The sequence below is a fragment of the Clostridium cochlearium genome (genome assembly GCF_900187165.1).
Lineage (GTDB): Bacteria > Bacillota > Clostridia > Clostridiales > Clostridiaceae > Clostridium_G > Clostridium_G cochlearium.
This window is the reverse complement of record NZ_LT906477.1, coordinates 1,614,802-1,845,487: the sequence shown is the minus strand read 5'-3', so window position 1 is coordinate 1,845,487 and position 230,686 is coordinate 1,614,802. Positions and strand designations below refer to the sequence as shown.

Sequence of the window (230,686 nt, the reverse complement as noted above, 5' to 3'; positions counted from 1 at the left end):
CAATAAATATCAATATTTAAATTGATATGAGGAGGAAGAAAAATGGGAGAAGCATTAAAAGGACTAAAAAGAACCATTATGTGTGGTCAATTAAGAGAAGACAATATAAACGAACAACACACAGTAATGGGATGGGTTCAAAGAAAGAGAAATCTTGGAGGATTAATTTTTATAGATTTAAGAGATAGAGATGGAATTCTTCAAGTAGTATTTGGAGAAGAAATAAATAAAGAAGCTTTTGAAAAAGCAGATACAGTTAGATCAGAGTATTGCTTAGCTGTTACAGGAAAAATAATAAAAAGGCAAGCAGTAAATGAAAACTTACCAACAGGAATGGTTGAATTACAAGGAGAAAGTATAAAGATTTTATCAGAATCAGAAACTCCTCCTATATATATAAAGGAAGATTTAGATGCAGGAGAAAATATAAGACTTAAATATAGATATTTAGATTTAAGAAGACCAGATATGCAAAAAAAATTAATGGTAAGACACAAAACAGCAAAAGCTGTTAGAGATTTTTTAGATGCAGAAGGTTTTTTAGAAATAGAAACTCCTATGCTTACTAAAAGTACTCCAGAAGGTGCAAGAGACTATCTTGTGCCAAGTAGAAACTATCCTGGAATGTTTTATGCATTGCCTCAATCACCACAGTTATTTAAGCAGCTATTAATGGTATCAGGTTTTGATAGATATTTTCAAATAGTAAAATGTTTTAGAGATGAAGATTTAAGAGCTAATAGACAGCCAGAATTTACACAAATAGATTTAGAAATGTCCTTTGTGGAAATGGATGATGTAATAGATTTAAACGAAAGATTAATAAAGCATGTATTTAAAAATGTAGTAGGTAAGGATGTTAAGCTACCTATAGAAAGAATGCCATATAAAATAGCCATGAGTAAGTATGGATCAGATAAACCAGATCTAAGATTTGAAATGGAAATAGAATACTTAGAAGACGTATTAAAAGAAACTAATTTTAAAGTGTTTAAAGATGTTATAGAAAATGGTGGAACTGTTGGAGCTATAAAAGCTGAAAACTGTGCAGACATGGGCAGAAAACAAATAGATAAATTAGGTGAATTTGTAAAGACATTTAAAGCTAAAGGATTAGCATGGATAGCTTACAGAGAAGATGAAATAAAATCTCCTATAGCTAAATTCTTAACAGATGAAGAATTAAAAGCTATTATTCATAAAATGGATGCCAAAGTAGGAGATTTAATACTTATAGTATCAGATGCTAAGGAAAGAGTAGTTCAACAAAGTTTAGGTCAATTAAGACTTCATTTAGCCAAAGAATTAGAACTCCTTAAAGATAATGATGAATTTAGATTTGTATGGGTTACAGAATTTCCATTAGTGTCCTACAATGAAGAGGAAGATAGATGGGAAGCTGAGCATCATCCATTTACATCTCCTATGGATGAGGATATACCATATCTTGATACAGATCCAAGTAAAGTTAGAGCAAAGGCTTATGACATAGTATTAAATGGAGAAGAATTAGGTGGAGGAAGTATTAGAATACACGATAGCAAGCTTCAAGAAAAAATGTTCCAAGTTTTAGGATTTACACAAGAAAAAGCTTGGGAAAGATTCGGATTCTTATTAGAAGCATTTAAGTTTGGACCACCACCACATGGGGGATTAGCTTTTGGATTTGATAGAATGATAATGTTCTTAAGTGGAACTGAAAATATAAAAGATGTAATAGCTTTCCCTAAAAATCAAAATGCATTCTGCCCAATGACAGAAGCTCCAAATGTAGTAGATGAGATGCAATTAGATGAATTGGGAATAAAAATAAAGAAGTAATATGACTTAACAATATAAAAAAAATATAGTATAATATATATAACAATTAATTGAATATAAGTCCTGCTATGTACGGAAAAATAGATTTATCCTGATCCAACACATTTACAAAGGGAATCCAAACTCTCGTTGTGGAATGATGCTTAAACATTGTTTTAAGAGACAAGAAGCAATGAGGAGATGCCCACTTAAGAAGGGATAGGGTTCAAGGAGTTAATCTATATAACGTCATAGCGGGACTTTTTGTTTAATGAATAGAAATAAATAAAATTTAATAAAAAAATGGCCTGTCCCTTATAGGAATAGACCATTTTTTATATATAGCTTTTTTAATTAAAATTCATTAACTGTTTTATTTCCTTTTGCTTTTACATAGGCTAAAGAAAATAAAAATGCTATTACAGCAGGTATTAGCCAACTAAAGCCTATATTGGATAATGGAATAAATGAAATAAATTTATTTATGAATCCAATATTTAAACCTACAGATTTTAGATTATCTAAAATACCTATCAATAATGTAGTGTATGCAGTTATGGTTAAAATAGTTTTATTATTAAATCCTAAAAATGTTAATATAACTAAAACTATTACTATAGGATATAATATTTGTAATATAGGAAAAGCAAAGGCAACTATATCATCTACACCTAAAGTAGCAATTAGTATGCTCATAACTGAAACTATAATAGCATTTAATTTATAGTTTAATTTCCCATTGGTTATTTCTTCAAAATAATTAGCAGCTGAGGATGTAAGTCCTATAGATGTAGTCATACATGCTAATGCCACAGCTAAAGCAAGAAAAACAGAACCGGTTTTACCTAATATGGTTTGGGTTATTTGGGTAAGTAGGGTAGTTTTAGTTATATCCCCAGGGAAAATATTTACAGTTTGACTTCCAAGATACATCAGACCACCATAAATTGTTCCAAGTCCTATAACTGCGATAATACCAGATAAAGAAGTTATTTTTATTATATCAGAAACATTATCATATCCTTTTTGTCTAACAGTAGCTATTATAATGGAAGCAAAAATTACTGAAGCAGTAGCATCCATTGTTTGATATCCTTCCAATAAGGAATTTGAAAATACATTTTCAAAAGGAGTACTTGAAATAGAGCCAATTGGAAATAAAATCCCTTTTATTATTATAGTTAATAGCAAAATAAGAAGGGCAGGTGTTAAAAATTTCCCTATAGTGTCTATTATTGATGATGGTCTAAGTACGAATGCTAAATTAATTAAAAAATAAATTATAATAGCAGTAGTTATATTTATATTTGGAAAAAATGGTTGTATACTTAATTCATAAGTTGTAGCTGCTGTTCTTGGAATAGCAATCATAGGGCCTATAGCTAAAATAATGGATGTGGTTACAGCTACTGCAAAAATTTTTCCAACAGGACTTGCTATATCCCTAAAGGTACCATTAACTTTGGCACAAGAGAGTATACCAAGTAAAGGAAGTCCAACTCCAGTTATAAGAAAGCCCAGTATAGCTATAGGATAATTGTTTCCTACAAGCTTACCAAGATAGGGAGGAAATATTAAATTCCCAGAACCAAAAAACATAGCAAATAGTGCTAATCCGATAACAAATGCGTCCTTAGTACTTTTTTTCATGTGAATTTCTCCTATTCTCTAATTTAGATTTTCCTTATATTATATCATACTGAAGGTGAAAAATAAATTGTTAACAATAAATTAATTTTATAAAAAAATCATAAATTTTTATGATTTATCTGAATATATTTATAAATAAAGAGGAATTGTTATAAAAAGGTAGAATATATTTACATAAGAACGGGGGGATTTAATGGGAGAATTTAGAGAAGAAATAATAAAACTTGCTGAAGAAATTTTATTTTTAATAAAAAGAGATGGGTATGACATAGATAATATGACATCAGATCAAATGAATGAATTAGTAGATCAATATTTAAATAATTTAAATATTGATAATTTAGATGAATTTATGAGTTTAAATTATGCTGAAGACTTTTTACTAGAAGAATACAACTATGAGATTAAGAAAAGTGGTTTTTTACAATTCTACGATGAATTTATAAAAAATATGAGAATTAATAATATACATAAACAAGAAAAAAAGTACATAAATTAAAATTAATTAAAATAAGAGAGCTATCTGAAATTAGATGGCTTTTTTGATTTAATTATATAAGAAAAATCTTGTGTTAACTTATATTCTGGCAGTTTATGTATTTATAATTTAACTAGGAAGGGGGATGGTATTATGTTTGGAATTGTAAATTATGGTGTTTTTATAATTTCAGCTATTATGTTAAATTTAACACCTGGTGCAGATACTATGTATATATTGGGAAATAGTATTTCAAATGGGAAAAAGGTAGGAATAATGTCTGCTTTGGGCATTAATACTGGATGTATTATACATACAGTAATGGCAGCTCTAGGTTTATCAGCAATATTAACTAAATCAGCTTATGCTTTTAACATTATTAAGTATTTAGGTGCAAGTTATTTAATTTATCTTGGTATTCGTTCATTAATATCAAAATCCTCTATGCTTGTAAAAAAGGACGACAATAAAAAAAATAGCATTAAAAAGATATATTTTCAAGGAGTTATAACTAATGTTCTTAATCCTAAAGTAGCATTGTTTTTCTTGGCATTTTTACCTCAATTTATTAATTCTAATAATACATATGGAGCAATTCCATTTTTATTACTTGGATTTACATTTGTTATAACTGCAACTACATGGTCTATAATTCTAGCGGTATTTTCATCATATATAATAGAAAACATAAGTAAAAAATTTGGATTAGCTAATTCATTAAATAAGATAACAGGAATTATATTTATTGTATTAGGATTAAACCTATTAAGAGCTAAATTAGGGAATTAGATGCATATAAAAAGTAACTAAAAAGGTGGATAAAGATAAGAGATAGATCTATATAGAAGTATCTCTTATTTTTTTTATGTAAGCAGTTGTATAACACAATTAAGAGATTTTCTTGTAACCTCTTCTAGAGAATAATCACCATTATTTAAACACCAATCATAAATTATACCATGAGAAAGTCTTATTAAATAGTCTATAATATCCTTACATTGCATGCTTTGTCTAACTATATTTTATAACGTTTACATTGAAATGTCTAGGTATTATGAATTTATTGGAAATTTGATCTTGCAGTTATGAATAATTAGAATAGTATTTATAGAATAAAATTATATTAAAAAAAGCTGTTATCAAATAAAATTGTCAACAGCTTTTCACATTTAATCCTTTTTAATTTCTTTTATAATAGTTTTATGGTATTCTTCAAGAGATCTTGCAACTAAAGCATTGGTATAGGCTATTAATAATTTATAAGTTTCAACCTCATCTGCTATATCCTCAGGTAAAGCTAAAATTGATGGAGAACATTTTAAAGCATCTTCAGTAGCTTTAATAGAAACTTCATTTACTATTTTTTCAAAGTCAATTTTCAAAATATCACAACCTTTCTATATAAAGATTTTACCATAGTATAAAAATATATTAAAAGACTTTATGTTAAAAAATATTTTTAATTTCATTATTTATTTTATCAATATCTACATTATCTACTGTATTATTATTTATTTTATATTTTTCTTTTAATTTTAGTATTCTATAAACACTTTCATTGATTCTATCTTCTGTTATTGTACCGTTTTTTACGGCCTCTTTTAGGGATGTTATTATAGCTGTTTGGTTATTATAACCATGACATACTAAAATAATATCTGTTCCAGCATTTATAGATTTAATAGCTGCATCAGAAATAGCATAATTATTTGTAATAGCTCCCATAGTCATATCATCTGTAATAACCACTTTATTAAAGTTTAGATATCTTCGTAAAACATCTGTTATTATTGTTTTTGACATAGTTGCAGGATAGGCAGGGTCTATTTTAGGTAATAATATATGGGATATCATTACTACATCTACATTATTATTTATGGCCTCTTTAAAAGGCATTAATTCAAATTCTTTTAATCTTTTCATATCATGATTAATTAAAGGAAGTCCCACATGAGAATCAACTGAAGTATCACCATGTCCTGGGAAATGTTTTACTACAGAGATAATGTTACCATCTCTTAATCCTTCCATAGTTTTAATACCTAATTTACTAACTATATCTACATTATTACCAAAAGATCTATCCCCAATTACAGGGTTTTGTGGATTACTGTTTATATCTAAAATCGGTGCAAAATTCATATTAAATCCAAGGAATGTAAGTTCTTTTGCAATTATTCTACCTATATTGTAACTAAGATTACTATTATTTATTTTACCTATAATTTTATTACTAGGGAGTTTTTTAAATTCTCTAGGCATTCTGCTAACCCTTCCACCTTCTTCATCAACAGATATAAACAGAGGTATTTTATTATGTGAATTTAAAGTTTTTAATGCATTAGTTAAATTTATTAATTGATGTGCATTTTCTATATTGTGGCTAAATAAAATGACTCCTCCTACATGATTTTCTTTAATTAATTTTTCTATGTTTTCATTTATATCATATCCATCAAAGCCTACAACAAGTAATTGACCAATTTTTTCATCTAAACTCATACTATTAAGTTTTAATTTTATATTATCATTATTAGTATCTGAATTAGTATCTGATTTTTTATTATTAGAGGTTTTATTTTTAATATTTTCACTATGGTAAGCATTATTTCTACCGCATCCTAATAAAAATACAAAGGATATTAATAATAAAAACATATACAAATTAGATTTTTTCAATTTAATCTTCCTTTCTTAAAGGTGTGTTGTTATTATTTAATTATATATAATAATAATTAAAATTAAAGGGGAGAAGTTTATGTGTTTATCAAAATATAGTTTTTTAGATACTCCATCATTAATTGTTGATTATGATATTATGATGGATAATATTGATTTTATGCAAAGAAAAGCAAATAAATATAATGTTAAATTAAGACCTCATACTAAAACCCATAAGATGCCATATATTGCAAAACTTCAATTAGAAAAAGGCGCAAAAGGTATAACTGTTGCAAAGGTTGGGGAAGCTGAGGTTATGAAAGATAGCGGTATAAATGATATATTTATTGCAAATGAGATAGTTGGAATATCAAAATTAAAAAGAGTTAGAGAACTTAATAGAAAAATAAATATAAGTATAGGTGTAGATAATAAATTTCAAATAGACCAGTTACAACAAGTATTTAAAAATGAAGAAAAACCTATAAAAGTATTAATTGAAATAGAGGTTGGAGAAGAAAGATCTGGGATAATTACAAAAGAGCAACTCGTGGATTTGGTAGAGTATATAAAAACAAAGGATAGGATTAAACTTAAAGGGGTATTTTCCCATTAAGGACATTGCTATAATGTGGAAAACTCAGAAAAGTGCATAGAAGAATCTCTTATTAGTCAAAGAAAAACCATTAAGGCAGGGGAAATTGTAAAGAGTTTAGGAGTGGATATAGACACAATAAGCATAGGTTCTACACCATCTCTTATGCATGGAGAAATTTTACCTCAAATAACTGAAATAAGACCTGGAACATATATATTTATGGATACATCTCAGGGGTTTGCTATAGGGGATTTTAATAGATGTGCTGCAACAGTATTATCAACTATTATAAGTAAACCTACAGAAAAAAGAATTGTTTTAGATGCAGGAGCTAAAGCCCTAACAGCACAATTTAGAACTAAGGGAATATGTTCTACAAATGTTACTAATGGATTAATTAAAAACTCAGATGGAATTATGCTATCTGGAGTGTATGATGAACATGGACTAATAAACAATAAAGACTTTAGTAAAAAAGTAAACATAGGAGATAAAATAGAGATAATTCCTAATCATATTTGCCCTGTATGTAATTTATACGAAAAGGCTTATTTAGTAAAGAAAGGAAAAGTTATAAAAGAAGTTTCTATATTGGGAAGGGGAAAAATTCAATAAAAATATAAAGAATAAACTGTAAATAATTATAATTGTTTACAGTTTATTTTCGTAAGAAATTTGTAATAATTAATAAAGATATAATTAAACTTTATTAATTATAATTAACTTATATCAATACTATAGGAGGAATTTGTCTTGAAGAAGAGAAAAGTAAAAATAATTATAAAGTTTTTATTTGTAGTTATATTATCTATAATGGCATTACAAAAAATTAATGCTATTGAAAATAATAGAGAGTTAAGAAAAAATATATATAAATATTTACAAGATAAAAATAATAGAATAGAGACCTATTATTCAGGTGTAGCTTTAAATAATGGCAAGTCTGAAAATACTTGTGTTTATTTTATATCAGAAGTACTTAGAAAAAATAATTATAATGTTCCAAAGAATATGGCAAATACAGAAAGCCTTATAAGTTTTTTAGAAGGGCATGGATGGAAGAAAAAAACAGATTATAAAAAATTAAAACCAGGAAATATATGTTTTACAACAGATGGTTGTGGAAATAAAAAGAGTGTTCCAACTCATACTTATGTGTTTATGGCATGGGTAAAAGAAGGAAGCTACGATTATGCCTATATATGTGATAATCAAGCAAAGGACTATGAAAATAAAATATATCATATTAGAAATATAAAAAATGTGGACAAGGCTAATGGATACTCCAAAGATGCTTTTAGCTTTTTTATGGAGAAATAGAGTAGATAATATTTTAATAAAATAGTTTATGATAATATATTATATATAAAATATTTATAGTGAAGGGAGAAAACAATATGAAGAGGAAGTTGAAAAGAATAGGAAATTTCAATATATAAGAAAATTTTTTGATATGAGCAAAAAAGGAGAATATACAATTGATGATGATACCTGGAGCGATATGGACATGGATAGTGTCTATGAAAAATTAGATAGAACCAATAGCACTCCAGGAGAGTCGGCTTTATATTATATGCTAAGAAATCCACTAAAGGATGAAGAAAGTTTAAAAAAGAGGGATAAATTAATTGAGGTATTTAAAAATAATTCAAATTTAAGAGAAAAACTTTTATGTATATTTTTTGAATTGAGTATAGATGCAAAAAATACTTTTTTAGATATGATAGAAAGAATATATTTTATACATTAGGGGAACTAGATGCAATACTTTCAATATCAGGTTATCAAAAAAGCTTAAAGTATGATTATGTAAAACCAAATTTTGTAGATGAGGTTTCATTAGATATTACAGATGGAATTCATCCCCTTTTAGATAATCCTGTGGCAAATACTATTTCCATTAAAGATAAGGGTGTTGTTCTTACAGGTACAAATATGTCTGGAAAATCAACTTTTTTAAGAATGTTAGGTATAAATATAATTTTATCTCAAACCTTTTACTTTGCATTAGCTAAGAAATATAAAGCTTCATTTTTTAATATAGTTTCATCAATTAGTCCTAATGATGACTTATTAAAGGGAAAAAGCTACTATATGGCTGAAGCAGAAGGAATACTTAGAATAGTAAATGCTCTAAAAAAAGAATTACCTGTATTTTGTCCTATAGATGAAATATTTAGAGGAACTAATCCAATAGAGAGAATAGCTATGTCAGTAGAGATATTAACTTACATAAATAATGAAAAGACTATTTCTATTGTAGCTACACATGATAGAGAGCTTGTAGATATTTTAAAGGATAGTTATGAATTCTACTACTTTAGTGAAGATGTTAATAGCCAAAGTGGATTGAGTTTTGATTATAAATTAAAATCAGGAGTTTTACAGACAAGAAATGCAATAAAGCTTTTAGATTATATTGGATATCCAAAGGAAATAACGGAGAAAGCGTATAAAAGAGCGGAAACCATTGAGGGATTCATATAACCCAAACCCCCTAACCTAGAAACACATTGTTTTAAATAGGTTAAGGGGTTTCTCTTTTTTATATGGTGCCGAAGGCGGGGGTCGAACCCGCACGAGGTTTAAGCCCCACTGGATTTTGAATCCAGCGCGTCTGCCAATTCCACCACTCCGGCAAGTTACAAGAAAAATAATATCATATAGACTAATAATAGTCAAGTATATTTAATGAATAAGCAGCAGTAAATAAAGAATGGCTAATGGACAATTAATGTAATTTTAGTATATAATTATTTCATTGAAATTATAGTTGAAATTTTAGGAGATGAAGATATTGGCATATACAGCTTCGGACTTATTAGCTAAAATAATTTATGTAGAGGAAAAAAAGAGAAGTATTTGTGGTGCTAGATTAGAGGAAATAAAAAATAATACAAGAATATATGTACTTATCAAAGTGCTTATGAAAAAATTAGATGAGAATATAGAGTTTAATAAAAAATTAAAAGAAGAAGTAGAAAAAACACAAATGGAAGAAATTAATTTTGTTGTATATGATAAGATCTCTTTTTTAATAGATGAATTTAGTAATAAAATTGTAGCACCAGATGTGTTTAATATTAAAAGTGTTTTTAAAAGTTGCTTAGAATTTCAGAAGGATATTTTAGCGCTATATATATATATTCAAGGTAAAGTTGTTCAAAAACAAGCAGATGTAGGTACAAGTACCTATAAGGTATTAAATACTATGATAGCTAAAAAGAAAAAAGAATTAAAGGAATTAGAGGATTTTGAAAAAAAATATTGTTAATTCAAATGAGAGAATTAACAATATTTTTTTATATTTTTATAATATTTAATATTTTACTTATAAATAAAATTTAAATTGCTATATCTCCATAAAGATTAAAAATTATAGATTTAATTTTGCTTGCTTCAAAATCAGGTATAGATATATTCTTTAAAAATTCTAAAGTCGCTAATGGGGATGAGATTAAATCTAGATTTTTATCCATAAGAGCATATTTTAAGTATTCATTATAGTAATTGCAATATGAAAAATAATCTTTTCGTTCTCTTGAAAAAGCTGAGTAGTTCTCCCAGCAAGCAGAGATAATATTTCTACATAGATACAAATTGCAAGGGTGAGGTCTTAGAGAGAAATCTAAGGAACATCCCTTATCTGTAACAAAAGAACATTTTCTAAAAAATAATTTATAGTCAAAACAATTATCTGTAGGTTCATTTTCTTTTATAAACTTTATATATTCTTCTTCTTCAAAAGAACCTTTAACTTCTATAGAATAACTAGATATATTTGAATTTTTATTGTGTAAAAGAGAAATTATAAAATCTTCTTTATCCATATTTAAAATGTTTTTTATGTTAAATAGCGTATATTTGGGAAAATACCAACAGCAGCCTCTATTTTTTACTGAAGTAAATGATGTAGCCTCCATTTCTTTGTTACAATGTCCACAATAATTGCATTTGAAAATAGGAGTATTGTTTACAAATTCATATTCCAATTTGTGCATCGTGCACCTCCAAAAAATTTAATAATATAAATTTAATTCAATAAAATGTAAATTTCAACCTTTAAATGTAATAAAAAATAAACATAAACTAAAGACAGAAAGTTATAATTTAAGTAAAATAAATTATAGAGTTCTATAGAAAATAAAATGAAATTTGAAAAATAAAGTAAGTTATGAATGAATAAAGGCAAAATATATATTAAAATAGTATTAGACACAATTGGTTAATATAATTAATTTGAATGGAGAGATATAATATGCTTAGATTTTTAGATGCCGGAGAATCTCATGGTAAAGCAATGGTAGCTATAATAGATGGAATTCCATCTAACTTTAAAATTGATATAGATTTTATAGATAATGAATTAAAAAGAAGGCAAAAGGGCTATGGTAGAGGAGACAGAATGAAAATAGAAGAAGATAAAGTACAATTTTTATCAGGGGTAAGGGGAAATACCACAACAGGAAATCCAATTACTATGGTTATATATAATAATGATGCCCCTAATTGGAAAAAAATATTATCAAAGGAAGCAAAAAGAGATGAAAAAATAACCATACCTAGACCAGGGCATGGAGATTTAGTAGGATATTTTAAATATGGTACAGGTGATATTAGAGATAGTATAGAAAGAACCTCAGCAAGGGAAACTAGTATAAGAACGGCAGTGGGGGCACTCTGTAAACAAATGCTTAAAAGTATTGGTATAGAAGTAAGAAGTAAGGTTCACAGTATAGGAAATCTTTTCGATGAAAAGGTTGATTTATTTGATCCTTGTAAATATAAAAAAATAGATAACAGCATACTTAGATGCTATAATGAAGAAGTAGAAAAATCTTTTATTAAGAAAATAGATATTTGTAGAGAACAGGGAGAAACTATAGGAGGAACAGTATTTTTATCTATAAAGGGTGTTCCTATAGGACTTGGAAGCTATTCTCAATGGGATAGAAAATTAGATGCTATACTTAGTTATGCTATTATGTCACTTCAAGGAGTTAAGGCTATAGAATTTGGAAATGGTATGGATTTAAATTTAAGAGGAAGTACTTTTAATGATGAAATTATATATGAAAAAGGAAAGATTAAAAGAGTTACAAATAATTGTGGAGGTATAGAAGCTGGAGTTTCAAATGGAGAAAATATAGATATAAAAGTATATATAAAACCCATACCGTCTGTAAGAAAAGATATTAGGACTGTAAATTTAAGAAATAGAAAAGAAACTACAACAAGATATGAGAGATCAGATGTATCTGCTGTTGTACCAGCATCTATTATTTTAGAAAATATAGTTGCTTTTGAAATACTAAAGGAAATATTAAATAAGTTTCCTTCAGATGAATACTATGAATTAAAGAGAAGTATATCAAATTATAGAGGAACTGTATACTTAAGATAGATTTTGATAGGAGAGATATTAATGTTACAAAAGGATAAATTAGTAATATTAGATGGTAATAGCTTAATGAATAGGGCTTTTTATGCATTACCACCATTAACTAATCATGAAGGAATTCATACTAATGGGATATATGGCTTTATAAATATGCTTTTAAAAATTAAAGAGGATATAAAACCAGACTATATAGTTTGTACATTCGATAAAAGTGCACCTACATTTAGGCATGAGGCTTATAAGGATTATAAAGCAGGAAGAAAGAAAATGCCAGAAGAATTGGCAGAGCAATTCCCTATATTAAAGGATTTACTTTCTAAATTGGCAATAGAAATATTTGAGATAGAGGGTTTCGAAGCTGATGATTTAATAGGTACTTTATCTAAATTTGCAGAAGAAAAAAATATAGAAGTTTACATAGTAACTGGAGATAAAGATGCTCTTCAATTGGCGTCAGATACTACAAAGATTTTATTTACTAAAAGAGGTATAACTGAAAGAGAAATATATGATAGACAAAAGGTTATAGATGAAATGGGTGTTACTCCACAAGAATTTATAGATGTAAAAGGGCTTATGGGAGATCCTTCAGACAATATACCAGGAGTTCCTGGTATAGGAGAAAAAACTGCACTAAAACTTATAAAAGAATATGGTAGTGTAGAAAATGTATTAAATAACATAGAAAATTTAAGTGGGAAAAAATTAAAGGAAAATTTAATAGAAAATAGCGAACAGGCTATATTTAGTAAAAAGTTAGCCACTATTATGAGAAATGTTCCTATAGACATGGATTTGGAAAAAATTAAATCTAAAGAAGAATATGATATAAATGGAGTAAGAGAAATATTTACAAAGCTTCAATTTAAAACTTTAATGGATAAAATACTTAAAGGTGAAAATACTAAAGATTTAGAAAATGAAGAAGATGTAATATATGAAGAAATTCATAATATAGATGGTTTATTTAAACTATGCTATACAATAGAAAATAGTGAAGATGAAAAAATATATGTGAATTTTAAAACTACAGATACAAGTTTATATTCTAAAATAGCTTTAGAAAAATTATATATTCTATTTAAAGGAAGTTGCTATGTAATTAATATAAAAGATATAATTGAAGAAAATAAGGATAAAATCGTGGAATTTCTGAAAAATATTTTTGAAAAAAATGGTTCTAGAATAGTAGGTTATGATGTAAAAGTACCAGCTATAGCTCTTAAAAAATTAAGTGTGGAATTCAATATAGCTTCTTTTGATTTAAAAATAGCGGCATATCTTATAGATTCTTCAAAGTCAGACTATGGTTTACCTATATTAATACAAGAGTATTTAAATAAAATTGTAAAAGACGATGAAGAAAAAGAAATAAGAGAAATTTTGTTATTAGAAAAATTATATGTAAATTTAAAAGAACAAATTACTAATTTACAAATGGAAAAACTTTATTATGAAGTAGAATTACCTTTAGCCTTTGTCCTAGCAGATATGGAAGTGGAAGGTTTTAAGGTTGATGGAAAAATGCTAGAAGATATAGGAGATAAACTTCAAGGTGAAATAGAAAAAGTTCAAAAGGAAATATATGAATTAGCAGATGAAGAGTTTAATGTAAATTCACCAAAACAACTGGGAAAAATTTTATTTGAAAAATTGGATTTACCTGTTATAAAGAAAACTAAAACAGGATACTCTACCAATGCACAAGTTTTAGAAGCGTTAGAAGATAAGCATCCTATTATAAATAAAATAAGCTATTACAGACAGCTTACAAAACTGTATTCAACTTATGTAGAAGGACTAAAGAATGTAATAGATGAAGATGGAAGAATACATTCAAGCTTTAACCAAACTGTAACAACTACAGGAAGACTTTCAAGTACAGAACCTAATCTTCAAAATATACCTATAAAATATGAAATGGGCAGGGAAATAAGAAAGGTTTTTGTACCTAATTATGAAAATAGCATTATACTATCAGCAGATTATTCCCAAATAGAGTTAAGGGTTCTTGCTCATATAGCAGATGATAGGAATTTAATAGATGCTTTTAAGCATCATGCAGATATACATACAAAAACTGCATCTGAAGTTTTTAAAGTACCTATAGAAGAAGTAACGGAAACTATGAGAGGAAATGCTAAGGCAGTAAATTTTGGAATAGTATATGGCATAGGAGATTTTAGTTTAGCTAAAGATTTAAAAATTTCTAGAAAAGAAGCAAAGGGATATATAGATACTTATTTTGAAAGATATCCTAATGTAAAAAAATACATGGATGAAACTATAGATAAAGCCAAAAAGGATATGTATGTGACTACCATATTAAATAGGAGAAGGTTTATACCAGAAATAGGCAATAGAAATAAAATAGTAAAAGCCTTAGGAGAAAGGTTAGCTATGAATACACCTATTCAGGGAAGTGCTGCTGATATAATAAAAATGGCTATGGTTAAAGTCTTTAATGCACTTAAAGAAAGAAATTTAAAAAGTAAAATTATATTACAAGTTCACGATGAGCTTATATTAAATGTTTATAAAGATGAATTAAAAGAGATTGAGAGTATAGTTAAAGATTGCATGGAAAATGTATTACCCCTTAGTGTACCACTTGAAGTTGACATAAATAAAGGAGAAAATTGGTATGATGCTAAGTGATATAGATCTAAAATGGTTTAAAGAAAAATATTGTAAAAAAAATAAGGCGAAGTTTTTAAAAATAGGTCTTACTGGAGGCATTGGAAGCGGCAAAAGTACTATTGCTAAAATGTTTAAAGATAAAGGTATAGATGTAATAGATGCAGATAAAATAGCAAGAGAAGTTTTAGAAAAATATCCTTCTATACTGGAATATATTAAAGATAACTTTGGAGAAAAATATTTAGATGAATATGGCGATTTAAAAAGAAGAGAGTTTGGAAACTATATATTTTCTTGCTCAAAAGAAGAAAGAAAAAAATATGAAGATATAATAATACCATATATAAAGATGGAAATAGAAAATCAATTTAAATTGTATAAAGAAATGGGTAAAAAAGTTTGCTTACTAGATGCACCTCTGTTAATTGAACAGGATATGCAAAAGGATTTAGATTTTGTAATACTTTCATGGGTGGATAAGATAACTCAAATAAAAAGGGTTGGAATTAGGGATAATTTACAAGAGAATGAAATATTAAATAGAATAGAGGCACAAATTCCCTTAGATGAAAAAAGAGAGTTAGTAGATTTTGTAGTAGATAATAGTGGTACCATTGAAGAAACTAAAATGCAAATGGAAAAACTATTTAAATTTATCAATTGTTTATAGGAAGTGGGAGGTTAATTTGAAAAAGCTGTTTAAATTAGTTTGGATAATTATTATAGTAATACTTTTAATAAATTTATCAATGTTTTTTGTAAAAAAGGTTTATCCATTAAAGTATTCGGAAAGTATATTTTATTATTCAAATAAAAATAATTTAGATCCTTATTTAGTGGCGTCTATAATAAAAACAGAAAGTAATTGCAATCCAAATGCAGTTTCAAATAAAAATGCTACAGGTCTTATGCAGATAACACCAGAAACAGGCAAATGGATAGCTGAACAGATGAAGATAAATGACTTTAGTGTAGAAAGATTACATGAACCTGAATTAAATATATCAATGGGATGTTGGTATTTAGATAATTTAAGAACTGAATTTAAAGATATTGAGTTAGTTATAGCAGCCTATAATGCAGGACGAGGAAATGTTCAAAAATGGTTAAAAAACAGTGAGCATTCTAAAGATGGACAAAACTTACACAATATACCCTTTGAAGAGACGGATAAGTATGTGAAAAAAGTAAAGGTAAATTATAAGATATATAAATTTTTGTATGACAGATAGAAACTTTAGTCAATGAACAATTAATAATTAATAATGAACAATTAAGGAGGATTTTCTTTCTTGTGTCAGAAAATCTTTAATTTTATTGGCTTAGGCATGCAGTTGTTTTATGAGTAGTTCGTTCAGCTTTGCTGAACATCAGGATTCTATACAATTAAAATTTTTTTGTAACATTAGTGGAGAAAAAATATCCATAATTATTCATTATTCCTTGTTCATTATTCATTAATTAAGGTGTTGACAAATGCAATAGGAATAGTATAATTTATTTATAATGCAGGTGTGCTGGAATTGGCAGACAGGCACGCTTGAGGTGCGTGTGTTCAATGAACGTATGGGTTCAAGTCCCTTCACCTGCACCAAAAATACTCTTGAAAAAATAAAGTTTATTTGATATAATACAAGAAGAGAACAAAAGAATAATTTCTGAAATATTTGAGGGCTCTATATTTTGAACCTACAGAGCATAAAAGGGAGTTCAAAATTTAGATATAGAATTAACCAATAAGACCAGTTTAAGGCAAGGATAATGAAGTATCTGTGAGAACACCCACCTATCAGAAGATAGGGTGTCAAAATTAGGGCAAACGGTATTTTGGATTTAAAGTTGAGAATAAAGAGAGACATTAATGTCTCTCTTTTTATTTTTTTAGTCATATTATGAATACTTAATATGTTTTGTCAAATAATATATTAGGTAGAAAATCATATCATATGGAGTGGTTTTATGGTAAATTGTCTAAAAAAACTTCTAGGATCTAAAAAGAATAGAAATAATAATATAAATAAAGATAATACTAAAGAATACGTCATAAAAAAATCACTTGAAGAGAATACAGAACTATGATAAGACGAAGAATTAATTCCTCAGAATTAAAATTTCATTTTAAGGAAATGGGGGTTAGAACTAAAACAAAAATTTGTATAGCGTATATGGATGGAATAGTAAACAAAAAAATATTAAATGAATTAGGAGATAGACTAAATAAAATTGATATAGAAGGTTTTTTTTCTACAGGTACAATACAAGAATTTATAAGGGATAATCCTCTTTCCCCTTTTAATACCATAGGAAATACAGAAAGACCAGATGTAGTTGCATCTAAACTTTTACAAGGAAGAATTGCTTTATTGTGTGAAGGATCTCCCACAGTTCTAACTTTACCATACTTATTTATAGAGCATTTTCAAGTGAATGAAGATTATTATGATAACTTTCTATATGCTTCTATAAATAGATTTCTAAGAATAATAGCTTTTATATTAACTATAACTATTCCAGCAATTTATGTTGCTTTTGTTACATTTCATAAAGAGATGATTCCTATTAAATTAGCTTTTAGTATATATTTAGCAAGAGAAGGTGTACCACTACCTACAGCTATAGAGGCAATTTTAATGTTGATTACTTTTGAGATAATAAGGGAAGCTGGAATAAGATTACCCAAACATATAGGTGCCACTGTAAGTATTGTAGGAGCTTTAGTATTAGGTGATGCTGCTGTAAATGCTAAATTTGTAAGTGATCCTATAGTAATTGTAACAGCTATTGCAGGAATATCTGAACTAATATTATATGAACTGAGAACAGGTGTAATTGTTTGGAGATTTATATTTTTAATTTTAGCTTCTATTTTAGGAATATATGGAGTGATTTTTGCAGGTATGGCATTAATTATTCAATTAATGTCTATAAAGACTTTTGGAATTCCATATATGTTAAAACTAATAGATTTAGAAAAATACAACATAGTGGATTCAACAATAAGAGCACCATGGTGGTTATTGAAATATAGAACAAAATTTATTTCTAAAGATAGAATACGACTTAAAGATTATGTAAAGAGAAGGAAAAGCAATGAAAGTAATTAAAAATAAAATTATTATTTTTTTTATGATAATTTTCCATATAATATCCTTTTGTGGGTGTTGGGATTATTCAGAAGTTGATGATTTTAAACATGTAGCAGGTGTAGCTGTAGATAAAGACAAAGATAAAGACGAATATATAGTTACCGTAGAAATACTAGAAACATATCCAGGTTCAAAGCAATTAAAATCTCATGTAGTACAAAGTAGAGATAAAACTATACATTCAGCATTTAGAGACGCAATAAAAAAAATAGGAAATAAACTTCAACTTTCCCATGCAAGAGTATTTATAGTGAGCAAAGATATTGCAGAAGAAGGGATAGTACCTGTTATTGATTTGATTAATAGAGATGTTGAAGTGAGAAATGATATGTGGATTGTGGTATCTAAAGAAGATCTTGCATCAGAAATACTTACTAAGCCTAAAAGTGAACAAAAGATAATATCTTATGATATAGAAGCTGCTATTAAGAACAGTGCTAAAGTAGGAAAATATATAGGGATACAAACTTTTCAACATTGAGGTAGCTATATCTGAATTAGCAGATTCAGGAATAAATTATATTGATGAAGAAGGAAGAAATAAATTAAAAAATTGGTCAGAAGAGCGAATAGAAAGTGATTGCAATTTATTAATAGAAAAACTTAAAAAACAATATAAAAGCGATATTATAGGTTTTGGAAGAGAGCTTAAAAGAAAGAAGCCTGATGAGTGGAAAAAGATTTCTAGCAATTGGGATGAAATATTTGAGGCTTTAGATATTAATATATCTGTAAATATAGATATAAAATATAGTGGATTAACTAGCAAGAATATAGAAGTAAAGAACTAAAGTGATATATGGAGGCATTTATGAAAAAAGAAAGTATATCTAATAAACAAATACAGCTTCTTATATTTAGTTATTGCATAGGTGCATATTTATTGTTTAGCATGGGAACAGGAGAAAAACAAAATATTTGGATATCCTCTATTTTAGCTATAATATTTACTATACCTATTGTAATGATGTATGGTAGAATTATGAATTTATATCCAGGTGAAAATATTTTTACTATTTTAGAACAGGTATTTGGAAAGGTATTTGGAAAAGTTTTCAATATAATATTTATTTTTCATGCATTCTTTTTAGGTGCTTACATATTAAGAGATTTTGCAGATTTTATAAAGGTAACTGCCCTTTTTAGTACACCTATAATTGTACCTATGATATGTATTGGAATTTTGAGTACATGGATATTAACAGAAGGTATCGAGGTTTTAGCAGCTTGGGCTAAATTTTTAATAAGGATTATATTAATATCTATGACTTTAATATGGATAATGTTAATTCCAGAAATGCATATCTCAAATTTGCAACCAGTTTTTTATGCAGATTTAAAAGATATATTAAGTCAATCTCTTCATTTAATCACTTTCCCTTTTAGTGAAGTAGTTATATTCTTAAATTTTTTTGATCATGTTGATTATAATAATAAAACTAAGAATGTATTCATTAAACCCTTAATCCTAGGGGGAATATTAGTTGTTTTATATACTATGATTAATTTAATGATATTAGGGGGAGAATTATATTCATTTTTCTATTATCCTAGTTATGAATCTATAAAAAGATTAAATTTAGCTGGTGAGTTTCAAAGATTAGAAATAATAGTTTCTATAGGTTTTACTATAATACAATTTCTTGAAATAAATTTTTGTGTGTTAGGAGTATCAAAGGGTATTACTAAGGTTTTTAATTTTAAAAATTATAGAAGTACTTTAATACCTATAGTTATTTTATTGATAATTTTTGCTTATGTGATGTTTGGAAGTGCTATGGATGCTTTTGAAGTTAAAAAAAAGATTTGGCCAGCTTATGGAATTGTAATGCAGATAATATTACCTTGTGTAATATTTATATTTGCAAGTGTTAATAAAAAAATAAGCTTTCTAAATGTAATAAATAGTTTTACTAAATATTACCTCAATAATATTTAGTAAATTTCCCTACAATAATACTAATTTATTGTATAATAATGGTATGTAAGAAATTTAGGAGGGAAATAATGAATAAAATGAGACTTAATAAGAAAATTGCCAGTATTGTAATTTCAATGACAATAGCTTTTAATATGTTTATACCCATTAACGTACAAGCCTTGGGAAAGTTTGATATTAAATCTTCTTTCATATCTAAGGAAATAGACAATAAAAGGTTGGAAATAGTTCCAGGAGTAACGGAAAAATCATATAATTTTATAGATAAGGATGGTAAAAAACAATATGTATCTTTGATAGAGGTAAAATGGACAAGTTCTAAAGTTGGTATTAAAGCTGGAACACCTAATAATAAGGATAGTTATGGAATGCAATCTGTAATTATGCAAGCAAAAGCAGCCATTACATCAGGAAATAATGTTGTTGGAGCAGTGAATGGAGATTTTTATTATACTGTAACCGGTGAACCCATTGGAATAGTATATAAAAATGGAAAGGCGATAAAATCAAATCCTGCACCAGAATGGAACTTTTTTGGTGTTTTACAAGATGGAACTCCAATAATAGGAGATATGAAAAAATATAATGAAGTTAAAGAAAGTTTACAAGAAGCTCTGGGAGGCAATGCCATACTTGTTAAAGATGGTAAGACTTATCAAACTCCCAATGTAGGTGCCAATAGAGAACCAAGAACAGCAGTAGGAATTAAAAAAGATGGTACTATATTTTTTATAACTGTAGATGGAAGGCAAGAAGGTTATTCATCAGGAATTTCTATGCCTAATTTAGCACAGCTAATGATAGATTTAGGAGCTGTACAAGCACTGAACCTAGACGGAGGAGGATCAACAACTTTTGTTTCAAGAAAATTAGGAAGTGAAGATTTAATATTGAAAAACAGACCTTCTGGTGGAACTATGAGAAGCGTTGGGAATTCTTGGTTAATAATTAATAAAGAAGAATCTGATGGTATTGTTTCATTAGCTCATATAGAACCCTTTCATAAAACGTTCAAAGAAGGTACCAAAATTCAATTTAAAGCTACTGGTGTAGATAAAGGGGGAAAAATAATCTCGCTGCCTCAAGGATCTATAGATTGGAGGCTTTCAGATAATTCCTATGGAACTATTGATAATACAGGAAACTTTGAATCTAACGGAAAAATTGGACAGTTTCAAGTTCAAGCAAGTTATAATGATATAATTATAGGAAGTACTTGGGTTGGAATTGTTAAACCTGTAGAAGATAGTAAATTTACTATAGAAAATAAAACTAGAATATCTGGTAAAAATAGATTTGAAACAGCTGCTTCTATAGCTAAATCCATGTATAAAAATGGATGTGGAAATGTAATTATAGCTAATGGGTATAACTATACAGATCAAATATCTGCAAGTATTTTAGGAAGTAATTTAAAAGCACCTGTACTCTTAGTAGGAAATAATGAAAAGCAAGATAAAGAAGCTTTAGATTACATAAAAAAGTATATGAATAAAGATGGAAAAGTGTTTATTGTAGGTGGGAATGGTGCAGTAAGAGAAGAATTTGTAAGTAAGCTAAAATTATTGGAAATTAAAAATATAGACAGAATGGATGGTAAAAATAGATATGAAACCAATATTAAAACCAATGACAAATTAAATATTAAAAAGGGAAGCCCAATAATTATAGCTAATGGGGAAGGTTTTGCAGATTCTTTAAGTATAGTTAGTATTGCCCAAATGAAAAATTATCCCATAATATTAACTAACAAAAATAGTTTATCGAAAGATGTAGAGAATTATATAAGAAATATATCTCCATCTAAAGTTCATATTGTAGGCGGAGAAGGTGTGGTAAGCAAAGAAGTTGAAAATAGACTTAGTAAATTAACAGGGTTGAATAAGGATAATATAATAAGGCTTCAAGGAGCAAATAGATACGATACAAATTTAAGTGTATTAAAATATTTTGATACAATAGGAGATACTTTAGCTATAGCATCAGGTATAACCTTTCCAGATTCCTTAGTTGGAAGTGTATATGCTTCATCTAAAAATGCTCCTATATTATTAGTAAATAATGACATGGATTTAGTAGAACAAAATAAATATATAGATTTAAAAAAGTATAAAAATTGCATAATATTTGGTGGAACAGGTGTTGTGAAAGATTCCATATTTAAAAATTAAAAGTCAGATGATTAATCATCTGACTTTTAATTTTAGTTTCCAAAAAATACATGATTCAAATTAAAAAATCTATGTTAAAATATATCATTATAAGGAGGAATTTTAAATGGGAAGAAAAAGAAATTCGCTGAAATTTTTAATAGTATTTTTATCAGTATTTTTCATTTTTACATCTAAAGCATCAGCAACTCCAGGGATTAAGAGGTTTGGTGGAGACAATAGATATGAAACATCAGTGAAAATCTCCCGAAATAATTGGACAACATCTAACTATGTTATATTGGTATCTGGGGAGGATTATCCAGATGCATTAACTGCTTCACCCTTATCTAAAAAATATAATGCGCCTATTTTATTAACTCAAAGTGGAAAGATAAATAGTATAACTTTAGAGGAAATAAAAAGATTAAATGCTAAAAATGTAATTATATTAGGGGGACCGTCTATAGTATCTGAAAGTACAGTAAATATATTAAAAAATATGGCAATAAATTGTACTCGTGTATACGGCAAGGATAGATATGAAACCAGTGTAAAGGTGGCTAAAATGGTTGGTACTAGCAATGGAATATTTATTGCATCAGGAAGTGGTTTTGCAGATGCTGTATCGGCAGCACCTATATCAGCTTCAAGACAAATGCCTATTCTTCTTACATCACCCAATAAGTTGTCAGATGTAGTAAGAAATTTTATAGTAGAGAATAAAAATAGTACATATTATGTAGTTGGAGGATATGCTTCAGTTAACCCAATAGCTGTAGATGGCATTATCAACTATAAAAGATTAAGTGGACAAAACAGGTATGAGACAAATTTAGCAGTTATAAATGGTTTTATAAATAATATAAATTTTAATAGTACTTATTTAGCAAGTGGACAAGGTTATGCAGATGCGCTATCTGGATCTGCTGCAGCTGGGAAAAGTTCATCACCAATTATATTGGTAAATAATTCAATTAGCACTAATTCTATAATAAAATCAAAATTGGATATTATATCTACCATAAATGTATTAGGAGGCACTGGTGTAATATCAGATACATTAGTAAATAAACTCATACAAAATCAAAAAACAAATATAAAAGTTTGTTTAGATGCAGGTCATGGAGGATATGATCCTGGAGCCATTGGTCCTACAGGAGTTAAAGAGAAAGATGTAACACTTTCAATAACTTTAAAAGTGGGAAGAATACTTAAGCAAAATGGTGTGGATGTTGTATATACAAGAACCACCGATAATGTATCCTGGCCATCAAACGAAAGTGAAGATCTTAAAAAACGTTGTGATATAGCAAATGCTTCTAATGCACAATATTTTGTATCCATACATGCCAATAGTGCAAGTATTTCAGAAGCTAAGGGAACAGAAGTATATTATTCTCCTGGTAGTGTAAATGGAGAAAAATTAGCAAAATATATACAAGATGAAGTTGTAAAAGCTACAGAACTATATAATAGAGGTATAAAAACAGCAAATTTCTATGTTTTAAGAAACACAAATGCTCCAGCAGCACTTGTAGAAACAGGATTTATTAGTAATCCTAAAGAAGAGAAGCTTTTGAAAAGGGATGCTTTTCAAGAAAAAATGGCACAGGCTATAGCAAAAGGAATTTTAAGAGCAGTGAACAACTAATAATGAATAATGAACAATTTAGGTGGATTTTCTTCCTTGCGTCAGAAACTCTTTAATTTTATTAGATTAGGCATGCAGTTGTTCTATGAGTAGTTCCTTCAGCTTTGCTAAACATCAGGATTCTATACAATTAAAATTTTTTCGTAACGCTAGTGGAGAAAAAATATCCACAATTATTCATTATTAATTGTTCATTATTCATTAATAAAAGGCTGCTGTTGCAGCTTTTTTATTTTATCTTTAAAAGATTGGATTTAATAAGAGAAATTTTTACCTTTATACCTATTAAATAAGCTATAAATATTTTTACTATATCTAAAGGAATAAAAGGAACAGCCCCCACCATTATAGACTTTTTAATAGGCATTTTTGTAACAAAGGATAATTGTAAAACTCCTATAGAATAACAAAATATTAATGAAATTATTAGACCTAAAGACAATGAAATAATTCCTATATCTTTTTCTGAAATCTTACCTACAATAAAAGCAACTATAGGAAAACTTATTAAAAATCCACCAGTAGGACCTACTATAGATTGGAATCCACCAGAAAAATGAGAAAATACAGGAACCCCTACTGCTCCAAGTAGTAAATAAATAATTTGTGATAATGTAGCTAGTCTACTTCCTAAAATAATTGATGATAAATATATAGCAAAAATTTGAAGAGTTATAGGTACAGGGCTAAAAGGAAGAGGTATAGAAATTTGAGACATTACTGCTGTCAAAGCAGTAAAAGTAGCAGCTACACTTATATCTCTTATTGAAAGTTTATTATTCATATAAATCCCTCCAGTACATTGTTAACTATAATTATGATAAGAGTTTACAATTAAATTATATTTAAAATTTGTTCGTATGTCAACCTAATTATCAAAATAGATTAACAATATATAATGAACAAATTACATGAATTTTTTATTGGGTTAGAAAACTTTTATTTAGTATTTAGTGAATAATTAATGATAAGTAGTTAATAATTTAAGTAAATTTTGTTAGAGTTATTAAATGTGTTAAAATGTTATAAGCTAATAAAGTAAATAAAAGGTGGGATAAAATGTTACAAAAGGCCAAAGAAGCTTTAAGTAAATATTTTGGATACGATGAATTTAGAGATGCGCAAGAAAAAGTAATAGAAAGTATTTTAAATAAAAAGGATACCGTAGCTATCATGCCAACAGGGGCAGGAAAATCTATTTGTTATCAAATACCTGCTCTACTTATACAAGGAGTTACCATAGTAATATCTCCACTTATTTCTTTAATGAAGGATCAAGTGGATTCATTAAAAGAAATGGGGGTAAAAGCTACTTTCATAAATAGCTCATTAAATAATTTAGAAATACAAGAGAGAATATTTAATGCAAATATGGGAATGTATGATCTTATTTACTTAGCACCAGAAAGATTAGAATCAGAGGAGTTTTGTCGTAGTTTAAATGAATTAAATATTTCATTAATAGCTGTAGATGAGGCCCACTGCGTATCTCAATGGGGACACGATTTTAGACCAAGTTATACAAGAATTAGTAGATTTATTGAAGGATTAGAAAAAAGACCTATAGTGACAGCTTTTACAGCAACAGCTACTAAAATGGTTAGAGAAGATATATTAAAATTATTGGCATTAAAAGATCCCCAGGTTTTTGTAACAGGAGTTAATAGAGAAAATCTAAAATTTATTGTTATAAAGGGCGAGGATAAAGATGAATTTATATATAATTATTTAAATAATAATAAAGGAAAAACAGGTATTATATATACATCTACTAGAAAAGAAGCAGAAAATTTATATAGAAAATTAGAAAGAAAAGGACATAAAGTTGGGGTTTATCATGCTGGTTTAGGAGATGCTGAAAGAAGAAAAATACAAGAAGCTTTTTCTTTTGATAATATAGATATAATAGTTGCAACTAACGCCTTTGGTATGGGAATAGACAAATCTAATGTTAGATATGTTATACATTATAATATGCCTAAAAATATGGAAGCTTATTATCAAGAAGCAGGTCGTGCAGGAAGAGATGGAGAAGAAAGTGAGTGCATATTACTTTTTTCTCCTAGAGATATACAAATTCAAAAGTATTTTATAGATCAAAGTTTTTTATCACCTGTAAGAAAAAATAATGAATACAATAAGCTAAGAGCAATGGTAGATTATTGTTATACATCTAGGTGTTTAAGAGCGTATATATTAGAGTATTTTGATGAAGAACCTTTTATAGAAAACTGTGGCAATTGCAGTACTTGCAACGATGATAGAGAAAAGAAGAATATAACAATAGAAGCACAAAAAATATTTTCTTGTGTATACAGAATGAAAGAGTCTTTTGGAGTAAATATGATAGCAGATACACTTAAAGGTTCAAGAAATAAAAAGGTATTAAATGCAGGATTAGATAAACTATCTACCTATGGAATAATGGAGGAATTTACTCAAAAGGAAATATCCTCACTAATAAATAAACTTATAGCAGATGGATACTTAACGACAACCGATGATAAGTTTCCGGTAGTAAAACTTCAACCTAGAGCTAATGAAGTTTTGAGAGGAAATGAATCTGTTTATATTAAAATAACAAAGACCAAAAAAATATCAAAACCTGATAATGATTTATTGGAAATTTTAAAGGATATAAGAAAAGAAATTTCACAAGAAGTGGGGATACCGCCTTTTATGATTTTTCATGATGCTACTTTAAAGGAACTTAGTGAGTATATGCCTCAGGATATGGAAAGTTTTTTAAGAATAAAAGGAGTAGGAGAAAAAAAGGCTGAAGTATATGGAGAAAAGTTTATAAATGCAATTTCTAATTATGTAAAAGATAAAAATATAATAGTCAAATTTCATAAAGAAGATAACTTTGATAAAAAGTCTAAAGAAAAAACTCATGTAATAACCTATAATCTCTATAAAGAAGGAAAAAGCATAGAAGAAATTTCAAAAGAAAGAAATTTACAGATATCAACTATACAGGAACATTTATTTAAATGTTTAAATGAAAATATGAAGGTTAATGTAGATGATCTTATAAAAAAGGATTATGAAAAGATCATATTAGATACAATTAAGACAATTGGTGGGAATAAGTTAAAACCTATAAAAGAAGCTTTACCAGAAGAAGTAGATTATATGTCAATAAAATCTGTTTGGTATAAATACGGAAAAATAGTATGATTTGAAAAGCATGCGTAAGTGTAAATTTACATTTACGTGTCTTTTTTTTGTGTGAAATTTTAATATGAAAAATAGTTAATTATTGTAATAAATGCAAAAACATATTAATAAACTGTATAAAGCAAATTTAAATAAGGAGGATTTATTGTGGACGATGGTAGAGCCAAATTAACGCCTATCAAATACTTACTAGTAGGAGGAGCCATATTCGCTATGCATTTTGGAGGTTCTAGTATGATATGGCCTATGACTTGGGGAAAGGAAAGTGGTATGAGTGTATTTCCTGCATTTATAGGTATATACTTAACAGCATTATTTTTCCCATTATTAGGTTATCTAGCATTATCTAGATCCCGGGGTACTTTTTATACTATGTCTTGTAAAGTATCACCTGGTTTTGGAAAGATATTTTGTAGTATAGCAATGTTAGTATTGGGGCCTTTATTTTGTATACCTAGAATGAGTGCAGCAGCTTGGGATGCTTTTTTACAAGTAAGTGGTTTTACTCCTGAATCTTTTGTGGCACCTTTAATATTTTCCATAATATATTATCTTATTACTTATTGGTTTATAGCCCAGAAATCAGATGCAGTAGATAAAGTAAGTAAAATATTGTTTCCAGTACTAGTAATAGCTGTAATAGCTGTAATAGGCAAAGGTATAATATCCCCATTATCCGTTCAAAATCCAAAGGTATATACTGTTAATGCTTTTGCTTATGGATTTAAAAATGGCTATGCTACTGCAGAACTTATTTGTGCATTAGTATTTGCTACTATAATCATTGATGATTTGAAATTTAAAGGAATAACAGATGAATATATAAATTCTAATTTAATAAAGGTTGGAATAATTGGAATTACTATGCTTACGTTAACTCATTTAGGACATATGATAGTTGGATCTTATACGGGGGACATATTTGAGAATTTAAGATATTCTGCTCTTTACTCTGCTGTAGTTTTAAAATTGTGGGGTACTGTAGGAGGAGCAATATTTAATATTGCATTACTTTTTGCTGCTTTAACAACTGCTATAGGACTAGCAGTAGCCACTGCTAATTTTTTTCAAGAGATTACACAGGGAAAAATATCTTATAAAAAATCAGCGGGTTTTACTTTAATTATAAGTGCATTTGTAACAGTACTAGGACTTTCATCTATTGTAGAACTTGCAGCACCTCTTTTAGATATAGTCTATCCTGCAGCCATAACTATGACTTTATTTTATGCCTTTATACCAGGATTAGAAAATAGAAAGAAGTTATTTTCTTCTTATAAAGTAGCTATGATAGTTTCGTTTATATGGGGAATATATGAAGGAATTTTAACTTATTTAAAAATGTTCAATATAAGATTAGGATTTCTTGAAAACATTTATAATAATGTGCCGTTATCAGATATGGGGTTGGGCTGGATACCTATAACTTGTACAGCTATTATAATTGCACTAGTTTCTTATAAAAAAGACATTAAAGTAAATTATAAATAAAATTGGAATTTAAAGGAATAAACTTTTTACAGTATTCATAGTATGTACTATAACTGATAAATAATAAATTAGTTAAGGAGGAGTATTATGAGAAAAGCATTATCAGGATTAAAGGTATTAGATTTAACTCATGCTTATAATGGACCTTTTTGTACAACCCTGTTAGCAGATAATGGTGCGGATGTAATAAAGATTGAAAGTCCAAAGGGTGATCAGTGTAGAACATGGGGACCTTTAGATCCTAAGAGTGGAGAAAGTGGATTTTATGCATTTTTAAATAGAAATAAGAAAGGCATTACTCTAAATTTAAAAACAGAAAGAGGAAAAGAGATTTTTTACGAAATGGTTAAAGAGGCAGATGTAGTGGTAGAAAACTTTAGAGTAGGTGTAATGAAAAAATTAGGAATAGATTATGAAACTTTAAAGAAGATAAATCCTAGAATAATATATGCATCAGGTTCAGGGTTTGGTCAATATGGGCCTTTATCTAATAGACCTTGTTATGATATAGTAGCTCAATCCATGGGGGGAATGGTTAACTTAACAGGTTTCCCAGATGGACCTCCAACAAAGGTTGGGCCATCAGTAGCTGATAATGTTACAGGAATATATCTTTGTGTAGGAGTATTAATGGCACTATATAATAGAGAGAAAACAGGAATAGGTCAAACTGTAGATGTAGCAATGCTTGATACTATATTTACACTTTTAGAAAATTCAATAATTGTAAATACAATGACAGGAGTTGTTCCAGAAAGACAAGGTAATATAGATCCTTCTATAGCTCCTTTTGATATATATGAAGTTCAAGATGGTTATATAGCAGTAGGAGTTGGAAATGATAAGCTTTGGGAAAAATTTTGTAATTTAATGGGTAAACCTGAACTAATTAATGATGAAAGATTTCAAACTAATGATTTAAGATGTAAAAATTATCTTCCAGATTTAAAAAATATTATAGTTGATTGGATTAAAGATAAGCACAAAAATGAATTAGAAGAAATGTTTGATAAGGCAGGAATTCCATGTGGACCTGTACTTAATATGAAAGAAGCTATAGAACATCCGCAAATACAAGCAAGAGAAATGATGGTTACTATAGATCATCCAACTATAGGGGAAATGTATTTCCAAGGTGTTCCTATAAAATTATCCCAAACACCAGGAAGTGTAGAAACGCCAGCACCATTACTTGGACAACACAATGCAGAGGTGCTTAAAAAATTTGGAGTAGATGAAAAAGAACTTAAAATATTAGAGGAACAAGGGGTAATTTAATTATATAAGGAGGATTAATTTATGAGAAAAGAAGCAATATTAAGTTATAAAATGACTCCTGAAGATGGAAATAATTTGGGAGATGTTATACCAGTAGGAAGACAATTAGATTTTTGGGGAGATGCTGAAACAGAACTTATGATTTTAGTTGATGGAGATGAATCTCTATGTTTAGGATATAATGACGCAAAATTTTACCATGAAATATATGTAGGAGATCAACTTGATATAAAGGCCACTTTGGTTAAAGTAGGAAATACATCTAGAACATGTAAATTAGAAACTTATAAAGTTGCTACACCAGCTAGAAAAAATGGAAGATTAGATGCGGATGAAAGAGAAGTGGATTATTTAAAGACTCCCATTCTCTGTGCTGAAGGATATTCTGTTTTAGTAGTAAAGAAAAACCTTCAAAGAGGTGTTCAGCCATCAGGAATAGTTAAAGATCCATGGAAAGAAGTAGAATAAGGAAAGGGGAGTTATAAATGGCTTTTAAAAAACCTAGTAAAAATTATGAAACAAAAATGCGTATAAGAATGTCATCAAAAGATGTATTTTACGGCGGTGGAGTTGTAAATGGATCTCGCTCTATAAGACTTATGGGGGATGTGGCGGAAAGACTTATGATTATGACTGAAGGCAATGAAGGAAAATGTATAGAGTATGAAATGATAAGATTATATAATCCTATATTTGCAGGAGATTATTTAGAAATGGTTGGAAGAGTAATAGGTGAAGATGGAAGTAAAAAGAAGATACAATGCAGAACTTTTAAAATAGCTACTAACCCTAATATTGAAGAACAACCTAGTGCCATAGATGTGCTAGAAGAACCAATTTTATGTACAGAATTTATAGGAACTTATGATAGTGTTATAAATTCTTAAAATAAAAGCTTTATAAATTAAAATTTTTATTCCATGAATAAATAATAGTTTTTTCAGTAGAGAACTAACAGTGAACAATGAATAGCCAAGGATAGGAATTATCCACAGTTGTTTATTGTTCACTATTCATTATTTACTAAATAATAGGAGGGAGATAGATGGATTTTAATATAAATGAAGAGCAAAAGATGATACTAAAAGTTGTAAGAGAGTTTTCAAAAAAAGAGATAGAACCAATAGCAGCTGATATAGATGAAACAGGTGAATTTCCAAGAAAAAGTATAGAAAAAATGGCTAAATTAAATATGTTGGGTATTCCCTTTTCAATAGAATGTGGTGGGGCGGGACAAAATGAATTAGTTTTTTCAATGTGTATAGAAGAAATTGCTAAACATTGTGCATCTACTGCTGCCATATTAGCAGTGCATAATATACCTTGTTGGATAATACAAAAGTTTGGAACAGATTATCAAAGGGAAAAATATTTATATAATCTTGTGAAAGGCAAATATATAGGTGCTTTTGCTTTAACAGAGCCCAATGCAGGTACAGACTCTGCTAGTCAAAATACTAAGGCAATAAAACAGGGAGATAATTATATATTAAATGGTCAAAAATGCTTTATAACAAATGGCGGAGAAGCAGGGGTTTATATAGTTTTTGGAATGACAGACAAGAGTAAAGGAACAAGAGGAATTACAGGTTTTATAGTAGAAAAGGATCATCCAGGATTTTATATAGGAAAAAAGGAAAACAAAATGGGCATAAGGGCATCTTCTACTTCAGAATTAATATTTAAAAATTGTATAATACCAAAAGAAAATATTATAGGCAAAGAGGGACAGGGATTTAAAATTGCAATGCAAGCATTAGATGGTGGAAGAATTGCCATGGCATCCCAGGCAGTAGGAATTGCTCAAGGTGCTATGGATAGAACTGTAGATTATTTAAAAGAAAGGGAGCAGTTTGGAAGACCTCTATCTTCTTTCCAAGGATTACAGTGGATGCTAGCAGATATGGAAACAAAGATAAATGCTTCAAGATTATTAGTACAAAAGGCAGCAGTAAAATTTGATAATGGAGAAAATGTAAACAAAGATGCTGCTATGGCAAAATTATTTGCAGCGGAAACAGCTATGGATGTTACCATAAAAGCAGTTCAGTTACATGGTGGTTATGGATATATGAAGGACTATCCATTAGAGAGAATGATGAGAGATGCCAAGATTACAGAAATATATGAAGGTACTTCAGAAGTACAAAGAATGGTAATATCTAAAAATATATTGGATAAGAGGTGATTAGATATGAAGATAGTAGTTTGTATAAAACAAGTTCCAGATACTACAGAGGTAAGGATAGATCCTATAAAAGGAACATTAATAAGAGAGGGAGTTCCTAGCATAATAAATCCTGATGATAAAAATGCTATAGAAGAAGCATTGAGAATAAAAGAAAAAATAAAAGACACTACAGTAATAGTAGTAACTATGGGACCTCTTCAATCAGAAAGTGCACTAAGAGAAGCTTTAGCCATGGGAGTAGATAAAGCAATTTTATTAAGTGATAGAAAATTTGCAGGTTCAGATACTTTAGCTACATCTTATATATTATCTTCAGCCATTAAAAAAATAGGAGGCTATGACATAATATTTTGTGGAAGACAGGCAATAGATGGAGATACTGCACAGGTAGGACCAGGCATTGCAGAACATTTAAACATACCTCAAATAACCTATGTAAGTGATTTGAATATAAATGGTAATAAGATAATAGCTAATAGGAATATAGAAGAGGGTTCTTATGTTATAAAGTCAAAAATGCCAATACTTTTAACAGCTATAAAGGAATTAAACGAACCAAGATATCCTTCTATTGATGGAATATATAAAGCTCATAGAGAAAAAACAATTGATATATGGACGGCTAAGGATTTAGATATAGATGAGAAAAAAATAGGACTTAATGGATCACCTACCAATGTGAAAAAATCCTTTACACCTTCAGTAAGTTTTGAAGGAGAAATATTAGAGGGAACAGTTGAAGAAGTGTCATATAAACTGGTTTCAAAATTCAGAGAAAAACAAATAATATAGGAGGTTAGCTATGGAGTTAAAAGATTATAGGGATGTTTGGGTTTTTATAGAACAAAGAGAAGGAAGAATAGCTAATGTATCTTTAGAACTTTTAGGTGAAGGTAGAAAAATAGCAGATAAACTAGGAGTAAAATTAAAAGGTATACTATTGGGAAATAAAATAGAAGCTCTGGCAAAAGATGTGGTTAAATATGGGGCAGATCATGTTATGTATGTAGATGATAAATTTTTAGATATTTACTCTACAGAAGTTTACACTAGGGTTATAAGTGAAGTGGTAAATAAAAGAAAGCCAGAAATAATACTTTTAGGGGCTACTACCATAGGAAGAGATTTAGCGCCAAGACTTGCTGTAAGACTTAAAACTGGTTTAACAGCAGATTGTACTTCATTGGATATAGAAGAGGAAACAGGAAATTTATTAATGACAAGACCTGCTTTTGGAGGAAATTTAATGGCCACTATAGTTTGTGAAAAACATAGACCTCAAATGTCTACTGTAAGACCAGGGGTGATGGAAAAGGCTACATTAGATGAAAATAGATCAGGAAAAGTAGAAAAGATTAATTTTAAATTGGAAGAAGAAGATAAAAAGGCATTAGTTATAGATATAATAAAGAAAAAGAAAAAAGAAGTTGCACTAGAAGAAGCTAATATAATAGTATCTGGTGGAAGAGGACTAGGGGATAAAGAAGGCTTTAAATTATTAAAAGAATTAGCAGATAAATTAGAAGGAGAAGTAGGGGCATCAAGAGGAGCTGTAGATTCTGGTTGGATAGATAGTGAGCATCAAGTAGGACAAACTGGCAAAGCAGTTAGGCCTAAATTATATATAGCTTGTGGAATATCAGGAGCGGTACAACATTTAGCGGGAATGAAAGAATCAGATTGTATAGTAGCTATAAATAAAGACAAAGATGCACCAATTTTTCAAATAGCTCACTATGGAATAGTGGGAGATTTATATGAAGTAATTCCATTTATAATAAAAACACTAGACAGCGAGTAACTAATAAACTAACAATGAATAATGAACAACTTATGAAAAGCCCGATATTAAGCTTTAGCTTATCGGGCTTTTTAATATATCATTAATTATTCATTGTTCATTATTAATTGTTATCTGAATATGTTTCCAGCAATAACCATTTTCTGTACTTGGTTTGTACCTTCATATATTTGAGTGATTTTTGCATCTCTCATCATTCTTTCAACAGGATAATCCTTTGTATATCCGTATCCACCAAATAGTTGAACAGCTTCTGTAGTTACAAACATAGCTGCATCTGTAGCAGCTAATTTAGCTCTTGCTGCAGAAAGTGAATAAGGTAATCCATTATCTTTTTCCCAAGCTGCTTTATAAACTAAGTATCTTGCTTGCTCTATTCGTAAATCCATATCTGCCATCATCCATTGTAAACCTTGGAATTTACATAATGGCTTACCAAATTGTTTTCTTTCCATCATGTATTTTTTAGCATTTTCAAAAGCACCTTGAGCAATACCTAGTGCTTGAGCTGCTACACCAATTCTTCCTCCGTCTAGGGTTTGCATAGCTATTTTAAAACCTTGACCTTCTTTGCCAAGTAGATTTTCTTTTGGAACTTTACAATCTTTATATATAGTTTCAGCTACCTTTGCAGCTCTTAATCCCATAGTATCTTCAAGTTTACCTACGGAGAATCCAGGAAAGGATTTTTCAACTATAAAAGCGGATATTCCTTTTGGTCCCTTCTCTTTATCTGTCATAGCAAATACTACAAATATGTCAGCAACAGGACTATTAGTTGTAAATTTTTTTTCACCATTTAATATATAGTGGTCACCTTGTAATACAGCAGTAGTCTTTTGACCACCAGCATCTGTACCAGCATTAGGTTCTGTTAGTCCAAAACCACCTAGTACTTTACCAGAAGCTATTTGACTTAGATACTTTTGTTTTTGTTCTTCTGTTCCATATTGTAATATAGGAGAAGCACATAAAGATGTAGATACAGAATAAGAAATTCCAGTAGCTGCGCAAGCTTTTGAAATTTCTTCAACAGCTAGAGCATAGGAAAGATAATCTCCACCTGTGCCACCATATTCTTTTGGAAAAGGAAGTCCTAAAAGGCCTAAATCTTTCATTTTATCAAAGGTTTCTTTAGGAAATTCACCAGATTGATCGCTTTTAGCAGCTATGGGCTCAATCTCTTTTTTAACAAAATTTCTAATCATTTCCTTTAAAGATTCTTGTTCCCTAGTTAATTTAAAATTCATAAAACATACCTCCTTAAATATATCATCATAATAATACATATGTAATAATTTACCAAAGTATGTTAATGTATTTAAAAATTTGAGAGGATTTTTATAAGCTTTATAGAAATTAGAATATACAGAGATGAGGTGAAAATATGATAGATATTTTTATTAAATATCATGATATTGAGTTTTCTAACGTAACTAAAGATGATTTAAAGGATATACATAAAAGTTTGAGCTTAGATAAAGAATATTCAAACAAAAGTATATGTTTTGATTATATATATGAAAGATTTTTAGAATACTATATAAGTGAAAATGAGTTTTGCCTTAAGTTTAAGAATAAAGACAGTAATATAGGGATAATAAAAGGAAGAATGGAATTTGCTAACACGGTTGAAATATGGTTAAATTGTTTTTATATTTATGAAGAATACAGAAATAATGGGCAAGGATCCAAAATGTTAGATATATTTACAAAAGAAATAAAAAAAGAATTTTTAGTTGATGAAATTTATTTACTATTATCTAATGAAGAATTAAAGTCCTTAAGTTTTTGGTATAAAAATGGATATAGTGTTATAAAGAATATAAAAAAACATTACAATTATAATTATGATAATTTTATTATTTTAAAAAAAGGAAGGTAGTGATTTTTAATGGACAAGAATCTTCAATGGACAATACAAAAAAGAGTAGAAAGAGTTATAAAATCTTTAGAAAAGAACAACATGGTAGGATATTATGTTGAAGATGAGAAAGAGGCTTTAGATAAAATAAAAGAACTTTTAAAAGAAGAAACTATAACTACTGCTGGAGGATCAAGAAGTTTATTTGAAATAGGAGTTATAGACTTTTTAAGAAAAGGAAATTATAATTTTTTAGATAGAGATAAAGAGGGAATAACAAAAGAAGAATGTGAAAAAATTTATAGAGATGCTTTTTATGCAGATACTTATTTATGTAGTACTAATGCTATAACTGAAGAAGGAGAACTATATAATATAGATGGAAATGGAAATAGAGTAGCAGCTATGATATTTGGTCCGAAAGAAGTTATTGTAGTTGCTGGTATAAATAAAATAGTTAAAAATATGGAAGAGGCAGAAACGAGACTGAAAAATATAGCAGCTCCTGCAAATGCTAAGAGACTTAATTTAGATACTCCTTGTGCTAAAGTTGGATATTGTGTAGATTGTAACAGCGATAATAGGATATGTGCATCCTATGTAACTTTAAGAAGACAGAGAAAAAGGGGAAGAATAAAAGTTATAATTGTAAATAAGAATTTAGGATATTGAATTATAAAATATTAAGAAAAATTTAATAATTTATTAAGAATCCTTGACTTATTAGTTTTAAATATTCTATAATTGATATTGTGCTGAATCCTATAAAAGAAAACAGGTACGGAGGAACCAAGAAACAGGGGTTAATCTTTATGTATTTAAAGAAGGGTAAACCTTTACCTAACCCGTCAGCTAACTTCGGAAGCAGGAAAGGTGGAAGAAATGGATAATAAGAAAACAAAAAACTTAGTAATTTCTATGCTTATGTTCTTTGCTATATTATTTGGATTAAATAAAATAAATGTTGTAAAAGCAGATGCACCTATAAGAACAGCAAGCACTCTTAGCAAAAAAGTAGTAACAGCAAATGTAAAAACTAATAAGTACATAGTGGTGCCTAAAAAAAATACAGGAGCATCACATAAAAATGGAAGTTCTTTAAGTAGAGGAAGTTCTAGAGGAATAGATTTAGTATCTTATTCCTATAAATTTATGGGAAAACCATATGTGTGGGGAGCTTCAGGTCCAAGTTCATTTGATTGTTCAGGTTTTACTTCTTATGTATATAAAAATTTTGGAATATATTTAGACCATTATACAGGGTCACAATATTCAGTAGGAAAACCAGTAAATAAATCTGAATTAGTTCCTGGAGATTTAGTATTTTTCAATACTACTGGTAACATTTCTCATGTAGGTATCTATACAGGTGAAGGACAATTTATACATGCTTCATCTGGAAGTGGAAAAGTTACAGTAAGTAATTTATCAGGTAGTTATTATGTAAGCAGATATGCTGGTGCTAGGAGAATGTTTTAATTTTAAGTTTGGAGATTTTAATTTTATAGCCTAACTTTAAAAAATATTTTTAAAGTTAGGCTTTTTATTGTCATAAAATATATAAATAAAAATATTAATTATAATATAGGGATAATTTGGAGGTGGATAATATTAAATATACAAGGTATGATTTAAAAAAGAAAAGAAAAAGTAATTTTTTATTTGTGATAATAATAGTTGTCATATTGTTATTAGCTTTTATAGTAGGAAGTGCTTTTTTTAAAATTTTTGTTAGAGAATCTTCAGTAAAAAAAACACAAGAAAATCATGGTAAAGTAAATGAAAACAAAAAAGAAGTTTATATAAAAATGAAAGAACAGAAATTTGTAGCTATACAAGGAGGAATATTCAAGAACAAAGAGTATTTAGAGAATAATAAAAATAAATTAAGAACTTTTGGAGAACCATTTTGTATAGAAGAAGATAGAGGAACTAGAGTTTTTATGGGGATATACGAAGAAAAAGAAGCAGAAATAATGAAAAGAAAATTAGATGAAAAAAATATAGATAATTCCACAATGAATTTTAATATAAAAATACAAAATCAATGTGACGCTCATATATCAGAAATATTAAAAACATATATTAAAATTTTAAATAAATTAAATGAAAAAGATACTAAATCTATAAAAATAAAAGATTTTAAAAATTGGTGTAAAAGTCTAGAGGATTCTAATAAAACATATAAAAATCTAAAAACAAAAGAAGAATTAAAAAATCATATAAATAAATTACCAGATGAATTACATAAAGAAAATGTTAATAAAGAGTATATTTATATTTTCAATTTTTTAAATAAAATATCAAATTAAGAAATAAGGCAAGTTTTACTAAATATAAAAAAACTTTTAACAATATAGTTAACATACTTGTTTAACATTTTATTAAATGATAAACTATAAAAAGATATGTATAATATATCTTTTTATAGTTTATTATTTTGGAAATAAATTATGAACTATGATATATTTTGTACAATAATGGTAATAATCATTAATAAACAAAGTTTGGATGTGAAATAGTGAATTTTATACTAGCGTCCTCTTCAGAAAGAAGAAAAGAATTGCTAAAGAAAATAATAGAAGAATTTGAAGTTATACCTTCAAATTATGATGAAGATCAAGTTGTATTTAATGGAGATTGTTCTGAATATGTTATAGAATTATCAAAAGGAAAAGCCTTAAATGTGGCTAGTAAATTAAAAAGAAGAGATGATGGAATTATAATAGCGTCAGATACAATTGTATATTTTAATGGAAAAGTTCTTGGGAAACCTTACTCTGAAAAACATGCCTATGAAATGTTAAAAGCTTTGAGTGGAAAAGTCCACGAAGTTTATTCAGGAATTGTTATCTATGATTTAGCATCAAAAAAACTAGTAACAGATTATAGTTGTAGTAAAGTAAAATTTTCAAATTTAGATGATGAAATTATAAAAGAATATATAAAAACTGGAGAACCAATGGATAAAGCTGGAGCATATGGAATTCAAGGTTATGGAGGGATTTTTGTTGAAAAAATTCATGGTTGCTATTATAATATTGTAGGGCTTCCTATAAATAAATTATATTTTTTATTAAGGGAGATGGGGGTAAATCTATAAAGGAGAATTTTATGTATGAATAGTGCTATAAAAATTATGGATTTACCACAAAATGAAAGACCTAGAGAAAAATTATTAAGATATGGAGTAGAAAGTCTTTCCAATATAGAACTTTTAGCTTTAATCTTAAGAACAGGTAATAAAAATGAAAATGTAATAAACCTGTGTGCAAGAATTTTAGAAAGATGTGGAGGACTAAATGGACTCTTTAATTCGAATATAGGAGAATTGCTAAAAATAAAGGGAGTGGGAGAGGCTAAGGCCTCCCAAATACTAGCTCTTTTAGAATTAACTAAGAGATTTAGATCTTTTAAGTCTGGAGAGAATGTTAATATAACAAATCCAAAGGATGCAGCTTATTTAGTAATGGAAGAAATGAGATGGTTAAAGCAAGAGTATTTAAAAGTAATATTATTAAATACAAAGAATTATGTAATAAAAGTGAAAGATGTATTTATAGGTAGTTTAAATTCTTCTATAGTACATCCAAGAGAAATATTCGTAGAAGCTATAAAAAATAATAGTTATTCTATAATAATATGTCATAATCATCCCTCAGGGGATCCTACCCCAAGTAAAGAGGATATTAATGTATCAAATAGGATAAAAGAATGTGGAAAACTAATAGGAATAGAATTATTAGATCATATAATAATTGGAAATGGAGTTTACATAAGTTTAAAAGAAAAAGACATACTGTAATTGAAAGGAGAAAAGTTAATGGGATTATTTGGAATGTCTAAAGATATGGGAATAGATTTAGGAACAGCAAATACACTTATATATGTAAAGGGAAAGGGCGTTGTTTTAAGAGAACCTTCAGTTGTAGCTATTAATAGTGATACTAAAAGAGTTTTGGCAGTAGGTGATGAAGCAAAGCAAATGATAGGTAGAACACCAGGAAATATAGTTGCAATAAGACCTTTAAAAGATGGTGTAATTGCTGATTTTGATGTTACTCAGGCTATGCTAAAGAAGTTTATTGAAAAAATTAGTCCTAAAAGTGCATTTACCAGTCCAAGAATAGTGGTTTGTTTTCCTTCAGGAGTAACAGAAGTTGAAAGAAGGGCTATAGACGAAGCTACCAAACAAGCAGGAGCAAGAGAAGTACTTTTAATGGAAGAACCAATGGCTGCTGCAATTGGTGCAGGATTACCAGTTAATGAACCTACAGGTAGTATGGTAGTAGATATTGGAGGAGGTACTACTGAGGTAGCAATTATATCATTAGGAGGAATAGTTACCAGTAAGTCTTTAAGAGTAGCAGGAGATGAGTTAGATCAAGCGATAATTAATTATACAAAGAAACAATATAATTTAATGATAGGAGAAAGAACCGCAGAAAATGTTAAAATAGAATTAGGATCAGCTTATGAAAGTGAAGAAGAAGAAAAAGTCATGGAAATAAGAGGAAGAGATTTAATATCAGGACTTCCTAAAGTAATAACTATTAGAGAAAATGAAGTTAGAGAAGCCTTACAAGAACCAGTTGCAGCAATAATAGATGCCATAAAAAGTACTTTAGAAAAAACACCACCAGAACTTGCTTCAGATATTATAGATAAAGGTATTATGTTAACAGGTGGAGGAGCAATGCTAAAAGGAATAGACTTACTTATAAATAAAGAAACCCATATGCCTGTAAATATAGCAGAAACAGCCATAGATTGTGTTGCAATTGGTGCTGGAAAAGCATTAGATACTTTAGATAAACTTATGGAAAATAAAAAAAGATAGACTATGAAATTCATAAAAAATAAACTGGCAGTAACTATAGTAATACTGTCAGTTACATTTTTAATATTAATAGGTTATAGTATAAAAAGAAATAAGGTATCTATTGCGGAAAGTAGTGCAGGTAAGGCAATTAATTCAGTTCAAGGTGTTTTTTATAAGACTAATAAAGGTATAAAAAATTTTTTTTATGTAATTTTTAATTACTCAGATATAAAAAGTGAATATGAAGAACTAAAGCTAGAGAATGAAAAATTAAAGGATAAAGAATTGGCTTATGATACATTGAAGGAAGAGAATAATAAATTAAGAGAGATGCTCAATTTTAAAAGACAAGCAGAAGGTTATGAGTATGTAGGTTGTGATATAATAGGAAAAAGTGGTGGAGTATATTTAGATGGTTTTACTATAAATAAAGGATTAAAAGATGGAATAGAAAAACAAATGATAGCAGTTACTAATCAGGGATTGGTAGGACAAGTTATTTCTGTTGGAAGAAATTGGGCGGTGGTTCAAACATTATCCAATGAAAACATGGCAGTTAGTGCTATTGTACAAAGCACTAGAGAAAATATGGGGGTTGTTAAAGGATTTAAAGATAGTAACAATAACCAACTAGCAAAACTGTATTATCTTCCATTGGAATCTAAAATAAAAAAGAATGATGTAATTCTTACTTCAGGATTAGATGGGGGATTGTATCCTAAAGGTATAAAAATAGGGTATGTTATAGATATAGAGGAAGATAAAGGGAAAGTTATGAAAAATGCTGTGATTCAACCTTATGTAAATTTTAGTAAATTAGAAGAAGTGTTTATTGTAGTGCCAAAAGAGAAACTTAATATAAAAAATTAGGGGGATAAGAATGAAAAAAGTTGCCACTTTATTTTGTATAGTTACGGTTTTAATTATATTAGATAATTCTTTTATTCCCTTTTTTTCTATTAAAGGTTTTTATCCTAGCCTAACATTTATATTTATAATATCGTATTCTATTATAAATGGAATATGGTCAGGAATTTGGATAGGGATATTTTCTGGATTACTTCAAGATTTGCATTTTATAGGTGCAATAGGTGTAAATGCTTTTACAAATATGATATGTTGTATTTTGGCTGCATTTATAGGAGAAAACATATTTAGAGAGAAGTTAGTGATTCCAGTTTTGAGTGAATTTTTGTTAAGTCTATTAAAAGGGTTGATATTATTTATAATATTATATGCGTTAAATATGAAATTAAATGTTAAATCTGTGCTGATCAGTGGTATATATAATATGATTATATCTATAGTAGTTTATAAATTAACATTAAGACTATGTAGTTTAGATTATATGCAAAAGGATTGGAAATTTTAAGGAATGGTGATATATGAACAAGAAAAAAAAACAGATAGATAGGTATACTGCTTTTTTTCTTATTATAGCTTTGGTTTATTCTCTTATAGCTTATAAATTATCATATCTTCAAATAGTTAAATCAGAACAATATAAGGAAAGAGCTAATAATACAGCAATAACAGAGATACCAGATGCTGCTCCAAGAGGAAATATAATAGATAGAAATGGAGTAGTTTTAGCTACTAATAAACAAAGCTATATGCTAGTTTATAATGAAACTCCAGAAAATAAAAAATATTTTTTCCAAACTATGGATAAATTATTTGAAATATTAGATGAAAATAAAGAGCAATTTCAAGATGAATTAGAACTAAAAATAAATCCATATAGATTTGAATTCAAGTCTAATGATGAAAATGTCAAAAAGGCACAGGAGCTTAGATTTAAAAAGGATAGAGGATTAGATGAGAAAGTTAAAAAACAACTTTTCCCTGGTAAAAAAGATAAATTAACGGATGAAGAAAAAAAGCAAATAGATAGAGAATTATTAAAAATTTCTCCAGAGGAAACTTATAGTTATTTAATAGAACAGTATGGCATATATCCTAGGGAAGATTTTTTAAATCTATTGAATCAATATAAAGTAGATAAAGATGAAGCGTATAAAGAAATTATTAAAAGATTTAATATTCAACCTTCAAAGGATTTCAAAAATAAATTAGAAGAGTATTCTAAAAGTAAAACAAAAGATGCTAAAAAAATATATGAAGAACTAATAAGTAAATATGGCATAGATAAAATGGAATATGATAAAGAACTTCAAAGAAAATATATGATAGTTAGAGATACTATGAAAATGCAAAGATTTTCAGGATACAAGCCTGTAATTATTGCTAGTAATATAGAAAAAAATACAGCCTTTATAATATTGGAAAGATTAAATGAATTACCAGGTATAGATGTAAGTATTCAACCATTAAGGTATTATCCTTATGGAGAATTAGGTTCTGCATTTATGGGGTATATCTCAAAAATAAGTGGAGATACGGAAAAATATAAAGAAAAAGGATATGATGTAAATTCTGATTATGTTGGAGTTGCAGGAATTGAAAGTGTATTTGAAGATAGATTAAAAGGAGCTAAGGGAGGAAGAATAGTAAAGTTAAACCAACAAGGAAGAATAATAGAGGAATTGGGAAGAAGAGAGCCTTATCCTGGGCAAACATTAAAACTTACTATAGATAAAGAAGTACAAAGGGCTGCAGAGGAAACTTTAGATAAGGTAATGGAAGATTTAAGAAATAATCCAAACCAAAGTTATGATGCTGCTAATACTGCAAATGCTACAAGAGGAGCCGCTGTGGTTGTAGATGTTAGAACAGGAGGAATATTAGCATTAGTTAGCAGACCTGGATACGATCCTAATATATTTGCAGTGCCAGGAAAGCTTACTACTGAATTGTATAATAAGTTCTTTAATCCTGATTTAGAGGATTTTGCTAAAAAATATATAGCGGCAAGAAATTTACCAGTTACTGTAGATGAGTTATTTCCACCTTTAAACAAAGATACAAAAAGTAGCGGAAAAGTACCTAGAAAAGATGAGTATGACATATATCCTAAGCCATTTTTTAACTATGCTACTTCATCTTTTGCTCCACCAGGTTCTACTTTTAAACCTTTAACTGCTATAGCAGGACTAGAGGAAGGAGTAATAACACCTGAGGAAACAATATATGATAATCTTATATACACTAAACATGGGTATCGAGGTAAAAGCTGGAATGCATCTAGTAAAGGTAATTTAAATGTAATAGAAGCTCTAGCATATTCTAATAACTATTATTTCTTCGAAGTGGGAGATAGACTTTATCAAAAAGGACTAGATACTTTAGCAAAATATGCTTGGAAATTTGGATTAGGTACAGATCCTAACGGAAAAGAATCTCCTAGTACGGGTATAGAAATACCAGAAAATTTTGGACAGGTTTTTAATGTACAATCAGAGAAAAATAAAGCTTCTAACATATATATGTGGAATCTATATGATGAATTAAAGACTATTAAAAATGTTGAAGGTAAAAATCAAGGCATAAATATTCAAATAAATGAAGATGATAGTGAAGATATAAAAGAATTAAAAGGAAATATTCAAGATATTATAAGGAATGAGATGAGATATGGTAGTGTAAAAGACTTTTCAAAAAAAATAGAAGTGCTGCTAAAAGAACTAGTAGATAAGGATTCAAAATTAAAGGAAATAAAATTTACTAATGGTGATATATCTAAAGCTGTCAATAAAATAAATATATCAGTAAATGGAGTTAAAGAAGAAGCAACAAGACCAGGAAATGTATATAATGCATCTATAGGTCAGGGATCAAATTATTTTACACCATTACAATTAGCAAATTTTGCTGCTATGATTGCTAATGGAGGAACTAGATATTCCCTTCACTTAGTAGATGAATATTTAGATCCAGATAATAATGTAATACAAAAGATAAAACCAGAAGTAATTGAAAAAATAGATATAAAACCAGAAAATCTTAAAGCAGTAAAAGAGGGAATGTATGCAGTTACATCCTATGATGAAGGAACTGGATCATCTTATTTTAAAGACTTCCCAATAAAAACAGGAGGTAAAACCGGATCAGCTACCTTTAATGAGAAAATACAGGAGAAAGTAGGTAGAACATCTGGTGGAGTTTATATAGGTTTTGCTCCTTATGATAATCCAGAAATTGCAATATCTGTAATGGTATTAGATGGAGCTCATGGAGGATATGTTCTTCCTGTAGCTAAAGCTGTTTATGAATCATATTTTAAAGAAGAATTAAAAAAACAAAATTATAATTTTCAGTTTTATAAAGAAAAATAAATTAAAGGGCATATACAACAATGTATGTGCCCTTTTTTAGAAAAAATACTTAAAAATGAAGGATTTATTTAATTTATGTTGAAATATACTATATGTCGGCTTTTGGAGGTTTATAATATATGTTAGATAATAGTATTATAATAAAAGGTAATAGAGATGGGTTAAATGCAGTTATAAATATGAATAGCTTTGGGGATTTTGATGACATGTTAGAATCTTTAATTGAAAAGCTATCTAAGGGACGACTCTTCTACAAAGGATGTACTCTTAAAATAACTACAGAATTAAAATATATAAATGAAAGAGAGTTTAGAAGATTAAAGGATGTATTATTTGATGAATTTTTAATAAAAGATTGTATATTTGAGGATTCTGAAGAAAAAGAAAGTAAGCCATTTTCTGGTATATATGAAGGGAAAACTAAATTTATAAGAAGAACTGTTAGAAGTGGACAAGTAATTAGATATCCAGGGAATTTGGTTATTTTAGGAGATGTGAATTCAGGTTCAGAAGTATATTCTGGAGGAAATGTAATAGTTTTAGGTTCTTTAAGAGGATATGTACATGCTGGAGTAGGGGGAAGTAGGAAGGCGGTAGTTGCTGCATATTTTATGCAACCTCAAATACTTCAAATTGGAGATGTAGCCACTAGGGCTCCAGAAGATAATATAAAACCTCAATATCCTGAAATTGCAAAAGTAAAAGGAGATACAATTGTAGTAGAACCTTATCTACCAAATAAGTTTATATGAGGAGGAAATCATATGGGAGAAACTATAGTAATAACTTCAGGCAAAGGTGGAGTTGGAAAAACAACTACTACAGCTAATTTAGGTACTGCATTGGCATCCATGGATAAAAAAGTAGTTGTAATAGATGGTGATACTGGTCTTAGAAATTTAGATGTATTGATGGGATTGGAAAACAGAGTAGTTTTTACTCTTATGGATGTTATAGATGGAAATTGTAAATTGAAACAAGCACTTATAAAGGATAAAAGATTTAATAATCTTTATTTATTACCTACAGCTCAGATAAGAGATAAATCTGATATTAGCCAGGAAAATATGCTAAGTCTAATAACTGAACTAAGAGGTGAATTTGACTATATCTTAATAGATAGTCCAGCGGGAATAGAACAAGGATTTGAAAATGCCATAGTTGGTGCAGATAGAGCAGTAGTTATAGTGAATCCAGAAGTAACATCCGTTAGAGATGCAGATAGGGTTATAGGTAAATTAGAATCAAAAGGTATAGAAGACCATCAGTTAATAATAAATAGAATAAATCCAGAAATGGTGAGAGTAGGAGATATGCTAGCGGTACAAGATATTTTAGATAGTTTAGCTATAAAGCTTATAGGAATTGTACCTGACGATAGGAATATAACTATATCAACTAACAAAGGAGAACCTATAGTATTAAATGATAATGCTAGATCAGGGCAGGCGTTTAAAAATATAGCAAAGAGAATTGTTGGAGAGGAAGTTCCATTTATAGACATGGAAAGTAATGAGAGAGGTTTCTTTAATGCATTAAAGAAATTTTTTCGTGTATAAATAAGGAGGGATTAATATGGGTATCTTTGATATGTTTAGCAAAAAAAATTCCTCTAAAGAATTAGCAAAAGATAGACTTAGACTTATATTAATACATGATAGATGTAGTGTATCACCAGAAATATTAGATGAAATAAGAAAAGATATAATGAACGTTATATCAAAATACTTGGAAATAGATGAACAGGAATTAGATATAAAAATGACCACTGCTGAAGAAATAGAAGGCAATGCTCCTGCACTTGTGGCTAGTATTCCAATAAAATCTATGAAAAAAAGATAAGTGCAATTAACAATTAACAACTAACAATGAATAATGAATAATTTAGGAGGATTTTCTTCCTTGCGTCAGAAAATCTTTAAATAAAAGTTCAGCTTTGCTGAACAAAAGAATTTTATATAATTAAAATTTTTTCGTAATGATAATGGAGAAAAAATATCTATAATTGTTCATTCTTCATTATTAATTGTTCATTAAAAAAAGGCTATGTATAAATTTACATAGCTTTTTTTTTATGGAATTGCTATAATCATAATGTAATGGAGGTAAAATAAATGTTAAAAAAGTTGAAAATAAGTAAAAAAATGTTAAGGGAATTAGATTATAGCATAATAATAATTTGTTTGATAATAGCTTTATTTGGTGCATTAAATATATATAGTGCAACCCATTTAAAATCAGGTATAGCTGTTTTTAAATCTCAATTGATTTGGATTGTATTAGGATTAATTGTAACTTATATTATGATTGCCGTTGATTATTCTTTAATAGAAAATTATGCTGATATAATTTATTGGTTTGGAGTAGTATTATTGTTTTTAAATGACACTATATTTAAATCCACAGTTAATGGAGCTGGTTCTTGGTTAAAAATAGGTTCTGTTACTATAGGACAACCATCTGAGTTGGCTAAAGTAGGACTTATACTAATGATTGCAAAAAAAGTGGATCAAATGGAAGGAAATATAAATAATTTAAAAAATCTATCAATTCTTGCTTTATATGCTGGAATACCAATGATATTAATAGTTATACAGCCGGATATGGGAATGACAATGGTTTGCTTTTTTATAGTTTTAGGAATGTTATTTATGGCAGGACTTGATTTAAAAATAATAGCAGGAGGATTTTCAGCTATAGTTTTAATGATAATAGGTATATGGAATTCACCTCTTATGCAACCCCATTGGAAAGAAAGATTAATATCTTTTGTCAACCCAGAGGCAGATGAATTAGGAATTGGACATCAGGTACTACAATCTAAGATAGGTATAGGTTCTGGTGGGTTTTCAGGAAAAGGATTTTTAAAAGGCACTCAAGTTGCAGGAGGCTTTGTTCCAGAAGCGCATACAGATTTTATATTTGCGGTAGTTGGAGAAGAATGGGGCTTCATAGGAGGAATATTTTTATTAGTTTTATATGGTATGTTAATGTATAAATTTATAAATATAGCTAGAACTTCAAAGGATATATTTGGTACTATGGTATGTGTAGGAGTTACATCTATGTTTTTATTTTCAATACTTCAAAATATGGGTATGGCCATAGGACTAGTACCAGTATCTGGTATAACCCTACCATTTATGAGTTATGGAGGAAGTGCTCTAACTACTGCATTTATGTCTGTGGCATTAGTACTAAACGTTGGTATGAGAAGGAAAAAAATAAATTTTTAGGGGGGATTTATATGAAAATAGCATTAATAGCTCACGATAAGAAAAAAAGTGATATGATAGCCTTTACTCAAAGATATGAAGATGTTTTAAAGATTCATGAATTATATGCAACAGGCACTACAGGAACAAAAATAATGGAAAATACAAGTCTTAAAGTACATAGATTTTTATCTGGTCCTTTAGGAGGAGATCAGCAAATTGGAGCATTGGTTGCAGAAGGAAATATGGATTTTATAATATTTTTAAGGGATCCATTAACATCTCAACCACATGAACCAGATGTAAATGCATTATTAAGATTATCAGATGTTCAATGCATACCTTTAGCTACTAATTTGGGTACAGCAGAAGTATTTATAAAGGCATTAAAAGCTTATGATTTTAAATAATTAATGATAAAAAACTGTTAGCTCTAAAATGGGGTTAACAGTTTTTTATGTGTTTCTTCTAATTATATTCTAACATTATTAATATTTAATATAGAAAGTAAATATATATAATATAGGATTAATTACTGAGGAGGTTATTATATAATGTCAGGATATAATTCTCAATATGAAGAATATTATAAAGGACTTAAAAGTGGAAGAAGTAGAAATTTTAATTTCTATACAAGTTCAATAGATAGAAAGAATAAAAGGAGACCAAAAAGTATTTGGGATAAAATTATAAAACAATTAATTGGAACAGCTATATTATTTTTTATAGTTATACTATGCAAATTAGTAGTAACTCCTGAAACAAAGGCGTTTTATAATTATTCCAAAGAAGTTGTAAATAAAAACTATGATTATAAAAAGATATATAGTAAAATAAATACCATAGAATTTAAAAATGTTGAAGATGAGATTATAAAATATATAGAAAAAATAAAAAAGAAAGCTATAGGAAAACAGACAATAATGGAAAAAACCAAAGAAAATTTTATATTACCAATAAAGGGACCGATAACATCAGATTATGGATACAGAGAAGATCCTATGGATAAAAGGAAAGTATTTCACTATGGAATAGATATAGATGCAAAGGAAAATACAGAAGTATTAAGTTCATATAGTGGTAAAATTAAGGACTTAGGTGAAGATGTAACTTTAGGAAAATATATTTTAATAGATCATGGAGAGGGAATAGAGACAAAATATTGTCATCTTAATAAAATAAATGTAAAGAAGGGAGATAGCATCGAAAAAGGACATGTTATTGCATACAGTGGTAATACAGGAAAATCCACAGCACCTCATTTACATTTTGAATTTATGTATATGGGAGATAGCAAAGATCCTAAGGAATTTATAGATATGAAGTAGGTGAAGAATAAATATTGGTAAAAATAAATAAATACTTTCTACCCTATGTAATAATTTTGTTAATGTTAGGCTTTAAAGAAAAAATTATTTTTTCTTTTATATTGGTTTTTTTACATGAATTAATACACTGTGCAGTGGCAAGAGTTTTAGGTTTCAAGGGATTTAATATAGAGATACTTCCTATTGGAGCAGTATTAAAATTAAAAGATATAGAGGAAGCCTCAGCTAAAGAAGATTTAATAATAGCATTATCTGCTCCTGCTTTTAATGTATTTTTAGGAATATTATTTTATTTTTTATATGGAATGTATGGAAGAGATTTATATTATACTTTTTTTCAGTATAATATGATAATAGGAGGAATTAATTTAATACCAGCTTTCCCACTAGATGGAGGAAGAATAGTTAGAGATGTAATAAGAAGTAAAACAGTGTATAAGGTAGCAAATAAAGCAACAGTATATATAAGTATATTTATAGGAATAATTTTAATGGGAATCTATCTTTTTTTATTTTTTGGAGGGAATAATAATATTAGTCTAGGAATGATTTCTATATTTATAATGATTTCATCATTAAATGAAAAAAATAGAATGGCCTATGTAATTATGAGTGACATCATAAACAAGCAAGATAAATTTGTTAAAAGAGGATATATAGAAAATAATAGTATATCTGTATATTATAAAAAGGATTTGTTAAATGTAATTAGTATAATAGAAAAAAATAAATATAATATATTTTTTGTATTAGATGAAAATATGAATATAGTTGATACATTGTATGAAAGTGATATTTTAGAGGGATTAAAATTGTATGGAAATATAAGCTTAGAAGAACTTTGTTTAGTGAATAACGAATAACTAATTGTTAATTGTTTATTATTCATTATTCATTATTCATTGTAATTGTCCATTGATTTAAATATGTGATAAAATATAGGAATGAAAACCTAGGAGGAGGAAATTTATTTAATGAACTTTAATTTAGATGATATACTTTACAAAGTTGAGAAACCAGGAAGATATATAGGAGAAGAATTTAATTCCTACATAAAAGATAAAGAAAAAGTAGATATAAGATTTGCATTTTGTTTTCCAGATGTATATGAAGTTGGAATGTCTCATTTAGGAATGAAAATACTATACTATACAATGAACAAAAGAGAAGATACCTATTGTGAAAGGGCCTTTGCACCTTGGCCAGATATGGAAAAGGAATTAAGGAATAATAATATTCCACTTTTCACATTGGAAACAAAGGATTCTCTAAGCAAATTTGATTTTGTAGGATTTACTCTACAATATGAAATGAGTTACACTAATATTTTAAACATGTTAAACATGAGCAATATACCTTTAACATATGAAAAGAGAAGAGAAGAGGATCCTTTAATAGTTTGCGGAGGACCTTGTGCATACAATCCTGAACCTTTATATAAAATAGTAGATTTTTTTGTATTAGGTGAAGGTGAAGAAGTAACTAATGAATACTTAGATTTGTATAAAGAGTTTAAAAAACAGGGAAAAAGAAAAAGTGAATATTTAAGAGCTATTTCAAAAATAGAAGGGATATATGTGCCCTCTCTTTACGAGGCTTCATATAATCAGGATGGGACATTAAAAGATTTCAAACCTATTTATGAAGATGTACCTAAAAAAGTAAAAAAGAGAATAATAAAAGATTTAAATCAAGTAGATTACCCAGATAAGCTAACAGTTCCTTATACAGAAATAGTTCATGATAGAATTACTTTAGAAACTTTTAGAGGTTGTACTAGAGGATGTAGATTTTGTCAAGCTGGCATGATATATAGACCAGTAAGGGAAAAAGGAAAAGATAAATTAATAGAATTAGCAGATCAGTTATTAAAATCTACAGGTTATAATGAGATATCCTTAACATCTTTAAGTATTTGCGATTATTCAGATGTAGACAATTTAATAAAAACATTAATAGAAAAGTATATGGACGAAAAGGTAGGAGTATCACTTCCATCCCTTAGAATAGATTCATTTTTTGTAGAATTAATAAATGAAATACAAAAGGTTAGAAAGACAGGACTTACTTTTGCACCAGAAGCAGGAACACAAAAAATGAGAGATGTTATAAATAAGGGTGTAACTGAAGAGGATTTAATAAGAACCGTAAGAAGTGCTTTTGAATCCGGTTGGTCCACTATAAAATTATATTATATGTTAGGATTGCCATATGAAACTGTTGAAGATGTAAAAGGAATTGCACATACTTCTGAAAAAGTAGTTGATGAGTATTATAAAGTTCCAAAAGATAAAAGAAAAAAAGGACTAAGGGTTAATGTAAGTGCATCCATATTTGTACCTAAACCATTTACTCCTTTTCAATGGGTAGCTCAAGATAGAGAAGAAGATGTAAAAGAAAAAATATATGCATTAAAAGATGAATTTAAAAGTAGAGCAATACATTTTACTTATCATGCATCCAAAGTAAGCTTTTTAGAAGCAATATTTGCAAGGGCAGATAGAAGAGTATGTGATGTGCTTATAAGAGCTTTTGAAAAAGGATGTAAGTTTGACGGATGGTCAGAATATTTTAATTATGATGCTTGGATGGAGGCTTTTGAAGAGTGTGGTATAGATCCAGAATTTTATGCTTATAGAAATAGAGAGTATAGTGAATTATTACCTTGGGATTTTATTGATATAGGTGTGAATAAATCTTATTTAATAGAAGAAAATGAAAGAGCTAAGAGAGCAGAAGTAACAAAAGATTGCAGGCAAGGTTGTACTAACTGTGGAGTAAATAAAAACTTAGGAGGTAATTGCTTTGAAGGTTCGATACTTAATAAAATTCACTAAAGGAAGTAGTATAAAGTTTATATCACATTTAGATCTTATGAAAACATTACAAAGAATTATAAAAAGATCAGCCATTCCAATAGAATATTCTAAAGGATTTAATCCTCATATGACTATGTCTATAGCCCAACCGTTATCAGTAGGGATATATTCAGAAGGTGAATATATGGATATTGAATTAACAGAAGATGTGGATACAAATACAATTAAAAATAGATTAAATAAAAGTACCACTAGAAATATAGAGTTTTTAGAAGTAATAAAAATAGAAGACAAAGAAGGGAAAAAAAAGACTCCTAAATCTATGGCAGCTATTGATGCAGCAAGATATAAAATAAAAATGAGATATAATAATACAGAAAGCTTAGAAGAAGAATTAAAAATATTAATAAATTTAAAAAATTGGAATACTATAAAAAAGACTAAAAGGGGAGAAAATGAAGCGGATATAAAACCATTAGTTAAAGAAATAAGTTATACTATAGATGAAAAGAATCTTTATATAGATTGCGTTTTGAGTTGTGGAAGTAGAGAAAACTTATCTGCAGACTTATTTTCACAGTATATTAAAAACAATACTAGTAATTGTGATTTAGATGCTTTTATAGATATAAAGAGGCAAGAACTTTATGGAATTAAAGGAGATAAATATATTCCATTATATGATTTTTTAAAATAAAATATCCTGTATAAGGGGTGTTGAAATTGAATGAAATATTTATAGAACGACAGGATAATATTTTTAGAATAGCTATAAAGAAAAATGATGAGTTAAAAGAATGTTATATAGAAGAAGAAACCTTTGAACCTTTACCTGGTGAGATATATAGAGGAATTGTTAAAAATATAGTTCCAGGAATTAAATGTGCTTTTATCGATATAGGGTATAAGACTAATTGTTATATGTATTTAGATAAAAAGTTTAGAAATTTAAACATAAAAAAAGGTGAAGAATTAATGGTTCAAGTTCTAAAAGAACCATTAGATAAAAAAGGAGCTAAAGTAACTAATGCAGTATCTATACCAGGTAGATATTGTGTTCTAAATGTTTTAGATAATAAATTGAAATTTTCTAAAAAAATAAGTGATGATAATTTTATAGAGTATGTAAAAAATAATATAAATAAACCAGATGATGTAGGGTTGATGATAAGAACTAAAAGTGAAGATGTACCAATAGAAACTCTAAATGATGAAATAAATAATATATATAAAAAATATTTAGAGGTAAAAAATAAAATGACCTACTCACCTAAAATAGGTTTATTAATGAAGGGAAATGGAATATTAGGTAAAATTCTAAGGGACAAATTAGGATATGAAAATACAAAAATATATATTAATAATAGTAATGATTATGAATATATAAAAAATATATTGACAATTTAGAAGATATAAATGTAGAACTAATACTTCATAAAGAGAAAAGAGAATTATTAGATTACTATGGTATAGAAAATGAAATACTAAAATTAAGAAAAAGTAAAGTTTCTTTAAAATGTGGTGGATATATAGTAATTGATAAAACTGAAGCTATGTATGTAATAGACATAAATTCGGGAAAAAATACTAAAAATATATCTATAAAAGATACTGCTTTTATAACAAATAAGCAAGCTGCTATGGAAATTATAAATCAAATAAAGCTTAGGAATTTAAGTGGAATAATATTAATAGATTTTATAGATATGCAAGAAGAGGACAAAAAGAAAGAAATACTAAAAATATTAAGAAATGGCTTTAGTGAAGATAAATCTAAAGTAGTGGTATACCCATTTACAGAGTTAAATCTTGTTCAAATAACAAGAAGAAGAATGGGAAAAGTTTTGTATGAATACATAGATGAACCTTGTAAAATTTGCAATGGTAAAGGAAGAAGAATAAAAATGTCTTATGTAGAATTTCTAATAAAAAATGAAATTCAGAAAGATGATTCTATGAACCATGTATACATAGAATTGAATAAAATATATGAAAAAGAAGTAAAAGAAAATTTAAATGAGTTTATTAAAAAAATTGGAGCAATTGATAAAAATATATATCTTAAATTTTCAAATACAGATGAGGTATTTAAGGTTGAATATTTAGTATTTAAAAGTCAAATAGAAAAATTAAAATCTTATAAAGTGTAGCAAAGTAAAAAAATCTTTACAAAGGGTACCTTATGTGTTAAAATGGCATTTGTAAGCCGCACAGAAAAGGTTAAAAACATAATTTTATGTACCTTAATGGCGAGTCTGGATAGAGGAGGTGTTTTTAGTGTACGCAGTTGTAGTTACAGGAGGAAAGCAATATAAAGTTGCAGAAGGCGATGTAATATTTGTTGAAAAACTAGATGGAGAAGTTGATTCAACTATAGAACTTGAAAATGTACTTGCAGTAAATAAAGACAATGGTGAGTTTGTAGTTGGAAAACCTGTAGTTGAAGGAGCTAAAGTAACTGCTAAAGTTTTAAAGCAGGGAAAAGCTAAAAAGGTTGTTGTATTTAAATACAAACCTAAGAAACATTACAGAAAGAAACAAGGACACAGACAACCATATACAAAACTTCAAATAGAAAAGATTAATGCATAATTATGATTATAGCAATCTTTAAAAAAAAATGTGGTAATATAATTTCTTTTAACATTAAAGGACACGCAAATTCAGTAGAAGAAGGCTATGATTTAGTTTGTTGTGCTGTATCAGCAATATCAATAACTATAGCTAATGGAATAACTGAAATTGCAAAAGTAAACTCTTCTATTCATATGGAGGATGGTTTTTTAAATTTAGATTTGGAAAATAATAGTTTAGAACATATAAAAAAGTGCCAAATGTTAATGGAAACTATGGTTCTTGGTTTGAAAAGCATAGAGAGAAATTACAGTGAATATATAAACGTCAAAATAGAGGAGGTGGAGTAATATGTTACTAATGAACCTTCAGTTATTTGCTACAAAAAAAGGAGTAGGTAGCTCAAAGAACGGAAGAGATAGTGAAGCTAAAAGACTAGGTGTTAAATGTGCAGATGGTCAATTTGTTTTAGCAGGAAATATATTGGTAAGACAAAGAGGAACTAAAATTCATCCAGGTCAAAACGTAGGTAGAGGTGGAGATGACACTTTATTTGCTAAAGCAGATGGAGTAGTAAGATACGAAAGAGTTGGAAAGAATAAAAAGAGAGCTTCAGTTTATCCTATAGATGTAGAGGAAGTAATTGCAGCAGAATAAAATAAAAAAAGCACCCTTTTTAAGGGTGCTTTTTTAAAATTAAATCTTAAAAGGGTGAAGTAAATGAAAGATATGGGGTTATTTATAGACAGCCTAAGAAATCAAAGACATGATTTTATGAATGATATCCAAGTTTTATATGGATATATGCAAATTAATAAATATGAAGAGGCATTAAGGTATTTAAAGAAAATTAGCAAAGAAAATGAAAATATAAGTAATATATATAATCTAGGAGATAAATTTTTAGGATATATTTTAGAAAACAATATAAAAACTATGAATAAATATGGTATATTATTAGATATAGAATTAGAGATATCGTCCTTTAATGACATTTATTTTGAAAAAGATTTTTATAAAAAAAGACATTTAGTAAATAATATATTTAATGAATTAAAAAAGAATTCAGAGAAAATATATGTATATTTGTTTGAAGATGAATTAGGAAAAAGTTTATTAATATCTAATAATGAAGAAGTTAAAGATGAATTGGATTGGATAGAAGAGTGGAATAATATCCAAGTAGATATTGAAAAATTCTATATTTATAGGTATAAAGATAACGGTGAGATAGGCTATAGAATAATTTTTGAGAAAAAGTGAAAAAGAGGTGAAGAAAAGTTGTTTATAGATAAGGCTAAGATATATGTAAAATCAGGCGATGGTGGAAATGGAGCAGTATCTTTTAGAAGAGAAAAATATGTACCTTTAGGAGGACCCGATGGAGGGGATGGTGGTAAAGGTGGAGATATTGTTTTAGTATCAGATCCAGATATGACTACACTTTTAGATTTTTCTTATAAAAGAAAATACAAAGCTGAGCCTGGAGAGAATGGTTCAAAATCAAGGAGTTATGGAAAAGATGCAGAAGATCTTTATATAAAAGTTCCCATGGGAACCGTTGTAAAAGAAGCTTCTACCGGAAAGATAATGGCTGATTTAGCAAAAGAAGGAGATAAATTAATAGTAGTAAAAGGTGGAAAAGGTGGAAGAGGTAATGCAAGATTTGCTACTTCTACAAGGCAGTCACCTAATTTTGCGGAACCAGGTATGCCAGGAGAAGAAAGAGAAATAATTTTAGAATTAAAGCTTTTAGCAGATGTAGGGTTAGTTGGTTTCCCAAATGTAGGAAAGTCTACAATACTTTCTACAGTTTCAAATGCAAAACCCAAGATTGCAAATTATCATTTTACTACTCTAAAACCTAATTTAGGAGTAGTAGCTATTAAGGGATTGGAACCTTTTGTTATAGCAGATATTCCAGGGATAATTGAAGGAGCTTCAGAAGGAGTAGGCTTAGGACTAGATTTCTTAAGACATATTGAGAGAACTAGAGTACTTATTCATGTAGTAGATATATCCGGAATAGAAGGAAGAGATCCCTATAATGATTTTCTAAAAATAAATGAAGAACTTAAAAATTACAGTGTTAAATTATGGGATAGACCTCAAATTGTTGCAGCTAATAAAAGTGATTTAGATGGAGAAAATAAAAAGTTTGAGGAATTTAAAGAAAAGATACAAAAACTAGGTGATTATAAAATATTTAAAATATCTGCAGCTACTGGAGAAGGAATAAAAGAATTAATGGCAGAAGTCTCAAGAACTTTATCCACAATACCTGTACAGCAAATGGAAATAAAAAGAGAAGACTTATTTATACCAGAAGAAAAAAGATTCACTTATGAAATTACTAGAGATGATGACGGAACTTTTGTGGTAGAAGGAAGTTTTGTAGATAGACTATTAGGAAGTGTAAATGTAAATGAACCGGATGGATTAAGATATTTCTATGTAGTATTGAAAAATAAAGGGGTTATAGATGAACTCATCAAAAAAGGTATAAAAGATGGTGATATGGTAAGATTGAATGACTTTGAATTTGAATTTGTAATATAATAAAAATTAAATAGGAGGAGAATATGCTAACGAGTAAACAAAGAAGCTACTTAAGATCTTTAGCTCATAATATGGATCCAATATTTCAAATAGGAAAACTAGGAATAGAAGAAAATTTTTTAAAACAAGTGGATTCAGCATTAGAAGCAAGGGAACTTATTAAGATAAAAGTATTAAATAATAGTGAATTTACAGCTAGAGAAGCTTGTGAATTATTATGTGATGAATTAAGATGTGAGGGAGTTCAAGTTATAGGAAATAAACTTGTTCTGTATAGAAAATCTCAAAAAAAGGCTAAAAAATTAGAATTACCTTAAAAGGAGTATTGAGTACTATATGAATAGAAAAGCTATATTTGGAGGAACCTTTGATCCAATTCATAATGGTCACCTCCATATAGCCTATAAGGCTTTAGATAGATTAAAGTTAGATAAGATAATATTTGTACCTTCTGGAAATCCACCTCATAAACATAAAGAGTTTATAACAGATAAAAATATTAGATATGATATGGTTAAATATGCTATAGAGCAAGAGGAAAAATTTGAGATAAGTGATTATGAGGTAAAAAAGAAGGGAAAGAGTTATACATATGAAACTATAGAATACTTTAACAAATACTGTCCTAATACAGAATTATATTTTATTGCAGGGGCAGATTGTTTAATGGATATACATAATTGGAAGAATGTTCGTAGCATAATGGAGAAAGCTAAACTAGTTATTTTTAATAGATCTGGGTATTCAGTAAAGTCCATCCTATTTAAAAAAAGTCGGGTTGAAGAAAGATTTAAAAAAAATATAATATTTTTAGATATACCTCTTTTAGATATATCTTCTACAGAAATTAGAGAAAAAATAAAAAATAAACAAGAAGTTGCAAATTTATTACCTAAAAAAACATATTTTATAATAAATAAATATAAACTTTATAGATAAAGCAGGGGGAATAGGTGTGTGGAGTGAAGAGAAAATAGAAGATTATTTAAATAAAAATTTAAAAGAACATAGATTTTTACATAGTTTGAGAGTAAGAGATACAGCTATAAAAATGGCTAAGTTTTACAATGTAGATATCGAAAAAACTAAAATAGCAGCCTTAGTTCACGATTGTGCAAAAAATAAAAAAAATGAAGAACTAATAAATATAGTAAAAAAATATGGGTATGATATAAATAATGAATGTGAAAAAAATATACAATTACTACATGGGTTAGCAGGCGCATTAATAGCTAAAAATTTAATGGGAATTGAAGATAAAGAAATATTAAATGCTGTGCGTTATCATACTACAGGTAGAGAAAATATGAGTATGTTGGAAAAAATAATATATCTATCTGATTATATAGAACCTGGTAGGAAGTATGATGGAGTTGAAAAAATAAGGGATTTATCATTTCATAATATAGATGAAGCATTGATAAATTCTTTTAATATAACCATAAAATATGTAATTGAAAAAGATGAAATTTTACATTTAGATACTATAAAGGGAAGAAACTTTTTATTAAAAAACAGTAGGTGATTTAATTTGAAAAAGATTAAAAAAAGAAGGAAAAAGAATAAGGGCAAAGGCATATTTCTTATACTTCTTCTACTAATTGCTACAATGGCTAGCTTTTTTTATTTTTATCTTTTAAGTTTTAGTGAAGGTAAGGCAGGCAAAACACCTCCAGTAGCTAGCAAAAGTGGAGAACCTATTAATATATTAATTATGGGTGTAGATATTGGTGGTATAGAAAGTGTAAATGAACCTAAGAGAACAGATACCATAATTTTAATGAATTATAATCCTAAAAATAAAAAAATTAATATAGTTTCTATTCCGAGGGATACAAGAGTTGTTATACATAATAATTGGCAAAAAATAAATAATGCTCATGCTATTGGTGGGGTTAATGGTTTAATAGATTCTGTAGAAAACCTTTTAAAGGTCAATATAAACTATTATGCAAAATTAAACTTTGAAGGTTTTAGAAAATTGATAGACAGTGTTGGTGGAATAGATATGGAAATAGCTCAAAATATGTATTATGATGATGCATCTCAAAATTTACATATAAACTTTAAAAAGGGAGAAATAGCTCATTTAGATGGTAAGAAGGCTGAAGAATTTTTTAGATGGAGAAAAAATAATGATGGTACAGGACTTGCGGAGGGAGATTTAGGAAGAATAAAAAATCAACATTTATTTATTGAAAAATTTATTGAGAAAATAAAAAGTCCTTCTGTTATAGCTAGATTACCTGTTATGTTATCTACTTTACCTAAATATGTGGAAACTAATATGGAACCAAATGATATGGTTAAATATGCATATAACTTTTTAAAAGTTGAAAAATCGGATATTCAAATAAGAACCTTAAAAGGGGAAGCAAAATACATAGGAAAGATATCATACTTCATATATGATGAAAATGCAAGCAAAGACATTGTAAATGTATTTAGAGGAGAAACTAATGAAGACTCATATGATACCAATAAAGATGATACAAAAGTTGAAATATTAAATGGAACAAATATAAATGGATTAGCAGCTACTATAGGAAATAAAATGAAGGAAAAAGGATTTTTTAATGTATCTGTAGGTAATACTAAAAAATCTAAAGAGTCAAAAATAATATATAATGGATTAGATAAAAAGACTTTAAAAAGTATTTCAAAGGACTTAAAGATAAATAATATTGAGAATTCTAGTTTGGCGGATAATGGAAAGTTTATAAAGATAATTATAGGAGAAGACTTTAAAAAATAGTTTCATAAGGAGTGACTAGTTATAAGTAAGCTACAATATAATTATGACAAAGAAGAACAGTGTAATATAAAAGAATATTTAAAGTATACTTTAAATATTTCAGGAAGATTTATAAGAAAGTCTGCAAGAGATGGAAGAATAAAGGTAAATGGAAATAGTATTAATTTGAGATATAAATTAAACAAGGGAGATAAAATAGAGATAGATCTTCATAAGGATGAAACTCAAAATATAGAACCAGAAAAAATGGAGTTGGATATAGTTTATGAAGATGAAGATATTTTAGTAGTAAATAAAAAACCAGGTGTGGTAGTTCATCCTACTAAAAGTCATCCTAAAGGAACTTTATCCAATGGAATATTGTATTATTTCCAAGAAAAAGGTGAAATTTGTATAGTGAGGCTAGTTAGTAGATTAGATCGTGATACATCTGGTCTTATAATAATTGCTAAGAATCAATTTTCACATATGGCATTGGCTAGAGATATGAATAAAGATAGTTTTAAAAAATTTTATTTAGCTGTTATTCATGGAATTTTAAAAGAAAAAGAAGGTACCATAGATTTGCCTATATATAGGCCAGATGATTCAAGTTTAAAGAGAGTGGTAGATCCTAAAGGACAAAGAAGTATCACCCACTATAAAGTAATAGAGGAATTTAAAGATGCTTCGTTAATAGAACTTTTACTTGAAACAGGTAGAACACATCAAATAAGAGTTCATGTAGGACATTTAGGTCATCCTATTATAGGTGATAGTTTGTATGGTGAAGAAAAGGATAAAATGCATATAGAGAGACAGGCGCTACATGCTTATAAATTAGTTTTTCCACATCCAAGAACAGGTAAGTTACTAGAATTATCCTGTGATATTCCACATGATATTAAAGAGCTAATAGAAGTTTTAAATGAAAGTTAAAAATATTATTTTAAATAAAAGGAAATGTATGTTAGATTTTAAAATTTAATATACATTTCCTTTTATTAATTTAATAAAAATATTTACGATATTGTTTTTTCTTTTTTAATTTTTTTTTGATTTTAATTATAAATATCATGAGAATTAAAAATGAAACTATAAAAATAGTAAACAAAATTAATTTATTACCCGAGTTTATCCCAAAAGAAGAAACTTGATGATCACAATCGCTAGAAAGATTTAATGTACCAAGATTATTATTATCTAAGAGAATTTCAGCATTTAAAATAACATCTCCTTTATGAAAATCAACTGAATTTAAATTTTTATTTCCTAAATTTAAAGTGGCCTTTGAATTATTATTTTTTTCTTTTACATAATAAAAATCATTACAAGCAATTAAGTTTAAATTTAAATCTTCTTTACTATATTTTGTTACGATATCACCCCTAGAGTACATTTTCACCAATTCAAAGTTATTAAATCCATAGTTTAATAGATTTACAGAATCTTCAAAAAACGTTTTCTTGCTATCATGTAATAAAACTGCTATAAGTTTAAAATTATTTCTATTTGCACTTACTACATAGGAATGTTGTGATTGAGTAGTATAGCCAGTTTTACCTCCATTACAACCTTGGAAATAGTACTGAGAATTTTGTTGAACTAACTTATTTTTATTCCACAAAGGTCTTTCTTCTTTACTTTTATTAGTGGGCTTTATTTTATATGTAATGGTATTAGAAATTTTTCTATAATCTTCATATTTAGAAACTTCTCTCATGATTAAAGCTAGATCTTGAGCAGTAGTTCTGTGCTTGTCATGGTAAAGTCCACTGGGATTAACAAAGTTCGTGTTAGTACAACCAAGTTCCTTAGCTCTTTTATTCATTAATTTAGCAAAGTCTTCTATAGAACCACTAATGTGTTCAGCTAAAGCTTCAGCAGTATCATTAGCTGATTCTAAAAGCAGAGCATATAGTAGATCTTTTACCTTTAGCTTTTCTCCTTCAAAAATAAATATTTTACTTCCATCAGCTAAAGGAGGTTTTTTACCAACTACTACTTCATCATCTAAATTACAATTTTCTAAAGTAAGTAGAGCTGTCATTATTTTTGTTGTAGAAGCAGGAGGGTATGGGCTATTAATATTTTTTCCATATAATATTTTACCGGTTTGTGCATCCATTAAGATAGCGCCATCAGCAGATACAGAAGGTGGCTTTAAGGTTTTAGCATTAATTGTAGTACAGTTAATAAAAATAAAATTAAGGAAAAATATAAAAAATACTAGTGTGTTTTTTTTCATTATTATCCTCCTTATTACCATTAAAAATAATTATATCAAAAAAATAATTATAATGCGATAATTATTTATATATTTGTCAATAATATGGAATAACATAGTTTTCTAAGGAGGTAATATATTATTGAAAAATTCTAGAAAAATTGTAGGATCTATAATTTTTTTATCTATATTAGCTATATTTTTATTTACAGGTTATTTTATAAAGGATAAAAGAGATGATGTAGCAATAAATGACGTTTTTGAAGAAGAAGTTACAGATGAAAAAAGTAGTAAAGAAACTATAACAGTATATGTAAATGGAGAAGTTAAAAAACCTGGAGTTTATAACTTGAAAGAAGATAGTAGAACAGAAGATTTAATAAAAATATCAGGTGGTTTTACTGAAAAAGCAAATAGAGAAAGATTAAATCTTGCTAAAAGGTTAAAAGACGAGGATTATATATATGTAGATAAATTAGATACAATGGAAGACGGAACTGTATTAAAAGGTAAAGATAAAGATTCTAAAATAAATTTAAATAAAGCAAGTAAAGAAGAATTAAAATCTATCCCTGGTATTGGGGATGTTACAGCAGAAAAAATTATAAACTATAGAGAAGAAAATAACGGATTTAATTCTATAGAAGATATAAAAAATATAGATAGAATAGGAGAAAAAACTTTTGAAAAAATAAAAGATAAATTAGATATAAGATAAGAAGAGCATTGATTATTGACATAAATTAATAAATAATATATAATTATACAATAAATGGGAGAGGTCAGTGAACAATATTTATTAAAAATCAAAGGAACTTGATGTATATATAGTAAATTAACGATAAAATGAAGTAATTTAAGACTTTTTATATATTACAAACCTTTACAAATAATGAAAATTAAAATAGTATTATATTAGGTGAGTGTCGTATAAATTTAAATATACGCTTTTTTAGCGCGTTATGTTATTTTATTATCATATTTATAGTATAGGGGGATAGCTTTATGGTTAAATTATGCCAAGGGAAAGGTGTAATGCTTTATAATGAATTTTCGCAAAATAAAGACTATATAGAAAAGGCACTAAAAATGGACTTTGCTGAGGAGCTTATATGCATAAAAAATATCTCTATAATTCCTATGAATAAAGATATATATGAAAAATATAAAACTAACAAATTAAAATTGTTAGTTCTTGTTGCTGCCATAAGTTTTAAAAAGGAGGGTATAAAAGATTTTGACTTAGAAAATATATTAGGAAGGATAAATGTATTACTAAAGTATTACGATATAAATTATCCAGAAAAAGGTAAGAATAAAGTTTATTTTAAGCCTAATATATCTAGAATAACTGATGTGGTCAAAATTAAAGAACTTGAATCTATATGCCTATAAAATATTAAAAAATTAAATGTATTGAAACTCTTCTATATTCACGATAATTAAATTGCTTAATAAGTTATGTTAATTAAAAAATGATGATATAATATAACTATTAGGCAAATGTAGTTTAGTAAATATGGAGGGGTTAATTTGTTTGATTTAGATACATGCTTAGGATTTATAACAAATAATGTTGCAAAAGAGATAGCAGAATGCTTTAATGACAGATTAAATTTAGTAGGAATAACTAGAGTTCAATGGATAGCTCTTTATTATTTAGGAGAAGGAGAGACCATTAGTCAGTGTGAACTTGCAGAGAAAATGGGCATAAAGGCATCTTCAGTAGCTAGGTTAATAGATAGAATGGAAAGAGAAGAATATGTTTTAAGAAAAAGAAGCCAAGAAGATAAACGAAGAGTGGATCTATATATTACTGACAAAGGGAAAAAACTTAGAGAAAAGCTTCTACCTGAGGGAGAGAAAATGAGTAAATTAGTATCTAAAGGTATCAGTGATGAAGAAATAGAAATATTTAAAAAAGTTCTAAAAAAAATGAGTATAAATTTAATAGAAGAGACAAATAAATAATTAGGAGATAAAAAATCCAAGATATCTTGAATTTTTAAAAAACCATTGCTATACTAATAGTTAGTATGGCAATGGTTTTTTAAAAATAAATACACATGAAAAGGAGAGTTTATATGATAAAAGAAATAAAATTAGAAAAATTATCCTCAGGTAGTAAAGAAGGAAAAGTAGGTAAAGTACATAAAAGTATAGGAGATAATATAAAAGCGGGAGAAACTCTAATAGAAATAGAGGGCAAAAAAGGTAATATACCTTTAAAAGCAAAAGAAGAAGGAAAAATAAATAGCATAGAAATAGAAGAGGGAGCTATTGTAAAAATAGGCGATACTCTATTAAAGATAGAAACAGAAGAAATAAGTGTGAAAGAAAGTGCTATAGACAAAGATAATAATGTTAATAAATCTGAATTAGAATGCGATATAGCTATATTAGGGGCGGGACCTGGAGGATATGTTGCAGCTATTCAAGCAGCTAAACTTGGTGCCAAAGTTGTACTTATAGAAAAAGATAAAGTTGGAGGAACTTGTTTAAATAGAGGATGTATACCAACTAAAGCTTTTGTTAGATCCTCAGAAGTATATAGTAATATAAAAAATTCAGAAGAATATGGAATAAGTTTACAAAATCCTTCTATAGATATTAAAAAGGTAGTATCAAGAAAAGACAATATTGTAGATAAACTTGTAGGAGGAATTCATTATTTAATAGAAAAGCACAATATAAAGCTTATTTCAGGAGATGGTAAATTAGTAGATAAAAATACCATAGAGACAAAAGACTCTCTAGTAAAAGCTAAAAATATAGTAATTGCATCTGGTTCTAAACCAAGTATATTACCTATAAAAGGATGTGATTTAAAACAAGTTATAACTAGTGAAGAGGCATTAGATTTAAAAGAGCTACCGAAAAAAATTGCTATAATAGGTGGCGGCGTTATAGGTATGGAATTTGCTTTTATATATGCTAATATAGGAGTAGAAGTATCTGTTGTGGAATATTTTGACAATATTTTGTCAATGCTTGATGAAGATGTTATTAAAGAAATAACAGAGATAGGAAAGGAAAAAGGAATAAGATTTTATACTAGCTCAAAGGTAGAGGAAATTTTGGAAGATGAAAATGAAGGATGTATAGTTAAATTTACAAATAAAAATGAAGAAAAGTTTATATTCTGTGATAAGGTATTAATGTCTGTAGGAAGACAGCCGTATATGGAAAATATGGGTATAGAAGAACTGGGAATAGAATTAAACCAAAATAAAAGAGGAATTAAAGTAAATGAAAAAATGGAAACAAATATACCAAATGTATATGCTATAGGAGAATGTATACTATTTTCCCTAAAATATATATATTAAAAAATGAAAAAATAAATGCAACTATTATAAAATACAAAGATAAAAGTATAATGTATTGTGATTATGATATAGAAAATGGAAAGTATGTACTGGAGATAAAAGATAATTTTAATATAGATAAAGTTATTCAAAATTATAATCAATATATTCCTGTCTATATAAAAGAAAATAAGTTAAAATCTATTAACTATTATAAAGAATACTTTCAACAAAATATAAATAATTATGATAGTTATGATATAATTTGTATGAAAAGTAATGATTATAAGGAATACAGAATTGTATTTGGAAAGATATTTAAAATAAGATAAAATCAGAATAGGTGATTTAAATGATTGATTTAAGAACATATAGAGAAGAAATAAAAAAAAATGATATTAAAAATTGTTATATATTTTATAGTTCAGATGAAGATATGATTAAAGAAAATATAAGACTTATAGAAAATAAATTAATAAAAGAAAAATTAATTAATAAAGATTTTATTGACTTAAATTTTGCAAAGTTTGATGGAAATAATTTAGAGGAATTTGATGAAGTTATAAATGCCTGTGAAACCCTTCCTTTTATGTCCGATAAAAAAATTGTGTTAGTATATAGAGCTAATTTTTTAGGGAAAAATAAAAAAAATGAAGGAGTGTATTTAAATTTTAAAAACTACATAGAAAATATACCTGAAAGTACAATTTTAATATTATACTATGTATTTAAAGAAAAAAGAGAGAGGGTAGAAAATAAAGTTTTAAAACTAAGTAAAAAATGCGACATTATAGAAATTAAAGATTTAAAGGGAAGAGATCTAGAAAAAAAAGTTAAAGAACTATTTGAAGAAAAAAATAAAAAAATTGGTGTTGTGGAATTAAAATTATTTTGCTCTAATCTTCCTAATAATATGGGAATAATAGAAAAGGAAGTGGAGAAGCTCTGCTGTTATACATTAGGACGAGAGATTACAAAACAGGATATAGGAGATATGTTTCCTCCAAAAGAGGAAGAGGATATATTTGTCCTTGTGGATAAAATAGGAGATAAAAGAGTAAAAGAAGCCATAGATAGGTTTAATGAATTGCTACACATAGGTGAGAATGTTTTTAATATATTGTATATGATAGAGAGACAGTTTAATTTAATATATCAGGTTTCTCAATATGTAAAGGAAGGTAAAACCATAGAACAAATTAGTAGAATAATTAGATTACCTAATTTTATATGTACAAAATTAGTAGGGCAGAGTAAAAAGTTTACAGAAACTCAAATTAAAAATGCTATAAATAAATGTTTAGAAACGGAAAAAATATTAAAAAGCACTTCTACTAATAAAAAAGTGGAGATGGAAATGTTGATAATCCAAACTATAGCTATGTAATTATAATAATAAAATAAAGACTAACCAATTGGTTAGTCTTTATTTTATTAGATTAAGCATTTAATTTTGCTGATAATCTAGATTTAGTTCTAGCAGCTTTGTTTTTATGTAGTACTCCCTTTGAAGCTGCCATATCTAGAGCTTTTATGCATTTTTGAAGTTGAACTTTAGCTTCTTCCATGTTTCCTTCTGCAACAAAAGTTAAGAATTTTTTAATATCAGTTTTTAATGCTGATTTTATCATTTTATTTTGAGCAGTTTTTGCTTCAATAACTTTAATTCTTTTTTTAGCTGATTTTATATTTGCCATTTCTTCACCACCTTGCATTTTATTAAGGGTATAAGCAGTTTGGGAAATCTGCATACAAATCTCAATTTATTAACAAAGGTTATTATATCATTTATTATAAAGGACTTCAAGTGAAAATTTATTTAGATTATAACTAAAATGAGAATTAATTTATAGATTTTTATATTTCTCAATAAAATTTATAATTTTATTAGAGTGATATGGAAAATAATGATAAAATAGAAGAGAGAAGTTTAGAGATGAGGTGTAAAATATGATAATAATATTTAGTCTGTTATTTACGTTTTGCTTATTAACTTTATCTGTTTACAAAGGAATATTTGTAGCATATCCATTGTTAGTAGGATTTTTTATATTTTCATATATTGCTTGGAAAAAAGGCTTTAAACCAATGGATATTATTAAAATGTCATATAATGGTGGTAAGAAAGCATTTGTTGTTTTAAAAATATTTATTTTAATAGGAGCTATTACTGGGATATGGATGGCATCAGGTACAGTACCAGGAATTATATATTATGGAATCAAGTATATGAATCCAAATTTTTTTATATTATATACATTTATAATAAGTTCTACAGTATCTTTTTTGTTAGGCACATCCTTGGGAACAGTTAGCACAGTGGGTATAGCTTTAATTCTTATGGCCAAAAGTGGTAACGTAAACATAAATATGGCAGCAGGGGCTATCATAGCAGGAGCGTATTTTGGAGATAGATGTTCACCAATGTCATCTAGTGCAAATTTAGTTTCAAATTTGACAGGTACAAATCTTTATAAAAATATATCAGGTATGTTTAAGACTTCAATAATTCCATTTATTTTATCAATAATTTTATATTTTATCCTTTCATTAAAACAACCTTTAAATTTTATGGGAAGTAGAATAGATGTTGAGATAATAGAAGTTTTTAAAATTAATTGGGTTGTTTTATTACCTGCAGCAATAATTTTGATATTTTCTATCTTAAAAGTAAATGTTAAAATATCAATGTTTGTAAGCATTATAGTAGCTTCATTAATAGCTTTAATAATGCAAAAATATAAAATTACAGAAATTCTAAAATATATACTATTGGGCTTTAATTTAAAGTCAGTTAGCCCATTGCAAGGCATATTAAAAGGTGGAGGAATTATATCCATGTTAAAAGCCTCTCTAGTTGTATTTATATCTTGTTCTTTAGCGGGTATATTTGAAGGAACTAATATGCTGAAAAACATTGAAAATGTATTGATGAAAGCAAAGACACGTTATAAACTTTTTATTTATACAATTATTGTGAGTATTTTTACTGGAGCTTTTGGTTCTAATCAATCTATAGCAGTTGTTTTAACAACACAACTTATGAAAAAAAGTTATGAAGATAAAAACATTGACAAATATGAATTAGCTATTGACTTAGAAAATACAGCAATTGTTTTATCAGCACTTATTCCATGGAATATTGCTGCTTTTGTTCCAACTACCACAATGGAGGTAAGTAGAATAGGATTTATTCCGTATGCTTTTTATTTATATCTTATTCCAATATGCAATATTATATTTCTTAAAATTTTAGAAAAAAACAAAGTGAATTTATCTAATAACTATCCAGTTTAACTCTAATACTTACATCTTTTTTGGAGAGAGAGTATAAAAACTACTTTTGAAGATTAGAAATTTGTTTGTGTTTTAGCATATAATATAAAAATTTATAAAAAGGAATATAATTATAATTATGCGGAAAAACTATGTTTAAAATCATAGAAAGGATGTAATGTAAAATGAGTGTGAGAACAGATTTAGCTGTGGAAGCTAAAGAAATATATGAAGAAAAAAATACTGGAGAGATTCCAGGAGTAGAATTAAAAGAATATAGAAAGGGAAGAGTAAAAATTACAGAAGTAAATGTATTAAATGAACAAGGCGAAAAAGCTATGAATAAAGCCATAGGAAACTATATAACTTTAGATATACCAAATGTAAATGAGTACGATACAAAATATAAGGAACATATAAGTAAAATTCTAGCAAATACTTTAATACCTCTATTAAAAGTTGATGAAAGTATGACAGCTTTAGTTGTAGGATTAGGTAATTGGAATATAACACCGGATTCTCTTGGACCTAAAGTAGTTGAAAATATTATGATAACTAGACACTTAAAACAGTATATTCCCAATGAAATAGATGAAGGAATAAGGCCAGTGTGTGGAATATCTCCAGGTGTATTAGGGATTACAGGAATAGAAACAGCGGAGATAATAAAAGCAGTATCTCAAAAGATAAGTCCAGATATAATTATATGTATAGATGCTTTAGCATCAAGAAGACTTGAGAGAGTTAATAGAACTATACAAATAGGGAATACAGGTATATCACCAGGAGCAGGTGTTGGAAATAGAAGAATGGAATTGAATGAAAAAACTTTAGGAGTACCTGTAATTGCAATAGGAGTACCTACTGTAGTAGATGCAGCAACTGTGGCTAATGACACTATAGACATGGTTATTGATGAAATGATAAAAGTAGCTGATAAAGATAAAAATTTCTATAATATGTTAAAATCTTTAAATAGAGATGAAAAGGAAAAAATGATAAAAGAAGTTTTAACTCCATATGTAGGAGAATTAATGGTTACACCTAAAGATGTTGATACTTTAATGGATTCTATTTCAAAGATAATTTCTACTGGAATAAATATAGCATTACAACCAGCGTTAGATTTAGAAGATATAAATAGCTATTTAAATTAAGAATATAATCACAATCTTCTCATATAATTTTATATGGAGGAGGTGTGATATGAAATCTAAATATGTTCTAAAAAAAAGGGGTAAAAATATAAAAAAATTATATATACTATTTTTAATATCAACACTATTCATTATTTTACCTGTAGTGGTAAAAGCGAATCCTAATAAATATAGCGAAAAGAATAATATGTTTTATATTCAAGTGCTAAATAAAAGTATACCTTTAGCAAAAGCTACTGTATTTGATGAGGAAAATTTAGCGGAGAATTCTTTTAATATAAAAAGAGAATTATTAAAATTATTTAGTATAAAATTAGAAGAACCATTAACAATTATAGGGAAAGAAATGGCTTTTATTGATACAAGTGAAGTTTATTATAATGAAGAAAATTATAAACTTAATCCCTTTCAGTTAGATGAAAAATATGTTTTGAAAGAAGAACAAGAAAAAAAAGAAATAGATAAAAAAATTCATAATCCAAAATTGAAAAAGAAATTAAATAAAAGTAAACCAGAGGTTTTTATTTATCATACCCATTCTACAGAAAGTTATAAGCCAGAGGGAAATTTTTCTTTGGATTTGAATAAAACAGTATGTTCTGTAGGAGATGTCTTAACAAAGGAGTTAGAAGATAATTATGGAATATCTGTAATACATGATAAAACAGTTCATGATGCTAATGCATATGCAATGAGTTATGAAAGATCAGGGGTTACAGTAGATAAATATTTAAAAAAATATGGTGATTTTAAACTCATAATAGATATACACAGAGATGGTTTAGATAATCCCAAGCCTGTTACAACTACTATAAATGGAGAGAATGTTGCAAAAATAATGTTTGTTTTAGCCAAAAAAAATCCTCACTATGAAGAAAATTTTAAGGTAGCAAGTACATTATCAGAAATTTCAAATAAACTTTTCCCTGGTTTTTATAGAGGACATCATTTCTATGAATATGGGACAAGGTATTTTCATCAAAATAAAAGTAATAATTCCATATTAATAGAAGTAGGTGCTAATAGCAATAAATTACAAGAAGCTAGAAATTCAGCAAAATATTTAGCTAGAATTATTGGAGAATACATAAATGGGAAATGAATAATTATTTATTAAAAGGACACCCTTTATAGTAGTGATACTGTAGAGAGGTGTTTTCTTATGAAAGATAGAAAAGTAATTTTTATATTATCAATATTTTTTATAATAATAGTTTTAGGCTTTTTTCAAGTAAGTAATGCTACATCTAATTTCATAAAGAAAAATTCTGTTTTTAAAGTTTATATGAATAAAAATCCTTTGGACATAAAAATTGAATTAGCTAAATATACTTTTCAATTAAATAAAGAAATAGTTGTAAATACAAAAGAAAAAATTATAAATTCAACTATAGTTGATAAAATAAAAGAAAGTGAAAAAATAAATAATATAAATAAAGAAATAATATTGGTTTTTAATAATAATGTTTTAAAAATAAACAAAGCCTTACGTTTAATGAACAATAGTTATTCATTGTTCATTATTAATTATTCATTGCAATGTATTGACATCCTCCCTTAATTTTATGATATAATTTAATCTGAATCATTGAAACGATGGAGGTAGAATGGATGACAAGTGAAAAACAAAAGCGTGTAAGAAATTTTTCAATAATTGCTCATATAGATCATGGTAAATCAACTCTTGCAGATAGATTATTAGAAGAAACAGGAACCCTTACTCAAAGAGAAATGGATGAACAAACCCTTGATACAATGGAACTTGAAAAAGAAAGAGGTATAACAATAAAGTCACAAGCAGCTAGATTGATTTATAAAAGGGATAACGGAGAAGAATACATACTAAATCTTATAGATACACCAGGGCATGTGGATTTTAACTATGAAGTATCTAGAAGTTTAGCAGCATGTGAAGGAGCTATATTAGTAGTAGATGCAACTCAAGGAATACAAGCACAAACTTTAGCTAATTGTTATTTAGCATTAGAACATGATTTAGAGATTGTTCCAGTTATAAACAAAATAGATTTGCCTAGTGCAAGACCAGAAGAAGTAAAAAAAGAAATAGAAGATGTTATAGGAATAGATACTTCAGACGCACCATTAATATCAGCAAAAACAGGATTAAATATAAAAGATGTATTGGAAGCGGTAGTTGAAAAAATTCCACATCCTACAGGTGATGAAGAGGAACCTTTAAAAGCTTTAATATTTGATTCTTACTATGATACATATAAAGGAGTTGTATGTTACATAAGAGTTAAAGAGGGTAAGATAAAACCAGGTACAGAAATAAAACTAATGGCAACAGGTAGGAAGTACGAGGTAATTGAAACAGGAGTATTTGTACCTGAATACATGAAAATAGATGAATTAAAAGCAGGAGATGTTGGATATATTACTGCATCTATTAAAAATGTAAGAGATGCAAGGGTAGGAGATACAATAACAGAAGCTAAAAGACCAGCAACAGAACCTTTAGAAGGATATAGACCAGCAATTCCCATGGTATTTAGTGGTATATACCCTGTAGATGGTGCTAAATATGGCGAATTAAAAGAAGCTTTAGAAAAACTTCAAATAAATGATGCGGCCTTATCTTTTGAACCAGAAACATCTATAGCCCTAGGGTTTGGTTTTAGGTGTGGATTTTTAGGTTTACTTCATATGGATATTATTCAAGAGAGAATAGAAAGGGAATTTAATTTAGATATTATAACTACAGCACCTTCAGTTATATATAAAGTTACAAAGACTAATAAAGAAACTATAGATGTTACTAATCCTACAAATTTACCAGAAGAATCTGAAATAGCCTATATGGAGGAACCTATAGTAGATGCATCTATAATAACACCTTCAGACTTTGTTGGGCCTATTATGGAATTATGCCAAAATAGAAGAGGAACTTTTAAAGATATGCAATATATAGAAACTACAAGAGTAGTTTTAAATTATGACATACCTTTAAATGAAATAATATATGACTTTTTTGATGCGTTAAAGTCAAGGAGCAGGGGATATGCATCCTTAGACTATGAGCTAAAGGGATATGCTCAATCTAAATTAGTTAAATTAGACATACTTTTAAATGGTGATAATGTAGATGCTTTATCTATGATAGTTCCTGAGGAAAGAGCTTATGCAAGAGGAAGACAAATAGCTGAAAAGTTAAAGGAAATTATACCAAGACAGATGTTTGAAGTGCCTATACAAGCTGCGGTAGGTTCAAAAGTAATAGCAAGGGAAACTGTAAGAGCTTTAAGAAAAGACGTTTTAGCTAAATGTTATGGTGGAGACATATCTAGAAAGAAAAAACTTTTAGAGAAACAAAAAGAAGGTAAAAAGAGAATGAGACAGATAGGATCTGTTGAAATACCACAAGAGGCATTTATGTCTGTATTGAAAACAGAAGATTAGAAATTAGTAAGGAAGATTGATATATCAATTTTCCTTATATTTTATGTTAAAGAGAAATAAGGTGATTTTATGAAAAAATGTTATGATAATAATAACGGAATAGGATTATATATACATATTCCATTTTGTAAAGAGAAATGTAAATATTGTGATTTTGTATCTTATGCTAATAAGGAAAATTTTATGAAACAGTACATAGAAGCACTATCAAAGGAAATCAAAAAAGAATGCCAAAGTAAAAAATTTAGAAGTATATATATAGGAGGCGGTACTCCTAGTTATGTATCCAATAAATATTGGGAAGTATTAAAAGAAAGTATTGAAAGTTTAGATAAAAGTAGAGATGTGGAATTTTCTATAGAAGCTAACCCAGGTACAGTAACAGAGGAAAAATTAAAATTATTTAAAGAATTAGGAGTAAATAGAATAAGCTTTGGGTTGCAGGCATGGCAGTATAATTTACTTAATAAATTGGGTAGAATACACAATGTAGAAGAGTTTTTACATAGTTATAAATTGGCAAGAAAATTAGGTTTTGATAACATAAATATAGATTTAATGTTTGGAATTCCAGATCAAAAATTAGAGGATTGGAAAGAAACATTAGAAAAAGTAGTAGAACTTAATCCAGAACATATTTCTTGTTATAGTCTTATAGTAGAAGAAGGCACTCCTTTTTATAAATTATATGAAAAAGGACAGTTGAATTTACCTAATGAAGATATAGAAAGAGACATGTATAGATACTCTATTGAGTTTTTACAAAATAAAGGATATCATCAATATGAAATATCAAATTTTGCTAAAGAAAATAAAGAATGTATACATAATTTAACTTATTGGGAATTAGGAGATTATATTGGATGTGGCTTAGCAGCACATTCATTTTTAAATGGGTATAGGTATTCAAATGTTTATAATATTGAAGAATATATAAAATTAATCAATGAAGATAAAGAAATAAAAATTAATATTTATAAAAATTTAATAAAAGATAATATGGAAGAGTTTATGTTTATGGGTCTTAGAAAGATAAATGGTGTAAATATAGATGAATTTTATAAAAGATTCCATAAAAACATATATGAAGTTTACGGTGACGTAATAATGAAATATGTAAATAATGGGTTGATTATAGAAGATCAGGGTAATATATTTTTATCTCCAACAGGAATAGAGATATCTAATAGTATAATGTGCGACTTTATTTTGGATTAAATCATTTCAGTTAGAAAAATAGAGCATTAGTGAGATAAAAGTTATAAAAGCTAAAAAAACTAAAAAAAATAATCACTATATAAAAATACAATGTGTATAGTAATTTGACAAATATAAAATAGAATGATATTTTTTAATCATAGCGATTAGCACTCAACAAGAGTGAGTGCTAATAAATGAGGTGATTATTATGGAAATGGATAAAAGAAAAATAAAAATACTTCAGGCTATAATTCATGACTACATTGAAACAGCAGAGCCTGTAGGTTCCAGGACCATAGCTAAAAAATATGATTTAGGTGTTAGTTCTGCTACTATTAGAAATGAAATGTCAGATTTAGAAGACATGGGTTACTTAGAACAGTTGCATAGTTCATCAGGAAGGAAACCATCAGATAAAGGGTATAGATTATATGTTGATAAACTAATGAATATTCAAAAGTTATCATCAGTAGAAGAGTACGCCATAAGGACTCATATAATAAATTCTGCTTTGTATGAAATTGAAAAAGTTATAAAAGAAGCATCTTCTATATTAGCAGATTTGACTAAGTTGACAACTGTTGTAGTGTCACCTTCATCTATAAAAAGCTACGTTAAATCTATTCAGTTAATAGGGTTGGATGTAAATACATTGTTATTAGTTTTAGTTATAGACACTGGCATAATAAAAAATAATTTAATAAGACTTAACAATAAAATAAAAATAGATGAATTAGTTAAAATAAATAACATATTAAATATTAAATTAAGCAAAATAAGAGTTGAGAATATAAATTTAGAATTTTTAAAAACATTGACAGAAGAATTTAAACAATATGAAAAATGGCTTAATGATATTTTACCGGTAATTTATGAAACATTATTGAATGATATAGATTCCAATGAAATACATTTAGAAGGAACTACAAATATATTTAATTATCCAGAATACAATGACATTGAAAGGGCTAAAGAATTTTTATCACTTATAGATGATAAAAATAAGATTAAGAATTTAATAAAAAGTGATGATAATATTACAATAAAAATAGGAAAAGAGAATTTTATAGAAGATGCTAAAGACTGTACCATAATAACAGCTGTATATAAATTAAAAAATAGACCACTAGGAAGTATAGGAGTCATAGGTCCTACTAGGATGCCTTATTCTAGAGTCGTCTCTATATTATCTACATTAGTAGATGAGCTAGACAAATTGTTAAAAGATGATAATATCTAAATGTGTAGCAAGAAATAAAAGAAATGAAATGGAGGCATGATTACATGGCGGACAAGAAATATGAGAATTTAGATATGGACTTGAAAGAAGAAAATTTAGAAGAAGCAGAAGTAAATGAAGATGAAGAATTTGAAAATGAGGAAAAAGATTTAAATAATAGCGAAGACAAAAATAAATTAGAAGAGGTAATATCTGAATTGAAAGATGAGAATGAGAAATTAAATAATGAAGTAGAGGCTTTAAAGGACAGATTATTGAGGATATCAGGAGAATACGATAATTATAGAAAAAGAACAGATAAGGAAAAAGAAATTCTTTATGTAGAGGCTTGTGAAGATGTTTTAAAGGAAATGTTACCAGTATTAGATAACTTAGAAAGAGCTATTTCAGCTAAAGGAGACATAGGGGATCTAAAAAAGGGAATAGACATGACTTTAAAGCAATTTGAAGATTCATTTAAGAAGTTAGGTGTAGAAGAAATTTCTACAGAAAATGGATTTGATCCCAATTTACACAATGCAGTAATGCATATAGAAGATAGCCAATATGGAGAAAAAGAGATAGTAGAAGTATTTCTCAAAGGCTATAAAAAGGGAGATAAAGTAATAAGACATTCTATGGTTAAAGTTGCAAATTAAAATAAAAATTTGAAATATATAAGTTTAGAGAAATAGAGTTAAACTTAAGGAGGTAGTTAATAATGTCAAAAGTAATAGGTATAGACTTAGGTACAACAAATTCATGTGTATCAGTTATGGAAGGTGGAAATCCAGTAGTTATAACAAATTCAGAAGGCGCAAGAACTACACCATCTGTAGTATCATTTCAAGATAATGGGGAAAGATTGGTAGGGCAAATTGCTAAAAGACAGGCAATTACAAATCCAAATAAAACTATAATGTCAATAAAGAGATATATGGGAACAGATCATAAAGTAAATATAGATGGGAAGGAATACACACCACAAGAAATTTCAGCTATAATACTTCAAAAATTAAAAGCAGATGCTGAAGCTTATCTTGGAGGAACAGTTACTCAAGCGGTAATTACTGTACCAGCTTATTTTAATGATAGCCAAAGACAGGCGACTAAAGACGCAGGAAAAATAGCAGGATTAGAAGTTCTAAGAATAATAAATGAACCAACTGCTGCATCTTTAGCGTATGGATTAGATAAAATGGATACAAATCAAAAAATATTAGTATATGATTTAGGTGGCGGTACTTTCGACGTATCAATACTTGAGCTAGGAGATGGAGTGTTTGAAGTTAAATCTACAAATGGTAATACTAAACTAGGTGGAGATGATTTTGACCAAAGAATAATAGACTATATAGCAGAAACATTTAAAAATGATACAGGAATAGATTTAAGAAATGACAAAATGGCTCTTCAAAGATTAAAAGAAGCAGCAGAAAAAGCTAAAATAGAATTGTCTTCATCAACACAAACAAATATAAACTTACCATTTATAACAGCTGATGCTACAGGTCCAAAACATATAGACATGAATCTAACTAGAGCTAAATTTAATGAATTAACTCATGATTTGGTTGAAGGTACATTAGAACCAATAAAGAAGGCATTAGAGGATGCAGAAATGTCAATAGGTGACATAGATAAGGTAATATTAGTTGGAGGTTCTACAAGAATTCCAGCAGTTCAAGAAGCTGTTAAGAAGTTTACTGGTAAAGAACCATCAAAAGATGTTAATCCAGATGAATGTGTTGCTATGGGTGCAGCAGTTCAAGCAGGAGTATTAACAGGGGATGTAAAAGATGTATTACTTTTAGATGTAACTCCATTAACTCTTGGAATTGAAACATTAGGAGGAGTAGCTACTCCATTAATAGAAAGAAATACAACTATTCCAACAAGAAAGAGTCAAATATTCTCAACAGCAGCAGACGGTCAGACATCCGTTGAAATACACGTAGTTCAAGGTGAAAGAAAAATGGCTGCAGACAATAAAACATTAGGAAGATTTACTCTATCAGGAATAGCTCCAGCACCAAGAGGTGTTCCTCAAATAGAAGTAACATTTGATATAGATGCAAATGGTATAGTAAATGTATCAGCAAAAGATAAAGGTACAGGAAAAGAAGCTAATATAACTATAACAGCATCAACCAATTTAACAGATGAAGAAATAGAAAAAGCTGTTAATGAAGCTAAGAGATTTGAAGAAGAAGATAAAAAGAGAAAAGAAAGTGTGGAAGTTAAAAATAATGCAGAGCAAATATTCTATCAAACAGAAAAAACTTTAAAAGAATTAGGAGATAAAGTATCACCAGAAGATAAGACTACTATAGAAGAAAAGTTAAGTGCGTTAAAAGCTGTTAAGGATGGAGAAGATATAGAAGCTATAAAGAAAGCTACAGAAGATTTAACTCAAGCATTCTATCAAATTTCATCAAAAATATATCAAGATGCAGGAGCGGCTGGAGCAGAAGGCTTTGATCCAAATATGGCTGGAGGAGCTAATACAGAACAAAGTACAAATAACGATGATAATGTAGTTGATGCAGATTATAAAGTAGAAGATGATGAAAAATAATCAATCTTACAAAATTAAGGGATATCCTATCCCTTAATTTGTAGATTTTTAATAGGTGGTGAAAAAATGCCCAAAAAAGACTTTTATGAAGTTTTAGGACTTGAAAAGGGAGCAAGTGATGCAGAAATAAAAAAAGCTTTTAGAAAATTAGCTTTAAAGTATCATCCAGATAAAAACCAAGGAAATAAAGAGGCAGAAGAAAGATTTAAAGAAATAAATGAAGCTTATCAAGTATTATCAGATCCACAAAAGAGAGCTCAATATGACAGATTTGGAACCGCAGATTTTAATGGTGGCGGAGCTGGTTTCTCAGGATTTGATGACTTTGATTTAGGAGATATATTTGAATCCTTTTTTGGAGGCGGATTTGGAGGTTTTGGTGGAAGTTCTAGAAGAACTGGACCACAAAAAGGACCAGATGTTAAATATTCTATAAACTTAACTTTTAACGAAGCTGTTTTTGGAGTAGAAAAAGAGATAAGTATAACTAAAAGTGAAAATTGTGAAACTTGTAAAGGGACGGGTGCAAAGCCAGGTACTAATGCTAAAACTTGTCCTAAATGTAATGGTTCAGGACAAATTAAAGTTCAAAGGAATACAGCATTAGGTAGTTTTGTGAGTGTAAATACCTGTGATATGTGTGGTGGTAAAGGAACTGTAATATCTGAACCGTGCAATACTTGTAAAGGAAAAGGTACAGTTAGAAAGCAAAGAAAGATAAAGGTAAAAATACCAGCAGGGGTGGATACTGGTAATGTAATACCTATAAGAGGACAAGGTGAGGCTGGAATAAATGGAGGTCCACCTGGAGATTTATATATATCTGTAAGAGTAATACCTGATCCATTCTTTAAAAGAAGAGGAGATGATATATATATAGATCAACATATAAGCTTTGCAAAGGCAACTTTAGGAACAGAATTAAAGGTTAAAACTATAGATGGGGAAGTTAAATACGATGTACCATCAGGAACTCAACCAGGAACCGTATTTAGATTAAAAGGAAAAGGAGTACCTCATGTTAATGGTAGAGGAAGAGGAGATCAGTATGTAAATATAATAGTTGATATCCCTAAATCCTTAAATCAAAAACAAAAAGAGGCACTATTAGCTTATATGGAAGCTAGTGGAGAAATACAATCTTCAGAAAAAGAAGGTTTTTTTGATAAGATAAAGAAAAACTTTAAATAAAAAGAATTTGTTTCTCAAAAGAGAAACAAATTCTTTTTATTTAATGAACAACTAATAATGAATAATGAACAATTAAGGATATTTTTCTTCACTATACTCAGAAAAATTTTAAATTTATTTGATTTGTTAAAAGAAATTATTTTATGTATAGTTCGTTAAGCTTTGCTTAACATCAAGGTTTTATAAAATTAAAAGCTTTGCGAAATGATAATGAAGAAAAGTTTTCCTTTTTTATAGTATAATATATAATATTAAAGAAAAACACTTAAATTAATATTATGGAGGAGAAACATGAAAAAACAAGATAAAGATTGGATTGAACTTACTATAGTAACTAGTAGTCAGGCAGTAGAGATTGTATCAGCTATATTATACAATACAGATGTGCAAGGAATAGCTATAGAAGACTCAAAGGATGTAGAATTTCAGAAGAAAAATAAAGGTGATTGGGATTATTTTGACGAAACTTTACTTAATATAAAAGAAGGAGCTGTAATAAAAGCATATTATAGGGAAGATGAAAATTTCCCTAAATATTTAAAATATATAGAGGATAGTGTTGAAAATTTAGAGCAATTTGGATTTGATAAAGGAGAGGGTCTAGTTACAGCATCAAAAGTTAATGAAGAAGACTGGGAAAATAATTGGAAAAAATATTATAAGCCTGCTAAAGTAGGAGAAAAAATTGTAATAAAACCTATATGGGAAGAATACCAAAATAGTTCAGAAGATATAGTTTTAGAATTAGATCCAGGAATGGCATTTGGTACAGGAACTCATGAGACTACAAGAATGTGTATAGAGTCTTTAGAAAAATACGTTAAAGAAGAGGATGTTGTTTTTGATATAGGAACAGGATCAGGAATACTTGCTATAGCAGCTGCTAAATTAAATGCAAAAAAGGTAATAGGAGTAGATTTAGATGAAGTAGCAGTAGATTCTGCAAAGAAAAATGTAGCAATTAATGAATTAAATAATATAGAAATAATTCATGGAGATTTAATGGAGGTTGTTAAAGGAAAGGCTAATATAATAGTTGCAAACATTATAGCAGACATAATAATTCTTTTATCTAAAGGTGTAAAAAAATTCTTAGAAAAAGGAGGACATTTTATATCTTCTGGAATAATAAAAGAAAGAAAAGAAGAAGTAGTGGATGCTTTAAAGGAAAATGGATTTAAAATAAAAGAAGTTAAAGAACAGGGCGAATGGGTTTGTGTAGTAGCAAGTTTATAAGGAGGAACATAAATGCATAAATTTTTTGTGCCTAAAGAAAATATAAATAATGAGAAAGCTATAATATTAGGTGAAGATGTAAAACATATATATAAAGTTTTAAGACTTAAAAAAGAAGATGAAGTTATAATAAATAATTGTGAAGGTGAAGAATTTCTAGGAGAAATTTTATATATAGATAAAAAAGAAGTTATAGTAAATATAGAAAAAAAACTAGATATAAATAACGAAAGTTTTATACAAATATATCTTTTTCAAGGTATGCCTAAAACTAGCAAAATGGATTTAATAGTTCAAAAAAATTGTGAGCTAGGAGTAAGAGAAATAACTCCTATAATCACTGAAAGAGTAGTAGTTAAACAATATGGTGGACAATATAAAAAGCTTGATAGGTTAGAAAAAATAGCAATAGAATCTTCAAAACAATGCAAGAGAACATTTATACCAAAAGTAAATAATCCTATAGAATTTGAAGAACTATTAGAAAAATTGAAAACTATGGACTTAATAGTAGTTCCCTATGAAAATCAACAAGGTTTTGGAATGCGAAATTTAATTAACAATATTGAAAAAAATAAAATCATAAAAATAGGTGTAGTAATAGGACCGGAAGGTGGTTTTGAAGAAGAAGAAATAGTGGAATTAAAAAATGTAGGAGCAAATATTATAACATTAGGTCCTAGGATTTTAAGGACTGAAACCGCAGGATTTGTGACTACTTCACTATTGATGTATGAATTAGGAGACTTAGGAGGAAATGATTGATGAAAGTTGCTTTTGAAACTCTTGGTTGTAGAGTTAATCAATATGAAACAGAAGCTATGATAGAAAAATTTATAAAATCAGGTTATGATATTGTACATTTTAATGAACTAGCAGATGTATATGTTATAAATACTTGTACAGTAACTAATATGGGAGATAAAAAATCTAGACAAATGATTAGTAGAGCTAGAAGGATAAATAAAGATGCTATTATAGCAGTAGTAGGTTGTTATTCTCAAGTAGCTCCAGATAAAGTTTCAAAAATTCCTGGAGTAGATGTAGTTATAGGTACTAGAAATAAAGGAGACATAGTTAAAAAAGTTGAAGAATACATAAATAAAAAAGAACAGATAATTTTAGTTGAAGATGTTTTAAAAAATAATGTATTCGAGGAGCTAAATATAGAAAGTTATAAAGACAAAACTAGAGCATTTTTAAAAATACAAGATGGATGTAACAATTTCTGTTCTTATTGTTTGATTCCTTTTGCAAGAGGTGGAGTTTGCAGTAAAGAACCTAAAAAGGTAATAGAAGAAATAAAAAAATTAGTGGAACATGGATTTAAAGAAGTTACATTATCAGGAATACAAATAGCGCTTTATGGAAATGACTTAGAGGATAGTTGGGATTTAATTAGTTTATTAGAAGAAATAGATAAGATAGAAGGTATAGAAAGAGTTAGAATAGGATCTATATCACCTAAATATTTTACAGACCAGGTTATAGAGAGGTTTTCTAAATTAAAAAAATTATGTCCTCATTTTCATTTATCTTTACAAAGTGGATGCGATGAAACTTTAAAGCGAATGAATAGAAGTTATACTACAAAGGAATATAAGCATATAGTAGAAAAACTTAGAGAAAAAATAAAATATGTATCCATAACAACTGATATAATAGTAGGTTTTCCAGGGGAAAGCGAAGAAGAATTCAAAAATACATATAAATTTTTAGAAGAAATAAAACTATCTAAAATGCATGTATTTAAGTATAGTCCTAGATCAGGTACTAAAGCTGCTGAAATGAAAGAACAAATAGATGGAAATATAAAAGAGGAAAGAAGTAATATTTTAATAGAGTTAAACAAAAAACTTGAAAAAGATTTTATGAAGAAATTTTTAGAAAAGGAATTTCAAGTTTTATATGAAGAAAAATCTGATTGTGATGAGAATTCCTATGAAGGGTATGCTCAAAATTATATAAAAGTAGTAACTAAGAGTGATATGAATTTACAAGGAAAAATAGTAAATACTATTATTAAATCAGTAAAAGAAGACTATGTTTTGGGAAAATTAAAATAAAATAAGAGGAAATGTAGCATAAATGTTGAATTTATTAGTAAATAGTGAAAGTTATTTATGTTATAATTATATTAAGACATTTTAAGGAGGTGAAAAAATGGAAAATTGCATATTTTGTAAAATAATCAAAGGAGAAATTCCCTCTGAAAAAGTCTATGAAGATGAATTAATATTAGCATTTAAAGATATAAGTCCAGCAGCACCAGCTCACGTTTTAGTAGTACCTAAAAAGCATATAAAAAGCTTAAATGAATTAAGTAAAGAGGATTCAGCTATTATAGCTCATATCTATATTAAAGTTAAGGAACTAGCAAAAAAATTAGATATAGATAAAAAAGGTTATAGAGTGGTAACTAATTGTGGAGAACAAGGTGGGCAAACGGTAGATCATATTCATTTTCATTTATTAGGAGGAAGAAATTTACAGTGGCCTCCAGGATAACTATAGGATATTTTAATAAGGAAACACCCATGAAATTGTTGACAATACAAGTAATTTTATTATATAATGAAATGTGTGTTATTTAACCTGCATTGCCTGTGTTTAATTTATTTAATAAATTGAACTAGCGGAGGGAGGGAGAAGAATATGTCAGAAATAAAAGTTGGAGAAAATGAATCTTTAGAGAACGCTCTAAGAAGATTTAAGAAAAAGTGTGCAAGATCTGGTGTTTTATCAGAAGCAAGAAAAAGAGAACACTATGAAAAGCCAAGCGTAAGGAGAAAAAAGAAATCAGAAGCTGCTAGAAAGAGAAAATTTAAATAAGAATATCTTTGAAAGAAGGTACTGTTATGGTCCTTAAAGAAAAATTACAAGAAGATTGGAAACAAGCTTTAAAATCAGGAGATAAATTTAAAGCTAATACAATTAGTATGGTTAGATCTTCTATACTGTTAGAAGAAAAAAATAACGGTAAAAAACTTAACGATGAAGATGTCATTGGAGTTTTAGCTAAGGAAGTCAAACAAAGGCGAGAAGCTTTGCTTGAGTTTAAAAAAGGGGGCCGACAAGATTTAATCGAAGAAGCCCAATCCGAAATAGAAATTTTGTTAAGTTACCTTCCTCAGCAACTATCAGTAGAAGAAATAAAAGATTTTGTTAATCAGGCAGTGGAAAAAGTAGGGGCAAATAACATAAAAGACATGGGAAAAGTTATGGGTATAGTTGTACCTAAACTTAAAGGTAGAGCTGATGGAAAGCTTGTTAGTGAAGTAGTAAAAGAAGTTTTAATTAGCAAAAGTAAATAATAAATATTATACAAAGGCTGAGATATCTCAGCCTTTTTATTTTTCATACTGTCATTTATTTTGTATTATCTTCATAAATTAGTATGAAAGTACTTTTTAGAAGGTGAAGTATGGATAGAAAAATAGAAAATGCTAAAGGGGAATTAATAGATAAATTAGAATTGCCAAGAGATATACTTATGGATTTACCTAGAATAGTTGTTACAGGCAATACAGAGATATCTATTGAAAATCATAGAGGAATAGTTGCTTTTGAAGAGAATATGGTAAAAATAAATTCCAGGGTAGGACTTATAATTATTTATGGAAAAAATTTCGAAATACTCTTTTTAGGAGGAAAAACCATAACATTAAGAGGAGTATTTAAATCTATATTATATGAGGGAAGTGAACATAATTAAATTAGAGAAATTTAAAAAAAGCAATATTACCCTGGAAATACAAAGTTTAAAACCTGAAAAAATAATAAATTTAGCATGGAAAAATGGAATAGAAATAAAGAATATAGAGAGAAAAAATATAACAACTATAAAATTAACTATAAACTTAAAAGATTATAATAAATTAGAAAAATTAGCTAAGAAAACTCAATGTAAATTTAAAATATTGGAAAGAAACGGTATAGGATTTTTAATATTAAAGCTAAGGAAAAGAAGAACTTTAATATTGGGAAGTATTTTATTTGTTATTATAATATATTATTTATCAACTTTTATATGGAAAATTGATATAACTACAGAAAAAAATTTATCACCATATGAAATAAGAATGGAACTTTTAAATTATGGAGTAAAAGAAGGTGTAAAAAAGAAGAATATAGATATTTACAAATTAGAAGAAAAAATTATGAAGAATAACGATAGTATAATGTGGATTAGAATAAGAATTGAAGGATCTTTGTTAAAAATAACTGCTTCAGAAAGACAAAGTCCACCTAAGGTAATTTTAATAGATGATCCATGTAATCTAGTAGCTAAAAAAGATGGGGAGATTGTAAGAGTGTATACATCAGCTGGAACTGCACTTGTTCAAAAAGGTGACATGGTAAAAAAGGGGGATATACTAGTTAAAGGGGAACAGGGAAAAGAAGGAGATGAATATAATGTACATGCTAAAGGACATGTAATTGCTAAAACTTTTTATGAGGAAATAAAAGAGGTAAAACCATATAAGATTGACAGAAATAGAACTGGTGAAAAAATAACTAACATATTTATAAACTTTAGAGGGAAAAAAATATTTTTAAAGAAAACTATGAATAAATTTAAACAGTATGATAAAATAGAGGATAATAAAGGTCCTATTACATTTGAAACATATTATGAAGTAAAAGAAAATAAAATAAATTTAGATAAAGATAGTCTTGTAGGTAAAGTGGCAAAGGAATTGGAAGAAAAAATAACTTTAAATTTTGATAAAAATGTTATTGTAAAAGATAAAATTATAGAAAAAAATGATTATAAAGATTATATAGAAGTAAGACTACTAATTGTAGCAGAAGAAAATATTGCAAAAGAGGCAGAAATGGAAGAGGATATGGTAACTGAACCAAAGGAAAATTAATATATTATACAAAAGAAAATTAAGAAGCTATACAAAGGAATGATTTATTGTGAATAAAAATATTTTAAGTGAAATGAGAGAGAGCACAGATACAAGAAATAAGACTTTAATATTTGCAACGACTTTTATAATTATATACTTTGTACTTATAACTTCTATTGTAACTCAAAAGTACAGTTTAATAGAAGGGGAGATAGCTAATGTTGATATAAAGGCAACAAGAGAGGTAGTTGATGAAATAGCTACTAAAGCTAGAGAAAAACAAGCTGTAGAATCTGTACCATTACAATATAATAAAAAGCCAGAAATAAAAAATAATGTGATAGAAGATATAGATAAACTTTTTAACAAAATTCCATTAGTTGCAAATTTAGAGATATCAGATAAAGAAAAAATAAATAAATTAAGAGAAGGTATTAATATAAAATTATCTGATGAAGATTATATGGAACTTTTAAAATTAGAGAAAGATGATTTAGCCAATCTTAAAGCTACTTTATTAAAAACTATATCAGAACTGTATGATGGAGTGAATATAAGCGACGGAAGTGCTGGAGACAATAGTGATGATATAAAAAAAGCACGTGAATTTATAATAGAAAGGATAAATGATTCCGAATTAAATAAAAAAACTTTGAAAAATTTAGCTACAGTAATAGCTTATTCAGAAATAAAACCAAACTTTTTTTATGATAAAGAAAAAACTGAAGAACTAAGGCAGGAAGCAAAAAAAAGAGCACCAGTAGTAATAAAAAAGGGACAAATAATTGTTAAAGAAGGGGAGCCTGTAACTAAAGCTCAAATAGATATATTAGCAAAATTAGGATTATTGAATTCTAAAGATAGTTTTGAATGGTATATTTATTTGAGTTTAGGTATATTAATAGCTCTTGTAATGACAATTCAATGGGTGTATATAAGAAAGTTTAATAGAGAAATATTTAATAATTTAAGTAAATTAGGATTAATAAATATATTTACTTGCATGTTTGTAATATTTGCAAGGGTTTTAAGTAAACAACCTTTTTTAATACCTTTAGCATGTATTCCTATGTTGTTTACATTGTTAATTGATGGGAAACTATCTTTAGTAGTTAATGGTCTTACTTGTATTCTTATAAGTTGTGCTGTTGAATTTAATGTGGAGATAACTCTACTGACTATAATAAATGTATTAAGTATATCTATAATATTAAAAAAAATGCAACAGAGAAATGATATATTATATTCTGTTTTATATGTATCTATAATTAATGTTATTTTAACTTTTTCTGCAGGAGTGTTATTGAGTAATAATACTGTTGATGTAGTAAAAAAAGCAGGATTTTCTCTAGTTGGATCAATACTTTCAGGAGTATTTACTATAGGTTTTCTACCTTTTTTTGAGAGCACTTTTGATATAGTTACTACTATAAAATTGTTAGAGTTATCTAATCCTAACAATCCGCTACTAAAAAGACTTTTAATGGAGGCACCTGGTACCTATCATCATAGTGTACTAGTTGGAAATTTAGCGGAAATGGCTGCAGAACAAGTGGGAGGAAGCCCGGTATTGGCAAGAGTAGCATCTTATTATCATGATATAGGCAAAATAAAAAGACCATATTTTTTCAAAGAAAATCAATTGGGAAATGACAATCCGCATGATAAAATAAATCCTAATTTAAGTACTTTGATTATAACAGCTCATGTAAAAGATGGTATAGAATTAGCAGATGAATACAAAATACCAAAAGTTATAAGGGATATAATAGAACAACATCACGGAACAACTTTAGTAAAATATTTTTATATAACAATGAAAAATTCTATGGAAAATCCAGAAGAGATTAAAGAAGAGGATTTTAGATATCCTGGTCCTAAACCAGAATCTAAGGAAGCAGCAATAATTATGCTTGCTGATAGTGTAGAAGCAGCTGTCAGATCTATTAATGACCCAACTAAGGGTAAAATAGAGGAGATGGTAAATAATATAATAAAGGGAAAATTAAATGAAGGACAATTAGATAATTGTGATTTAACTCTAAAAGATATAGATAAAATTAGAAATTCTTTTGTGAAAATTCTATTAGGGATTTATCATCAAAGAATAGAATATCCTACTGATAAATGGGAAAATAAATAAGAGAGGATGAAATAAAAATTGATCTATATAGACAATAGACAAAGCAAAATAAAAGTTGAAAAAGATTTAGATGAATTAATAAATAAAATAATAGATTATGCACTGAAAAAAGAAGGGGTAGATATAGAGTATGAGATAAGTGTAATATATGTGGACAATGAAACTATAAAAGAGATTAATAATGATACTAGAGGTATAAATAAAGAAACAGATGTACTTTCCTTTCCAATGCTTGAATATCCAAAAGGAATGGTATTTAGTGAGTCTTATAGAGAATATAGTTTTGGTGTAGAATATTTAAATGAAGGTAATTTAGTTCTTGGAGACATAGTTTTATCCTTAGAAAAGGCTTTAGAACAAAGTAAGGAATATAATCATTCATTTTTAAGAGAGGCTTGTTATTTAGTGGTTCATTCAGTATTGCACCTTCTAGGATATGATCATATGGAAGAAGAAGAAAAATGTATTATGAGAAAAAAAGAGGAAGAAATACTTGAAAGTTTTAGTATTAGCAGAGTATAGACTATAAACCAAGTAGGTGTTAAAATATGAAAATTAAAAAGTTAATAGATAGCTTTAACTATGCCATTGAAGGATTAGTATATGCAGTGAGAACACAAAGGAATATGAGAATACATATGATAGCAGCTCTTTTAGTTCTTACTGCTTCTTTCTTTTATGATATGACAAAAGTGGAACTTTTAATTGTACTTCTTACCATAACATCTGTAATTACAGCAGAACTATTTAATACGGCCATAGAGTTTACTATAGATGCTACTACTAATTATTATCATCCTTTAGCTAAATTAGCTAAAAATATATCAGCAGCAGCAGTGCTTTTAACAGCTATAAATGCTTTAGCGGTAGGGTATATCATATTTTGGGAAAAGTTAGATAATATAAATTTTAAAGTAATAAAAAAAATTAAAAACTCAGATCCATATATGATATTTTTAATATTATTTATAGTTTGTATAGTAACTTTAGTTATAAAAGCCGTATATGGTGAAGGAACCCCTTTAAGAGGAGGTATGCCTAGTGGTCATAGTGCTATAGCATTTTCTATAGCAACTACTATAGCACTTCTTACAGAAGAAACAGTTCCTATAATGCTAAGCTATATATTGGCTTTAATTGTGGCCCAAAGTAGAGTTGATTCTAAAATTCATTCTATAATAGAAGTATTAGCTGGAGCTTTTTTAGGAATTTTTTTAACTATATTTTTATTTAAAATTTTTGGTGGTTAGTATGGTATAATTTACTTACTATCATATAAAGATATGAATAGAGATATATTACTTTTATGGAGGGAATCGATGTTATGAACAATATAGACTATAAAGAGTTAATAAAAAAAGCTATAGAAGCAAGAGCCCTTGCCTATGTACCCTATTCAAATTTTAGAGTAGGAGCTGCAATATTAACAGAAGATAATAGTATATATAATGGATGTAATATAGAAAATGCATCCTATGGAGCTACTAATTGTGCAGAAAGAACTGCTATATTTAAAGCGGTGTCTGAAGGGAAAACTAAAATAAAAGCTATTGCAGTAATAGGACGCAAAGATGAATTTACTTATCCTTGTGGTATTTGCAGACAAGTAATTGCGGAATTTGCAGATAAAGATACTATTGTAATACTTGCAAAAAATATAGATGAATATGAAGTAAAAACTCTAGAAGAAATTCTTCCAGGAGCATTTACTCAAAAAGATCTTAACATATAAGGAGGAAAAATGTTTAAATCAGGATTTATAACTATAATAGGAAGACCTAATGTAGGCAAATCAACATTGTTAAATAACATAATGAAGGAAAAGCTTTCAATTGTATCACACAAACCACAAACTACAAGAAATAATATACAGACAATATTAACACAAGAGGATTGTCAAATAGTGTTTGTAGATACTCCAGGTATGCACAAGCCAAAGCATAAGTTAGGAGAGTATATGGTTAAAGTAGCAGAAGAAGCCCTAAAGGATGTAGATATTGTAATATTTATGACTACGCCAGAAGGTGAATTGGGAAGAGGAGACGTTTATATATTAGAACAATTAAAAAAAATAAAACAGCCAGTATTTCTTGTTGTCAATAAAATAGACGAAAATGAGCAAGGAAAAGTAGCTGAAACATTAAAAAATTATCATGAAGCATATCCTTTTTTTAAAGAGATTATTCCTATTTCAGCATCAAAAGATAAAAATATAGATACATTATTGGAATTAATGAAAAAATATCTTCCAGAGGGACCTAAATATTACCCAGAAGATATGATAACAGATCAACAAGAAAGATTTATAGTATCAGAAATAATAAGAGAAAAAGCATTAAGATTATTAATGGAAGAAGTACCACATGGTATAGCAGTGGAAATAATGACTATGAAAAAAAATGAAAAAGGAAATTATGAAATAAATGCAACTATGCTATGTGAAAAAGATTCCCATAAAGGAATAGTAATTGGTAAAAGTGGTTCTATGTTAAAAAAGATAACTCAATATGCAAGAGAAGATATAGAAAGATTTTTAAAAAGTAAGGTTAAATTAAAAATATGGGTAAAGGTAAAAAAAGAATGGAGAGATGACAATAGAATTTTAAAAGAATTAGGATATAGACAATAATTGAGGGGTTGATTTTCTGTCTGTTTTTAATACTAGAGCTTTAGCGATAAAGACTCAGGATTATAAAGAATGGGATAAAATAATTTGGTTTTTTACAGAAAAACTAGGTAAAATTTCAGTTATAGCAAAAGGAGCTAAAAAAAACAGTAGTAAATTTTTCTCAGCATCCTTACCCTTTTGCTATGGTAATTATATATTTTATAAAGGAAAAGGTATGTATACTTTAAATGAAGGTGAAATAGTAGAATCCTTTCAAGATTTTTTAAGTGATTTAGATACTATAACTTATGCTTCTTATTTTTGTGAATTAATAGATATATGTTTTCCAGAAGGGGAAAGCAATAGAATGCTTTTTAAAGAACTTATAACAGCTTTTTACTTAATGAAGACAAAAGCTGTGGATTTAGAAACTTTGGCAAGAGTATTTGAACTTAGAATACTAAAGGCAACAGGATATGAATTGAGTTTAGATAAATGTTCAATTTGCAAAGAAAAAATAACTTCTTCTAATTACATAAGCTTGCAATACTTAGGGGGAGTTTGTAATAATTGTATTAAGAGTAATGGTATAGATATAAGTAATGCTTCTTATAATATAATTAAGTATCTAAATAGGTTACCTATTGAAAAAACCTACAGAATTAGTATACCTGATAACTTAAAAAAAGAAATATATGATATACTAAAGTATATCATATCTCAAAACTATATTAGAAAACCTAAAAGTTTGGAAATATTAAATATATCAAAGGAGGGTTAAAAATGGATGAAATTAATTTGGAAAAAATTGATCTTATAATAGAAAGAACTAAAGTTGGATATAAAGAAGCAAAGGAAGCTTTAGAAATTTGTAACGGAAATGTAGTAGATGCATTAATATATATAGAGGAAAAGAAAAAAGCTAAGAAAGAAGAATTATACGTAACCAAAGATGAATTTATAAAGTGGGTAAAAGATCTAATAGAAAAGGGAAATATAAATAGAATAATAATACGTAAAAAAGATAAAGTAATTGCAGATATACCTGTTAATGCAGGAGTAGCTGTTACAGGTATAGGATTAATGTTAAATCCTATATTGACATTAATCATATTTGCAGCAGCTTTAACTGAGATTACTATAGAAATTACAAAGAAAGATGGTTCTGTAGAAGTAGTAAATAAAGTAGTTAAAGGCATAGTAAAAGATGTAAAAAGCAAGTTTAATAATAAAACATCAAATATGAAAGATAAATTTTCATCTAAAGAAGAAAAATATGAAGGAAATGTTTATAGCTATAGTGTAGATTTCGATGATGATGATGATATAAATAAATAAGTCAGCAGATATCTGCTGACTTAATAATTTAGAATAAAGGACATCCCTATAATATATATGATATACTATATAAGCAAAATGTAACAAAAAAGATTAATTAATGTAGCATATTAAAGAAAAATAACAAAAAAATATGAAATTTAAATATAATCAGCTATAATAGTATCAAAGTGCTATACTATTTATTTAAATAAATGTTATAATAAATATGTTTAAAGGTGATTTCAAAGAGAGAGGGTGATAAAAATTAAGCTATCACAGAGACAGAAAAAAATAATAAAGTTAGTTAAAGAAAATGAGCCTATTACTAGTGAACAAATAGCATCAAATTTAAGTGTTACTAGAGCGGCATTAAGACCAGATTTAGCAATACTTACAATGACAGGAATACTAGATGCAAAACCTAAGGTTGGATACATATATTCTAAAAAACCCTCTTATAGTCTAGCTTATGAATACATAAGAAATTTAAAAGTAGAACAAATTATGTCTGATCCTGTGGTGGTTAATGAGGCAACCACTATATATAATGCAATAGTAAATTTATTCCTAAATGATGTAGGTACTTTATTTGTTGAAAATGAAGGTGTGCTAGTAGGTGCGGTATCTAGAAAAGATTTTTTAAAATTTGCTATGGGCGGAACGGATATGCATAAAGTTCCAATTGGAGTAATAATGACAAGAATGCCTAATATTATAATGCTTAAAAAAGATGAAAGTGCCTATGATGCTGCAGTAAAAATAATAGATCATGAAATTGATAGTTTACCAGTAGTAGAAAAAGAGAATTCAGAAGACAAAAAGGATGCTTATAAAATAATTGGAAAAGTATCAAAAACTAATATTACCAATATGGTAGTAAATATGGCAAAAAACGTTTGATTTAAGGTATATCCATAAATAAAAATATATGAAGGGGATGTTTATTTTATGGAAAGTAAAAAATATGTTTACTTATTCAGAGAAGGAAATGCAAAAATGAGAAATCTTTTAGGTGGAAAAGGTGCTAACTTAGCAGAAATGACTAATTTAGGAATACCAGTTCCACAAGGATTTACTATTACAACAGAAGCTTGTACTAAATATTATGAAGATAATAAAAAACTTTCTGATGAAGTTATATCTCAAATATATAAGGCACTTGAAGAAATTCAAAAAGAAACTAAAAAGAGCTTTGGAAGTATAGATAATCCTTTGTTGGTATCTGTAAGATCTGGGGCAAGAGTTTCTATGCCTGGAATGATGGATACTATATTAAATTTAGGATTAAATGATGAAACAGTAAAAGCTGTTAGCAGATTAACAAACAATGAAAGATTTGCTTATGATTCATATAGAAGATTTATTCAAATGTTTTCAGATGTAGTTATGGGATTAGACAAAAGAGTGTTTGAAGATGTTCTAGAAGATGCAAAACAAGCTATAAATGCAAAATTTGATACTGATTTAACTGCAGAAGATCTTAAAAAAATAGTAGAAAAATATAAAGAAATTTATAAAAAAGAAGTGGGAGAAGATTTTCCACAAGATCCAAAAGTACAACTTCTTGAATCGGTAAATGCAGTATTTAAATCCTGGGATAATCCAAGAGCTATAGTGTATAGAAGGCTTAATGATATTCCAGGAAACTGGGGTACAGCAGTAAACATTCAAGCTATGGTATTTGGTAATATGGGTAATACATCTGGAACAGGTGTTGCATTTACAAGAGATCCTGCTACAGGTGAAAACAAAATATTTGGTGAATACTTAATAAATGCTCAAGGAGAAGACGTAGTAGCAGGTATAAGAACACCTCAACCAATAACAAAATTAAAAGAAGATTTACCAAGTTGTTATGAGGAATTTATTAATATAGCTGAAAAATTAGAAAATCACTATAGAGATATGCAAGATATGGAGTTTACTATAGAACAAGGGAAATTATACTTCCTACAAACTAGAAACGGAAAGAGAACAGCTCAAGCAGCATTAAAAATAGCAGTGGATATGGTTAATGAGGGATTAATAACAAAAGAAGAGGCTTTGTTAAAGGTGGAACCAAAACAATTAGATACATTACTACACCCAAATTTTGACCAAGAAGAATTAAAAAAAGCTACTTCCATAGCTAAAGGACTACCAGCTTCCCCAGGGGCTGCTTGCGGTAAAGTATATTTTACTGCAGAAGAAGCAAAGGAAAAACATGAATTAGGTGAAAAAGTTATATTATTAAGAGTAGAAACATCTCCAGAAGATATTGAGGGAATGGTAGCAGCGGAAGGAATACTTACTGTTAGAGGAGGTATGACCTCACATGCTGCAGTAGTTGCAAGAGGAATGGGAAAATGTTGCGTAGCAGGTTGTGCTGATATAAAAGTATTTGAAAAAGAAAATACCTTCCAAATAGGAGAAATCATGTTTAAAAAAGGAGATTATATATCCATAGATGGTAGTACAGGAAAAGTATATGGAGAAGCTGTTAAAACTGTAGCTCCAGAGATAAGTGGATATTTTGCAACATTTATGGAATGGGCTGATAATATAAGAAAATTAAAGATAAGAACCAATGCAGATACACCAAAGGATGCAAAACAAGCAGTAGAATTTGGAGCAGAGGGTATAGGACTTTGTAGAACAGAGCATATGTTCTTTGATGAAAAAAGAATACCTGCTGTAAGACAGATGATTATGGCAGACAATGAAGAGCAAAGAAGAGAAGCATTAGAAAAACTTTTACCAATGCAAAGAGAAGATTTTGTTGGAATTTATGAAGCTATGGAGGATAGACCTGTTACAATAAGATTTTTAGATCCACCATTACATGAATTTCTTCCAACTGAAGATGAAGATATAGCGGAACTTGCAAAGGATATGGGAGTAACTTTTGAAAGAATCAAATATGAAATTGAATCACTAAAAGAATTTAACCCTATGATGGGTCATAGAGGATGTAGATTATCTATAAGTTATCCAGAGATTGCAGAAATGCAAACAAGAGCTGTTATAGAGGCGGCTATAGATGTACGAAATAGAAAAGGATATGATGTAAAACCAGAAATTATGATACCACTTGTAGGAGAAGTAAAGGAACTTAAATTCTTAAAGGATATAGTTATTAATGTAGCAAATGAAGTAATAAAAGAATCAGGCGTAGAATTAGAATACTTTGTTGGAACTATGATAGAAGTTCCTAGAGCTACTATTGTGGCAGATGAAATTGCAGAAGAGGCAGATTTCTTCTCCTTTGGAACAAATGACTTAACACAAATGACTTTTGGTTTTTCTAGGGATGATGCAGGAAAATTTTTAAATAACTATTATGATAATAAAATATATGATTTTGATCCTTTCCAAAAGTTAGATCAAAAGGGTGTAGGACAATTAGTTCAAAATGCTTGTGAGTTAGGAAAAAAAGCTAAAGAAAATATAAAACTTGGTATATGTGGAGAGCATGGAGGAGATCCATCATCCATTGAGTTTTTCCATAAGGTAGGGTTAAACTATGTATCATGTTCACCTTACAGAGTACCAATAGCAAGACTTGCAGCAGCGCAAGCAGAAGTAAAATATCCAAGAAAGTAAAATAAGGTTTATGTCAGACAGAGTTAATCTCTGTCTGATGTTTTCAAATAGAAGGGTTAGCATTAGAAAGCTAACCTATTTTTTACTTAAAGTAATTTTGTGTTAAATTTGTTTTCTATATATTTTATAAAATCAATAACAAAGTCATCTTGTCCTTTTTCTTTTTCTATGGAACTAGTTAACACCTTCAAGAACGAATTTTTATTGCATCTTTTTATATTTCTATAATAATCTCTAGATATTTTCCAAAATTTTTGAGGAAAACCTATATAACATAGGATATATTTATGTTCATCTAAATTTAAAGGATTTGTGCTTTCGTAGATTTCTATGCATTCTATGGCTTTTTTTAAATCCCAATTTGTTTTATCCCTACGCAAATATCTTCTCATAAAGTATCCTATATCATGTACACGATAATCTATTCTGCATTTATCAAAATCAATAACCCAAACATTATTATCTTTATCAAATATGATATTTTTATTTACATAATCTAAATGGCATAAGTTTTTTTGAAGATTATTATGATTTATTGTACAGGATAAAGCTAATATAGTTTTAGCAGTATTTAAATTGGAATCAAAATGATTTAAAAAACACTTTGAAAATTTATCTTTATATTTAAAGGCAAGATTTGAACATTTTAAAAGTTGATTAAATCGTTTTTCTGTAGTGTCATAAACATTATCAAATTTTTTACGATTATTACTACCCATTATCGGGAAAAATTTACTTGAATGGTAATGCATTAAAGATAGATTTTTTGTGGATTTACTTACATGAATAGGATTATCATAATCGCATTTGCATCCTTCTATCCATGGGGTTAGTATAAATAACATATTTTCATAATTAACAAATCTATTATTTTCTAAAGTGGGTAATATTCTTGGAACCTTTATATTATATCTATGCATCCATTCTATAGCTGAATATACGAATAATAATTCTTCTTCAGGGAAGTATACTTTTTTAAGACAGTAGTTTTTAGAACCATGACTTACTTTATAAACAGCTCTTTGTTTATCAGTATTTTTAAATTTTATTTGTGCTACTATTGAATTTTCTAGATTATAATGATTTAATACATTTAATGCTACATTTTCTTCAGATAAAAGTTGCAAATTAGATGCATTAGTAGTACTTGACATAACAAAACTCCTTTATTATTTATCTCTGTATAATAATATTAAAAAGAGTTGTAGAATATACATAATAGTTAGTATTAAAATTATATACTTTTATGAAATTAATAAGTAAAAAAGGACTTTTGTATAAAATATAGAATAAGTTAATTATTAAGAAAGGGAAAAGTGAGTAGTGATAAGATGAGTTTAAGAGAAAGAATTGAAAATATAGAAAAAATAAGTATAATTTCTCAAGGAACTAGATCAGATGAAACAAAGGGGAGAGCTATAAAAGAAGAGCAAGATGATATAAGAACTGCATTTATGGTTGATAGAGATAGAATAATTCATTCAAAGTCCTTTAGAAGATTAAAACATAAAACACAAGTTTACATAAAAACTTGGGGAGATCACTATAGAACAAGACTTACTCATACATTAGAGGTTGCCCAAATAGGAAAAACCATAGGCAAGTCAATAGGATTAAATGAAGATTTAATAGAAGCTATAGCTTTAGGACATGATATAGGTCATGTTGCTTTTGCCCATAATGGTGAAGAAGTTTTAAATGAACTTTTACCTCATGGATTTAAACACAACATTAATAGTATAAGAGTGTTAACTAAGATAGAAAAACAAGGAAAAGGATTAAATTTAACTAAAGAAGTATTAGATGGTATACTACATCATAGCGGGTTTTCAAATAAAGAAAATTCTACTAAGGCATTTACTCTAGAAGGACAAGTAGTTAAATATAGTGATAAAATAGCTTATGTAAATCACGATATAGATGATTCTATAAGAGCAGGACTTTTAAAGGAAAGTGATTTACCAAAGGATATAATAAATATATTAGGAAAAAATCATAGTGAAAGAATAGATACTTTAGTTAAAGATTGTATAAATAAAACATTAGAAAATATAAAAATTGGCACAGTAGAAGTAGGTATGAGTAAAAAAACAGAGGAAGCTTTAAAGGAGCTAAGAAAATTTATGTTTGAGAGGGTTTATAAAGGGGCAATTTTAAAAGAGGAAAGAGATAAAGCAAAATTTGTATTATATCAAGTATTTAATTACTATTTGAAAAATCCCAATAAAATGCCAAGGTTTTATAAAAATATTGTTGAAAAAGAAGGATTATATCAAGGAGTAGCAGATTATATATCAGGTATGAGTGATGATTATTGCTTATTACTGTTTAATAGTATATATGTGCCTAAAATTGTAATTTATTAAAAGTATTTAGTGTATTTTCCATATAAAAGTGGATAAACTAATAATTGTACTGAAAAATATAGAAAAAATATAAAAATGAAGGATATTTAAAATAAGCAAAGAATATATATTATAGCTGCATTTTAAATATACTTATTTAAATAAAAATAAATATAAAAAAGAAGGAAAAAACAAAAAAATGTCGAATATATATCTCCTTTGTAAGGGGAATATAAATATCAGGCTAAAGGATAGGTGAAGTTATTAATTGATATCGAAAGATGTCATACAACAAGTAAAAGAGTCAAATGATATAGTAGATGTAATATCAGAAAGAGTTAGACTAAAAAGATCTGGAAGATATTATATGGGATTATGTCCTTTTCATAATGAAAAAACACCTTCTTTCACAGTCACTCCAGATAAGCAAATATATAAATGTTTTGGATGTGGAGAAGCAGGAAATGTGATAACTTTTGTTATGAAAACAAGAAATTTACCTTTTGTAGATGCAGTGCATTTATTAGCAGATAGGGCAAATATTGAGGTAACCTATGAAAATGGGGAAACACCACAAAGGGATGCTAAAGAGGAATTATATAAAATAAATGTAGATGCGGCAAGGTATTTTTTCAATAATTTACGAAGAAATAAAAAAGCTCTAAACTACTTACATAACAGGGGATTGTTACAAAAAACTATTAATAATTTTGGCATAGGATATGCTGAAGATAAATGGGATGGACTTTTAACTCACTTAAAGAAAAAAGGGTATACTGAGTTAGATATGTTATCGGCGGGGTTAATTATTAGAGGAAACAAAGGGAATATTTATGACAGGTTTAGAAATAGAATAATATTCCCAGTGTTTGACTATAGAGGAAGAGTTATTGGGTTTGGGGGAAGAGTGTTAGATGACTCAAAGCCTAAGTATTTAAATTCACCAGAAACTCTTGTATTTAAAAAAGGTACTAATCTTTACGGTATTAATTTTGCAATAAATAATAATATAAATAGTATGTTTATTATAGTTGAGGGTTATATGGATTGTATTGCTCTTCATCAATGTGGTATTACATCAGCAGTAGCTTCCCTAGGTACGGCATTAACACCTAACCAAGCTAAGCTTTTAAAAAGATATTCTAATAAAGTAATAATATCTTATGATGCAGATTTAGCTGGACAAAAAGCTACACAAAGGGGATTAGATGTATTAAAATCACAAGGACTTGATGTAAGAGTAATTATGATGCCAAAAGGAGAAGATCCAGATGATTTTATAAAAAAACATAGTAAAGAAGCTTTTTTAGAACTTATAGATAAAGCTCTCCAATTAATAGATTATAAATTACAAAAGGCTTCAGAAGGAATAAATTTAAAAGAGCCTCAGGGAGTTATCAAATATGTAAAAAGGGCTATAAATATTATAAAAGATTTACAACCTATAGAAAGAGAAATATATATAAAAAGGTTGTCTGAGGAAACAAAGCTCGAGAGTCAAGTATTATATGATTTATTAAATAATAAATTGAAAAAAGATGTAAATAATAATATTAATGTGAATATTGAAGAAATTTTAGGGAATAAATTATATTTAGAACCGTCTTATATAAAAGCGGAAAGAGTACTTATAAAATCTATTATAGAAAGTGAATTTATAAAAGATTATATTTTTAATAATATTAAAGTAGATGAATTTATATTAAAATCTCATAGAGATATAATTAATATAATATTAGAAAATTATGATTTAGGTATAGAAGAAATTAAAAATAATATAGAAATAAATTATGAAAACACTGACATAATCAAAGAATGGATAAATATACAGGAATCTAAAAAAATTGGAGAAAGTGATAATTATAAAGTCATAGTACAAGATTTCATTAAAGAAATAAAAAAGTATAAGTTAGAAGAAAAAATAAAAAAAATAAAACAAGATATAAAAAAATTCGAATCAGAAGGAAACATAGAAAAATCCCTAGGCTTAGCTCAAGAACTCATAAATATACAAAGAAAGCTAAGTGGTACACAGTAAAGTGGAAGGAGGCAAAATAATGAAAGATAAAAATGCCAAAATGAAGGTAGTAAAAAGTTTAATAGATAAAGGTAAAAAGAATGGATCTCTTACATATAAAGAAATAATGGATGAATTAGAAGAGATAGAATTAAGTCCAGAGCAAATTGAAAAGGTGTATGAAGCATTAGAATCAATGAATATAGATGTATTAGGGGAAGAAGGAAAAAAAGAAGAAGAAGAAGAAATTGATATAACTGTGCCTGAAGGTATATCTATAGATGATCCAGTAAGAATGTATTTAAAGGAAATTGGGAAAGTACCTTTACTTACGCCTGAGGAAGAAGTAGAATTGGCCCAAAGAATAGAAGCAGGAGAATTAAAGGCTAGAAAAAAACTAGCAGAAGCAAATTTAAGATTAGTTGTAAGTATAGCAAAAAGATATGTTGGTAGAGGTATGTTATTTTTAGATTTAATACAAGAAGGAAATTTAGGATTAATAAAAGCAGTTGAAAAATTTGACTATAGAAAAGGATATAAATTTAGTACTTATGCTACTTGGTGGATTAGGCAGGCAATTACTAGAGCTATAGCAGATCAGGCAAGAACCATAAGAATACCAGTTCATATGGTAGAAACTATAAATAAATTAATTAGAGTTTCAAGACAATTGCTGCAAGAATTAGGTAGAGAGCCTACCCCAGAAGAAATTGCAAAAGAAATGGAAATATCAGTAGATAGAGTCAGAGAAATAATGAAAATAGCTCAAGAACCAGTGTCATTAGAAACCCCTATAGGAGAAGAAGAGGATAGCCATTTAGGAGATTTTATACCAGATGATGATGCTTTAGCTCCAGCTGAAGCAGCAGCTTTTACTATGTTAAAAGAACAACTTATAAATGTATTAGATACATTAACACCAAGAGAAGAAAAAGTATTAAGATTAAGATTTGGATTAGATGATGGAAGAGCTAGAACTCTTGAAGAAGTAGGAAAAGAATTCAATGTAACAAGAGAAAGAATAAGACAAATAGAAGCTAAGGCTCTTAGAAAATTAAGACATCCAAGTAGAAGTAAAAAATTAAAAGATTATTTAGACTAAATACAAAGCACCATTAGGTGCTTTGTTTATAATTCAAAGTAAAAGGTGAATGATATGGAGAGATATGACTCAATTAAAGGAAAAGGATTAATTTATATCTTAGGAGAAACTATTTTATATAATTTAATAATTATGTTTTTAATTTATTCAACAAATTCTTTTGAATTAACATATTTATTAAAAATGACTTTGATAGTAGTGAATATATATCAATTTTATTACATATTTTTATACTTATTTGTAGATTATACTATTGATGAAAAGACCTTAAATATAAATATAATTAAAGGATTTGTAAAAGAGAAAATTTTAATAGATGATATAGAATGTTATAGTAGAAAGAAAGAAAAAATAAATGGAATAAAAATATCTGGACATGGTAAAGATTCTTTTGCATTAGGAAAATCCATAATCGATAAAATTGGATTAACTAGGATGTATGTTACTTCAAATGAAGATGTAATATATTTAAAAACAAAGGATATAACCTATGGAATATCTCCACAAAATGGAGAAAAACTTGAAAAAACTCTAAAGGAAAAGGGGATAAAAAATTCAAATTGGGAATATTCTACAAATAAAAATATTAATTTACATAAGAATAAAAGGTACTTTATTCCATTTATAATAAGTACTATTTTAATAATTATACTTACACTTAACCCTTTTATAAAATATTTAAAAGGAAGTTTACCATCTAAAGTACCAATATCTTTTGATCCTTCTTTTAATCCTATTTCTTTTGGGACAGGCAAGCAATTTGCTTTTAAGCAAATGGTATATGGCGTACTAAATATGGTATTATTACTTTGCATGTACTATGCATCTTACTTTTATGCTAAATACGATGAAAGATCATCTTACAAATATATATACATATCTTTAGCAATATCAGTATTTTTTTTAATAATGCAGTTTAAAATACTAAATACTTTTTAAAATTGGAGTGTAGAAAATATATGGATATAAGTTTAAGATTAAAATCTATAGCATCTATGGTGGATAGATGTGATGTATGTGTAGATATTGGAACAGATCATGGTTATATACCTATTTACCTTATTGATAACCATATATGTAATAGAGTTATTGCAACAGATATAAATAAAGAACCTTTAAATAGAGCAAAAGAAAATGTTACAAAAAGACGATATAGTGATAAGGTTGATTTTAGACTAGGATCTGGACTTAATACTATAGATAAAAATGAAGCTGATGTAGCTATTATTGCAGGTATGGGAGGTAATTTAATAAAAGAAATAATAGACGAAAATATAGAAAAATTCAAATCATTTAAATACTTAATAGTTCAGCCGGTTCAAAATGTAGATGTTTTAAGGAAATACATATATTCAAAAGGATTTGATATAATAGAAGAGAAAATTTGCATTGAAGATGATAAATTTTATGAAATCATAAAAATAAAGTATAATAGTGTTATAATAGAAGAAGAGGATATATTTTATGAAGTAAGTAAATATCTTTATGAAAGAAAAGATGAAAAATTAAAGAAATTTATAGAATATAAAATAAAGACATATGAAAAAGTATATAGCAAGATAGAGTGCAATACTGCTAAATCTACAGAAAGAAAAAAACAGTTAGAGAAAAAAATAATTAAACTAAAGGAATTGATAAAATGAGTTTAAAGTTAAAAGAAATAATAGAAATAATAGAAAATGAATATGCGCCCCTAGACTTTAAATTGGATTTCGATAATGTAGGTCTTATGGTAGGCGATGTCAATGAAAATATTAACTCAATATTGGTTGCTTTAGATTGTACTATTAGGGTTATAGAAGAAGCAAAAAAATTAGGATGTAATCTTATAATAACACATCATCCTATATTATTTAAAAGTCCTAAAAGTATAACAACAGATACTCTTTTAGGTAAAAAAATAATTGAACTTATAAAAAGTAATATAAATGTATATTCTAGTCATACTAATTTAGATGCTGTACCAGAAGGTATAAATGAAATAGTTATGAATGTATTAGGATTTAAAGACTATTCAATTATAGAAAAAAACTTAATGGATTTTAAAGGTGAGGAAGTAGGAATAGGTAGAATTGTTGAATTAGAAAATAAAATTACTTTAGAAGAATTATGTTATAAAGTTAAAAATTCATTAAGTATAGAAAATTTAAGATATGCAGGAGAAGATAATCAGTTAATAAAGAAAATAGCTGTTATAAATGGTAGTGGTACAGATCTTTTAGATTCTGCTAAAAGATTAGGAGCAGATTGTGTTATAACAGGGGATACTACATATCATTATGTAAGTGACTATGCGGAAGAAGGTATAGCTATTATAGATGCTGGACATTTTGAAACAGAATGGCCTAGTATGAAAGTTATAGCTAAACGTTTAGAGAAAAAACTTAATTCTATAGATAAAAATATAAAATTATATATTTCTGAAGAATCTTTTTCACCATATAAGTATAAATAGAAATAGGCATATTGCGTCTATTTCTTTTTTTTATAATAAAAAATAGAGGAGTGACTAATTTGAATTTAGAAAATTTATTTAAACTACAAAAGCAGTATGAAAGTCTAGAAAATAATGAAAAAATGTTACAAAAGTACAAGGATATATCATTATTAAAGGAATTAAAGATAAAATTTGATAGAAATAAAAAAGAGTTTTTGGATTCTAAAAGAAAACTTGAAGAAGAGATAAAAAAATACTTAAAAATAAATAAAAAATCAGAAGAGATAAAAAGTAATATAGAAAAAATGGAATACACTTTATATAATGATGCAGGATCAGATATAAAATTAATAGAAAATCTTCAAGAGAGAATAAGACAAGAGAAAATACAACTTAATGAAGTAGAGAATCACATTATAAGCTTTTTGGAGAATGAAGAAGATATGGAAAAAAACATTTTAAAGTTAGAAAATAAGATTTCTGAAATAAGAGAAGAGTTTACTAGGGTAAAATGTGATCAAAAATATAAATTTGATAAAATTACTAATGAAATTTCTAATATAAAAAACAATATAAAAGAATTAGAAAAATATATAGATGAAGATATTTTAAGGGAGTTTTATGATAGAAGAGAATATAATAAAATAGTTATATGTGAATTAAAAGATGGAGTATGTGATGGATGCAAAATAAAAGTTTCCTATGAAACAAAAAGTAAATTAAATAAAAATAATATAACGCATTGTGATAATTGTGGGAGAATTCTTTTTAGCAATAAGATAAAAAAGGATGAACATGAAAAATAAAACATTTGCAAAAATAGCTTTAGTGTGGTATCATTTACTTTGCGAGTAAGCCAGACAGTCGCTGCTGCATAATTTGCAGGAGAGGAAAGTCGGAGCTCCATAGAGCAGGGTGCTGGGTAACTCCCAGTAGAGGCGACTCTAAGGATAGTGCAACAGAGAGATACCGCCAAAGGACTTTTTAGGGACTTTGGTAAGGGTGGAAAGGCGAGGTAAGAGCTCACCAGCACACTGGTGACAGTGTGGCTATGTAAACCCCACTTGGAGCAAGATCAAATAGAGAAGCAGGAAGATTAACTTCCAGGGGCTGCTCGTCCCGCTTCCGGGTAGTATCGCTAAAGCCTATCGGCAACAGTAGGCTTAGATAGATGACTGTCTAATACAGGACTCCGCTTATAGACTTAGTCGCTTGAATGGTTTTGAACACAATCCACTTGGATTGTGTTTTTTACTTATATTTATAAATAATAACAATAAGTTGGAAATTTATGATAAGATAAAGTAAATAATTTAAATATATTATTTAAGGAGAGTATTATGAATATAGGATATAGGACTTTAAAAACAGCTATAGGATCAGCACTAGCTATAATTATTGCTAAATGGTTTGGACTTCAGTATGCCACAGCAGCAGGTATTATAACTATATTAAGTGTTGGTAAAACAAGAAAAAAGTCTATGAAAATAATGTTGAAAAGAATAATATCAACATTATTAGCACTTCTTATATCTTTAGTACTTTTTAATATATTTGGATTTAAAGAAATAGTTTTTGGTGCATTTTTATTGATTTTTATTCCATTAGCAGTAAAATTTAATGTGGAAGAAGGAATTGTTGTAAGCTCAGTTCTGGTAACACATCTTTTAACTGAAAAATCAACTAGCTTGTTTTGGATTATTAATGAAATAGCACTTATGTTAGTAGGGGTAATAGTAGCATTAATAGTAAACTTATATATGCCTAATACAGAAGATAAAATTAAAGAATATCAAATGTATATTGAAGAACATATGAAGGAGATATTATTAAAAATGTCTTTTACAATGAAAGATGGGAAAAAGTGTTTTGTAAATAATGTTTTATTAGAAGAGCTAGAAAATGTATTAGACAAAGGAAGAAAACTTACCTATATTAATTTAAATAATAATATTGTTCAGGAAGATAAGTACTATGTTAGATATATGAATATGAGAAAAAATCAAGTAGAAAGTATAAAATATATGTTAAATCATTTTAAAGAAGATTTTTCAAGATATGAACAAGCTCTTATTATGGCTAATTTCATTGAAAAGGTAGCAAATTCTATATATGAGAATAATACAGCAGAAAATTTACTAGAAGATTTAGATAAATTGAGAGAAGACTTTAGAAAAATGGAACTACCTAAAACTAGAGAAGAATTTGAAATAAGAGCATCTTTATTTCAGTTTTTAAATGATATGGAACAATTTTTGAGGATAAAAAATGATTTTAAGAAAACAGAAATAAATTGAAAATATATTTCTGAATATTAAAAAAGTATATTGATTTTAATGGAAATATATAGTATAATTAAATAAAAATATTATAAAATTACTGCTCTGTTTATACAGATGCCCAAAGCATTGACGTGAACAAAGCCCAGTAAATGGTATACATTTATTGGGCTTTTTTGTACAAAAAAATAAATTAAAGGGGGAAAATAAATGATTACAAAAGGTTTTACTTATGTAGCGTTTCTTTTATTCTTTGCAAGTATGCTTGTCCTAGCAGAAAAGAAGTCTAAATCAAATTTTTTTAATTATGTTCCAGCAATTGTAGTATTATATTTTACTGCTATGTTACTTTCAACTTTTGGAGTATGGCAAAATAATAAAGAAATAACAGCAGTTTATAAGGGATTAAAAGATAATTTACTTCCTGCTATGATATTTTTAATGCTTTTAAGATGTGATATGAGAAAAATAATAAAATTAGGACCTAAGATGCTAATAGGATTCTTTTCTGCATCTATAAGCATAGCTATAGGTTTTATAGTAACCTATGCAATTTTCAAGAGATTTTATGAAGCAGATACTTGGAAAGCTTTTGCAGCTCTTGCTGGAAGTTGGATGGGGGGAACTGGTAATATGGTAGCGGTACAAGGGGCGCTTAATGTACCAGATTCAAAACTAGGATACACTTTGCTTATGGACTCTATAAATTATTCTATATGGGTAATGTTTTTATTATGGTTGGTTTCATTTGCACCTAAATTTAATAAATGGACAAAGTCTGATACCAAAATAATTGATGAAATAGGAGAAAAATTAAGTAAAGATCAAGAAAAAATGAGAAAAGAAATAGAGTTTTCAGATTTAATAATATTACTTGGATTAAGTTTGTTTGTTTCAGCTATATCTCAATATTTTGGAGGAATGCTTCCACAAACTGTATTTTTTCAAGGAACTACATGGACAGTTCTTATAGCTACTTCAATTGGAATAATACTTGCAATGACACCAGTTGCAAATATACCAGGATCTTCACAACTTTCAAATATTATGTTGTATACTATAGTGGCACTTATAGCATCAAGAGCCAATTTTGCAGAACTTACAAAGGCGCCAATTTATATAATTTCAGGATTCTCTATACTTGGAATACATTTTTTAATTTCAATATTGGCAGCAAAAGTATTTAAATTGGATCTATTTACCTGTGGTGTAGCTAGTCTTGCAAATATAGGAGGAGTTGCATCAGCTCCAATATTAGCTGCAGCATATAGTGAAGCATTAGTACCTATAGGAGTTTTAATGGCACTTATGGGATATATTATAGGAACAGGTGGAGGCCTCTTAGTAGGTAAGATACTTTCAATTATGTAACTGAATTATACTTAACAAATAAATTACACTAATGGTATAATATCTCTTGAGGTGATTTTAATGTATAATGACAATACAACCTATGTAGTTGGTAATTCAAAAACTAACACAGACAATGCTATTACTAATAGGTTTAATTCTTTCTTTATAGGATTTGTAGTAGATGTAGACACAGATACAATAGTGGATTTAAGTTGTTCATCTACCATAAGGACTACAGATGAATTTGTAAAAACACTTTTAATAGGAAAGAGTTTAAAAGTGTTTGATCCTAATTTAGAAAAAGAAGTAAAGAGAAGATATCATGGTTCATCTCAAAGAGCTATTATAGTTGCTTATAAAGATGCAATAAAGAAATACAATGAAATAAAAATAAGATATCATTAAAATACTGCTTTATTTAACGAAGATAGATTAAACATCTATACTAATGTAAATAAAACCCAGTAAAAGCAATAGTTAAATTTATGCTTTTATTGGGTTTTTTATTATATGAGGAGGAATTTTTATGAAAATAACTGATATAAAGCTAGGTAGAATATCTGTACCTCTTAGAACACCATTTAAAACTGCTTTAAGAACTGTTAATAGTGTGGAAGATATTATAGTAGAAATACACACTGATACAGGTAATATAGGATTTGGAGAAGCACCACCAACAGGGGTTATAACAGGAGATACTACAGGAGCTATAATAGGAGCAATAGAGGATCATATAAAGAAAACAATAATAGGTATGAATGTAGAAAATTTTGAAGAAATAATGTTGAAATTAAATAATTGCATTTTAAAAAATACTAGTGCAAAAGCAGCAGTGGATATAGCACTATATGATTTATATGGACAATTATATAATGCACCTTTATATAAGCTATTAGGTGGATATAGAAATAAGATAATAACTGATATAACTATTAGCGTAAACGAACCAGAAGAAATGGCAAAGGATAGCATAGATGCAATAAATAGAGGATATAATACATTAAAAATAAAAGTAGGAAAAGATTCAAAAAAAGATATGGAGAGAATGAAAGCAATAAGGAAAGCAGTAGGATATGATGTAAATCTTAGAATAGATGCAAATCAAGGTTGGAGGCCAAAGGAAGCAGTAAAGATACTAAGAGATATGGAAGATGTAGGATTACAAATTGAATTTGTAGAGCAGCCCGTATCAGCACATGATATAGATGGATTAAAATTTGTAACAGATAATGTAGCTATACCTGTTTTAGCGGATGAAAGTGTATTTTCACCAATGGATGCTTTGAATATTTTACAAAGAAGAGCAGCGGATTTTGTAAATATAAAACTTATGAAAACCGGGGGAATATATAATGCATTAAAAATATGTTCTTTAGCAGAAATATATGGAGTAGAATGTATGATAGGTTGTATGTTGGAAGCAAAAGTAAGTGTAACTGCTGCTGTACATTTAGCTTGTGCTAAAAACATTATAACTAAAATTGATTTAGATGGACCAGTTTTATGCAAAGAGGACCCAGTAAAGGGAGGAGCATTGTTTGAAGAATATATGATAACTCTTACAGATGATCCAGGGTTAGGTATCAAATCTATAGAAAATGTTAAATATATATAAAAGGCAGGTAATTCTGCCTTTTATTTTAATCTATTTATTTCGCTAAATCCATCTTTAAACCATAAAGGTATTGACTTATGCAATGCATCAAAATCTTTATTACTATCATATTTTAGATTTTTAAATCTTGTAACAGATAAAGATAGTACATTAATACTCAATGTTCCTATGTTGTTGATAGAAGGACTAATTTTATTTACTTTTCCTCCTATATCACATTTTTCTGGAGAACTTATGGAGAGAAATTTTCTACAATTAAAGGGCCTTACAGGGTATATCATGCAAGTTTTTTCATCAGATAAAAATACACAGGGTATTTTTTTGCTTAAATAATTATGCGCAATTTTAATATTTTCTTTTATTTCATAGGGAGAAGGAATTGTTGGCAATAATTCTTTAACTTTATTCATAAAAAGTTCCTTGTCGTCCTTTGGAAAATTAGCTTGTACATAATCACGAATAAGTTCTGCTTCTATCGCGGTACATTCTACATAAAGACAACAACAATCACTACAACCTTTACTACAAGATGCATATTTTTCAAATTGTTCGTTGCCTTCATCATAAAGCTTATATATTTTATTCAAAAATTCCCTACCCTTACTTACACTTAATTGCTTATTATATATTTCTGACATAAGTACGTTTGTTATTTTATCATAAATTTTATTAGTATCATTTTCATTAAATAATATGTTTTCTCCTAAGTAGTTTTTGCCTAAACTTTTAAGCTTAGTATTACTCAAAAAAATCACCTCTGGAAGGATTATAGTATAAAACTAAAAATTTTACAATATGTAAAAATTATTCCTAAGATGTACTTTAAATTTTGTTGAAAAATATCTAAATATGTGGTAGCATAGCTTTATTAATATTAAAAATTAAGAAATATCTTTCAATAGAAAGGAAATTATTAAATGAGAGATTTTGAAATATTTACAGATTCATGTAGTGATTTGCCTAAGGAATATATTAAAGAAAAAAATATAAAATTTGCTAGACTTACATGCACATACGATGATAAAACCTATTTTGATGATTTTGGTGAAAGTCTATCATATAAAAAATTTTTTGATGATTTACGAAATGGAACAATAGCTAAAACTTCTCAACCAAGTGTAGATGAATTTTATAGCAATTTCAAGAAAATAATAGACAGCGGTAAGGATGTTTTATATATATGTGTTTCTACAGGTTTAAGTGGATCAGAAAATAGTGCAACTATAGCTAAAAATATGATATTAGAAGAGTATACTGAAGTAAATATATATATAGTAAACGTTTTAACAGCCTCTCTTGGACAAGGTATAATGGTAATGAAGGCGGTTGAAATGAAAGAAGAAGGTAAATCTTTAGGGGAAATAGTAGAATATATAGAAAAAAATAAGCAAAGATTAAATACTTTTATGACTGTAGATGATTTAAACCATCTAAAAAGAGGAGGAAGATTATCTACAGCTGCAGCTATGATAGGAACTGTTTTTAGTATAAAGCCTATATTATCAATAGATACAGATGGAAGGGTAATATCTATTGATAAAGCTAGAGGTAGAAAAAGTTCATTAAAAAAATTGGCGGATCTATTATTAGAAAGAATAGAAGAAGCTGAGAAACAAATAATAGGCATATCCCATGGTGATTGCATAGATGAAGTTTTAAAACTTAAAGATGCTATTTTATCAAAAATTAATGTAAAAGATGTAATAATAAATTATACAGGTCCAGCAGTAGGAACCCATGGAGGACCAGGTAATGTAGCTATATTTTTTATGGGAAAAGAAAGAAAAATATTATAGATGAATTTTTAAAACTATAGGATTAAAATCCTGTAGTTTTTTTATTTAGAATAAAAAATATAATGTATAAATATATATTATAGATGGATTATTATTTTTAGGGTGATTATTTAAAATGACAAAATTTTATTCTCAATTAAGTAGAAAAAGAATTATTTATTTACAAAGAAAAATTTATTTTAGCCTATGTCCTATTGAAAAATTATACTATAAAAATTTATTAGAAAAATAAATAATGAATTTACAAATGTTAAGTAATTACTATAGTAGGCAAGAAACTAATGAACCTGAAAGACAATTTACCCTAGAAGAACTTGCAACTTATAATGGAACTTCTGGAAAACCAGCATATGTAGCTGTAAATGGAATTGTATATGATGTAAGTCTACAAAGTACGTGGGGAGGAGGCACTCATTTTGGACTGTATTCAGGAAAGAATTTAACAAAAGAATTTAATGAATGCCATGGAAGAGAAGAGATTTTAAAAGTTTTGCCTAAAGTAGGTATTTTAAAAGGATAAATGAGGTGGTATAAAATTGTCAAATGGAAAATGTCCTATACTAAAAAGCAAACAAAATATTCCAAGGCAAGTGATTGATTTAACTTTAGAAAATATAAAAAAGAATAAAGATAAGAAAATAAATCTTATTTGGTTAGAAGCCTCAGGATGCTCAGGAAATATTATATCTTTACTAAATGCAGAAGACCCAGATGTAATATATTTACTTAGAGAAATGGTGAATATGACCTATAATAATAGTCTTATGGCAGAAGAAGGAGAAAGGGCTTTTGAAAGGTTTTTAGAAACTTTGGATACAGAATTTATTCTAGTAGTAGAAGGGGCTGTTTCCACAAAAGATAATGGATTATATAATGTTATAGCTAAATATAATGATAAGTATATAACTGGTATGGAAGCCGTGGCCATGGCTGGGAAAAAAGCTAAATATGTTTTAGCTGTAGGCACTTGTGCATCTTATGGAGGACCTACTGCGGCAAGACCTAATCCTTCAGAAAGTAAAAGTGTATATGATTTTTTAGATAGAAAGGTAATTAGAGTACCAGGTTGTCCTAGTCATCCTATATGGGCTATTGGCACATTAGCTCATATTATATTATATGGTGAGCCAGAATTAGATAGGGAAAATAGACCTATAATTTTTTATGGGGTAACCATTCATGATAGATGTGAAAGAAGAGCTTATTTTGATAATGAAAAAGAAATTACTGAAAATGTACATTATTCTTGGTATAAATCAGACAAAGAAAGTATAACACCAGAAGAAGCATATATTGAAGGGGATGTTTATAAAAAAGGTGCATATAGTTGGGTTAAAGCTCCTAGATATAATGGATATGCTATGGAAGTAGGACCTTTAGCTAGAATGTGGTTAAGTGGAGAATACACTAGAGGAATATCTACTATGGATAGAACTATTGCTAGAGTATTAGAAACTAAAAAAATATGCAATATAATAGAAAATCTTTTAAATAATATAAAACCACAATCTGCAAATCAAAAAATATATAAAGTACCTAATAAAGCTAAAGGTATAGGTCTTAGAGATACTACCAGAGGTGCTTTAGGACATTGGATAAACATAGAAGAAGAAAAAATCAAGAATTATACAATTATTACACCATCTACTTGGAATTTATCACCGCAGGATTCTTATGGAGTAAAAGGAGTGGTGGAAGAAGCTTTAATTGGAACTTATATAAAAGATGTTAAAAATCCTGTAGAAATTGGCAGAATAGTTAGAAACTTTGACCCATGCATTTCCTGTGCAACCCATGTTATAAGTGATGAAAATTTTGATATTAACATAAGAATTACTTGAAGACTATAAAAATTATCGCCATAGGAAATAAAATCATGGGAGATGATGGTATAGCCTTAAAAGTTTTAGAAAAAATTCAAAGAGATATTTATAAAACTAATTCTAAAGTAGAGATAATTTTTGGAGAAACAGATTTTATATACTGCTTAAATAAAATTTCTAATGGAGATAAGGTCATTATAATAGATGCTATATCTTTAGGATATCCATTGGGAAAAGTTAAATTTATTGAGTATAAAAAACCTACAAGTAATCTTAATTCTCAACATAAAAATAATCTTATGGATATGATAATGCTTTATAAAAAAAATGTGAAATTCTATGTAATAGGAATACAAGTTAATGATATTTGTTTTAGATAAGGGGTTAAGACTAAAGTTAATATATGTTTATTAGAAAAGGTGGATATAGGGGATTATATTTTAATACATGCTGGATGCGCTATAGAAAAAATAAATGAAAAACAGGCAAAAGAAACCTTAAAATTATTTGAAGAGATTTTAAGCTATGAATAAAAAAAATATGAATTATATAGATGAGTTTAACAATTTTGATACTTCGAAAAAAATATTAGAGAGTATTTATAATAAAACAGGAAAAGAAATAAGAATAATGGAAGTATGTGGAACTCATACTACTACCATAGTTAAAAATGGTATAAAAAATTTGTTGCCTAAAAATATAAAGTTAATATCTGGACCAGGATGTCCAATATGTGTAACCCCTACATCATATATAGATGCAATTATAGAGCTTACAAAAATAAAAGATATAATAATATCAACCTTTGGAGATGTTATGTCTGTTCCTGGTTCTAAAAGTTCTCTTAAAATATGTAAAGCTTTGGGAAAGGATATTAGAGTAATATATTCTCCACTACAAGCCATTGAAATTGCAAAGAAAAATTCTGAAAAAGAAGTGATTTTCTTAGGAATTGGATTTGAAACCACAGCTCCAATAATAGCAATAGCTATAGATAAGGCAAAAAAAGAAAGTATAAAAAACTTTAGTGTTTTTCAATCTATAAAAACTATGCCCAGTATTATAAGAACTATACTATCAGATAAAAATTCTACTCCATTACAATGTAAATTGTTTAGGAAAACTTGTAATTTACAAAATCCAGTAGGAGTATGTATGGCATCAAGAGAAGGAACTTGTGCTATATATTATAAATATGGATAGTAAGAAAAGGTGAATTTATGAGTATAATTACTTTATCCCATGGTAGCGGAGGGAAAGATACGCAAGATTTAATGAAAAGTATTTTTTATAAACATTTTAATAATGATATATTATTGCAGGAAAATGATTCTAGTATTGTAGAGAAAGTAAAAGGAAGACTTGCTATAAATACAGATTCTTTTGTAATAAATCCATTATTTTTTCCAGGAGGAGATATAGGTAAATTATCTATATGTGGAACTATAAATGATTTATCTGTAATAGGAGAAGTCATAGATGATGATGGAAATAGAGTATATTTAAAAACTAAAATGGGTGGAACTAGGGTATTAAATTCAATAGAGGAAGATTTGATACCGAGAATATGTTAATTTATAAATGGAAAATATAAAAGGACAATTTATTTTCAATTGTCCTTTTGCTTTTTATTTGGATTTTTTAGCTACTTCTACGTTTAATTTTCTTCTACATAGAGTTTTATCTATGCAGTTATCCATTAAATCGCCGACACGATCTGATGCTATATCAACAAAAGTAAATTTGTCTAGTATATCTATACTTCCAACTTGGCTTTTATTTATATTAGCATTATTATCTAAAAACTCTAACAAAATTTTAGGATTAAGCCTATCTTTACGACCTACATTTAAAAATATTCTAGTAGTATCTAATAAATCAGAGTCTACATTATTGTCATCATAATTATATGAAATTTCGTCATTATATAATATGTTCATTAAAGCTGCGGTAACATTTGTTAGATCAAATTTATTTTCTAGATCTTTAACTAAAGGTATAAAAGTATTATAGTCATCTTTTGATAAAGTTTCTTCGATATCATTTAAAATACTATCAAATTTAGCTTTCAATACGTCGTCCATAGTAGGCAATTGTCTTTTACTGATTTTACTTTTACTAATTTTTTGTATTTTTTTAAGAGAGCTAAATTCTTTAGGTGTAACAAAAGTATAAGCTGTACCTTTTTTATTGGCTCTTCCAGTTCTACCAATTCTATGAACATAAGATTCTGTATCTTGAGGCAAATCATAGTTTATAACGTGACTTGTATCTTTAACATCTATGCCCCTTGCAGCTACATCAGTGGCTACAAGAAAAGGTATGCTTCTTTCTTTGAACTTATTTAAAGTATTTAATCTATGATTTTGTGTCATGTCACCATGCATTCCCTCTGCATTAAATCCTTTTTCTTTCATAGATGCTACTAATTCATCTACACCTTTTTTGGTTTTACAAAATATTATAGCTCTTGTTGGTTCATCAACAGAAAGTACTTTACATAAAGATTCAAATTTATTTTTTGGTTTAACTTCGTAATAAAATTGTTCTACAGATGATACTGTCATAGAATCTTGAGCTATAGCCACATGTTTAGCATCTTTTTTCATATATTTTTTAGCTATTTTCTTTATTTCATTTGGCATTGTTGCAGAAAATAATAAAGTACGTCTATTTTCATTACAACTTTTTAGTATATTTTCTATGTCATCTACAAAGCCCATATTAAGCATTTCATCTGCTTCGTCAAGAACAAGAAATTCAATATAGGATAGATTAAGAGCACCTCTATTAATTAAATCTTGAACCCTTCCAGGAGTTCCTATTACAATGTCTATTCCTTTTTTCAAACTTCTTATTTGTCTTTCTATAGAATCTCCTCCGTAGACAGGTAGTAATTTGAATTTAGTGTATTTTGCTATAGTTGTAAGCTCTTTATATACCTGAATAGCGAGTTCCCTTGTAGGAGCTAGTATTATGCTTTTAACATTTTTAGATTCATTACTAATGCTATTTAAAACAGGAGCACCAAAGGCAAGAGTCTTACCAGTACCTGTTTGAGCCTGACCTATAACATCGAATCCTTGTAAAACAACGGGTATAACTTCAGCTTGAATTTTAGAAGGAGTTTCAAACCCCATATCTTCAATTGCTTTAAGTATATCTTCATTAAGTCCTAAATTATTAAATTTTAAATTTTTCATTCATTATTCCTCCAAACTAATCAATTAATTATAATACAGTACGTAGAAATTAACAAGGGGGTTTTGGTGATGAACAATTAATAATTAATAATGAACAATTAAGGATATTTTTCTTTGCTGAGCTCAGAAAAATTTTAATTATTGTTTTTTTATTATTAATTATAAAAACTTGTTGCAATTTAATAAAATGTATGTTATACTGAATAAGTTGTGTGGTTCAAGTGAATTACACAATGAGATTTAAATATGGTCATAAACATTTCCTCAAGTTAGAAAAGTTACATGAATCAGTTTTAAATCTTAATATATGAAAAGGAGGAATGTTTCAATGGCTGATAAGAATTTAGTTTGTAAAGATTGTGGTAAAGACTTCGTTTTTACTGAAGGAGAACAAGAATTCTACAAGGAAAAAGGTTTTGAAAATGAACCAGTAAGATGTCCTGATTGTAGAAGAGCTAGAAAGCAACAAAACAACAGAGGATTCAGAAGATAATTGAATTTAAAAAATATACCCTATAAGAAGTATTTCTTATAGGGTTTGTTTTTATTCAAATAATATTACTAAAATACAATATTCCAAGTATTTACAACTATAATTAGTGCCATATTTCATAATTAAACCATAAAATAAATAAAGGGCCTTTAAGGAGGTTTGATTATGAAAAATATAAAGGGGTTATGCAAGAAAATTAAGGAAAAAGAAATAAAAATAATTAGAGAAGATGAGTTAAAAGATAAATCTAAAGAAGCTATTGAATTAAAATTTATGTTGCAAAATAGTATAAGAATTTAAAATAAAATATATTATAGGAGTGAAGTAAAATAGATACTAATAAAAAAGATGAAATTTAAGGCATATGTTATTATAAAAATAATAGCATATGCCTTTTAAATTAATCTTTAGTATTGTCTACATATTTAATAATTTATAAAAATAAGGGAACAATTAAAATAATAATTAATTTTAAATATAGAAAAGTATTGATAATTGTTATTAAATAATATATAATATTAAGTATAAAATTACATAAGGTGGTAATGTATATGGAAAAGAAAGGGATCAAAATATCTATAATAGGGGCAGGATTTGTAGGAGCAACTACTGCATATGCTCTTATGATGGAAGGATTAGCCTCTGAAATAGTTATAGTTGATATAAATAAAGATAAATCAGAAGGAGAAGCTATGGATTTATCTCATGGTGTTTCCTTTGTAAAACCTGTAAATATTATAGCTGGAGATTATAAAGATACTAAAGATTCGGATATAGTTATAATAACAGCAGGAACGGGACCAAAACCAGGAGAGACTAGATTAGATTTAATAAATAAAAATTATGAAATATTTAAAGGTATAGTTCCTGAAGTTGTAAAATATAGTCCTAAATCAATTTTACTTGTGGTTTCAAACCCAGTAGATATATTAACTTATGTAACTTATAAGTTATCGGGATTTCCTCCAGAAAGGGTAATAGGATCAGGAACAGTATTAGATACATCAAGATTTAGATATCTTTTAGGAGAACATTTTAAAATAGATGTTAGAAATGTTCATACCTACATATTAGGAGAACATGGTGATTCTGAAATAGCAGCATGGAGTTTAACTAATGTGGCAGGTATAAGTGTAGATGATTATTGCAAAGATATATGCAAAGGTTGCGAAGGAAACTTTAAAAATAGAATTCCAGAAGAAGTAAAAAATGCAGCTTACGAGGTTTTAGAAAGAAAGGGATATACTTCCTATGCAATAGCTTTAGCTGTTAGAAGAATAGTAGAAGCTATAATAAGAGATGAAGATTCTATTTTAACTGTGTCTACATTATTAAGAGGTGAATATGATATACATGATATATATATGGGAATACCTTCTATAATAGGAGAAACGGGAATAAAAAAGGTGCTTGAGGTAAAACTTAGTGAAGATGAAGAAAAACAACTTAAAGAATCTGCAAAAGTTTTAAAAGAAAATTTAAATAAAATACCTATAAAATAAATAAAGGGAGATACAAATCTCCCGCAGGCTGTTGATAAGTTGTCAACAGCCTTTTTAAACTTCAAAAGCCCAATTGCCCTCTGTAAATACAGGGATTTTGTCTCCGTCCCAAGTTACTCCAGTGATATTAAGATCTTTAGTTCCTATCATAAAATCTTCATGAACTAAAGAGGTGTTAATGCCATGTTTTTCCAATTCAGCTTCATTCATATTTTCTCCATCTTTGAGGCATACAGGATAAGCCTTTCCCATGGCAAGATGACAGGAAGCATTTTCATCATAAAGAGTGTTATAGAAGATTATATTTGAGTTTGAAATAGGTGAATTAAAAGGTACTAAGGCCACCTCTCCAAGATAATGAGAGCCCTCATCGGTAGCTATTAAATGTTTTAAAGCATCTAGACCTTTTTTAGCATCAAAATCTACTATTTTACCATCTTTAAAAGTTATATAAAAGTCTTCTACTATGGTTCCATTACAATTTAAAGGTTTAGAAGCTACAACAGTACCATTAACACCAGTTTTTAGTGGAAGTGTAAATACTTCTTCTGTAGGCATATTTGCTATGAATTCTATACCTTCAGGAGTGTAATCAGCACCACCAAGCCATATATGACCTTTTGGAAGCTCTATTTTTAAATCAGTACCTAAGGAATTCTTATAATGTAAATATCTAAAATTGTTTGAGTTTAAGAAATCCATACTTTTTTTAAGATTATTTTTATGTTCTTCCCAAGCAGCAATTGAGTCCTCTTTATCTATTCTCATTATTTTAAATATATTTTCCCAAAGAGTTTTAATAGCTTCATCACAGGATAGATTAGGGAATATCTTCTGAGCCCAAGCTTTAGTTGGAATAGATATTATAGACCAAGGATTTTTATTGCTCATAAGTCTTTCGCTGTGTTCTTTTAAAGCTAATTGTCTGGTCTTTTGAGATGTAGCTATTCTTTTTTGATCTACTTCTTTTAATAATTCTGGGTCAGATGCATATATACTTAAAAAAGCTGCACCTTTTCTACTATAATATAGGTAGAAATCTTTTTGCCAAGGAGGCATTTCTTCAAAAACTTCTTTAGGAGCTTTTAAAAATCTCATTTTAGAAAATAATTCATCATTCCAATTGATTATTACATCTTTTGCACCATTATCATAAGCTTTTTCAGCTATTAAACGTGTAAAATAAGCACATTCAATTGGGGATGATATAACTAATAGTTGATCCTTTTGTATGTTAACTCCTATTTTTACTGCTAGTTCAGCATATTTTTTCAAAAGATTATCATGTGTCAATAAGATCATCCTTTCTTTAGATTAAATTTATATAGATTTATTATATCATTATTAATTATATATTTTCCTAGTAGAAGTAAATTTATCCTGTTGATTCGTAAATAAACATACAAATTGGGCTATTGAACAATGTCCAATAGCCTAGTTTTAGTTTTAATATAGTTAAACACTAAATTATTATTTTATATTATATTAAAAAATTGCATTAAAGAAAATTGCTGCTATAATACCACCAATGATAGGACCTACAATTGGTATCCAGGAATATCCCCAATCTGAATCTCCTTTACCTTTTATAGGTAATATAGCATGTGCTATACGTGGACCTAAGTCTCTTGCAGGATTTATAGCATATCCAGTAGGACCACCTAAGGATAATCCAGCAGCGAGAATTATTAAACCAACAACTAGAGGAGATAATCCATCTACCATTTTAGTATTTGAAACTCCCATAATACCAAATACTAAAAAGAATGTACCTACTATTTCAGTAATTAAATTTGATGTATTATCTCTTATAGCTGGAGCTGTACAGAAGACTCCAAGTTTAGCAGCTGGATCTTCGGTTGCTTCCCAGTGTGATAAATAAGTAATCCATACCAAAAATGCACCAATAATAGCGCCTATTAACTGAGCAATTATATACATAGGAACATCTGCCCAAGAAAATTGACCAATAGATGCAAAGGCAATAGTTACTGCAGGGTTAAAGTGTGCTCCACTTATTGGACCAAATATATATACAGGTATAGCAACTGCAATAGCCCATCCAATTGTAATTACTATCCATCCAGCATTTTCACCTTTGGATTTTTTTAGTGCAACGTTAGCTACAACACCATCACCTAATAGAATTAAAAGCATAGTTCCAAGCAATTCAGCCATAAATGTTGACATATAAATCTCCTCCTTATAGTAAATGTTTACATTTACTTATTTTTAGTAAAATAGAAGTAAGTCCATTTTGTAATAGAGTAGACTTAGTTATAATTATATTAAATTATAACTTGTCCATAGTAGATCTATCCCCCTTTACTTTTATTTAAAATATAAAAATGAAAAGCCAAATAAAACAAAGATTGTCTTTATTTTATCTGGCTCTCATATTCTCTGCCACAAATAAATATTATACCTTTCTTATATTTTACTGTAAAAACTTACATATTTCAAGAGTATTTTTTAAATTGTTTATATATTATGAAAATTTAAGTAGTTGATTAAAAGAACCTTTACTTTAGTTTATTTTATATGAAACTATTTTATTACTATTTTATTATTGAAAAGTTTACCTAAATTGTTTATTATGTACTATTATTTGATAGTTACTAATAAAATTAAGAATACAATAAATTTTTTAATGTTGCGAATAATAGTCTTATATAGTTGAATTTGGAAGTAAATTAGAATATAATTAAAGTAATCATTACTGTGATATACTATAAGAACATGTACATTAAAAATAAGGAGGTAATTTTCATGGAAAATGTTAATAAAATTGTAGAAGATATAAAATCAGGTAAAGCAAATTTAGAATTATTGGATGATAGAGTTACACAAAATAAAAAATTAGACTTTGTTCAACAAAGTGGATTTGAAAAGCTTTGTGAATTTGGAAATGATGAAACATTTAAAGCTTTATATAAAAAAGAAGGAAAATATTATTATGCTGAAAGAGAATACTGTGCTGATAATGCACAAACTGGTTCTTGTGAAATGCAATATGATAAATTATACCAAGTAATATTATAATGAATAAAATAAGCTGTCTTTTCTAATATTAAAGAATTATTAGAAAAGGCAGCTTATTTTATAGTAATAATTTATTTTGAAAGAAATAATAATTTATAAGTATTTTTTCAGTTGGTCAACAGATGGAACCTTACCCATTATTTTAACTTTTTCATCTACAACTAAAGCAGGGGTTGCCATTACCCCATAGGATACAATATCTTTAAAATCAGTTACTTTTTCTATTGAAGCATTAATACCTAATTCTTCTACTGCTTTTCTTACATTAGACTCTAGTTTTTTACAGTTCATACATCCAGATCCTAAAACTTTAATAATCACAGTTAATTCCTCCTTTATTTATATAAAAATATATGAAAATATATTAAATGTATATCCTATTATTAGGATTCCAATTGTAACAATAAAAACAAATATGGATAATAATTTTGGTTTTATTACCTTGCTTAACATAATCATTGAAGGAAGTGAAAGAGTGGTTACTGCCATCATAAAAGATAAAACAGTACCAATTCCTACTCCTTTTGCTACCAAAGCTTCTGCAATAGGTATTGTGCCAAATATATCAGCATAGATAGGTATACCCACCAATGTAGCTAGTATAACTGCAAAAGGATTATTAGTACCCAATATTTTTTCTATAAAAGATTGAGGAATCCAGTTGTGTATTGCTGCACCAATTCCCACTCCTAGCAAAATGTATAGCCATACTTTGTTAATAATATCTTTTAATTGGCTCTTTGAAAAATTTATTCTATCTTTACGAGTCATTTCTTCAGGTTCTAGGTCTATATTTGGGGCTGACCACACGTATTCTTCAATATGTTTTTCCATATTTAGTTTGTCAATTACAGTTCCACCTATAACTGCAAGAACTAAGCCTAACAAAACATAAGCTGTTGCAATTTTAATTCCAAAGAAAGATGTTAATAATAAAAATGATGCTAAATCTACCATAGGTGATGATATTAAAAATGAGAAAGTAACACCTAATGGAAGACCTGCTGATGTAAATCCTATAAAAATAGGTATACTAGAACAGCTACAAAAGGGTGTTATAGTACCTAATAAAGCGCCTAATATTCTTCCTTTTATACCTTTAATTCCTCCTAATAATTTTTTGGTTTTTTCTGGAGGAAAGTAACTTTGGATATAGGATATTATAAAAATCAATACTGATAAAAGTATAAAAATTTTGATGGTGTCATAAATAAAAAAATGTATACTACCACCTAATTTATCATTTATAGATAAGTTAAATACTTTTTCTACAAGTACTCTTATAAGTTCCCAAAGCCACTTCATTTTTAACAATTGGTCATTTAAAAAAGAAAATAATGTGTTTAATATATCCATAAAGTACACTCCTCTATTTAGTGAATAATTAACGATATTTTCCCATTACCATTTTGGAATAATTTTGATTTTACGAATCAAAGTTGTTTACATGATTTAAGATATTTTTCTGCATCCTTAATTTTTTTAATATCACTTTTTAAAACTGGATATTTATCAATATTATCAATGATATTTTGAAATATACCTTTTAAAGTTTTATCTTCTATATTCAAAGAATAAAATATAAATTGTTCTTGCCTTTCGTCTTTTACAAATTGCATATCCCTAAGTTTAGCAAGATGCTTTGATATATTAGGTTGAGATATTTCTAAAATCCCACATAACTCACAAACACATAGTTTTTTATGATACAACAAAACCAATATTCTCAAGCGAGTTTCATCGGAAAGCAATTTGAAAAGATTCATTAGTTTATACAATAAAAGAACCTCCTTTGAACTTAATATATTAATAAAATACTTATATGCTCATATAGGCATATAAGTATTTTATTCTTATTTTGAATTTTTGTCAACATTCATTGATATATTTTATTAAAGGTAACGTTTACAATATTATACAAAGGATGTATAATATTCTTAAAGATATTTTAGATATATTTAAAGAAGGGGGAGTAAAAATGTTTAAAGAAAGAAGTTTCAAAAAAATTTCTTCTTGGTTAGTTGCAATATTTATGATGTTGAATATATTTATGCCAATGAATACATCAGCGGCAAATAACAAAGAAGATAGCAGCGTTAAAACTATTAATATAGTTACTTTAAATGATTATCATGGAATAGTAAAAGAGTCAGGTAAGGATGTAGGAATTTCTAAATTTATAGAAAGTGTAAATGAATTTAAAAAAGAAAACCCTAATACCATAGTACTAGGAGCAGGGGATCTTTTTCAAGGTACCGCACTTTCAAATTTGAACTATGGAGCACCTATAAATGAAATGGTAAAAGAACTTGGAGTTATAGCTTCTGCAGTAGGAAATCATGAATTTGATTGGGGAGTTAATAGCATAGCAAAATGGGCAGAAGAAGGTGGCTATGAATGGTTAGCTTCTAATATATATGACAAAAAAACAGGAGAACCAGTATCCTGGGCTAAGCCTTATAAGGTTGTAGAAGTAGATGGAGTAAAAATAGGACTTATAGGACTAGCTACTCCTGAAACAGCATATAAAACAAAACCAAGCAATATAGAAGGAATAGAGTTTAGAGATCCAATAAAATCAGCAAAAGAATGGACAGAAAAGTTAAAAAGTGGAGATATTGAAGAAGGAAAAGTAGATATAGTAATAGCCCTAACACATTTAGGATCTATTCAAGATAAAAATACAAAAGAAATAACAGGAGAAGCTGCAGAGCTTGCAAAGGCCAATTTGGGAATAAATGCTATAATTTCTGGACATACTCATATGACTGTTGCAGGAGAAGTAAATAAAACTCCTATTGTACAAGCTTATAAAAATGGTAGAGCTTTTGGTAATCTTCAAATAAAATATAATTTAGATGATAAAAAAGTATCTATAAAACCAGAAGTTATAGATTTAGCTTCACAAGTAAAAGAACTAAAAGAATCAGAAGAAGGCAAAAAAATAGTTGAAAAATATGAAAAAGCATCTGCAAGTAAACTAAATGAAGTTGTTGGACATACTAAAAAGGATTTAACTCATGAAAGATTTGAAGGACCTTCATTATTAGGAGAATGGGTTTGTGAAGTGATGGCAAAGACTACAAAATCCCAAATAGCAATTACTAATGGAGGAGGACTTAGACGTCCTATAGATAAAGGAGATATAACTGTAGGAATCCTTTATGAATTAATGCCTTTCGACAATACATTAGTAACTATGGAAGTAAAAGGTTCTGACCTTAAAAAACTTATAGAAAATGGAATAGGAAATGATAAGATTGGTTGGGTTGCAATCTCAGGTTTGAAAGTAAAATATGATTTAAAACAACCTTTTGGTGATAGAATTTATGATATAAAACTTAGCGATGGTAAAAAAATAGATATGAATAAATATTATACATTAGTAACTAATGATTTTATGGCTGAAGGTGGAGATAATTTTGATTTCACTAATGCTAAAAATAAAATAGATACAAATTTACCAATAAGAGATGCGCTTATAAAAGAATTAAAAGAAGTTAAGACTATATCTGTAGATAGAAAGAATTATTTAGAATCAGGAATAAAACCTCAAGCCAAACCTCAACCAAAGCCACAGCCAAAACCAGAAATAAAACCTTCACCAAAAAAGGTTATTTATACAGTTAAATCAGGGGATACTTTATATAGAATAGGTAAGAAATATAAAATAGATTATAAAACTATTGCGAAAGATAATGGAATTAAAAATCCTAATTTGATATTTATAGGACAAAAAGTAATAATAAATTTAAATTAGCAAAAAATATAGAGGTAAGAATTTAAATTCTTACCTCTATATTTTTGTTATATTAATTGTAATATATTTACAAAATAAGAGTTTTTATTGAGATAAAGGAATAATATAGTTATAATAAAATTATAAAAGTATAATTTTATTATAATGTAAGAAGGGATAGTGAAAATATGGAAATACAAAAGTTTATAGATCACACATTATTAAAACCAGAAGCTACAGAGGAACAAGTTAAAAAAATATGTAAAGAAGCAAGAGATTATAAGTTTGCTTCAGTGTGTGTAAATCCTTATTACACTTCATTAGTAAGCAAAGAATTACAAGGCACAGATGTAAAAACTTGTGTAGTTATAGGATTTCCATTAGGAGCTAATACAAAAGAAGTAAAAGCTTTTGAAACAAAACAGGCTATTGAAAATGGAGCAAAAGAAGTTGATATGGTAATAAATATAGGCGCTTTAAAAGATAAAAAATATGATGTAGTAAAAGAAGATATAAAAGCTGTTGTAAATGAAGCTAAAGGAAAAGCTTTAGTTAAGGTTATAATTGAAACTTGCCTTTTAACAGAAGAAGAAAAAGTAAAGGCTTGTGAAATATCAAAAGAAGCAGGAGCTGACTTTGTAAAGACTTCTACAGGATTTTCTACAGGTGGAGCTAAAAAAGAGGATGTTCAATTAATGAGAAAAACTGTAGGAGAAAACATAGGTGTAAAGGCATCAGGTGGAATAAGAGATTATAAAACTTCCTTAGAAATGATAGAGGCAGGAGCTAATAGAATAGGAGCAAGTGCAGGAATTAAAATAGTAGAAGAATCTAAGTAGCTCCCTACATTTATTCTTAGGAGGAATTTATATGAGAATGTATGATTTAATATTAAAAAAGAGAAATGGCGAACAACTGACAAAAGAAGAAATAGATTTTCTTGTAGAAGATTATACAAAAGGCAATATTCCAGATTATCAGGTTTCTGCTTTATTAATGGCCATATATTTTCAAAAAATGAATAGTACAGAAACTGCTAATTTAACTATGGCTATGGCAAAATCAGGAGATACTTTAGATTTATCTAAAATAGATGGAATAAAGGTTGATAAACACAGCACAGGAGGAGTTGGAGATACCACTACTTTGGTACTTACTCCAATGGTTGCAGCTTTAGGTATACCAGTAGCTAAAATGTCAGGAAGAGGACTTGGACATACAGGTGGTACCATAGATAAATTAGAATCTTTTTCAGGTTTTTCTGTAGAAATATCTGAAGAAAAATTTATAAAAAATGTAAATGATAAAAAAATTGCTATAATGGGTCAAACAGCAGATCTAGCTCCAGCAGATAAAAAATTATATGCATTAAGAGATGTAACAGCTACAGTAGATAATATCTCTTTGATAGCATCTAGCATAATGAGCAAAAAAATAGCATCAGGAGCAGATTCTATAGTATTAGATGTAAAGGTTGGAGAAGGAGCATTTATGAAGACTCATAAGCAAGCATTAGAACTTGCTAAAGCCATGGTTTCCATAGGTAAAAATGTAGGAAGAAATACGGTAGCTGTAATTTCTGATATGGATCAACCATTAGGTTTTGCTATAGGAAATGCACTAGAAGTTAAAGAAGCTATTGATACATTAAAGGGAAAAGGCCCTAAAGATCTTTTAGAACTTTGTTTAGTTCTTGGAAGCAATATGGTAGTGCTTTCTAAAAAGGCTAATACAGTAGAAAAAGCTAGAGAAATGCTATTAGGAACAATTAAAGATGGGTCAGCTATTCAGAAATTTAGGGAATTCATTGAAGCACAAGGTGGAGATCCATCTCAAGTAGATAATCCAGAGAAACTTCCAAAGGCTAAATATATAGTTCCAGTAGAAAGTGACAGAGATGGGCATGTAACTAAAATACATGCTGACAATATAGGATTAGTAGCTATGGAACTTGGTGCAGGAAGAGCAACTAAAGAGGATAAAATAGATTTAGCTGTAGGTATTGTTTTGAATAAGAAAAGAGGGGAAAAAGTTCAAAGGGGAGATATAATTGCCTATATCCACTCCAATGATGAAAACAAAATAGAAAAAGCAAAAAAAGGAATACTTAAAAATTATGAAATATCTAAAGAAATAAAAGAGGATATTCCATTGATTTATGATGTAATAAAATAAATAGAATCCTGCAATTATGCAGGATTCTATTTATTTTAATTAAAATTTACAGCAATGGATAAATAATGTATAATGGTATTATATTACTATTATTCTATTAATACACTATGGAATAATAGATAAAAGAGGGGGAAGGTTTATGTTTAGAAAATTTAAATCTAATAAATGGGTATCTTGGCTAATAGCATTAGTTATGGTATTAAGCTTTGTTACACCATTTAATGTATCAGCAGCAGAAAAAACTGTAGACATACAAATACTTGCCACAAGTGATACACATGGAAAATTTGTGCCATATGAATATGCTACTAATTCAGAAAGTAAGTCAGGTAGTATGACACAAATTGCCACAGCAGTAAAGCAATTTAAAAAGGCAAATCCTAATACAATAATTGTGGATGCTGGAGATGTTATTCAAGACAATTCAGCTAGTTTATTTTTAAATGAAGAAATACATCCAATGGTTTTAGCTATGAACGAAATAGGATATGATACTTGGACTTTAGGAAATCATGAATTTAATTACGGAATTCCTATGTTAGATAAAATTTCTTCTCAATTTAAAGGAACAGTATTATGTGGAAACGTTTATAGACAAGATGGAACAAGATTAGGACAACCTTATAAAATCATTGAAAAATCAGATGTAAAAGTCGGTATTATAGGAATGACTACTCCGAATATAACAAAATGGGATGCAGAAAATTTAAAAGATTGCAAAGTCACAGATCCTGTAGAAGAAACTAAAAAAGTAATATCTGAAATTAAAGATAAAGTAGATGTTATAGTTGCAGTAGTTCATATGGCAGAGGGTGAGGAATATGGAAACAAGAGTTCTTCAGCTATTGCGCTTGCAAAGGAATGTCCTGAACTTGCTGCTATAGTTGCTGCACATGAACACAAGGCAGTTGAAGGAGCAGTATATAATAATACTCCATTAGTTGAAAATAAAAACTTAGCTCAAACAATGTCTAAAATAGATATAAAACTTACAAAAAAAGATGGAAAATATATAATAAATGATAAAAGCAAAGATGTTAAATCTAAGATTATATGGATGATGGATGGCAAAACTAAAGAGGTGAATTATGAATCAGATAAGGACTTAGAAGAAAAATTAGATTCATATCATAAACTAGCTTTAGATGATGCAAATCAGATAATTGGAGAACTTAAAGGTGGAGATTTAGTTCCTAAAGATGAAGTAAAGGGTATACCTGCTTCACAAATACAAGAAACTCCTATGATTAATTTAATAAATGAAGTACAAATGTACTATACAAAAGCTGATGTTTCAGCTGCAGCAGCATTTAGATCAGATGCTAATATGAAGGAAGGTAAAATTAAAAAAAGTGATGCTTCATTGATATATAAATATGATAATACAATATATTTATTGGAAGTAACAGGAAAACAATTGAAAGATTATATGGAATGGTCAGCAAGCTATTATAATACTTATAAACCAGGTGATTTAACTATATCATTTAATGAAAAAATAAGAGGATATCAATATGATATGTTTTCAGGAATTAAATATGAAATAGATATATCAAAAGAACCAGGTAATAGAATTATGAATTTAAGAAAAATGGATGACTCACCAGTAAAAGATACAGATACTTTTAAATTAGTAGTAAATAATTATAGAGCTAGCTCACAACTCTTAAATCCTAAAAGTGAAATATTTAAAGATGGAAGTTTACCAAAAGTTATAGAAAAAGATGCAGTATCAGCTACTCCAATAAGAGATCTAATAGGAAAATATATAAAAGAAGTAAAAAAAGGAGTACTAACTCCAAAAATGAACAATAATTGGAGGATTACTGGAAACAATTGGGATGCACAAAAAAGAAGCCAAGTTGTAAAATTAATAAATGGAGATAAAATAAAAATTCCTCAATCTGAAGATGGAAGAACTCCAAATGTAGCATCAGTTACAGAAAAAGACTTAGAAAATTTCATAATATCAAAGCCAGAAGATAAAAAGCCAATAGACAAGAAACCAATTAAAAAGCCAGAAAATAAGAAAATCATATATACAGTTAAAAAGGGAGATTGTTTATATTTAATAGGTAAGAAATATAATATTTCCTATGATAAAATAGCAAAAGCAAATAATATTAAAAATGTTAATTTGATATTTATAGGACAAAAATTAGTAATACCAGTTCATTAAATAAAGGAGCATATATTGTGTAAAAATTTTCACACAATATATGCTGTTTATTATTTAAATACTTTATTTTTTAATTTAAGTCCGGTAGGTGTTGTTGCAAGACCACCTAAAGCAGTTTCTCTAAGTTCCATAGGCAGTTGTCTTCCTACTTTATACATAGCTGAAACTGTGTCATCAAAAGGTATAGCACTTTTTACTCCAGCCATAACCATGTCAGCGGATGTAAGGGCACTTACAACGCCAGCAGCATTTCTTTTAGCACAAGGTATTTCTACAAGACCTGCAACAGGATCACATACTAATCCTAATATATTTTTTATAACTATAGCAGCTGCATCTAAAGATTGTTCAACAGTTCCACCCATAAGTTCTACAATGGAAGCTGCGGACATAGCAGCAGCAGATCCACATTCAGCTTGACATCCTCCTTCAGCTCCTGCTAAAGTAGCATTTTTAGCTATTATAACTCCTACAACTGAAGCAGTAAATAATGCTTTAACTAATTCCTCATCAGACTTATTTAAAGCTTCTCCAGCAGAAAGCAGTGCAGCAGGTAATATACCACAAGAACCTGCGGTAGGACAGGCTACAATTTTACCCATAGCAGCATTTACTTCGGAAGAAGATAATGCCCTAGCCATGGCTTTAACTATAACAGGCCCTGTCAATGTTTTTTCACTTTGAGAGTATTTATTTAATTTATAAGCATCTCCACCAATAAGCCCACTTACAGACTTGACTTCTTTTTCTAGACCTAAATTTGCAGATTGTTTCATAACCTGAAGAGTTTGATTCATTTTATCTATTAAAAAATCTTGGCTCTTCCCGCTTTCTTCAATTTCAATACTTAATCCGTATTCCCATATTTTTAAATTTTTTTCTTTACATATATTTATTAACTCTAAACCAGTATTAACAAACAATTAAACCTCTCCTTCCCCCATTGGATTTATTATTTTTATACTATGTATTTCTGGAATTTCTTTTAGTTTTTCAATAGTAGCTTGAGGGATTACATTATCTGTTTCTAAAGCCATAGTAGCCATAGACCCTTTACCATTTCTATATAATTTCATAGTGCCTATATTTAAATTGTCTTTATACATAATTGTACTAATTTTAGAAATTACTCCAGGAGTGTCTTTATGTTTAGTCATTAGAGTAGGATAATCTCCTTTAAACTCAACTTCTTGACCATCTATATCAAAAATAACTATATTTCCACCACCTATAGAAGAACCAATTACAGAAGTGGTTGAGTTATCTTCTTTTGTAATAACAAATTTAACTGTATTAGGATGTACATTTTCTAACTCTACTTCAGAAAAACATATTTCTAGTCCTTTTTCCTTAGCAATTTTAAAAGAGTCTTTTAGACGATCGTCCCAAGGATCCATTCCTAGAATTCCAGCAACTAAAGCTTTGTCAGTTCCATGACCTTTGTATGTTTTAGCAAAGGAACCATGTAATTGAAAATCTACTTTTTTTATTTTCTCACCAGCAATAGATGCGGCTAATTTTGCAAGTCTTGCTGCACCAGCAGTGTGAGAACTAGATGGACCTATCATTATGGGGCCAACTATATCGAATACACTAAAATTTCTACTCATTAAAAAATCCTCCTTATAGAATTTATAAATTGGGCTCCAATACATTATAGACTATTTTTTGCAATAAATAAATCCCATGAGGAAATCTCATGGGATTTATATGTTAATTTGTAATTTATTTAATTTCTTCAGTTTCTTCTATGGTCATTAAAGAATTAAGAAATTCAAAATAATCTAAGGAATTATCTTTATTTGTTTCTGGTAGAGATACTTTTATACTATTGTCATTTATATTAGACATAGAATTGTTAAAGTTTATCTTCATTCCAATTTCTCCATTAGCAGTAGGAATAAAGTTTTTAAAGTTAACATTTATATCTATAACTCCTTCAGAAGATATAGGAATATTTTTGTCATCTAGATAAAACTTCATTTTTATGCCATCATTACCTAATAGATTTAAAGATTTAAATCCATCTATTGCTTTGTGCATAGCTAAAGAATTTCTAGGACTATTGCCTAATAGATTATCTATACTATTTTGTATTTCTTTTTTCATTTCTATCATTTCATCTTTATTTAATCCTTCAAAGTTCATAGATTCCATATATATATTCATATAAGATTTAATGAAAGTTGCAACTTCTTTATCCTCAAATATATTTAATATACTATTTCCACTATATCTTAGAAGAGTAGCTAAATTTTCATTATTTAAAGCTATTGAATAACAAGTTGTTTTTCTTCCGTCTTTTAAAGTAACGTTACCTTCATTTTTAACTACATCTAAATTAGGATTAAATTCAGAAGCAAATCTAAGAGAGATTTTTTCTAAAAGTTTTTCATTATCTTTTAAGAAAGATATTAATTTATCTGTATCCATACTAAATCCTGCTTTGCTTTCTTCACCAGGTATGGACATATTAAATGGATCTAATGTTATATAATCTTTATTTTTTAATTGGTCAAGAGATTTATCTTCTACATCTTTAAGTAAATCCTTTGGTATACCATAGGTTATTTTCATTTCTGGTTTTGCTTTATTTGAAACATTGGTATAAGCCCACATAGGGAAAGATAAATTTTTGTCTTTCATTGAACCACCTAATTTTAAATTAGCAGTGAATTCTTGTTTAACTTCATTTTCTGAAAGGGCTTCTAATTTACCATTAGTTTTAACAGTTATAGTATCTCCTATTTCCTTAGTGAAAGCATTAAAACCTGTTTGAATATCACTAGGAAGATTTTTAGAAGTAAATTTTATAGTAACATCAGACTGAGTTGCACAATTTTTTATTTCTTCAGCTTTTGCTAATTTATCCATAAATTCACCAGTAGCTTTTGAAGGTTCTTTAACTGAATTTAAGATACCTTCTATTGATTTATTTACGGAACCATTTAATCCAAGTATGAAAAAGTTTCTATAATTTGTAGAAGCTAAATAATCTTTTTCATTTTGAAAGTTCTTGTTATTAGTAAGTATTATAGGAGCATTATATTTACCTGCAAGAGCACTTCCAGATAAGGCATCTGCAAAATCCATGCCTGATGCTACAAAAGCATTATTAGATTTTATGTTAAATGCTTTATTTATAAGAATATTTGTTTCAAATCTATCATTACCATATATTCTAACAACATCATCTATTTTTAAATTCTTATTTATTTTATATAATTCTTCTTGAACCTTTTGAGAAATTAGATTTTCTGATCCTATTATATATACTTTTGATGGTTGTAATTTAGCTAATTGAGCTTTTAAATTACTTGGTATAGTATCTTTAGTAGTCATTATAACAGGATAGTCTTTTATTGCAGATATACTAGAAACACTTAAGGAATCTGCAAATCCATATCCATTAACTAAGAAAACAGGGGTACCCTTTGGGGCATTTATTTCATTTAAAACACTATTATTTGTTTCAAATCTATCTTTACCGCTTAATCTTTTAAATTTAAAGCCTGATTTTTTTACACGAGTTTCAACATCTTTGTTTATAGATGCTTCTCCACCAAGAAAATAAACAGTTCCAGACTTACTTAAATGCTTGTCTATATAACTAAAAGCATCTTTGTATTGACTATTACTGCCTCCTACTAAAAGTATAGGTGCATTTAATTTTTTTGATAATAAACTTGATACCAAAGCATCAAAAGGACCATTACCACTAGCTAAAATTACTTTATCTATGGTGCCATTTGAATATTTTTCAGCTATAAATTTAGCAGTTTCATAGCGATTTTTTCCTCCCAATCTATTGTCTACTTTAGCTTGAACCATAGATAAATTTGTAGTAGCAATTATGGTTGCTAAAGCAGCAGAAGAAAGGGCTTTATTAAATTTTTTCATTATAGAACCTCTCCTTTACCAAAAATTAATAAATAATACATTATAACTTAATTATTATATATATACACCTATATGACAAGGGATTTATGAAGAATTTAAGAAATAAAATAGTTATTTTATAAGATTGATAAAAAATTAACTATATGATAAAGTTGACTAGGGAGGGTTTTTTATGATTGAAATAAGTATATGTGTTGGAAGTGCCTGTCATTTAAAAGGAGCACCTTATATAATAAAGAGCCTTGGAAAATTAGTAGATAAATATAATGTAAAAGATAAAGTTAATTTAAAGGGAGAATTTTGTATGGGGGATTGTACCAAAGCTGTATGTGTAAGAGTTGAAGATAAAATTTATTCCCTTAATAAAGAGAATGTTCAAGAGTTCTTTCAAGAAATTATATTGAGGAGGATAGAAAAATGACGTATATGGATTTTTCTATGTCCAATTGTAAAAACTGCTATAAGTGTTTAAGATATTGTCCTGTAAAAGCAATAAAATTTGAAAATGAAAAAGCTAATATAGTGCAAGAAAGATGCATAAATTGTGGACATTGTTTAGAAATTTGCCCTCAAAATGCCAGAAGAATTTATAGTGATTTACCTATAGTTAAAAATGCTATATTGGCAAGAAAAAAAATAGTAGCTACTATAGCTCCATCTTTTTTTGGACATTTTGGAGAGAGCTATGGAAAAGTTTTATCTGCTTTAAAAAAATTAGGATTTAGTGATCTTCAAGAAACAGCTTTAGGTGCAGAAATTGTAACTAAGCTTTACCATGACTATATAAAAGGTACCAGTAAAAACAACTATATAACCACCTGTTGTCCATCTGTTAATCATTTAATAGAAAAATATTTTAGTGAACTTATAGATTACGTTATACCTATAAATACACCTATGATGGCTCATGGGAAAATAATAAAAAAACTTTATGGAGAAGATACATTTACAGTTTTTATAGGGCCTTGTATAGCTAAAAAATCAGAAGCTGATAATTACTTACTAAATGATAGGTTTATAGACGCAGTACTTACTTATGAAGAAATAGAAGAATGGATAAAAGAAGAGAATATAGATTTAAATAGTGAAAATCATATAGAAACCACTAATATAGCTTTTAAAAAAGGAAGAAGATATGCTATACATGGTGGAATAATACAGGCCATAGGAAATATTGAGGGAAAGAAATTAAAAAAAATATCTATTAGTGGAATAGAAGAGTGCATAGAAATTTTTGAGAGTATGAAAAAGGGATATTTAAAAAATACCTTAGTTGAAGTTAGTGCTTGTAAAGGCAGTTGTGTAGGTGGACCCCATTCTATAAAAAGAAATGGAGAATATTTCAAAAAATTATCAAGCATAAAAGAATATGTAAATAAGAAAGAAAATAATAAAATTAAAAGGTATATACAAGTTCCAAAGGATATAGATTTTACTGTAAAGTTTATGCCTAAGAACATTGAGGATAAAGTGACAACAGAAGAAGAAATAGAAAAAATAATGAACAGTATGGGCAAGTATAGTGAGGAAGATGAGCTAAACTGTGGTGTTTGTGGATATGATACATGTAGAGAAAAAGCTATAGCAGTTTATAATGGTATGGCTGAGACAAATATGTGTCTTCATTATATGCGAAATAAGGCAGAAAGTATGAGTAACTTTATATTTGAACACTCTGGTACTTGTGTTTTAGTATTAAATGGAGAATTAAAAATAAAGGAAATAAATCCAGCAGGAGAAGAAATGTTTACAGTGAAGGCCGAAAATGTTAGAGATAAGTCTATATCTGTATTAATGAATGAGGAAGATTTTAGAGAAGTAAAAAATACAGGAAAAAGCATAATAGGTAAAAAAATAATAGTGTCACAATATGATTTGGTTTTTATTGAAAACATTGTTTATTTACCTAAACAAGATATAATTGTAGCTTCTATGGCAAATATAGTGGAAGAAGAAAAAAATAGAAAAGAACTTTTAAAAGTTAAGGAGAACACTTTTAATGCAGCTCAAGAAGTAATAGAAAAACAGATGAGAGTAGCTCAAGAAATAGCAAGTCTCCTTGGTGAAACTACTGCAGAAACTAAAATCACATTAACTAAGTTAAAAAAGGTGGTGGAAGGAGAAGAAGGTGAAATTAGATGAAGATTTTTATAGATGTTGCTCACTGTAGTTTAACAAAATATGGAGAAGAACTTTGCGGAGATAAAGTGGAGATTGTAAAACTACCTCAGTGTACTATAATAGTTCTTGCAGATGGATTGGGAAGTGGAGTTAAGGCGAATATTTTGGCTACTTTAACTACTAAAATATCCGCAACTATGCTAAAAGAAGGGGCAGATATCTATGAAACTTTAGATACTATAGCTAGTACTTTGCCTGTATGTAAAGAAAGAGAAATTGCCTATTCCACATTCACATTAATAAAAATTAGTAATGAAGGCAAAGTATATATGGCTGAATATGATAATCCTAAAGCATTTATATTAAGCGGAAAACAAGAAAAAAATATTGGGAAAAAGAAACTAATAATAAATAATAGAAAAATCTATGAAAGTACTTTTAATGTTAAACCTGGTGACTCTATAACAATAGTAAGTGATGGAATAATTCATGCAGGCTTAGGAAATACCATGAATTTTGGATGGACATGGGATAATGTGTTAAATTATATACAAAGAAATATAGAAAATAAAAACGATGCCCACAGTATAGCAAAGGATTTAGTAGAAGTTTGTTGGGATTTATATGGTCATAAACCAGGAGATGATGCAACAGTGGTCAATATAAAAATAAAAAGACCAGAATATGTAGATTTATTTACAGGACCTCCTAAAAATAGAGAAAAAGATGAAGAGATAATAAGTAAATTTATAAATAATAGAGAAGGGAAAAAAATAATTTGTGGTGGAACTGCTGCTAACATCGCATCAAGAGAATTAGGTAAAAAACTTATAGTTGATTTAGATTCTTTTAGTGAAGATATACCACCTATAGCATTTATGGAAGGATTTGATTTAATTACAGAAGGAGTTATTACATTAAATAAAACCATAGAAATTATAAAAGAGTATAAAAAATCCTTATCTTTCCCAGGTAAATATTATGAAGTGAGTAAGGAGGATGGAGCTAGTAAATTAGCACATATATTATTGCATGAATGTACTCATTTAAATATATGGTCAGGAAAAGCTGTAAATCCTGCTCATCAAAATCCAGATTTACCAGTGGATTTAGGAATAAAACTAAAATTAGTAAAGGAATTAAAGGAACTTTTAAAATCTTTAGGGAAAGAGGTAAATTTAATAGAATTTTAAAATAAAGAGAACTTACTAAATTGCTGGCAAGTTCTCCTTAAATTTTAATTAATCTCTTTTCACATAGCTTGTATGAAGTAATTTATGAGCTTTTTCACCATAAGGTTCTCCTAAGAATTCATCATATAATTTTTTTATAAAAGGATTTTCATGAGACTTCCTTATTATTTTATTTTGATCTTCTCTGTATAGGGCTTCAGCTCTTTTTTGTAATATACTAATATCTTCATGAATGTAAGGCTGTCCAGCACCATCAATACACCCACCAGGGCAAGCCATTATTTCTATCATATGGTAATGAGCCTTACCTTCTTGTATAGCTTTTAAAAGTTTTCTAGTATTTCCAAGACCGCTGGCTATAGCTACTTTTATATCCTGATCCTTAATTTTTATAGTGGCTTCTCTAATTCCATCAAATCCACGTAATGCTTCAAAATTTACATATTGAAGTTCTTCTTTAGTTATCCATTCATAAGCTGTCCTAAGAGCGGCTTCCATAACTCCACCAGTTACACCAAATATAGTTCCTGCTCCTGTGGACTCACCAAGGGGATTATCAAAGTCTTCATCTTGTAAAGAATTAAAATCTATTCCAGCCTCTTTAATCATTTTTGCCATTTCTCTTGTACTTACAACTATATCCACATCAGATATACCATTAGTACTCATTTCAGGTCTATTAGCTTCGTATTTTTTAGCAAGACAAGGCATTAAAGATACTACAATTAAGTTTTTAGGATTCACACCCATAAGATCTGCTAAATAGGTTTTAGCTATAGCTCCAAACATTTGTTGAGGTGATTTACAAGTTGAAGGTATATCTAATAAGTCATTGAAATCATGTTCAAAGAATTTAATCCAACCAGGGCAACAACTTGTAAGCATAGGAAGTTTACCATTGTTTTCAAGTCTATGAATAAGTTCAGAGGCTTCCTCTATTATGGTTAAATCTGCAGCAAAATCAGTATCAAAAACTTTATCAAAGCCAAGAGATCTTAAAGCGGCTACCATTTTCCCAGTAACTACTGTACCTGGTTCTAATCCAAATTCTTCACCTAATGCAGCACGAATTGCAGGAGCAGTTTGAATTATTACAACTTTTTCATCATCATTTAACACATCCCAAACTTTTGATGTATTATTAACTTCTGTTAATGCACCAGTTGGACATACAGCAACACATTGGCCGCAGAAAGTACAGTTGGTTTCTAACATAGGACTTTCAAAAGCAGGGGATATAACTGTTTCAAAACCTCTATTTACTGGAGATAAAACTCCTACAGTTTGAACTTCATTACACATGGTTACACATCTTCTACATAGAATACATTTATTTAAATCTCTAACTATAGAATAGCTAGAAACATCTTTTTTAAAGGTATTTTGAGCTCCTTTATATTTAATATCTTTTATACCCATATCTGCTGCTAATTGCTGTAATTCACATTCTGTATTTTTTTCACATAGCAAACAATCTTGAGGATGGTCTGATAAAAGTAGTTCAACCATTGTTCTACGAGCTTTAATAGCTTTTATGGAATTGGTTTTAACTACCATGCCATCCACTACAGGAGTACAACAGGCAGGAGCTAAATTTTTACGACCTTCTACTTCTACTACGCAAACTCTACAGGAACCAGGGTGATTTTCATGCTTATTATCATGTATTTTTAAATGACATAAAGTTGGAATATTTATATTAAGTTTTTTTGCAGCATTTAATATAGAGGTCCCTTCTTCTACCAAAATTTTCCTATTATTTATAGTAATAGTTATTAAATTCAACGCAAACACCTCTTTTTCTTTATTTTCTTATAATAGCTCCAACAGGACAAGAACTATAGCAGGAACCACATTTTATACATTGATCCTGAATTATAGTATGTTTTTCCTTTACCTTTCCATCTATACAGGATGCAGGACAAATTCTTGCACATTTTGTACAACCAATACAACTATCTGTAATTTCATAACTAAGGAGATTTTTACAAACACCAGCGGGACATCTTTTTTCTTTTACATGGGCTTCATATTCATCCCAGAAATATTTCATTGTACTTAAAATAGGATTAGGAGCAGTTTGACCTAGTCCACAAAGAGAAGTATCCTTTATGGTCTGAGATAATTCTTTTAATTTTATAAGATCTTCTTCTGTACCTTTACCTTCTGTTATTTTAGTAAGTATTTCTAAAAGACGTTTGTTGCCGATTCTACAAGGGGTACACTTACCACAGGATTCATCCACTGTAAATTCAAGATAGAATTTAGCTATATCTACCATACAGTTATCTTCATCCATTACAATCATTCCTCCAGATCCCATCATGGAACCTATAGCTGTAAGGGACTCATAGTCTATTTCTGTATCTAAATGAGAAGCAGGAATACATCCACCAGAAGGGCCACCAGTTTGAACGGCTTTAAATTTACGTCCATTTTTTATACCGCCACCAATTTCATATATGATTTCTCTAAGGGTTGTTCCCATAGGAACTTCAACTAAACCAACATTATTAACTTTACCCGCTAGGGCAAAAACCTTTGTTCCACTAGAAGTCTGTGTGCCTATGGATTTAAACCAATCTATTCCCTTTGTTAATATAGCCGGAACTATAGCTAAAGTTTCTACATTATTCACACAGGTAGGTTTTCCCCAAAGTCCACTTTCAGCAGGGAAAGGGGGCTTATTTGTTGGTTCTCCACGTTCACCTTCAATAGAATGAATCAAAGCAGTTTCTTCACCACATACAAAGGCACCAGCACCATATTTTATATTAATTTTAAAGGAGAAGTTTGTTCCAAGTATATTATCACCTAATAAACCGTATTCATGAGCTTCATCTATAGCTTTATAAAGTCTTTGAACAGCTAGGGGATATTCAGCCCTAATATATATATTTCCTTCATCTGCACCAATAGCATATCCAGCTATGGCCATAGCTGATAAAACACTATGAGGGTCACCTTCCAATATAGAACGATCCATAAAAGCACCAGGATCACCTTCATCTGCATTGCAAATTATATACTTTTTAGGACTATCATATTTTTTAGCAAATCCCCATTTTACACCTGTTGGAAATCCACCGCCACCTCTTCCTCTTAGCCTAGAATCAGTAATGGTTTTTATTACATCTTTAGGACACATCTCAGTTAATGCTTTACCTAAAGCCATATAAGAGTCTTGTGCTATAGCTTCCCTTATATCTTCAGGATTAACTACTCCGCAATTTCTTAGAGCAATTCTATATTGTTTTTTGTAAAAGGACATTTCATCTTGTCTTTTTACTTTCTTTTGAAGAGTAGGCTCTATGTAAAGAAGCCTTTCTATCATTTCACCTTTTAATAAATGTTTTTCTATTATTTCGTCTGCATCTTCTGGTTTTACAGAAACGTAGAAAGTATTGTCAGGTGTTATATGCACAATAGGTCCTTGCTCACAAAAACCAAAACAACCTGTAATTGATACTTGTACTTCATTTTCTAAGCCAGCTTTTTTAATGCCTTCTTTTAAATTTTCTAGTATTTTATAACTATCTGAAGATTTACATCCAGTACCACCACATATAGATATATATCTTGGACACCTTTTGTTTTCAGCAGCTAATTCCGCTTCAGGAGAAGTCTTTTTTAATTTCATAAGAGATTTAAATTTATCATGTAAATCTTTAAGTTCTTTAAAGGATTTTATTTTAGTCAATTTAATTCCCCCTATTCTAAATAGTCTGACAATAAATTATCTACTTTATCTTTCGTAACGTGACCATAAACTTTATCATTTATGGTTACAACAGGTGCTAAGCCACATGCACCTACACAACGTAAAACATCAAGTGTAAATTTATTATCCTTAGTAGTTTGTCCAACTTTTATATTTAATTTTTTTTCAAATTCCTCTACTACATCTCCAGCACCTCTAACAAAACAGGCAGTACCCATACATACACTTATAACATATTTCCCTTTTGGCTCTGTATTAAAGTAAGAATAAAATGTTATTATTCCATAAACTTTAGATACAGGAACTTGTAATTTTTCTGCAATATGAATTTGTACTTCTTTTGGAAGATATCCAAATATGTTTTGCGCCTTGTGAAGAACTGCTATTAGTGAACCATTTTTATTTTCAAGATTTTCAATAAAACTATCAAGTTCTTTAAATTTAGTTTTTACTAACTCATTTTTACAACACAAAGTTAAAACCTCCTTCTGCTAATAAAATAGACTATGATAAAGAATTTTAAAAATAATAGTAGTATTATTAAAAATATTTAGATATTTATATTGATTTTACCATTATAACGAATAAAATCAACATAAAATATTAAATATCCAATATATTTTTTAAGTTTTTAACGTTACCTCTACTAATTGGTATCTCTGTATTCTTATCATCTTTCATTACCAATTTATAAGTTCCATTAAACCAAGAAAATAGTTCTTTTATATTATCTAAATTAACTAAATAACTTCTATGAGCTCGAAAAAATTTGGTCTTTTTCTGTAATTTATTTAATGTGTAGTTAGTTATATATCTTTTATTATAGGTTTTAACATATATTTTATCTTTTTCTGTATAACAAAAATAAATTTGATTAAGAGGAATTAGTATGATTTTTCCACAGTACTCACAAGGGATTTTTTTCATTGAGTTTTCTTGTAATTGCAATTTATTTAATAATTTGTCTAAAATTTCAGGTATATGCTCATCAGGATTTTTGGGTTCTACTGCTTCTAATAGTCTATTTAGGGCTATATTTATTCTCTTTTCTTCAAAAGGTTTTAAAATATAATCTAATGCCTGAATTTCAAAAGCTTTTACTGCATATTCATCATATGCAGTAATAAATATTATTTCTATATTTTCATTAAAAGCTTTTATTTCTTTAGCTAAATCCATTCCATTTTTAGAGGGCATATTTATGTCTAAAAATACTGCTTGTGGATTTAATTTTGTTATAAGTTCTAGTCCTTTTATTGCATCCTGCGCTATTCCAACTACATTAATAAAATTGTAATTTTTAAGAATATAATTTAATTCATCTGCAGAAGGGATTTCATCTTCTATTATTATACAATTTATTTTACTCATACTTTCATCTCCTTAGGTATTGAAAAAGATATAGAGGTACCTTTATTAAGTTTACTTTTTATATTTAATTTATATTCTTCTCCAAATAGAAGTTTTAGTCTTTCATTAACATTACTTAATCCTATACCTGTGGAAAAAGAATGTATTTTTTTAAGATCAGTTTCCTTCATACCAATTCCATTATCTTTTACAATAAAGTTTAAATTGTCATTAGATGAGCAAGCCTCTATTGTAACAGTTCCACCAGATGGTTTAGGTAAAATTCCATGATTTATGGAGTTTTCTACTAAAGGTTGAAGTAGGAAAACAGGTATTTTATAATTTAATAAATCTTTAGGAAAATTTATATTTACTTTTAATCTTTCCCCAAAACGTGCATTTTCTATAGAAAGATAAGAATTCAAAAAATCATATTCTTCTTTAATTGTAATAAAATCTTCTTGTCTTTTCAAAGTTTGTCTAAAGTAACTAGATAAATTTAATATAAGCTCTCTTGCTTTAACAGGGTTTGTTCGGCAAAAAGAAGAAATGGTATTTAAAGCATTAAATAAAAAATGTGGATGTATTTGAGCTTTTAGTGCTTTAAATTCAGCTACATAAACTTCATTAGCTATTTTATTTAGTTTATAAAGCTTTAGTTGAGTAGATAGTAGGGTACTTAATTGTTTAACAAATAGTATAAAATATTTATCTACAAAAGTTTCAGATATTATCCTCAATCCAATTACTAATTCTAAGTTGTTTTCATCATAGATTGGAATAGCAAAAAATATATTTTCAATTGTTTCAGATGAAGGATCTATGTATTTAATTATTTTGTAATCAGGGCATTTATAGTAATCTTTTAATGAATTATTTAAGAGATTAAAATCTATATATTCACCATAATATGAGATAACTTCTTTAGTATCTGAAATAAAAACACTTTCATAAGAAGTGTTTTCCCAAATGATTTTTGCTATTTTTTTAGTATTGTCTTTATCAAAACCTTTTTTAAAATAATTTAAAGTTTTTTCAGCTATATTTAAAGCCTTTTGTGCTTCGGTAGCACCAATTCTATTATATTGTTCTAATGCATCTTTTGTAATATACACAAAAATTAAAACACCAACAGAATTCATAATTATCATAGGTAAAGCAAAAATTTTTTCTAATTGGAGAGCCTGATTAAAAGGTTTAGGTAAAACAAGTATAATTATCATTTCTAATATTTCTGCAATTATTGCAGTTATAAAAGCAAGTTTTGGATTAATTGCTTTAGATTTAGAATATTTTTGGCCTAAAGCACCACAAAGACCTTCTACTATTGTAGATATAGCACAGGCCAATGCTGTAAAACCACCTAAATAATATCTTTGAAAACCAGCTATAAGTCCTACACATATACCAACTAGAGGACCACCTAAGTAGCCAGCAGTTATAGCACCAATGGGACGGGTGTTAGCTATGGCATAGGGCTTCAAATCTATTAATGAAGATTTATTAAAACTAGCTGGAGCCATGGAGTCTATGCTAACCCCAGTATATGTACCTAATATAGATAAAAGACTGAAAAAGATTATTAAAGATAGTTTATTAAATCCTTTATCTAAGCAAAAAAGTTTTTTAGATATATAATGTTGATTAAAAATATAGGCAGATAAAGCTATTGTAGACATGCTACCTAAAAGTTGCATATATATCATATATATCATCCTCTCAAAAAAGTTACATAAATATTATACAATAAAAAACTAAAAATTAAGTGCAATTGGGCTTATATAAAATGCATTTGAACCTTTAATTTTGTCCTTTTAAGGATAACATGTATTATTTTAAAGTAATAATTATTAAAATTAGTATAAAGAACTTTTTAAAAGGTTTTCATATTAATCTTAATGGAAGGGGGATAATGATTAATGGTAACATTTATTTTATCTATTATTGCATTAATAGTTGGTTATTTTATTTATGGGACTGTTGTTGAAAAGGTTTTTGGTATTGATGAAAATCGGGAAACACCAGCAGTAAGACTTGAAGATGGTGTGGATTATGTGCCTATGCCAGAATGGAAAATATTTTTAGTACAATTTTTAAATATAGCAGGATTAGGACCTATATTTGGTGCTATATTGGGGGCCATGTTTGGACCAGCCGCATTTTTATGGATCGTATTTGGTTCCATATTTGCAGGAGGAGTTCACGATTATTTTTCAGGCATGCTTTCAGCAAGACACGATGGTGCAAGTGTACCTGAAATAGTAGGTAAATATTTAGGACAAGGGTTTAGAAATTTTATGAGAGTATTTTCAGTAATACTTTTAATATTAGTTGGTGTTGTATTTGTTATGGGTCCTGCGGATCTATTAGCGGGATTGACTCCAGAAAAGTTTGGTAGGAATTTCTGGCTTTATATTATTTTCTTCTATTATATATTAGCAACATTATTACCAGTAGATAAAATTATAGGAAAGATTTATCCTATATTTGGAATATGTTTATTGTTAATGGCTGTTGGTGTTGGAACAATGCTTATTGTAAAGGGGTATCCTATTCCAGAGGCTGTACCTTCAAATTTATACAATATGCATAGTAAGGCAAGTACCATGCCACTATTTCCAGTATTATTTGTAACTATTGCCTGTGGTGCTATTTCAGGATTCCATTCAACTCAGTCACCACTAATGGCTAGATGCATAACAAACGAAAGACAAGGGAGAAGAGTATTTTATGGATCAATGATTGCAGAAGGTATAGTTGCATTAATATGGGCAGCAGCAGCTATGAGTTTCTTTGCAGGTCCAGGTGGAACTAACGGGGTTGGAAAGTTTAATGAAATTATGGCTTCTAATGGAAATAATGCAGCTTGGGTAGTAAACGAAGTTTGTAATTCTTTATTGGGAAAAGTAGGAGGAGTACTTGCAATACTTGGAGTAGTTGCATGTCCTATAACTTCAGGAGATACAGCTTTTAGAAGTGCTAGATTAACTATAGCCGATTCATTAAAATATAAACAAGAGGATATTAAAAATAGATTATCCATAAGTATTCCTTTATTTATAATAGGATTTGCATTAACAAGAATAGATTTTAATATAATTTGGAGATATTTTGCTTGGTCTAATCAAGCATTAGCTACTGTATTGCTTTGGGCATCATCTGTATATCTAGTAACTATTAAAAAACCTCATTGGATTGCATCAATACCAGGAACATTTATGACCGCTGTAAGCGTAACTTATATAATGGTTGCACCAGAAGGATTTAAATTATCAACATCTATTGGATATCCAGTAGGTATAATATCAGCAATAGTAGTATTTGCAATATTTTTACTCAAAGCAAAAAAAGAAAAAAGAGAAATTCATGATTCAAAAACCGCTTAGGATATAATAAATTAGACTGCTAAAATAAAAAATTAGCAGTCTAATTTTTATGGAAATAAAAATGTATCCATACATTTGAACATATTTTCAAAAACCTTTATAATTGCAAATGTAAGTTAAATAAAGGGGGAAATGTTATGGAAAAAAGAACTGATATAAAATTAAAAACTTTACAAATGGTGTATGTAGCGTTAATGGTAGCAGCTACCTGTGCAGCCACAATGAGCATAAGAATACCTACAATAACAGGTGGGTATGTACATCCAGGGGATAGTATGGTGTTTTTATCAGCTGTTATATTAGGTAAAAGATATGGGGTAGTTGCAGCAGCATTTGGTATGGCACTAGCAGATGTTTTTTCAGGATATATGATATGGGCACCATTTACATTAGTAATAAAAGGGATAATGGCATATATAACTGCTAGAATAGCATATAGAAGTAATTATGATGGAAATAATATCAAAAATAATGTATTTGCATTTTTAGTAGCAGGTATATGGATGGTTATAGCTTACTATTTTACTAGTGTAGTAATAACAAGATTCATATATGTAGAAACTGCTACTTTAACAGAAAGTTTGCTTATAGCATTAAAAGGTGTGCCAGGTAATATAGCCCAATTTATAGTAGGAATTGTTATAGCATTACCTTTGATTAAAGGAATAAAGACCTATATAATGAACAACCTTTAGTCAATGAATAATTAACAATGAAGAATGAACAATTAAGGATGATTTTCTTCCACTACGTTATAGAAAATCTTAAATTTTGTTTTGTAGGCTCGTTTGCTTCGCTAAACATCGCTTGTTTTAGTGAAAAACTGCTTAATATATAAATAATATAATTAAAATTTTTTCGTAACGATAGTGGAGAAAAAATAACCACAATTTTTCATTCTTCATTGTTCATTAAATTAAGGTTGTTCATTAAATAAGGGGCTTGCAATTTTAAAACTAAAGTGGTATAATGTGAAACATAAATTGAATAAAGGTTCGGATGAAGATAATAGGAGAGAGGTCTTTAGACCCACCGAAGATGCAAAAATCTTTCAGGTACCATTGTTTTATGGCAGGGACTGTTATTGGACGAAACTCTGGAGAGACTCTTTTTTTATAAAAGAGCACCGAAGGAGCAAGTTGGAATATTCCAATGAAACTCTCAGGTAAAAGGACAGAGCGTAGAAGTGAAGTTTAAATCCAGAGGTCTACTTTTTGATGACCTCTTTATTTTTTTTATTGACATTTCTATTAAAACTCTGTCCCCATTAAAACAAATATTTAATAGGAGGATGGAACATGGAAAAGGCATTACAAATTTTTAACAAAATCGATTCATTGGTGTGGGGACCACCGCTTTTAGTTCTTCTTGTTGGTACAGGAATATATCTAAGTATAAGATTAGGATTTCTGCAAATCGGTAAACTCCCTTTAGCACTTAAATATTTATTTAAAAAAGGTGACGATGATAGTACAGGAGAAGGGGATGTAACTAGTTTCCAAGCTCTTTGTACAGCGCTTGCCGCAACTATAGGAACAGGAAATATAGTAGGGGTAGCAACAGCTATTAAAGCAGGAGGACCTGGTGCTATATTTTGGATGTGGGTAGCAGCTTTTTTTGGTATGGCAACAAAATATGCAGAAGGATTACTTGCGGTAAAATATAGAGTTACTGATAAGAATGGTCAAATGTCCGGTGGACCTATGTACTATATAGAAAGAGGTTTAGGCAAAAAGTGGCTTGCAAAGATGTTTGCTATATTTGGAATAGGAGTTGCTTTCTTTGGAATAGGAACTTTTGCTCAAATTAATGCTATATCTGAATCATTTAAAGACTCATTTGGAGTCCCAGTAGTAATAACAGGTATTATTATAACTATATTGGTAGCAGCAGTAACTCTTGGAGGAATTAATAGCATTGCAAAAGTTGCAGAAAAGATAGTACCATTTATGGCTATTTTATATGTTACAGCTTCAGTAATAATAATAGTAACTAATGCAAAATTAGTTCCAGCAGCGGTAGTTTTAATAATAAAAAGTGCTTTTAATCCTACAGCAGCTATGGGTGGTTTCTTAGGAGCTACAATTAAGCAAGCTATACAAAATGGTGTGGCTAGAGGAGTTTTCTCAAATGAATCTGGATTAGGAAGTGCACCTATTGCCTCAGCAGCTGCAAAAACAAAATCTTGTGTACGTCAAGGACTTATATCTATGACAGGAACTTTTATAGATACTATTGTAATATGTACAATGACAGGAATTACTTTAGTTTTAACTGGTATGTGGAAATCTGATTTAGCAGGAGCTGCTATGACTAATGCAGCATTTGTACAAGGAATGCCCTTACCAATACTCGGTAAATTAATAATAAGTATAGGATTAGCATTCTTTGCATTTACTACTATATTAGGATGGAATTATTATGGTGAAAGATGTACTGAATATTTATTTGGAATAAAAGGAATTAAACCATATAGATATACTTTTATAGCAATAGTAGCTATAGGAGGATTATCCATACTTAAATTAGATTTAATATGGGTTATAGCAGATATAGTAAATGGTCTTATGGCAATACCTAACTTAATAGGACTTATAGGATTAAGTGGAGTTGTAGTTAGTGAAACTAAAAAATATTTTAATAATATGAATGAAGAAGAAGTTGTAGAAGAAGCAAGAAGAGCTATTGCTAGATAATCATGAGATAATTTAAAAATGACTTATTTCAGAGGTGAGTAAGTATCCTTTGAAATAAGTCATTTTTATTAATATTAAACATGAAAATGAGGAAAAATATATATAAAAAACATATATAAATATGTTTAAATTAGGAGAAGTTACGAATAATAGAACAAAATAATAAAAAAATGTTGACTTTATTATATAAAAATGCTAATATTATTCTATAATAACGCGATCAATGTTCGTGTTTATAAAAATAGAAGGGATGGTAAACTCATGGAACAATTAAAAGAAAACAATTTCCAGGGTAATAAAAAACCGAAAGGAAATAAAAATAGTTTTTTGGAATCATTTTTTAATTTATCAAAAAATAATACAACAGTTAAAACAGAGGTTATAGCAGGAGTAACCACCTTTATAACAATGGCATATATAATATTTGTTAATCCATCAATATTAATGCAAGCAGGTATGAATATGCAAGGACTTTTAGGTGATGATGCTGTTAAAGCAGGAATTAATGCTTTAAATGATGGAATGGTAGCATCTGTATTTGCAGCTACATGTATATCAGCAGCTTTAGGAACTTTTATAATGGGATTCTACGCAAATCTACCTTTTGCTCAAGCACCAGGTATGGGATTAAATGCATTCTTTGCATTTAGTGTATGCTTGACATTAGGATATACTTGGCAACAAGGATTAGCAGCTGTGCTTATATCTGGTATTTTATTTATAATAATTACGTTAACATCTATTAGAGAGAAAATAGTAGACTCAATTCCTAAGAATTTAAAATTTGCAATATCAGCAGGAATTGGATTATTTATAGCACTTTTAGGATTTAAAAGCGGTGGAGTTATAGTTTCAAACCCAGCTACTTTAGTAAGTTTTGGGGATTTTACAAAGTCAAATGTAATATTAACTTTAATAGGTCTTACAATAACAGCTATTTTGATGGCAAGAGGAGTAAAAGCAGCTATATTAATAGGAATACTAGCTACTACAATTATAGGAATACCTATGGGAATAACTAATGTAGTTCCAATGTCTTCATTAGTAAGTATGCCACCATCACTTGCTCCAACATTTTTAAAGTTAGATTTGCCTGGACTTTTAAATGCAAGTGGTACAGGAATATTTAGTTCAATTTTAAATATATTTATGGTAATTATATCTTTCAGTTTAGTTGATATGTTTGATACTATAGGAACACTAGTTGGAACAGCACAAAAAGCTAATATGGTAGATGAAAATGGAAGACCACGCAATTTAAACAAAGCTCTTATGGCTGATGCCATTGCTACAAGTGTAGGTTCCCTTTTAGGTACAAGTACTGTTACTACTTATGTAGAATCTACAGCAGGAGTATCTCAGGGAGGAAGAACAGGACTTACTTCCGTGGTTACAGGAATAATGTTTTTATTAGCTATGTTCTTTAGCGGATTAGTTGGTATAGTTCCAGCAGAAGCTACAGCACCAGCTCTTATTATAGTAGGAGTTCTTATGATGGGGGCAGTAACTAATATAGATTTTTCAGATTTTACAGAAGCTCTACCAGCATTCTTTACTATAGCTATAATGCCATTTACCTCAAGTATTGCAAATGGTATAGCTGCTGGATTAATATTTTATCCAATAGTAAAATTAGCAACAGGAAGAAGAAAAGAAATTCATCCAATTGTTTATGTTCTAGCAATCTTATTTATAATAAGATTTACAATACTCCCTAAATAAAATAACTATAAACGCAAAAAGAGCTGTCGCATTAAGAATAAATACTACAATTATTTCTTAGTGCGATAGCCTTTTTTTATAATATAAAATTGATTTAATATCTAGATTATAATAAAATTTAAAATAGAGATATGTAACATAAGTTACGTATAAAATAAATAGAAAACTGCTGAGAAAATTAATTCTCAACAGTCTTAATATTATTTACCAGGCTTTGGTGAGGTAGTTGATTGATTTTGTTGTTGATTTTGCTGCTGTTGCTGGTTTTGAGCCATATTTTGTTGTTGAGCATTTGGAGCCATGTTTGTAACCATTTCAGGTATTTTATCGATTAATTGACCCATATTACCTTTACCATTTACAGGTAACATGGATACAGAGTCTTTATCAATAACTACTACAGCATTAGTTGTGACTCTAGCACCTAAGCCAACATTAGGATCAGTATTTGAAGAATTAGAATTAGATTGTGCATTTTTTGCATTACTTGTTGCACTACCGTATCCTAAACCTACTGAAACTATGGGAACTAAAGTTTTATCCTCTACAACAAGAGGTTTTCCCATAACGCTTTCGGTTTTAACAAAGTCCTGTAATCCTGAAAACAGAGCATTCATGTTTTGTGTAAAATTTACATTTTGACTCATTTTTTAAAAATCCTCCTTTATTTATTTTCATAAGAAATTTGTTTATTATAATTTTTTTTGTTTATAGTTAATAATTTAATGATAGATAAAGGCTTGAACTTCATTATTGTAGTTATATCAAAATAGTCGTAATCCATACTAAAGTCTGGATTATTATGGAATACATCAAAATTTATATATTGAGATAGTAAATTTATAATGCCATAAGTGACTCCTGTATTAGAGGGATCGCTAAAACCATAAGAAGTCTTAATTTCTGCATAACTAGGTTTTAATTCTTTCAGCATATAAAACGAATTTTTAATGTTTCCATTATTTTTAATAGGTTTTTTATAAATTTTTTTATTAAAAAAATATATATCAAGGTATATATCCCCATTATTTGATATAATATTACCTTTGATAAAGGGGTATAACCATGAAAACAAAATATTAAAATTTGGAATATCATAAGAATTAAAATTTCCTATAACCTTAATAGGATAAATATTTAATAATAATAAAAATATTAAAATAACTATTAATAAAAATAAAAGTACATACATAAACAAACATCTCCAATTTATTTAATAAGGTTTGCTTTTATAGTTTATGTTTATTTACTATAAATATTTGTTGTAAAGATTGTATAAAAAGTTAAAAGGGAGATTTAATCAAATGTTTATCCATGATTATGTATTATTAGTCATTAAATTTGAATTAAATAAAATTTTAGGAGAGGATATATAAATGGATAAAATAAATATATTAGAAAATAGTATCATATTTAAGGATATGGAGCAAAAGGATATAATAAGAATATTGGATAGTATAAATTATACTGTGAAATTTTTTCATAAAGATGAGAATATAGCAATAGAAGAAGATCCTTGTAATAGCTTAGGTATAATAATTAATGGTAATGTAGAGATTCAAAAAATATTTGCATCTGGAAAAGCTATAACTATAGATAGGCTAAAGTGTGGAAATATTTTTGGGGAAGTTATAATATTTTCCAATATGAGAAAATATCCAGCTACAATTACAGCAGTAAGAGAAACATCAGTGATGTTCATATCTAGAGAAGAAATACTTAAATTATGCAGTTTAAATAGCAAATTTTTAAATAATTTTATGGGACTTTTATCAAATAAAATATTAATGCTCAATAAAAAGGTTAAAAACTTATCTTACAATAGTATAAGGCAAAAGATAAGTAGCTATTTATTAGAAGAGTATAATAAAATAGGAAGTTTAAATTTAAAACTTAATATTTCTAGAAAAGAAATGGCAGAACTTTTAGGTGTACCTAGACCTTCTTTATCTAGAGAAATGATTAAAATGAAAGAGGAAGGATTAATAGATTTTAATAAAAATGTAATAAAAATATTGGATGAAGAGGCTTTAGAAGATGTTTTAATATAAAGACAAAGAGGAAGATGTATAATGATATATGCATCTTCCCTAGTTCTACTCTATTCTTACTTTAGAAGGTAATAATTTTTTAAAAGCATCAAAGGAAGACAAATTAAAATTCATACGTTTAATTTCACCATCTTCATTATAAATTAATACAGTTCTAGCTATATTATCATCAGTATAAAATTCTACTATATTATTTAAATCTATTGAATACTTTCCTAAATAAACAAATAATTTATCTAAAAAATTTAAATTATTATCTTCTATCCATACTAAAAGATTTCTATACTCCGGTAATTTATTTTTTTCAATACTCTTTTTATATTTAGCAGAAGACTTTTGAAAGTCTTTTAAGTAATTATTTACAAACATTTTACCTTTGATTTTCAAGAATTCTAAAAGCTCATCTAAATGAGAAAAATTTTTACTTTGCTTTATATTATTTACAGCATAAAAAAAAGATTTTCTAACCTTATAATGTTTGTCTAAACAATCCTTTAAAGTAGTTTTTTTATAATCATACAAAAGTGATAAGTCAAAATTCTCCAATTCACTATTATATAAATTATCTAAAAAAATATTACCTTCTAGATAGCATAAATTTAAGGCATTTAAAGGTGCATAACATTCATTGAATTCATCTCTATATTTATTAATAATTTCTTCTATATCGTTCATAGTTTTTTTATCCACTTTTTTATTAAAGAAAAGCATTCAACCAACTCCTTGTAGAATTTATTTATAATTTTATCATAAATAAAGGTTTTGTGAAGTAAATTTTTTATTTTACGAACAATAACTATAAGTTTTAAGAAAATAACATAGATATATGCGAATGATTTAATAAAAAATCATATAAATGTTATTGAAAATAGAATAATACTGTGATACTATAAAAATAGGATATATTATAAATATACGGAGGGATAATTATGAAAGTTGCTATAATATTTGGCAGTAAATCCGATAAAGAAGTTATGAGTGGAGCTGCAAAAGCATTAAAAGAATTTGATATTGAATACAAAGCATATATACTTTCAGCCCATAGAGTACCGGAAAAATTAGATGAAACTTTAAAAAAATTAGAACAAGACAATTACGAATGTATAATAGCAGGTGCAGGACTTGCTGCCCATCTTCCTGGAGTTATAGCATCTAAAACTATAATTCCAGTCATAGGAGTTCCTATCAACGCTTCATTAAATGGTATGGATGCATTACTTTCCATAGTTCAGATGCCAAAATCTATACCAGTAGCAACTGTAGGTATAAATAATGGCTACAACGCTGGTATGTTAGCAGTTCAAATTTTATCATTAAAATATGAAGATTTAAAAATTAAAATGCTTAATTATAGAACAAATATGAAAAAAAAATTTATTGATGAAAATGAAGAAGGTATAATATTATAAAATAAAAAGATAAAAATTTAATGGATGATAGGTGAGATTATGGAATGTAATAATATTAAAGAAGATAAATTTAAAGACGAATGTGGAGTTTTTGGAATATTTACTGGTGAAGAAAAGGAAATAGGGATAATAAATTATTATGGATTATTTGCATTACAACATAGAGGACAAGAAAGTGCGGGAATGGTAGTATCTAATGGAGAAAAATTAATATTACATAAAAAAACAGGACTTGTTGGAGATGTATTTAATTACGATAAGTTAAATAAGCTTAAGGGAATATGTGGTATAGGCCATGTAAAATATTCAAGTTGTAAAAATGGAGATTTAGATAATGTTCAACCAATACTTGGAAAATCTAAACTAGGATCTATTGCTGTAGCTCACAATGGAAGCTTAGTGAATGCAAAAATAATAAAAGAGCTTTTAGAAGAGGCAGGAATTGTTTTTCAGACTAGTGTAGAATCAGAAGTGGTATTAAATTTAATATCTAGATCAAACAAAAAACATATAGAAGATGCTTTAATTGAAGCACTTCAAAGCATAAAAGGATCTTATGCAATGCTTTTAATGACCCAGGACAAATTAATTGGGCTAAGGGATCCTAAAGGAATAAGACCACTTTGCATAGGAAAACTTGAAGATAGTTATGTTATTTCCTCTGAAAGTTGTGCTATAAATGCTATAGGTGGGGAGTTTATAAGAGATGTAGAACCAGGAGAAATGGTAGTTGTAGATAAAGATGGATTAAAGAGTTTAAGATTTGCAGAAAAGACAAGAGGAAGTATATGTGCTTTTGAATATATATATTTTGCAAGACCAGATAGTAATATTGACAATATAAGCGTTTATGAATACAGAGTTAAATCTGGAGAAGAACTTTATAAAGAGTGTCCTGCTGAAGCAGACATTGTAGTAGGGGTTCCGGATTCAGGAATACCTGCTGCTATAGGATATTCAAAGGCTTCAGGAATTCCTTATGGCATAGGTTTTATAAAAAATAAATATATAGGAAGAAGTTTTATACAACCTTCACAAGAAATGAGAGAAAGAGCAGTTTTGGTAAAATTAAATCCATTAAAATATAATGTTGAAGGAAAAAGAGTTGTAATTATAGATGATTCTATAGTAAGAGGAACTACTAGTAAAAAACTTATAAGTTCCCTAAGACGAGCAGGAGCAAAGGAAGTTCATTTTAGAGTAGCATCACCAATGGTTAAATTTCCTTGCTATTTAGGTATTGATACACCTAACAAAGAAGATTTAATGGCATCTAATTACAATTTAGAAGAAATAAGAGAAATGATAGGCGCAGATAGTGTAGGTTATTTAAGTATTAAAGGACTTACAAAAGCTTTAGAATGTAAAGATTGTAAAAAAGAATTTTGCTTAGGATGTTTTAGTGGAGAATATCCAGTATCAATACCTAGGGAATAAATTTAGGAGGAGATAGTGATGGCAACATATAAAGATGCAGGGGTAAACATAGAAGAGGGATATAAATCAGTAAGTTTAATGAAGAAACATGTAGAAAAAACTTTTAATAAAGGTGTGCTAAATGGTATAGGCAGTTTTGCAGCTATGTATGAGCTTGGAAAATATAAAAATCCTGTACTAGTATCAGGTACTGATGGAGTTGGTACTAAATTAAAAATAGCTTTTGAGTTAGAAAAGTATGATACTATAGGAATCGATTGTGTGGCAATGTGTGTAAATGATATATTGTGTCATGGAGCTCAACCTATATTTTTCTTAGATTATATGGCATGTGGAAAATTAAAAGGTGAAGTAGCAGCGGATATAGTAAAGGGCGTTAGTGATGGATGTTTAAGAGCAGGATGTTCTTTAATAGGTGGAGAAACTGCAGAAATGCCTGGATTTTATAAAGAAGGAGAATACGATATTGCAGGCTTTGCTGTAGGAGTTGTAGAAAAAGAAAATATTGTAAATGGACAAGATATAAAAGAAGGGGATGTTTTAATAGGAATTGCATCTTCAGGAGTCCATAGTAATGGATATTCTTTAGTTAGAAATGTTATAAAGGATTTTAAGGAAGAGTTTAATGGGAAATTTATAGGAGAAGAACTTTTAACTCCCACTAAAATATATGTAAAACCAGTATTGGAATTATTAAAAAATTATCCAATAAAGGGAATGGCTCATATAACTGGAGGAGGGTTTTATGAAAATATTCCAAGAATGTTTAAAGATGATTTAAATGCAGTAATAAATAAAAATTCATTCCCAAGACCTGATATATTTAAGTATATAATTTCAAAGGGCGTAGAAGAAGAGCATATGTTTAATGTATTTAATATGGGTATAGGCTTTGTAATATGTGTAGATCCTTCCTATGAACAAAAGGTTATAGAAAAATTAATTGAGCAAGGTGAAAAAGCTTATAAAATAGGACATATAGAAAAAGGAGAAAGAAAAGTTATCATAAAATAGTTTAAACAAAAGGGAGTAAAGAAGGGATAGAGTGCATATGGCAGAAGGCTTTAAAATTGCAGTATTGGTGTCAGGAGGGGGAACAAACCTACAAAGTATTATAGATAATATAAAACAAGGTAATTTAAATTGTACTATAGATATGGTAATAAGTGATAGACGGGGAGCTTATGCTCTAAAAAGAGCCCAAGAAAATAATATAAAAACTTACATAGTAGATAGAAAAGAACAAGGTAAAAAACTATCCTCTAAAATATTAAATCTTGTAGAAGGTAAAGTAGACTTAATAGTTCTTGCAGGATGGCTTTCTATATTAGAAGGAGATATTTTAAAAGTATTTAAAGATAGAATAATAAATATTCATCCTTCATTATTGCCATCTTTTGGAGGCAAAGGAATGTTTGGCATAAAGGTTCACGAAGAAGCTATAAAATACGGTGTAAGATTTTCAGGTTGCACTGTGCATATTGTAGATGGTGGTACAGATACGGGGCCTATAATATGCCAAAAGATAGTTCAAGTACATGAAGATGATGATGCAAAAGCTCTTCAAGAAAGAGTATTAATAGAAGAGCATAAAGCTTTATCAGAAACTATAAAACTTTTTATAGATAGTAAAATAGCTATAGAAGGAAGAAAAGTTAGAATTCATAAGTAAGGGGGACATAAACTTGATTAAGAGAGCTTTAATAAGTGTATACAATAAAGAAGGTATATTAGAGTTTGCTAGATTTTTAGAAAAAAATAATGTGGAAATAATATCCACAGGGGGAACTTACAAACATCTAAAAGACAATGGGGTAAAGGTAACAGAAGTATCTCAAATAACCAATTTTGATGAGATATTAGATGGAAGAGTAAAAACCCTACATCCAGTTATTCATGGTGGAATACTAGCTATAAGAGATAACAAAGAGCATATGGATACAATCAAAAATAAAAATATAGCACCTATAGATATGGTTGTAGTAAATTTATATCCTTTCTTTGAAAAAATAGGACAAGGTTTATCTCTAGAAGAACAAATAGAATTTATAGATATAGGTGGACCTACAATGATAAGGGCAGCGGCTAAAAACTTTAAAGATGTATTAGTAATTACAGATCCTAAGGATTATAAAAATATAGAAGAAAAGTTAGAAAAAGAAGGAAAAGTGGATTTTAATACTAGAAAGACTTTAGCAGGAAAAGTATTTAATTTAATGTCAGCTTATGATGGAGCTATAAGTAAATTTTTGTTAGAAGAAGAATATCCAGAATATCTTTCATTAAGTTATAAAAAAGATAAGGATTTAAGATATGGAGAAAATCCTCATCAAACAGCAGCTTTTTATACTTCTCTTACAGAAGGTGGAGCTTTTAAGGATTTTGAAAAATTAAATGGAAAAGATCTTTCTTATAATAATATAAAAGATATGGATGTTGCTTGGAAGGTTGTGGGAGAGTTTGAGGAAATAGCATGTTGTGCATTGAAGCATAATTCACCTTGTGGTGTAGCTATAGGAAATACTTTATGTGAAGCCTATAAAAAAGCCTATGAATGCGATCCAGTATCTATATTTGGAGGAATAGTTGCTTTTAATAGAAAAGTTGATAAGGAAACTGCAAGGGAACTTGTTAAAATATTTTTAGAGGTAATAATAGCCCCAGACTATGATGATGATGCTTTAGAAATATTAAAAGCAAAGAAAAATTTAAGAATTATAAAGTGTAATACTAAACCCTCAGATAAAATTGAGGTTTGCAAAGTAGATGGAGGCATATTAGTTCAAAGCACAGATAATACTCTTATAAAAGATATAGATGTAGTAACAGCAAAAAAACCAACAGAAGAAGAAATGGAAAATATGATTTTTGCCATGAAAGTTGTTAAATATGTAAAGTCTAATGCTATAGTAGTTGTTAAAGATAAGAAAGCTATAGGAATTGCTGGAGGACAAGTAAATAGAATATGGGCGGCATGTCAGGCGTTAGAAAGAGGTAATGGCTCAGTAGTTTTAGCTTCAGATGCCTTTTTCCCTTTTGATGATGTAGTTAAAAAAGCTTCAGAATATGGAATAAAAGCTATAATTCAACCAGGGGGATCTATTAGAGATAAGGACTCTATAGAAGAATGCAATAGAAATGAAATATCCATGGTATTTACAGGAATTAGACATTTTAAGCATTAATTGAATAAAAGAGGTGTTAAGTTTGAAAATATTAATAGTTGGCAGTGGCGGAAGAGAACATGCAATAGCTTGGAAAGTAGCACAAAATCCTAAAGTAGAGAAAATATATTGTGCACCAGGAAATGGTGGTACAGCTTTAATGAATAAATGTGAAAATATAGATATAGAACAAATAGGTATTTTAGCAGATTTTGCAGAAGAAAATGCAGTAGATTTAACCATTGTAGGACCAGAAGTACCTTTAGTAAATGGTATAGTAGATATTTTTAAAGAAAGAGGGTTAAAGATTTTTGGCCCTAGTAAAAAGGCAGCAGCTTTAGAAGGAAGCAAGTCTTTTTCAAAGGACTTTATGAAAAAATATGGAGTAAAAACCGCTGCTTATGAAGTGTTTTATGAAAAAAATAAGGCTTTAGAGTATTTAAAAGTATGTAGTTATCCAATAGTAATAAAAGCAGATGGCTTAGCAGCAGGTAAGGGAGTAGTTATATGTGAAAATTATTCCCAAGGGGAGGATATCATAACAAAATTCATGGTAGAAGATATGTTTGGTGATGCAGGTAAAAAAGTAGTAATAGAAGAGTTTTTAGTAGGAGTAGAGGCATCTATTTTATCTATAACTGATGGGAAAGTTATATTACCATTTATATCATCAAAGGATCATAAACAAATTTATGATGAAGATAAGGGACCAAATACAGGAGGTATGGGTGCCATTGCCCCAAATCCATATGTTACTGAAGAAGTTATGAAAGACTTTAATGAAAATATATTAAAACCAACATTAAAGGGAATAAAAGAAGAAAATTTCGATTATAAAGGAATAATATTTTTTGGGATAATGATAACTAAAAAAGGAGCTTATCTTTTAGAATATAATGTTAGAATGGGAGACCCAGAAACTCAAGTAGTATTACCTCTAATGGATAGTGATTTAGTAGAGCTTATAGAGGCTTCTTTAAATGATGAACTTTCTTCTTTTGATTTAAAGTGGAAAAAAGCTCACTCTTGCTGTGTAGTAGCAGTATCAGAAGGATATCCAAGAAAGTATGAAAAAGGCTTTAAAATAAACATGTCTAAAGAAGTTAACTCCTTTGTAGCTGGAGGAATATTTAAAAAAGGAAATCTTATAACCAATGGCGGAAGAGTTTTATGTACTTATGCTGTAGAAAATAAATTAGAAGATAGTATAAATAAAGCCTATGAAGAAATGAATAAAATAGATTTTCACGGTATGTATTTTAGAAAAGATATTGGAAAACTTAGATATTAGAAGTAAAGTGGTGGTTGAAATATTTTAGCTACCACTTTACTTTGCTATTCATAAAAAAAAATTGTATGCTATAATATTAAGCTAAGGGATATAATTTACTAGAAAATATTTGAATTTCTTATTAAATTAAGTTAAAATATTAATAGTTTATCATACTAAAGCAACGGAGGGATATATATGAGTAAGGATATTGTAAAGCCATCAATATTGCCAGGTTTTATGGAATTATTGCCGGCTGATCAAATAGTTTTTAACAAAATGAAGGATACAATAAGACATAATTATGAAAAGTTTGGATTCATCCCTTTAGATACACCTACTATAGAAAAGTCAGAAATATTATTAGCTAAAGGTGGAGGGGAAACCGAAAAACAAATATATAGATTTAATAAAGGAAACACAGATTTATCATTAAGATTTGATTTAACTGTTCCACTAGCAAGATATGTAGCACAACACTTTTCAGATTTGACCTTTCCTTTTAGAAGATATCATATATCAAAAGTGTTTAGAGGAGAGAGAAATCAAAAGGGACGTTTTAGAGAATTCTATCAATGTGATATAGATATTATAGGTAATGGTAGTTTGAGCATAATAAATGATGCAGAAATACCAAGTATCATATATCAAACTTTTAAAGAATTAGGATTTGAAGATTTTACTATAAGAATAAATAATAGAAAAGTTCTAAATGGATTTTTTGAAGGAACAGATGTAGAAGATAGAAAAGGTGTGCTAAGATCTATAGATAAGCTTGAAAAAATAGGGGAATCTGGAGTAAGAAAAGAATTACAAGAATTAGGCTTGGAAGATGAAAAAATAGATAAAATAATAAATTTTATAAATATAAAGGGTTCAAAAGAAGATGTAATAAAAAGCTTAAAAGAACTAAACATAGAAAATGATGTATTTAAAGAAGGAGTAGAAGAATTAGCAAAAATTATACACTATATAAAAAGCTTTAATGTTCCAGATGAAAATTATAAAATAGATTTAACTATTGCTAGAGGATTAGATTATTATACAGGAACAGTTTATGAAACCGTGTTAAATAATTATCCACAAATAGGAAGTGTTTGTTCTGGTGGAAGATATGATAATTTGGCTGAACACTATACCAATCAAAAGTTACCAGGTGTAGGTATATCTATAGGATTAACAAGGTTATTTTATCAATTAAGAGAAGCAAAAATAATAGGAGAAAATGCATCATCAACACTTTCACAGGTATTAGTTATTCCTGTAGGGGATACTATGGAATATTCAATAAAGGTTGCCAATAAATTAAGAGAAAATGAAATTATATCAGAGTTATATTTAGAAGATACAAAAATAGGTAAAAAATTTGCTTATGCAGATAAATTAAAAATACCTTATGTAATATTAATTGGAGAAGATGAGTTAAAAGAAGAAAAAGTAAGTGTTAAAAATATGGAAACAGGTAATCAAGAAAGCATGTCTTTAGAAGAAGCAATTAAAATAATTAAAAATGTATGATAAAAAGAGATAAAGCCTTAATAAAATGAGACTTTATCTCTTTTTAAAATATTAATAATTATTTTCTAGCATATCTAATAAATCATTAAATCTTTTAATAACAGCCTCCATAGGTTTTGAAGTAGTCATATCCACACCAGCTTTTTTTAGAATATTAATAGGATAGTCGCTACCACCACTTTTTAAAAATCCTATATATTTATCTAAAGCACCTTCTGTATCTTTTAAAATCTCAGTAGCAAAGGAGTTAGCAGCAGCATAACCTGTGGCATATTGGTAAACGTAAAAAGGAGAATAAAAATGAGGAATACGTGACCACTCCATGTCTATTTCAGTATCTATTATAATATCTTCTCCAAAATATTTTAAATTTAAATCATGCCATATATTGCACAAGTCATAACTAGTTAGAGGAATTCCTGACTCTAATTTTTCATGAGTTATTTTTTCAAATTCAGCAAACATAACTTGCCTAAATACAGTAGTTCTTATTTGTTCTAACTGTTGATTGATAAAATATAATTTCATGTTTTTATCATTTTCATTTTCTATCATATAATTTGATAGAAGACATTCATTTGTAGTAGAAGCAACTTCTGCACAAAATATAGTGTAATTAGAGTAAATATAAGGTTGATTTTCTTTTGAATAATAACTGTGAATAGAATGCCCCATTTCATGAGCTAAAGTGGATACATCATTTAATTTATAGTTATAATTTAATAATACATAAGGCATGGTATCGTAAGAACCAGTAGAATAAGCTCCACCTCTTTTACCTTTATTTTCATATATATCAACCCAGCCATCTTCAATACCTTTTTTAAATATATTTAAATATTCTTTTCCTAAAGGATTTAATCCTTTTTCTACCATTTTAATTCCTTTTTCAAAGGGAATATTAATATTAGGAGTTTTTACTAAAGGAACATAAAGGTCATACATGTGCATTTCATCTAATTCTAATAATTTTTTCTTAATTCTTACGTATCTATGAAGAGAAGATAAATTATCATTTATAGTTTTTATAGTTGTATTGTAAACTTCTACAGGAATATTATTAGGCTTTAGGGAACTTTCTAAAGAAGAATTAAATTTACGTGTTTTAGAATTAAATATAAAATTTTTTATAGCAGAAGTTAGAGCAGTTGACAGTGTGTTTTTATATTTTTCATAGGTATTAAATAAAGCTTTAAAAGCATCTTTTCTAACCCTTCTATCTTTAGATGATATAAAAACAGAATAATTTTTATCTGTAAGTTCTACTTCTTCTCCTTGTTCATTTTTTATTCTAGGAAAACTTATATCTGCATTGGAAAGCATATTGTAAATATCACTAGGTGCATTTAAACAATCACTTACAGATGCTAATATCATTTCTTCTTCTTTACTCAATGTATGGGGCTTTAATTTTAAAATGTCTTCTAATAAAAATTTATAAGTTTTCAATTCATCAATTTTATTAAGCGAGTTTAATAAATCTTTTTCATTTATAGATAGTATTTCAGGTATAAAAAACGAACTTAATCCAAGTATTTCAGGAAAGAAACTATCAATTTTTGATTTTAATGCTTGAAAGGTTGTATTAGTAGTATCTTCATCAGATCTACAATGAGCATAAACAGATAATTTTTCTGCAAGCCTTAATATAGATTCTTCTATTTTAAAATATTCCAATAAAATCTTAGGATCTTTAAGCTTACCTTGAAAGTTAGAAAGTTTGGGTGCGATTTCTTTTAAATGTTGAAAATCACATTCCCAAGCATCTAGATCTTCATATAAATTATTAATATTCCATTTGTATTTTTCATCTATTTCCTCTCTGGATTTTAAAGTTTTATTACTCTCCATATAAAAACCTCCATAAAAATAGTAACTATTTAAATTATTTGTATATTCTCTATAAATTATAACATAAGCGGAGATTATAAGGAGTTGGAGTTAATAGTTAAAATATATAAATAAAAACATTGACAATACAAAAAATAAGTAATAGAATAACAGTATAACAACATATGAACATATGAACATATGTTAATCATAAGGAGGATAGCCATGAATAATGAAGAAAAATTAGAGTTAGTTTTAGAAGGGCTAAACTGCGCAGGATGCTCAGCTAAAATAGAAGATAGAGTAAATAAATTAGAGGATGTAGAAAGTGCGTCCATTAATTTTGCAAATAAAGTTTTAACTATTAAGTTTAGAAATTTAAATAAAAAAAATATTATTATGAAAGATACAAGAAGTATAGTTAATAAATTAGAGCCTCATGTAAAAGTACTAGAAAGACAAAAAAACCTAAGAAGAAAAAAACCTATAGAAGAACAAGTTTGTAGCTGTAGTCAAGGTGAGCATTGTCATAATAGTGAAAAGACACATAGCCATGGTCATTCCCATGATCACGGAGAAACAAAATTAGGTAATGAAAGTATTAGTAAAATATCTATGGCAATAGGAATTATATTAGCAATAGTGGCTTTCCTTATTAAAGATGAGGAAAGTTTAAAAACAAGCTTGTTTATAGTATCTTACATTTTAGTAGGATATGAAATAATAATAATAGCTTTAAAAAATATATTAAGAGGAGAAATTTTTGATGAGAATTTCTTAATGGCAGTGGCGACTATAGGGGCAATAGCTATAAAAGAATATCCAGAGGCTGTTGCAGTTATGGTATTTTATAAAATTGGAGAAATATTTCAAGATTATGCAGTGGATCATTCGAGAAGATCTATTGCCAATTTAGTAGACATTAGACCAGAGTTTGCTAATGTAAAAAAAGGTGAGAATATAGAAATGATGTCACCAGAGGAAGTGCAAATAGGAGACATTATAATAGTAAAACCTGGTGAAAAAGTTCCACTAGACGGAGAAATTATAGAAGGGCAATCCTATTTAGATACCTCTATACTAACAGGAGAATCTGTAAATAGAAAAGTAGAAAAAGGAGATGTTGTTTTATCAGGATCAATAAATAATACTTCACTTTTAACTATAAAAGTAACAAAAAATTTTGGACAATCTGCTGTATCTAAAATATTAGATTTAGTGGAAAATGCTAGTTCTAAAAAAGCACCAACAGAAAATTTTATAACTAAATTTGCAAAGTATTATACTCCAGCGGTTGTATTTTCAGCTCTAGCTTTAGCTGTATTGCCGCCAATTATACTTGGAAGTTATGAATTTTCAAAATGGATATATAGAGCTTTGGTATTTTTAGTAATATCTTGTCCTTGTGCTTTAGTAGTTTCTATTCCACTAGGATTCTTTGGAGGAATTGGAGCAGCATCTAGAAATGGCATATTAATAAAGGGAGGCAATTATTTAGAAGCCTTACAGAATGTAGAAATTGCAGTGTTTGATAAAACAGGAACTTTAACAGAAGGAGTATTTGAAGTATCACAAGTTAAAACACATAAAGATATTAAAGAAGATGAACTAATAAGATTAGCAAGTTTAGGAGAAAGTTTTTCTAATCATCCAATTGCAAAATCTATAGTTAATTATTATGGAAAAGATATAGATAAGCAAGAAATAAAAGAATATGAAGAAATTTCAGGGCATGGAATAAGGGCATTGTTAGATGAAGGAGAATTATTAGTTGGAAATCATAAATTAATGGAATTAAAGGAAGTAAATTATGAAAAAACTAAGGATTTTGGAACAATAGTATATGTAGCATTAAATAAAAATTATTTAGGTTATATAATTATTTCAGATAGAATTAAAGAAGACTCAAAGAAAACAATAAAAGAACTTAAAAATATGGGAGTCAAGAAAACTGTAATGTTAACTGGAGATAACAAGTCAGCAGGAGAAAGAATTGGAAAAGAACTTGCTTTAGATGAAGTGCATACAGATTTATTACCAGAAAATAAAATAGAAGAATTAGAAAAGTTATTTTCACAAAAAAGCTTAGGAGGTAAGTTAGTCTTTGTGGGAGATGGAGTAAATGATGCACCAGTTTTGGCAAGGGCAGACATTGGCATAGCTATGGGAGGATTAGGTTCCGATGCAGCTATAGAAGCTTCTGATATAGTTATAATGGAAGATAATCCATTTAAAATTATAAAGGGAATAGAAATAGCTAAAAAAACTAAAAAAATTGTATGGCAAAATATAATATTTTCTTTAGGAGTTAAATTTGTAGTGTTGACTTTAGGAGCATTAGGTTTTGCTAATATGTGGGCAGCGGTATTTGCAGATGTAGGCGTTACATTAATTGCAGTATTAAATTCTATGAGAACACTTAAGTAGTGAATAACTAATAATGAACAATGAATAATTATTCATTGTTAGTTGTTAGTTATTCATTAAAAAAAAGGGGACGGTTCTTGAAATATTTCAAGAACCGTCCCATTTTTTCCCCCTTTTTTTTCGTAGCAACTTTTTTGTAACATATTTAAATTTGTTTTGTATTAATATAGAATTGAAGTATAGTGCAAAATTATAATTAATACAAAGGATGGGCTTTTATGAAGGGAAAAATATTATTGGTGGAAGATGAAAAAAGTATACGAGGATTTTTGAAGATTAACCTTAAAAGAAGTGGTTTAGAGGTAATAGAAGCACAAACAGGAGAAGAAGGTATAAGAAAAGCAAAAATAGAAAAACCAAGTATAGCTTTATTAGATGTTATGTTACCTGGTATAGATGGATTTGAAGTTTGTAAAGTATTAAGAGAAGAATTTCCTAATATGGGCATAATAATGCTTACAGCAAGAACTCAGGATATGGATAAAATTATGGGGTTAGAATTTGGAGCAGATGATTATGTAGTAAAACCCTTTAATCCATCAGAGCTTACCTTGAGAATTAAAGCATTATTAAGAAGAATTAATTCCACTGACAGTACAAATAAAAATATTTTAGTTAGCCATATATTTAAAATAAATACCTATTCACAAAAAGTATACAAAGGCGAAGAGGAAATAGATGTTACTCCAAAAGAATATATGATTTTAAAAATATTTTTAGAAAACGAAGAAAGGGCTTTTAGCAGAGATGAGCTATTAGACTTAGTATGGGGTTATGACTTTGTAGGAGATCCTAAAATTGTAGATGTAAACATAAGAAGATTGAGAGCTAAAATAGAAGATGAACCTTCTAATCCTAAATATATAGAAACTGTATGGGGCAAAGGGTATAGATGGAGAAAATTATAACATTAGGAAGGTAAATGATGAAAAGTATAAAATTAAGATTGCTTAAAAATTTTATGTTAATAATAGTAATTAGCATTTTGGCTTTTGAAGTTTTTTTAATAAGCTTTACCAAAAGATATTATTATGGAAATTTAGAAGAAATGTTAACTAATCAAGTGAAATTATCTTCAGATTTTTATAGTAGATATTTTTCAAATACCACTTTAGAAGAAAATATAATGGATAATGTAGATGTATTTTGGAAGCAAACTAATGCTCAAGTTCAAATAATAAATACTCAAGGGAGAATATTATTGGATTCTATAGGGGTAAGTACTGATGAACCTATTAAAACAACGGATTTTAAAAATGCTTTAGATGGTGATAAAGGTATTTGGATAGGGGACGTTAGTTACGATAAGCATAGGGTAATGTCTGTAGCCTATCCTATAATTGTTGATAATAAGATTATAGGAGTACTAAGATATATAAGTTCATTAAAGGAAATAGATAAAGCCATAATTAAAATGTCATCTTTCTTTTTTAGTATAGGACTTATTGTTATTTTTGTGGTTGGAATTCTTAGTATATTTTTATCAGATACTATAATAAAACCTATAAAAAAATTAACTAAAGTAGCAGAAAAAATGGCAGGAGGAGATTTAGAGATTAGAAATGAAAAAGAATTTGATGATGAAATAGGAAAATTGTCTGATACATTAAATTATATGGCAGAAGAAATATTAAAAAAAGATAAATTAAAAAATGAATTTATATCATCTATATCCCATGAAATAAGGACACCGTTAACTTCTATTAAAGGGTGGGCAATAACTTTAAATACTGATGATTTAGAAGATAAAGAGCTTATAAGAGACGGTCTTAATATAATTGAAGAAGAAAGTGAAAGGCTGTCTAAAATGGTAGAAGAACTTTTGGATTTTTCTAAGTTAATCTCTGGAAAAGTTACTATAAAAAAAGAAAAATCTGATTTAAATAAGGTTATTTTCTATATAGAAAAATATTTAAGACTAAGAGCAAAAAGAGAAAATATAGATTTTGTGGTAGAAAAGAATTATGATTTACCTATAATGTATATTGATGAAGATAGAATGAAGCAGGTATTTATAAACATATTAGACAATGCTTTTAAATTTTTAAAAGAAGAGGGAGAAAAAAAGGTATTACTTAGTACAAAGATAGAAGATGAAAATGTTATAGTTTTAATAGAAGACAATGGTTATGGTATAAGTAAAGAAGATTTACCTAAGATAAAAGAAAAATTTTATAAGGGGCAAAATAGTAAATCTCAAAATGGTATAGGATTATCTATATGCGATGAAATTATTAAAATGCATGGTGGAACATTGGATATTGAAAGTGAAGTAAATAAGGGAACTAAAGTTTATATAAAACTTCCTTATTCTGATGAAAGGAAGATGAAAAATGAATAAAAAAATAACTATAATATTTACAATAATACTACTTATAATAGCATTTTTTTTATTCCAAAAGTATGTACCTTATAATATGGAAGTTAGGGATAAAATAATACCTCCTGAGAATAATAAAATATCTATAGAAGGAATATGGGAAGTTAAAAAAATTTCAATTTTTAACAATAGTTATAATAAAGAAGATGTAGATAATTTTAAAGTGGATAATTTAATAGGGGAAAAAGCTGCATTTAATAATCAATATGTTTTTTTAATAGATGAGCTTTCTGTAAATCCTCAGTATAAAGTTAAGAATGTGAATATAAAGGATTATTTTTCTTATATATATAAAATAAATATAGAGGATATTGGATTGAAAAATTCAAATATATCAAAGACAGAAATAATATCAGTTATATCAGACGGAAAGCTATTTTATGAATTTATAAAATTAGATGATAGTAATCTAATAGTTCAAAGAGAAGGTGTGTTTTTTTATTTGGAAAAAATAGAAGAGGATACTGAAAAATTTTTTAGTGAAAGCAATTTGAAAAAATTAAAGATAAAAGAGGACACTAAGAAATTAGAAGAAGACAAATTATTAAGATCTGGAGTACTTATAGGAATAAGGGATGATAGCCTTGTTAAGGATACAAATGGTATAGGTAGTCAAGGAAGTAATTATAGAACTATTTGGATTCCAGTTAAAAATAGAAAAGTTTTAGATGTAGTACAAGTAAAAGACTTATTTTTACCTAAAATAGATGGATTTTGGAGAGTTGGTGTACAAAGACATATAATAAGAGAAAATAGCTTTAAAGATGAAATTTTTGCTTATAACAATCAAGAGGAAAATAATACAGTTTCAATTGATGATAAAAATGAATTAAATATACATAAAAAAATAATATTCGCAGGAAATGATTATTTATGTATGGAGTATAGTAAAATACAAGGTGATAAAAGCAAAGATTTTTATAAGGTTTTACCTATACATGCAGTAAAAAATATAAGAGGTGTAAAAATATCAGATATATTTGGTGAAGATGGGAAAAAGGCTATAAAGAGTTCATTAGAAGCTTTTTTAGCATCTCAAGATAAAACTAGTATAAAAAATATTGAAAAGGAAGCCAATGAAGAAAATTTTTCTTTAGTAAGAAATAATGGCTATTGGATTGTAAAAGGAAGATTAAATGAAAAAGATCCAACCGGATATGATTATAAGGACTACAATATTAATATAAATCCATCAAATAAAATGGTTAATTTTAATGCTTTTTATCTCTCATGGAATGCAGTTAAAAGTAGAGTACCAGACGCAATAGATGCATATACTTCTCCAAATAAAGATGTTGCTTTAATAGTAACTAAAGATAATATAAAAATTTATGAAATAAAAGACAATGAATTAGGTAATAAAGCAATATACAAAATATCTATAAAGAAAGATGAATCTATAGTAATGGCTGAATGGGCTACAGGAGATTATGTAGAAAAATGGAATAAAGAGATAGGTAGTAAATAGCTAAAAATAAGAAGAAAAATTCTCTTAGTTATATACATTTATATTTCACTATGTTATAATTATAAAGTATATTTTTAAATATATAAGGCTGTGAAGAAGAAAAGTAGTTATTTTTGTGTTTTATATAGAGAGCATGGGGGTGGTGAAACCATGTGTTGCAAAAATTTACGAAATACGACTTTGGAGCGTTAATGGTAAAACATTAACGGTTGTCATCCGATATAATGACTTAGAGGCATATTGTTTTAGTGAATAATTAATAGTGAATAACTAATAACTAATGGAAATATGCGAAGTAAGGTGGTAACACGAAATACAAACTCGTCCTTATACATTTATGTATAAAGGATGGGTTTTTTATTTTAAATATATTTTTTAGGAGGATGGTAGTATGGAAGGAAGAGAAACCTTTACTAGTAAACTAGGATTTATTATGTCATGTTTGGGATCAGCTATAGGTCTCGGAAATATTTGGATGTTTCCTTGGAAATTAGGACAATATGGAGGAGCAGCATTTTTAATTCCTTACTTTATTTTTGTTTATCTATTAGGAGTAACAGGACTTATAGGAGAATTCGCCTTTGGTAGATGGATGAAAGGTGGATCCTTTGAGGGAATACAAAAAGTATTTAAGAAAAAAAACTTACCAGCAGGAAAAGCATTTAGTTTAATTCCAGCTATGGCTGTTGGAGGAACACTTATTTTTTATGCAGTAGTAGTAGGATGGACTTTTAAATATTTTTTTGAAGCTGTTAAAGGAAGTTTTTTCACTCTTAATATGGAAGAATTATTTAATGGATTTACAGGAAGTAAATTAAGTATATTTTGGGCATTTGTAGCTATTTTTGTAACTTTACTTATAGTAAATATGGGAGTAATAAAAGGAATAGAAAATTTAAATAAAATAATGATGCCTTCTTTATTTGTTATTTTTGTCATATTACTCATAAGAAGTTTAACTTTACCAGGTGCTATGGAGGGAGTTGCATATTTAGTTAAACCAAGGTGGGATTATTTATTAAAACCTGTAACATGGGTTATGGCACTAGGGCAGGCTTTCTTTACGGTGTCTTTAAATGGAGCAGGAATGGTGGTATATGGAAGTTACTTAAAAGAAGAAGAGGATATACCAAAAGCTTCTATGCAGATAGCAATTTTTGATACATTGTCAGCTCTATTGGCAGCTTTTGTAATTATACCAGCGGTATTTGCTTTTGGACTAAATCCATCAGCAGGACCATCACTTTTATTTATAACAATGCCATATGTGTTCAAATCTATGCCCTTTGGATATGCTTTTGGGATATTGTTTTTTATAAGTATAATATTTGCGGCAGTTTCATCTTTAATAAACATGATGGAAGCTACCTCAGAAGCATTTTTAAGTCAGTTTAAGATAGGAAGAGTTAAGGGAGTAGCAATAATATCCATTATGGCTTTTATAATAGGAATACCCTTAAATCTAAGTATGGATGTATTTGGTAAGTGGGCTGATTTTGTAACAATATATTTAGCGCCATTAGGAACTATGATAAGTGCAATAACATTTTATTGGATATATGGAATGGATAAAGCACTTATAGAAATTAATAAAGGATGTAAAGAACCTTTAGGAAATTGGTTTAAGCCTTTAGGTAAATATGTATTTGTAATATCATCTATACTTGTGCTTATACTTGGGGTAATATATAATGGTATAGGTTAAAATTAATCCTTATAATTTAGGAGGTATATAATGAAAAAGAAGTGGCTAATTATATTTACTTCTATGTTTATAGCAGCTATTTGGGGATACTTTATAGATTTAAAAAATGGAAATATAACTGGATTTATATATAAAATAGTTTTTGTTGGAGCTTTTATGTTAGCCCTTCAATATTCTATTAATAGATCTAAAAAAAAGACATTAAAAAATAAGAAAAATAAATAATTTTTTAAAAGAAGCTATCGCATTAAGGAATCTACATACAATATATTGCAGTATTTATTCTTAATGTGACAGCTTCTTTTTTACTATGCTTTTTTAAAAAAATATAATTTCCCATCTTGAAGGGAGGAGTCTATATAATCTTTATCATGAAGATAAGTTATAAAGGAGCCTACAGTTGAAAGATCTACATGATATTGGGTAAAATTCATAGATATATCATTTAATATAGCTAAATTTTGAAGTATATCTTCCTTTGTTAAAGGTTGGTCTAAAAGCTCTAGAATTTGATTTATATAATTTTTTATGTTATCTAAATTTTTATCTACTAATGAAGATAGCTCATTTTTTTCTATAATATTTTTACCATGTCCTAAAACAAAATAATCTGCATCAATATCTTTTATAGTATTTAAGGTATTTATACTTTCTTCTATATCATATAAATAAGGTATAGAATATTTTTTCATAGTTGCATAGCTAAATACTGAATCACCTAAAAAACAAACTTTTTCAGGAGTTATAATTCCTATTTGTTCTTTTGTATGACCTCTTAATGGTATTATTTCAAATTTTTCATCATTTATTTTATTTATACCATAGTCTAGTACAAAATCTACATTAATAGACTTATTTGTTCTTATTAGTTCCTTTAAAGGTTTAGATCCAGACAACATTTCAAAACAAAGTTCTATATTTTCCATATAAACTTTTTCTTTATTTGAGCTATAAAATAGACATCCAGTATAATTATTTTTAAAATAACTATTTCCTCCACAATGATCTATATGACTATGGGTATTTATTATGTATTTAGGGTGAAGACCATTATTAATTAAAACTTCCTCTATTTTTCTAGCCTGTGTATTATTTATACCTGTATCTATTATTAAACAATTCTTATTTTTAAAAACATAAATACCTATGTTAGTTGGAGCATTTATATAGTATGTGCTTCCTTTAATTTTAGTTAGTTCCATTAATATCCCATCCTTTGTTTATTTATGTCTAATAAAATAATATATCACTTAAAATACAAATACAAGCTCATATTAGTGAACAACTAAGTATTCGTTATTCATTAATATAAACTTGTGGTATAATAATATAGAAATAAAAACATATTAATAAGTTATACTCCAAAAGATTGGGTATTTTAAACCTATAAAATTTTGCTGGAGGTATAGAAAAAATGGAGTTAAATAAAAAAATTAATGATCTTAAAACAGATTTGATAAAATCTACTCAAAAACTAATCAGAATAAAGAGTGTGGAATCCGAACCTAAAGAAGGAATGCCCTTTGGGGAAGGAGTAGCTCAAGCTTTAAATTGTGCTTTAAGTATAGGCAAAAAACTAGGATTTAAAACTAAGAATTTAGACGGTTATGTAGGATATGTGGAGTATGGAGAAGGAGAAGATTATATAGGAGTGCTAGGACATTTAGATGTAGTTCCAGAAGGAGATGGATGGGAACATCCACCCTATTCAGCTGAAATACACGAAGGAAAGATATATGGTAGAGGGTCCTTAGATGATAAGGGGCCAATTGTAGCAGCTCTATACGGATTGAAAGCTATTAAAGACGCAAAGCTTCCATTAAAAAAGAAAGTAAGAATTATATTTGGAACTAATGAGGAAACTGGAAGCAATGAAATGAAATATTATTTGGAAAGAGAAAAACCACCTATAGCTGGCTTTACTCCAGATGCAGAATATCCATTAATATTTGCAGAAAAAGGTATTCTTAATGTTAATATCAAAAAAGAATTAGAAGTAGAAGATACAAGTAAATTTAAAATTGAATATATTAAAGGTGGACAAAGACTTAACATGGTACCTGACTATTGTGAAACTGGAATTTCTTCTAAGGAAAAAGACTATGTAATAAAGAATTTAGAAAAATTTAAAACTAGAAATAATTATGATTTAACAGCACATATAAAAAGTGATATGGTAGTAATAAAATCTGTAGGAGTATCTGCTCATGGTAGCACTCCAGCATCTGGTGAAAATGCAATAATGCAAATGCTTCAATTTATAGAATTTTTATGTGAAGAAAATAAAGAATCAGATTTTTATAAGGTATCTTCTTTCTTAAATGAAAAGATAGGTTTTGAGGTTAATGGAGAAAGTTGTGGTATAGGTTTTGAAGATGAAGATTCAGGTAAATTAACATTAAATGTAGGTACAATTAATGTAGAAGAAGGAATTTTTTCCATGGGTGTAGACATAAGATATCCTGTAACCTATAAATTAGAAGATATAATAAAGCCTTTAAGAGAATTATTAGAAAGGGAAAGCTTTATTATAGAAAATATAAACAATAAAAATCCTTTATATTATCCTAAAAATCATTCTCTTATAAAGACTTTGCTAAAAGTATATAATGATCAAACTGGAGAAAATAGACAACCTATAGCTATTGGTGGAGGCACTTATGCTAAAAAGATGCCTAATATAGTAGCCTTTGGACCAATTTTTCCAGGAAAACCTGATTTAGATCATCAAGTAAATGAATATATAGAAATAGAGGATTTAGTAATGAATGCTAAAATATATGCTAATGCTATATATGAATTAGCAAAAAAATAAAATTATTAAGTTATGGAAACAAAAAATGTATATTTATAGATAATTTGTTTCCATAGCTTATTTTTTTATTTAATTCAAATAATAGGAAAATAATATTCAAAGTAAATAAAATATGATATAATTATAATGTCAGAAAATAGATTTAATTTAAAAGAGTGAATATTCACTCTTCAAGGAGGGCTTAAAATGTTAGCGAATGCACCCATGATTTATAAGGTTTTATTTTTATGTGCTGCTGGTTTTCTATCTGCATTTGTAGATGCCATAGCAGGAGGTGGGGGGTTAATAAGTCTACCAGCATATTTTATGGTAGGATTTCCACCACACTATACATTAGGAACTAATAAATTTTCAGCTACCTGTGGATCTATGGTTAGCACTTTTAAATTTGCTCAATCAGGCAAAGTGGACAAGGATATTATGAAAAAATTATTACCATTTACCTTATTAGGAGCTTCAGCAGGAGTATTTACTGTTCTTTTAATAGATTCTAGCGTATTAAAGCCTATAGTGCTAGTACTTTTATTAGGAGTAGGGATATACAGTTTTTTTTCAAAAAGTGTTGGCTTAGAAGATAATTTTAAGGGAATTAATAAAAGAAATATGATGCTTGGAACTATATTAGCTTTTAGTATGGGATTCTATGATGGATTTTTTGGACCTGGAGTGGGATCTTTTTTAATTTTTGGACTTATAAAAATATATGGTTTTGATTTTGTAAGAGCTAGTGGAAATGCTAAAGCAATGAATTTAACTAGTAATGCCACATCATTAATACTATTTGCTATAAATGGAAAGATAAGATATTTGTTAGGTATACCTATGACTTTGTTTATGATATTAGGAGCGCAAGTTGGAACAAAACTAGCTTTAAAAGAGGGATCTAAATTTATAAAGCCAGTATTTGTTACTATGTCATTAGCGATAGCTGGTAAAATGCTATTTGAAATGTTTAAAATGTAGAAAAAAACCTAGAGGCAAAATATATGCTTCTAGGTTTAATTTTTAATTCTTAAACCTTTTAAGTAAATTATGTTTAAGTATTAAATCCGAGTATTCTAATTCATTAATAGTTTTTTCTTTTAAATTCTTTAAATTATCGTTTTCTTCTATTTTTTCACCAGTAGATATATCAAAATAAGTATTTAAAGGTGACAGATAAAATATCTTACCATCTGAAAAAGAACCATTTCTAAAAATTACTTTACCGTCTTTACTATTGAATAAATCTTTTCCTAACATATTTTCTGTTGAAAGATTAAACATATTTGCCAATGTAGGATATAGATCTATTTGTCCACCATATACATTGTAATTACCTTTATTTTCATCCTTAGGGAAGTGTATAAACATAGGTACCTTTTGAAGTTCCATCCATTCTAAATCTGTAAAGGCCTCTTTATCTAAAAGTTTTGCTAAATCTTTTTCATGTTCTTTAGGTATAGCATAATGATCTCCGTAAACTGCTAATATAGATTTATCTAAAATACCTTCTTGTTGTAATTTATCTAAAAATATTCCTAACTGTTCATCAGTATAATGTATGGATTTTAGATAATTACCAACTAAAGTATTTTCTAATTCTCCTACTGGAAAATCACCATATTTATCAACAGCTTCATATGGAAAATGACTAGTTAAAGTAACTATAAAAGAAAAGTAAGGTTCGTCCAGTTCTTTCATTTTTTCTAAGCTTTGATTTAAGAAGGATTTATCACTTAATCCTAAACCTATTTTTTCATCTATATTAAAGCTTTTTTCACCAAAGAATTTATCAAATCCGTATTTAGGGTACATTATATTTCTATTCCAAAAGCTTTCTCTAAATCCATGAAATCCAGCAGTTGTATATCCTTTTTCCTTTAAGGCTTCTGGCAGAGCATTAAATTTATTTCCTGCATATAAATATGTAACAGAACCTGAATCTGTTGGATAAAGGGAGTTGTTACTTAAAAATTCTGCATCAGAAGTTCCCCCTGAGGCAGTTTGATAAAAGTAATTTGGGAAATTTGCACTTCTTTTTATCCATTTATTTAAGTTAGGAGTTATTTCTTTTCCGTTTATAGTTTTATTTATAACAAAAGATTGTAGAGCCTCTACCTGTATAACTATAAGATTTTTGTTTTCTCCAATGCCTTTTAACTTTGGAGTTTTATTTTCTGTGCTATTAGTTTGTAAATATGCCTTAACTTTTTCTTCTTTTTGTTTAGGAATAGGAGTTCTTTTAGTAATTCCATTAGCCAAAGAGTTAAAACAATCTAAGTAATGATAATTTACATTACCTAATTTTTTAGATATGTAAATCTTATTATACATTGTACTTAACAACCTAGGTTGCTCTTTAGATAATTTATAAAAATGATATCCTTCTATACTAGATGCTAATAAAAGTATTACTAAAAAGCTTGAAAATTTAAGTTGTTTGTTTAGTATGACTCTATTAACTTTTGAATGTTTATAGTGATCAATTATAAATTTAAATAATATTAAATCAGTAAAATATAAAAAGTCTGATATTTTAATTAGACTACTAACACTAGATTTAACAGCTCCTAATTGAAAGCTATTTAAAATAACTGGAATTGATAATACATCTTTAAAGTATCTAAAATAGTTTAAATCTGCTATTATAAATAAAGTAATTGCTAAATTCATAATAAATAAAAATCTAGCTCTTTTAATAGGTTTAAATAGTATAGAAAAAGCAATAATAATTAATAGGGAACCTAATATAGGAAAGAAAATCCCCCTATAAGTAAAATAGCCAGTTTCTATAGTTTTTCCGTATATCAATAATTTTACTGTAACAAAAACCATAAAAGCTATTATATCTATAAAATTTTTAAAAATATAATTTAGAGTATTTTTCATTTTATTCCCCCCAAAAAAACAGTTTTAAACTGTAATTCTACTATAAATTAAATTTATGTATTTTATTATAAGTTTATGTTAATAAAGTAAAAACAACGCAAACCATATATATTTTATAATTACAATATGTATTAGTCAATCTGTAGTTTACAATATAAAAAAATTACGAAGTAATTTTTTTAACAGAGGACAGTTCATTTGATAATTGACAGAGGACAGAGGACAATGAAGGATGATTTTCTTCCTTACGTCAGAAAATCTTTAATCTTATTAGTTAGAATTGAAAATGGAGAATGGAAAGTGGAAAATGATTGACAACTTTTCTCCATTAACATTACGAAAAGTTTTTAATTTTATAAGATCTTTAGGTTTAGCTAAAGATAAACCTTTTTTATATTAGACAAATCTAAACTATCCTTAATTCTTCATTCTCGAATTTCCATTTTCAATTATATCTACATTGACATTTTTATTGATGGCTGGTTTAGCGAAGCTAAACATCGCTGTTCCCTGTTCATTATTCATTGATTAACGGCGGCCTATCGGCTTGCGACACAGTCGCTAGATTAATAGCAAGTAATTAAAATAAATTATTATATAAAAGTTAATTTATTTTAAACCTGGGCAGATTCTATAAAATTAAAATTTTTTTGTAATGACAATGAAGAAAAAATATCTATCATTTTCAATTTTCAACTTTCAATTTTTAATTACATTATAAAATCTTCCTTCATTGTCCTATGTCAATTGTCCTCTGTCCTCTGTTTAAAAAATTACGTCGTAATTTTTTTATATTGTGGGTTAGTCTATTTACTTTATAAAAATACTAGTGCATAATAATATTTATATTAAAAATACTATGAAACGGAGGCAAAATTTAATGGAAGAAGATAAAATTAAGGATGAAAAAAATAGTGAGGTAGCTTTTAAAGATAGTTTTATGTCTAACTTAATAGACATGTCAATTGTATTTATACTATCATTAATAGCACTATTAGTTTTTGATAAAATTATATTAAGGATTTTAGGATATAAATTAGTTAGTGAGTATATAGTCCTAATGTTGATTATAATACTTGCTATAATATCAGTTTTATATCCAACTTATATGGAATGTAAAAAGGGTGCTACAATAGGTAAGAAATTTTCAAAAATGAAAATAGTTCAAATGGGTGAGATAACTGAAATAGAGCAAGTAGATGAAGTGAATACAGTAGATGAAACAAATGAAGTAAATGAAAAAGAAACAGAAGATAAGGAATAGAATGTGAGGTTTGACTATGAGAAAAGGTAAAGAATATGAATTAAATATAGAAGAAATAGAATTTCCATCTGTGGGCATAGCTTATCATGAAGGATTAAAAGTTTATGTTAAACATGGAATACCAGGACAAAAAGTATTAGCTAGGATAACCACTAAGAAAAAAGATCATGCAAAAGGAAAAATAATAGAAGTTTTAGAAGATTTACCTTATAAAATTGAAGCTAAGTGTCCAGTATTTGGACAGTGTGGAGGATGTGCTCATCAAGACATTCCTTATGAAAAACAATTGGAAATAAAACAACATGAGATAAAAGAATTATTTAAAAAGGCTAATTTATATGGATTTGAATTTTTACCTATAGAAGGAAGTCCAAAACAATATGAGTATAGAAATAAAATGGAGTTTACCTTTGGCGATTTAGAAAAGGGTGGAGAATTAACTCTAGGTATGCATGTAAAGGGAAAATCCTTTGGTATAATAAGTGCAGATGAATGTAAAATAGTAGATGAAGATTTTAGAAATATAACAAAGACTACATTAAATTATTTTAGGAAGAAAAAACTTCCACATTATAAAATAATGGCAAGGGAAGGATATTTAAGAAATTTAGTTATAAGAAAGGCTGAAAACACAGGAGAGATTTTAATAAACTTAGTAACTACATCTCAAATTGATTTTGATTTAGATGAGTACAAAGATATTATTAAAAATTTAAACTACAAAGGAAACTTAGTTGGAATTTTACACACTATAAATGATTCATTTTCTGATGTGGTACAATGTGATAAATTAAATATTCTCTACGGAAGAGATTACATAATGGAGGACATATTAGGACTTAAATTTAAAATAACTCCACTATCCTTTTTTCAAACAAACTCAAAGGGAGCAGAAAAGCTTTATAGCATAGTTAGGGACTTTATAGGTGAATCTAAATCAAAAACTGTATTTGACTTATACTGTGGAACAGGTACTATAGGACAAATCGTAGCTCCAGAAGCTAAAAAGGTTATAGGTATAGAACTTATAGAGGAAGCAGTAAAATCTGCCAGAGAAAACGCAAAATTAAACAATTTAAATAACTGTGAATTTATAGCAGGGGATATTGCCCAGGTAATAAAAGAAATAAAAGAAAAGCCAGATGTAATAATATTAGATCCTCCAAGACCAGGAGTGCATCCAAAGGCTTTAGAATATGTTATAAAATTTAATGCGCCAACTATAGTGTATGTTTCCTGCAATCCTAAGACTTTAGTAGAGGATTTAAAGGTTTTAGTGGAAAATGGATATGCAATAGAAAAGGTAAAGAGCATGGATATGTTTGCCAGCACACCGCATGTGGAAACTGTAGTTAGGCTAAGTAAGCAAAAGTAATACTTTGTGGGGTTAGCATATATAATAAATAGTGGTTTTTCCGCTATTCTTACTCTATAAATTTTAGGATAGCGGAAGATTATTTTAGAGAAGAAATAATCGATTCAAATCTAGCAACACTATCTTCACTTAAAGTTTTTGTAACATGAGAATATACATCCATAGTTGTAGCTAATTTACTATGACCTAATCTGTGTTGAATATCTTTTATATTAGCACCGGATTCTAGCAGCATGGTAGCATGAGTATGTCGTAAAGAGTGAAAAGAAAAATCTATAGCCAATTCATAATTAACTACACGACTTAAATATTTTAAAGTATCTGGAGTAACTAATTGACCATTTTCCTTAGTGCATATAAAATTAGATTCAGTATAATGTGTACCATATTTTAATTTGTTTTCTATTTGCCATTTTTTGTGGCGCTTTAATATATCATAAAGTGTTTTACCAATTAGAATGGTTCTATTTGAGCTTTTAGTTTTAGGAGTTCCAAATATCCATTCTCTTTCTTTTTTTAAGAGTATTTTTTCAACAGTTAGTGTTTGTTCATCAAAATTTATACAATCCCATGTAAGTCCGCATACTTCTGCTGCTCTTAGACCAGTATTGAATCCAATTTGAAGTGGAATATGAAAACTGCTTCCTTGGGGAAATCTATTTATAATTCTGTTGAATTGATCTAAAGTGATCATTCTTAAATAGTTTTTCTCTTTTTTAGCATCATCATATTTTGGCATATTTACATATTGCATTGGGTTTTCTTTTATAAGTTGATAAGGATATACGGCCATTCTTAAAGCACCAGAGAGAACACCGTAAAACCCTGAAATTGTATTTTTAGCAAGACCATTAATATATTTTTTATTTATAAATTCTTGCAATGCAGCTGGAGTTACTGTTTTAAGTTTATAAATACCTAATGCAGGTTTTATATGATTATCTATTATTCTTCTATAATTTAATTGTGTATTATACTTACAGTTTATAACTACATACTCATTAAACCAATAATCAAAATAATCAGCTACACTAATATTACTTTCATTAAGAACACTTCCGACATTTTCAAATTCCAGTAAGGCATCTCTAAGAGCTTTTTCTGCTTCTTTTTTAGTATCACCACCTGCCCTTTCAATTCGTTTTCTTTTTCCATCAATTGTTCCAACGTAGAATGAATAGTACCATCTGTTTCCTTTTTTTCTTACGCTACCTTTCAATTTTATATCTCCTTTCTTTGTATATATTTATTTATATAATCCAATTTTAAATAAATTGGCTATATACATATTGAATGTATATTTATTTTTTATATTTATAGCTAATAAGTTTTAACTGCTCTAATGATTCTTTTGAGAAATCTAATATTTCTTTTTCTGTCATTTCATTTATATCAATTTGTAAAAAATCTGTTATTACAGGATTACTTAATAACATTCTCATTAAATTTTCTGGAGTATTTAATGAAACAGTCTCCTTTAATAAATTATCTTTGTTTAAAGAATCATATATATGATTAATTTTTGCATCTGGATCTTTTTTTATTTCTTCCCTTATTGCATATATTTCTAAAGCATCTAAATTATTAAAGTGAATCTTAATAAAATTGTCTATATCATTATCTACTTTATTTTCATCTTGAAAGTATCCAATAGGTACTTCACAAGCTGTTGCTATAGCATTTAAAACTAAGAAGCTTGGATAAGTTCTCCCAGATTCTATATCTCCAATATAACTTTGAGATTTACCTATATCATCTGCTAACATTTGTTGGGTATATCGTTTTCCAAGCATTTGGGATTTTATTTTCCTAGCTTCTTTAACTAAATTCCCCAATTGCTTTTTGCTTAGTGCCAATTTAAACCACCCCTAAAATAAAATTATTATTACATATTGTAACGTAAATAACGTATAAAGTCAATTGTTTAACGTGAAATAGTCTACTAATGAACGTCATTTACAGTTAAATGAAGAAAGATTAAACTAATCTGAAAATTCACGAAAAATTAAACAATAATCGCAATTAAATGGGGTTGTAAAAATATAGGTATTTATGGTACATTATGGTTAACGTAAAACACGTTTAAAAAGGATGTGGAGGTTTTAATATGGATATTAGCAAAATAATCAGTAGTTTATCTTGGAATAAAAAAATTGAAGTTTTTAGAGCAATTAATAATTGGACGCAAGAAGAAGCGGCAAGAAAATGTAAAACTAATCAAAAGATGTATTGGAGTTGGGAGAAAGGAAAGAACTATCCTAGGAAAGATAGTCAAATATCCATTGCTGAAGCCTATGGCGTCAATGTTAAGGACATATTTCCTATATAAGTTAAGTAAATTTTAAATTTGACAATTCGGAGGAGATAGCTATGGAAGAATATTTATATACTGTAGAAGAAGTAGCAACAATTTTAAAAGTTAACAAAAATGCTGTATATGATTTGATTAGAAAAGGAATTTTAATAGCACTTAAACTTGGGAGGCTTAAAATAACCAAAGGAACATTAATAAGATTTTTGAGAGATTATGATGGCAAGGATTTGTCAGATCTCGATAATATAAAAGATTTAAATTTAAAAAATAATATAGAATAAGGAGATTTTAAAATGGCCAAGTATAGACAGATACACACAGAATTTTGGAGCGATGCTTTTGTACTTGATCTTACACCAGAGGAAAAATATTTTTATCTTTATTTAATAAGCAACTCTCACACTACACAATGTGGTATTTATGAACTTCCTAAAAGAATTATAGAAACACATACAGGATATAATAGAGAAACTGTAGACAAGTTGTTAAAGAGATTTGAAGAATATAATAAAATAAGCTACTGTGATAAAACAAAAGAAATAATGATAATAAATTGGGCTAAATATAACATCCCAAGTAATCCTAATGCAATAAAATGTGTTAATAAAGAAATTAAAAGTGTAAAAAATAAGGAATTTATAATTATTTTATACAAACAGTATTCTGATTTAAAATTAGATATGCATAAATTGTTTTTTGGAGTAGAGGATTTAAATATAGGAACTTTAAAACAAGACTCTTATAAGGAGGATATAAGGGACTATGAAGGTGCTTGTAAGGATATAGGGAGTAATAAAGTAATAAGTAATAAAGAAGAAATAACAAATAATAAAGAAGAAGTAATAGAAATAAGAAATGATGGAGCTGATACTAATGTGGGAGATGTATTATTATTTTTTAAAAATAATGTATATAATCCTACAGAATTTGAACATAAAAAAATCTTAGAATGGGGTGAGAAGATAAATTGTGATGTTATTATTTCAGCCATAGAGGAAGCTATAAGTTATAATGCTAAATCTATAAAATATATAGAAAAAATAATTAATACATGGATAGATAAAAAAGTAGATACACCGGAAAAGGTACAAAAATACAAAATGGAATGGGAGAAAAATAAGAATAAAAGAAGTAAAAAAGATAGTGATGCTTGGGATTATGAGGGTCAAAGGGAGTATAATTTTGAAGAGTTAGAAAGAAAACTCTTAGGATGGGATTAAAGAAACATGATTGGATGTAATAAAAATTAAAAGATGATATCATATCCGTAATCTCTATCAATAATTTTACTATATCTAGGATATTTTATAAGTTCTAAAGTCATTAAAATATCAGCTAAAGAGGATATAAAATTAACAATCAATAAAAAATTACTTATCCATGTGGGAAATAATAGAGAACCTAAAGATATTATTATAAAAGGAGCTAATAATACAATAGCAAATTTATATATAGCTAGTGCCTTTCCAGAGATCTCTTGAGTAGCTAAATATAGTATTCTAAATTTATATGTAACCTTTCCACCCAATAATTTATAAGTTAAGCCATGTATAAGTTCATGTACTATCGATAGTAATCCCATAGTTAATATTGCATAAGTATAAAGTAAAAGGATAGAAATATGGTTATGAGTTATTATATTTATGCAAAAATCTAGTATTGTATATTCAACAAAATCATAACATGATATACAAAAAAATATTGATACAATTATAACTTTCAAATGGAGTTTATAAGATATATTATATTTCAATTTATCACCTCAACTCGATTATTCCCATTCTCTAAAGAAATAAACAATTGAATAGATATAAAATATAATAGAGTTAATGTATAATAATGGTAAAGGGTGAGGTGATTTAGCATTGGAACAGCTATTTAAAAAGTATAAAGATGGAGATACTATGGTATTAGAAAAAATAATAGAGAAATTTAAGCCATTAATACTTAAAGAAGCTGCTAGATATAAAATTAAATGCTATGACTTTGAAGATTTAGTACAACATGGATATTTATCTGTTATAAAAGCTTGTAATATGTATAAAGGGAATGATAATAATTTTACCCCTTATTGTATTAAAGCTATAAAAACTAACTATAAAGCCCTTTTAAAAGGGGAGATAAAGCATTACCGAGAGATTCCAGATGAATATATATTAAATAAAACAGATAATGATTATTTATTTACATTAGAAGATGAAATAATAGCCTATGAAAAAGTAAAAGAATTATATAATGCTTTGGACAAGCTTTCCGACAAAGAAAGATATATCATAGGTAGTTTTTACATAAAAGATAAAGTTATGGGGGAGATAGCTTCCACTACCAACAAAAGCTATAATGAAATTCGTTATGCTAAAGATAAAGCAATAAAAAAACTGCAAAGGATACTTAAAGAACATATATAAAGATAGTAGCTCTAAGCTGCAAAGGTGGTGGGAACATGTTTGACGAAATTATAATGCTTATAAGTAATGTAGGGTTCCCCGTAGCGGTAACTACTTATCTTTTAGTAAGACTTGATCAAAGGCTAGAAGAATTAACTAAAGCTTTTATGGTTCTTACAAAGGTTATAGAAACTGCTTCAGAACACCAAAAAAGTGAGAAAATCTTAGAAAAGTGATTTTCTCACTTTTTCATTTTAAATTTTACTACAAACTTTATTAATATGTCATATATATAGGTGAAATACAAAATAAAAGGAGGTAATAAACATGGCTATAACAAAAGACATTTATGCAACTAGCCTAGTTTTAGAACTGGATCTTGGATTAGATGAAAAAGGTAAGCAAAAAAGAAAGAATAAATCATTATTCAAGCTTGATGTACTTGCTACAGATGAAGATGTATATGCAATAGGACAAGCAGCAGCAGAAGTTTTAAAGGATCCTATGGTATCTATATCTAGAGTAAATAAGAACTTATTATTAGGTGAATAAAATAAAGGAGGGAATAGATAATGCAAAAGACATTAGTTATGAAGTTTGTAGATGAAAAAGGTAAAAAAGTTAATATGTCTATAACTGAAATAAAAGATGACTTAACTGAGGAAGAAATATCCATTCTTATGGATGTTATATTAGCTAAGAAATCAGCTTTCAAATTAAATGATCCTTTAGTTGCAAAGGATTCTGCTCAAATAGTAGAAAGAACAGTTAATGAAGTTTATAAGGCGTAAAATAAAGCTCTCACTTTTGGGTGAGAGCTTTATTTAGTGAATAATTAATAGTGAACAATGAACAATTAAGGAGGATTTTCTTCCGCTTTGCTACAGAAAATCTTTGTTCATTAAAAAATGGAGGGATTTCATGAATGTTATAGATTCTAATTTAAAATTTAGAGGATTAACCTATGGCAATAATCCAATAAAAATAATTTTACACCATGCAGCTGCTACAAACTGTAGTATAGAAGATATTCATATTTCGCATTTACATAATGGCTGGTCCGGATGTGGGTATCATTACTTAGTAAGAAAAAATGGAAGTGTATATAGGGGTAGACCTGAAAATTCTCTAGGAGCTCATTGTATAAATTATAATTCCATATCTATAGGAATATGTGTAGAAGGAAATTACATGATAGAATATATGCCATCAAATCAAAAAAATTCATTAATAGAACTTATTAAATATCTATGTATCAAATATGGAATAAAAGAAATCTATGGCCATGGAGAACTTAACTCAACAAGTTGTCCAGGAAGAAACTATCCTTTGGAGGAAATAAGAAGAGAATTTATAAAGGACATAAATTGTCCTTATAAAAATTATCCTGGCTATTTAATTAAAATTAATGCTAATTTTAAAGATAATAATGTAAAAATCATTCAAGAAAATTTAATAGAAAATGGATATAGTGTTGGTTCCTATGGAGCTGATGGATATTTTGGTACCGCTACTTTTAATGCTATTAAAAATTTTCAAAGAGATAATGGCCTTATGGTAGATGGAATTGTAGGGATATCTACTTGGGACAGATTGTTTTATTAAAATATATAATCAACCGCCAGGACAAATTCTTTTCAAGAACTAGTCCTGGCTCTTTTATTCTATTGCAGGAAGTAAATTTATCATAAGAAGGTATAATTATAAAATAAATCTAACAAGGTAGCCTTGTACAAGCTTATCTTTGCTAGTTTTTAAGCATTCCTTTAGGGTGCAAACATAAGCTTATCCAAGGCAAAAATTATAACAAAAAAGAAATACTTACTATAAGGTATTCCTATGGGGGAGTATCTCTTTTTTTAGTACCAAAGCGGAAGTTTTGGACAAGCATATAACCGTTCTTTTAGGTAGATTTTTAGGTTGGCGGTCATATGCTTGTCCAAAACACTTAAAAATAGCTAGTCCAATAAAGTATTTCTATGTTACACATCAGTTATTCTAATAAAATTTATAATTATTCTATTGGATTAATAACAAAAATTAAAATATATGAATGTATATCTATTATATATAGTAGTGGATTTATAGCATTTTATATTTTTCCTTTTGGCACTATTCCCTGCACCCAAAAAAGGACAGGCTCCTATCTAGTAGCTCTAATCTTTTAAAAGTCTCTCCTTTAATCCTGAGCCTTTTAAAAGTAAGAGCTACACGATTTTAGCTAGTCCTTTATTTGGGTACCCGCAGGAGTGCGTTAGGGTATTCCTCTAGGGTCCTTATCTATTATGAATAGAAGGTTTTTTATTAGGTTGGGACGTGCTCAATGGAAAAATCAGGGGCGGACAAGCTCCTAGCACAAACCCATATAAGACAAGCTTCTACGAGCTCCAACCACCGCCACCGCCTGTACAAGCTTGCCTATATGGGTTTGGCTACAAGGCTTGTCCACCCCTCTTAGATGTTTTATGTTCTGCTTGTCTACTTCGCTAAACAAGAGGAAATTTAACGAAAGTACAAGCCTTAAAAGGACTTGTCCCTTCGTCAAATTTGTTGTTTAGCAAAATAAACAAGCATTCAAGGTATTCCTTTAGGGTCTTTATATAAATAAAAGGTTTCTAAAATATTTGAAAATCGTTCTACGAAAAACCCTTGGACTAGCCCAGGGCTGGTCCACCTTGAACATGCATTAAGGCAAGTACAAGGTCGGGTGGAAAGGTTCTTTATGCTAAAAACATATTACTTATATGGGGAAATGTGGTATATTATAATTATATAAGTAAAATTATGACGTAATAAATATTTATTAAGAGGGTAGATAATAGCCACAATTCAACAGGTTATGTATATAATGGGGAATTCAAATTTCGTAATTAAAGAAGTTAAGTATTGAAGAAATTTATTAAAATTTAGATTGCGATATAGTAAATATTATCATAAATAAGAGGTAGGTTTACTAAATTTGGGGGATGGAATAGTAGAAAGGTGTGATTCACCTCTGTAAAAAATCTATGGAAAGCATATTGATTAAGTAATGGGTATAATTTTTTTATTATGAAGAAATAATTTTTAGGTATAAAAATTAAATTTTAAAATAGCACTATATAGGTTTGTTATGTTTACTTGAAAGGGAAGAGAAGAGATTTTAATTATAATAATTGTCAAATAAAGTGTTATGAGGTGGAAAATAATGTGGAAAGATAGCGAAACAGAATTAGATTTTTTAGACTTTGATTATTTAAAGGCTATATTAAAGCTAATTATCAATGATGAAGACCTACTTCCAGCTAGTGTTGGTGTATATGGTGATTGGGGAAGTGGAAAGTCTAGTCTAATAAAAATGAGTATGGATGAACTAAACAAGAATAAAAATACAGTTTGTTTAATATTTAATGGATGGTTATTTGAAGGATATGAAGATGCTAAGACAGCTTTAATGGGAAGTATATTGGATGTAATTGAGAAAGAAATGGATTTTACACCAAAGGCAAAGGCTTGCATAAGGGGCTTATATAAGAGTATAGATAAATTTAAGTTGTTAAAATCAGGAGCAAAGATAGGTGCAGATATATTTTTAACTGGAGGGATTGGAACTTTAGTAGATATGGGAATGAACAAAGTAGGAAAATTAATAGCAGAAAAGATATCAAATGCAGCCAAAGATACAGAAAATATATCAGAAATAATCTACAATATTGATCTAGAAAAAATCCAAGAGAATATACAGGAAGAATTAAGTAATAAAGAAATAAGAAATGATATAAGAGAATTTCAAAACAACTTTGTTGAATTACTTAAAGAAACGAAAATAGAAAAACTTGTAATATTTGTAGACGAACTTGATAGATGTAGTCCAGATACAATACTAGAAACTTTAGAGGCAATAAGATTATTTCTTTTTATTGGAAGTGTTGCTTTTATAATAGGTGCAGATGAGAGGCATATATCATATGCAGTTAAGAAAAAATTTAAAGAGATAGAAGGATTACAAATCGATATAGGTAAAGAATATTTAGAAAAAATGATTCAATATCCTATTAGAATACCTCGTTTAAATTCGAAAGAAGTAGAATTCTATATAACATGTCTATTTTTTCAAAAAGATTTAACTAAAAAAGAGTTTGAGGATATAATAGAATATTTAAATAATGAGAAGAAAAAAGAGTTTTTAAATTTTAATTTAGATTATGATGCTATATCAAGATTTAATGTAGATATAGCCAAAAAAGTAAAAGATAGCATAATTACTGCTAAACAACTAGGAGCGGTACTAGCTAACGGTTTAAATGGTAATCCAAGACATTGTAAAAGATTTTTGAATTCGTTATACATGAGGTTAGAAATGGCAAAGTATAAACAGCAAGATTTAGATAGAAAAGTACTAGCTAAAGTTATGATGTTAGAATATTTTAAACTTCCATTATTCAGGAAAATTGCAGAATTAGTACAAGCATCAAATGATTGTAGTAGTACATTAAAAGAATTAGAAGATGATACAATAAATGAAAATAGTGAATTGAAAATTTGGAAGGAAGATAACTGGGTTAAGCAATGGGCTATGAGTGAACCTAAAATATCACAAATAGATTTAAAGCCATATTTTTATTTTACAAGAACATCTTTAGATGAAAGGTTTGATTTATCAGTAAAAAAATTAAGTCCATTAGCACAAGATACACTAAAAAAACTATTAAGTAAATCAGAGATTGCTATAAAAAGTGCCCTAAAAGAAGCATCAAATATAAATGATAATGAAGCGTCTAAAATTTTAGAAGAAGTTTTTTCTCAGATGGTAAAGGAATCTAAAATAGATATTAAATTGTTTAATTCATTTATAAATTGGGGAAGTACTAGAGAAATTCTTACAACAGATGTAATAAGTAATCTTATGAGTATAAATGGAGAGTTGATACCATTAGGGGCAATACCTTTAGTTGGGAGCTTTATAAATAAATCTAAACGTAATAGTGAGATGCTTGAAATACTTGAAAGATGGAAAAAAGAGAATGAAAAACTACAATTAGCTATAGATAAAATAATGAAGGGAGCAAAATAATATGGGGACATCGAGTATTTATGGAGGACCAATAGATAAAAAAAATTTGTTGCCTTCTGATTATGATGATTTGAATAATGAGGATCAAGATAACATTTCAGAAGAACCGTGGAAAAATACAAAAAAATTAATATCTCAGTATATTACAGGAAGTAATAACAATTTAAAAGGTGTAGTTAAAAATTATATAAAGGCATCAGGTGGAGCTAAAAGTTCCACACAAAACTCAAAAGCAGGTATTAAATCCACAGTAAATTTAGGACAACTTTTTTCTAATATAAAACAAAATGGTTTAAATAAGACTTTTAAAGAGCTAAATATAGAATATCGCGGAAGAGACATTCAGGAAGTATTATCGGAACTTGTTAATGTAATATCTTTTTCTTCTGATGAAAAGGAAGAAATAGTTGCAAAAGATGCAACTATAGAAACATTATCAAATTTATATTTATTTATAGAAGACAATAATATGGATATATCCTGTTTAGAGTCAATGAATGAAGAAATTTTTGATGTACTAATGTGTAAATATATATCATCTTATATTTGGGGGAAGATGTTAAATGATCTAGAAAGTAGATTTGAAGAATATTCTAATGACTCAAATAAGAGTGTAGAAATAGAAAATGAATTTAAGGAATACATAAAAAGTACTGTTGATATTACGTACAATGAGTTGAAGGTGAATATCAACAGTTTCAGTAAAAATAATATAAAAGATATAGTTAACTCACTTTATTTTGAATGCTACGATGTTTTAGGAGGAACACTATGAATAATATTATATGTAAACTGTCAATGGATGATGATTTTTTTATAGAGGATGAGTTTATTGATTTAAATATTGATAATGATGATGTCTTTAGGTATACATTTTGGAATGAAGTTAAAAATATACCCAATTTTATAAGTAATGAAGGTTTAGATATTTTATATATTTCATTATTCGTATTTGGTATTGATAGGATTATTCAGAGAAAATTAGGAAAAGATTGTTGGAGTAGAGAGATAAAAGCATATATACCAGTATTAGAAATAGAAAAATGGAATCAAAATATAGAAGTAGTTCAAAAATTATTAAACTTTTTAAGTGGTGATATTTGGAGAGTAGAGTTTAGAAAAAGAGATCTAACGAAGTTTGAGTTGGACAAGCGAGATAAAATATTAAACTTAAAAGAAGACAAGAAGATATATAAGAAGATATATAAGAAGATATGTATGTTTTCAGGGGGATTGGATTCTTTTATTGGATCAATAGATTTACTTAATTTAACAAATAATAACAATATATTATTTGTTAGTCATTATGGTGGCGGTAAAGGAACAAAAGAATATCAAGATATTTTGAGAAGTAAATTTATAAGAAAGTATAAAATAAGAGAATCAGATTATTATAGTTTCTATGCAGTAGCTAAGAAGGGAGTAGAAGATAGTACAAGAACTAGATCATTAATGTTTTTTGCACATGCTATTTCAATAGCAACTAGTATGCAAGAAAATGTAGAACTTATTATACCAGAAAATGGAGTTATATCTCTAAATATTCCACTTACGAATTCAAGGTTTGGTACAAGTAGTACAAGAACTACACATCCATATTATTTATATTTATTGCAATCATTATTGGATAATATGGGGATTAATGTTAGAATAACAAATCCATATCAGTTTATGACAAAAGGTGAAATGATTATAAATTGTAAGGATCAACAATTTTTGAAAGATAATATTACAAATACTATGTCTTGCTCTCATCCGGACATTGGAAGAATGAAGGGGGAGAAAGTTTCTTGTCATTGTGGATATTGTTTGCCTTGCACTATAAGGCGTGCTGCTATGAAGAAGGCAAATTTTGAAGATAAAACTATATATAGAGATATTAACTATAGCAGTGGAAAGACTGCAAGAATGAATTTAAATTCATATAATCTTGGAATTAGCAAGTTTAACCCTAAGTATGCATTTTTAACAATTCAAAAATCTGGTCCAATTACTGATAAAATAAATGATTTTACTGAACTATATATAAGAGGTATTTTAGAATTGAAGAAATTTTTGGGGGAATATAATGAATAATTTTAAATTTGATACACATATGCATTTAGATTTATTTGAAAATAGAGAACTTACTATAGATTATATTGAAAAAGAAAAATCTTATACAATAGCAATGACTAACTTGCCTGTGTTGTATGATAAATATACTAGTAAGTATAGGGATTTTAAATATATAAGGTTTGCATTAGGATTTCATCCAGAATTAGTGTACGACTATGAAAGCCAGATAAACGTATTTTTAGAGAGTTTAAAAGATGCCAAATATATAGGTGAGATAGGGTTGGATTATAAGGTTAAAAATCAAGCTAATATTAGTGCTCAAAAGAGAGTATTTAAAAAAATTATTCACTCATGCAAAAGAGAAGGAAATAAAGTACTTAGTGTTCATAGTAGATTAGCTGTTGATGATGTAAACAACATAATAGGAAAATTTAATGGAACTATTATAATGCATTGGTTTTCGGGAAATGAAATTGAGTTAAATAAATCTATAGAAAATGGGTATTATTTTTCGATAAATGAAAATATGATTAATACTGAAAAGAAAAAAAGGCTTATAAAAAATATTCCTATTTGCAAATTACTAATAGAAAGTGATGCTCCTTTTATAAAAAGAAATAAAACATATTCACTGGAGTTTATAGATAGTATTGTTAATAAATTAGCTAATATTCATAAGTTAGAAAAAGTAGATATGATGCATCAGCTTAAGGAAAATTTTAAGGATGCGATAAATGTTTAAAATATTTATAGAAAATATTAGGGAGTTGATAATACTAATAGTCAAGTATAAACTCTATCGGTAACAAATATGTAAGAATAGCATCTTCCCATTATGCATATAATGTGCAGGTAAAACTATATCATTATAATTTATTAATCTACCCTATATTTTATAATAAATTAGAAGAAGTATAATTACTGAGAAAAATCTAACATCTACCTATAGTTTCAATAAACATTAAAATTCACAGTAGAATTTATCGCATGAACAAGCTTGTATCTCAATTAATACAGGACAACTTGTATAGATGCTAGCGGTGCTTAGCGATTGCAGAAGCTAGTCAATATTAATTTGATATATGAGTTTCCATATGTAGCTGGCACAGAGTATTCAGAGCCTGAAAAGGAGAAAGTTTTTAAAAGAGGTAGGATTTTATGCTTAAGAGGAATACCAGAATAAGTGACCGAATAAAAGGTGTATCTACCTATTAATGCGTAAAGGTATGAAATGAAAAATAGTATGTATAGTAATAACAGCAATAGCAATATATATGAAATTTGATAATAGTTTTTAATAGTATTAGTTATAAGTGGTTGGAATATATGATGTTATGACAAGTCTTGCTAGATTTTATAATGTAATAAAACTTGTTGGTTTTCTACCTTTTTTATAAGACAGAAAAGGAATACTTCAAGGAGGTTTGGAGGGAGCCTCCATTAAGATTATTCTAATCCAATTTAGCTAAACATAAGTTTCTAGAAGTTATACTAGCTTTAATGGCTTGTTTAATTTTTAGAAACGCATTGTTTAGCGAAGTTGGATAGACCCTAGAGGAATACTAAGAAGGTTCGTTACGCCTACTTAAGAGTATGACAATAAAAAAGTAAGGAACCCAATGCTCTTTAGAAAGGAGATAGGGACAGGAGGAAAGGGCTACTTTGGCAATAGTATGTCTTTTCTTCACTCTATATGATTACAGTTTTATAGTAATATGAATTGTATTAGTAAATATGTTTCCTTAATTTTATAAAAAATAGAGATTAAGTTGCTTTTAGTGACCTAGTTTCTATTTTTTAGTTTAAAAGTGATAGTATAATTTAGGTAATGAAAGAAATAAGAGGTGATTAAGTGGGTTATGAATTTATGGGTTCTAGAATAAGGAGAGGTGATAGGTTTATTAATTTGGTAAAAGAATTTTCTAAAATGTATGATGAAAAAAGGACAAGCTAATTTAAATTTCACAGGAGTTTTTTTATAAAAAATAATGAGAAGGAGTGGAAATATGTTTACCAATATTCAAGGTGAAGAAGTAATGAAAAAATATCAAAATACACTAAAATTAATGGGATCACTTTCAAATTTATTTTCAGAGAGTTCATCTCCTTATTTAGGGTATAGAGCTGTTGAAAATATATTTTGTAAAGTTTTTAATGCTGAAAATCTATCACGTTCAGATTGCTCAGCAGACGCATCGAAAGATAAGATAGGAATAGGGATTAAAACATTTTTAAATGGTAATGGAAAGACATTACAAAAGATAGCGGAGTTTAACAGTGATTTGGAATTATATAGAGATAAAAACCCTAAAGAGATAATTAAAACTGTATCTAGATTAAGGAATGAGAGATTAGAAGCTACTAAAAGGATTCATGGGCTAGAACAATTAATATACCATTGTGTAGTTAGAGATGTTGAAAGGATAATGGTTTTTGAATGTCCCATGGATAAAATAGATGTAGATAAAATAAAGAATATAAAAATTAAGGAACATGTGCTATCCTTTGAAGATAATAAAAATGAGTATAGTTTTAATATGTCAAAAAGTACCCTTTACAAAAGATTTATTACTAAGAATATAATCTTAGATTTTAAAGTTAATATTATAGAAGATCCATATATATATTTAGAAAATATTTTATTAGAAAATTGTTCGGAAAAGCTCATATTTGCACCTATAAAGCAACATCCTCATATATATCTTCCGTTATTCTCTGATAAGGGAGTAAGAAATGTACCTGAAAGAAGTGGACTTAATCAATGGAATGCAAGAGGAAGGGCAAGAGACTATAATGAAGTTTATATACCAATTCCTTCTTTGATACATAAGAAGTTTCCGGGGTTCTTTCCGCCAAGGGATATAAGTTTTAACCTTAAACTTCCTAATGGCAAAAATATGAGTGCAAAAGTTTGCCAAGATGGGTCAAAGGCTCTTATGTCAAATCCTAACAAGGAGCTTGGCGAATGGATTTTAAGAGAAGTAATGAGATTAAAAGAAGGGGAATTATTAACATATAATAAGTTGCAAGAATTAGGACTTGATTCTGTAGTTATATATAAGTTAGATGATAATAATTTTACAATAGATTTCACAGCTATAGGGTCTTATGATGAATTTGTAGATCAAAATAAGTAAAAAGGTGTAATATAAAGTTTAAAATAAAAAAGGAAAAAACAAAAATATAATAGCTTGGTAAAATGTATTTCTAAAGATACAAGTTTTGCTATAGATTGTGAAATAAAATTACCCACTTTTTCGAATAAAACTGACCCATTAAACAAGCAATAAATATCTGTAAAATATGATTTTATTGCTTGCTTAATTTAATAAAATTATTCTAAGATATTTAATAGTAGCTTTATAATGAATACTTGAATTGAATTATATTAGCTTCGTCTATTATAATCACCTCAATTAATATAATAATTTAGTTTAGCATTAGTTGGTTCATAATAAAACTATTTATTCAAGAATTTAAAGTATTCAAAAAGCTGCTTTTTTATTCGTAGTATGCTATAATTACTATTTAGATAAGAATTATATGTACTAAAGAGAGGAGAATAAGAGCTAATGCCATTTAGGGTAGGAAGTTTATTTGCAGGAGTTGGAGGAATATGTTTAGGATTCAAAAATGCTGTTGATGAAAATGGAGATAATGGATATGAGCTTGTATGGGCAAATGAAATAGATGAATATGCAGCAGTCACATATAGAACTAATTTTAATCATAATCTTATTGTAGGGGATATAGAAAAAATAGTTAATTTAGATAGATGTATTGATGAGTTAGAAAGAGAACTTTATGAAACAAAGAGATGGCAGATATTAGATCATCAAATAGATATTTTAACAGGTGGTTTTCCTTGTCAGGCTTTTAGTATAGCAGGAAAGAGAAAGGGATTTGATGATCATAGAGGGAACTTATTTTGGAGCATTATTGATCTTGTAAATTTAATAAATAATACACACGGTGAAAAACCTAGGGTGTTATTTTTGGAAAATGTTAAAAATCTTCAAAGTCATGATGGTGGAAAGACTTATGAAGTTATAAAAAGAGAGCTTATAAGAATAGGATATACAGTTAAAGAAGCTGTGTTAAATACAATGGATTTTACTAATATACCTCAAAATAGAGAGAGAATATTTATTGTATGTTTTTTAAATGAAGAAGATGCTGATAGATTTACTATATTTGATAAAGATGAAAATGGAAGATATATTCATCTGAATGAATATAAAAATAATTTTACAGCTGATGATAGAAGAAATCAGATTAATGCTATAATTGACTATAATTTGAACTTTAATGATTTAGAAAAATATTATTATAAACGAGAAAAATATCCACACTATTTTTTAACTGAAGAAGAATACTTGCAAATACCCGTAGAAGAAAGAAAAGAAATCAGAATTAATTTAGATGAACAAATAACATATATGTATCAATTTTATCAGATTCGAAGAGGTATGTATGTTCGTAGAAACATGAATGGAGTTTGTCCTACTTTAACTGCTAATATGGGAACAGGAGGTCATAATGTTCCCTTAATAAGAGTCAATGATGGTATAAGAAAAATAACTCCAGCAGAAGCATTTAAACTTCAAGGCTTTCCAGTAGGATATGAAGATATTCCATTAATTGAAGGTGGAACTAATTATATATTACCAGCAAACTTATCTGATGGAAGGCTTTATAAACAAGCTGGAAATGCAGTGACAGTACCGTTAATAACATTTATTGCTGAGAAAATTTTAGAGGTTCTTATTTGAATATTGGGTTGAATCATAAAAGTTTAAAGTAAAATATTTTAACAACTTTAAATTATAATTAAGGGTGGCAAAAAATTTTGCTACCCTTATGTTACCTAATAAGGAAAATTAATGTTACTTTAATAAATTACAGTTAGAAGTAACTTACATATAATAATAGAAAAGATAAATAGTTAGATAAGATATTTATTATTTTATTAATATAGATATAAGTTTGAAATAGTTGATATCTAAGGTTAAAAGAAAATAGCGGAAGTATTAAATTTTCCGCTATTCTTACATCAATGCATGAGTTATTATAAAATTTTAGAAGTTATAAAAAGTTACGATAAAATTTTTATAATCTCACATGTTACTGTTCTGAAATGAAACCAAAGTATATTTTGATATAAAAAAATATACTTTGGTAATATGGTTAAATAAACACCGCACGTTGAGTCCGTAGTATTGATGTCAAGGGTTGAGAAGTAGGGGTATTCAAAACACTGATAAATAAAGGGTTTCCTGACATTGCATTTTCTCTCGGCAACTTTGCCGTGGATGTTAATGTCGGGAAACCCTTATTTTTATTCTTTGATGAAACATATCAACTACCCTGAAAGCTATAGGGTCGAGTTGACAGATTAGATTTATTATTGAGGTTGAGGAGACGTAAGCGTCAAAGTTTTAGCGTCTTCAATAATTTCAAAAATAGTATTAAAATATTCTAGTAAGGCAATACAAGCTTTACTAGGATTAATTTTATTTCTTTTCTTTAATTTTCATATTTTTAGGGATCTTATCAGACCAAGGCATGAGATTCTCTAGACTTTCGCTATCCGTTATATCTATCTTTAATAGATTATCAAACAGATAAACCAAGTACCTTTCTACAACTAAATTATTAGCCTTGGCAGTTTCAACAATACTATAAATATTGCTACTTGCAGTTGCACCCTTAGCAGTGTTAGCAAATAAGAAATTTTTTCTTCCTATAACGAAAGGCTTAATTGCTCTTTCCGCAGCATTATTATCAACTTCTAGAGAACCATCTAATAATACATTTTTTAATCCTGGTAAATGCTTTTTAGCATACTCAAGTGCCTTACCTAACGGACTTCTTGGAAGAGCATCTTTTATTTCTCTTTCAACATAATCAATAAAGTTATCTATAATTGGAGCTAGTTTCTCAGTTCTTATTTTAAATCTAATATCATAATAATTTTCATCATTTGAATAAGATTCTCTAAGTTCTTTTTCAAGTTTATAAATTTGCTCACAATAATTAAACCCTATTATTGCTCTAGAATTTTTTAGGGCTTCTTCATCTAAATCTACTATTATATTATGAAAATATCTTCTTATGTGAGCCAAGCAATATACCCTTGTAGCTCCGCTAACGGAATTGTATCCATTATATCCATCCGTTTGGAGAAAACCTTTAAAATCTCCATTAATTACTTTAAGAGTAGTTTCATCAGCATGAATGTAATTACGGCTAAGCAATTCTTTTTTCATATGGTTATATATCGGCTCTAAAGCATCTGCTGCAGACATAGTCCAATTGCATAGAGTTTGCCTTAAAAGAGTAGCTCCCATCATATCAAAGTAAGTTTCTTGCCTATATAGTGGCATTGCATGTTGATATTTAAGTATTAGAGTATGTGCAATTAACTCATTTGAGGCCATGCTATTATAAAAAATTGTTTTAGGGGCTTCTGGTGAAACTATTTTACTTTCACCAGTGGCTCTTTCGCATGTTTTACAAGCGTAGCTATAAATAACATGCTCCTCAATTATTAATTTAGCAGGAATGTATTTAACAATCTCTTTTCTAGATTTAACTCCGATAGGAGTAAGCTCTTCACCACATTCTCTGCAGTTAAGATCCTCACCTTCTAATTTATGTTCAACAACAACTCTTTCTAAATTAGCTAAATTGTCTTTCTTTCCAGTATAATTGCTTTTCTTAGCTCTTTTATATGTAATTTCCTCTAAAGTAGGTTCTTCTACCTTTGAATCACTATATTTTTCAGCCTCGTTAAAAAAAGATAATTGATTAACATCTACTTGTTCACTGGATGCTCCAAATATCTTTCTATTTCTATTAGATATAACACCTTTTAAGAATTCTAATTCATTTTTAAGTTTTCTTATTTCTTCATCTTTTGAGCTTAATTCTTTATCTTTTTCATTAATTTCATTTTCCATTTTTTCAATTAATGCTTTTGTATTTTCATCAAGCTCATTAGTTAAAAATTCGTGACTCATAGTTACCCCTTTAGCTTTATTTGATATTTCTATTATACCACAAAACCCTTGAAATTACTATACTTCAAGGGTTCAAAGTTGATATTTTTTTAATAATAGTTACTTGCTTTTACAGGTTTAAATTTAGATTTTGTTCTTACTTCATAGCCTTTTAAAAGCCAACGTAATTCATCAATATTAATCTTTAATGCATCGGCAGCTGTCGCTGGCCATTTGAAGCGATTAGCTTCTAAACGGTGATAATATAGCCAAAAACCTTCGTCAAAGTGAAGAATTTTTAATTTATCCATTTTCTTGTTGCAAAAAACAAATAGTGCTTTATCAAAAGGATCTAACTTAAATTGGTTTTGCACTATCATAACTAAACCATCAATACTTTTTCTTAAATCCGTATAACCGCAGGCAAGATAGACTTTTTCTACCTTATCTATATTTAACATTTTAGAATTAACTCCTTAATTATTGCTGTTATTAAAGTAGCTTCGCTAACAGGAATAAGGATATTAGCATTGCCTACATTAATTTTTACTTCTTTTAATGTAGATTTATTTTCTTTAGTATTATCAACTTTACTATTCAAAGAAATAGGCTGAAAAACAGGTTCTTTACTTTCAATTGCCTTTTCTACTCTTTTTTTATGGTAATAAAATTGACTCTTATTAAGGTTATTCTCAGCACAGAAATCTTTCACTGTTATTGTATCTTTAACAGAGTTAAATTTATTTAAATATTCCTCCCAAGCATCATTATCTAATTTTTTATACATAAGTAACCTCCCATTGATAATCTTTTACTTAAGTTTATCAATGGGAGGGTATGTTTTCTAGATACTTAATTTTTGACGCTTACACTTTTACAACATCTTTATGGAGAATCTTGTTATAATCTAATTAGGAGAATATATTATAATTTATTGGGAAACCTAAAAATATAGTTAGTAAAAATACAAATAATAGGAGCCTTTGAAAATGACTTTTAGAAGAAATGGTTTAAGTTCAAATAAAAAATCAACTTCAGATAGCGTCACCGAGAATCTATCAGCTGAAACAATAGAAAACCTGTTTTCTAACATGGCTGATTTCAACAAGATAAATTTAAACACACCTGGTGGTAACGAATATACTCTTTACTTTTTAAAATCCTTAATCAATGTTGACCAATTAAATTTAACTGTGATTTTGCCATTATTACACGGAAACAAAGGTAGTGTCCCTTTAAGCATTGGTTCTATAGAAGTAACAGAAATAGATACTTTACATAAGGCAATGGAGAATTTACTAACTGGCTCAATATTGATTGAAGATATAGTCCAAGAAAAGTATTGGAGTATAGTAATTCCTAGGGATTTGAGTCGTTCTATTGATACATCTGAGCAGGAAAGTATTTTATATGGGCCAAAGGATAGCTTTGTTGAACAAATTGATCAAAATATAACACTTATTCGAAGAAGACTACCTATTGCACAATTAAAATGCAAAGACTTTACAATAGGTTCTATGAGTAAAACAAAGCTTTATTTAATTTATATAGATGGTCTAGTAGATTCTGAAATATTAATAACAATGGAAGAAAAAATTAGAAATATCGATTATGATGTTTTTTTAAATACGTCTGACATAACTTCATTTTTAGATGATAATAAAAACAGCCTCTTTCCGCAATACCAGTTAAGTGATAGACCTGATGTTATTGTTTCAGCTCTTTCATCAGGTAAGATATCACTTATCTTGGACGGAACTCCTTTTGTTATAGTTGCACCTATAACTTTTTTTGAATTATTTCAATCTCCAGAAGACTATGTACATCGGTGGCTAGTAGGCTCTTTTTTAAGAACTATTCGGTTTATTGCTTTTTTAATTACTTTGTTATTAGTTCCAGCTTACGTAGCAATAACTACGTATAATTATGAGATGCTTCCGCTCCAATCATTGATAATCGTACTAACCTACCGGAGTGATGTGCCATTTAACCCAGTGATTGAAGCTTTTCTAATGTCTTTAACACTAGAAATTCTAAAAGAAGGTAGTTTAAGAATGCCTTCAAAAATAGGACCAAGTCTTGGAGTCATTGGGGGTATAGTAATAGGTCAAGCTGCAATAGAGAGTGGAATCGCTAGTCCTGTTCTGGTTGTTTGCATAGCTATTTCCGGATTGGCTTCGTTTCTTGTTCCTAACTATTTAATGACAAACTCTAGTAAACTAATCCAATTCATATTTATTGGATTAGCTGGCTTGTGGGGGTCTTTTGGTATCATTCTTGGATTACTCTTTCTAGGAATTCACTTGAATTCACTTACTTCTTTAGATCGCCCTTATATTGCTCCCCTAGCCCCCTTTTATTCAAAAGACTGGAAGGATATTATTATTCGTTCACCTATACAATATATGAAAACAAGACCAGAATATCTGCATACACAAAATAAAAATAGAACCTCTAGACGAAAGGAGAACATAAAATAGATGGATAGTGTTAATATTATCAATTCAAATAAATCTTATTTTTCAAGCAAGCATAAAATTGATTCTGTTATGCTTGCCTTACTGACAAATAGATTGCAAATAATTAATCTTATTATATTTTCAACTGAAAGATTACAATATCCTCATATGGTATGGCTTATTATTCTTGGCGGGGTGATTTCTCAACTTTACATTTACATATTGTCTAGATGGCTTTCAAGTAACATGGGAAAAAAGGGTGTTATCGGTATATTTGACTTGTTTGGAAATGTATTTACTAAAATCTTTTTGTTTGTTTTGTTGTGTTGTATGCTCATAAAATTCATTATTGCTAGTTCCTACTATGTTTATCTACTACACAAATATCTTATGACACAACACCGGAAACTAACTCTAGTACTTGTTTTAATCATTTCAAGCGTCTATTTGGCAAGTAAAGGTTTTTCAAATGCTTTGAAATTTTCAGTTATTGCATTTGTTTTTTCTGTTGGGATTTTATTGTTGTACATACTATTAATGTTTAATGCTTTTGTTAGCATTCAAGATATATTTCCGTTGTTTGGAAATGTATTTAATTCTAATTTTCTTAACTCTATGCTGTTAATATGGGGGTTCTTTAGCGGTCCTGAATATCTTATCTTAATTGGACCGTATATTCGTTCTGATGTAAACATTCACAAATCCATGTTTATTGGAAATTTAATGACTATTATTGAGTATGTAGCTTTTTTTCTTGGTACATTTATCTTTTATGGATCCGATTTTTTACCTTATGTTCAACATAGTTATATTAATATGATTAACTTTTTGCAATTTCAATTCATACAAAGAATTGAAATGATTACCCTGCCGGTTCTTATGGTAAATTTTACTCTTTCCCTTGCTGTAATTCTACTTTCTTCTTTTAAGGCTATTGTTTATATTACGGGAAGCAAGAAAATACCAAAAGAAACCACACTTGCATTTTTTATGACAAGCTCTTTTTTTACATTCGCCTGTATTTTTTTTATCTTAAAGCTTTTTACAACTGAAATTCAAGCACTCTTTTGGGACGATGTTCTATTATACTTATCCGTATTTACTTACACTTCAATCCCAGCTATAATATTCATTGCAATTTTAGCTAAGTCACGGAGGGTAAAATAATGTCATTTTTAAAGCGATATTTTATATTTACTATGATAGTGTGTTTATTTTTGACCGGTTGTACAAAACATAGGATACCTAACAAAAATTACATTGAGAATATAGCACCTTCGGTTTTATTTTATATTCGACCAACTGATGACGACAATATAGAGGTCACTACAATTGTACCTCCTATAAAAAAAGAAGAAAGGAAAATTATAAAATCAGAAGACAGAACCTTGACAGGTGCAATATTGAAATTAAATGCAAACTATTTTAGAGAAGTAAAAACTGGTCAATTGAGGATAGTATTTATCGATAAGAAAATAGCAGAACAGGGACTTTTTGATGTTATCAATACTTTTTTTAGGGACCCTTCCATTTCTCAGAGACTTTATTTAGCGGTAGTGGAAGGTGATATGGAAAGTTTTTTAAATACTACACTTAAGGAAAATATAGATATATTTCTCTATGAAAAAATGAATTTTAATGAATCTCAAGGAGAAATCTTAACACAAAACCTGCATTACTTTCTAAAGAGTTACTATTCTGCATATGAAGACCCTTATCTGCCCTTCTACAAAATACAAAATAATAAATTGGTTTACTCAGGTATTGCAGTATTTAACAATGATGCATTGACAGATACTTTGACACTTAAAGAAGAACGCATTTTTAGGCTTTTACACCCCTTAGTAAAATATCATAAAGTGCTACCTGTCACCATATGTGACATAACTTTATTAAACACAAAAACTACCACAAAGATAGACTTTTCAAATTCTTATAATGATGTTAATGTATCTGTAAAATTATCGTCTCACCTCGGAGAATACAAATATGCGATGAAATCTGATATACAAGAGAATTATCTGAAACTGGAAGATAGAATTCAATCTTCCTTGGAGCAAGAAGCAAAAGAATTGGTCAATAAACTTCAAAAGGCTAATAGCGATTGTCTAGGTATTGGTCGTTATACAAAAACCTTAACACAAAAACCATTCAACGGAGATACATGGAAAGATAAATGGAGTAGTCTAGAATTTAATATTCAATTTGAAATGACTTTTGATGATTTGGGTGTATCGAAATGTACTAAAAACAAGTAAAATTATTGTAAATGAAAAGGCTGGTAAATACTTTTTAATGACGATAGCCACACAAAACTAATGTTAAATGCAAATAGTGTAGGAAACTCTATTTTTTCTTGCCTTATAGATTTTAAAAGCATCCTTATGTGAAACGATTGTGCAAACTGGTGAAGAAAAATATTTAGATAGGAATTTCTCCAATAAAAAGATGAGAAAGATTGTTTCAGGCAAAATACTAAGAAAATGTCTGCATATTTTTATGTCGACATGTTTCCACATACCGATAGCAATAAAAATGCTGTGGATATGTTTCCGAGAACAGACAGTTCGAAAGACATTCATTCTGTCCTCTCGAGCCACGTTGAGGCAGCAATTCTGATGACGTATTGTGGTTCAGAGGGCGAATAAGAAGGTTTGGCCACAACATGTAGTGGTTTGAGGGCGAAATTTGGGTCAAAAATCGGTGAAAAATCACCCTTTTTTGACCCTTAAAAATAGGGCATTTGACAGATGACATTGGATAAGTGGGGATATAGGAAGAGTAAATGGTTAAATTTGATTGATACTATGGTAGGTTAATGATATACTGAAGATGAAGATTAGTGGAATTATACGTCATAATCAAGGAGGAATTTATGAAGAAAATTCAAAGTATGATATATCCTTTTTGGATTATTATATCTTTTTTTATTCCTATTTTCTTAATGATAAAATTATATCCCAATTATATAAATAATGAATTCCCTCTGTTTACAGATTTGACTTTATTATTATTTTTACCAGCATTTTTTATTTTTTCATATTCACTAATACATTTATTAGGCAATATATTGGGAAGTGTAGAAACTATAAATAATAAATTAATATTATTAATACAAACTTTTTTAATCTTCATATCCTTTATTATTTCTCTTAATTTTATGGAATTTAGTCTAGCTATTAGAATAATGCTTTCGATTGTTTTTATAATAACTAGTAGTCCACATTTTATAATAACAAAAATTTTATATAGAAAGCATTATAGCCAAATCTAGATTCGCATTATTATTATTATTATTATGTGCAACTAATAAGAAAATACTTAGACAAATTTAAAATGGAAATTATAGATGTATTAGAATATAAAAGATTCTAATACATCTATTTTTATATAATTCAAAACTAAATACAGATTGTAAGATGGCAAAGTTTTAGGTCAACTAAGTGACCAAAGAACTTCGCCATTTTTTATGCCTAAAAACAGAAAAGAAAGGATTGAGAACAATGTCAAAATTATTTATGTATGGTACATCATTGGAGGGAATAGAGCAGCTAATGGTTATGGTTCCAAATTTTCAGCCAAGAAGAAGTGGTATAGTCATCAATAATTATTTTAACTTAGTTGATTGCAAAACTAATGATTTAAAAAATTAAATACTCACCTTAAATTATAAATATTAAATTTTTAAAAAAACAAACTATAGATTAAGCAATTAATGATTTTATTGAGAGTATCTTATTTTTATTATTAATTTTATAGCTAATAATTACAGTAATTAATTGGGTTATACCTGCTAATAATAATTCAGCTTTTAAAGAATCCGTCTTATTAATTTTTAAGGTCGATAGACCTAATGGGTGTTTAATAATATTGTTGGTTCTTTCAGTAATAGTTCTGATTTTATATAAGTTATTCCATTTTTCTGTATTTCGAGGAAGAGGACAATTAAGTCTAAAGTCTTTATTGATGGTTGGATGATATATTCTTCCACAAGGTGAAGATGTACATGGATTTTCACAGGAAAGTATATACTTAGTTTTACCATTAATTCGTACTTTTTTAGATTTAGGGCAAAGCCATTTAACTCGCATAGAACGTCCTTTTTCTCTTGTAACTCCATCAAATTTCATTGGAAGAGAAGAGTCCTTCGGACATAAGGGAACTCCATTATCAGTAAAGCCGCTAGGCTGTGGTAAATCAGAAGAATTACGAGGATTAATTGGAATAATAGGTATTGTGTTGCAATCTTTAATTAGATATTTATAATTGTCATCACAATCATAAGCAGCATCACCTAGAAAATAATTATATTTGAATTTTTCTTTTTAGCAACTTTACCAGTATTTAAAAGAGATTCAAAATATTTAGGATTATTTTCTTTAGCATAAGCTTCAATACCAGTAGTATCAGCAATTATTATTTTAGATAACTCAGAATTAAGTTTTTTACAAATAGGTTCAGTAATATCAACTAAATGATTGAAAAAACTATGAATATGTTGAATAAAGTTAGATTTAAATCTAGAGAACTGAGATTCATGAGGCACTTTATTCAAATTACAAAGAGATCTTAATTCTTTAGACAAATTCAATATATTTATAAATAATTCAGTTTCAGAGATACCAAGTATTTGTTGCACTATGAATGCGGTTAGCATTGAAGAAAGAGAATAATCTCTAGGACGACCAGTTGAGGAATAGTAGGCATTATAAAAACTTTGAGGTATTAACATTTTCATGTTAATATGTTTTTCAAAAAGCTTAATAAATTTAGGCTTATCTTCTTCAAAACAGTCTACGACTTCTTCATAAATATTAGAAAGATGAATTTGGTTTTTTAAATTGATCACAAGGGTTCCTCCTTAAATTTATATTTGGTGATATTTATATAAATTCGACATTGAGTGGGGGAAATCCTTTTTGATAAAGCTTGAAATTCCTTGAGCCCTAACGGGCTTGAGGTTTTGCAAGCGACTAACAATTGCATAATAAAGGAGGAAATGAGTAATGAATTTAAGAAAATTAATCTTTGTAAACAATGACTGCTATAAGGCTGGAAAAACAATCACTCCAAAAGGAATTATGGTTCACTCCACTGGTGCAAATAACCCAAATCTTAAAAGATATGTTGGTCCAGATGATGGTCTTTTAGGAAGGAACCAATATAATAACCACTGGAATCAGCCACGTCCAGATGGAAGGCAGGTTTGTGTCCATGGTTTTATTGGAAAACTTGCTGATGGTTCCATTGCAACTTATCAAACTCTGCCTTGGAATCATAGAGGCTGGCATGCTGGTGGCAAGGCAAATGATACCCACATTGGCTTTGAAATCTGCGAGGACAACCTAAATGATGCTTCTTATTTCAATAAGGTTTATAAAAAAGCTGTGGAGCTATGTGTGCATCTTTGTAAGTTATATAAGCTTACTGAAAAGAATATCATTGGCCACTATGAAGGATATAAACTTGGTATTGCAAGTAATCATGGTGATCCTAGTAATTGGTTTCCGAAGCATGGTAAGTCCATGGATACCTTTAGGGCAGATGTAAAGAAACTATTAGTTGAGGAAAGTAAGCCTGCTACTAGTACCCCTGCTACAAAGAAACTCTATAGAGTCCAAATAGGGGCCTATTCCATTAAAGCTAATGCTGAAACTCAACTAGCAAAAGCTAAAAAAGCTGGCTTCACTGATGCCTTTATAAAATATGATTAATATTTATTTACTACACAATGATAAAGGCCATGCTGTCTAGATTAAAATCTAGGCATGGTCTTTATTCATGGTTTTAATTTGATGAATCTATAAATCACTTTCAATTGCCTTAACTGGGCAAACCTTTACTGCTTCATTAAGTTTTTCCTTATTTACTGTATCTTCATCATAATCCTTAACAAAAGCTTTTTTCCCATCGATTTTAAATACTTCAGGGTAAGTTTTAACACATAAGCTACATCCAATACAAGCCTTTTTATTAATTTCTATACCAACTTTTACTTCTTCCTTATTCGGAATATCTTCATCTTTTATTATTTTATCAGCAATCCAAGAAAATATGATTATAGCTAAAACAGTTAGAACCCAACGTATGATCATAAACTTAGGACCTAGGAATTTTGCCTCGTTTAAAAGCATTGGTATCTTAATTACAGCCCAAGAGCTTAAAATAACTACAATATTTCTTATAGAAGCTCCTTTTTTATGAAGCATTATTGACATTGGGAAGGCAGCATAAATAGGACCTGCTGAAATGCTACCAATTATAAATGATAAGACTAACCCTTTTCCCTTTGCTTCCTTTCCTAAAAGTTGCATTATCTTATCCTTAGGAACCCATAAATCTAAAAGGGCTGTTAAAACAAAAATTACAGGCATTATTATTAACATTTCTTTTATATAATAAGCACTATTTTTGACTGACTCAAAGGCCATTGTTGGCCTAAAAATACTTATTAAAAGGTATACAAGAAGAACTAGTATAAAAAATAAATTATCTTTTGCTTTTTTAATTATGTTCATATAATTACCCCCATTACAAGTGCAATAACTATTGCAAAAACAAAGCTAAAGCCGTTACGAACTAAGGTGAATTTAGTACCAAACTCCTTTTTTTCCAGTGGAAATGTAACAAGTCCAACCATGGTAAGAGTAGTCAAGAAAGCTACTGAAGGGACAGTACCTACTCCTGCATCTACTAAAGTTCCTATCAAAGGAAAGGCTATAAATGCTGGAATGAGGGTAATTGTTCCAAGTAAAGCCGAACCAACAGTTGCCAGAAAAAGAGACTGCTTGCTTACAAAGCTTGCAATTTCTGTAGGGGGTAAAAATGTTAGGATTAGACCTATTGCTAAAATAATAGAAAAAATGCTTATGGCCATACCTTTTCCCATATTAAGTGCCATTTTTAAAGCCTTTTTCGTTTTAGCACCATCCTTTTTAAAGGATATGAAAAGAAAAACAAGAGTAATTAACCATAAAATAATTGTAAATATATCCACTTTTATCGCCCTCCTTTTAAGCTTTTGGTGCTGGTGCTTTTACAACAATGATTTCTAGTGTTTCTTTATGAAGATTTTTTACATTCATTTTTGTCCCCTCTGGAATCTTTAATAAGGTATTGTAGCTGTATTCATGAGCTTCTTGTTCATCTAAAGCTATAGATAGAACTCCTCTTATAACAGTCATATAGACATTGGAGTTTGAATAATGCTCTGGTAAACCTTCATTCTCATTAAAAACCATGTGTAGATAATGTATATTTTCATCGAATATAACTTTTTCTACTGCTTTTTCATTGCCTTTTGATAAATTAAATGTTTTTTCTATCATTCTAAATCTCTCCTTTATTATTTTAAAATTAAATTTTATATTTCAATCTTACCATCATAAAACTAAATACAATAGACACCTATGTTTCTTTTTGTTATAATTAAAATAAAAAGGGGAACTTATGTATGATTAATATATTAAAGAATATATCACTCTTTAGAAATGTGGATACTTTGCTTTTAAAAAATGTAATTGGAACCTATAATCTTCAAAATAGAATTTATAATAAGGGTAAAACTGTTCATGACCAAAACGAAGTTTGTTCTGGAATAGATGTAATTCTATCAGGCAAGCTTGTTGCTTACTCTTTAACTAGTCATGGTTCAGAAACAACTGTATTTGAATTTACTAGTGGTGGTGTAGTAGGGGCTAATCTTTTGTTTGGTGATAATAACAAATATCCTTTAAATATTTATAGTATAGAGGAAACTAGTCTGATATATATCCCCAAATCTGCTGTAGACACATTGTTGAAAGATCAGCTTTTTGCAATAGAGTTTATAAAAATTTTATCTTCTAACTCACAAGGTCTTAATAGAAAAATTGCAATATACACCCAAAAATCTTTAAGAGAAAATCTCACAAACTACCTGTCTGCTCAAGCCAATATTCAAAATTCTAAAACAATCTATCTTCCCATAAGTAAAAAACAACTTGCAGACCATCTTGGTGTTCAAAGGCCTTCTTTATTTCGTGAATTAAAAAACATGAAGGATGAAGGACTGATTGAAATTAATAACAGAATAATTACTTTACTGATTTAGTAAACATCTAATATTCTCCACCCTTTACTAGTGATTAATGCCTTTATAAAATATGATTAACGTATAAAAGCCTGTGGGAAAACTCCTGCAGGCATTTTTTTATGCCTTTTTTTAGATATGTTTTCTCAAACCTCAACTTATAGCCCTTCCTGTGGCTATTAAGTAGGAGGTAATGCCATATGAAAGAAATAGAAAATAAAAAGACAAGTAAAATATCCAATGCAATTTTAGAAGAGGAAAATTTATCTACAAGAATATCTGATGATCAGCTGCAAGGAGAATTTAACTATTCACAGGCTGAAAGAATCCTGAAAAAAATGTTTAATAAGGGGCTAATAGACAAGGTGGAATTTAACAAAATTAATGAATTAAATCGTGAAACTTTCTCACCTATTTTAGTGAAGATAATGCCCTTAAATCGTTGATATATAAGGATTTTAACGGTAACATGTGACCTACCAAAGAGGGGGTGAGACAATGAGAAAGATAACAAAAATTGAAGCAAATAGACCAGATCTGTTTGCTAATCCCAAATTAAGGGTTGCTGCTTATTGTAGAGTATCTACAGATAGTGATGAACAACTTGAAAGCCTAAAAGCACAGACAACTCATTATGAAAAACATATAAAAGCTAATCCTGAATGGGAGTATTTATATATTTTGAAAAAGAAAATATTAACACCCAGTCCATGGAAAGTGAACTAATGCTTTCTATCTTAAGTAGCCTAGCGGAGAGTGAGTCAACATCTATTTCAGAAAACAATAAATGGGCAGTCCAGAAACGATTTCAAAATGGAACATTTAAGATTTCTTATCCACCATACGGATATGAAAATATAGATGGCCAAATGGTAGTAAATAAAGAACAGGCTGAAATAGTAAGGTACATTTTCAGTCAAGCTTTAGCTGGTAAGGGAACTGGGAAAATAGCCAATGCACTTAATAATAGAAACATTCCTTCTAAAAGAGGAGGCAAATGGTCAGGGACTACTATTCGTGGAATTTTAGTAAATGAAAAATATGTAGGTGACGCTCTTTTGCAGAAAACATACACAGATAGTAGTTTTAATAGACGTACCAACTATGGAGAGAAAAATAAGTACCTTATTCAAGATCATCACGAGGCAATTATAAGCCGAGAGGATTTTGAAAAGGCTGCTTTAATCTTGGAACAAAGAGCAAGGGAAAAGGGAATTGAAAAAAGGAATTCAAAATATCAAAACAGATACAGCTTCTCAAGTAAGATAATTTGCTCCGAATGCGGAGGGACCTTTAAAAGAAGAATCCATTCTACAGGCAAAATCAAATATGTGGCTTGGACTTGCAATACACATCTGACGCATAAAGAGGAATGTTCCATGCTCTTTATCAGGGATGAGGATATAAAGAATGCTTTTATAACCATGATGAATAAGTTAATCTTTGGCAAAGATTTTATTTTAAAACCTCTCCTTAATAAACTTAAAATAATGAGCAAATCAGGCAACCTTTCAAAGATTGAGACTCTTGAAAAACAAATTGAAAGCAATAGAAAGCAACAAGATTTACTAGTAAGCCTTATGGCAAAGAAATATTTAGAGCCTGCCCTTTTTAACAAGGAAAAGAATGAACTTCAAATGGAAGAAGGCAACCTTATAGAAGAAAAAGAAGGTCTAATCCAAGACTTAAATGGAGAGTTATCAAAAGGACAAGAAGTTAGTAGTCTAATAAAATACACAAATAGAGCGGCAATGTTAACGGATTTTGAAGATGAAGCCTTTAGCCAACATGTTGATAAGGTTATGGTCCTTTCGAGGGAAGAACTAGGTTTTGTTTTAAAGTGCGGAATTACACTTAGGGAAAGGATGTGAGGTTTATGGGACATACACCTTATGGATACAAGATAGAAAATGGTGCAGCTTTTATTGATGAGGAAAAAGCTAATAGGATACAAGCCTTTTTTAAGGAATATTTATCTGGACTATCCTTAAGTGCTGCAGCTAAGAAGTCGGGTATTAATGCTTACCATGGGACAGCAGGAAATATGCTAAGAAACAAAAAGTATCTAGGGGATGGATTTTATCCAGCCATAGTTGATAAAGAAACATTTAAACAGGCGGAAATTGAAAGGCAAAAAAGAGCCAGGAAGCTAGGCAGAGTATATGAAAGTAAAGAGCAAGAAAAGCCAGAGCAAGATTTTGATTTTACTATAGGTTCTATAGATGAAGATTATGAAGACCCTTTTGCTCAAGCTGAATATGTTTATGGCTTAATAAGAAGAAAGGAGCGTTCAAATGATACCTAATAGGAATGTAGTTATTATTCCAGCAATGAAGCGATCTGGTAATAACGGTAATAAAGATGAAATACCTAAACTAAGGGTAGCTGCATATTGCCGAGTTTCTACAGATAGCGAAGAACAGTCCAGCAGCTACGATGTGCAAATAGAGCACTATACTGAATTTATTAAAAAGAATAATGAATGGGCATTTGCAGGTATTTTTGCTGATGATGGTATAAGCGGGACAAACACTAAAAAACGAGAAGAATTTAATAAAATGATTGATGAGTGTATGGCAGGAAAAATTGACATGATCATTACAAAGTCAATCAGTAGGTTTGCCAGGAACACCCTAGACTGCTTACATTACATCAGAAAGCTTAAAGATAAAAATGTGGCAGTTTATTTTGAGAAAGAAAATATTAATACTCTGGATGCTAAAGGTGAAATAATGATAACTATAATGGCATCCTTGGCACAGCAAGAAAGTCAATCTTTAAGTCAGAATGTTAAACTGGGATACCAGTACAGATACCAGCAAGGACAAGTTATGGTAAACTGCTCTAGGTTCTTAGGCTACACAAAGGATGAGAATAAAAAGCTGGTTATTGTTCCAGAAGAAGCTGAAATTATTAAAAGGATTTATAGGGAATATCTTGAAGGTTCTTCTATGGATAAGATTAAAAAAGGACTAGAGGCCGATGGAGTGCTTACAGGTGCAGGAGGTAAAAGGTGGCATACCAGCTCTATTAGAAAAATTCTTAGTAATGAAAAATATATGGGGGATGCCCTTCTACAAAAAACCTATACCGTAGACTTTCTAACAAAGAAGAGGGTAAAAAACAACGGGATAGTTCCTCAATACTATGTTGAAAATAACCACGAAGCAATTATACCACGTGAAATATATATGCAAGTCCAAGAAGAACTTGTCCGCCGAAGCAGGGGTCATATAAGCTCAAGCGGTAAAAGAAGAAACTTTAGTTCAAGCCACGCCTTTTCACAGATTGTCTTTTGTGGGGAATGTGGTGAAATCTTTCGCAGGGTTCATTGGAACAATAGTGGAAAGAAATCAATTGTCTGGAGATGTGTGAGCAGGCTTGAGAGTACAGGCTTATCATGTAATGCCAGGACAGTGGGAGAAGATATCCTATATGAAAAGACTGTAGAGGCAATTAATATATTGCTAGGGCAGAAGAATGATTTTTTACCTCAACTAAAGAAGAACATAGAAACAGTAGTATTTGAAACCAGCAATGAAGCTGTAGAGGAGATAGATAAAAAGATGCTAGAGTTACAAAAAGAACTGCTTCAAAAAGCCAATGCCAAAGAAGATTATAATGATGTAGCTGGAAAGATTTATAAGCTCAGGGAAGAAAGGCACAGGGCTTTAACTGAACAGGCTGAAAGAAAGGGATCTAAACAAAAACTGGAGGAAATGGAGAAGTTCTTAAATGAGCAAGATGGCCTACTAGAAGAATATGATGAAAGGCTGGTAAGAATGCTGATTGAGAAAGTAACAGTTTTTGATGATAAGCTTACAGTAGAGTTTAAATCAGGTGCAGAAATAGAGGTATAAGAGAAGATTTACAGAGGCCGCCAACTGGGGATATATTCCTTGGAATGGCGGTTTTATTAATTATCAGATCTTAATATTGAATATATTAATTTTTTATGCTATAATATACGTTGATATAATTAAGAATTTAGGAGGAACCAAAACTATGACAGCTTCAATGCGTTTAAGATAAGCCAGCAATAAAAAGAGCAATTCTATCCACAGTGATAGGCTTTTTGTTGTGCTTATTTGTACGATATTGGAGTTGATTACGATAAGGAATAGCCTTTTTGCTATACCTTTATTTAGTGTATCCTCATATTGTATATATGCAGACCAAAGTCACATTGTGGGACTAGGTCTGCATTTTTTATTGCCTAAAATAGTTATAATTTGAACCGAATATTAAATTATAAGAATTATTCTGGAGAAATGTAGGAGAAGATAAAATGGAAAAATATAATTGGAAACAAAGGTTTTTTACTATATATGCAGGTCAGGCAGTTTCACTTATTACAAGTGCTATATTACAAATGGCGATTATCTTTTATATTACAGAAAAGACGGGATCTGCCATGGTACTATCAATAGCTTCACTTATTGGTTTTCTACCATATGCAGTCTTAGGACCTGCTATTGGTGTTTTAGTTGACCGTTATAATAGAAAGACGATTATGATAATAGCAGATTTAATTATTGCTATAGCAGGTGCGGTATTAGCATTTATTGCATTATATATGGAAATTCCGATATGGATGATTATGGTGGTGCTTTTTATACGAAGTGTTGGAGCAGCTTTTCATTCCCCAGCATTAAGTGCTGTAACACCACTTTTAGTACCAGAGGATCAGTTAACTAAATGTGCTGGTTACAGCCAATCATTACAATCTATAAGCTATATTATTAGCCCAGCTGCTGCAGCCTTTTTATATTCTATTTGGGAATTAAATGCGATTATAGCAATTGATGTATTTGGTGCCATAGTTGCTATTATTGCACTAGTATTGATAAAAATCCCTAAGCTTGATGTAGAAAAGCAAGAATTAGGCCTAAGTTTTATAAAAGAGATGAAAGATGGCTTTTATATTTTGAAAGAAAACAAAGGATTATTTGGCTTGTTACTAATAGGTACTTTATATATGCTGGTTTACATGCCAATCAATGCACTTTATCCATTAATTAGTATGGAATATTTTAATGGTACACCGATGCATATTTCTATTACGGAGATTGCTTATGCCTCTGGTATGTTGATAGGGGGTCTATTATTAGGGTTATTTGGGAATTACCAAAAGCGAATCTTATTAATAATGGCATCAATTTTTATGATGGGGATAAGCTTAACCATTTCAGGGTTACTTCCTCAAAGTGGATTTTTCATATTTGTAGTCTGCTGTGCAATAATGGGGCTTTCGGTTCCGTTTTACAGCGGTGTGCAAACAGCTCTTTTTCAGGAGAAAATTAAGCCTGAATATTTAGGACGTGTATTTTCTTTAACTGGAAGTATCATGTCTCTTGCTATGCCAATTGGGTTAATTCTTTCTGGATTCTTTGCTGATAGAATCGGTGTAAATCATTGGTTTTTACTATCAGGTATTTTAATTATTTGCATTGCAATAGTTTGCCCAATGATAACTGAGATTAGAAAATTAGATGCAAAATAAAATAAAGGGTGTGTTCGTATGATAGATAATATTATTCAATCAGTGACAGAAAAATTATCCTCTTTGCCTTATATAGAAGGCATCGTATTAGGGGGTTCCCGTGCAAGAGGTACCCATACAGAGGATTCTGATATAGATATAGGAATCTATTACAATTCAGAATCATTTGACCTGACAGCGATTAATCAAATTGCTACAGAATTGGATGATGAGAATAGAAATAACCTTGTTGTACCTCCCGGAGCGTGGGGTGATTGGATTAATGGTGGCGGATGGTTAGTTATAAACGGGTATCATGTTGACTTGATTTTACGTGATATAAAACGGGTGGAACAAATAATCAAAGATACGGAGCAAGGAAGTGTTACTGCCAATTATCAGACTGGGCATCCACATGGTTATATAAGTGCTATGTATCGTGGAGAATTGGCGATCAGCAAGATACAATATGCTAAAAATGAAAGCTTATGCGAATTAAAAAATCAGGCGGAAATTTACCCTGGTGCTCTAAAGAAGAGCTTGATAAACTTTTTTTTATTTGAAGCAGAGTTCTCTTTAATGTTTGTAAAAGCAAATGCGGGAACAGAGGATAAATATTATATTGCAGGCCATGTTTTTCGTATTATTTCATGCTTAAATCAAGTACTATTTTCATGCAATAATGCTTATTGCATTAACGAAAAGAAAGCTATAAAACTGCTTGAAACTTTTGAATATAAACCTAAAAAATATGCCGAAAGGGTAAATCATATTTTTGAAGTACTCGGTCTTTCACTTTTTGAATGCTACGATATGACCGAGAAGCTTTATAAAGAAGTGAAAAAAATTGCAACGGAGATAAATAACTTTTTAAACGAGGGGGAATTCAGATGAAAGAAAACAAATATGATGATAATATATTTTTTCAAAAATACAGTCAAATGAGTCGCTCACAGCAGGGACTAGCCGGTGCAGGAGAATGGGAAACATTGAGAAAGCTGCTGCCGGATTTTAAAGATAAGCGTGTGCTTGATTTAGGATGCGGCTATGGATGGCACTGTATTTATGCGATGGAACACGGAGCGTCTTCTGTTGTAGGTGTTGATATTTCTCATAAAATGCTCGAGGTAGCCAAAGAAAAAACACATTTTCCACAGGTTGAATATAAATGCTGTGCTATAGAAGATGTGGAATTCCCAGAGGAGAGTTTTGATGTAATATTAAGTTCACTTGCGTTTCACTATGTAGCAGATTATGAGATTTTAGTAAAAAAGATATATAGAATACTGAAGTCTGGTGGTAAGCTAGTTTTTACGGTTGAACATCCTGTTTTTACTGCCTATGGAACACAAGACTGGCATTATAACGAAAAAGGAGAAATACTGCATTTTCCGGTGGATAATTATTATTATGAGGGCAAACGGACAGCTGTGTTTTTGGGAGAAAAGGTTACAAAATATCATAGAACACTGACCACATATCTAAATACACTGCTTTCAAATGGTTTTATAATAAATCATATTGTGGAGCCGCAGCCGCCGGAAAACATGATGGATATTCCGGGGATGCAGGATGAAATGCGCCGTCCCATGATGCTGATTGTATCGGCGAACAAAAAAGTGGATAGATAGAACTAAAACACCTATAAGGTATAAATGGAGGTAATTTATGTTTAAAGAAAAAATTATTATAGAGATGAAAGAAGTATTCAAAGAAATTCCTTTTGGCATAGAGCATACTCTCAAAGTTTTGAAAAATGCAGAAGATATAATGAAAGGAGAAAATATCGGAGAGGAAGAAAAAGAATTCATCAGTATTATTGCTATACTACATGATATTGGTGCGGTTGAAGCACAAAAAAAATACGGTTCTATTGATGGTGTCTATCAAGAAAAGGAAGGACCAGAAGTAGCGAAAGAAATATTAAAAAAGGTAGGCTATAACAAAAATATTGATAGAATATGCTTTATAATAGGCAACCATCATACTCCATCTAAAATTGATGGACTTGATTTTCAAATACAATGGGAAGCTGATTTGCTTGAAAATTTAACGGTTATGGATAAAGAAAAAGAACAGGAAAAGATAAAAAAGTGTATAGATGAAAACTTTAAAACAAACACAGGAAAAAGGATAGCTTATAATCGCTTTATTTTAGATTAGTAGTAGATTATTACAGTTATGTATTTTATATCGCAAAGAAAAAATAGTAGTTAAGTTTAACCCTAGATAATAAGCAGCAAAGGAGTGCGATAAGATGATATCTAATAATACCTCCATGCCTACAACGGATGATGAGTTGCAAAAGAATACGGTTGGTTGTTAAGGATTCTGCTGATGAGTCATCCTACGTTCCAGTGTTGGAAGCGGCCGGATATGTGCTACAGATTCGAGAACCTGACTGGTTTGAGCATCGTTTGTTTAAAGGACCGGATACCGATATTAATCTGCATGTGTTCAGTTTGGACACATCAGAGATTGATAGAATGTTACGCTTCCGTGATTGGTTGCGGACTAATGATACTGATCGGGACAAATATGCACAAGTCAAACGAAGCTTGGCAAAGAATAAATGGAGGCATGTCCAGCACTATGCGAATGCTAAAACATCAATAGTACAGGAAATCATGAAAAGAGCGAATAGTAATAATGCTTAAGGAGAGTGTCATGTTTTCTTGGTTTGTTATAGGAGGTTATATCAATGAAAAATACAGTAGATAATTTGTCGAAAAGTAAAGTTATTTTAATGTGCGGCCCTGCGGGAGCAGGTAAATCAACACTAGCAAAAAAATTTGAAAGTACCGGGATGACAATACTATCTTATGATGAAGAATCATTCAAACGAGGTTTGAATGAACATCCTTTACCTCAGGAGGTTTTAGAAGATATTAAAACCTATCTTGATGAAAAACTAATTTCACTTATCATGCAAAACATTGATATTGTTCTCGATTATTCATTTTGGTCTAGAGAAATGAGAAATGAATATATTTCATTATTAAAGAAATACGACATAGAACCCAAAATCTATTATATAAAGACACCTAAGGAAGTTGTTATGGAACGTATTCGAAAAAGAAACGGAAATCATCAAAATGATATCATATTGACGGAGCAAACAGCTTCCACTTATTATGATCATTTTCAACCCCCAACTGATGAAGAAGGTGAAGTTATAGTAGTCGAGGGATATTAATATTGTGGTTTTAGGCATGGAAATTGTACTAGATGATAAGTTTTGTCAAATTTTTTGAAAGATATACTTCCAACAAGGGGATACCAGCTTCAGGTGATATCATTATTGTCATCTCAGAGCAGGGGGTAGTATTGATTCAGCCGGAAGAATAAGTGGCGATGCAATGAAGACGATGAATGCATTATTGAAATTACAGGAAAAAAACTTACTGAAATACGTTATGTTTATTCTTTTGACAACTCTACTCAATCATGATTATGCAATTAGACACGTTATTTTTTATCATGAATGGATATGTTCCCGTCTACCGATAGTGCTAAAAACGCAGTGGATATGTTTCCGAGAACGAACATACTCAAATGACATTCATTCTGTCCTCTCAAGCCATGTGGAGACAGTAGTTAGATTAATTAAGCAAAAGTAATACTTTGTTGGGTTAGCATATATAATAAATAATGGTTTTTCCGCTATTCTTACTCTATAAATTTTAGGATAGCGGAAGATTATTTTAGAGAAGAAAATGAATTATATCCGTTATTAGGATGAAGTGGATATAATTCATTTTCTTTTTCCAATATTTGCAGCCCTGTTTTTGTTTTAAAATGTGTTTTATCATTGCCAGAATGCCTATAAGTGCAATATTTTTTTTCTTACGCACAAAGCATATAAGCCTTCGGCGGAGTTGCTTTAATTTTATGTACATATCGTTTTACTGTATCATAGCTCCACCAAAGTTATAATCTCTTTGCAAATCTTGAAATATTCTTTTAGCTGTTAAATCCCCTATTAGTAGTATTTTAATTATATTAAACTACAAAGGACTTATATTTTTCTATATAGGTGAGAAATTTTCTTTCCCTTAAGTGGGTAATTTTATTTTACCACTAACAATCAGTGAGCTTGAATTATCGTATTTAACTTGTTGACTCTCACGTTACGTAATACTTTATAATAGCAACTGAAGGAGGTATATAAAAAAGATGAGTATGAAAGTAAAAGAGGTAGCTGATTTGGTTGGAGTTAGTGTTCGTACACTACATCATTATGATCAGATTGGATTATTAAAACCAAAAGAAACCACTGATTCCGGTTATCGGCTTTATTCTGAAGAAGATCTTGAAAAGTTACAGCAAATTTTATTTTTTAGAGAGCTTGATTTCTCCTTGAAGGAGATTAAAACGATTATAAATAGCCCTTCATTTAATCAACAGGAGGCGTTAATCTTACAACGGAAAATGTTAATCGAGAAACGAAATAGAGTGGATAAAATGATTGAAACCATTGATAAAACGATTAAACACATAATAGGAGAGATTCATATTACGCACGAAGAGAGGTTTGAGGGTATTAACTTTAGATTCAACCAGTATGAACAAGAGGCTCGCATGCGTTGGGGAAATCGATCTGTTGATAAGGTAAATGCGAAGTTAAAAGGCATGGCTAAAGATGAACAAGAAGATCTGTATCAAAATTGGGATATGATTTTCAATAAACTTGTACAACTACGCGCTTATTCTCCTAAATCGCAAGAAGTACAAAAAGCAATTAAAGAATGGTATGACTTTTTAAATGAGAATTTCGGTAATTATTCTCTTGATGCCTTTTATGGATTAGGTCAACTTTATATCAAAGATGAACGCTTTACACAAAACATTGATCAATATAGTGAAGGGTTGGCCAAGTTTATGAGTAGGGCAATGGAAATTTTTTCAGTAAATCAAAAGAAGAAAGGTGGTAGAGATGAAAATAATAATTGAAGATACAATCAAACAATATGAAAAACTATTTAGTATGGGAGAAGAGAGAGAAGACTTCTATCGATATTCAATGATGAAGCCCTTTAAAAAAATGTGGAATACTATTAATGTCCCATTAAAAGCAAATCAACCTAATGGATATGATGTAATAATGGCTACAAAAATGCTTGGTTACCTTGATATATTAAATAAGGAAACCGGAAAGATTGCGTTAGAAAATTTAAAAGAAATTCAAGCTCTTCAAACCGCCTATGAAACTTTGAAGAATTGTGTTGATTTTATTCAAAATAACAATCTGAAAATAAATGCCGATGAGTTAAAATTTGGAATGTATATAGCTGATCCCAAAAAACTCGAATTACAAAAAGGTTATTGTGGATTCGGTGGAATCCCAGGATTTATTCAGGTGTCTATTTACCCGAATTCCTATAATATCCCGAAAATCCCTGCTGTAATTGCACATGAATTTCATCATAATATACGTTTTTCATATTTTGACTGGGATCACGGGAACGTAACTGTTGGTGATTACTTAATTATAGAGGGGTTGGCAGAGTCTTTTGCAAAAGAACTATATGGTGAAGATTTTTTAGGACCTTGGGTTACTTCTTTTGACAAAGAGGATTTGGAATATTCAAAAGAGATAATAAAGGATTCACTAGATGTTAAAGGATTTGCTGAGGTTAGTAGTTATATGTTTGGTGACATTATTGCAAAAGAACAGGGTTATCAACCTGTTGGCTTATCATCATTTGCTGGTTATGCAGTGGGATATCAAGCGGTACAGTCATTTATGAAAGCCAATAATGTAGGAATAGGAGAAGCTACCTTACTTGATACAAAGGAAATACTATACAATTGTGAACTGTTTACAAGATAACCTATCTGTGACCGTTAATCAGGAGATAAATTCCTTGGTTGTGGTTTTTATTTTGTAATTGACTAAAGTTGCAAGAATGGTAGATGAAAATGGTGCAGCAATTATATTAAAGAATAATGTACCAAGATATGTTTTAATAGACTATAGTAAATTTCAGCAAGATACTATTGCAGATGATGCTACAGTAGAAGAAGCCGCAAATAATATTTTAAGTAAACATCTAAAAGCATTTGAGGAGTTGGCTAAATGAAACACCTAAGCAAGGAACAAATGATGTATCTGCATTCTATTAAATATTGATATTAGTTTAATATTTTGTCATAATGATTATTAAAAACAAGGATTACAAGAATTATATAAGACTATCGGGGTATTTATTGAATTTGATGCTACTAAGATATAATTTTAGATAGCCATTATTTATGCATCAATAGTTTTAGTATTATAAGTGGAGATTAGAGGTGTGGATATGGAAAGATATAATAACCCATTTGAATATCATGATACAGATTATTATGTGGCATGTGTAGGAGATAACGGAGGCACTGATAATTTTGGAATCAGGGAAGGGTATAAAAAATCTGTATATCTACTTATAAATGCAGTCAAACATGGGGAATCAGAAGATCATCTTATTTATCCAATAGTATATAATGCAAGGCATAGTATAGAATTAAGTTTAAAGATTATTATAGAAAATATACTTTGCATTTATAGATTAAAGAATATTAGATTTGATGAAATAGATAAGAAAAAAATATACACGCATGATATAGAAGTTTTGGATTCGATTATAACAAAGTATTATAAGGTAGATAATAGAATTGTTGAATTTTATGACAAAGTACTTTTGCACTTGAAAGATTACTTTTTCGATGTAAATGGTGATGCATTTAAGTATGAAGATGATCATAAAGGAAATTCTCATATGATAACACACAATATTACTTCAATTAGTATAGATATTTTAGAAGAAAAATTTGACAAACTAATGTCTATATTTGATTCTTTAATTTCTGAATTATTTTACCTATGTGAAGAATACAAAATAGGAACATTCACTAAAAATCTTTCAAGAGAAGATCTTAGAAAAATTGCTTTAATCCTTCCAAAACGGAACAAATGGTCAGAATCATATTTTACTGTTGCAAAATATGATATTAAAGCCGAATATATAATAGGGTCTAAGGAATTTACGGAGGCTTTGAATATTATTCAGAATCACAGAGAATTTTGTGTATTGATAGATATGGAAAAAGTGTTTGGTGATATTTCGGAAGATGAACTAAGAGAATATGCACGCTTAGTTATTTTGATGGGAAAGTACCATAAAGAGCATAGCTCATGGGAGGGATCATCAGAAAAAACAGCAAAAGAGTTCTTATGGGTGATTCAAGATAAAGCACAAAAGAGAAAAGAACTCGCTAAAAATATTTCTGATAGTACACTATCTTATCTAATGACGTTTCGTGAATATGGAAGAAACAGATGCTTTTCAGAAAGGCTAGATGACATTTTTTTATATATACAGAAACTTGACTTAAATAGAATGGACACTTTAAGTCAAGTGGCGAAATTGGATACTTGTAAACAAATTTTATCTGGAATGAAACAATGTGGGCAAGTAACATATCATAAAATCATTAAAGAAGAGTTTTATAAATTGGGAGAAGATATACTAATAAAGGAATAGCATATAAAATATAAGTTAGGGTGGAATGAATGGATTTATTCATCGTAGGAAATGGATTTGATAGAGCACATGGATTAGCAACATCGTACATTGACTTTAGAAGATATTTAGAAAAAGAGGATTGGAGCTACTTAGTTAGATTGGAGGAGCCATATGGATATGTTCCAGAAAGTAGACAAGATTTGGTAGAGAAACTTCTTTGGAGAGAATTTGAAAACAATCTCTCTGACATTAATGAAAGTGAAATTGTTGATGTAGCTACATCAATAGATATGGGACTAGAAGGTGGGGATGTTGGTATTGAGGATACTTTAAATGATTATTGGGAACAACAATATGGGTACATACAGGAATTAAATGATTATTTAAAAAGTTGGGTAGAACAGATTGATATTAATGTTAGAAAAAAGACTAAAAAAATAAATGAATTTGCAGATGATTTATTTCTTTCGTTCAACTATACATTACTTTTAGAAAAAATATATAAAATAGATAGTTGTCAGGTCCTACATATACATGGTTGTATGGATCAATCAGTAGGGTATCTACCTGTTATAGGACATGGAAATAAACAAAAAATAAAAAAAGCTAATGAACAGGCGCATGAGGCTTCAGAGAACTTTTGGGAAAAAGATAGTAGCATTTATAATGCAATGGCAAACTATTACATAAGAACTTTAAAAAATGTAGATTCGTATCTAAATTTTAATGTTGGATTTTTCAAACGCCTTAAGTCGGTAAAACAAATATTTATTATAGGACATTCTTTTGGAGATGTAGACTTACCATATTTTAGAGAAGTGTTAGAAAATATACCGAAAGATACTATATGGAATATTTACTACTATGATAGTGAGGAAGAAGCTTTATTTATAGATAAGGCTATTTCAGTGGGTGTAAAAGTCGAAAATATAAGAATGTTACCGTCAGCAAAGTTTTTTGATAAAGATTAATGCAGGTCTTAATAAAGGCAGACTATAAAAATATTATGAATACATTTAATAGATGAAGAGTAAGCGTCAAAAATTAAGTATCTAGAAAACACATCTTCTCATTGATAAACTTAAGTAAAAGATTATCAATAGGAGGTTTACTTATGTATAGAAAATTATATACTGATGCAAGGGAGGAATATTTAAATAAATTTAAATATATTAAAGATACAATAACGAAGTAAAAATTAATGTAGGCAATGCTAATATACTTATTCCCGTTAGCGGAGCTACAAGAGTATATTGCTTGGCTCACATAAGAAGATATTTTCATAATATAATAGTAGATTTAGATAAAGAAGCCCTAAAAAATTCTAGAGCAATAATAGGGTTTAATTATTGTGAGCAAATTTATAAGCTTGAAAAAGAGCTTAGAGAAACTCATTCAAATAAGGCACTTGATTATGCTAAAAAGAATTTACCAGGATTAAAAAATGTACTATTAGATGGTTCTTTAGAAGTTGATAATAATGCAGCTGAAAGAGCTATTAAGCCTTTTGTAATAGGCAGAAAAAACTTCCTTTTTGCAAATACTGCTAAAGGTGCAACTGCAAGTAGCAATATTTATAGTATTGTTGAAACTGCCAAGGCTAATAATTTGGTTGTAGAAAGGTACTTAGTATATCTGTTTGATAATCTATCAAGGATAGATATATCCGATAGCGAAAACTTAGAGAATCTTATGCCTTGGAGTAATAAGATTCCTGAAAATATGAAAATTAAAGATAAAAAATAAAATTAATCCTAGTAAAGCTTTCGATTGTCTTACTAGGATATTTTAATACTATTTCTGAAATTATTAAAGGTGCTAAAACTTTGACGCTTACATACATACTATAAAAAGTGCTCTTGTAAGCACTTTTTTATTTTACTTCATCCCCATTAGTATTCCCTAATTAACAGTATTAAATGAAAGATATTACCAGTATATGTTTGAATTTTCAGGCAATATTGAATTTATCAAGCAGATAATAGTGAATATATGGATAAGATAGAATATATAATAATTATTAAGCAAGAAGGGTGATTTTTTAATAGTAAGAGAAGTTTCATTAATATCTGTTACAAATTGATTCATTGATTAAAATTAATAATAATATTATCTCGTACAAAGATAAGTATTAAAGAAAATCTACTCATTCAAAAACCTATAGTACAACGAACCTCTTTCCTGTTTGCTATTTGTTAAATTATTTGCCGTAATTTTCTTACGATAAATTGAATACATTTCTTGATTTTAGGTTAAAATAATGTATAATTTAGTATGAAGATAATTAATAAACTAACATTTTAGAATTATGCACAAGACTAATATAATTTAGGGGTGATATTATGCTGAAAAAGTTTGAAGTAAAAGATTTCAAAAATTTTAAAAGAAATATAGAATTAGACTTTTCAGATGTACGAGACTATCATTTTAATGAAAATTGTATCAATGATGACTTACTGAATAAAATAATAATCTATGGAAAAAATTCAGTTGGAAAATCAAATTTGGGGCTAGCACTATTTGATATTACAACACATTTAGGAGACAAAAATGTTACACCAGGTGTGTATGATTATTATTTAAATGCAGATTCAGATTCCGATTTTGCTGAATTTCATTACATATTTAAATTAGCAGACGGAGAAGTGGATTACTTATATAGAAAAAATAATGAGCGAAAGCTATTATTTGAAAAAATTTCAATAAATAACGAACTTATAATGAGTTATGATTATAAATCAAAATCAGGAAATTTAGAAGGACTCATAAAATTAGTACCTTCATTAAATTTTGAATTTAGAGATGAGAGTATATCAATTTTAAGATATGTGGTTAATAATACTTTATCTGACAGTGTTAAACCACTTAAACAATTGGTGAGATTTGTGAGTAATATGTTGTGGTTTCGAAGTCTTGATGAAAATCGATATATCGGTTATAAAGAAGAAAGTACAGACTATATAAATTTTATATTTGAAGGAGATAATTTAAAAACTTTTCAAGAATTGATTCATACAGCAGGAGTTGATGAAGATTTAGTAGCTATAAACGATCCAGATGGTAAACAACGGTTATACTTTAATAAAAAAACACCTATTCCATTTTTCAAAGTAGCTTCCAATGGAACTAAAGCTTTATATACATTATATTATTGGTTAACAACCGCTACGGATGTATCATTTTTATTTATAGATGAATTTGATGCATACTATCATTTTGAACTTTCAGAAATGATAGTGCAGTTATTAGAAAAGCACAAGGAGTTTCAAACTATTTTAACTTCTCACAATACAAATCTTTTGACAAATAGGATTATGCGTCCAGATTGCTATTTTATACTAACACCAGATAAATTAACATCATTGGCTAATGCTACTAATAGAGAATTACGTGAAGGACATAATTTAGAGAAACTTTATATAAATGGTGAATTCAATGAGTAGATCTAACAAAAAGAAGATTTTGGTTTTGGTAGAAGGTGCTAAAACAGATGTATTGGTGATGAAAAAACTATTTAGTATCTATGAAATAGGTGCTAAATATGAAATAGTACCATATTATACTAATATATATACACTTTATCAAGAAATGTTTAGAGATGGAATTGATAGATTAAAAGATATGGATATTCTTCAGATTTTAAAGGCTAAAGAAAAAGATACTAACAAGAAGAAAATGTTTGACGAAAAATATACAGATATTTTATTAATTTTTGATTTAGATCCACAGGATCCAACGTTTACTCTTGAAAAAATTAAATTAATGCAAGATTATTTTTGTGAATCTTCCGATATGGGAAAACTGTATTTAAACTATCCAATGATTGAAGCATTCTATCACGTAAAATCTATACCTGATGATAATTATTTTGATAGAAAAGTTGAATTTAAAGAGCTTAAAGACAAAAAATATAAATCTCGTGTACAACAAGAAACTATTGGTAATGATTATCGTAAATTTGCAACAAGTAAAAATGACTTTAATATAATCATTTTACAAAATGCCATTAAGGCTTTATTTTTAACTACAGGTAAAGTTATTAAACCTGAAGATATATTAATAAATAATAATTCAATTGATTTAAGTTTAGTATTGAATAAACAGTTGTCATATCTAAAGAATGATGGATTTATATATGTTATTTGTACCTGTATTTTTTATATACTAGAATACAATCCAAAGCTTTTAATGTCTTAAATTATGAATACTTATTTTAGATTGTTTAAAAGGTATTTTTTATATTTGTGATCCCAGTTATTTACAAAAGCATATTTAAAGTGGTGTATTTGTAGAATATATGAAAATATAAGAGTTTAGTAAAGGAACAATTGAAAAATAAGGAGTTAGTAGAGCAACAAAATAATTAGATAAAAACAAGTTATATATAGACACTAGCATTAAAATTTAAACCTATCTTAAGTAGAAAGTAACTTCTATTCTAGATAGTATTTTTATTTTAAAAACTTTAAATGTGCAAAGTGAGTACATTATTTTGTAAGCGTCAAAAATTAAGTACCTAGAAAACACAACCTCTCATTGATAAACTTAAGTAAAAGATTATCAATGGGAGGTTTACTTATGTATAGAAAATTAGATAATGATGCCTGGGAGGAATATTTAAATAAATTTAACTCTGTTAAAGATACAATAACAGTGAAAGATTTCTGTGCTGAAAATAACCTTAATAAAAGTCAATTTTATTACCATAAAAAAAGAGTAGAAAAAATAGCTGAAAGTAAAGAAACTATTTTTCAAGCTATTTCTTTGAATAGTAAAGTTGATAATATTAAAGAAGATAAATCTGCATTAAAAGAAGTGAAAATTAATGTAGGCAATGCTAATATATTTATTCCTGTTAGCGAAGCTACTTTAATAACATCAATAATTAAGGAGTTAATTCTAAAATGTTAAATATAGATAAGGTAGAAAAAGTCTATCTTGCCTGCGGCTATACGGATTTAAGAAAAAGTATTGATGGGTTAGTTATGATAGTACAAAACCAATTTAAGTTAGACCCTTTTGATAAAGTGCTATTTGTTTTTTGTAACAAGAAAATGGATACAATTCCGTTAGCGTAGCTACAAGAGTATATTGCTTGGCTCACATAAGAAGATATTTTCATAATATAATAGTAGATTTAGATGAAGAAGCCCTAAAAAATTCTAGAGCAATAATAGGGTTTAATTATTGTGAGCAAATTTATAAACTTGAAAAAGAACTTAGAGAAACCCATTCAAATGATGAAAATTATTATGATATTAGATTTTAAATAAGATCTGAGAAACTAGCTCCAATTATAGATAACTTTATTGATTATGTTGAAATAGAAATAAAAGATGCTCTTCCAAGAAGTCCTTTAGGTAAGGCACTTGATTATGCTAAAAAGCATTTACCAGGATTAAAAAATGTATTATTAGATAGTTCTTTGGAAGTTAATAATAATGCTGCTGAAAGAGCTATTAAACCTTTTGTAATAGGAAGAAAAAACTTCCTTTTTGCAAATGCTGCTAAAGGTGCCACTTCTAGTGCTAATATTTATAGTATTGTTGAAACTGCCAAGGCTAATAATTTAGTTGTAGAAAGGTACTTGGTTTATCTATTTGATAATCTATCAAAGATAGATATAAAGGATAGCGAAAGTCTAGAGAATCTCATGCCTTGGTCTTATAAGATCACTGAAAATATTAAAATTAAAGAAATAAAATTAATCCTAGTAAAGCTTTTGTATTACCTTACTAGGATATTTTAATACTATTTTTAAAATTATTGAAAATGCTAAAACTTTGACACTTACATTTGAACTATTGTTACTAATGAATTAAAATAGAGGTATAATAAAAAGCTAGGAAAGTGAACTAATGAAGCCTACGAATTATTGGAAAAGATGCAGTTACATATGTTGTTTATTCAGGCAACATAAAAAATTCAGGGAATATTTTACAAACTGGAATAAATGAATTTAAAGTTAATACAATATCTATGGCCAGTAAAGATGGAGATAAAATATATAATGATATTGTAGAAAAAATAAAATCTGGAATAGAGATTACAAAACAAGATATAATATCTTTAACATTTACACCTATTATGGCTGGAAAGATAGGAATAGCTGATAAAATAATAAATGCTATACACGTAATAAAAGACATAAATAATGACTATAAGAATGATATAGAATCAATACTATATGCTTTTGCAAATAAATTTTTAAGCGGAAAAGATCTGGAAAAAGTAAAGGAGGAATTGAGAATGACTGAACTAGGTAAAAGTTTAATACAAGAAGGAATTGAAAAAGGTAAAGATGAAGGAAAAGCTGAGCTTTTGATTAAACAGCTAATGAAAAAGTTTAAAAAATTACCTAATGGATATAAGGAAAAAATAAAAGCACTTCCAAAAGAAACAATAGAGTTAATTGCAACAGATATATTTGAATTGAATTCAATAGAAGAGTTAGAACAATATTTCTAAAAAACAGTAAAAACATGAGAAATACCTAATATGTAAACAAAATAATTTATATAAACAATTTTTAAAGTATTCATATTATGATTTAAAAGAATTATTTAAAAAGGCGAAAACCAAAGAAGAACAAGACTTTTATATTGCTTTGTTAGATTTAATATTACAAAAAGAACAAGAAAAAGTAATAGGAAAAGGATAATGGCTACTTATACTATATTAAAAATGATATATCCTTTAATCAAGAGACTACTCTTTCAGGCAAAAGTATTGTTAGAAATATAAAAAAAGCAATAAAAAAAGATTTAGATAATGAAACGATAAAAGAATTAACTTTGAAACTAATGGTTTAGGAGTTCTAGATGAAGTTATAAGCTGTTTTATTACAGAAGAACTTAATGGAGATTATGAGTTAGAACTTGAATATTAAGCGAAGGGAAGAAAATCAAAATACTTAGAAGAGTGAAATATAATATTTAGGTATTTTTTTTATGCGTTGATACGGGAAGGATGAATATTATCTTTAGCTAGGCATAGGATATAAAGAAAATAAATTTAATGAAGAAATGGCCCAGCAAAAGCAGCAAGTAACAAGTGTAAAAGCTAAAGTTAGCAGGTTTTAATTATAAAAAAAAATTAGGCATTGATGTATATTTTGAAAAAGGAAATATACTTTAGATGCAAAAGGAGAGCTGGTAATTGTACCTAAAGAGGCAAAAATAATTAAAAGAATATATGAACAATATTTAGTTGGATATGGTACTAATAAAATATGTAGAAACCTTGAAAGAGATGGTATAAAAACACCAACGGGAAGTGCGGTATGCAGTTTAGAAAGAGAAGATGGGGGACTAAACCTAAGTATTATCAATACGTTTAGATATGCAAAGAAAGAGATGATAATGGCCCAAAAGCTTTCAGTATGCCAGCAGTTCATGAAGAAAAATTAAAGAAGGCTTTTGTAAGAGCAATAAATAAAGCGATAAGTGATAAAGAAGAATTTATTAAAAAGATTGTAAAGAACATTGAGAAAATTTGATAAAAATGATCTTATAAATGAAATATTAGATATAAAAGAGTTTTATGAAAGTACTGATTTTATTAAAGGTGCTAAATTTGCTTATAGGGTAAAATCAATACTAAAAAAGATAGATGTTTTAACGATTGGTTACATATATATCTGTATAAGTATGAAAAAATAATAATATAGGTATATTGTTAAGAGAGAAGTATGAAAATGAGGAGATAAAAAGTGAAGAGGAATTTAAGAAGGTATTAAAAAATGTGTTACTTAATAGCAAAGAAATTTGATAAAGAAGGAAGTTTAGTATTAGATGCAGAACAAGGACAGAGGTTAGCATCATTATCTAAGTATTTAACCCTAACAACACTTGAACGAGGGGTACAAATAGTAACTTTAAACAATTTGGATAGCTATAGAGAATATGCTCCATATATATTAATTAATGATGAGATTGAATTTATATCTAAAGTTATAAAAATGTAAAGGCTTTAAAGATAAATTTAGGAAAAGTTGAAAAAATAAAATAAATTTTATTGTATAATAAATGGGTAGATAAATCGTATAAAAAGGTTAATCTATCTTTGGGTATTTTTATATTTAATAAATTAAAAAGCATTTATTACAATACAGAACAAATTTTATAGTAAACGTTAGGGCGTGTAAAATTTTGGTTGAAATAATAAATAAACCTATAAATGATTTGTTTTATAATCTGGTGTCAGATAGTAGAAAAAATATAAGATTATGTGCACCTTATGTAAAACAGGATATAGTAAATAATATATATGTGAATAGAAGAAAGAATGTAAAAATAGATTGTATATCTAATTTTAGTATTCCTAATTTTTATAAAAGATCATCAGATATAGAGGCATTTAAAACTGTAATAGGATGGGAAGACAAAGTGTATAATTGTCAAATACTTCATGCTAAGCTTTATATTTTTGATGATAAATATTCAATTATAACTTCATCAAATTTAACACCATCAGGATTTAAAAAGAATCTTGAATATGGGGTTCTTATAAATGATACTTATTTAGTCAATAAAACTCTTACAGACTTTAAAACCATTTGTGATGATAAAAACACAGGAAAAATAAATTCTCAAAAGGTTATACATATTGAAAAGATACTAAAAAATCTTCCTATATATAAGGATATAGATTTTAAAAATTATAATAAACATACTGAGGTAGATGATATTTTAGATGTTGATATAGAACTAATAAAAAGAAGTTTAAATAGTTGGAAAAGAACTACATTTGAAGTTGTTGACATTATAGAAAAGAATGAATTTTCATTAGATGATATTTATGTTTGTGAAGAGATTTTTTCAAAAAGGTATCCTAACAACAATACAATAAAGGCTAGTATAAGAAGAAATTTACAAGAGTTAAGAGATTTAGGATTAATCAAATTTTTAGGAAATGGAAATTATAAAAAATTGTGGAGTAGTCAAAAGTAGAAATATAAAATAGGTATAATCATAGTGGTATAAAAATATCTTAATAGTCTATAATCATAAATATAAAAAAACAATTAGGCAGGTAAATCATATGTTAATCCCAGTAAAAATAAAAGACTCTATAGAAATTGAAGATATTGAAATAGAGAATACAAACTTTAAATCTTTAAATTTAAGAGAAGAACATATAGAAGAATTTTTAAGAAAGAACATAGAGGTTATATTTGAAGATGAAACTTTACTTGTAGTTGGGAAGCAAGTTGTAAATAAAGAAAACGGAAGAAGTGATTTAACAGCAGTAGATGAAAATGGTAACCTTGTACTGATTGAGATTAAAAGGGATGTTGAAGATATTAAACTAAGAAAAGAAGCTTTTGAATTTCAAGCTATAAGGTATGCTGCAAGTTATGCTAAAATTAAAACTTCAGACGATTTAGTTGATAAAATATTTGCATCATACATTGAAAAATATAAAGATGAATTTGAACTTGGAGAATTAACTACTTATGAAAAAGCATCAAGGATTTTAAATGACTTTCTTGAAAAGAATAATGCATTAAAAACTTTTAATTCTAAACAAAGAATAATACTTATAGCATCATCTTTTGATAAGCAAACATTATCAGCTGCAGCTTGGCTTATAGCTAATGATGTTGATATTAGTTGTTTTGAATTAAGTCCAATGAAAATAGAAAATAGCTGTTTTATAGATATTAATAGAATACTTCCTCCACCAGCTTTAGAAGATTTTTATGTTGAAGTAGAGGACAAAAAACGACATACATATAAAGTTAAAAGGGATACACCGATTAAAAGAACCACACTTCCAGGAATGGATAAGTTATTGGGGTGGGAAATTATTAAAGCTGGAGATGCTGTGGTAATTAAGAATAGAGATGATTCAGAAGCTACTGTTATTGATAATAAGTATGTTGATTTTAAAGGTGAAAAACTTACATTTAACAAGTGGGGACAGAAGGCTACTGGATGGTCTAGTATTAGAATTTATGATTGGGCTATGATTAAAGGAAATGACAAAACTTTGCATGAAATGAGGCAGGAGAAAATATTATCTCTTGAAAATGATACAGAGTAAAATAGTAATATATAAGAAGAACTAGCAGATGGTTTAATTTGAGTAACCTGCTAGTTTTTTTTAATTATCGGTAAATCTTTCATATTTCTTTCAAATGGATAAAATATCATTATTAGCTCGTAATTGAGGATGAAAAAAATAGATTATCTTCAGTTAATATTTTACAAAAATGACTAATTGTTATATAATGTTTTGGGAAACGATGAAATATAATTTTCATGTGGGCACTTGGATTATATGGAGTTAGTAGTGCAACCGACCTGATTTAAAAAATATTTTTTGATTAGGGGTGTTATTAATATGAAAAAATCAAAACAATTTAAGGCCTTAACTTCAGTAATCTTAGGTACATCAATAATGTTTGGTGGAACAGTTTCACCAGTTTTGGCTGCTAACAATGGTGCAGTAAATGATAATGTTACTATTCGCGCTTGGGATGGACAAGATGATTTAATTCAGAAAGATAAAATAATTTATGAAAAAGGGGATATTGTTATATATAATTGTAAATTGTATAAATGCAAGAGATTCCATTATGCTCAACCAGGTTGGAATCCTTGTGATGCGCCAATGTTTTGGAAACCCATGAATACAATACCAA

General features: G+C 28.4%; 226 protein-coding genes, 2 tRNA genes, 3 other RNA genes, 7 pseudogenes, 3 riboswitches and 2 other annotated features (1 of these 243 cut by a window edge). Of the genes and pseudogenes, 195 read left to right on the top strand and 43 right to left on the bottom strand.

From position 1 onward, the window contains the following. Positions 1-42 precede the first annotated feature (42 nt). Both aspS and ssrS (CKV72_RS09085) read left to right on the top strand, forming a co-directional pair. Positions 43-1,821 carry an aspartate--tRNA ligase gene (aspS, locus tag CKV72_RS09090; protein WP_095178096.1) on the top strand — a complete coding sequence of 593 codons (1,779 nt, stop codon included), beginning with the start codon at positions 43-45 and terminating at the stop codon, positions 1,819-1,821. Positions 1,822-1,878: 57 nt separating this feature from the next. Beyond that, positions 1,879-2,065: non-coding RNA, 6S RNA (gene ssrS / locus CKV72_RS09085), on the top strand. A gap of 89 nt (positions 2,066-2,154) precedes the next feature. On the opposite strand, the gene brnQ is transcribed toward ssrS (CKV72_RS09085), so the two are convergent. Next, positions 2,155-3,450: a branched-chain amino acid transport system II carrier protein gene (gene brnQ / locus CKV72_RS09080; RefSeq protein WP_095178095.1), complete on the bottom strand. Its 1,296-nt coding sequence runs from the start codon at positions 3,448-3,450 to the stop codon at positions 2,155-2,157. 193 nt (positions 3,451-3,643) lie between these two features. On the opposite strand from brnQ, the gene CKV72_RS09075 reads away from it, so the two are divergent. Both CKV72_RS09075 and CKV72_RS09070 read left to right on the top strand, forming a co-directional pair. Continuing rightward, a complete protein-coding gene (locus CKV72_RS09075; RefSeq protein WP_089863701.1) occupies positions 3,644-3,949 on the top strand; it encodes a hypothetical protein in 306 nt (101 codons plus the stop codon). 132 nt (positions 3,950-4,081) lie between these two features. Beyond that, positions 4,082-4,717: a LysE family translocator gene (locus CKV72_RS09070; protein WP_089863703.1), complete on the top strand. Its 636-nt coding sequence runs from the start codon at positions 4,082-4,084 to the stop codon at positions 4,715-4,717. Between the two features lie 74 nt (positions 4,718-4,791). Here the strand turns inward: CKV72_RS09070 and CKV72_RS12235 are convergent, their stop codons facing one another. The 3 genes from CKV72_RS12235 to nagZ all read right to left on the bottom strand — a co-directional run bounded on the left by CKV72_RS12235 (position 4,792) and on the right by nagZ (position 6,607). Next, complete coding sequence (locus CKV72_RS12235; protein WP_169712370.1) at positions 4,792-4,932, bottom strand: hypothetical protein; 141 nt, start codon at positions 4,930-4,932, stop codon at positions 4,792-4,794. A 165-nt stretch (positions 4,933-5,097) separates the two neighbouring features. After that, positions 5,098-5,310 (bottom strand): hypothetical protein, encoded by a 213-nt coding sequence (locus tag CKV72_RS09065; protein WP_089863705.1) that lies wholly within the window; start codon positions 5,308-5,310, stop codon positions 5,098-5,100. A 64-nt stretch (positions 5,311-5,374) separates the two neighbouring features. Continuing rightward, complete coding sequence (nagZ, locus tag CKV72_RS09060; RefSeq protein WP_207652117.1) at positions 5,375-6,607, bottom strand: beta-N-acetylhexosaminidase; 1,233 nt, start codon at positions 6,605-6,607, stop codon at positions 5,375-5,377. 79 nt (positions 6,608-6,686) lie between these two features. On the opposite strand from nagZ, the gene CKV72_RS12310 reads away from it, so the two are divergent. The 4 genes and pseudogenes from CKV72_RS12310 (at position 6,687) to CKV72_RS09045 (ending at position 9,674) form a co-directional block, all read left to right on the top strand. Further along, positions 6,687-7,205: an alanine racemase gene (locus CKV72_RS12310; protein WP_197696941.1), complete on the top strand. Its 519-nt coding sequence runs from the start codon at positions 6,687-6,689 to the stop codon at positions 7,203-7,205. A gap of 15 nt (positions 7,206-7,220) precedes the next feature. Continuing rightward, complete coding sequence (locus tag CKV72_RS12305; protein ID WP_197696940.1) at positions 7,221-7,802, top strand: type III PLP-dependent enzyme domain-containing protein; 582 nt, start codon at positions 7,221-7,223, stop codon at positions 7,800-7,802. A gap of 138 nt (positions 7,803-7,940) precedes the next feature. Continuing rightward, entirely contained in the window at positions 7,941-8,507 is a 567-nt protein-coding gene (locus CKV72_RS09050; protein WP_095178094.1) for a hypothetical protein, read from the top strand. A gap of 52 nt (positions 8,508-8,559) precedes the next feature. After that, positions 8,560-9,674 (top strand): annotated as a pseudogene (locus CKV72_RS09045) (MutS-related protein). 63 nt (positions 9,675-9,737) lie between these two features. On the opposite strand, the gene CKV72_RS09040 reads toward CKV72_RS09045, so the two are convergent. After that, positions 9,738-9,826, bottom strand: a tRNA-Leu gene (locus CKV72_RS09040). Positions 9,827-9,984: 158 nt separating this feature from the next. Between CKV72_RS09040 and CKV72_RS09035 the strand changes: the two genes are divergently transcribed. Then, the gene (locus CKV72_RS09035) at positions 9,985-10,461 is read left to right on the top strand and encodes a hypothetical protein (RefSeq protein ID WP_089863773.1); all 477 of its coding nucleotides are present in this window, start codon (positions 9,985-9,987) and stop codon (positions 10,459-10,461) included. 70 nt (positions 10,462-10,531) lie between these two features. Here the strand turns inward: CKV72_RS09035 and CKV72_RS09030 are convergent, their stop codons facing one another. Continuing rightward, the gene (locus tag CKV72_RS09030) at positions 10,532-11,188 is read right to left on the bottom strand and encodes a hypothetical protein (RefSeq protein WP_095178093.1); all 657 of its coding nucleotides are present in this window, start codon (positions 11,186-11,188) and stop codon (positions 10,532-10,534) included. A gap of 257 nt (positions 11,189-11,445) precedes the next feature. On the opposite strand from CKV72_RS09030, the gene aroC reads away from it, so the two are divergent. The 12 genes from aroC (at position 11,446) to CKV72_RS08970 (ending at position 24,117) form a co-directional block, all read left to right on the top strand. Continuing rightward, positions 11,446-12,591 (top strand): chorismate synthase, encoded by a 1,146-nt coding sequence (gene aroC, locus CKV72_RS09025; RefSeq protein ID WP_169712369.1) that lies wholly within the window; start codon positions 11,446-11,448, stop codon positions 12,589-12,591. A gap of 21 nt (positions 12,592-12,612) precedes the next feature. Continuing rightward, positions 12,613-15,246: a DNA polymerase I gene (gene polA, locus CKV72_RS09020; protein ID WP_095178092.1), complete on the top strand. Its 2,634-nt coding sequence runs from the start codon at positions 12,613-12,615 to the stop codon at positions 15,244-15,246. A 109-nt stretch (positions 15,247-15,355) separates the two neighbouring features. Further along, on the top strand, positions 15,356-15,898 hold the full coding sequence (coaE, locus tag CKV72_RS09015; RefSeq protein WP_238056512.1) for a dephospho-CoA kinase: 543 nt from the start codon (positions 15,356-15,358) through the stop codon (positions 15,896-15,898). 16 nt (positions 15,899-15,914) lie between these two features. Continuing rightward, on the top strand, positions 15,915-16,460 hold the full coding sequence (locus CKV72_RS09010; protein ID WP_169712368.1) for a lytic transglycosylase domain-containing protein: 546 nt from the start codon (positions 15,915-15,917) through the stop codon (positions 16,458-16,460). Between the two features lie 276 nt (positions 16,461-16,736). Then, positions 16,737-16,822 (top strand) — tRNA-Leu (locus tag CKV72_RS09005). Between the two features lie 58 nt (positions 16,823-16,880). Then, a non-coding RNA gene (gene ssrS / locus CKV72_RS09000) (6S RNA) lies at positions 16,881-17,066 on the top strand. A gap of 237 nt (positions 17,067-17,303) precedes the next feature. Then, positions 17,304-18,332, top strand: a complete 1,029-nt coding sequence (locus CKV72_RS08995) for a spore germination protein (protein WP_089863784.1) — start codon at positions 17,304-17,306, stop codon at positions 18,330-18,332. After that, on the top strand, positions 18,319-18,855 hold the full coding sequence (locus CKV72_RS08990) for a Ger(x)C family spore germination protein (protein WP_095178089.1): 537 nt from the start codon (positions 18,319-18,321) through the stop codon (positions 18,853-18,855). The genes CKV72_RS08995 and CKV72_RS08990 overlap by 14 nt, the downstream gene beginning before the upstream one ends. Next, the gene (locus CKV72_RS12610) at positions 18,851-19,165 is read left to right on the top strand and encodes a Ger(x)C family spore germination C-terminal domain-containing protein (RefSeq protein ID WP_089864036.1); all 315 of its coding nucleotides are present in this window, start codon (positions 18,851-18,853) and stop codon (positions 19,163-19,165) included. Before CKV72_RS08990 ends, CKV72_RS12610 begins: the two co-directional genes overlap by 5 nt. A gap of 20 nt (positions 19,166-19,185) precedes the next feature. After that, the gene (locus CKV72_RS08980; RefSeq protein ID WP_095178088.1) at positions 19,186-20,313 is read left to right on the top strand and encodes a GerAB/ArcD/ProY family transporter; all 1,128 of its coding nucleotides are present in this window, start codon (positions 19,186-19,188) and stop codon (positions 20,311-20,313) included. Between the two features lie 68 nt (positions 20,314-20,381). After that, complete coding sequence (locus tag CKV72_RS08975; protein WP_169712367.1) at positions 20,382-22,484, top strand: cell wall-binding repeat-containing protein; 2,103 nt, start codon at positions 20,382-20,384, stop codon at positions 22,482-22,484. Positions 22,485-22,590: 106 nt separating this feature from the next. Next, complete coding sequence (locus CKV72_RS08970; protein WP_095178087.1) at positions 22,591-24,117, top strand: N-acetylmuramoyl-L-alanine amidase; 1,527 nt, start codon at positions 22,591-22,593, stop codon at positions 24,115-24,117. 229 nt (positions 24,118-24,346) lie between these two features. Here the strand turns inward: CKV72_RS08970 and CKV72_RS08965 are convergent, their stop codons facing one another. Further along, complete coding sequence (locus CKV72_RS08965) at positions 24,347-24,901, bottom strand: biotin transporter BioY (RefSeq protein ID WP_089863795.1); 555 nt, start codon at positions 24,899-24,901, stop codon at positions 24,347-24,349. A 275-nt stretch (positions 24,902-25,176) separates the two neighbouring features. Between CKV72_RS08965 and recQ the strand changes: the two genes are divergently transcribed. From recQ to CKV72_RS08925, 8 genes are all read left to right on the top strand, one after another. Continuing rightward, positions 25,177-27,297, top strand: a complete 2,121-nt coding sequence (gene recQ, locus CKV72_RS08960) for a DNA helicase RecQ (RefSeq protein WP_089863797.1) — start codon at positions 25,177-25,179, stop codon at positions 27,295-27,297. Between the two features lie 147 nt (positions 27,298-27,444). Further along, positions 27,445-28,788: a branched-chain amino acid transport system II carrier protein gene (locus CKV72_RS08955; RefSeq protein ID WP_089863799.1), complete on the top strand. Its 1,344-nt coding sequence runs from the start codon at positions 27,445-27,447 to the stop codon at positions 28,786-28,788. A gap of 87 nt (positions 28,789-28,875) precedes the next feature. Further along, complete coding sequence (locus CKV72_RS08950) at positions 28,876-30,066, top strand: CaiB/BaiF CoA transferase family protein (protein WP_095178086.1); 1,191 nt, start codon at positions 28,876-28,878, stop codon at positions 30,064-30,066. A gap of 21 nt (positions 30,067-30,087) precedes the next feature. After that, on the top strand, positions 30,088-30,534 hold the full coding sequence (locus tag CKV72_RS08945) for a beta-alanyl-CoA:ammonia lyase (RefSeq protein WP_089863803.1): 447 nt from the start codon (positions 30,088-30,090) through the stop codon (positions 30,532-30,534). Positions 30,535-30,551: 17 nt separating this feature from the next. Beyond that, the gene (locus CKV72_RS08940; protein WP_089863804.1) at positions 30,552-30,953 is read left to right on the top strand and encodes a hotdog fold domain-containing protein; all 402 of its coding nucleotides are present in this window, start codon (positions 30,552-30,554) and stop codon (positions 30,951-30,953) included. A gap of 158 nt (positions 30,954-31,111) precedes the next feature. After that, entirely contained in the window at positions 31,112-32,254 is a 1,143-nt protein-coding gene (locus tag CKV72_RS08935; RefSeq protein ID WP_089863806.1) for an acyl-CoA dehydrogenase, read from the top strand. 6 nt (positions 32,255-32,260) lie between these two features. Beyond that, positions 32,261-33,049, top strand: coding sequence for an electron transfer flavoprotein subunit beta/FixA family protein (locus CKV72_RS08930; protein WP_089863808.1), 789 nt, complete (start codon positions 32,261-32,263; stop codon positions 33,047-33,049). Positions 33,050-33,059: 10 nt separating this feature from the next. Then, complete coding sequence (locus CKV72_RS08925; protein ID WP_089863810.1) at positions 33,060-34,058, top strand: electron transfer flavoprotein subunit alpha/FixB family protein; 999 nt, start codon at positions 33,060-33,062, stop codon at positions 34,056-34,058. Between the two features lie 110 nt (positions 34,059-34,168). Here the strand turns inward: CKV72_RS08925 and CKV72_RS08920 are convergent, their stop codons facing one another. Continuing rightward, positions 34,169-35,308 carry an acyl-CoA dehydrogenase gene (locus CKV72_RS08920; RefSeq protein ID WP_089863811.1) on the bottom strand — a complete coding sequence of 380 codons (1,140 nt, stop codon included), beginning with the start codon at positions 35,306-35,308 and terminating at the stop codon, positions 34,169-34,171. Positions 35,309-35,445: 137 nt separating this feature from the next. On the opposite strand from CKV72_RS08920, the gene CKV72_RS08915 reads away from it, so the two are divergent. The 30 genes and pseudogenes from CKV72_RS08915 to CKV72_RS08770 all read left to right on the top strand — a co-directional run bounded on the left by CKV72_RS08915 (position 35,446) and on the right by CKV72_RS08770 (position 61,147). Then, positions 35,446-35,943, top strand: a complete 498-nt coding sequence (locus CKV72_RS08915; protein ID WP_095178085.1) for a GNAT family N-acetyltransferase — start codon at positions 35,446-35,448, stop codon at positions 35,941-35,943. Positions 35,944-35,952: 9 nt separating this feature from the next. Further along, positions 35,953-36,594, top strand: a complete 642-nt coding sequence (locus CKV72_RS08910; RefSeq protein ID WP_089863815.1) for a lactate utilization protein — start codon at positions 35,953-35,955, stop codon at positions 36,592-36,594. Positions 36,595-36,665: 71 nt separating this feature from the next. Further along, positions 36,666-36,804: riboswitch (cyclic di-AMP (ydaO/yuaA leader) on the top strand. After that, positions 36,805-37,401 carry a C40 family peptidase gene (locus tag CKV72_RS08905; protein ID WP_095178084.1) on the top strand — a complete coding sequence of 199 codons (597 nt, stop codon included), beginning with the start codon at positions 36,805-36,807 and terminating at the stop codon, positions 37,399-37,401. Positions 37,402-37,523: 122 nt separating this feature from the next. Continuing rightward, positions 37,524-38,234 (top strand): hypothetical protein, encoded by a 711-nt coding sequence (locus CKV72_RS08900; RefSeq protein ID WP_089863819.1) that lies wholly within the window; start codon positions 37,524-37,526, stop codon positions 38,232-38,234. A 209-nt stretch (positions 38,235-38,443) separates the two neighbouring features. Next, the gene (locus CKV72_RS08895; protein WP_089863820.1) at positions 38,444-39,025 is read left to right on the top strand and encodes a Maf-like protein; all 582 of its coding nucleotides are present in this window, start codon (positions 38,444-38,446) and stop codon (positions 39,023-39,025) included. Positions 39,026-39,040: 15 nt separating this feature from the next. Continuing rightward, positions 39,041-39,727, top strand: a complete 687-nt coding sequence (radC, locus tag CKV72_RS08890; protein ID WP_089863822.1) for a RadC family protein — start codon at positions 39,041-39,043, stop codon at positions 39,725-39,727. 18 nt (positions 39,728-39,745) lie between these two features. Next, on the top strand, positions 39,746-40,762 hold the full coding sequence (locus CKV72_RS08885; protein ID WP_095178083.1) for a rod shape-determining protein: 1,017 nt from the start codon (positions 39,746-39,748) through the stop codon (positions 40,760-40,762). Positions 40,763-40,765: 3 nt separating this feature from the next. After that, positions 40,766-41,614, top strand: coding sequence for a rod shape-determining protein MreC (mreC, locus tag CKV72_RS08880; RefSeq protein ID WP_089863825.1), 849 nt, complete (start codon positions 40,766-40,768; stop codon positions 41,612-41,614). A gap of 10 nt (positions 41,615-41,624) precedes the next feature. Further along, on the top strand, positions 41,625-42,116 hold the full coding sequence (gene mreD / locus CKV72_RS08875) for a rod shape-determining protein MreD (RefSeq protein WP_095178082.1): 492 nt from the start codon (positions 41,625-41,627) through the stop codon (positions 42,114-42,116). A 13-nt stretch (positions 42,117-42,129) separates the two neighbouring features. Continuing rightward, a complete protein-coding gene (locus tag CKV72_RS08870; RefSeq protein ID WP_089863829.1) occupies positions 42,130-44,979 on the top strand; it encodes a penicillin-binding transpeptidase domain-containing protein in 2,850 nt (949 codons plus the stop codon). 119 nt (positions 44,980-45,098) lie between these two features. Further along, complete coding sequence (gene minC / locus CKV72_RS08865; protein ID WP_089863831.1) at positions 45,099-45,731, top strand: septum site-determining protein MinC; 633 nt, start codon at positions 45,099-45,101, stop codon at positions 45,729-45,731. Positions 45,732-45,743: 12 nt separating this feature from the next. Then, complete coding sequence (gene minD / locus CKV72_RS08860) at positions 45,744-46,538, top strand: septum site-determining protein MinD (protein ID WP_089863833.1); 795 nt, start codon at positions 45,744-45,746, stop codon at positions 46,536-46,538. A 16-nt stretch (positions 46,539-46,554) separates the two neighbouring features. Then, entirely contained in the window at positions 46,555-46,821 is a 267-nt protein-coding gene (minE, locus tag CKV72_RS08855; RefSeq protein ID WP_095178081.1) for a cell division topological specificity factor MinE, read from the top strand. Between the two features lie 272 nt (positions 46,822-47,093). After that, on the top strand, positions 47,094-48,215 hold the full coding sequence (gene rodA / locus CKV72_RS08850) for a rod shape-determining protein RodA (protein WP_089863836.1): 1,122 nt from the start codon (positions 47,094-47,096) through the stop codon (positions 48,213-48,215). 11 nt (positions 48,216-48,226) lie between these two features. Continuing rightward, positions 48,227-48,604: a methylglyoxal synthase gene (gene mgsA / locus CKV72_RS08845; RefSeq protein ID WP_171303171.1), complete on the top strand. Its 378-nt coding sequence runs from the start codon at positions 48,227-48,229 to the stop codon at positions 48,602-48,604. A gap of 144 nt (positions 48,605-48,748) precedes the next feature. Next, positions 48,749-49,522 (top strand): M23 family metallopeptidase, encoded by a 774-nt coding sequence (locus tag CKV72_RS08840; protein WP_089863838.1) that lies wholly within the window; start codon positions 48,749-48,751, stop codon positions 49,520-49,522. Between the two features lie 14 nt (positions 49,523-49,536). Next, the gene (locus CKV72_RS08835) at positions 49,537-50,385 is read left to right on the top strand and encodes a M50 family metallopeptidase (protein WP_095178080.1); all 849 of its coding nucleotides are present in this window, start codon (positions 49,537-49,539) and stop codon (positions 50,383-50,385) included. A gap of 111 nt (positions 50,386-50,496) precedes the next feature. Then, the gene (locus CKV72_RS08830) at positions 50,497-52,359 is read left to right on the top strand and encodes a TIGR03960 family B12-binding radical SAM protein (protein ID WP_095178079.1); all 1,863 of its coding nucleotides are present in this window, start codon (positions 50,497-50,499) and stop codon (positions 52,357-52,359) included. Continuing rightward, entirely contained in the window at positions 52,328-53,038 is a 711-nt protein-coding gene (locus tag CKV72_RS08825; protein ID WP_095178078.1) for a TIGR03936 family radical SAM-associated protein, read from the top strand. Before CKV72_RS08830 ends, CKV72_RS08825 begins: the two co-directional genes overlap by 32 nt. 26 nt (positions 53,039-53,064) lie before the next feature. Further along, positions 53,065-54,491 (top strand): annotated as a pseudogene (locus CKV72_RS08820) (Rne/Rng family ribonuclease). 43 nt (positions 54,492-54,534) lie between these two features. Further along, positions 54,535-54,608, top strand: a sequence feature (ribosomal protein L21 leader region). A gap of 10 nt (positions 54,609-54,618) precedes the next feature. Next, positions 54,619-54,933 carry a 50S ribosomal protein L21 gene (gene rplU / locus CKV72_RS08815; RefSeq protein ID WP_089863847.1) on the top strand — a complete coding sequence of 105 codons (315 nt, stop codon included), beginning with the start codon at positions 54,619-54,621 and terminating at the stop codon, positions 54,931-54,933. A 2-nt stretch (positions 54,934-54,935) separates the two neighbouring features. Then, positions 54,936-55,265: a ribosomal-processing cysteine protease Prp gene (locus CKV72_RS08810; RefSeq protein ID WP_089863849.1), complete on the top strand. Its 330-nt coding sequence runs from the start codon at positions 54,936-54,938 to the stop codon at positions 55,263-55,265. Between the two features lies 1 nt (position 55,266). Continuing rightward, positions 55,267-55,572, top strand: coding sequence for a 50S ribosomal protein L27 (rpmA, locus tag CKV72_RS08805; protein WP_095178077.1), 306 nt, complete (start codon positions 55,267-55,269; stop codon positions 55,570-55,572). A 63-nt stretch (positions 55,573-55,635) separates the two neighbouring features. Next, positions 55,636-56,178, top strand: a complete 543-nt coding sequence (locus tag CKV72_RS08800) for a Spo0B domain-containing protein (protein ID WP_095178076.1) — start codon at positions 55,636-55,638, stop codon at positions 56,176-56,178. 18 nt (positions 56,179-56,196) lie between these two features. Further along, positions 56,197-57,474 (top strand): GTPase ObgE, encoded by a 1,278-nt coding sequence (obgE, locus tag CKV72_RS08795; protein WP_095178075.1) that lies wholly within the window; start codon positions 56,197-56,199, stop codon positions 57,472-57,474. Positions 57,475-57,497: 23 nt separating this feature from the next. Beyond that, a complete protein-coding gene (gene yhbY / locus CKV72_RS08790; RefSeq protein WP_089863855.1) occupies positions 57,498-57,791 on the top strand; it encodes a ribosome assembly RNA-binding protein YhbY in 294 nt (97 codons plus the stop codon). A gap of 19 nt (positions 57,792-57,810) precedes the next feature. Then, complete coding sequence (nadD, locus tag CKV72_RS08785) at positions 57,811-58,413, top strand: nicotinate-nucleotide adenylyltransferase (protein ID WP_095178074.1); 603 nt, start codon at positions 57,811-57,813, stop codon at positions 58,411-58,413. 16 nt (positions 58,414-58,429) lie between these two features. Next, a complete protein-coding gene (yqeK, locus tag CKV72_RS08780) occupies positions 58,430-58,999 on the top strand; it encodes a bis(5'-nucleosyl)-tetraphosphatase (symmetrical) YqeK (RefSeq protein WP_089863859.1) in 570 nt (189 codons plus the stop codon). A gap of 6 nt (positions 59,000-59,005) precedes the next feature. Continuing rightward, positions 59,006-60,229, top strand: a complete 1,224-nt coding sequence (locus CKV72_RS08775) for an LCP family protein (protein ID WP_089863861.1) — start codon at positions 59,006-59,008, stop codon at positions 60,227-60,229. Positions 60,230-60,250: 21 nt separating this feature from the next. Beyond that, positions 60,251-61,147, top strand: coding sequence for an RluA family pseudouridine synthase (locus CKV72_RS08770; protein ID WP_095178073.1), 897 nt, complete (start codon positions 60,251-60,253; stop codon positions 61,145-61,147). Between the two features lie 70 nt (positions 61,148-61,217). Here CKV72_RS08770 and CKV72_RS08765 read toward each other — a convergent pair whose 3' ends face one another. Further along, entirely contained in the window at positions 61,218-62,456 is a 1,239-nt protein-coding gene (locus tag CKV72_RS08765; RefSeq protein ID WP_242955722.1) for a D-alanyl-D-alanine carboxypeptidase family protein, read from the bottom strand. Between the two features lie 121 nt (positions 62,457-62,577). Between CKV72_RS08765 and CKV72_RS08760 the strand changes: the two genes are divergently transcribed. The 6 genes from CKV72_RS08760 to holA all read left to right on the top strand — a co-directional run bounded on the left by CKV72_RS08760 (position 62,578) and on the right by holA (position 67,130). Then, a complete protein-coding gene (locus tag CKV72_RS08760) occupies positions 62,578-63,153 on the top strand; it encodes a helix-hairpin-helix domain-containing protein (RefSeq protein WP_089863867.1) in 576 nt (191 codons plus the stop codon). A gap of 287 nt (positions 63,154-63,440) precedes the next feature. After that, a complete protein-coding gene (locus tag CKV72_RS08755) occupies positions 63,441-63,830 on the top strand; it encodes a hypothetical protein (protein WP_095178071.1) in 390 nt (129 codons plus the stop codon). Between the two features lie 138 nt (positions 63,831-63,968). Beyond that, positions 63,969-64,406, top strand: a complete 438-nt coding sequence (locus CKV72_RS08750; RefSeq protein WP_095178070.1) for a MarR family winged helix-turn-helix transcriptional regulator — start codon at positions 63,969-63,971, stop codon at positions 64,404-64,406. 113 nt (positions 64,407-64,519) lie between these two features. After that, complete coding sequence (locus CKV72_RS08745) at positions 64,520-65,764, top strand: FAD-dependent oxidoreductase (RefSeq protein WP_157726564.1); 1,245 nt, start codon at positions 64,520-64,522, stop codon at positions 65,762-65,764. Beyond that, on the top strand, positions 65,731-66,075 hold the full coding sequence (locus CKV72_RS08740) for a hypothetical protein (protein WP_095178068.1): 345 nt from the start codon (positions 65,731-65,733) through the stop codon (positions 66,073-66,075). The genes CKV72_RS08745 and CKV72_RS08740 overlap by 34 nt, the downstream gene beginning before the upstream one ends. Before the next feature lie 20 nt (positions 66,076-66,095). Then, the gene (holA, locus tag CKV72_RS08735; protein ID WP_095178067.1) at positions 66,096-67,130 is read left to right on the top strand and encodes a DNA polymerase III subunit delta; all 1,035 of its coding nucleotides are present in this window, start codon (positions 66,096-66,098) and stop codon (positions 67,128-67,130) included. Positions 67,131-67,182: 52 nt separating this feature from the next. Here holA and rpsT read toward each other — a convergent pair whose 3' ends face one another. Then, positions 67,183-67,440: a 30S ribosomal protein S20 gene (rpsT, locus tag CKV72_RS08730; protein WP_089863887.1), complete on the bottom strand. Its 258-nt coding sequence runs from the start codon at positions 67,438-67,440 to the stop codon at positions 67,183-67,185. Between the two features lie 253 nt (positions 67,441-67,693). On the opposite strand from rpsT, the gene CKV72_RS08725 reads away from it, so the two are divergent. From CKV72_RS08725 to ppdK, 27 genes are all read left to right on the top strand, one after another. Further along, entirely contained in the window at positions 67,694-69,040 is a 1,347-nt protein-coding gene (locus CKV72_RS08725) for a Na+/H+ antiporter NhaC family protein (protein ID WP_095178066.1), read from the top strand. Between the two features lie 164 nt (positions 69,041-69,204). After that, the gene (gpr, locus tag CKV72_RS08720) at positions 69,205-70,176 is read left to right on the top strand and encodes a GPR endopeptidase (protein WP_095178065.1); all 972 of its coding nucleotides are present in this window, start codon (positions 69,205-69,207) and stop codon (positions 70,174-70,176) included. 49 nt (positions 70,177-70,225) lie between these two features. Beyond that, entirely contained in the window at positions 70,226-71,278 is a 1,053-nt protein-coding gene (locus tag CKV72_RS08715) for a stage II sporulation protein P (protein WP_095178064.1), read from the top strand. A 60-nt stretch (positions 71,279-71,338) separates the two neighbouring features. Further along, positions 71,339-71,737, top strand: coding sequence for a hypothetical protein (locus tag CKV72_RS08710; RefSeq protein ID WP_089863894.1), 399 nt, complete (start codon positions 71,339-71,341; stop codon positions 71,735-71,737). A gap of 50 nt (positions 71,738-71,787) precedes the next feature. Next, complete coding sequence (gene lepA, locus CKV72_RS08705; protein ID WP_095178063.1) at positions 71,788-73,596, top strand: translation elongation factor 4; 1,809 nt, start codon at positions 71,788-71,790, stop codon at positions 73,594-73,596. Between the two features lie 69 nt (positions 73,597-73,665). Beyond that, positions 73,666-74,814 (top strand): radical SAM family heme chaperone HemW, encoded by a 1,149-nt coding sequence (gene hemW / locus CKV72_RS08700; RefSeq protein WP_095178062.1) that lies wholly within the window; start codon positions 73,666-73,668, stop codon positions 74,812-74,814. A 196-nt stretch (positions 74,815-75,010) separates the two neighbouring features. Next, positions 75,011-76,036: a heat-inducible transcriptional repressor HrcA gene (gene hrcA, locus CKV72_RS08695; RefSeq protein ID WP_176760135.1), complete on the top strand. Its 1,026-nt coding sequence runs from the start codon at positions 75,011-75,013 to the stop codon at positions 76,034-76,036. A 44-nt stretch (positions 76,037-76,080) separates the two neighbouring features. After that, positions 76,081-76,674 carry a nucleotide exchange factor GrpE gene (gene grpE, locus CKV72_RS08690; RefSeq protein WP_168943481.1) on the top strand — a complete coding sequence of 198 codons (594 nt, stop codon included), beginning with the start codon at positions 76,081-76,083 and terminating at the stop codon, positions 76,672-76,674. A gap of 62 nt (positions 76,675-76,736) precedes the next feature. Next, positions 76,737-78,593, top strand: coding sequence for a molecular chaperone DnaK (gene dnaK / locus CKV72_RS08685; RefSeq protein WP_095178061.1), 1,857 nt, complete (start codon positions 76,737-76,739; stop codon positions 78,591-78,593). A gap of 66 nt (positions 78,594-78,659) precedes the next feature. Beyond that, a complete protein-coding gene (dnaJ, locus tag CKV72_RS08680) occupies positions 78,660-79,784 on the top strand; it encodes a molecular chaperone DnaJ (protein WP_095178060.1) in 1,125 nt (374 codons plus the stop codon). Between the two features lie 291 nt (positions 79,785-80,075). Further along, positions 80,076-81,020 (top strand): 50S ribosomal protein L11 methyltransferase, encoded by a 945-nt coding sequence (gene prmA, locus CKV72_RS08675; RefSeq protein WP_095178059.1) that lies wholly within the window; start codon positions 80,076-80,078, stop codon positions 81,018-81,020. Positions 81,021-81,032: 12 nt separating this feature from the next. Beyond that, the gene (locus tag CKV72_RS08670) at positions 81,033-81,785 is read left to right on the top strand and encodes a 16S rRNA (uracil(1498)-N(3))-methyltransferase (RefSeq protein WP_095178058.1); all 753 of its coding nucleotides are present in this window, start codon (positions 81,033-81,035) and stop codon (positions 81,783-81,785) included. Beyond that, the gene (gene mtaB / locus CKV72_RS08665) at positions 81,785-83,086 is read left to right on the top strand and encodes a tRNA (N(6)-L-threonylcarbamoyladenosine(37)-C(2))-methylthiotransferase MtaB (RefSeq protein ID WP_089863913.1); all 1,302 of its coding nucleotides are present in this window, start codon (positions 81,785-81,787) and stop codon (positions 83,084-83,086) included. The genes CKV72_RS08670 and mtaB overlap by 1 nt, the downstream gene beginning before the upstream one ends. 97 nt (positions 83,087-83,183) lie before the next feature. Continuing rightward, on the top strand, positions 83,184-83,528 hold the full coding sequence (locus CKV72_RS08660; protein ID WP_089863915.1) for a histidine triad nucleotide-binding protein: 345 nt from the start codon (positions 83,184-83,186) through the stop codon (positions 83,526-83,528). A gap of 147 nt (positions 83,529-83,675) precedes the next feature. Beyond that, entirely contained in the window at positions 83,676-83,852 is a 177-nt protein-coding gene (gene rpsU, locus CKV72_RS08655) for a 30S ribosomal protein S21 (RefSeq protein WP_089863917.1), read from the top strand. Positions 83,853-83,878: 26 nt separating this feature from the next. Then, positions 83,879-84,334, top strand: a complete 456-nt coding sequence (locus tag CKV72_RS08650) for a GatB/YqeY domain-containing protein (RefSeq protein WP_089863919.1) — start codon at positions 83,879-83,881, stop codon at positions 84,332-84,334. 110 nt (positions 84,335-84,444) lie between these two features. Continuing rightward, positions 84,445-84,735, top strand: coding sequence for a sporulation protein YqfC (gene yqfC, locus CKV72_RS08645; RefSeq protein WP_089863920.1), 291 nt, complete (start codon positions 84,445-84,447; stop codon positions 84,733-84,735). After that, a complete protein-coding gene (gene yqfD, locus CKV72_RS08640) occupies positions 84,713-85,897 on the top strand; it encodes a sporulation protein YqfD (protein ID WP_095178057.1) in 1,185 nt (394 codons plus the stop codon). The genes yqfC and yqfD overlap by 23 nt, the downstream gene beginning before the upstream one ends. Positions 85,898-85,970: 73 nt before the next feature. After that, a complete protein-coding gene (locus CKV72_RS08635; protein WP_169712389.1) occupies positions 85,971-88,022 on the top strand; it encodes an HD family phosphohydrolase in 2,052 nt (683 codons plus the stop codon). Positions 88,023-88,040: 18 nt separating this feature from the next. Beyond that, positions 88,041-88,544, top strand: a complete 504-nt coding sequence (ybeY, locus tag CKV72_RS08630) for an rRNA maturation RNase YbeY (RefSeq protein WP_095178055.1) — start codon at positions 88,041-88,043, stop codon at positions 88,542-88,544. Positions 88,545-88,570: 26 nt separating this feature from the next. Then, entirely contained in the window at positions 88,571-89,272 is a 702-nt protein-coding gene (locus tag CKV72_RS08625) for a diacylglycerol kinase (RefSeq protein WP_089863928.1), read from the top strand. 83 nt (positions 89,273-89,355) lie between these two features. Beyond that, positions 89,356-89,754, top strand: coding sequence for a cytidine deaminase (locus CKV72_RS08620; protein ID WP_095178388.1), 399 nt, complete (start codon positions 89,356-89,358; stop codon positions 89,752-89,754). A gap of 9 nt (positions 89,755-89,763) precedes the next feature. Next, positions 89,764-90,651: a GTPase Era gene (gene era, locus CKV72_RS08615; RefSeq protein WP_095178054.1), complete on the top strand. Its 888-nt coding sequence runs from the start codon at positions 89,764-89,766 to the stop codon at positions 90,649-90,651. Positions 90,652-90,667: 16 nt separating this feature from the next. Further along, a complete protein-coding gene (gene recO / locus CKV72_RS08610; RefSeq protein ID WP_095178053.1) occupies positions 90,668-91,411 on the top strand; it encodes a DNA repair protein RecO in 744 nt (247 codons plus the stop codon). A gap of 2 nt (positions 91,412-91,413) precedes the next feature. Then, entirely contained in the window at positions 91,414-91,968 is a 555-nt protein-coding gene (locus CKV72_RS08605; RefSeq protein WP_095178052.1) for a DUF4342 domain-containing protein, read from the top strand. A 237-nt stretch (positions 91,969-92,205) separates the two neighbouring features. Beyond that, entirely contained in the window at positions 92,206-92,850 is a 645-nt protein-coding gene (gene ccpN / locus CKV72_RS08600; RefSeq protein ID WP_095178051.1) for a transcriptional regulator CcpN, read from the top strand. 48 nt (positions 92,851-92,898) lie between these two features. After that, complete coding sequence (gene ppdK, locus CKV72_RS08595; protein WP_095178050.1) at positions 92,899-95,532, top strand: pyruvate, phosphate dikinase; 2,634 nt, start codon at positions 92,899-92,901, stop codon at positions 95,530-95,532. An 86-nt stretch (positions 95,533-95,618) separates the two neighbouring features. On the opposite strand, the gene CKV72_RS08590 is transcribed toward ppdK, so the two are convergent. Then, complete coding sequence (locus CKV72_RS08590) at positions 95,619-96,686, bottom strand: CotS family spore coat protein (protein WP_095178049.1); 1,068 nt, start codon at positions 96,684-96,686, stop codon at positions 95,619-95,621. Positions 96,687-96,863: 177 nt separating this feature from the next. Between CKV72_RS08590 and CKV72_RS08585 the strand changes: the two genes are divergently transcribed. From CKV72_RS08585 to CKV72_RS08530, 12 genes are all read left to right on the top strand, one after another. Next, positions 96,864-97,898: a deoxyguanosinetriphosphate triphosphohydrolase gene (locus tag CKV72_RS08585; RefSeq protein ID WP_095178048.1), complete on the top strand. Its 1,035-nt coding sequence runs from the start codon at positions 96,864-96,866 to the stop codon at positions 97,896-97,898. A gap of 247 nt (positions 97,899-98,145) precedes the next feature. After that, complete coding sequence (dnaG, locus tag CKV72_RS08580) at positions 98,146-99,915, top strand: DNA primase (protein WP_095178047.1); 1,770 nt, start codon at positions 98,146-98,148, stop codon at positions 99,913-99,915. A 19-nt stretch (positions 99,916-99,934) separates the two neighbouring features. Then, entirely contained in the window at positions 99,935-100,996 is a 1,062-nt protein-coding gene (gene rpoD / locus CKV72_RS08575) for an RNA polymerase sigma factor RpoD (RefSeq protein WP_089863948.1), read from the top strand. Between the two features lie 54 nt (positions 100,997-101,050). Next, positions 101,051-101,935 (top strand): PH domain-containing protein, encoded by an 885-nt coding sequence (locus CKV72_RS08570; protein ID WP_169712365.1) that lies wholly within the window; start codon positions 101,051-101,053, stop codon positions 101,933-101,935. A 20-nt stretch (positions 101,936-101,955) separates the two neighbouring features. Next, positions 101,956-102,639 (top strand): tRNA (adenine(22)-N(1))-methyltransferase, encoded by a 684-nt coding sequence (locus tag CKV72_RS08565; protein ID WP_095178045.1) that lies wholly within the window; start codon positions 101,956-101,958, stop codon positions 102,637-102,639. Next, positions 102,636-103,451: a Nif3-like dinuclear metal center hexameric protein gene (locus tag CKV72_RS08560; protein ID WP_095178044.1), complete on the top strand. Its 816-nt coding sequence runs from the start codon at positions 102,636-102,638 to the stop codon at positions 103,449-103,451. The genes CKV72_RS08565 and CKV72_RS08560 overlap by 4 nt, the downstream gene beginning before the upstream one ends. Positions 103,452-103,510: 59 nt before the next feature. Beyond that, on the top strand, positions 103,511-104,239 hold the full coding sequence (locus CKV72_RS08555) for a zinc ribbon domain-containing protein (protein ID WP_095178043.1): 729 nt from the start codon (positions 103,511-103,513) through the stop codon (positions 104,237-104,239). 42 nt (positions 104,240-104,281) lie between these two features. Then, an RNA gene (gene rnpB / locus CKV72_RS08550) (RNase P RNA component class A) lies at positions 104,282-104,648 on the top strand. A 122-nt stretch (positions 104,649-104,770) separates the two neighbouring features. Further along, entirely contained in the window at positions 104,771-105,730 is a 960-nt protein-coding gene (locus CKV72_RS08545) for an aromatic acid exporter family protein (RefSeq protein WP_169712388.1), read from the top strand. A 192-nt stretch (positions 105,731-105,922) separates the two neighbouring features. Further along, complete coding sequence (locus tag CKV72_RS08540) at positions 105,923-107,083, top strand: DUF819 family protein (protein WP_095178041.1); 1,161 nt, start codon at positions 105,923-105,925, stop codon at positions 107,081-107,083. A 60-nt stretch (positions 107,084-107,143) separates the two neighbouring features. Next, positions 107,144-107,470 (top strand): DUF3870 domain-containing protein, encoded by a 327-nt coding sequence (locus CKV72_RS08535; protein ID WP_089863961.1) that lies wholly within the window; start codon positions 107,144-107,146, stop codon positions 107,468-107,470. A gap of 121 nt (positions 107,471-107,591) precedes the next feature. Next, positions 107,592-108,680 carry a dipeptide epimerase gene (locus CKV72_RS08530; RefSeq protein ID WP_095178040.1) on the top strand — a complete coding sequence of 363 codons (1,089 nt, stop codon included), beginning with the start codon at positions 107,592-107,594 and terminating at the stop codon, positions 108,678-108,680. A gap of 20 nt (positions 108,681-108,700) precedes the next feature. Here CKV72_RS08530 and CKV72_RS08525 read toward each other — a convergent pair whose 3' ends face one another. Next, complete coding sequence (locus CKV72_RS08525) at positions 108,701-109,426, bottom strand: YkgJ family cysteine cluster protein (RefSeq protein WP_095178039.1); 726 nt, start codon at positions 109,424-109,426, stop codon at positions 108,701-108,703. 171 nt (positions 109,427-109,597) lie between these two features. On the opposite strand from CKV72_RS08525, the gene CKV72_RS08520 reads away from it, so the two are divergent. The 7 genes and pseudogenes from CKV72_RS08520 to CKV72_RS08490 all read left to right on the top strand — a co-directional run. Then, positions 109,598-110,476 carry a DegV family protein gene (locus tag CKV72_RS08520; RefSeq protein ID WP_095178038.1) on the top strand — a complete coding sequence of 293 codons (879 nt, stop codon included), beginning with the start codon at positions 109,598-109,600 and terminating at the stop codon, positions 110,474-110,476. 115 nt (positions 110,477-110,591) lie between these two features. Further along, positions 110,592-110,996 (top strand): annotated as a pseudogene (locus tag CKV72_RS08515) (cytochrome b5 domain-containing protein). A gap of 16 nt (positions 110,997-111,012) precedes the next feature. Beyond that, a complete protein-coding gene (locus CKV72_RS08510; RefSeq protein WP_095178036.1) occupies positions 111,013-112,317 on the top strand; it encodes a nickel-dependent hydrogenase large subunit in 1,305 nt (434 codons plus the stop codon). Continuing rightward, on the top strand, positions 112,314-112,679 hold the full coding sequence (locus CKV72_RS08505) for a hydrogenase maturation protease (RefSeq protein ID WP_143012623.1): 366 nt from the start codon (positions 112,314-112,316) through the stop codon (positions 112,677-112,679). The genes CKV72_RS08510 and CKV72_RS08505 overlap by 4 nt, the downstream gene beginning before the upstream one ends. Before the next feature lie 39 nt (positions 112,680-112,718). Beyond that, on the top strand, positions 112,719-112,832 hold the full coding sequence (locus CKV72_RS08500) for a HypC/HybG/HupF family hydrogenase formation chaperone (RefSeq protein ID WP_238021141.1): 114 nt from the start codon (positions 112,719-112,721) through the stop codon (positions 112,830-112,832). Beyond that, positions 112,825-113,502, top strand: a complete 678-nt coding sequence (gene hypD, locus CKV72_RS08495) for a hydrogenase formation protein HypD (protein WP_414437407.1) — start codon at positions 112,825-112,827, stop codon at positions 113,500-113,502. Before CKV72_RS08500 ends, hypD begins: the two co-directional genes overlap by 8 nt. A 17-nt stretch (positions 113,503-113,519) precedes the next feature. Then, positions 113,520-113,768 (top strand): annotated as a pseudogene (locus CKV72_RS08490) (hydrogenase expression/formation protein HypE); the annotation flags it as partial. Positions 113,769-113,927: 159 nt separating this feature from the next. On the opposite strand, the gene CKV72_RS08485 reads toward CKV72_RS08490, so the two are convergent. Beyond that, positions 113,928-115,502: a DEAD/DEAH box helicase gene (locus CKV72_RS08485; RefSeq protein ID WP_095178034.1), complete on the bottom strand. Its 1,575-nt coding sequence runs from the start codon at positions 115,500-115,502 to the stop codon at positions 113,928-113,930. Positions 115,503-115,830: 328 nt separating this feature from the next. Here CKV72_RS08485 and CKV72_RS08480 point away from each other — a divergent pair, with 328 nt between their 5' ends. The 3 genes from CKV72_RS08480 to CKV72_RS08475 all read left to right on the top strand — a co-directional run bounded on the left by CKV72_RS08480 (position 115,831) and on the right by CKV72_RS08475 (position 117,497). Next, positions 115,831-115,995 carry a zinc-ribbon domain-containing protein gene (locus CKV72_RS08480; protein ID WP_089863980.1) on the top strand — a complete coding sequence of 55 codons (165 nt, stop codon included), beginning with the start codon at positions 115,831-115,833 and terminating at the stop codon, positions 115,993-115,995. A 165-nt stretch (positions 115,996-116,160) separates the two neighbouring features. Then, on the top strand, positions 116,161-116,295 hold the full coding sequence (locus CKV72_RS12550; RefSeq protein ID WP_257451917.1) for a hypothetical protein: 135 nt from the start codon (positions 116,161-116,163) through the stop codon (positions 116,293-116,295). A 245-nt stretch (positions 116,296-116,540) separates the two neighbouring features. Further along, positions 116,541-117,497 carry an L-lactate dehydrogenase gene (locus tag CKV72_RS08475; protein WP_413814372.1) on the top strand — a complete coding sequence of 319 codons (957 nt, stop codon included), beginning with the start codon at positions 116,541-116,543 and terminating at the stop codon, positions 117,495-117,497. Positions 117,498-117,551: 54 nt separating this feature from the next. On the opposite strand, the gene CKV72_RS08470 is transcribed toward CKV72_RS08475, so the two are convergent. Further along, positions 117,552-118,799 carry an aminopeptidase gene (locus tag CKV72_RS08470; RefSeq protein WP_089863984.1) on the bottom strand — a complete coding sequence of 416 codons (1,248 nt, stop codon included), beginning with the start codon at positions 118,797-118,799 and terminating at the stop codon, positions 117,552-117,554. 183 nt (positions 118,800-118,982) lie between these two features. Then, positions 118,983-119,687, bottom strand: a complete 705-nt coding sequence (locus CKV72_RS08465) for an MIP/aquaporin family protein (protein WP_089863986.1) — start codon at positions 119,685-119,687, stop codon at positions 118,983-118,985. 579 nt (positions 119,688-120,266) lie between these two features. On the opposite strand from CKV72_RS08465, the gene CKV72_RS08460 reads away from it, so the two are divergent. Continuing rightward, positions 120,267-120,539, top strand: a complete 273-nt coding sequence (locus CKV72_RS08460; RefSeq protein ID WP_089863988.1) for a hypothetical protein — start codon at positions 120,267-120,269, stop codon at positions 120,537-120,539. Between the two features lie 93 nt (positions 120,540-120,632). Here CKV72_RS08460 and CKV72_RS08455 read toward each other — a convergent pair whose 3' ends face one another. The 3 genes from CKV72_RS08455 to CKV72_RS08445 all read right to left on the bottom strand — a co-directional run bounded on the left by CKV72_RS08455 (position 120,633) and on the right by CKV72_RS08445 (position 122,317). Continuing rightward, positions 120,633-120,860 carry a thioredoxin family protein gene (locus CKV72_RS08455; protein ID WP_089863990.1) on the bottom strand — a complete coding sequence of 76 codons (228 nt, stop codon included), beginning with the start codon at positions 120,858-120,860 and terminating at the stop codon, positions 120,633-120,635. A gap of 18 nt (positions 120,861-120,878) precedes the next feature. Further along, on the bottom strand, positions 120,879-121,895 hold the full coding sequence (locus CKV72_RS08450) for a permease (RefSeq protein ID WP_089863992.1): 1,017 nt from the start codon (positions 121,893-121,895) through the stop codon (positions 120,879-120,881). 77 nt (positions 121,896-121,972) lie between these two features. Beyond that, positions 121,973-122,317 (bottom strand): ArsR/SmtB family transcription factor, encoded by a 345-nt coding sequence (locus CKV72_RS08445; protein WP_095178033.1) that lies wholly within the window; start codon positions 122,315-122,317, stop codon positions 121,973-121,975. Positions 122,318-122,517: 200 nt separating this feature from the next. On the opposite strand from CKV72_RS08445, the gene CKV72_RS08440 reads away from it, so the two are divergent. From CKV72_RS08440 to CKV72_RS08425, 4 genes are all read left to right on the top strand, one after another. Then, positions 122,518-124,299 (top strand): 5'-nucleotidase C-terminal domain-containing protein, encoded by a 1,782-nt coding sequence (locus tag CKV72_RS08440; RefSeq protein ID WP_160110528.1) that lies wholly within the window; start codon positions 122,518-122,520, stop codon positions 124,297-124,299. A 167-nt stretch (positions 124,300-124,466) separates the two neighbouring features. Further along, positions 124,467-125,117 (top strand): deoxyribose-phosphate aldolase, encoded by a 651-nt coding sequence (deoC, locus tag CKV72_RS08435; protein ID WP_089863998.1) that lies wholly within the window; start codon positions 124,467-124,469, stop codon positions 125,115-125,117. A 31-nt stretch (positions 125,118-125,148) separates the two neighbouring features. Then, positions 125,149-126,453 carry a pyrimidine-nucleoside phosphorylase gene (locus CKV72_RS08430; RefSeq protein ID WP_095178032.1) on the top strand — a complete coding sequence of 435 codons (1,305 nt, stop codon included), beginning with the start codon at positions 125,149-125,151 and terminating at the stop codon, positions 126,451-126,453. Positions 126,454-126,592: 139 nt separating this feature from the next. Then, on the top strand, positions 126,593-128,632 hold the full coding sequence (locus CKV72_RS08425; protein WP_095178031.1) for a 5'-nucleotidase C-terminal domain-containing protein: 2,040 nt from the start codon (positions 126,593-126,595) through the stop codon (positions 128,630-128,632). A gap of 50 nt (positions 128,633-128,682) precedes the next feature. Here the strand turns inward: CKV72_RS08425 and sdaAA are convergent, their stop codons facing one another. The 3 genes from sdaAA to CKV72_RS08410 form a co-directional block, all read right to left on the bottom strand. Beyond that, complete coding sequence (gene sdaAA / locus CKV72_RS08420; protein ID WP_095178030.1) at positions 128,683-129,555, bottom strand: L-serine ammonia-lyase, iron-sulfur-dependent, subunit alpha; 873 nt, start codon at positions 129,553-129,555, stop codon at positions 128,683-128,685. After that, the gene (gene sdaAB / locus CKV72_RS08415; RefSeq protein WP_095178029.1) at positions 129,556-130,242 is read right to left on the bottom strand and encodes an L-serine ammonia-lyase, iron-sulfur-dependent subunit beta; all 687 of its coding nucleotides are present in this window, start codon (positions 130,240-130,242) and stop codon (positions 129,556-129,558) included. Positions 130,243-130,357: 115 nt separating this feature from the next. After that, positions 130,358-132,532: a cell wall-binding repeat-containing protein gene (locus tag CKV72_RS08410; RefSeq protein ID WP_095178028.1), complete on the bottom strand. Its 2,175-nt coding sequence runs from the start codon at positions 132,530-132,532 to the stop codon at positions 130,358-130,360. Positions 132,533-132,704: 172 nt separating this feature from the next. On the opposite strand from CKV72_RS08410, the gene CKV72_RS08405 reads away from it, so the two are divergent. The 3 genes from CKV72_RS08405 to CKV72_RS08395 are packed head-to-tail and all read left to right on the top strand — an operon-like array spanning position 132,705 to position 135,846. Further along, positions 132,705-132,953, top strand: a complete 249-nt coding sequence (locus CKV72_RS08405; RefSeq protein WP_168943500.1) for a (2Fe-2S) ferredoxin domain-containing protein — start codon at positions 132,705-132,707, stop codon at positions 132,951-132,953. Continuing rightward, positions 132,950-134,674: a [Fe-Fe] hydrogenase large subunit C-terminal domain-containing protein gene (locus CKV72_RS08400; protein WP_095178027.1), complete on the top strand. Its 1,725-nt coding sequence runs from the start codon at positions 132,950-132,952 to the stop codon at positions 134,672-134,674. Before CKV72_RS08405 ends, CKV72_RS08400 begins: the two co-directional genes overlap by 4 nt. Then, entirely contained in the window at positions 134,671-135,846 is a 1,176-nt protein-coding gene (locus CKV72_RS08395) for a SpoIIE family protein phosphatase (protein ID WP_089864010.1), read from the top strand. The genes CKV72_RS08400 and CKV72_RS08395 overlap by 4 nt, the downstream gene beginning before the upstream one ends. Positions 135,847-135,894: 48 nt before the next feature. Here the strand turns inward: CKV72_RS08395 and CKV72_RS08390 are convergent, their stop codons facing one another. The 5 genes from CKV72_RS08390 to CKV72_RS08370 all read right to left on the bottom strand — a co-directional run bounded on the left by CKV72_RS08390 (position 135,895) and on the right by CKV72_RS08370 (position 142,623). Then, entirely contained in the window at positions 135,895-137,631 is a 1,737-nt protein-coding gene (locus CKV72_RS08390; protein ID WP_095178026.1) for an NADH-dependent [FeFe] hydrogenase, group A6, read from the bottom strand. Between the two features lie 19 nt (positions 137,632-137,650). After that, the gene (locus CKV72_RS08385) at positions 137,651-139,546 is read right to left on the bottom strand and encodes an NADH-ubiquinone oxidoreductase-F iron-sulfur binding region domain-containing protein (protein WP_089864013.1); all 1,896 of its coding nucleotides are present in this window, start codon (positions 139,544-139,546) and stop codon (positions 137,651-137,653) included. Between the two features lie 11 nt (positions 139,547-139,557). Beyond that, entirely contained in the window at positions 139,558-140,040 is a 483-nt protein-coding gene (gene nuoE, locus CKV72_RS08380; protein ID WP_089864015.1) for an NADH-quinone oxidoreductase subunit NuoE, read from the bottom strand. 130 nt (positions 140,041-140,170) lie between these two features. Further along, positions 140,171-140,938 carry a LytR/AlgR family response regulator transcription factor gene (locus CKV72_RS08375; RefSeq protein WP_089864017.1) on the bottom strand — a complete coding sequence of 256 codons (768 nt, stop codon included), beginning with the start codon at positions 140,936-140,938 and terminating at the stop codon, positions 140,171-140,173. Beyond that, positions 140,935-142,623, bottom strand: a complete 1,689-nt coding sequence (locus CKV72_RS08370; protein ID WP_169712364.1) for a LytS/YhcK type 5TM receptor domain-containing protein — start codon at positions 142,621-142,623, stop codon at positions 140,935-140,937. The genes CKV72_RS08375 and CKV72_RS08370 overlap by 4 nt, the downstream gene beginning before the upstream one ends. Positions 142,624-142,836: 213 nt before the next feature. Between CKV72_RS08370 and CKV72_RS08365 the strand changes: the two genes are divergently transcribed. The 4 genes from CKV72_RS08365 (at position 142,837) to CKV72_RS08350 (ending at position 148,721) form a co-directional block, all read left to right on the top strand. Further along, a complete protein-coding gene (locus CKV72_RS08365) occupies positions 142,837-144,303 on the top strand; it encodes a carbon starvation CstA family protein (RefSeq protein WP_089864021.1) in 1,467 nt (488 codons plus the stop codon). Positions 144,304-144,440: 137 nt separating this feature from the next. Continuing rightward, positions 144,441-144,998: an ECF transporter S component gene (locus tag CKV72_RS08360; protein ID WP_089864023.1), complete on the top strand. Its 558-nt coding sequence runs from the start codon at positions 144,441-144,443 to the stop codon at positions 144,996-144,998. Between the two features lie 391 nt (positions 144,999-145,389). Further along, positions 145,390-145,490: riboswitch (glycine riboswitch) on the top strand. Positions 145,491-145,601: 111 nt separating this feature from the next. Further along, positions 145,602-146,999 carry an alanine/glycine:cation symporter family protein gene (locus CKV72_RS08355; RefSeq protein ID WP_095178024.1) on the top strand — a complete coding sequence of 466 codons (1,398 nt, stop codon included), beginning with the start codon at positions 145,602-145,604 and terminating at the stop codon, positions 146,997-146,999. 261 nt (positions 147,000-147,260) lie between these two features. Then, positions 147,261-148,721 carry an NCS2 family permease gene (locus CKV72_RS08350; protein WP_089864027.1) on the top strand — a complete coding sequence of 487 codons (1,461 nt, stop codon included), beginning with the start codon at positions 147,261-147,263 and terminating at the stop codon, positions 148,719-148,721. 200 nt (positions 148,722-148,921) lie between these two features. Here the strand turns inward: CKV72_RS08350 and CKV72_RS08345 are convergent, their stop codons facing one another. Both CKV72_RS08345 and CKV72_RS12230 read right to left on the bottom strand, forming a co-directional pair. Next, positions 148,922-149,368 carry a GerW family sporulation protein gene (locus tag CKV72_RS08345; protein ID WP_095178023.1) on the bottom strand — a complete coding sequence of 149 codons (447 nt, stop codon included), beginning with the start codon at positions 149,366-149,368 and terminating at the stop codon, positions 148,922-148,924. Positions 149,369-149,385: 17 nt separating this feature from the next. Further along, on the bottom strand, positions 149,386-149,655 hold the full coding sequence (locus tag CKV72_RS12230) for a hypothetical protein (RefSeq protein WP_147269570.1): 270 nt from the start codon (positions 149,653-149,655) through the stop codon (positions 149,386-149,388). Positions 149,656-150,097: 442 nt separating this feature from the next. Between CKV72_RS12230 and CKV72_RS08335 the strand changes: the two genes are divergently transcribed. Next, positions 150,098-150,772: a Crp/Fnr family transcriptional regulator gene (locus tag CKV72_RS08335; protein WP_089864029.1), complete on the top strand. Its 675-nt coding sequence runs from the start codon at positions 150,098-150,100 to the stop codon at positions 150,770-150,772. A gap of 45 nt (positions 150,773-150,817) precedes the next feature. Here CKV72_RS08335 and CKV72_RS08330 read toward each other — a convergent pair whose 3' ends face one another. Next, positions 150,818-151,483, bottom strand: coding sequence for a hypothetical protein (locus CKV72_RS08330; RefSeq protein ID WP_095178021.1), 666 nt, complete (start codon positions 151,481-151,483; stop codon positions 150,818-150,820). Between the two features lie 218 nt (positions 151,484-151,701). Here CKV72_RS08330 and purE point away from each other — a divergent pair, with 218 nt between their 5' ends. The 7 genes from purE to hisS all read left to right on the top strand — a co-directional run bounded on the left by purE (position 151,702) and on the right by hisS (position 159,570). Then, positions 151,702-152,181 carry a 5-(carboxyamino)imidazole ribonucleotide mutase gene (gene purE / locus CKV72_RS08325; protein WP_095178020.1) on the top strand — a complete coding sequence of 160 codons (480 nt, stop codon included), beginning with the start codon at positions 151,702-151,704 and terminating at the stop codon, positions 152,179-152,181. Positions 152,182-152,220: 39 nt separating this feature from the next. Then, positions 152,221-153,618: an amidophosphoribosyltransferase gene (gene purF / locus CKV72_RS08320; protein ID WP_095178019.1), complete on the top strand. Its 1,398-nt coding sequence runs from the start codon at positions 152,221-152,223 to the stop codon at positions 153,616-153,618. A gap of 18 nt (positions 153,619-153,636) precedes the next feature. After that, positions 153,637-154,632, top strand: coding sequence for a phosphoribosylformylglycinamidine cyclo-ligase (purM, locus tag CKV72_RS08315; protein WP_095178018.1), 996 nt, complete (start codon positions 153,637-153,639; stop codon positions 154,630-154,632). A gap of 37 nt (positions 154,633-154,669) precedes the next feature. Continuing rightward, on the top strand, positions 154,670-155,290 hold the full coding sequence (gene purN / locus CKV72_RS08310) for a phosphoribosylglycinamide formyltransferase (RefSeq protein WP_089867714.1): 621 nt from the start codon (positions 154,670-154,672) through the stop codon (positions 155,288-155,290). Between the two features lie 13 nt (positions 155,291-155,303). Next, positions 155,304-156,803: a bifunctional phosphoribosylaminoimidazolecarboxamide formyltransferase/IMP cyclohydrolase gene (gene purH / locus CKV72_RS08305; RefSeq protein WP_095178017.1), complete on the top strand. Its 1,500-nt coding sequence runs from the start codon at positions 155,304-155,306 to the stop codon at positions 156,801-156,803. 22 nt (positions 156,804-156,825) lie between these two features. Continuing rightward, positions 156,826-158,073 (top strand): phosphoribosylamine--glycine ligase, encoded by a 1,248-nt coding sequence (gene purD / locus CKV72_RS08300; RefSeq protein ID WP_095178016.1) that lies wholly within the window; start codon positions 156,826-156,828, stop codon positions 158,071-158,073. Positions 158,074-158,250: 177 nt separating this feature from the next. After that, entirely contained in the window at positions 158,251-159,570 is a 1,320-nt protein-coding gene (hisS, locus tag CKV72_RS08295) for a histidine--tRNA ligase (RefSeq protein WP_089867693.1), read from the top strand. Between the two features lie 51 nt (positions 159,571-159,621). Here the strand turns inward: hisS and pepF are convergent, their stop codons facing one another. Then, positions 159,622-161,421, bottom strand: a complete 1,800-nt coding sequence (gene pepF, locus CKV72_RS08290) for an oligoendopeptidase F (protein ID WP_095178015.1) — start codon at positions 161,419-161,421, stop codon at positions 159,622-159,624. Positions 161,422-161,625: 204 nt separating this feature from the next. Here pepF and CKV72_RS08285 point away from each other — a divergent pair, with 204 nt between their 5' ends. The 6 genes from CKV72_RS08285 (at position 161,626) to CKV72_RS08260 (ending at position 169,605) form a co-directional block, all read left to right on the top strand. Then, entirely contained in the window at positions 161,626-163,827 is a 2,202-nt protein-coding gene (locus tag CKV72_RS08285; RefSeq protein WP_095178014.1) for a heavy metal translocating P-type ATPase, read from the top strand. Between the two features lie 218 nt (positions 163,828-164,045). Further along, positions 164,046-164,735 carry a response regulator transcription factor gene (locus tag CKV72_RS08280; RefSeq protein WP_089867685.1) on the top strand — a complete coding sequence of 230 codons (690 nt, stop codon included), beginning with the start codon at positions 164,046-164,048 and terminating at the stop codon, positions 164,733-164,735. A gap of 17 nt (positions 164,736-164,752) precedes the next feature. Next, positions 164,753-166,168 (top strand): ATP-binding protein, encoded by a 1,416-nt coding sequence (locus CKV72_RS08275; protein WP_095178013.1) that lies wholly within the window; start codon positions 164,753-164,755, stop codon positions 166,166-166,168. Next, positions 166,161-167,675: a hypothetical protein gene (locus CKV72_RS08270; RefSeq protein ID WP_095178012.1), complete on the top strand. Its 1,515-nt coding sequence runs from the start codon at positions 166,161-166,163 to the stop codon at positions 167,673-167,675. Before CKV72_RS08275 ends, CKV72_RS08270 begins: the two co-directional genes overlap by 8 nt. An 81-nt stretch (positions 167,676-167,756) precedes the next feature. After that, positions 167,757-168,007: a binding site (T-box leader), on the top strand. 59 nt (positions 168,008-168,066) lie between these two features. Next, complete coding sequence (locus tag CKV72_RS08265) at positions 168,067-169,380, top strand: sodium-dependent transporter (protein WP_089867678.1); 1,314 nt, start codon at positions 168,067-168,069, stop codon at positions 169,378-169,380. Between the two features lie 30 nt (positions 169,381-169,410). Beyond that, positions 169,411-169,605: a hypothetical protein gene (locus CKV72_RS08260; protein WP_089867675.1), complete on the top strand. Its 195-nt coding sequence runs from the start codon at positions 169,411-169,413 to the stop codon at positions 169,603-169,605. Positions 169,606-169,688: 83 nt separating this feature from the next. On the opposite strand, the gene CKV72_RS08255 is transcribed toward CKV72_RS08260, so the two are convergent. Beyond that, positions 169,689-170,582, bottom strand: coding sequence for an MBL fold metallo-hydrolase (locus CKV72_RS08255; protein WP_089867672.1), 894 nt, complete (start codon positions 170,580-170,582; stop codon positions 169,689-169,691). Between the two features lie 212 nt (positions 170,583-170,794). On the opposite strand from CKV72_RS08255, the gene pepV reads away from it, so the two are divergent. Then, positions 170,795-172,195, top strand: coding sequence for a dipeptidase PepV (gene pepV, locus CKV72_RS08250; protein ID WP_089867670.1), 1,401 nt, complete (start codon positions 170,795-170,797; stop codon positions 172,193-172,195). 186 nt (positions 172,196-172,381) lie between these two features. Then, entirely contained in the window at positions 172,382-173,158 is a 777-nt protein-coding gene (locus CKV72_RS08245) for a sulfite exporter TauE/SafE family protein (protein ID WP_171303290.1), read from the top strand. A 42-nt stretch (positions 173,159-173,200) separates the two neighbouring features. Here the strand turns inward: CKV72_RS08245 and CKV72_RS08240 are convergent, their stop codons facing one another. After that, a complete protein-coding gene (locus CKV72_RS08240; RefSeq protein ID WP_089867668.1) occupies positions 173,201-175,066 on the bottom strand; it encodes an LTA synthase family protein in 1,866 nt (621 codons plus the stop codon). A gap of 880 nt (positions 175,067-175,946) precedes the next feature. Between CKV72_RS08240 and CKV72_RS08235 the strand changes: the two genes are divergently transcribed. Both CKV72_RS08235 and rlmD read left to right on the top strand, forming a co-directional pair. Beyond that, positions 175,947-176,330, top strand: a complete 384-nt coding sequence (locus CKV72_RS08235; protein WP_157726563.1) for an RDD family protein — start codon at positions 175,947-175,949, stop codon at positions 176,328-176,330. A gap of 16 nt (positions 176,331-176,346) precedes the next feature. Further along, positions 176,347-177,705, top strand: a complete 1,359-nt coding sequence (rlmD, locus tag CKV72_RS08230; RefSeq protein WP_095178010.1) for a 23S rRNA (uracil(1939)-C(5))-methyltransferase RlmD — start codon at positions 176,347-176,349, stop codon at positions 177,703-177,705. 79 nt (positions 177,706-177,784) lie between these two features. Here rlmD and CKV72_RS08225 read toward each other — a convergent pair whose 3' ends face one another. Both CKV72_RS08225 and CKV72_RS08220 read right to left on the bottom strand, forming a co-directional pair. Beyond that, on the bottom strand, positions 177,785-178,924 hold the full coding sequence (locus tag CKV72_RS08225; protein ID WP_095178009.1) for a site-specific integrase: 1,140 nt from the start codon (positions 178,922-178,924) through the stop codon (positions 177,785-177,787). Positions 178,925-179,006: 82 nt separating this feature from the next. After that, positions 179,007-179,561: a helix-turn-helix domain-containing protein gene (locus CKV72_RS08220; RefSeq protein WP_095178008.1), complete on the bottom strand. Its 555-nt coding sequence runs from the start codon at positions 179,559-179,561 to the stop codon at positions 179,007-179,009. A 251-nt stretch (positions 179,562-179,812) separates the two neighbouring features. Here CKV72_RS08220 and CKV72_RS08215 point away from each other — a divergent pair, with 251 nt between their 5' ends. Genes CKV72_RS08215 through CKV72_RS08205 form a run of 3 tightly spaced genes read left to right on the top strand, consistent with a single transcriptional unit; the run spans position 179,813 to position 181,239 of the window. Then, positions 179,813-180,034 carry a helix-turn-helix transcriptional regulator gene (locus CKV72_RS08215; RefSeq protein ID WP_095178007.1) on the top strand — a complete coding sequence of 74 codons (222 nt, stop codon included), beginning with the start codon at positions 179,813-179,815 and terminating at the stop codon, positions 180,032-180,034. A 41-nt stretch (positions 180,035-180,075) separates the two neighbouring features. Then, positions 180,076-180,300: a helix-turn-helix domain-containing protein gene (locus tag CKV72_RS08210; protein ID WP_095178006.1), complete on the top strand. Its 225-nt coding sequence runs from the start codon at positions 180,076-180,078 to the stop codon at positions 180,298-180,300. 12 nt (positions 180,301-180,312) lie between these two features. After that, on the top strand, positions 180,313-181,239 hold the full coding sequence (locus CKV72_RS08205) for a DnaD domain-containing protein (RefSeq protein WP_095178005.1): 927 nt from the start codon (positions 180,313-180,315) through the stop codon (positions 181,237-181,239). 26 nt (positions 181,240-181,265) lie between these two features. Here CKV72_RS08205 and CKV72_RS08200 read toward each other — a convergent pair whose 3' ends face one another. After that, positions 181,266-181,742, bottom strand: coding sequence for a DUF3267 domain-containing protein (locus CKV72_RS08200; RefSeq protein ID WP_169712361.1), 477 nt, complete (start codon positions 181,740-181,742; stop codon positions 181,266-181,268). A gap of 142 nt (positions 181,743-181,884) precedes the next feature. Here CKV72_RS08200 and CKV72_RS08195 point away from each other — a divergent pair, with 142 nt between their 5' ends. The 11 genes from CKV72_RS08195 to dcm all read left to right on the top strand — a co-directional run bounded on the left by CKV72_RS08195 (position 181,885) and on the right by dcm (position 194,289). Further along, the gene (locus tag CKV72_RS08195; protein WP_095178003.1) at positions 181,885-182,427 is read left to right on the top strand and encodes a sigma-70 family RNA polymerase sigma factor; all 543 of its coding nucleotides are present in this window, start codon (positions 181,885-181,887) and stop codon (positions 182,425-182,427) included. 35 nt (positions 182,428-182,462) lie between these two features. Continuing rightward, positions 182,463-182,642, top strand: coding sequence for a YvrJ family protein (locus tag CKV72_RS08190; RefSeq protein WP_095178002.1), 180 nt, complete (start codon positions 182,463-182,465; stop codon positions 182,640-182,642). A gap of 91 nt (positions 182,643-182,733) precedes the next feature. Beyond that, complete coding sequence (locus CKV72_RS08185; RefSeq protein ID WP_095178001.1) at positions 182,734-182,958, top strand: DUF1659 domain-containing protein; 225 nt, start codon at positions 182,734-182,736, stop codon at positions 182,956-182,958. A gap of 20 nt (positions 182,959-182,978) precedes the next feature. Then, a complete protein-coding gene (locus tag CKV72_RS08180) occupies positions 182,979-183,197 on the top strand; it encodes a DUF2922 domain-containing protein (protein WP_095178000.1) in 219 nt (72 codons plus the stop codon). A gap of 130 nt (positions 183,198-183,327) precedes the next feature. After that, positions 183,328-184,011: a peptidoglycan recognition protein family protein gene (locus tag CKV72_RS08175; protein WP_095177999.1), complete on the top strand. Its 684-nt coding sequence runs from the start codon at positions 183,328-183,330 to the stop codon at positions 184,009-184,011. A 1,582-nt stretch (positions 184,012-185,593) separates the two neighbouring features. Next, a complete protein-coding gene (locus tag CKV72_RS08170; protein ID WP_095177998.1) occupies positions 185,594-187,459 on the top strand; it encodes a KAP family P-loop NTPase fold protein in 1,866 nt (621 codons plus the stop codon). A 1-nt stretch (position 187,460) separates the two neighbouring features. Next, positions 187,461-188,234 (top strand): Qat anti-phage system associated protein QatB, encoded by a 774-nt coding sequence (gene qatB / locus CKV72_RS08165; RefSeq protein WP_095177997.1) that lies wholly within the window; start codon positions 187,461-187,463, stop codon positions 188,232-188,234. Continuing rightward, positions 188,231-189,535: a Qat anti-phage system QueC-like protein QatC gene (gene qatC, locus CKV72_RS08160; RefSeq protein ID WP_095177996.1), complete on the top strand. Its 1,305-nt coding sequence runs from the start codon at positions 188,231-188,233 to the stop codon at positions 189,533-189,535. The genes qatB and qatC overlap by 4 nt, the downstream gene beginning before the upstream one ends. Continuing rightward, positions 189,528-190,259 (top strand): Qat anti-phage system TatD family nuclease QatD, encoded by a 732-nt coding sequence (qatD, locus tag CKV72_RS08155; RefSeq protein ID WP_095177995.1) that lies wholly within the window; start codon positions 189,528-189,530, stop codon positions 190,257-190,259. The genes qatC and qatD overlap by 8 nt, the downstream gene beginning before the upstream one ends. A gap of 1,264 nt (positions 190,260-191,523) precedes the next feature. Further along, entirely contained in the window at positions 191,524-192,654 is a 1,131-nt protein-coding gene (locus tag CKV72_RS08150; RefSeq protein WP_095177994.1) for a phospholipase D-like domain-containing protein, read from the top strand. A 435-nt stretch (positions 192,655-193,089) separates the two neighbouring features. After that, the gene (gene dcm, locus CKV72_RS08145) at positions 193,090-194,289 is read left to right on the top strand and encodes a DNA (cytosine-5-)-methyltransferase (RefSeq protein WP_095177993.1); all 1,200 of its coding nucleotides are present in this window, start codon (positions 193,090-193,092) and stop codon (positions 194,287-194,289) included. A 741-nt stretch (positions 194,290-195,030) separates the two neighbouring features. On the opposite strand, the gene CKV72_RS08140 is transcribed toward dcm, so the two are convergent. The 3 genes from CKV72_RS08140 to tnpA (CKV72_RS08130) all read right to left on the bottom strand — a co-directional run bounded on the left by CKV72_RS08140 (position 195,031) and on the right by tnpA (CKV72_RS08130) (position 197,305). After that, a complete protein-coding gene (locus CKV72_RS08140) occupies positions 195,031-196,539 on the bottom strand; it encodes an IS66 family transposase (RefSeq protein ID WP_095177992.1) in 1,509 nt (502 codons plus the stop codon). A gap of 89 nt (positions 196,540-196,628) precedes the next feature. Then, positions 196,629-196,979, bottom strand: coding sequence for an IS66 family insertion sequence element accessory protein TnpB (tnpB, locus tag CKV72_RS08135; protein ID WP_095177365.1), 351 nt, complete (start codon positions 196,977-196,979; stop codon positions 196,629-196,631). Then, positions 196,973-197,305, bottom strand: coding sequence for an IS66 family insertion sequence element accessory protein TnpA (gene tnpA, locus CKV72_RS08130; protein WP_095177364.1), 333 nt, complete (start codon positions 197,303-197,305; stop codon positions 196,973-196,975). The genes tnpB (CKV72_RS08135) and tnpA (CKV72_RS08130) overlap by 7 nt, the downstream gene beginning before the upstream one ends. Before the next feature lie 202 nt (positions 197,306-197,507). Between tnpA (CKV72_RS08130) and CKV72_RS08125 the strand changes: the two genes are divergently transcribed. The 4 genes from CKV72_RS08125 to CKV72_RS12165 all read left to right on the top strand — a co-directional run bounded on the left by CKV72_RS08125 (position 197,508) and on the right by CKV72_RS12165 (position 202,630). Then, positions 197,508-198,998 carry a spore germination protein gene (locus CKV72_RS08125; RefSeq protein ID WP_089868222.1) on the top strand — a complete coding sequence of 497 codons (1,491 nt, stop codon included), beginning with the start codon at positions 197,508-197,510 and terminating at the stop codon, positions 198,996-198,998. Beyond that, positions 198,999-200,144 (top strand): GerAB/ArcD/ProY family transporter, encoded by a 1,146-nt coding sequence (locus CKV72_RS08120; protein ID WP_095177991.1) that lies wholly within the window; start codon positions 198,999-199,001, stop codon positions 200,142-200,144. Next, a complete protein-coding gene (locus CKV72_RS08115; RefSeq protein WP_095177990.1) occupies positions 200,144-201,235 on the top strand; it encodes a Ger(x)C family spore germination protein in 1,092 nt (363 codons plus the stop codon). Before CKV72_RS08120 ends, CKV72_RS08115 begins: the two co-directional genes overlap by 1 nt. Before the next feature lie 1,245 nt (positions 201,236-202,480). Beyond that, positions 202,481-202,630: a hypothetical protein gene (locus CKV72_RS12165; RefSeq protein WP_157726562.1), complete on the top strand. Its 150-nt coding sequence runs from the start codon at positions 202,481-202,483 to the stop codon at positions 202,628-202,630. Positions 202,631-202,681: 51 nt separating this feature from the next. On the opposite strand, the gene CKV72_RS12475 is transcribed toward CKV72_RS12165, so the two are convergent. Both CKV72_RS12475 and CKV72_RS12470 read right to left on the bottom strand, forming a co-directional pair. Next, positions 202,682-203,107: a hypothetical protein gene (locus CKV72_RS12475; RefSeq protein WP_238021720.1), complete on the bottom strand. Its 426-nt coding sequence runs from the start codon at positions 203,105-203,107 to the stop codon at positions 202,682-202,684. A 164-nt stretch (positions 203,108-203,271) separates the two neighbouring features. Further along, positions 203,272-203,826, bottom strand: a complete 555-nt coding sequence (locus CKV72_RS12470; protein ID WP_242955721.1) for a transposase — start codon at positions 203,824-203,826, stop codon at positions 203,272-203,274. Positions 203,827-203,983: 157 nt separating this feature from the next. Between CKV72_RS12470 and CKV72_RS08100 the strand changes: the two genes are divergently transcribed. Next, positions 203,984-204,691, top strand: coding sequence for an N-acetylmuramoyl-L-alanine amidase (locus tag CKV72_RS08100; protein ID WP_095177988.1), 708 nt, complete (start codon positions 203,984-203,986; stop codon positions 204,689-204,691). 87 nt (positions 204,692-204,778) lie between these two features. Here CKV72_RS08100 and CKV72_RS08095 read toward each other — a convergent pair whose 3' ends face one another. Genes CKV72_RS08095 through CKV72_RS08085 form a run of 3 tightly spaced genes read right to left on the bottom strand, consistent with a single transcriptional unit; the run spans position 204,779 to position 206,305 of the window. Further along, on the bottom strand, positions 204,779-205,495 hold the full coding sequence (locus tag CKV72_RS08095) for a permease (RefSeq protein ID WP_095177987.1): 717 nt from the start codon (positions 205,493-205,495) through the stop codon (positions 204,779-204,781). Continuing rightward, entirely contained in the window at positions 205,492-205,974 is a 483-nt protein-coding gene (locus tag CKV72_RS08090; RefSeq protein ID WP_095177986.1) for a permease, read from the bottom strand. The genes CKV72_RS08095 and CKV72_RS08090 overlap by 4 nt, the downstream gene beginning before the upstream one ends. Positions 205,975-205,990: 16 nt before the next feature. Further along, a complete protein-coding gene (locus CKV72_RS08085; protein WP_058258301.1) occupies positions 205,991-206,305 on the bottom strand; it encodes a cupin domain-containing protein in 315 nt (104 codons plus the stop codon). Positions 206,306-206,430: 125 nt separating this feature from the next. On the opposite strand from CKV72_RS08085, the gene CKV72_RS08080 reads away from it, so the two are divergent. The 32 genes and pseudogenes from CKV72_RS08080 to CKV72_RS07935 all read left to right on the top strand — a co-directional run. Beyond that, positions 206,431-207,069 (top strand): Crp/Fnr family transcriptional regulator, encoded by a 639-nt coding sequence (locus CKV72_RS08080; protein WP_058258300.1) that lies wholly within the window; start codon positions 206,431-206,433, stop codon positions 207,067-207,069. A 179-nt stretch (positions 207,070-207,248) separates the two neighbouring features. Then, on the top strand, positions 207,249-207,494 hold the full coding sequence (locus CKV72_RS08075; protein WP_058258299.1) for an SHOCT domain-containing protein: 246 nt from the start codon (positions 207,249-207,251) through the stop codon (positions 207,492-207,494). Between the two features lie 52 nt (positions 207,495-207,546). Next, positions 207,547-207,774 (top strand): recombinase family protein, encoded by a 228-nt coding sequence (locus tag CKV72_RS12635; RefSeq protein ID WP_462020858.1) that lies wholly within the window; start codon positions 207,547-207,549, stop codon positions 207,772-207,774. Further along, entirely contained in the window at positions 207,759-208,919 is a 1,161-nt protein-coding gene (locus tag CKV72_RS08070; RefSeq protein WP_478280058.1) for a recombinase family protein, read from the top strand. Before CKV72_RS12635 ends, CKV72_RS08070 begins: the two co-directional genes overlap by 16 nt. Positions 208,920-208,924: 5 nt before the next feature. Continuing rightward, entirely contained in the window at positions 208,925-209,353 is a 429-nt protein-coding gene (locus tag CKV72_RS08065; protein ID WP_095177985.1) for a serine integrase family protein, read from the top strand. Further along, the gene (locus CKV72_RS08060; RefSeq protein ID WP_095177984.1) at positions 209,343-210,908 is read left to right on the top strand and encodes a recombinase family protein; all 1,566 of its coding nucleotides are present in this window, start codon (positions 209,343-209,345) and stop codon (positions 210,906-210,908) included. Before CKV72_RS08065 ends, CKV72_RS08060 begins: the two co-directional genes overlap by 11 nt. 428 nt (positions 210,909-211,336) lie before the next feature. Further along, a complete protein-coding gene (mef(A), locus tag CKV72_RS08055) occupies positions 211,337-212,551 on the top strand; it encodes a macrolide efflux MFS transporter Mef(A) (RefSeq protein WP_095177983.1) in 1,215 nt (404 codons plus the stop codon). A gap of 18 nt (positions 212,552-212,569) precedes the next feature. Continuing rightward, positions 212,570-213,424 carry a nucleotidyltransferase domain-containing protein gene (locus CKV72_RS08050; protein ID WP_095177982.1) on the top strand — a complete coding sequence of 285 codons (855 nt, stop codon included), beginning with the start codon at positions 212,570-212,572 and terminating at the stop codon, positions 213,422-213,424. Beyond that, positions 213,421-214,161 carry a class I SAM-dependent methyltransferase gene (locus CKV72_RS08045; protein ID WP_008766909.1) on the top strand — a complete coding sequence of 247 codons (741 nt, stop codon included), beginning with the start codon at positions 213,421-213,423 and terminating at the stop codon, positions 214,159-214,161. Before CKV72_RS08050 ends, CKV72_RS08045 begins: the two co-directional genes overlap by 4 nt. 37 nt (positions 214,162-214,198) lie before the next feature. After that, the gene (locus tag CKV72_RS08040) at positions 214,199-214,693 is read left to right on the top strand and encodes an HD domain-containing protein (protein ID WP_008981870.1); all 495 of its coding nucleotides are present in this window, start codon (positions 214,199-214,201) and stop codon (positions 214,691-214,693) included. 128 nt (positions 214,694-214,821) lie between these two features. Further along, positions 214,822-215,187, top strand: coding sequence for a GrpB family protein (locus CKV72_RS08035; RefSeq protein WP_338031746.1), 366 nt, complete (start codon positions 214,822-214,824; stop codon positions 215,185-215,187). 44 nt (positions 215,188-215,231) lie between these two features. Beyond that, on the top strand, positions 215,232-215,726 hold the full coding sequence (locus CKV72_RS08030; protein WP_002337568.1) for a P-loop nucleotide/nucleoside kinase family protein: 495 nt from the start codon (positions 215,232-215,234) through the stop codon (positions 215,724-215,726). A gap of 980 nt (positions 215,727-216,706) precedes the next feature. Continuing rightward, positions 216,707-217,483: a MerR family transcriptional regulator gene (locus CKV72_RS08025; protein WP_095177981.1), complete on the top strand. Its 777-nt coding sequence runs from the start codon at positions 216,707-216,709 to the stop codon at positions 217,481-217,483. Further along, positions 217,467-218,363 carry a DUF2268 domain-containing putative Zn-dependent protease gene (locus CKV72_RS08020; protein ID WP_095177980.1) on the top strand — a complete coding sequence of 299 codons (897 nt, stop codon included), beginning with the start codon at positions 217,467-217,469 and terminating at the stop codon, positions 218,361-218,363. Before CKV72_RS08025 ends, CKV72_RS08020 begins: the two co-directional genes overlap by 17 nt. 58 nt (positions 218,364-218,421) lie before the next feature. Beyond that, entirely contained in the window at positions 218,422-218,613 is a 192-nt protein-coding gene (locus CKV72_RS08015; RefSeq protein ID WP_095177979.1) for a type II toxin-antitoxin system prevent-host-death family antitoxin, read from the top strand. Between the two features lie 219 nt (positions 218,614-218,832). Then, positions 218,833-220,056, top strand: a complete 1,224-nt coding sequence (locus CKV72_RS08010; protein WP_157726561.1) for a hypothetical protein — start codon at positions 218,833-218,835, stop codon at positions 220,054-220,056. 29 nt (positions 220,057-220,085) lie between these two features. After that, positions 220,086-221,009, top strand: coding sequence for a bacteriophage abortive infection AbiH family protein (locus CKV72_RS08005; RefSeq protein WP_095177977.1), 924 nt, complete (start codon positions 220,086-220,088; stop codon positions 221,007-221,009). A 286-nt stretch (positions 221,010-221,295) separates the two neighbouring features. Beyond that, complete coding sequence (locus tag CKV72_RS08000; protein WP_095177976.1) at positions 221,296-221,784, top strand: IS66 family transposase; 489 nt, start codon at positions 221,296-221,298, stop codon at positions 221,782-221,784. Between the two features lie 596 nt (positions 221,785-222,380). After that, positions 222,381-223,481, top strand: a complete 1,101-nt coding sequence (locus tag CKV72_RS07995) for an AAA family ATPase (RefSeq protein WP_095177975.1) — start codon at positions 222,381-222,383, stop codon at positions 223,479-223,481. Next, a complete protein-coding gene (locus CKV72_RS07990) occupies positions 223,474-224,235 on the top strand; it encodes a hypothetical protein (RefSeq protein ID WP_095177974.1) in 762 nt (253 codons plus the stop codon). Before CKV72_RS07995 ends, CKV72_RS07990 begins: the two co-directional genes overlap by 8 nt. A gap of 381 nt (positions 224,236-224,616) precedes the next feature. Further along, a complete protein-coding gene (gene tnpA / locus CKV72_RS07985; RefSeq protein ID WP_095177973.1) occupies positions 224,617-224,949 on the top strand; it encodes an IS66 family insertion sequence element accessory protein TnpA in 333 nt (110 codons plus the stop codon). Next, the gene (tnpB, locus tag CKV72_RS07980; RefSeq protein ID WP_095177972.1) at positions 224,943-225,116 is read left to right on the top strand and encodes an IS66 family insertion sequence element accessory protein TnpB; all 174 of its coding nucleotides are present in this window, start codon (positions 224,943-224,945) and stop codon (positions 225,114-225,116) included. Before tnpA (CKV72_RS07985) ends, tnpB (CKV72_RS07980) begins: the two co-directional genes overlap by 7 nt. Positions 225,117-225,133: 17 nt before the next feature. Continuing rightward, positions 225,134-225,499, top strand: a pseudogene (locus CKV72_RS12465) (IS66 family transposase); the annotation flags it as partial. 126 nt (positions 225,500-225,625) lie between these two features. Continuing rightward, positions 225,626-225,787 carry a hypothetical protein gene (locus CKV72_RS12460; RefSeq protein WP_242955760.1) on the top strand — a complete coding sequence of 54 codons (162 nt, stop codon included), beginning with the start codon at positions 225,626-225,628 and terminating at the stop codon, positions 225,785-225,787. A 128-nt stretch (positions 225,788-225,915) separates the two neighbouring features. Further along, positions 225,916-226,506: pseudogene (locus CKV72_RS07965) on the top strand (DUF4351 domain-containing protein); the annotation flags it as partial. Between the two features lie 203 nt (positions 226,507-226,709). Further along, positions 226,710-226,799 (top strand): annotated as a pseudogene (locus CKV72_RS12455) (ATPase); the annotation flags it as partial. A 390-nt stretch (positions 226,800-227,189) separates the two neighbouring features. Beyond that, positions 227,190-227,447 carry a recombinase family protein gene (locus CKV72_RS12605; protein WP_095178385.1) on the top strand — a complete coding sequence of 86 codons (258 nt, stop codon included), beginning with the start codon at positions 227,190-227,192 and terminating at the stop codon, positions 227,445-227,447. A gap of 75 nt (positions 227,448-227,522) precedes the next feature. Continuing rightward, positions 227,523-227,699, top strand: a complete 177-nt coding sequence (locus tag CKV72_RS12155) for a hypothetical protein (RefSeq protein ID WP_157726560.1) — start codon at positions 227,523-227,525, stop codon at positions 227,697-227,699. Between the two features lie 80 nt (positions 227,700-227,779). Then, the gene (locus CKV72_RS07950; protein WP_095177968.1) at positions 227,780-228,004 is read left to right on the top strand and encodes a DUF6718 family protein; all 225 of its coding nucleotides are present in this window, start codon (positions 227,780-227,782) and stop codon (positions 228,002-228,004) included. 184 nt (positions 228,005-228,188) lie between these two features. Then, the gene (locus CKV72_RS07945; RefSeq protein ID WP_095177967.1) at positions 228,189-228,989 is read left to right on the top strand and encodes a phospholipase D-like domain-containing protein; all 801 of its coding nucleotides are present in this window, start codon (positions 228,189-228,191) and stop codon (positions 228,987-228,989) included. Between the two features lie 91 nt (positions 228,990-229,080). After that, positions 229,081-230,085, top strand: a complete 1,005-nt coding sequence (locus CKV72_RS07940; protein WP_095177966.1) for a PDDEXK family nuclease — start codon at positions 229,081-229,083, stop codon at positions 230,083-230,085. 186 nt (positions 230,086-230,271) lie between these two features. Continuing rightward, positions 230,272-230,355: riboswitch (cyclic di-GMP riboswitch) on the top strand. 30 nt (positions 230,356-230,385) lie between these two features. Then, a protein-coding gene (locus CKV72_RS07935; RefSeq protein ID WP_095177965.1) for a carbohydrate-binding protein crosses the window boundary here: on the top strand, positions 230,386-230,686 show its 5' portion. Its footprint extends 164 nt past the window's final position; the window shows 301 of its 465 coding nt (coding positions 1-301); the start codon lies at positions 230,386-230,388; its stop codon lies off the right edge, out of view.

Coding starts and splice junctions, on each gene's coding strand:
- CKV72_RS08465 (WP_089863986.1), bottom strand. CDS start 119,687: ATGTCAACATTTATGGCTGAATTGCTTGGAACTATGCTTTTAATTCTA.
- CKV72_RS08185 (WP_095178001.1), top strand. CDS start 182,734: ATGGCTATAACAAAAGACATTTATGCAACTAGCCTAGTTTTAGAACTG.
- CKV72_RS09070 (WP_089863703.1), top strand. CDS start 4,082: ATGTTTGGAATTGTAAATTATGGTGTTTTTATAATTTCAGCTATTATG.
- CKV72_RS08270 (WP_095178012.1), top strand. CDS start 166,161: ATGAATAAAAAAATAACTATAATATTTACAATAATACTACTTATAATA.
- tnpA (WP_095177973.1), top strand. CDS start 224,617: ATGTATAGAAAATTAGATAATGATGCCTGGGAGGAATATTTAAATAAA.
- CKV72_RS08355 (WP_095178024.1), top strand. CDS start 145,602: ATGGAAAAGGCATTACAAATTTTTAACAAAATCGATTCATTGGTGTGG.
- CKV72_RS08915 (WP_095178085.1), top strand. CDS start 35,446: ATGATAGATATTTTTATTAAATATCATGATATTGAGTTTTCTAACGTA.
- CKV72_RS07940 (WP_095177966.1), top strand. CDS start 229,081: ATGTTAATCCCAGTAAAAATAAAAGACTCTATAGAAATTGAAGATATT.
- CKV72_RS08430 (WP_095178032.1), top strand. CDS start 125,149: ATGAGAATGTATGATTTAATATTAAAAAAGAGAAATGGCGAACAACTG.
- CKV72_RS08585 (WP_095178048.1), top strand. CDS start 96,864: ATGAGTTTAAGAGAAAGAATTGAAAATATAGAAAAAATAAGTATAATT.
- CKV72_RS08940 (WP_089863804.1), top strand. CDS start 30,552: ATGGCTTTTAAAAAACCTAGTAAAAATTATGAAACAAAAATGCGTATA.
- CKV72_RS08740 (WP_095178068.1), top strand. CDS start 65,731: ATGTATACTATTTTCCCTAAAATATATATATTAAAAAATGAAAAAATA.
- yqfD (WP_095178057.1), top strand. CDS start 84,713: ATGAGGGAAGTGAACATAATTAAATTAGAGAAATTTAAAAAAAGCAAT.
- CKV72_RS08405 (WP_168943500.1), top strand. CDS start 132,705: ATGATTGAAATAAGTATATGTGTTGGAAGTGCCTGTCATTTAAAAGGA.
- CKV72_RS08990 (WP_095178089.1), top strand. CDS start 18,319: ATGAAAGTAATTAAAAATAAAATTATTATTTTTTTTATGATAATTTTC.
- CKV72_RS08115 (WP_095177990.1), top strand. CDS start 200,144: ATGTCATTTTTAAAGCGATATTTTATATTTACTATGATAGTGTGTTTA.
- purM (WP_095178018.1), top strand. CDS start 153,637: ATGGCAACATATAAAGATGCAGGGGTAAACATAGAAGAGGGATATAAA.
- CKV72_RS08240 (WP_089867668.1), bottom strand. CDS start 175,066: ATGAAAAATACTCTAAATTATATTTTTAAAAATTTTATAGATATAATA.
- CKV72_RS08180 (WP_095178000.1), top strand. CDS start 182,979: ATGCAAAAGACATTAGTTATGAAGTTTGTAGATGAAAAAGGTAAAAAA.
- CKV72_RS08070 (WP_478280058.1), top strand. CDS start 207,759: ATGGAAAGTGAACTAATGCTTTCTATCTTAAGTAGCCTAGCGGAGAGT.
- CKV72_RS08235 (WP_157726563.1), top strand. CDS start 175,947: ATGGAAGAAGATAAAATTAAGGATGAAAAAAATAGTGAGGTAGCTTTT.
- CKV72_RS08275 (WP_095178013.1), top strand. CDS start 164,753: ATGAAAAGTATAAAATTAAGATTGCTTAAAAATTTTATGTTAATAATA.
- CKV72_RS08870 (WP_089863829.1), top strand. CDS start 42,130: ATGAACAAGAAAAAAAAACAGATAGATAGGTATACTGCTTTTTTTCTT.
- rlmD (WP_095178010.1), top strand. CDS start 176,347: ATGAGAAAAGGTAAAGAATATGAATTAAATATAGAAGAAATAGAATTT.
- CKV72_RS08485 (WP_095178034.1), bottom strand. CDS start 115,502: ATGAAAAATTTAAAATTTAATAATTTAGGACTTAATGAAGATATACTT.
- ppdK (WP_095178050.1), top strand. CDS start 92,899: ATGGAAAGTAAAAAATATGTTTACTTATTCAGAGAAGGAAATGCAAAA.
- recQ (WP_089863797.1), top strand. CDS start 25,177: ATGTTACAAAAGGCCAAAGAAGCTTTAAGTAAATATTTTGGATACGAT.
- CKV72_RS08080 (WP_058258300.1), top strand. CDS start 206,431: ATGATTAATATATTAAAGAATATATCACTCTTTAGAAATGTGGATACT.
- CKV72_RS08425 (WP_095178031.1), top strand. CDS start 126,593: ATGTTTAGAAAATTTAAATCTAATAAATGGGTATCTTGGCTAATAGCA.
- CKV72_RS08765 (WP_242955722.1), bottom strand. CDS start 62,456: ATGAAAAAAAACACACTAGTATTTTTTATATTTTTCCTTAATTTTATT.
- CKV72_RS08175 (WP_095177999.1), top strand. CDS start 183,328: ATGAATGTTATAGATTCTAATTTAAAATTTAGAGGATTAACCTATGGC.
- CKV72_RS08995 (WP_089863784.1), top strand. CDS start 17,304: ATGATAAGACGAAGAATTAATTCCTCAGAATTAAAATTTCATTTTAAG.
- CKV72_RS08945 (WP_089863803.1), top strand. CDS start 30,088: ATGAGAAAAGAAGCAATATTAAGTTATAAAATGACTCCTGAAGATGGA.
- radC (WP_089863822.1), top strand. CDS start 39,041: ATGAATAGTGCTATAAAAATTATGGATTTACCACAAAATGAAAGACCT.
- tnpA (WP_095177364.1), bottom strand. CDS start 197,305: ATGTATAAAAAATTAGATAATGATGCTTGGGAGGAATATTTAAATAAA.
- CKV72_RS08570 (WP_169712365.1), top strand. CDS start 101,051: ATGGAGAGATATGACTCAATTAAAGGAAAAGGATTAATTTATATCTTA.
- CKV72_RS08565 (WP_095178045.1), top strand. CDS start 101,956: ATGGATATAAGTTTAAGATTAAAATCTATAGCATCTATGGTGGATAGA.
- CKV72_RS08480 (WP_089863980.1), top strand. CDS start 115,831: ATGGCTGATAAGAATTTAGTTTGTAAAGATTGTGGTAAAGACTTCGTT.
- CKV72_RS08190 (WP_095178002.1), top strand. CDS start 182,463: ATGTTTGACGAAATTATAATGCTTATAAGTAATGTAGGGTTCCCCGTA.
- CKV72_RS08075 (WP_058258299.1), top strand. CDS start 207,249: ATGAAAGAAATAGAAAATAAAAAGACAAGTAAAATATCCAATGCAATT.
- CKV72_RS09030 (WP_095178093.1), bottom strand. CDS start 11,188: ATGCACAAATTGGAATATGAATTTGTAAACAATACTCCTATTTTCAAA.
- CKV72_RS08725 (WP_095178066.1), top strand. CDS start 67,694: ATGATAATAATATTTAGTCTGTTATTTACGTTTTGCTTATTAACTTTA.
- minD (WP_089863833.1), top strand. CDS start 45,744: ATGGGAGAAACTATAGTAATAACTTCAGGCAAAGGTGGAGTTGGAAAA.
- lepA (WP_095178063.1), top strand. CDS start 71,788: ATGACAAGTGAAAAACAAAAGCGTGTAAGAAATTTTTCAATAATTGCT.
- CKV72_RS08375 (WP_089864017.1), bottom strand. CDS start 140,938: ATGAGTAAAATAAATTGTATAATAATAGAAGATGAAATCCCTTCTGCA.
- CKV72_RS09075 (WP_089863701.1), top strand. CDS start 3,644: ATGGGAGAATTTAGAGAAGAAATAATAAAACTTGCTGAAGAAATTTTA.
- aspS (WP_095178096.1), top strand. CDS start 43: ATGGGAGAAGCATTAAAAGGACTAAAAAGAACCATTATGTGTGGTCAA.
- CKV72_RS12230 (WP_147269570.1), bottom strand. CDS start 149,655: ATGCTGAAAGAATTAAAACCTAGTTATGCAGAAATTAAGACTTCTTAT.
- CKV72_RS08560 (WP_095178044.1), top strand. CDS start 102,636: ATGAGTTTAAAGTTAAAAGAAATAATAGAAATAATAGAAAATGAATAT.
- CKV72_RS08935 (WP_089863806.1), top strand. CDS start 31,112: ATGGATTTTAATATAAATGAAGAGCAAAAGATGATACTAAAAGTTGTA.
- CKV72_RS08065 (WP_095177985.1), top strand. CDS start 208,925: ATGGGACATACACCTTATGGATACAAGATAGAAAATGGTGCAGCTTTT.
- era (WP_095178054.1), top strand. CDS start 89,764: ATGTTTAAATCAGGATTTATAACTATAATAGGAAGACCTAATGTAGGC.
- qatC (WP_095177996.1), top strand. CDS start 188,231: ATGAATAATATTATATGTAAACTGTCAATGGATGATGATTTTTTTATA.
- CKV72_RS08350 (WP_089864027.1), top strand. CDS start 147,261: ATGGAACAATTAAAAGAAAACAATTTCCAGGGTAATAAAAAACCGAAA.
- CKV72_RS08085 (WP_058258301.1), bottom strand. CDS start 206,305: ATGATAGAAAAAACATTTAATTTATCAAAAGGCAATGAAAAAGCAGTA.
- CKV72_RS08950 (WP_095178086.1), top strand. CDS start 28,876: ATGAGAAAAGCATTATCAGGATTAAAGGTATTAGATTTAACTCATGCT.
- CKV72_RS08045 (WP_008766909.1), top strand. CDS start 213,421: ATGAAAGAAAACAAATATGATGATAATATATTTTTTCAAAAATACAGT.
- CKV72_RS08830 (WP_095178079.1), top strand. CDS start 50,497: ATGAACTTTAATTTAGATGATATACTTTACAAAGTTGAGAAACCAGGA.
- CKV72_RS08470 (WP_089863984.1), bottom strand. CDS start 118,799: ATGATCTTATTGACACATGATAATCTTTTGAAAAAATATGCTGAACTA.
- CKV72_RS08170 (WP_095177998.1), top strand. CDS start 185,594: ATGTGGAAAGATAGCGAAACAGAATTAGATTTTTTAGACTTTGATTAT.
- tnpB (WP_095177972.1), top strand. CDS start 224,943: ATGTTAAATATAGATAAGGTAGAAAAAGTCTATCTTGCCTGCGGCTAT.
- CKV72_RS08635 (WP_169712389.1), top strand. CDS start 85,971: ATGAGAGAGAGCACAGATACAAGAAATAAGACTTTAATATTTGCAACG.
- rpoD (WP_089863948.1), top strand. CDS start 99,935: ATGAAAGATAAAAATGCCAAAATGAAGGTAGTAAAAAGTTTAATAGAT.
- CKV72_RS08125 (WP_089868222.1), top strand. CDS start 197,508: ATGACTTTTAGAAGAAATGGTTTAAGTTCAAATAAAAAATCAACTTCA.
- CKV72_RS08245 (WP_171303290.1), top strand. CDS start 172,382: ATGTTAGCGAATGCACCCATGATTTATAAGGTTTTATTTTTATGTGCT.
- CKV72_RS08715 (WP_095178064.1), top strand. CDS start 70,226: ATGAAATCTAAATATGTTCTAAAAAAAAGGGGTAAAAATATAAAAAAA.
- CKV72_RS08400 (WP_095178027.1), top strand. CDS start 132,950: ATGACGTATATGGATTTTTCTATGTCCAATTGTAAAAACTGCTATAAG.
- tnpB (WP_095177365.1), bottom strand. CDS start 196,979: ATGTTAAATATAGATAAGGTAGAAAAAGTCTATCTTGCCTGCGGTTAT.
- CKV72_RS08345 (WP_095178023.1), bottom strand. CDS start 149,368: ATGAGTCAAAATGTAAATTTTACACAAAACATGAATGCTCTGTTTTCA.
- CKV72_RS08260 (WP_089867675.1), top strand. CDS start 169,411: ATGAAAAAGAAGTGGCTAATTATATTTACTTCTATGTTTATAGCAGCT.
- CKV72_RS08440 (WP_160110528.1), top strand. CDS start 122,518: ATGTTTAAAGAAAGAAGTTTCAAAAAAATTTCTTCTTGGTTAGTTGCA.
- CKV72_RS08475 (WP_413814372.1), top strand. CDS start 116,541: ATGTATATGGAAAAGAAAGGGATCAAAATATCTATAATAGGGGCAGGA.
- nadD (WP_095178074.1), top strand. CDS start 57,811: ATGAATAGAAAAGCTATATTTGGAGGAACCTTTGATCCAATTCATAAT.
- pepV (WP_089867670.1), top strand. CDS start 170,795: ATGGAGTTAAATAAAAAAATTAATGATCTTAAAACAGATTTGATAAAA.
- CKV72_RS08520 (WP_095178038.1), top strand. CDS start 109,598: ATGAGAGATTTTGAAATATTTACAGATTCATGTAGTGATTTGCCTAAG.
- CKV72_RS08410 (WP_095178028.1), bottom strand. CDS start 132,532: ATGAAAAAATTTAATAAAGCCCTTTCTTCTGCTGCTTTAGCAACCATA.
- CKV72_RS08330 (WP_095178021.1), bottom strand. CDS start 151,483: ATGCTTTTCTTTAATAAAAAAGTGGATAAAAAAACTATGAACGATATA.
- CKV72_RS08660 (WP_089863915.1), top strand. CDS start 83,184: ATGGAAAATTGCATATTTTGTAAAATAATCAAAGGAGAAATTCCCTCT.
- CKV72_RS08755 (WP_095178071.1), top strand. CDS start 63,441: ATGGTTAAATTATGCCAAGGGAAAGGTGTAATGCTTTATAATGAATTT.
- CKV72_RS08280 (WP_089867685.1), top strand. CDS start 164,046: ATGAAGGGAAAAATATTATTGGTGGAAGATGAAAAAAGTATACGAGGA.
- CKV72_RS08965 (WP_089863795.1), bottom strand. CDS start 24,901: ATGAATAATAAACTTTCAATAAGAGATATAAGTGTAGCTGCTACTTTT.
- CKV72_RS08905 (WP_095178084.1), top strand. CDS start 36,805: ATGGATAATAAGAAAACAAAAAACTTAGTAATTTCTATGCTTATGTTC.
- CKV72_RS08930 (WP_089863808.1), top strand. CDS start 32,261: ATGAAGATAGTAGTTTGTATAAAACAAGTTCCAGATACTACAGAGGTA.
- CKV72_RS08540 (WP_095178041.1), top strand. CDS start 105,923: ATGATTACAAAAGGTTTTACTTATGTAGCGTTTCTTTTATTCTTTGCA.
- CKV72_RS08535 (WP_089863961.1), top strand. CDS start 107,144: ATGTATAATGACAATACAACCTATGTAGTTGGTAATTCAAAAACTAAC.
- CKV72_RS08810 (WP_089863849.1), top strand. CDS start 54,936: ATGATTATAGCAATCTTTAAAAAAAAATGTGGTAATATAATTTCTTTT.
- CKV72_RS07950 (WP_095177968.1), top strand. CDS start 227,780: ATGTGTTACTTAATAGCAAAGAAATTTGATAAAGAAGGAAGTTTAGTA.
- qatD (WP_095177995.1), top strand. CDS start 189,528: ATGAATAATTTTAAATTTGATACACATATGCATTTAGATTTATTTGAA.
- CKV72_RS12550 (WP_257451917.1), top strand. CDS start 116,161: ATGAAAAATATAAAGGGGTTATGCAAGAAAATTAAGGAAAAAGAAATA.
- yqfC (WP_089863920.1), top strand. CDS start 84,445: ATGGATAGAAAAATAGAAAATGCTAAAGGGGAATTAATAGATAAATTA.
- CKV72_RS08590 (WP_095178049.1), bottom strand. CDS start 96,686: ATGTCAAGTACTACTAATGCATCTAATTTGCAACTTTTATCTGAAGAA.
- CKV72_RS08980 (WP_095178088.1), top strand. CDS start 19,186: ATGAAAAAAGAAAGTATATCTAATAAACAAATACAGCTTCTTATATTT.
- purE (WP_095178020.1), top strand. CDS start 151,702: ATGAAAGTTGCTATAATATTTGGCAGTAAATCCGATAAAGAAGTTATG.
- CKV72_RS08800 (WP_095178076.1), top strand. CDS start 55,636: ATGAAAGATATGGGGTTATTTATAGACAGCCTAAGAAATCAAAGACAT.
- minC (WP_089863831.1), top strand. CDS start 45,099: ATGTTAGATAATAGTATTATAATAAAAGGTAATAGAGATGGGTTAAAT.
- CKV72_RS08100 (WP_095177988.1), top strand. CDS start 203,984: ATGAATTTAAGAAAATTAATCTTTGTAAACAATGACTGCTATAAGGCT.
- CKV72_RS08460 (WP_089863988.1), top strand. CDS start 120,267: ATGGAAAATGTTAATAAAATTGTAGAAGATATAAAATCAGGTAAAGCA.
- CKV72_RS08530 (WP_095178040.1), top strand. CDS start 107,592: ATGAAAATAACTGATATAAAGCTAGGTAGAATATCTGTACCTCTTAGA.
- purF (WP_095178019.1), top strand. CDS start 152,221: ATGGAATGTAATAATATTAAAGAAGATAAATTTAAAGACGAATGTGGA.
- dnaJ (WP_095178060.1), top strand. CDS start 78,660: ATGCCCAAAAAAGACTTTTATGAAGTTTTAGGACTTGAAAAGGGAGCA.
- CKV72_RS08030 (WP_002337568.1), top strand. CDS start 215,232: ATGAAAAATACAGTAGATAATTTGTCGAAAAGTAAAGTTATTTTAATG.
- CKV72_RS08025 (WP_095177981.1), top strand. CDS start 216,707: ATGAGTATGAAAGTAAAAGAGGTAGCTGATTTGGTTGGAGTTAGTGTT.
- CKV72_RS08745 (WP_157726564.1), top strand. CDS start 64,520: ATGATAAAAGAAATAAAATTAGAAAAATTATCCTCAGGTAGTAAAGAA.
- CKV72_RS08910 (WP_089863815.1), top strand. CDS start 35,953: ATGGACAAGAATCTTCAATGGACAATACAAAAAAGAGTAGAAAGAGTT.
- hrcA (WP_176760135.1), top strand. CDS start 75,011: ATGGATAAAAGAAAAATAAAAATACTTCAGGCTATAATTCATGACTAC.
- CKV72_RS08370 (WP_169712364.1), bottom strand. CDS start 142,623: ATGATATATATGCAACTTTTAGGTAGCATGTCTACAATAGCTTTATCT.
- CKV72_RS08060 (WP_095177984.1), top strand. CDS start 209,343: ATGATACCTAATAGGAATGTAGTTATTATTCCAGCAATGAAGCGATCT.
- CKV72_RS08925 (WP_089863810.1), top strand. CDS start 33,060: ATGGAGTTAAAAGATTATAGGGATGTTTGGGTTTTTATAGAACAAAGA.
- hisS (WP_089867693.1), top strand. CDS start 158,251: ATGAGTAAGGATATTGTAAAGCCATCAATATTGCCAGGTTTTATGGAA.
- CKV72_RS12635 (WP_462020858.1), top strand. CDS start 207,547: ATGAGAAAGATAACAAAAATTGAAGCAAATAGACCAGATCTGTTTGCT.
- aroC (WP_169712369.1), top strand. CDS start 11,446: ATGCTTAGATTTTTAGATGCCGGAGAATCTCATGGTAAAGCAATGGTA.
- CKV72_RS08840 (WP_089863838.1), top strand. CDS start 48,749: ATGTCAGGATATAATTCTCAATATGAAGAATATTATAAAGGACTTAAA.
- CKV72_RS12310 (WP_197696941.1), top strand. CDS start 6,687: ATGTGTTTATCAAAATATAGTTTTTTAGATACTCCATCATTAATTGTT.
- CKV72_RS08050 (WP_095177982.1), top strand. CDS start 212,570: ATGATAGATAATATTATTCAATCAGTGACAGAAAAATTATCCTCTTTG.
- qatB (WP_095177997.1), top strand. CDS start 187,461: ATGGGGACATCGAGTATTTATGGAGGACCAATAGATAAAAAAAATTTG.
- CKV72_RS08335 (WP_089864029.1), top strand. CDS start 150,098: ATGGATAAAATAAATATATTAGAAAATAGTATCATATTTAAGGATATG.
- pepF (WP_095178015.1), bottom strand. CDS start 161,421: ATGGAGAGTAATAAAACTTTAAAATCCAGAGAGGAAATAGATGAAAAA.
- CKV72_RS08005 (WP_095177977.1), top strand. CDS start 220,086: ATGGATTTATTCATCGTAGGAAATGGATTTGATAGAGCACATGGATTA.
- CKV72_RS08020 (WP_095177980.1), top strand. CDS start 217,467: ATGAAAATAATAATTGAAGATACAATCAAACAATATGAAAAACTATTT.
- grpE (WP_168943481.1), top strand. CDS start 76,081: ATGGCGGACAAGAAATATGAGAATTTAGATATGGACTTGAAAGAAGAA.
- dcm (WP_095177993.1), top strand. CDS start 193,090: ATGCCATTTAGGGTAGGAAGTTTATTTGCAGGAGTTGGAGGAATATGT.
- CKV72_RS08975 (WP_169712367.1), top strand. CDS start 20,382: ATGAATAAAATGAGACTTAATAAGAAAATTGCCAGTATTGTAATTTCA.
- CKV72_RS08285 (WP_095178014.1), top strand. CDS start 161,626: ATGAATAATGAAGAAAAATTAGAGTTAGTTTTAGAAGGGCTAAACTGC.
- purN (WP_089867714.1), top strand. CDS start 154,670: ATGGCAGAAGGCTTTAAAATTGCAGTATTGGTGTCAGGAGGGGGAACA.
- CKV72_RS08605 (WP_095178052.1), top strand. CDS start 91,414: ATGGATGAAATTAATTTGGAAAAAATTGATCTTATAATAGAAAGAACT.
- deoC (WP_089863998.1), top strand. CDS start 124,467: ATGGAAATACAAAAGTTTATAGATCACACATTATTAAAACCAGAAGCT.
- CKV72_RS08095 (WP_095177987.1), bottom strand. CDS start 205,495: ATGAACATAATTAAAAAAGCAAAAGATAATTTATTTTTTATACTAGTT.
- gpr (WP_095178065.1), top strand. CDS start 69,205: ATGAGTGTGAGAACAGATTTAGCTGTGGAAGCTAAAGAAATATATGAA.
- CKV72_RS08210 (WP_095178006.1), top strand. CDS start 180,076: ATGGAAGAATATTTATATACTGTAGAAGAAGTAGCAACAATTTTAAAA.
- rpsT (WP_089863887.1), bottom strand. CDS start 67,440: ATGGCAAATATAAAATCAGCTAAAAAAAGAATTAAAGTTATTGAAGCA.
- minE (WP_095178081.1), top strand. CDS start 46,555: ATGGGTATCTTTGATATGTTTAGCAAAAAAAATTCCTCTAAAGAATTA.
- rpsU (WP_089863917.1), top strand. CDS start 83,676: ATGTCAGAAATAAAAGTTGGAGAAAATGAATCTTTAGAGAACGCTCTA.
- CKV72_RS08365 (WP_089864021.1), top strand. CDS start 142,837: ATGGTAACATTTATTTTATCTATTATTGCATTAATAGTTGGTTATTTT.
- rpmA (WP_095178077.1), top strand. CDS start 55,267: ATGTTACTAATGAACCTTCAGTTATTTGCTACAAAAAAAGGAGTAGGT.
- sdaAB (WP_095178029.1), bottom strand. CDS start 130,242: ATGAGTAGAAATTTTAGTGTATTCGATATAGTTGGCCCCATAATGATA.
- CKV72_RS08650 (WP_089863919.1), top strand. CDS start 83,879: ATGGTCCTTAAAGAAAAATTACAAGAAGATTGGAAACAAGCTTTAAAA.
- CKV72_RS08205 (WP_095178005.1), top strand. CDS start 180,313: ATGGCCAAGTATAGACAGATACACACAGAATTTTGGAGCGATGCTTTT.
- CKV72_RS08215 (WP_095178007.1), top strand. CDS start 179,813: ATGGATATTAGCAAAATAATCAGTAGTTTATCTTGGAATAAAAAAATT.
- CKV72_RS12475 (WP_238021720.1), bottom strand. CDS start 203,107: ATGAAATTTGATGGAGTTACAAGAGAAAAAGGACGTTCTATGCGAGTT.
- CKV72_RS08970 (WP_095178087.1), top strand. CDS start 22,591: ATGGGAAGAAAAAGAAATTCGCTGAAATTTTTAATAGTATTTTTATCA.
- mgsA (WP_171303171.1), top strand. CDS start 48,227: ATGAAAATAGCATTAATAGCTCACGATAAGAAAAAAAGTGATATGATA.
- CKV72_RS12165 (WP_157726562.1), top strand. CDS start 202,481: ATGTCAAAATTATTTATGTATGGTACATCATTGGAGGGAATAGAGCAG.
- yhbY (WP_089863855.1), top strand. CDS start 57,498: ATGCTAACGAGTAAACAAAGAAGCTACTTAAGATCTTTAGCTCATAAT.
- CKV72_RS08255 (WP_089867672.1), bottom strand. CDS start 170,582: ATGGAACTAACTAAAATTAAAGGAAGCACATACTATATAAATGCTCCA.
- CKV72_RS08450 (WP_089863992.1), bottom strand. CDS start 121,895: ATGGATATATTAAACACATTATTTTCTTTTTTAAATGACCAATTGTTA.
- CKV72_RS07995 (WP_095177975.1), top strand. CDS start 222,381: ATGCTGAAAAAGTTTGAAGTAAAAGATTTCAAAAATTTTAAAAGAAAT.
- CKV72_RS08035 (WP_338031746.1), top strand. CDS start 214,822: ATGATGAGTTGCAAAAGAATACGGTTGGTTGTTAAGGATTCTGCTGAT.
- prmA (WP_095178059.1), top strand. CDS start 80,076: ATGAAAAAACAAGATAAAGATTGGATTGAACTTACTATAGTAACTAGT.
- holA (WP_095178067.1), top strand. CDS start 66,096: ATGATTGATTTAAGAACATATAGAGAAGAAATAAAAAAAAATGATATT.
- dnaK (WP_095178061.1), top strand. CDS start 76,737: ATGTCAAAAGTAATAGGTATAGACTTAGGTACAACAAATTCATGTGTA.
- rodA (WP_089863836.1), top strand. CDS start 47,094: ATGTTAAAAAAGTTGAAAATAAGTAAAAAAATGTTAAGGGAATTAGAT.
- CKV72_RS08040 (WP_008981870.1), top strand. CDS start 214,199: ATGTTTAAAGAAAAAATTATTATAGAGATGAAAGAAGTATTCAAAGAA.
- mreC (WP_089863825.1), top strand. CDS start 40,766: ATGAAATTCATAAAAAATAAACTGGCAGTAACTATAGTAATACTGTCA.
- CKV72_RS12235 (WP_169712370.1), bottom strand. CDS start 4,932: ATGCAATGTAAGGATATTATAGACTATTTAATAAGACTTTCTCATGGT.
- hypD (WP_414437407.1), top strand. CDS start 112,825: ATGAATAAAAAAAATATGAATTATATAGATGAGTTTAACAATTTTGAT.
- mtaB (WP_089863913.1), top strand. CDS start 81,785: ATGAAAGTTGCTTTTGAAACTCTTGGTTGTAGAGTTAATCAATATGAA.
- CKV72_RS08120 (WP_095177991.1), top strand. CDS start 198,999: ATGGATAGTGTTAATATTATCAATTCAAATAAATCTTATTTTTCAAGC.
- mreD (WP_095178082.1), top strand. CDS start 41,625: ATGAAAAAAGTTGCCACTTTATTTTGTATAGTTACGGTTTTAATTATA.
- CKV72_RS08265 (WP_089867678.1), top strand. CDS start 168,067: ATGGAAGGAAGAGAAACCTTTACTAGTAAACTAGGATTTATTATGTCA.
- CKV72_RS08360 (WP_089864023.1), top strand. CDS start 144,441: ATGGAAAAAAGAACTGATATAAAATTAAAAACTTTACAAATGGTGTAT.
- CKV72_RS08140 (WP_095177992.1), bottom strand. CDS start 196,539: ATGAGTCACGAATTTTTAACTAATGAGCTTGATGAAAATACAAAAGCA.
- brnQ (WP_095178095.1), bottom strand. CDS start 3,450: ATGAAAAAAAGTACTAAGGACGCATTTGTTATCGGATTAGCACTATTT.
- hemW (WP_095178062.1), top strand. CDS start 73,666: ATGAAAAAATGTTATGATAATAATAACGGAATAGGATTATATATACAT.
- CKV72_RS08920 (WP_089863811.1), bottom strand. CDS start 35,308: ATGAATTTTAAATTAACTAGGGAACAAGAATCTTTAAAGGAAATGATT.
- coaE (WP_238056512.1), top strand. CDS start 15,356: ATGTTTAAAGATAAAGGTATAGATGTAATAGATGCAGATAAAATAGCA.
- CKV72_RS07990 (WP_095177974.1), top strand. CDS start 223,474: ATGAGTAGATCTAACAAAAAGAAGATTTTGGTTTTGGTAGAAGGTGCT.
- CKV72_RS08150 (WP_095177994.1), top strand. CDS start 191,524: ATGTTTACCAATATTCAAGGTGAAGAAGTAATGAAAAAATATCAAAAT.
- CKV72_RS08010 (WP_157726561.1), top strand. CDS start 218,833: ATGGAAAGATATAATAACCCATTTGAATATCATGATACAGATTATTAT.
- CKV72_RS08885 (WP_095178083.1), top strand. CDS start 39,746: ATGGGATTATTTGGAATGTCTAAAGATATGGGAATAGATTTAGGAACA.
- polA (WP_095178092.1), top strand. CDS start 12,613: ATGTTACAAAAGGATAAATTAGTAATATTAGATGGTAATAGCTTAATG.
- CKV72_RS08625 (WP_089863928.1), top strand. CDS start 88,571: ATGAAAATTAAAAAGTTAATAGATAGCTTTAACTATGCCATTGAAGGA.
- CKV72_RS08395 (WP_089864010.1), top strand. CDS start 134,671: ATGAAGATTTTTATAGATGTTGCTCACTGTAGTTTAACAAAATATGGA.
- CKV72_RS08710 (WP_089863894.1), top strand. CDS start 71,339: ATGAAAGATAGAAAAGTAATTTTTATATTATCAATATTTTTTATAATA.
- CKV72_RS08670 (WP_095178058.1), top strand. CDS start 81,033: ATGCATAAATTTTTTGTGCCTAAAGAAAATATAAATAATGAGAAAGCT.